The organism is Lysinibacillus sp. G1-3 (assembly GCF_056322905.1).
The window spans coordinates 1-205,329 of sequence record NZ_JBWHYQ010000010.1; the positions used below are offsets into that span (position 1 = coordinate 1).

A 205,329-nucleotide genomic window follows, 5' to 3' on the forward strand; every position below is an offset into this window, starting at 1 on the left:
ACGCCGCCAGCGTTCGTCCTGAGCCAGGATCAAACTCTCCATAAAAGAAATTTGATTAGCTCAAATTGTTTTGCTGGCATCATGTTTGATGTCCAAAATTTTGTTTCGTTCACTAACTCAAGGTTAGTTACTAAAAACTTTATTGATTACGTTTTGCTTGTTCAGTTTTCAAGGTTCATTTTTTAATTTACTGTGTCACCTCTTGGCGACTTATACATAATAACATCGATTATTCATGAAAGTCAACACTATATCATAAGTTTTTTTAAGACTTTATTTTTTCGTATCATTTATGCCTCGGCATAATCGCGTCCAGAGGCCTTAACTCCTGTAGCTGACGCTTTGCTTTCGCTACCAAAACATTTGCTGAAAGAAGTTAAAAATTTAGAAACGAGGTTGTTATGATGATTCGTAAAACGTTGATTTCTCTGATTTTCATCGTAATATTGTTTGTCTTTATAAAGCCGATAAATTCTACTATGATCTCTGTATTCAACATCGCCGATGCTCCAGCAGTTGTAACAAAAGGACATTATGGCACATCACTTGTTGTCGAAATTTCTTTCTCTGATGAAGCCCTGCTGGACTGGCTTAAAACTGTAAAAGAACCTTATCCGCTTCTTTTGTTAGATGCTGAGTGGATTAAACGTTCACCTGAGCACATAAAAGTCATTCAAGAACGCAAGCTACCTACAGGATTATTAGGACCTGAGGATTCCTTGGATAAGCCAGTTGATCTTGCCGCCGTTCAAAAAGATATTAATATTTACGAAAAGCATTTACAAGAAACCCCACTTTGGTTTGCAACACGAAATCACCAGTATTCGCAGGATTTACAAAATAACTTATTTCAACAACAAATGAATATACTTTCTCCCTCCCTAATATGGACAGGTGAAAAGACACCTAAATTACAAAAGGGAGATTTTGTTTTTCTATCTTTACACCAAAATAATAAAGTCTCGATTAAAGAGCTCAATACATTCCTACAACAAAATAAATTTATGTCGATTGAGGAAAATATATTCGGCTATAAAGTTCAAACTAAAAAATCACCATAAAGTGATACTTTAAGTCAGCGGGGCTATCTTCATCCCCACTAGTCTTCCCAAAAGGACAGTTGATCTCTCAAATACCTTTACTTTCGCAAAATTACTATTTGTTAATACAGGATAAAAAAGAAGTTGCCTCCACGAATTATAGAGGCAACTTTTTTTTTATGAATTATGCTTTTTTAGCTTGTTCACGACGTGCTTTACGGCGTGCTTCTAATTTTTGACGATCTTCTTCGGATTTTGCATTATATTTTGGTAATACTAATAGTTGATAAGCATTTACAGCGAGTAGTGGGAATAGTAATAGTGCAACATATTCGTTAATATTTTCATCTCGACCCATTAAAGCAATTGTCCATTCTAGTGTTGTAACAACAATCATAAAAAATAATGCCGAAATGAAAACGTGTTTTTTTCCAGTTAATTTTACTTTTTGAATAGCTGTTGCTATAGCACCGAATATTAATAAAATTAACAAACCACTATAGAACACCCAGCTTTGCCCATCTTTCACACCAGGTATAAAGCGGAAGAATATAATATCAAAAATAGTAATAGCAATTAATACCAGCTGCACCCAATTCCATAATGTAAGTGTTCTAAAAATATTAACACCTACTTGATGAAGCGTTAAATAAGCAAAAAAGCCTGCCTGTGCAATAACACTCATTGTAAATCCTAAGAAAACCATCCATAAAAGCCCGGCCAAAAATTCTCCCCAGTGACCGTTTGCAATATATGGTTGGAAGAAGTCCCATCGAATAAACAAACTGCAAATTCCGTTGACTGCGCCCCCAACAAGCATTGCAAAGAAGAAAAACTTAGCCCAATTTCGTATCGTCACAACTAAAAGTCCCCCAATTTCTTATGTATATCTGTACTTATTTTAACAATGCATTGTTAAAAAAGCTATTTCTCATCTTAACCAATACATAAAGTCATCATAAATGTGAACAATAATTGAAAGAGTCTATCTATAAGAAAGGACTGATTATTCATGCGAAAATTCTTCTTACTACTAATTCTAATGCTGTTTCTTTCTGCCTGTTCACAAGAGAAAGCCTCTACCATGTCCTATGAAGAAATAAAAAAAATAATGATCGACTCTTTACAAACCGAGGATGGTAAAAAGGCGCTGCGAAAGCTTTTAGAGGAACCAAGTTTCCGTGAATTATTGGTTTTGGAACATGATGAAGTGAAGAAAGCTACTGAGGCTACCTTGCTTTCCAAAGAAGCAGAAGACTTTTGGAAAAAAACTTTCGAAGATCCAAAATTTAAAGAAACCGTAGCTAAAAGTATGCAGAAGCAACAACAGGATATTATGAAGGAATTAATAAAAGACCCCACTTTCCAAAAAGATATGGAGGCTTTCTTTGGCCAGCCAGATATGCAAAAGCAGTTAGAGACTATTCTAAAATCCTCCAATATGAGAAAAGAAGTGGAAACTGTCGTCAAGGAAACGATTGAAAGTCCACTTATGCAAGCAAAATGGCAGGAGCTTATTAGGAAAAGTAGTGGCGAGACAGGTAAGGCTGGCGCTGGCGATAAAAAAGAAGCTAGTGGCGGTGGAGAAGATAGTGAACAAAAAGGCCCTCAGTAATCACTTATATGTAAAAACGGATTTCCTCCATTGTTTGAGGAAATCCGTTTTCATTATTTATTTAATTTATTAATGATGTTCGTCGCAATGTCTAAATAGATTTGACCTGTTGTGTGTTTTTCAGCATAAACAGAAGGTGCAAAATCTTCTTCTGACCAATCAGGTTGACCAAGAGGAATTTGACCAAGTAGCTCTGTACGTAGCTCTTCTGCTAACTTTGGTCCTCCACCTTGACCGAATACGAATTCACGGTCACCTGATTTCGATTCATACCATGCCATATTTTCAATAACACCTAAAATTTCATGGTCTGTTTGTAAAGCCATTGCACCTGCACGAGCTGCAACAAACGCTGCCGTCGGATGTGGTGTTGTTACGACAATTTCTTTTGATGAAGGGAGCATTTGGTGAATATCTAATGCAACGTCACCTGTACCTGGTGGTAAATCCAATAGTAGATAGTCTAGCTCGCCCCATTCTACATCACGGAAGAACTGATCTAACACTTTACCTAACATTGGTCCACGCCATACAATCGGTGCGTTATTTTCAACAAAGAAGCCCATTGAAATCATTTTCACACCTAAACGATCAACAGGGAAGATTCGATTGTCCACCACTTTAGGCATATCTGTCACGCCCATCATATCAGGTACACTGAAACCATAAATATCAGCATCAATTAAACCAACCTTCTTACCTAGACGAGCTAATGCAACAGCTAAGTTAACTGATACTGTAGATTTCCCTACCCCACCTTTACCAGAGGCAATTGAAATAACTTGTACTGTGCTAAGCGGAGATAGAATATCTTGTGCTTCAGCTTCAGTTGCTACACCACGGAAGCTCTGTAGTTTTTCTGCTGACAGCTCTTCGAAACGAATTCCAACTGTATTTGCACCCGCTTCTTTTAAAACTTCAACAATTTTCATTTGTAGCTGTAATTGTTCAGGTGTATTTGTTTTAGCAATCGCAATTTTTACACTCACATGATTCTTCTCTTCTTTTATTGTTACGTTTGTAATACCGTCTGTTTCAGCGAATGATTTATGTAAAAATGGATCTTGTAGTTGTCCTAGTATTTCTCGTACTTGTTGTTCATTTATCACGACGAACACTCCCCTTATATTATCTCAATGTTAGTATATCATAATGATTTGATTTCCGTTGTGTTGTTGCTCTATTCAATTTTTGCTAATAAATACTCTTCTATACCTTCAACAATGGCATCTCCCATTTTTTCTTGGTATTTCTTATCTATTAATAGTGCACGTTCCTCATCATTACTTATAAATCCTGTTTCTACTAGTGCAGCAGGTACCTCAGCTTTTTTCAGTAAATATATTTGTTTTATCGACATTGCTTCTCGATCTGTATTTTTCAAATTAGTGCGAATGGAATCTTGAATACTCTTTGCTAAAAATTCACTTTCAGCATGTCCTTCTTGATGATAAAACACCTGTGCTCCACGCCATTTTGTTTCAGGAATGGCATTTGCATGAATTGTAATAAAAATATCCGGTTTTTCTTTTTCTACTATGTCTTTTCTTAAAAAGATGTCCTGCTTTTTCCGTTCTCTCAAAGTTCCAAACTTTTCTGAGGACGCATGCTCATCGATTACATCACCATCTTTTGTTCGTGTCATTACGACTGTTGCGCCTTTTTTCTTTAATTGCTTCTCAACATGCTGAGCAATTGCAAGTGTAATCTCCTTTTCAATTACTTCACCCTTCGAAGCACCTCCATCTTGACCTCCGTGTCCCGCATCAATGACAATTTTTATGCCACCAAGTGGGTCCGGTAAGAAGAAGTTACGGTTCGAAGCATTCGTTTCATATGCCACGACCACTATACTCATTAGCATAATTACTCCTAGTGCAAGCCAGCGCTTCACCCATATCCACCACCCTTTTATATTTAGTGTACGAAGTTAGTGATTGAACTATGCTAGAAAGTAAAAAAACTCTTTAAGTAATTAGAAAGGAACTCTTAACCTACTTTTTGCGGGTTTTTGTTTATCAAAAGAAGTTAAAATTGAGTGTTTGATTAGTAGCGGAAGAACTTTTTGGGTAATGATAAAACGGCATTAATCCATTTGTACTCTAAGGACTAACGCCGTTAATTTCTTATTTTAGTGTAAATTCAGGTTTAAACTTACCTGTATAAGGTTCATGCTCAACAAATACTGTTATATCCTTACCATCTTTATCCTTCCCAGTTCTTTGATACGTAAATTTCTTATTATTTAACTCGGTAATTTCGAGTACAGCCCCATATTTATTGTCGCCCATTGAAACATGGGCTCTTATTTTATTTCCATCGATAACATTAAAGTACCCATAGTCACCGCGACTTTCACCTGTTTCAGGATTGAAAAATTCGTATTTATTCGTATTAGCATCATATTTCGCTAGGCTAATGAAATTTCTATTATATTGTGTTACATCATTCTTGTTTACATCTAATACAACGCTTCCTTGCCAAAGCGTATCAGCTAAGATTTTATCTCCATCCACATCCTTAACAACAGTGCCCGTCGAATTATTTAAAGCTTTAGCTGATTCAGTAAATGTTAGCTTTTTTTCCTTATAAGGGACATGCTCAACGAAGACCTCTACATCTTTACCATTTGCATCTTTACCCATTTTTTTATACGTAAACATATCATTTTTTATCTTAGTAATCTCTTCAATTGCTTGGTAATTTTTCGTTTCTGAAATCAATATTCTATGCTTTCCGTCATTCGTAAAAAAGAAAATCCCTTTATCGTCAATACTTCCAGCTGTATTTGGATCGAAGAATTCATAGCGTCCTGATTCAGCATCATATTTCGCAAGGGCCATTAAATTAGAATTCTCCGCTGTTACATCATTATTATTTTTATCGTAAACTTTTGAAGCTTGCCAGTTCGTACTACTAAGAATGGTGGCATTTGCTTGACCTTCTGTCATTTCCAGCTGTCTCTGATCTTCAGTTTCCCCTGTTTTTACTTCCTCTGTTTTTTTTACGTCAGTTTTATTCTGACATGCACCAAGAAGTGCCATTGCTGCAAGTGATACTATTAGTAGCTTTTTCATCTATTGACCTCCACTTTCAGAATAAACAACTTAAAAGTAGTATCCGCCATTTCTATATAAATTACACATCATAATTGCTACTAGCATTAGCCAATAAAAGTGCCTCAAGGCTTCTTGCAATACTTGAAGTTCACTAAGAACCCAGGTATAGCATTTTCCAAACAAAAAAACCCTTTCTCGAAAATATTCGAGAAAGGGTTTGGAAACGTTGATATACGTAATATTAACGTTTTGAGAACTGAGGTGCACGACGAGCGCCGCGTAGACCTGGTTTTTTACGTTCTTTCATGCGTGAATCACGAGTAAGTAATCCAGCAGATTTTAATGCAGCACGGAAATCTGGGTCTACTTGAAGTAGAGCACGTGCGATACCGTGACGTACTGCACCAGCTTGACCAGTGTATCCACCACCGTTAACGTTTACGTGGATGTCATAGCTTCCTGTAGTTTCAGTAGCTACTAATGGTTGTTTAATTACTTCACGTAATGCAGCGAATGGTACGTATTCTTCGATTTCACGTTTGTTGATAACAATTTTACCTGTACCTGGTACTAAACGTACGCGAGCTACAGAGCTTTTACGGCGACCAGTGCCGATGTATTGAACTTGTGCCAAAGTAATATCCTCCTCTTAATTTATATTATCCGCGAAGCTCGTATGCTTCTGGTTTTTGTGCAGCGTGTGGGTGCTCTGTTCCAGTGTAAACGTTTAGTTTACCGAACATTTTGCGACCTAAAGAGTTTTTAGGAAGCATCCCTTTAATTGCTAATTCGATCATTCTTGTTGGGTACTTGTCTAGCATTTCACCAGCAGTACGAGTTTTTAATCCACCTGCAAATTGAGTATGGTGACGGTAAAGTTTACCCTCTAATTTGTTACCAGTTAAATGGATTTTGTCAGCGTTGATGATGATTACGTGATCACCTGTGTCAACGTTTGGTGTGAATGTTGGTTTATGTTTACCACGTAAGATAGCAGCTACTTCAGAAGCTAAACGTCCAAGAGTTTGGCCTTCTGCATCAACTACTAGCCATTTACGGTCTACTTCGTGACCTTTAGCCATGAATGTTGTACGCATGTATATATCCTCCTAATCGATTCGATTACCGTTATTTTTCATTAAACTACACTATAAGTTTTCGGGGCTTATTTGTGGTGGTAATGAAAATACCATCTGTTATCATATAATGAATGACTTTTAAAGTCAAGCAATTTCAATAAACACCTGGAGAAGTTGTTCAGATTTATTGATTGGTTAAATTAGGGCTTTTATGAGCCTTCATTTTTAAAATATAATGATATTTCGCGTCAAAAATTTCACAACATTCGCCAGTTGTTCTTTTTAATAACTGTCATAAAAGCTGGAGATGACAGTTGTTAAAACGTATGCAATTACGCCAAGGCGAAATTGATATAGGTTGATTGAAGTGGAGACTGGGCGACTCCTTGGGGATCAGCGATAGAGGAACGAAGGCTAAAAGCATCACATCCTGTGATAACGCCTTCGTGACCAACATCGGTTCTGCTGCCGCTTCGCTTTCGCGCAAAAAACATCTGTTGGCCCGAGACCCTGCTGCGCAGCGGATGTTTTCCGTGCGAAAGCGTAGTGCTAACAAAGCGGCTCATCGGACGCCCCCAGGAAGCTCTGCTCTGCGCGAAAGCGAAGCGTCAGCGGCAAAGCGCCCAGTCGGAACGGAAATCAACCTCACGTTATGGTCGGAGCCTTTAATAGAAGACTTTCTCGAGATATAGACCTTGTGGAGGTGCAGTTTTGCCTGCTTGATCGCGATTCATAGATTTAACGACTAACTCCACGTTCTCAATGTCACGACGTCCTATACCAACTTCCCAAAGCGTGCCTGCGATAATACGGACCATATTATATAAGAAGCCATTTCCTTCAATCACCATATGTAGCTCCTCACCATACCATTCAAATCGTAGCGTAGACACTGTGCGTACTTTATCTTTGACACTTGTATTGGCTGCACAAAAGCATGAAAAATCATGTGTACCGATAATAGCCTTTGCCGCCTCCTGCATTGCCTCAACATTTGGCTTCACACCATTTGTCTCTACTGTATAATGTCTGCGGAATGGGCTTTGTACGGGCTCACATGTCCATATATATCGGTACCGCTTCCCTGTTACACTGTAGCGAGCATGAAAATCAGCAGCTACTTCTTCAATCGACATTACTCGAATATCTCTTGGCAGTTGAACGTTTAATGCTTTCATGTATTTATCTACTGGAATCGCGAGTGGTGAATCAAAATGCAATGTTTGACCTGTTGCATGCACTCTTGCATCTGTACGTCCACTAGCTGTTACCTTGATCTTTTCTCCTTTATGCATAATGGCTAGAACACGTTCAAGCTCTGCCTGTACTGTACGCTCTCCAGGCTGTACTTGGTAACCAGAAAATTGCGTTCCATCATAACTTATAATTGCTTTTAATCTTCGCATAAAGATTACTCCTTTTAACTTCTATAGAAGAATAGTAATACGGCCATTGCTACTAATAACATAAGTGCAAATGTATCACTCATATCCCACTTTAGCTTGCGATATCTCGTACGCCCTTCGCCTCCACGGTAGCCTCTTACTTCCATAGCTGTTGCTAAATCTTCAGCTCGTTTAAAAGCACTTACAAAGAGAGGTACCAATAATGGCACAACCGCTTTAATACGATCCTTAATTGGCCCTGAAGATAAATCCGAACCACGTGCCATTTGTGCTTTCATAATTTTATCTGTTTCATCCATTAACGTTGGGATAAAGCGCAATGAAATAGACATCATTAGAGCTAACTCATGTACTGGCACTTTCACCGCTTTTAATGGATTTAGCAGCACTTCAATGCCATCCGTAATGGAAATCGGTGACGTTGTAAGTGTTAAGATAGATGTCATAAACACTAGAACTAGAAAACGTATCGAAATAAATATCCCTTGTCGGATACCTTCTTCATAAATAGTGATAAACTTCCACTCAAATACAAGGGCGCCTTCTTTCGTCATAAATATATGAATTAAGAAGGTAAACGCCATTAAAAAAAGTACTGGCTTTAGACCGTTAATTAAAAAATACAATCGAATCCGTGACACTAGTACAATGAGTAAGGTAAACGCTAATAGAAAAGCATATGTCACAGTATTGTTTGCTAAAAAAACAATAATGATGAATGCAAACACAAATATAAGCTTTGACCGTGGATCGAGCTTATGAACTGGAGAATTCCCTGGAAGAAAGCGTCCAAATATCATTTTCTCCATCATGACAGTCCACGCTCCTCTCTTAGAACCCGAGCAATTTCAATTGCTAACTCTTCTTCAGTTAAGCATATCTTTGAGAATGATTTGTTTATCATTTTTTCAATTTTTTGTTGAAATCGTACGATACGAGGTGGTTCTAAGCGGAAATTCTTTAATGTCTCTACATCTTTAAAAATTTCTTGAGGTTTGCCACTTAGTACATTTTTCCCTTCATGCATAATGACAATACTATCTGCATAACGAGCTGCGTCCTCCATACTATGCGTAACGAGTATCGTTGTTAGGCCACGTTCCTTGTGTAGATTATAAAACATATCCATAATCTCTTTTTGACCGCGTGGATCAAGCCCTGCAGTTGGTTCATCTAAAACAATCACTTCAGGTTCCATCGCCAAAACACCAGCAATTGCTACCCTGCGCATTTGTCCACCTGATAAATCAAAAGGTGATTTTTCAAGTACGTCCCCTGGTAAGCCTACTAAGCCTACTAGCTCCTTTGCTCGTGCTTCTGCCTCTTGCTCCGAAACACCAAAGTTCATAGGACCAAACATAATATCCTTTAATACAGTTTCTTCAAATAGCTGATGCTCCGGGAATTGAAACACAATGCCAACTTTTTGACGTACTGCCTTTAAATCCTTGGCCTTTTTTCCAGCTACAACAGTACGATCCCCGATATGTACTTCTCCAGATGTTGGTTTTAGAAGTGCATTAAAATGTTGAAGAATTGTCGATTTGCCGGAACCCGTATGTCCGATAATTGCCTGGTACGTATGTGAAGGAATTTCAAAATCCACATCAAATAAAGCACGTTTTTCAAAAGGTGTACCCTGTGAATAAGCATAACTTACTTGTTGAAGTTTGATGTCCATAAATCATTCACCAACTCTTCTTCTGTCATATGTTGTCCCATTAATGGAACACCTTCCTTTTGCAATAGCTTTGATAACTTCATGGCAAATGGCAAGTCTAATCCAAACTCAACTAGCTTGTCTCCCAGTGTGAAAATTTCAGCAGGTGTACCCTCAGCAAATTTCTTACCGTCATTCATAAAGAGAACACGGTCTGCAAGCATGGCTTCTTCTAAATCATGCGTAATAGATAGTACCGTTAACCCTGTTTCAGCACGTAAAGTTTGAACTGTTTGTAGTACCTCAATACGGCCTTGTGGATCTAGCATAGAAGTAGCTTCATCAAGAATAAGGAGCTTAGGTTTCAACGCGAGTGCGCCTGCAATGGCAACACGCTGCTTTTGCCCACCCGATAAATGATGTGGCTCATGATCTAAAAAGTTATTCATTTTTACTTGGTCGAGTGCTGCATGGACACGTTCTACCATCTCTTCAAACGGTACTCCGTTATTTTCAAGAGCAAAAGCAACATCATCCTGCACTGTCGCTCCAACAAATTGATTGTCTGGATTTTGAAAAACCATGCCCATTTGTGAACGGCTTTCCCATAAGTTTTCTTCACTCAATGGTTGTCGTAAAATACGGACATCCCCTTGCTGTGGGTAAAGCAAACCATTCATAAGCTTTGCAATAGTGGATTTACCGGAACCGTTATGGCCAACAATGGCAATCCATTCACCTTCCTGTACCGCAAAGCTTACATTTTCGACAGCATTACGACTTTCTTTTTCTTCTGGTGTATATGAAAATGTCACATTATTTAATGATAAAATTTCTGGCATTTCTAGAACTCCTCTCTACATGCTCAGCTCTACTAACTAACTTACACTTTTTTATGTATGATTTCTACTACAATCAGTATGTCGATAAAAGAAAAGTGCTAAAATCACTTTCTATTCTTTTGTCTGCCCCCTATAAGGGTACGTATAATTTTAAGGTTATCTTTCAAGAATACATCATATATTGGAACGAGCCACCCTAATCGTCCCGATGACTACTATTATAAAATCAGCCTATAAAAAAAAGCACCATTAAATTGGCGCTATCTCTTACTTCCCTAAAAAATAAAAAAGCGCGCACCTCATTCGATAGAAATGCGCTAGTCGTTACATTTTCAAGAAACACGGGTGCTCAAGCCCTTGTTCCCTCTGAATGAGGTGCGGAGAGCTAAACGAGACGCCACACAACAGTGTCCGCTCATCATAACGCTCAGCTTAATTATTTGTCGTATAAATCGTTTATAAAGAAAGAGGGTGGTGATTCCACCCTCTTCACCACTTGTTTTCTCTTATGATTAAACTAATTCAATCACAACAACAGGTGCACCGTCACCACGACGAGGACCTACTTTAAGAATACGAGTGTAACCACCTTGACGTTCTGCATAACGTGGTGCAACATCATCAAATAACTTTTGCAGTGCAAATGAAGTTGTTTCGTTACCTTCAGCATCAGTAGTTGTTACTAGTTCACGACGGATGAATGCAGCAGCTTGACGGCGTGCGTGTAAATCTCCGCGTTTACCTAAAGTAATCATTTTTTCAACAGCTTTACGTACTTCTTTAGCGCGAGCCTCAGTAGTTTCGATACGCTCGTTGATGATTAAATCAGTAGCTAAGTCACGTAACATCGCTTTACGTTGAGAACTTGTACGACCAAGTTTTCTGTAACCCATGGATGTTTCCCTCCTTTATAAAAAATTATCTGATCTTGTAAGTTTTGTTTAAATCGCTTAGTCTTCTTTGCGTAACCCTAAACCAAGCTCTTCTAACTTCGCTTTTACTTCTTCAAGTGACTTACGTCCAAGGTTACGAACTTTCATCATGTCGTCTTCTGACTTATTCGCAAGTTCTAGTACTGTATTAATACCAGCGCGTTTTAAGCAGTTATAAGAACGAACAGAAAGATCAAGTTCTTCGATAGTCATCTCTAAAACTTTTTCTTTTTGATCTTCTTCTTTTTCGACCATGATTTCAGCAGTTTGTGCCTCATCTGTCATGCCAACGAAGATGTTTAGATGCTCGGTTAAAATTTTTGCTCCGAGCGAAATCGCCTCTTTCGGACCGATGCTACCATCTGTCCACACATCAAGAGAAAGTTTATCGTAGTCAGAAGACTGACCTACACGAGTATTTTCCACTTGGAAATTGACGCGTGATACTGGAGTGTAAATAGAGTCGATCGGGATCACGCCGATAGGAAGATCCTCACGTTTGTTTTGATCAGCAGGAGTGTAACCACGGCCGCGTTGAGCGTACATACGCATACGTAAATGACCGTTTTTAGCGATTGTTGCAATATATAGATCCGGGTTTAAAATTTCTACATCACTGTCATGTGTAATGTCAGCAGCTGTAACTGTACCATCGCCTTTTACATCAATCTCAATAACTTTTTCTTCGTCAGAGTAGATTTTAAGAGCTAGTTTTTTCACGTTCAAAATAATTGAAGCTACATCCTCTACAACGCCTTCTACAGTTGAGAATTCGTGAAGAACACCGTCAATTTGAATTGAAGTGACAGCAGCTCCTGGTAATGAAGACAGAAGGATACGACGTAAAGAATTACCCAAAGTGTTTCCATATCCGCGTTCAAGCGGTTCTACAACAAACTTTCCATATTTGGAATCTTCGCTGATCTCCACCGTTTCAATCTTTGGTTTTTCAATTTCGATCATTTTATTTACCCTCCTTCAAAACATCGAATGTATAGGTTCTTTCCATCATAGATTCGATCGTCATTGACGTATCGTTTATTATCTGCACAAGACAGTCTGTACAAAAAATGATGTTCTCATACAATATGAGACGCACCCATTACACGCGACGACGTTTTGGCGGACGGCAACCATTATGAGGAACTGGAGTAACGTCTTTAATAGCAGTTACATCTAAACCAGCAGCTTGAAGTGCACGAATTGCAGCTTCACGACCTGCACCAGGACCTTTAACAGTTACTTCCAACGTTTTCAGACCATGTTCAAGGGATGCTTTAGCAGCAGTTTCTGCAGCCATTTGAGCAGCGAATGGTGTAGATTTACGTGAACCACGGAAACCAAGAGCACCAGCACTTGACCAAGATACAGCGTTACCTTGCATATCTGTAATCGTTACGATTGTATTGTTAAATGTAGAACGAATGTGTGCAATACCAGATTCGATATTCTTTTTCACACGACGTTTACGAGTTTGTTGTTTACGAGCCATGTTAAGAAGGAACCTCCTTTACTTATTATTTTTTCTTGTTCGCTACAGTTTTACGAGGACCTTTACGCGTACGCGCATTGTTCTTCGTATTTTGACCACGAACAGGTAAACCACGACGGTGACGGATACCACGGAATGAACCGATTTCCATCAGACGTTTGATATTTAATGAAGTTTCGCGACGTAAGTCACCTTCAAGTTTGTAAGAGTCTAATTGTTCACGGATTTTGTTTAACTCATCTTCAGTTAAGTCGCGTACGCGTGTATCTTCTGAAATACCTGCGTCTGCTAATACTTTCTGAGCTGTAGTTTTACCAATACCGTAAATGTAAGTTAATGAAATTACCACGCGTTTGTCGCGAGGAATATCAACACCAGCAATACGTGCCATGTACGTTGTGCACCTCCTTTAGAATTAACCTTGTTTTTGTTTGTGTTTAGGATTTTCACAGATTACCATTACTTTACCGCGTCGGCGAATTACTTTACATTTTTCGCAGATCGGTTTCACAGATGGTCTCACTTTCATCTAACCTAACCTCCTTAGTAGTCCGGAGCGCAAAAGATTATTTAAAACGGTATGTGATACGACCGCGAGTTAAATCATAAGGAGATAACTCGATAGTAACCTTATCTCCAGGTAGAATGCGGATAAAGTGCATACGAATCTTACCAGAAACGTGTGCTAGAATCACATGTCCATTTTCTAATTCTACCTTAAACATCGCGTTTGGCAAAGTCTCAACAACTGTCCCTTCGACTTCAATTACATCATCTTTCGCCATCTACTCTGTCTCCTCTCTATATGCAAATTAAAGTTCTCATCGTTACATCAAACGGATATCTGCTGCAACTATAGAAGCAACCTCGTTTCAACATATGTTTGGATTGTATGAGAGATGTTTGAAAGACGCTCGTCTGGTTTCGCTTCACACAATCCACGGAATATACAGAACCATTTAGGGCACTGAACCTCCCATGTTTACACGAATACCGGAATGTCTTTGATGAGATATTCATACCCGTTACACAGATGCTTCCACGAAACCCATTATACTCTTTCAAAAGTCATGTTGCACTTTTTAAAAGAAATATATACCGGGCACAATATGCTTTTGCAACTCTCAAAAAAAATTATGTTTCGTTGTTGCTCCCGCATGCCTCCCGCGGAAGCAGTATTCTGCGCCCGGAGCCGGGTATCAGCTGCGGCTGCCCTGTAAAAGAGCATCAAGATCAGCAAACACTTTGTTAATATCTTGCTGTCCATCTATATTTGTTAACACACCTTTTACTTCATAGTAGTTCAGTAAAGGTTGTGCTTGTTTCATATTTACTTCCAGACGGTTTGCAACCGTTTCAGGATTATCATCCGCACGTGTGTAAAGCTCGCCACCATCTTTATCACATTTTCCTTCCTCAGCTGGAGGATTGAAAATTAGATGATAAGATGTTCCACAAGTTTTACAAATACGACGACCTGATAGACGAGCAACTAACTCATCTTTTTCAACTTGGATGTTAATTGTATGTTCAATAGCTTTACCAAGATCAGCAAGGATGCTGTCTAAAGCTTCAGCTTGAGGAACAGTACGTGGGAATCCATCTAATAAGAAGCCCTTTTCACAATCATGTTTAGCAAGTCGCTCGCGAACAATACCAATCGTTACTTCATCAGGTACTAGAGCACCTTGATCAATGAACGATTTAGCTTGCAAGCCTAGTTCTGTACCATCTTTCATAGCAGCACGGAACATATCGCCTGTAGAAATATGAGGAATCGCGTACTTCTCAACGATTTTATCTGCTTGAGTACCTTTACCAGCACCTGGCAGACCCATTAAAACGATATTCATACGGAAATATTCCTCCCACAAAAGGTTTGCTGATTTCAGGAAACGATGAACCGTTCCCTAAAAACCAACATTATTTCATAAAGCCTTTGTAGTGACGTTTAACAAGTTGAGATTCTAGCTGTTTCATCGTTTCCAGCGCAACGCCGACTACGATAATTATACTAGTACCACCGATCTGCACTGTGGCAGGTAGATTCATAAAGTTTATGATTATAATCGGCATTACTGATATAACAGTTAAGAAAATCGCACCGACAAATGTCAGACGATATAACACGCTTGTTAAATACGTTTGAGTACTTTCACCAGGACGAATACCTGGAATGTAAGCACCTTGCTTTTTCAAGTTATCTGCCACATTTTCTGGATTCACTTGTATGAATGCATAGAAATATGTGAAAGCGATGATTAAGATAACGTAAACAATCATCCCAACAGGTTTTGTATAATCAAACGTGTTAGAAATAAATGTTGCTACGCCACCTTCACCCAAGAACGGAACTAACGTACGAGGTGTCATCAGAAACGCTGATGCAAAAATTACCGGAATAACTCCTGCAGCATTTACTTTTAACGGTAAATGCGTTTGTTGAGAACCTGTTTGTTGATTGCGTCCAGTAACTCGTTTTGCATATTGAATTGGAATTTTACGTAGTGCTTGTTGCACATAGATAACTCCAACAACAACTGCAAGCAAAACTAAAACAAGTAAACCAAGAATCACTAGATTGATAAATAACTTATCACCAGCACCCTCGATTTGCTGTGCATAGATTTGGTTAATGCCAGTCGGTAATGCCGCAACGATACCTGCGAAAATTACAACTGAAATACCATTCCCAACTCCATGCGCAGTAATTTGATCAGCAAGCCATACTAGGAATGCTGTACCCGCTGTTAATACAATAGCAATAATAACATATGTTAAAATCCCCTCATCTTTAATCAAAGATCCACCATACATTCTATTAAAACCAAATGACATTGCGAATGATTGGATAAAGGCAAGAATAATTGTAAAGTAACGAGTAAATTGTGCAAGTTTACGTCTTCCGACTTCACCTTGCTTTGCCCACTCAGCAAATTTCGGTACTACGTCCATTTGCAATAACTGAACAATAATTGAAGCAGTGATGTAAGGCATAATCCCCATCGCGAAGATAGAGAAGTTTTTCAAAGCACCACCGCCAAAAGTATTCAGGAAACCAACGAGGTTAAACTCATCAGTTGCCTTTAATACATTAGCGTCAACGTTTGGTACTGGTACGAACGTACCAATACGGAAAACGATTAACATTAAAAGAGTAAAAATGATTTTATTTCGTATATCTCGAACACGCATAAAGTTAGAGATCGTCTGAAACATTAAATCACCTCAGTAGTTCCGCCGGCATTTTCAATTGCTTCTTTAGCCGAAGCTGAGAATTTATGAGCTTTTACTGTAAGCTTTTTGTTAAGAGTTCCGTTTCCAAGAACTTTAATTCCAGCTTTTTCATTGCTCACTAAACCTGATTCAAGTAATAATGCAGTTGTTACTTCTGCACCATCTTCAAAACGGTTTAATGTGTCAAGGTTAACGATCGCGTACTCTTTACGATTAATGTTAGTAAAGCCGCGTTTCGGTAAACGACGGAATAAAGGGTTTTGACCACCTTCGAATCCTGGGCGTACACCGCCGCCAGAACGAGAGTTTTGACCTTTATGACCTCTACCTGCAGTTTTACCGTTACCAGAACCGATACCGCGACCTACGCGGTTACGTACTTTACGGGAACCTTCTGCTGGTTTTAACTCATGAAGTTTCATATTGGATGGCACCTCCTTGTTCGTTAATTAAAAATTAGTTTTCTTTTACAGTAACTAAGTGAGCTACTACATCGATCATACCGCGAGTCGCTGCATTATCAGCTTTCTCAACAGTTTGGTTTAATTTACGTAAACCTAATGCTTCAATAGTTTTGCGTTGTGCTGGTTTAGTACCAATCACAGATTTTGTAAGGGTGATTTCTAATTTGTTAGCCATTATCTTTCCCCCCTTATCCTAATATTTCTTCCACTGATTTACCACGTAATTTAGCTACGTCCTCTACGCGTTTTAATTCAGTTAAACCTTGAATAGTTGCACGCACCATATTGATTGGTGTGTTAGTTCCAAGAGATTTTGAAAGAATATCAGTAATACCAGCAAGTTCTAGTACGGCACGTACTGGACCACCAGCGATAACCCCTGTACCAGGAGCAGCAGGTTTAATTAGGATTTCTCCTGCACCAAAGCGACCTTGCACTAAGTGTGGAGTTGTTCCACCTACGCGTGGCACTTCGATTAAGTTTTTCTTCGCATCTTCAACAGCTTTACGGATAGCATCTGGCACCTCTTGAGCTTTACCAGTACCGAATCCAACGTGACCGTTTTTATCGCCAACAACAACTAATGCTGTGAAGCGGAAGCGACGTCCACCTTTAACAACTTTAGCAACACGGTTAATAGTAACTACGCGTTCTTCAAGTTCTCCAAGTTTGTTTGCGTCAATTCGACTCATGAAATGTGTCCCTCCTTTTTATTAAAATTCTAAACCGTTCTCACGTGCAGCTTCAGCTAAAGCTTTTACACGTCCATGATATAAGTAACCACCACGGTCAAATACTACAGCAGTAATATTTTTTTCCGTAGCGCGTTTTGCGATTGTTTCACCGACTTTAGTTGCAGCATCAACATTGCTACCAGCAGCTTCAAAACCATTTTCTTGAGAAGATGCGCTAACAATTGTTACGCCTGCTACGTCATCGATAAGTTGAGCGTAGATGTTCTTGTTTGAACGGAATACGTTTAAGCGTGGACGCTCAGCAGTACCCGAAATTTTAGAACGTACGCGCGCATGACGTTTTTTACGAACCTGATTTTTATCTTGTTTCGTAATCACAAGGGTCACTCCTTTCTAATGCTTAGGCAGCATTATTTACCTGTTTTACCTTCTTTACGACGAACATATTCGCCTTCATAACGGATACCTTTACCTTTGTAAGGCTCTGGTGGACGCACGTCACGGATGTTAGATGCAAGAGCACCAACGCGTTCTTTGCTAATACCTTTAACGATGATCTTAGTGTTTGAAGGAACTTCAACTTCTAAACCATCTTCAGGTGTGAACTCAACTGGATGTGAATAACCTACGTTAAGAACAAGTTTTTTACCTTGTAATTGCGCACGGTAACCGACACCGATTAGTTCTAATGATTTTTCGAAACCTGCAGAAACACCAGTAATCATGTTCGCTAATAGCGCACGTGTTGTACCGTGGTTTGTGCGGTGTTCTTTTGAGTCAGAAGGACGAGATACAGAAATCACGTTACCTTCTTGCTCAATTTTCATATCTTGGTGGAAAGAACGAACAAGTTCGCCTTTAGGACCTTTAACGGTAACTGTGTTGTCAGCTGCAACAGTAACAGTTACGTTAGCTGGTACCTCGATAATTTTTTTACCTACACGAGACATTTAGTTGCACCTCCATTCATTTATTGCTAATTACCAAACGTATGCTAGAACTTCGCCGCCAACTTGTTTAGCGCGAGCTTCTTTATCTGTTAATAAACCTTGTGAAGTTGACACTAAAGCGATACCAAGACCGTTCAGTACTTTAGGCACTTCATTTGTTTTAGCATATACTCGTAGACCTGGTTTAGAAATACGTTTTAAGCCAGTGATAACGCGTTCGTTATCTTTACCGTATTTTAAGAAGATACGGATAATACCTTGCTTGTTGTCTTCCACGTATTCTACGTCACGTACGAAACCTTCACGCTTTAAAATTTCAGCGATTTCTTTTTTCACGTTGGAAGCTGGTACTTCTAACTTCTCGTGACGAACCATGTTCGCATTACGAATGCGAGTAAGCATATCTGCAATCGGATCAGTCATTGTCATTACATTTACCTCCTTCCCAAATTAGGGGATTACCAGCTGGCTTTTTTCACGCCAGGAATTTGTCCCTTATATGCAAGTTCTCGGAAACAAATACGGCAAAGTTTAAATTTACGATATACAGAGTGTGGACGGCCACAGCGTTCACAACGTGTATATTCTTGCACTTTAAACTTTTGCTTACGTTGTTGTTTAACGATCATAGATTTTTTAGCCACGTTTTCGCCCTCCTTGTTTAATTACTTTTGGAACGGCATACCGAATTGTGTCAATAACTCGCGAGCTTCTTCATCAGAATTCGCTGTCGTTACGATCACGATGTCCATACCGCGTACTTTTGAAACTTTATCGTAATCGATTTCTGGGAAAATTAATTGCTCTTTAACACCTAAAGTGTAGTTACCGCGACCGTCGAATGCTTTTTTAGAAACACCACGGAAGTCACGTACACGAGGTAGTGAAATTGAGATTAATTTGTCCAAGAATTCATACATACGCTCACCGCGTAATGTAACTTTAGCACCGATAGGCATACCTTCACGTAGACGGAAACCTGCGATCGATTTTTTCGCTTTAGTTACAACTGGTTTTTGACCAGTGATAATTGTTAATTCTTCTACAGCTGCATCTAATGCTTTTGAGTTTTGAACTGCATCACCAACACCCATGTTGATAACGATTTTGTCAACTTTCGGCAATTGCATAACTGATTTATATCCAAACTTGCTCATAAGAGCAGTTGAAACTTCATTTAAATATTTTTCTTTTAGGCGGCTCATTTGTGTACCTCCCTTCTTTTTATAGAAATTAGTCGATTACTGCACCTGATTTTTTTGCAACACGAACTTTTTTACCGTTTTCGATTTTATAACCTACACGAGTCGGCTCGCCAGATTTAGGATCGATTAGCATTACGTTCGAAACGTGAATTGCAGCCTCTTGGCTTACAATTCCACCTTGTGGATTCAATTGGTTAGGTTTTACGTGTTTTTTCACGATGTTCACACCTTCAACAAGAACGCGATCTTGTTTAGGGAAAGAAGCAAGGATAACGCCTTCTTTGCCTTTGTCCTTACCAGTGATTACCTTAACCTTGTCACCTTTTTTTACATGCATGCTGTCGCACCTCCTTGATTGGCACTATCATGAAATTAAAGAACTTCTGGAGCTAGAGAAACGATTTTCATGAAGTTGCTGTCACGTAATTCACGTGCAACAGGTCCGAAAATACGAGTTCCGCGTGGTGATTTATCATCACGAATAATTACACAAGCATTTTCATCAAATTTGATGTACGTACCATCTTTACGACGTGCGCCTGATTTTGTACGAACGATAACAGCTTTAACAACGTCACCCTTCTTAACAACGCCACCTGGTGTTGCTTTCTTAACTGTACAAACAACGATATCACCGATGTTAGCAGTTTTACGGCCAGAGCCACCAAGGACTTTAATTGTAAGAACTTCACGTGCACCTGAGTTGTCAGCAACTTTCATACGACTTTCTTGTTGGATCACTTAGGTTACCTCCCTTCGGAAATTGGTTGTTCCGAAATAGTTATTAAATAATAACCGCTTTTTCTACAACTTCAACTAGACGGAAACGTTTAGTAGCTGATAGCGGGCGAGTTTCCATGATACGTACGATATCACCGATTTTCGCTGTGTTTAATTCATCATGAGCCTTAAACTTTTTAGAGTATTTTACACGTTTACCATAAAGCTTGTGCTTTTTATGAGTTTCAACTAAAACAGAAATTGTTTTATCCATTTTATCTGAAACAACGCGGCCCGTGTAAACTTTGCGTTGATTACGCTCAGTCATACTTGAAAACCTCCTTTATCAGTTATTTGCACTGATTTCTCTTTCACGAATAACAGTTTTCATACGCGCGATTGCTTTACGCACTTCACGAATACGAGCTGTGTTTTCTAATTGACCAGTCGCCAATTGGAAGCGAAGGTTGAAAAGCTCTTCTTTCAGTGATTTCACTTTTAATTCTAATTCAGAAGTGGCAAGGTCACGGATTTCATTAGCTTTCATTAGATTCACCACCAGTTTCTTGACGTTTTACGATCTTACATTTAACAGGAAGCTTATGTGATGCTAAACGAAGTGCTTCACGTGCGATCTCTTCAGATACACCAGCGATTTCGAACATTACTTTTCCTGGTTTTACTACTGCAACCCAACCTTCAGGAGAACCTTTACCAGAACCCATGCGGACTTCTAGAGGTTTTTTAGTGTAAGGTTTGTGTGGGAAGATTTTAATCCAAACTTTACCGCCACGTTTCATGTAACGAGTCATCGCGATACGTGCAGATTCGATTTGACGGTTAGTAATCCAGCTAGCTGTTTGAGCTTGTAAGCCCCATTCGCCGAAAGATACTTCTTTACCGCCTTTCGCTTCGCCACGCATGTTTCCGCGGTGTTCACGACGGTATTTTACGCGTTTAGGCAATAACATATTATTTGCCTCCTTCCACAGATTTCTTCGTAGGAAGAACTTCACCACGGTAGATCCATACTTTAACGCCTAATTTACCGTAAGTAGTGTCAGCTTCTGCGTGTGCATAGTCGATGTCAGCACGTAGAGTATGAAGTGGAACAGTTCCTTCACTATAGTGTTCAGCACGCGCGATATCAGCGCCACCTAAACGACCAGATACTTGTGTTTTAATTCCTTTTGCACCAGCGCGGATTGTGCGTTGGATCGCTTGCTTTTGCGCACGACGGAATGATACACGGTTTTCTAATTGACGAGCGATGTTTTCTGCTACTAGACGAGCGTCAAGATCAGCACGTTTGATTTCGATAATGTTGATGTGTACACGTTTACCAGTTAAATCGCTAAGGTATTTACGAAGATTCTCAACTTCAGAACCACCTTTACCGATTACCATACCTGGTTTCGCAGTGTGAATTGTAATGTTTACACGGTTTGCAGCGCGTTCGATTTCTACTTTAGAAACAGAAGCGTCTTTAAGAGCCGTTTCAATATATTTACGCACTTTGATGTCTTCATGAAGTAGAGTTGCATAGTCTTTTTCAGCGTACCATTTTGACTCCCAGTCACGAATAATACCAACGCGCAGTCCTATTGGATGTACTTTTTGACCCACGGATTAACCCTCCTTCTTCTCAGATACCACTAGAGTAATGTGGCTTGTGCGTTTGTTAATTGCGCTTGCACGTCCTTGTGCACGTGGACGGAAACGTTTTAATGTTGGACCTTCATCAACGAATACTTCAGAAACTACTAAAGAGTTGATGTCAAGATCGTAGTTATGCTCAGCGTTAGCAACTGCAGATTTTAATACTTTTTCAACGACTGGAGACGCCGCTTTTGGAGTATGACGTAAAATTGCAACTGCCTCACCAACTTGCTTGCCTCGGATTAAGTCTACAACTAGACGGACTTTACGAGGAGCAATGCGAACAGTACGAGCGATAGCTTTAGCTTGTGTCATTAGGATTTACCTCCTCTCAAAATTAGCGTCTTGTTTTCTTGTCGTCTGCACCGTGACCTTTGTAAGCACGTGTTGGTGCGAATTCACCAAGTTTGTGGCCTACCATATCTTCTGTTACGTATACAGGAACGTGTTTACGTCCATCATAAACAGCAATCGTTAAACCGATGAAAGTCGGGAAAATTGTAGAACGGCGAGACCAAGTTTTGATAACTTGTTTTTTCTCAGAAGCCTCTTGCGCTTCCACTTTTTTCATTAAGTGGTCATCAACAAAAGGTCCTTTTTTCAAGCTGCGACCCATGTAGGAACCTCCCTCCGTGATTCCACCACGGCTCTCACATAGAACCGTAGTTTAACCACATTATTTTTTACGACTACGGATGATGAATTTATCCGATTTGTTTTTCTTCTTGCGAGTTTTGTAACCAAGTGCTGGTTTACCCCAAGGAGTCATTGGTGATTTACGTCCGATTGGAGAACGTCCTTCACCACCGCCGTGTGGGTGATCGTTAGGGTTCATTACAGAACCACGAACTGTTGGGCGTTTACCTAACCAACGGCTACGACCTGCTTTACCGATGTGTACTAGTTCGTGTTGTTCGTTACCAACTTGACCGATTGTAGCGCGGCAAGTAGCTAACACTAAACGTACTTCACCAGATTGTAGACGAACGATTACGTATTTGTCTTCACGACCAAGTACTTGTGCAGAAGTACCAGCAGAACGTACTAATTGTCCACCTTTACCAGGTTTTAACTCGATGTTATGGATTGTTGTACCCATAGGAATGTTTGCTAATGGTAATGTATTACCTACTTTAATATCAGCATCTGGACCAGATACGATTGTTTGACCAACCTCTAGACCTTTAGGTGCTAAGATGTAAGCTTTTGCTCCATCAGCGTAGTTGATTAATGCGATATTCGCAGAACGGTTTGGATCATACTCGATAGTAGCAACTTTAGCCGGAATGCCATCTTTTACACGTTTGAAATCGATAACACGGTATTGCTTCTTATGTCCACCGCCATGATGACGAACAGTGATTTTACCTTGGTTGTTACGACCAGCTTTGCGTTTAGTTGGTTCAAGCAATGATTTCTCAGGCTTGTTAGTTGTAATTTCCGCAAAGTCTAAAGACGTCATATTACGACGACCATTAGAGGTAGGTTTATACTTTTTAATCGCCATTGTGTTTCCCTCCTTCTTGATTGTTCAAATCATAAATCCATAAAGGATTACATTTCGAATAATTCGATTTCTTTGCTATCAGCAGTTAATTTAACAATCGCTTTACGACGTTTGTTAGTGTAACCACCGTAACGGCCAACGCGTTTGAATTTACCTTTGTAGTTAAGAACGTTTACTTTCTCAACTTTTACACCAAAGATTTCTTCTACAGCGTCTTTTACTTGAGTTTTGTTAGCGCGAGTGTCTACTTCGAAAGTATACTTTTTCTCTGCCATAAGTTCTGAAGAACGCTCAGTAATGACCGGACGTTTTAAAATATCACGTGCTTCCATTATCCAAGCACCTCCTCAACTTTTTCTACTGCAGACTTAGTGAACACAACTTTTTCGTGACCTAATAGATCAAGAACGTTGATTCCGTTTGCAGTTAAAACTGTTACACCAGGGATGTTACGAGCAGATAATGCTACGTTTTCATCTAGGTCAGCAGTTACGAATAAAGATTTTTTCTCTAAAGAAAGATCTTTAAGGATTTTTGTGAATTCTTTTGTTTTTGGTGCTGCTAGTGAAAGAGCATCAAGAACTAAGAAGTTCTGTTCTACTACTTTAGCTGATAAAGCAGATTTAAGAGCTAAGCGACGAACTTTTTTCGGTAATTTGTAAGAATAGCTACGTGGAGTTGGACCGAATACGATACCACCACCGCGCCATTGTGGAGAACGGATAGAACCTTGACGAGCACGACCAGTTCCTTTTTGACGCCATGGTTTACGACCACCACCAGCAACTTCAGAACGGTTTTTAACCTTGTGATTACCTTGACGTAGAGAAGCACGTTGTGCAACTACAGCGTCGAATAATACTGCTTCATTTGGCTCGATTCCGAAGATCGCATCGTTTAATTCGATTTCACCAACTGAAGCACCTGTTTGACTAAGTACAGATACTTTTGTCATTCCTGTTTCCTCCTTTCCTTAGGTGATTACTTAGCTTTAATTGCAGTTTTAACTGTAACTAGAGCTTTTTTAGAACCAGGAACATTACCTTTAACAAGTAGTAAGTTACGTTCCGCATCAACTTTCACGATTTCTAAGTTTTGGATTGTAACTACTGTGCCACCCATTTGACCAGGTAATTTCTTTTGTTTGAATACGCGGTTCGGAGCAACTGGACCCATTGAACCAGGACGACGGTGGTAACGAGAACCGTGGGCCATAGGACCACGAGATTGACCGTGGCGTTTAATTACACCTTGGAAACCTTTACCCTTAGTAACACCTGTTACATCAATTACATCGCCTTCTGCGAAAATTTCTACTTTGACTTCTTGACCAACTTCGTATTCTTCAACGTTCACGTTGCGGAATTCACGAATGAAGCGCTTAGGAGCAGTGTTCGCTTTTGCTACGTGACCTTGTTCTGGTTTGTTAGAAAGCTTAACGCGCTTGTCTTCGAAACCAACTTGGATAGCTTCGTAGCCATCTGTATCAGCAGTTTTCTTTTGAAGAACCACGTTTGGAGTAGCTTCGATAACTGTTACCGGGATTAAGTCGCCGTTTTCAGCAAAAACTTGTGTCATACCAATTTTTCTACCTAAGATTCCTTTAGCCATTTGTCACACCTCCTGTAAGTTTTAAATAGTTATATTTTTACCATTAAAGTTTGATTTCGATATCAACGCCAGATGGTAAATCAAGTTTCATTAACGCGTCAACAGTTTGTGGTGTTGGGTTAACGATATCGATCAGACGTTTATGCGTACGCATTTCGAATTGTTCACGAGAATCTTTGTACTTGTGAACGGCACGAAGAATCGTGTACACAGACTTCTCAGTTGGAAGTGGAATCGGACCTGATACACTTGCACCTGAACGTTTTGCAGTTTCCACAATTTTCTCAGCAGACTGATCTAAAATACGGTGATCATACGCTTTTAAACGAATACGAATCTTTTGTTTTGCCATTATTTTCCCTCCTTCTCGCCTATTTTCTAGACATTCTCCACGAAAATTTTCCGTCACACCGCCATGGCAAAGCGGCCGGGTGTGTCGGCAACCTCTCGTTTCATCGCAGTCAAAGACCAACATTCAACATTATACCCAATAAAAAAAGAATAAGCAAGTCTTTTCGCTAAATTCTTTTAAATGTTGCTGATATTCTTACTACTAATATTTTTCGTTCCTCTGAACCGTTTACTAGTATATAAAATTCCCATGCACTTTGCAACACATAAGGTTGTTATATCAACGTTTTCGAATATTTCAAACAATAACTGACTACAAGAACGCGTTCGCTAAAGCACTGGTGAGCTCAATTTGTAGATGATGCACTTAGTTATGTTGCCATTAACGTTCTATAATTTCTTAAAGACAATAAAAAAGCAGCTTCTAATAGTTAGAAACTGCTCTTTCTATTACTTATAAGAAAAACACACATGCAACCCAGCCAAATATAATGAGAGGGATGTTAATAAAGATAAACGTTGGCACACATGTATCCCAAATGTGATTATGCTGTCCATCTACATTTAAGCCTGCAGTTGGTCCAAGAGTAGAATCCGAAGCCGGAGAACCTGCATCACCTAAAGCACCTGCTGTACCTATTAGGCATATAATAGCCAAAGGACTCATTCCTAACCCTTGTGCAAGAGGAACAAATAAAGTTGCAATGATAGGTACTGTCGCGAAGGATGAACCAATCCCCATCGTCACTATTAAACCAATGACCAACATAATCAATATAGCTAGACTCTTATTTCCTTGAAGAATTGTTAGTGAGTTTGAGATTAAGCTATCCACATGACCCGTGGCGTTAATAACAGATGCAAAACCATTTGCAGCGATCATCACAAAACCGATGAAGGCCATCATCTTCATTCCCTCAGAAAGAATCTCATCTGCCTCTTTCCATTTTAGTGCACCAGTAAAATACATCATCATAATTCCTGCAAAGGCGCCTACAATCATCGAGTCAGTATAAATTTGTGCACATAGAGAGACAATTAAAGCTACAGTCGTAGAAAAAATAACGAACTTACTGACATGAACATTTAAAGACTCTGTCTCAACATCTTTATTTTGATATTGTCGAGGTTTTCGATATACGAAAAAGGCTACACATAATCCAATTAACATCCCTAGAACGGGTATAGCCATCGCTACCGGTACATCACGCGAAGTTGCTTCCATACCTGCCTCGGTTACTTGAGTAGAAACGATATCTTGGAAAATAGCTCCGAAGCCTGCAGGTACGAAACTATACGTCCCTATTAAACCAACAGCAATTAGTGTAGCGATTATTCGTCGGTCAACCTCTAGCATATTTAAAACCTTTAAAATCGGAGGTATCAATAATGGGATAAAGGCTATATGAATTGGAATTAAGTTTTGTGAGAAAATAGACATCATAAAGATCAGTAGGAAAATTAAAACCTTCACTAATCCTTTTCGATTACTTGTACCGTTTTTATTTAATATTTTTAAAATCCCTGCAATCATTAATTCAGGAATTCCCGTTTTTGAAATGGCAATAGCGAAACCACCAAGTAACCCATAACTTAAAGCAATCGTTGCGCCTGCTCCTAATCCTTCTGTAAATGATTTTACAGTTGCTTCAATACCCATTCCGCTTGTTAGACCTCCTGCGAAGGCGCCTAATACAAGAGAAAGAACAACATTGATACGGAGCAAGCTTAATATTAACATGACGGCCACTGCCACAATTACTGCGTTCATTTCAACACTTCACTTTCATACACTAGATTACTAATACACTAAACTTTAATCGTCTAATACTTGAAAGTCAAGATGTTTTTACCCCCTGGAAAAATCCCCTAAATTTAAACACCAAAAAAAACAGTATGACCTTAACTAATCATACTGTTTTAAGATTTCTTCCTATTTATAACGATTCACGAATGACTTTTTTATAATAGCCAACAGAAAGTACAGCGAAGATAGCATATAACGCTATATAGCAGCTCATAGCAATCCATAATGGTGTGGTTAACTCTGAGCCGAATAAAAACCATCCCGACTTAACAGCAAAGTAACTATGGAGTAGCCCTATTATTAATGGAACACCAAAATTAAAGGCTTGTTTCATATATATACCTTTCATAATATCTTTTTCAGCGAAGCCAATCTTTCTTAATATCGTATAAGAGCCTCGCTCCTCTTCAGCCTCAGACATTTGCTTAAAGTATAAAATACTACCCGTTGTCACTAAAAATGCTAACCCTAAAAATGCTGCGGTAAATATCGTAATTCCTAATGTTTCAATATTCCCCTTACGTGCTTCTTCAAAGGATTGTATATCATTTGAGTAATTTTCTTTATTTAATTGTATATATAATTTCTCTGCTTGAGCTAAATCACTTTTATTCTTTATCTTAATAGAAGTTTGTTTGTGCCACTCAGAAGCGCTTGAATAAGTAGCTAGTTTTTCAAACAATGCATCCGAAACTACGAAAATTGGCCCCCCAGGCCCTGATGTCACAGTACCACTTATAATACTTTCATGTTGAACATCTTTGACATGAAGCGTTTCTTCCTTTGTTCCCTCTGGACCTCCAGGAGTGACAACTACATCACGATCCTTTTCAAGTGGAAACATCTCTGCCATATAACCACCGTAGTTTGTTAATATGACATCATTATCCGAAACGGTAGCTTCATGAACTATTTGTTGATAATCAGAAAGTGGAATTGTATAAATGAGTCCTTCTACACCATCAAGGGGATTATCTTTATTTTGCTGTTCTTTCGATAATAGCTGTGAAAAGGAAGCTGAAACGCTCTGTAATCGGTAATCTATTTTATCAAAAGCAATATTATTGTCCTCTAGCTTCTTTAAAAATTCCTGGCCCCTATCTTCAAGTAAAACATAATCACCAGGTACTCGGCTATACGCCGACGCTTCTGATGAATAATACGATATATAAGCTAAAGTTGTAACGCCAAGCGAAACACCCGTTAAAACCGTAATAAGCGTTAAGGATTTCGCATTACTCTTCATACGATGCATAATCGGTGTTAACGCTAAGACATCACGAGCAGTTAAATGTCCATTTTTCTTAAGACGAATTGAATTCATAATAAATGCTACAGAGAAACGGAAAACAAGGAATGTTCCGCCGATAGTAGTTGCTAAAATAATAGTCATATTAAGAGCTAAATCACCAGTAGTGTTAATATCGAAAAGCTTAGTTGATGCATAGTAGCCATATGCAATTAGTACAAGCCCTAAAAAACCAATAACCATTTGTAATGGGCTGAAACGTTTTACGCGCTCATCAGCTTGCTTTGAAGCGCTAAATAGTGATAGTAATGATATACGGTAAATCATCAAAGCCATTTGCACAAGTACAATGGCTAGTAGAATGGCAAATACTACGATAGATTGTTGTAGTGCCTCAGTACTAAACGTCATTGTCACAAGTGTCTCTTTTTCAAGTACGTGCAGTAAAATCATTGCGAATAAGCGTGAACTAAAGAACCCTGCAAGTATACCTAAAACGACCGCGCCTACAAATAAGAAGATACTTTCTACCGCTAATAAACGTACGATAAGCCCCTTTGTCATCCCTATTAGCTGATACAAGCCTATCTCCTTACTACGACGCTTCATAAATAGATGGTTGGCATATAGGACGAAAAATAAGACAATAAAGTACAACATATAGGTTGCTGCTTTAAAACCCGCTGTGGCCGTACCGCTCTTCTCTACTGTATCGAGCACTTCAGCATTATTTTGCAATGTCACAAAAGAAAAATATAAAGTAACACTAAAAATAAGTGCGAAAAAATATAAATAATAATGCTTCATATTTTTCTTCATACTGCGCAATACGAGTTTACTAAGACTCATAGCCGTCACCGCCTAGCACACTTTGCGTATGCATGATTTCTTGGAAAAAAGCCTGTCTCGTTTTATCTCCTTTGTATAGCTCACTATAAATGAGTCCGTCCTTTAAAAATAAAACACGTGTACAAAAACTCGCTGCTACCGCATCATGCGTAACCATCATAATCGTTGCTTTTTTTGACTCATTAATACTTTGTAGATTTTTTAAAAGTGCAGTAGCTGATTTTGAGTCAAGTGCGCCTGTAGGTTCATCAGCAAATACAAGCGAAGGATTTGTGATTAGTGCCCGAGCCGCTGATGTACGTTGCTTTTGACCACCTGATATTTCATTTGGATATTTATTTAAAATCTCAGCAATACCTAATAAGTGCGTAAGCTCCTTTACACGACTCTCTGCAACAGCCTTTGGTAGTCTGCTAATAGCTAATGGTAGTAGAATATTTTCTTTCACCGTTAGTGTATCTAATAAATTATAATCTTGGAATATGAATCCCAATTGTTCACGACGGAAATTAGCTAACGCCTTCTCCTTCATACCACGTAAGTTTTGACCATTTATTTCAATAACACCTTCTGTTGCAAAGTCAATTGAACACAAAACATTTAAAAGTGTTGTCTTCCCAGAGCCTGAAGGTCCCATAATGCCAACAAATTCACCTTGATTCACTTCTACATCAATACCCTTTAACACCTCTTGGGCTGTTGATTTTTTACCATATACTTTTTTTACTTTACGACCAATTAAAACCGCCACTTGTAAACGCCCCTTTCTATAGTCCAAGTGTAACCTGTCTACGTCGGCAATTCGTGTGTTTTACATGACAATATAAAAAGGTAGGTGACAATTTCGTCATCTACCTGTTAGTTTGACATATTCATTTTGTAATGGAAAACGTAATGTAAATATCGAGCCTTCACCTACACTAGATTGGACAGTAATACGGACGCCAATTTTCTGCGCCACATTATGTGCTAAGTATAGACCCATACCTGTCGATTGCGCAGACTCTCTTCCGGCTGTTCCTGTATACGACTTATAAAAAATTCGTGGTAGATCCTCCTTACGGATACCAATACCTGCATCTTTTATATGTAATAGTGTTGCTCCAGTAGCATCTACTTCTGTAAATATTATTACCTCTGAATTTGCAGGACTATATTTAATCGCATTGGATAATATTTGTCGGATGATAAAGGCTAGCCATTTAGTATCCGTCGTCACTGTATCTGTTAATTCTTCCACATCAAAACCGATACCTTTTTCAATACACCATGCCTGCATAGCTCTTATTTCTTTATAGACAACCGTTCTTAGCTCAATCTCCATCATATAATTATCTTTTTCAATTGAAGCTAACCTTGTTTGATGTAGCTGCTGATCGACCAATAAATGCAATCTTAGCCATTCTGTCTCTAATTTACGACGTAATGTCAAATCTTCTACACGATCCAGCATTAAATTAACCGCAGTTAAAGGTGCCTTTACTTCATGAACCCATGCTAGAAGTTCATCCGAATATTCCTGCAGCTGTACCTTTGCTTGATTTAACTCTGTGTTCTTGCCGTAGAGAACTTCTTCAATTTTCGTAAAGTATGCCGTTTGAAAAGGCGATAACACTAAATTTTTGCTATGCACGTCATCAAATTGGTTTTCAACATTTCCTAGGAAATTTTTTAGCCGCCCAACTTCTACTACGTATCGCCAAAAAAGAAAGATCATAAAGCTAATAAGCATGCTAATATTAATATATAAAATTGAAATCCCCACTAATCCAACGTCTAAAGAAAATAAAACATTGATCATAACGATGATAAAAACAAAAAAGCCTATCCATGCAAGGCGTTCTCTTAAAAATAAAATGAGCATTGTCCATCACGTCCCTTGTGTTAAAGCCATATAACCAAGTCCCTTTTTAGTTAAAATCACTTCTTGTAAACCTATTTCCTCAAGCTTAGTACGTAACCGATTAACATTTACCGATAATGTATTATCATTGACAAAGCGTTCATCGTCCCATAACTTTCTCATTAAATCATCTCTAGAAACAATTTGATCGGCCTTCTCCACTAAAATACGTAAAATAAAGAGCTCATTTTTAGTTAATGAAGAGAGATTACCCTCATACATAATTTCACTGCGCGCATAGTCAATAACTGCACCATTAAACCGTGTGACATCCATTGATTCTTCTATATAATCATATGTACGACGTAAAACGGCTTGTACCTTTGCAAGTAATACCTCCATATGGAACGGCTTTTGTACAAAGTCATCTGCACCCATTTGCATTGCCATAACCATATCCATTGGATGGTCTCGTGAAGATAGAAAGAGAATTGGCACCTTTGAGATATGACGTATTTCACGACACCAATGAAAGCCATCATAGGAAGGTAGCTGAATGTCTATCAATACAAGCTGTGGTTTTTCTTCAATAAAATCATCCATTACTTTTTGAAAGTCCTTAGCACCTACAACTTGAAGCGACCACTGTGCAAAACGTGTCTGAATCATTTCGAAAATGGATGGATCATCTTCTATCAACAATATTTTCATCTCCACTTGCAAACTCTCCTTCCATGAAATTATATGTATTAAATATCTTCACACCATAACGTTGGGTTGATTTCTGCTCCGACTGGGCGCTTTCCTGAGGGCGTCCAATCTCCACTCCAATCAGCGTACTTAACATACGTTCTAACAAATATCATCCACCAATCTTTTGGAGAGGACCTATTAAAAAATGTTAGAAACAAAAGGGGATTTTGATCTATGGCACTAGCTATCATTTCCGGCTACTTCGTATAAAAGAAATTTTATTCTTACTTTTAGCGTGTTGAGTTATTTCTGCTTTTTGGTATTTCACCTAGTATGTATACATAAAATAATCTAATTCAAATAAAATTATCAAATGTTTTTAACTTATTTTAACATAAAAAACCAATCTGTAAGCGTCCCTACAGATTGGTTTTGAAAATAAGCTAAATGCTTAAATTATTTTTGGATAGAAGCAACTACGCCAGCGCCTACAGTACGGCCACCCTCACGGATAGAGAATTTAGTACCTTCTTCTAGAGCGATTGGAGCGATAAGTTCTACTGTCATTTCGATGTTATCGCCAGGCATTACCATTTCAACGCCTTCTGGTAAGTTACAGATACCTGTTACGTCAGTTGTACGGAAGTAGAACTGAGGACGGTAGTTAGTGAAGAATGGAGTATGACGTCCACCCTCTTCTTTTGATAAAACATAAACTTCAGCTTTGAAGCTTGTGTGTGGAGTGATTGAACCTGGTTTAGATAATACTTGACCACGTTGGATATCTTCACGAGCTACACCACGAAGTAAAGCACCGATGTTGTCACCAGCTTCAGCATAGTCTAATAATTTACGGAACATTTCTACACCAGTTACAGTTGTAGATTTTGCTTCTTCAGTAATACCTACGATTTCAACTACGTCACCAACTTTAACTTGACCACGTTCAACACGGCCAGTTGCAACTGTACCACGACCAGTGATAGAGAATACGTCCTCTACTGGCATCATGAATGGTTTGTCAGTTTGACGTTCTGGAGTTGGGATATAAGAATCTACAGCGTCCATTAATTCAACGATTTTTTCTTCCCATTCTGCTTCGCCTTCAAGAGCTTTAAGAGCAGAACCTTTGATTACAGGAAGATCATCACCTGGGAAGTCATATTCAGATAGTAGGTCACGGATTTCCATTTCTACTAATTCTAATAATTCTTCGTCGTCAACCATATCACATTTGTTCATGAATACTACTAAGTATGGAACACCTACTTGACGAGATAAAAGGATGTGTTCACGAGTTTGTGGCATTGGGCCATCAGCAGCAGATACTACTAAGATACCGCCGTCCATTTGTGCAGCACCAGTGATCATGTTTTTAACATAGTCAGCGTGTCCTGGGCAGTCAACGTGTGCATAGTGACGAGTATCAGTTTCATATTCTACGTGAGAAGTATTGATTGTGATACCACGTTCTTTTTCTTCTGGAGCGTTATCGATATCAGCGTATGATTTAGCTTCCCCACCCATTTTTTTAGAAAGAACTGTTGCGATAGCAGCAGTTAAAGTTGTTTTACCATGGTCAACGTGTCCGATTGTACCAATGTTAGCATGCGTTTTTGAACGGTCGAATTTTTCTTTAGCCATTAGAGATTGCCTCCTCAAAATTATATGTTTATATTTTTTGAAAATTTATAGAATGATTGCTGATGGTGAACGGGCCCATCCACCATCCCACAATCATAGCTTACAAATTAGTTATACTTTATGCAAGATGAAAATTCAATTATTCACCTTTATTTTTTTTGATGATGTCAGCAGCGATTGATTTTGGTACTTCTTCGTAATGATCGAATGTCATTGAGAATACACCACGACCTTGCGTTGCTGAACGAAGAGTTGTTGCATAACCAAACATTTCCGATAAAGGAACCATTGCACGAACAACTTGTGAGTTACCGCGAGCTTCCATACCCTCAACGCGTCCGCGACGAGAAGTAATGTTACCCATGATATCACCAAGGTATTCTTCTGGAATTACAACTTCTACTTTCATCATTGGTTCTAAGATAACTGCATCACATTGTTTAGCAGCTTCTTTAAGAGCCATAGATGCAGCAATTTTGAACGCCATCTCATTCGAGTCAACGTCATGGTAAGAACCGAATACTAATTTCGCTTTAATGTCGATAAGTGGGTAACCAGCTACTACACCGCGGTCAAGAGAGTCACGAAGACCAGCTTCTACTGCAGGAATGTATTCACGAGGTACTACACCACCAACGATAGCGTTTTCGAATTCAAAGCCTTTACCTTCTTCATTTGGAGAGAACTCAATCGTTACGTCACCATATTGTCCACGACCACCAGATTGGCGAGTGAATTTACCTTGAACTTTTGCAGAGCCACGGAATGTTTCACGGTAAGATACCATTGGAGCACCTACGTTAGCTTCTACTTTAAATTCACGGCGCATACGGTCAACTAAGATATCAAGGTGAAGCTCACCCATACCTGAGATGATTGTTTGACCAGTTTCTGTGTCAGTGTGAGCACGGAAAGTTGGATCCTCTTCTTGAAGTTTTTGTAAAGCTTGACCCATTTTATCTTGGTCAGCTTTTGATTTTGGTTCTACAGAAAGAGAAATTACTGGCTCAGGGAATTCCATTGATTCAAGAATAACTAGGTTTTTCTCGTCACATAGAGTATCACCAGTAGTAGTATCTTTAAGACCTACAGCTGCTGCGATGTCCCCAGCGAATACTTTAGAAATCTCTTCACGAGAGTTTGCGTGCATTTGTAGGATACGGCCTACGCGTTCACGTTTACCTTTAGAAGAGTTTTGTACGTATGAACCTGATTCTAAAGTTCCAGAATACACACGGAAGAAAGTTAATTTACCTACGAATGGGTCAGTCATAACTTTGAATGCAAGAGCTGAGAATGGCTCTTCATCTGAAGAATGACGTTCTAATTCCTCGTCACCATCAACATCAGTACCTTTGATTGCTGGTACATCTAATGGAGATGGTAAGTAATCGATAACTGCATCTAACATTGGGCGTACGCCTTTGTGTTTGAATGCTGTACCACAGATTACTGGGTAAAATTCTACTGCAATCGTAGCACGACGGATAGCCGCTTTAAGTTCAGCAACAGAAATTTCTTCGCCTTCTAAATATTTTTCCATGATTTCTTCATCAACACTTGCAACAGCATCAATTAATTTTTCACGGTATTCTTCAGCTTGTGCGCGGTGCTCTTCAGGAATTTCGCCTTCAGTCACTGCTGTACCTTTTTCGTCGCCGTAGAAAGTAGCTTTCATTTCAACTAAGTCAATGATTGCTGAGAACTGATCTTCAGCTCCGATAGGTAATTGGATAGGATGAGCGTTTGCTTGTAAACGTTCGTGTAGAGTTCCTACAGAATATAGGAAATCTGCTCCTGTTTTATCCATTTTGTTAATGAACACGATACGTGGAACGCCGTAAGTTGTAGCTTGACGCCATACTGTTTCAGTTTGAGGTTCAACACCAGATTGAGCATCAAGAACTGTTACAGCACCATCAAGTACGCGTAGTGAACGTTCAACTTCTACAGTGAAGTCTACGTGTCCAGGAGTATCGATGATATTTACACGGTGGCCGTTCCATTGAGCTGTTGTTGCAGCAGAAGTGATTGTGATACCACGTTCTTGCTCTTGCTCCATCCAGTCCATTTGAGAAGCGCCTTCATGAGTTTCACCAATTTTGTGAATCTTACCTGTGTAATAAAGGATACGCTCAGTTGTTGTTGTTTTACCAGCATCAATGTGAGCCATGATCCCAATATTACGTGTATTCTCTAGGGAGAATTCGCGTTTCATAGGTATTTCTCCTTCCATATTGGGCGTATGCGGTTTAGATATTGATTACCAACGGTAGTGAGCGAATGCTTTGTTCGCTTCTGCCATTTTGTGCATATCTTCACGTTTTTTAACTGATGCACCTGTGTTGTTAGAAGCATCAAGGATTTCGTTAGCTAAACGCTCTTCCATAGTTTTTTCACCACGAAGACGAGCGTAGTTAACTAGGTAACGAAGACCTAAAGTTGTACGACGTTCTGGACGTACTTCTACTGGTACTTGATAGTTAGAACCACCAACACGGCGAGCACGTACTTCAAGAACTGGCATTACGTTGTTAAGAGCAGCTTCGAATACTTCAATTGGATTTTCACCAGAACGTTCTTTAACGATATCGAACGCACCGTATAAAATCTTTTGAGAAGTACCTCTTTTACCATCAACCATCATTTTATTAATTAAACGAGTTACTAGTTTTGAACTATAAATTGGATCTGGTAACACGTCACGTTTGGAAACAGGACCTTTACGAGGCATGTGTTTTCCTCCTTTCGAATAGTTATCGATTTATTTTATAAGAATTACTTTGTAATAGTTGATTGGCAAATTTTCAATCTGCTAGCAAGATTAAAAATTTGCAACAACTATTTTAAAGTTCATTATTAAGCAATGCTTAATAATGTTAAATTATTTTTTTTCTTTAGGGCGTTTTGTTCCGTATTTAGAACGTGATTGTAAACGACCGTTTACACCAGCTGTATCAAGAGCACCACGTACGATATGGTAACGAACACCCGCTAAGTCTTTTACGCGTCCGCCACGGATAAGAACAACACTGTGCTCTTGTAAGTTGTGGCCTTCACCTGGGATATAAGCAGTTACCTCGATTTGGTTAGTTAAACGTACACGAGCGTATTTACGTAACGCTGAGTTTGGTTTACGAGGTGTCATTGTACCTACACGAGTACAAACTCCGCGTTTTTGTGGAGATTTAACGTCAGTTAAAGATTTTTTAAATGAGTTATATCCTTTGTTTAACGCTGGTGATTTTGATTTCGTGCTTTTAGATTGACGAGGCTTACGAACTAATTGGTTAATTGTAGGCATCGGTTTTTCCTCCCTTCATTTATTCCTTTTTAATACCACACATCCAGGTGGTTCATTTTTTGGGTAAAAACAAAGTCTTTGTGTTTAATACACAAAAACTACTCTACAGTAATCGCAACTACTGCAGCTCCAACGTGGATTCTACAGGCCTTGCCCAGTTCCTTTTTCGACTCAACAAGAGTAACTGGTATACCGATTTCTCTCGCGAAAGATATGGCCGAATCGGTTACCCAATTGTCTGCATCGAGTGCCACAAAAAGTTCTTTCACTGAACCGGCTCGCATTGCTTTTACTGTTTGCTTTGTACCTATGATTGTTTGACTATCCCTTACTCTATCATAAGACATTTTCATATCCTCCGAAGTACAGACAGTTAACTATCAACCTTCAATATATTATCATTACCAATTTCGGCTGTCAACTCATATCTTTAAAAAGTCCGAAGAGATGATGAAAATACATCTCCTCGGCACTTATTTTAATGATTATTCAGCAGAAATTAGGTTTTCTGTCTCAAGCTCATCTTTTTCAATACGGATTTGACGGTAACGTTGCATACCAGTACCTGCAGGAACAAGTTTACCGATAATTACGTTTTCCTTCAGACCAAGAAGTTCATCACGCTTACCTTTAATAGCAGCATCCGTTAACACACGAGTTGTTTCTTGGAATGATGCAGCAGATAAGAATGATTCTGTTTCAAGAGACGCTTTTGTAATACCAAGGATCACAGGACGACAAGTCGCAGGGTTTTTGCCATTCATAACAGCATCTACGTTTGCCTCTGAGAATTGGTGAATATCTAGTAATGAACCTGGTAATAATTCAGTATCTCCAGCTTCAATTACACGTACTTTACGAAGCATTTGGCGAACCATTACCTCGATATGTTTGTCACCAATTTCTACCCCTTGCATACGGTATACTTTTTGTACTTCTTTTAACAGGTATTCTTGAACTGTTGAAACGTCTTTAACTTTTAACAATTGTTTTGGATCGATAGAACCTTCTGTTAATACTTGACCGCGTTCTACAAAGTCGCCTTCTTGTACTTTCAGACGAGCATTGTAAGGTGCTGCGTATTTACGTGTTTCTACTTCACCTTCAATTGTAATCTCTTTTAGGCCTTCACGGATTTCAGTGATGTCTGAAACAGTACCTGCGATATCAGAAATAACTGATTGACCTTTAGGATTACGTGCTTCAAAAATCTCTTGGATACGTGGAAGACCTTGTGTAATATCATCCCCGGCAACCCCACCTGTATGGAATGTACGCATTGTTAACTGTGTACCTGGTTCACCGATTGATTGAGCCGCAATAATACCAACTGCTTCTCCAACTTCAACCTCTTCACCTGTTGCTAAGTTCATGCCGTAACATTTTTTACATACGCCATGTTTTGTATTACATGTAAACGCAGAACGGATTGTAACTTCTTCGATACCTAGCTCTATAATGATACGAGCGATATCTTGGTCGATCAAACCGTCTTTTTCTAAAATTACTTCACCTGTTTCTGGATGGTGGATTGTTTTCTTCGTATGACGACCGATAATACGCTCATCTAACGCTTCAATTAGCTCTGTACCTTCCATTAACGCACCAATTGTTAAACCACGGTCAGTTCCACAGTCATCCTCACGAACGATAACATCTTGTGCTACGTCAACAAGACGACGTGTTAAGTAACCTGAATCGGCAGTTTTTAGGGCTGTATCGGCAAGACCTTTACGAGCACCGTGAGTTGAGATGAAGTACTCTAATACCGTTAAACCTTCACGGAATGAAGATTTAATTGGAAGTTCGATGATACGACCAGCCGGGTTGGCCATCAGACCACGCATACCTGCTAACTGTGTAAAGTTAGATGCGTTACCACGGGCACCTGAGTCAGACATCATAAAGATTGGGTTTGTTTTCTCAAGCGACTTCATCAGCTTTGATTGAATTTCATCTTTCGCAGCACTCCAGCTTGAGATAACTCGATCATAACGCTCATCTTCCGTGATGAAACCACGACGGAATTGCGCTTGAACTTTATCTACTTTTTCTTGAGCTACCGCTAAAATTTCGCCTTTGTCTGGTAATACGACGATGTCAGATACACCTACAGTAATACCAGCGCGTGTTGAATATTTGAATCCTAGGTTTTTCATGCGGTCAAGCATTTTAGATGTTTCAGTAATGTGGAAACGTTTAAATACTTCAGCAATGATATTACCTAAGAATTTTTTACGGAATGGATTTACAACTGGTACTGATGCAAAGTGTTTGCGCAATACAGCTGTGCGTTGTGCTTCCACTTTACCTTTTTCATCAAGCCCATTATAAGAAGCATCTGCCTCAAGCTCTTTTAACGTTTCTTCATCAATTGTTAAGTTAACGAAGTATTTGCTTGGTGTTTCTTGCTCTAAGTTGAAATCAGTTGGCTCATTAATGTATGGGAATGATTTAGGCAAGATTTCGTTAAAGATTACTTTACCAACAGTCGTTAATAGGAACATATTATTTTGTTCCTCAGTAAATGTTGGGTTGTTTAACGAGCTTGCTTTAATCGCAATACGAGTATGCAAATGAACATGACCTGTATCATATGCAATTAATACTTCGTTTGGTCCATAGAAAATTGTTCCTTCGCCGCGAGCTGTTTCACGTTCAAGTGTTAAGTAGTAGTTTCCTAATACCATATCTTGAGATGGTGTTACAACTGGTTTACCGTCTTTCGGGTTCAGGATATTTTGTGCAGCAAGCATTAGAAGACGAGCCTCTGCTTGCGCTTCCGCTGATAATGGTACGTGAACCGCCATTTGGTCACCATCGAAGTCAGCGTTATAAGCTGTACATACTAATGGGTGAAGACGAATAGCACGACCTTCAACTAGTGTTGGTTCAAACGCTTGAATACCAAGACGGTGAAGCGTAGGTGCACGGTTTAATAATACTGGATGCTCACGAATAACATCTTCTAAAACGTCCCATACATCGTTGTTTAAACGCTCTATTTTACGTTTAGCAGATTTAATATTATGAGCAAGGCCACGTTCTACTAACTCTTTCATTACGAAAGGCTTGAATAATTCAATTGCCATTTCTTTTGGTAGACCACATTGGTACATTTTTAAGTTTGGACCTACTACGATAACCGAACGACCAGAGTAGTCAACACGTTTACCAAGTAAGTTTTGACGGAAACGACCTTGTTTACCTTTCAACATATGTGAAAGTGATTTTAATGGACGGTTACCAGGACCTGTTACAGGACGACCACGACGACCGTTATCAATTAATGCATCAACAGCTTCTTGTAACATACGTTTTTCGTTTTGTACGATGATGCTTGGAGCACCAAGGTCTAGTAAACGTTTTAAACGGTTATTACGGTTGATTACACGACGATATAAATCGTTTAAGTCAGAAGTTGCAAAACGACCACCATCTAATTGCACCATCGGACGAAGCTCTGGTGGAATAACCGGTAGTACATCTAAAATCATCCATTCAGGAGAGTTACCTGAGTTACGGAATGATTCTACAACTTCAAGACGTTTAATGGCACGTGTACGGCGTTGACCTTGTGCTGATTTCAACTCTTCTTTTAAAGATTGAGTTTCATCTTCAAGATCAATTTTGCCTAATAATCTTTTAATTGCTTCCGCACCCATAGATGCTTCAAATGTGTTACCGAATTTTTCACGATACGCACGGTACTCTTTTTCAGAAAGTAGTTGCTTACTTTCTAAGTTTGTAGCACCTGGTTCGATTACAACGTATGATGCAAAGTAAATTACTTCTTCTAGTGCACGTGGGGACATATCTAAAATAAGGCCCATACGGCTAGGAATACCTTTGAAGTACCAGATATGTGAAACTGGTGCTGCTAATTCGATGTGGCCCATACGTTCACGACGAACTTTCGCGCGTGTTACTTCAACACCACAACGATCACAAACTACGCCTTTGTAGCGTACACGTTTGTATTTACCACAGTGACACTCCCAGTCCTTAGTTGGACCAAAAATACGCTCACAGAATAAACCATCTTTTTCTGGTTTTAATGTACGGTAGTTAATTGTTTCAGGTTTTTTAACTTCACCGTATGACCAAGAACGAATCTTGTCAGGAGAAGCTAAACCAATTTTCATATATTCAAATTCATTAACGTCTATCAAGGAGCCTACCTCCCTCTAGTATAGGTCTTTATAAAGACTCTTTTACGCAGCTCGATAATCGTTTGCAAGAATCATTTCTCTTTAGCAAAAGATTAAAAATAGAATGATTTAATCAATTATGCCTCGGCATAATTGTGTCCTGAATCGGCTTTGTGTTTGCATAAAGCATTCCTTTCCGATTCCGTGACATCCGCCGGAGGCTTTAACTTCTTTCAGCAAGTGTTTTTTGTAGCGAAAGCGAAGCGTCAGCTACAGGTGTTTGGACACCCGCTGATATCAGCTTAAACCCGCCCACCTATAGAGGTGGGAGACTTCCGCTGAAAGAAGTTAAAAGAAAAAGCCGGACAGGGCGTTAAATCCTGCCCGACTAATTTGAAAAATAACTTTGACCGTGTTCACTAATAATGTGAATTAACGTTTTCCATTATTCAAAAGACTCTACTGGCTCTTCTTCCGTATCTTTCTGTGGTGCAATGTTAAGTGCATCAGCTGGTTGAAGATCTTCTTCTTCGTCTAAGTCGCGAAGCTCTACTTCTTCATCATTGACCGTTAACATTTTCACATCCATACCAAGAGATTGAAGTTCTTTAATCAATACTTTGAATGATTCAGGAACGCCTGGCTCTGGTACACTTTCACCTTTAACGATTGCTTCGTATGTTTTTACACGTCCAACAACGTCATCGGATTTAACTGTTAAGATTTCTTGAAGAGTATAAGCAGCACCGTATGCTTCAAGTGCCCATACCTCCATCTCACCAAAGCGTTGTCCACCGAACTGTGCTTTACCACCAAGTGGCTGTTGCGTAACAAGTGAGTAAGGACCAGTTGAACGTGCGTGAAGTTTATCATCAACCATGTGAGCAAGTTTGATCATGTACATGATCCCTACTGATACACGGTTATCAAATGGTTCACCTGAACGTCCATCATACAGGATTGTTTTACCATCACGGTTCATGCCTGCCTCTTCCATCGTTTCCCAAACATCTTCTTCGTTGGCACCATCGAATACTGGAGTTGCCATATGAATGCCTAGGGAACGAGAAGCCATACCTAAGTGTAATTCTAAAACTTGTCCGATGTTCATACGAGAAGGTACACCAAGTGGGTTTAACATGATATCAACAGGAGTACCGTCTGGCATGAATGGCATATCCTCTTCCGGTAAGATACGAGAGATAACCCCTTTGTTACCATGACGTCCGGCCATTTTGTCCCCTACGCGAATTTTACGCTTTTGAACAATGTAAGCACGAACTAATTGGTTAACACCTGGTGGTAATTCATCGCCATCTTCACGGTTAAATACTTTTACATCAAGAATAATACCGCCAGCACCATGTGGTACGCGTAATGAAGTATCACGAACTTCACGAGCTTTTTCACCGAAGATAGCATGTAATAAGCGTTCTTCAGCTGTTAATTCAGTAACCCCTTTAGGTGTTACTTTACCTACAAGAATGTCACCGTCACGTACTTCCGCACCAACGCGAATGATACCACGTTCATCTAAATTACGAAGTGCATCTTCCCCGACGTTTGGAATATCACGAGTGATTTCTTCAGGTCCTAATTTTGTATCACGAGACTCTGATTCATATTCTTCAATATGAACAGATGTATATACATCGTCTTTTACAAGGCGTTCGCTCATAATAACAGCATCCTCATAGTTAAAGCCGTTCCAAGTCATGAACGCAACAAGTACGTTACGACCAAGAGCAAGTTCGCCTTTTTCCATAGATGGACCGTCTGCTAAAATGTCACGAGGTTTCACGCGTTCGCCAACTTTTACAAGTGGACGTTGGTTGTATGAAGTACCTTGGTTAGAACGAATGAATTTTTGTAATTTATATTTTGTTAAATCGCCTTTAACCTCTTTACCGTCAACGACTTCAATACGGCGAACATGGATAGAGCGAGCTTCAACGTGCTCAACAATACCATCATATTTCGCTACTACCGCCGCACCTGAGTCACGCGCATCAACGTGTTCCATACCAGTACCAACAAATGGTGCTTCTGGGTTAAGAAGAGGAACTGCTTGACGTTGCATGTTGGCACCCATAAGTGCACGGTTCGAGTCATCGTTTTCTAAGAACGGGATACATGCAGTCGCAGCTGACACTACTTGTTTAGGTGATACGTCCATGTAGTCCATTTGCGATTTATTAAATACTGTGTTATCCCCACGGAAACGGCCTACTACTTCTTCTTTAGCAAATGTACCATCAGGATTTAATAGTGAGTTCGCTTGTGCTACATAGTAGTTATCTTCTTCATCAGCTGTTAAATAATCAATTTGATCCGATACTTTACCTGTTTCATGGTCAATACGACGATAAGGTGTTTCAATGAATCCGAATTTATTTACTTTGGCAAATGAAGATAAAGAGTTGATTAAACCAATGTTTGGACCCTCTGGTGTCTCGATTGGACACATACGACCATAGTGAGAATAGTGAACGTCACGTACTTCGAAACCAGCACGCTCACGTGTTAAACCACCAGGTCCTAATGCAGATAGACGACGTTTATGCGTTAACTCTGCCAGTGGATTTGTTTGGTCCATGAATTGTGATAATTGAGAGCTACCAAAGAACTCTTTAATTGACGCAATTACTGGACGAATATTAATTAATTGCTGTGGTACGATTGCCGCTGTGTCGTTAATAGACATACGCTCACGTACTACACGTTCCATACGAGATAAACCGATACGGAATTGGTTTTGTAGAAGCTCACCAACAGAGCGTAGACGACGGTTACCTAAGTGGTCGATATCATCTGTTGCCCCTACTTGGTAAAGTAAATTGAAGAAATAACTTACTGAAGATAATACGTCAGCAGGCGTAATATTCTTCACTTCTTCATCGATGTACGCATTACTAATAATATTGATTTCTTTTTGCGCTTCATCTTTTGGTGCATAAATTTTAATAGATTGGATTGTTACATCATCCTCAAGCACTCCACCTACTTGTGATAAAGTGCGGAAACCGATTCCTTTTGATGAATCTTCTAAATACGGTAAGATTTTATCTAAAGTACGACGGTCAAGAACTGTACCTTTTTCTACTAAAATTTCGCCTGTTTCTGGATCTACAAGCGTTTCAGCAATCGTTTGGTTAAATAAACGATTTTTGATATGAAGCTTTTTATTCATTTTGTAGCGACCAACATTCGCTAAATCATAGCGTTTCGCATCAAAGAAACGAGAGTATAATAAACTCTTCGCACTTTCAACTGTTGGTGGCTCACCTGGACGTAAACGTTCATAGATTTCTAAAAGTGCTTTTTCAGTACTTTCAGAGTTATCTTTTTCTAACGTATTACGTAAAAATTCATTGTCACCGATAATATCGATAATTTCTTGGTCTGAACCGAAACCTAATGCACGAAGTAACACCGTTACTGGTAGCTTACGAGTACGATCAATACGCACGTATACTACATCTTTTGCGTCAGTTTCATATTCCAACCATGCACCACGGTTTGGAATAACTGTTGCTCCGAAACCTTTCTTACCGTTTTTATCAGTTTTATCATGGAAATACACACTTGGTGAACGAACTAATTGTGAAACGATAACACGTTCAGCACCATTGATAATGAACGTACCTGTTTCTGTCATTAATGGGAAGTCGCCCATGAAGACATCCTGTTCCTTCACTTCGTCTGTTTCTTTGTTGTAAAGACGTACTTTCACACGTAATGGAGCTGCGTAAGTAACATCTCGCTCTTTACACTCATCGACTTCATACTTAGGATCTCCTAATGAATAATCGATGAATTCTAATGAAAGATTACCTGTAAAGTCCTCGATCGGCGAAATGTCACGGAACATTTCACGTAGACCTTCTTCAAGGAACCACTCGTAAGACGCCGTTTGAATCTCAATCAGATTTGGAAGCTCAAGCACCTCGTTAATACGCGCAAAGCTTCTACGCTGGCGGTGTTGTCCATACTGAACTAGTTGACCTGTCAACTCATTCACCCCTCAATAAAGCGATATTAGGTCTTTGCAAAATCATACAAATAGTGTATGATTTCGAAAGACAAAAAGAAAACGAGTCTTCAAAAAGATCTCATTTTCGGTTAACTAAACTTATCTTGGCAAGTATACCCACATTATAACAATCATATACAAAAGGGCATACGACCTCAAAATAATATTTTTGCATTTTACCATATTATCATAGCCGATTTGTCAAGTCAATAATTTATGCATATTTCATTTATTTTTTTGCACGCACTATCCAGTAGCCTTTTTTCTTCTCCACAACATCGACTTCAGAAAATTTTTCTTCTAAATAACTTACCGTTGATGGTGCACCTTGCTTCTTCTGTATTACTACCCACAACTCGCCAGATGACACTAACTTATCATAAGCTCCATCGTAAAAACGGAAAATTGTTTCCTTTCCTGCGCGAATTGGAGGATTGGTTAAAATAGCTGCGGCTTTTATATCGTTGCCAACCATCGATAGTCCGTCACTCACAAATATCCGTACATTTTGAACACCGTTTACTTGCGCATTTTTTTGTGAGAGTGCAACTGCACGTTCATTTATATCCATCATAAGAACGGTACGATCTGGGTTTGTCTTGGCAATCGATAATCCAATCGGTCCATACCCACACCCCACATCAAAAATTGCACCATCAATATCAGGCATTTGAAAAGCATCTATTAATACACGGGATCCAAAATCTACTTCGCTTTTACTAAATACCCCTGCATCCGTTTCGAAGGAAAACGTATGCCCTAACAATTTGAATGTCCAGTGACGAGGTTTACTCTCAGTTTGAGGCTTACTTGTATAATAGTGATCTGACATTTTCACGCCTCCTCATAATGAAGAAAAAAAGCTCGCCGCAATGACGAGCTTTCCTTTTGTTTAAAAGTAACGCGAGATTACTTAACTTCTACAGATGCGCCAACTTCTTCAAGTTTAGCTTTGATTTGTTCAGCTTCATCTTTAGAAACGCCTTCTTTAAGAGCTTTAGGAGCGTTATCTACTACTTCTTTAGCTTCTTTAAGACCTAAACCAGTGATTTCACGAACTGCTTTGATTACTTTGATTTTTTCGCCACCAGCAGATGCTAGTACTACGTCAAACTCAGTTTTTTCTTCAGCAGCGCCAGCAGCAGCACCACCTACTACTGCTACAGGAGCAGCAGCTGTTACACCGAATTCTTCTTCGATAGCTTTTACTAAATCGTTTAATTCAAGAACTGTCATAGCTTTGATAGCTTCTAAGATTTGCTCTTTATTCATTATAATTTCCTCCTAATTGGATAATGTTTTTTTGTTGCGGGTTAGGCCGCAGAAGTTATAGTGCGTATGAAATTACGCGCCTTGTTCTTCTTTTTGTTCTGCAACAGCTTTTGTTGCAAGTGCGAAGTTACGCACTGGAGCTTGAAGTACAGATAAAAGCATAGAAAGAAGACCTTCGCGTGATGGAAGTTCTGCAAGTGCTTTAACATCTTCAACAGAAGAGATTGTACCTTCAATAATACCTGCTTTAATTTCTAAAGCTTCATTTTTCTTAGCGAACTCGTTGATGATTTTAGCAGGAGCTACAACATCTTCATTAGAGAACGCAATTGCGTTAGGACCAACTAATACGTCATTGATTCCTTCAAGGCCAACAGCTTCAGTTGCACGACGAGTTAAAGTGTTTTTGTAAACTTTGAACTCAACGCCAGCTTCACGAAGTTGTTTACGAAGCTCAGTCACTTGTGAAACGTTAAGACCACGGTAATCCACAACTACTACAGAAGCAGCATTTTGGAATTTCTCTGTAATCTCTTGAACTTGTACTTGTTTGTTTTCGATTGCTTTGCTCATGATGACACCTCCTATTAGAATGGGTCATTTATACCGACAAAAGAAAAGCCTCTGGGTCAAAATAGACACAGAGGCTGAAAGTCATCATCTTTAAAATAAGAATCCGAATTCCGATGTCCTCGGTAGGATCATTAAGTGACAAGTCACTCCTACTGTCTACGGTACAAATGGATGATTCACAACAGCATCCATCATATCACAGATAGACAGAGCCGTCAACAGATTTATATAAAAAAACTAATTATTTTACTACTACGCTTGAAGCGTCAACTTTAATAGCTGGGCCCATTGTAGTTGTAACGTTTACAGATTTCATGTAAGTACCTTTAGCAGCAGCAGGTTTTGCTTTTTGTACTACATCAAATACAGTTAAGAAGTTTTCTACTAATTTTTCTGCAGAGAAAGAAACTTTACCGATAGGAGCGTGGATAATACCAGCTTTATCAGCACGGTATTCTACTTTACCAGCTTTAATTTCTTCGATCGCTTTAGTTACATCGAAAGTAACTGTACCAGTTTTAGGGTTTGGCATTAAACCTTTAGGTCCTAATACACGACCAAGTTTACCAACTTCACCCATCATGTCAGGAGTTGCAACGATTACATCGAAATCGAACCAACCTTGTTGGATTTTTTGGATGTATTCTGCATCGCCTACGTAGTCAGCACCAGCTGCTTCAGCTTCTTTAAGTTTTTCACCTTTAGCGAATACTAATACACGTTGAGTTTTACCAGTACCGTTTGGTAACACTACTGCACCACGGATTTGTTGGTCGTTTTTACGAGTATCGATTCCTAGACGGAAAGCAACTTCTACAGTAGCGTCGAAGTTCACTGAGCTAGTTTTTTGAGCAAGTTCGATTGCTTCTTGTGCGCCGTATACTGCGTTACGGTCGATTAATTTTGCTGCATCTTGCAGTTTTTTACCTTTTTTAGCCATTATATAATTCCTCCTTGATTGTGGTTATAGCGGATTTTACCTCCCACGAATAAAGGTTGCGCGTTCACAAAGAAACTCCGCAACCTTCCAAAAACAAATACATCATCAAGTAATGGGATTAGTCTTCGATAACAATACCCATGCTTCGTGCAGTACCTTCAACCATTAACATTGCAGCTTCAACTGAAGCAGCGTTAAGGTCTGGCATTTTAGTTTCAGCGATTTCGCGAACTTTATCACGTTTAACCGTTGCAACTTTTTTACGGTTTGGTTCACCTGATCCAGATTGGATACCAGCTGCTACTTTAAGTAGAACTGCTGCAGGTGGAGTTTTCGTAATGAAAGTGAATGAACGGTCCTCGAATACTGAAATTTCAACTGGAATAATAAGACCAGCTTGATCAGCAGTACGCGCGTTGAATTCTTTACAGAATCCCATGATGTTCACACCCGCTTGACCTAATGCAGGACCAACCGGTGGAGCTGGATTTGCTTTACCAGCAGGGATTTGAAGTTTAACAACTTTAATAACTTTTTTAGCCACGAGACACACCTCCTTAAGTCCGTGATGTGGTAATTGGGTTGCCCCTCCCACTCAATATCTGTCTGTCAGCTAAGTGCCGATAACATTAAAATTATCATTACAGACGTCAAAGCAAAGTATGACAGTCTGACCTTTGAAATGATACCACTTTTATTTTTTTTAAGCAAGTAGTAAATAACAAATTCTGTGACATACTCATCAGACATATGGCACTTTAGTTGCTAAAACTACATTTTTTGTATTTGCTCAAAATCAAGTTCCATAATTGTTTCGCGACCAAACATGTCTACAGAAACCTTCACTTTTCCTTTTTCAGTATCAATTTCTTCAACACGTCCTTGGAAGTGTGCGAAAGGCCCTTCTAATACTTCTACCGCTTCTCCAACAGAAATATCAATCTCGACAACTTTGTCAGTCATGCCCATTTGTTGTAGTAGACGGTCCGCTTCTTCAGGTAATAACGGTGTTGGCTTCGCACCACCGCCAGATGAACCGATAAAGCCAGTTACGCCTGGCGTATTACGCACAACATACCATGAATCATCTGTCATAATAAGCTCTACTAAAACATAACCAGGGAAAACTTTACGCATCATTGTACGCTTTTTCCCATCCTTCAATTCCGTTTCTTCGTGTTCAGGCACAATAACACGGAAAATCTTATCTTGCATACCCATCGTTTCTACACGTTTCTCTAGGTTTGCTTTTACACGGTTTTCATACCCTGAATACGTATGAACAACATACCAATTTTTCTCCATAACTACTAGGACTCCTCGTCCGTCCCTCCCTTACTAAATCAATTACACCTTGGCGTAATTGTGTCTGGATTTTGTATTGTGTTCGCACAATTAGTCCCTTTCAAAATCCGTGACATATGCCAGCGGCTTTATCTTCATTCAATCGGTGTTTGGACACCTACCAAAAAGGAACTGCATTTGCATTCAACCTACCACTTTTAGAAGCAGGAATCTTCTACTGAATGATGATAAAAGTGAAAAGAATTGGATATGCTAAGTGCATTCTTTACTCTTTTCACAAACTGCTATTAGAAAAACATAGCTTTCGCTAATAGCTAGCGAAAGCCTGATGATATATACCAAATCTAGCATAGTCATCTATCACTACCCTCATACTATCCCGAGTAGCATACTTATCATATTAAGAATATTTTACTGCTGATCACTTCATACAACAAACGAAACAAACGAAAAAACCCGTTTATTGTAATGACGGGCTATTTCAGAAGTATTAACATGCTATTTACTAAATTATAACTCTAAGTACCAGCGGAATAATGATGAAATACCTAAGTCTACTAACACAAAAAATAAAGCCATAATTACAACAGTTGAAATTACAACGACTGTATATTTCGTCAGTTCTTTACTTTTTGGCCAGCTTGTTTTGCGCATTTCCGACATTACATTGCTGAAAAAGCCTTTAATCTTGCCCATTCTAGCCTAACCTCCGAATCAATCATATCTGTCTATTTACAAATTATTTTATAGCGTTTGTTTATGCACTGTATGTTCATTGCAATGCGAGCAAAATTTCTTTAATTCGAGGCGTACAATTGAATCTTCCTTAGCTGGAAACGTATAATTTCTCGATCCGCATTTTTCGCAATTTAGAACGACTTTTTTTGCCATATAATCACCTTTTCGGCACTTTGTCTTTTCAAGACTAACACCTATATTTGTCAATGTCAACAAAGGCATACAACTGCTAAGACATTTCTTCGAGAACTAAATGTCGCTCTAATTTACGCTTTACTCGTTGTAAAGCATTGTCAATAGACTTCACATGACGATTTAGTTTCGCAGAAATTTCATGATAAGACTGACCATCTAAGTAAAGAGCTAACACTTGTAGTTCTAGTTCACTTAAAATCTCACCCATCTTCTCTTCTAAGTAGCCAAACTCTTCTCTATGAATCATTAACTCTTCCGGATCATCCATAATAGCACCCGTTAATACATCCATTAAAGTACGATCTGACTCTTCGTCAAAAATAGGCTTGTCCAGAGAAACATATGAGTTAAGTGGAATATGCTTTTGTCTCGTAGCTGTTTTAATAGCCGTAATAATCTGCCTTGTAATACATAGCTCAGCAAAAGCTCGAAAAGAAGCAAGCTTATCTCCCTTAAAATCGCGAATGGCTTTATATAAACCAATCATGCCCTCTTGCACAATGTCTTCCTTATCTGCACCAATTAAAAAATAAGATCTAGCCTTTGCTCTTACTAACAAACGGTATTTCGTAATTAAATAATCCAACGCATCTGTATTACCTTGATGCACCATTTCAATAAGTTCTTCATCATTGAATCGTTCAAAATCTTGTGTCACTTGTACAATACTATTTTTAAACATGGTATCACCTCAGCCACAACAGATAATTAGAAACAGTATAACGGAATTGGAAAATATGAGTCAATCAATCATTTCAAACCACGCCGCCATTTTTCAAAGGCCAAAGCAACATCCGGCTTAAGCTCCATGCGGGATGGCGGTTTGCTATCATGTTTTTGTTTCACCTCATGAGAAATTTTATGTTGGATAATACCCATATCAATTTCTAGCTCTCTTGCCGATTTTCGCAGAGCACCGTTACCAAAAATAACGTTTTGCTCTGCCATATCAGAGGTTGCTACGTGAATCTGTACATTTCTAGCTTTTAGTTCGTGTGTCATTTTTTCAATACGTTCATCTGCTGTTTCATTTTTCCGTGTATATATGATTTCGACATCGTTTTCTAAATAAGTTTGCTCCACACCCGGTACAAGATGTGCGTCAAAAACTATAATTACGCGCCACCCCATAGCTGCCTTATACTCAGCCATAAGCTCAACCAATCTCTTACGGGCATCTTCAAAATTTGTATCACGTAATGGTCGTAGCTCTTTCCAAGCTCCTATCATATTATAGCCGTCAACAAGCAAAATAGTTTTCATTGTCAATCATTCGCTTCTTGACGTTTACGATACACTTCGTACATTAAAAGTGCAGCAGCTACCGATGCATTTAGTGATGTGACATGTCCAATCATCGGTAAATGATATAAAAAGTCACATTTCTCTTTTAATAAGCGGCCCATTCCTTTGCCTTCACTACCAATAATAATCGCAAGCGGCAATGTTGCATCCATTTTACGATAGTCTGCAGAACCCTTGGCATCTGTACCTGCAATCCATACTCCTCGTTCTTTTAGCTCATCTACCGTTTGCGCTAAATTATTAACACGCACGACAGGTACATGCTCAATTGCTCCAGTTGATGCCTTTGCCACTACGGCTGTCAAACTCACAGAACGACGTTTCGGAATAATAATACCATGCGCGCCTATCGCATCAGCAGTTCGCATAATAGAGCCTAGATTATGCGGATCCTCTAGCTCATCTAAAATTAAGAAAAATGGGTCTTCTTGTTTTTTTGCCGAAGCCGCAAATAAATCCTCTAGCTCTGCATATTGATATGCCGCAACTGAGGCAACAATTCCTTGGTGATTGGCATCTGATAATTGATCAACCTTTTTCTTCGGGACAAATTGAACAATGACACCACGTTCACGTGCCAAATCTAGAAGTTCGTTAACCCCTGATTTTTTCACACCTTCTGCAATCCATACTTTATTCATATCGCGGCCTGAACGAAGCGCTTCTAACACTGGGTTTTTACCGGCAATCATTTCTCCATTTTGGTCTGCCATTAATTTGACACTCCTTTCGATTCCTCGATTATTTGAATAGCGTATGCAATGATTGCATAAACGCGTTCTAATTCATTTAATAAAAATAAACTACCAAGCACCGCCTCAAAACCGGAGCTATTACGGTATGTTTGAACATCTGTATTTTTCGGCACAGAGCCGGATTTGGCATTGCGTCCACGACGGAATACAGCCAACTCCTCCTCTGTTAAAAAGCCTTCATCCATCATTCGATGTACAATCGTAGATTGTGCTTTCGCTGATACGTAATGTGTCGCTTCCCTATGAAGTGTGTTAGGTTTGACGCGACCGGCACGTAGCAGATGCTCTCGTACCTTTTGTTCTAAAACTGCGTCCCCCATATAGGCTAACGCTAATGCATTCAATTGCTTAACATCTTCGTTGCGGAGTTTACCCAAATTACTTACCCTCGTTTCCATCTAGTTCCTTGTCGCGTATCTTCTAAAATGATACCTTGTGCTTGCAAATGGTCACGAATTTCATCTGAACGGGCAAAATCACGATTTTTACGAGCTTCTATACGCTCCTGTAAAAGAGCATCAATTTCTTCGTCTAACAACTCTTCTTCTTTTGCAAATTCAATACCTAAGACGTCACCTAACACCTCAAAAGTTTCAGTAAAACGCAATAATACTTTTTCATCAGTATTCGTTTCGTTTAAATAAATATTTGCGATTCGCGCTAATTCAAATAATACAGAAATGGCATTGGCTGTATTAAAATCATCATCCATCGCTTCTTCAAAATGAGCTTTTTGTTCAGCAATTTTTTCAAGCCATTCTTCTGAGCAATCACCTAAGCTTGCTGTTGCTGTTAAACGGTGTTTGACATTGTTGTAGGCAGTAAGAATTCGTTCTAAACCATTTGCAGCTGCATCTACTAAATCCTTCGCAAAGTTAATCGGATGACGATAATGCACCGAAAGCATAAAGAATCGTAAAATTTGCGGGTTAATTTGTTTACGAATATCATTTACGAGTATAAAATTGCCAAGAGATTTGGACATCTTTTCATTATCTATATTAATATACCCATTGTGCATCCAATAACGCGCAAATGTTTTATCATTATGAGCTTCAGATTGTGCAATTTCATTTTCATGATGCGGGAATGTTAAATCTTGCCCACCAGCATGAATATCCATAGTATCTCCTAAATGCTCACGCGCCATTACTGAGCATTCAATATGCCAACCCGGACGTCCTTTGCCCCACGGACTTTCCCAGTAAATTTCGCCTGGCTTCGCAGCTTTCCATAGAGCGAAATCTAACGCATCATCTTTTTTCTCACCCGCTTCTATACGAGCACCGATTTTTAAATCATCCACCGCTTGGTGAGATAATTTACCGTAACCATTAAATTTACGAGTGCGGTAATAAACATCACCAGCTGACTCATAAGCGTAGCCTTTATCGATTAATACTTGAATGAATTGAATGATATCATCCATATGCTCTGTTACGCGTGGATGTACATCTGCTTTCTTGCAGCCTAACGCCGTAATATCTTCAAAGTATGCAGCAATAAAGCGTTCCGTTAATTCATGAACCTCTTCTCCAAGTTCATTAGCAGCCTTAATAATTTTGTCGTCAACATCTGTGAAATTTGAAACAAATTTCACATCGTAACCTTTGTATTGGAAATAGCGACGCACTGTATCGTAAACAATAACAGGACGTGAATTCCCAATGTGAATGTAGTTATATACTGTCGGACCGCAAACGTACATTTTTACTTTGCCTTCCTCCAGCGGTACGAAAGTTTCCTTTTGTCGTGTTAATGAGTTGAAAATTTGAATACTCATTGTATTTCTCTCTCCTTTTGTAAGCGTTCGATTTCCTGATTCATTGCTGCAATCTGCTTCTCGAAAGCTTGACAACGTTCTTCTACAGGGTCAGGAATATTTTGATGATCTAGTTTTTTCTCTAGACGGACTCCATCCTTAATCACTATTTTACCAGGAATACCGACAACCGTAGCATTTGGCGGCACTTCTTTTAAGACAACTGAGCCTGCACCAATTTTACTATTTTCACCAATTGTAATAGAACCTAACACTTTTGCACCTGTTGCAACTAGTACATTATCCTCTAATGTCGGATGGCGTTTCCCCTTTTCTTTTCCTGTACCACCCAAAGTTACACCTTGATACAACGTTACATTATCACCAATCTCACATGTTTCACCAATGACAACACCCATCCCATGGTCAATAAAGAAACGTCGACCGATTTTCGCTCCAGGGTGAATTTCAATTCCAGTAAAGAAGCGACTAATTTGTGAAATGGTACGGGCTATAAAATAAAAACGCTTTTTAAAGAACCAATGGGCAACTCGATGTGCCCAAGTAGCGTGCAGGCCCGAGTATGTTAATATCACTTCGAATACACTACGCGCTGCTGGGTCATTCTCAAAAATTGTTTCTACATCTTCCTTCATTCTTTTAAACACAAAAGCTCCCCCTTTTCATTTTGATCTGCCTTGATCCTTTGAAATACTATAACTGACGTTGATTTCACCCCAGAGTTAGCCGAGTGAGTTTTGGCACATCCCCCACTTTAAGTCTATGTCGTCTAGAAAATAAAAAAGCGCCCCTATCATCCCAAAAAAGGAATGACAGAGACGCTAAATTTGCGCGGTTCCACTCTGATTGAAGGCGAATGCCTTCCACTCTGGACGTTCTGTAACGGGAACGAATCGATAAAGCCTACTTTTTTTCAGCTTCATGCTCAAAGGTGCATTTCAGTTTTGCCTAGGCTCAGACCACTTTCAGCCGGTGATGGTCCTCTCTTTAGAGCATGCGCCACTTACTTCTCCTTATCAACGCTTTTTCAATGTAAATACATTTTACAACGAACTAATAAATTGTCAATCAATTTCTACTTATTGCGCAAATTTTTCTACACGATCAATTGTTTTCTGTTTGCCAATTAAGCAAATTGCGTTCGGAAGTTCTGGACCATGCGTTTCACCCGTCGTTACGACGCGAATTGGCATAAATAGATTTTTACCTTTGTGTCCAGTTTCTTTTTGAACAGCTTTAATAGCCGCTTTAACAGTATCAGGCGTAAATTCCTCTAAACTTTCAAGCTGTGCTTTAAATGCAGTCATTACCTCAGGTACCTGTTCACCTTCTAAAACTGCTTTTGCTTCTTCATCATATTCAATATGATCATTAAAGAATAGGCGAGATAGTTCTACAATTTCAGCACCAAAGCTCATTTGATCATGATAAAGTGCGATTAAATCTGTAGCCCATGCACGTTCTTCTTCTGTTAATTCTTCTGGTAATAAACCAGCTTTTTGTAAGTGTGGTAAAGATAAAGCCACTACTTCTTCTAAAGATAATTTTTTAATGTATTGGTTATTCATCCAAGTAAGCTTTTGTTTATCGAACATAGATGGTGATTTTGAAAGACGTTTTTCATCAAAGATTTTAATAAATTCTTCTTTTGAGAAAATCTCTTCTTCCCCTTCAGGAGACCAGCCAAGTAATGCGAAGAAGTTAAACATTGCTTCAGGTAGGTAACCTAAATCTTTATATTGTGTTACGAATTGAATAATTGATTCATCACGTTTTGATAATTTTTTACGGTTTTCATTAATAATTAATGTCATATGACCATAGCTTGGATATTCCCAGCCGAATGCATCAAAAATCATCATTTGTTTTGGTGTATTCGATAAATGCTCTTCACCACGGAATACGTGTGAAATTTCCATAAAGTGATCATCTAGCACTACCGCATAGTTATACGTTGGGATTCCGTTTGCTTTAACAAGTACCCAGTCACCAATATCTTTTGACTCAAATGTTACTTGTCCACGTACTAAATCTTCAAATTCATATGTTACATTTTCAGGTACGCGCATACGAATTGTATATTGTTCACCAGCAGCTTCTTTAGCTGCAACTTCCTCTGCTGATAAATGACGGCAAGTTCCATCATAAGTCGGAGCTGCTACACCTCGTGCTTTTTGTTCTTCACGAGACGCTTCTAATTTCTCTGAAGAACAGAAGCATTTGTAAGCTAAACCTTGCTCTAGTAGCTTTTCAGCGTGCTCTTTATAAATATCAAGACGCTCCATTTGACGATAAGGTGCATACGGTCCACCAATATCGATTGACTCATCATATTCCATACCTAACCATTTTAAGTTATCTAGCTGAGATGCTTCTCCGCCCTCTACATTACGCTCAACATCTGTATCCTCAATACGTACGATGAATTTACCGTTATGATGTTTTGCATATAAATAGTTAAATAACGCTGTACGCGCTCCACCGATATGTAAGAAACCAGTAGGGGATGGCGCGTATCGAACACGAACTTCTTTCGCCATAATTAAAAGCCTCCTAAATTTTCGTTCAAAAAATTGACTTTGTTCATTTTACCACTCTGTTACAGGAAATAAAAGCACTGTGAACCCGCTTTTATTTCTTCATCAGTAGGATTGTCGCCATCGCTGCAATCCCTTCCTCGCGACCTGTAAAACCTAAACGCTCAGTTGTTGTTGCTTTAACATTCACTTGAGAAGGCTCTGCATGAAGCAATTCAGCAATACGATTTTGCATTTGTCCAATATACGGTGCCATTTTCGGACGCTGTGCCATAATCGTACAATCCACATTACCTAAAACATAGCCTTTATCCTCAACAATCTTCCAAATATGCTCTAATAATTTCGCTGAATCAGCATCTTTGAACGCAGGATCGGTGTCTGGGAAATGACGACCGATATCGCCCTCACCAATAGCCCCTAACGCTGCATCTGTTACAGTGTGTAATAAAACATCTGCATCCGAATGCCCTACTAACCCTTTTTCATGAGGAATTGTTATACCACCAATAATTAATGGACGCCCTTCTTCAAATGCATGCACGTCAAAACCTTGTCCCACTCGAAACATATGATTTTGAAACTGTCTAATAAGATAAATAAAAAATCCACCAATCGAAGCTCATTTACTTCAAGAAATATGCAGACTTAAAAAGCTTCTATTCAGCTTATAAGGCAGTCTCATTCACCTTCCTTCACTTTTATATTTACTCTATATTATACCCTCATATTTTAACATATTTCCTAGGAAATTGAGTTAACAGTAAACCTTACTCTAGACTAAAGTTCAATTAAAAAATAAAATCTCATCAGCATCCACTGCTAATGAGATTTTTGTATGCTTTCATAATGTTTTCAAAGCACGTTTACGCAAAATCGCTTCACCAAAAACTAAATCCTCTTGTGTCGTCATCTTTACATTTTCGTAGCTACTTTCTACAATATGCACCTCATGTCCAAGACGTTCAACAAGCATTGCTTCATCGGTACCAAGGAAGCCCACCTTCTCAGCGACATCCTCTGCCTCTACAATCAAATCAAATTGAAATGCTTGAGGAGTTTGAATCATCCATAAGCTTTCTCGATCAATTGTCTCTTCAATTACACCATCACGTACTTTTTTCATCGTATCCTTCGCACGAACACCCGCAATCGCAGCGCCAAAGTCATGCGCACTTCGCACAAGATTCGCTATAATGTCGTGAGTAATAAATGGACGCGCAGCATCATGCACAAGCACAATATCAACCTGCTTCATTTCTTTCATGCAAGAATGGACGGAATGCTGCCGCTCTGCACCACCATCAGGTAAACCTTTAACTTTAGTAATTCCATACCTCTCTAGCATGTCCTGAATAAATACACGCTCTTCAGGCTTTACCGCAAGCCAAATACCTGTACACTGACTATCCTGTTCAAATACCTCTAGCGTGTGTACGAGGATCGGTTTTTCTAAAAGATTTAAAAATAACTTATTTTGCCCTGCACCCATTCGCTTTCCGCTTCCCGCAGCAGGCAATACTACTTCATATTGCACATTTCCCACTTCCTAGTCATCCTTTGGTTTAGCAAAAATCATTCGACCTGCTGATGTTTGAAGAACACTTGTTACGGTTACTGTAATTGCCTGTCCTATATAGCTACGTCCACCTTCAACAACGATCATTGTGCCATCATCTAAATAAGCAACCCCTTGATTATGCTCTTTCCCATCTTTAATGACCATCACTTGCATATCCTCACCTGGAATTACAACAGGTTTGACTGCATTTGCTAAATCATTGATGTTTAGCACTTTAACGTGGTGTAGCTCACAAACTTTGTTAAGGTTAAAGTCGTTCGTCACAATTTGTGTATCGTAACCCCTTTTCTTCGCAAGGCGCACTAGCTTTAAGTCAACCTCTTGAACATCCTCAAAGTCCTCTTCAGTAATCTCAACATTCGTCATACGCTCATCTTGTAATTTTTTCAAAATATCTAAGCCGCGGCGACCTCTTGTACGCTTTAACGTATCCGAAGAATCAGCAATATGCTGGAGCTCAGTAAGAACAAATTGGGGTACAACTAGTGTACCTTCTATAAAGCCTGTTTCCGAAATATCTGCAATTCGACCATCAATAATTACACTAGTATCTAACAGTTTATAGCTTCCTCGTACTTCTTGAGGCTCTACACCTTCGGCTAATTTTTTCTTTGTAGTGTTACCTCGCAAAGTAAATAGCTGGATTAATTCATCTCGCTTTTTAAAGCCAACACGGAACCCTAAATATCCAAGCATAAATGACAGTATAATTGGTAAAACCTTTGTAATAATAGGTAAATCAATACTATCGATTGCAAAACCTAAGAAATAAGCAACGATTAGTCCGATAATAAGGCCGAGTGTACCAAAGAATAAGTCACCAACCGGCACTTTAAATAGCACCTCTTCCATCCAGCTAATAAGCCGTACAAAATAATCCGAAAAGGCAAATGATAATGTAAATAGCAATAGCGCTCCTAAAGCTACTGATACGTAAGGGTTATCAAGCCAAGGATTAGATGATAAATGAAGCAATTCGTATAATGGCGGTAAGAAAACAAGGCCTAATGCTCCTCCAATCAGTAAAAAAGCAATTTGAACAAATTTTTTCACAAACTGTCACCTCCCATTTTTAATATATAATTATACATAGTTTACTGCAGAAAATCTTTTATGACCCTATCAAAGCATCGGTAATTTCATCCATTTTCTGATCATCCCGAGTCTACTGAAAATCAATGACTAAAAATTTTTCACACTAAAATCAGAAATGCCCCTTGGCATCCACTCTGCATTAAACAAGCATTTTCACAGACATTATCATAGACGCCAATACGCCTCTTTGAGTTTCCTACCTTCTATCTATGAATTAAAAAATCCAACACCCTGGTGTTCAATTGCGAAAAAGAAGTTAAAAGTGCATGTCAGAACATTGTCCAACATGCACAAACTATTTTATAGCTCTCTAAAGCAAGCATTCAATGCATCTTTTATCGTTTCTACACCAACTATCTCAATACCTTGAGGAAAATCCCAACCACCGATATTTGAAGCTGGTATGAAGGCGCGTTTAAACCCGAGCTTTGCTGCCTCAATCACACGTTGTTCAATACGAGATACACGACGCACCTCACCAGTCAAACCTACTTCTCCAATAAAGCAATCCGTTGCCCTAACAGCTTGATCCTTAAAACTCGAAACAATACTTGTCAATACAGCTAAATCAATGGCAGGCTCATCAAGCTTCACGCCGCCAGCAACTTTAATATATGCATCCTGCGCCTGCAGCATGAGGCCCATTCTCTTTTCAAGGACGGCCATAAGTAATTGCACACGATTTTGATCGACACCTGTTGCCATTCGTTTCGGATAATTAAAGCTTGTTGGTGTTACAAGCGACTGAATTTCAACTAAAATTGGCCGTGTACCTTCCATTGAGGCTACGATTGTTGACCCTGCCGCCCCCTGCGAACGCTCCTGTAAGAACAACTCAGACGGGTTTAACACTTCCTTTAAGCCCCCCTGAAGCATTTCAAAGATAGCAATTTCATTCGTAGAACCAAAGCGGTTTTTTTGGCTGCGTAAAATACGGTGATTATGATGTCGTTCTCCTTCAAAATACAATACCGTATCAACCATATGCTCCAAAATACGTGGTCCTGCAATTTGCCCCTCTTTTGTTACATGTCCGACTAAAAATATGGCAATTCCTTTTGTTTTTGCTATTCGCATAAGTTCTGCAGTACATTCACGTACTTGTGATACACTACCAGGCGCACTCGTTACCTCTGGATGAAAAACAGTTTGAATAGAATCGACAATAACAAACTTTGGCTTCACATCATCAATCGTCTGATTTAATAGCTCCAAATTTGTTTCAGAATATATATAAAGCTCCTGTGAGATTACCCCTAAACGTTCTGCACGCAGCTTTGTTTGACGGATGGATTCCTCACCAGAAATATAGAGCACACGATGCCCCTTATTTGAAAGCAACGCAGATACTTGTAATAATAATGTCGACTTCCCAATCCCAGGATCTCCCCCAATCAACACAAGAGAACCTGGTACGATGCCTCCCCCTAATACTCGGTTAAGCTCACCCATTTCTGTTGCAACGCGTGATTCCTCAGCAGCTTCAATTTGCATAATAGGAAGTGCCTTTTGGGTAACCGTAGCAGAGTGTTGGAATGCACCGCGTGGCCCTTTTGCAACGACTTCCACCTCTTCAACCATCTTATTCCATTCCCCACATCCTGGACATCTTCCCATCCATTTTGCAGATTCATAACCACAGCCTGAGCATACAAATTTTGTTTTTTTCTTTGCCAAATTGCATCCACCTCGAATATTTGTTCTTATGTTTATTGTACATCAATTTCGCCTTGGCGTAATTGCATCCGGATTTTTAATTGTGCTCAGTCCTGCACGAGGGCCGACACGATGTCGGTCATTTCAGTAGTGCCACAGGACGTGGCGTGTATACCGATGCAGGTCAGTTAGCCGTTTTCGCACAGACAAAATTGCCACAGGACGCGGCGTCCTTAGACTGAGTTACTCTATTTCAGTAGATTTTGGATACCCTCTAAAAAGGAATCGCATCCATATTCATCTCACACCTTCCGAGGTGGGAGATGAATGTGAATGAAGATAAAAAAGGACAGCTTGGCACTATAGCCTCGCTGTCCTTGTTTACCCTGCATGAGTGTGCAGTAATATCCGTTCGTATGATATGAATTATTTAGAAGTAGAAACTTCCTCTTTTTTCTTCACAACAAACTCATCATTCACATAATCAATGATCACTTGGTCACCCTTCTCTACATTACCTTTCAGCAGTTCTTCCGATAAACGGTCTTCTACTTGTTTTTGTAATGAACGACGTAGTGGGCGAGCACCATATTGAGGATCGTAGCCTTCCTCTGCAATTTTTTCAAGAGCCGAATCCGTTAACTCTAACGAAATGTCTTGCTCTTTTAGACGTTTTGTTAAAGAATTCGCCATCATCGCTACGATTTCTTTTAAATGTTCTTTTTCTAGTGAGTGGAAGACGATCATTTCGTCGATACGGTTTAAGAATTCTGGGCGGAATGCTTTTTTCAGTTCCTCCAGCATCGTACCCTTCATATCTTTATACTTCGTATCCGTACCACCGACATTGAAGCCAAGGTTTTTCTGATATTTTAAAGCATCCGCACCAACGTTTGATGTCATAATAACAACTGTGTTGCGGAAATCCACCACTCGACCTTTAGAGTCTGTTAAACGGCCATCTTCTAGTACTTGAAGTAAAATATTGAAAACATCTGGATGAGCCTTCTCAATTTCATCTAGTAATACTACAGAATATGGTTTACGACGAACCTTTTCAGTTAGTTGACCGCCATCATCAAAGCCTACATAGCCTGGAGGTGAACCAACTAAACGTGAAGTCGAATGTTTTTCCATGTACTCAGACATATCAACGCGAATCATTGCGTCCTCATCACCAAACATAACTTCAGCTAATGCCCTAGCCAGCTCTGTTTTACCAACCCCTGTAGGGCCTAAGAAAATAAATGAACCAATTGGTCGTTTCGGATCTTTCAAGCCAGCTCTTGCACGACGAATCGCCCGAGAAATTGCCTCTACCGCTTCTCCTTGACCTACAACACGTTTGTGTAACTCTTCTTCAAGTTGTAATAACTTAGAAGATTCCTCGGAAGCAATTTTAGATACTGGAATTCCAGTCCACATAGATACTACCGCCGCTACATCATCCACTGTAACTTTTGATTCGGCTTTACCTTGCTCTTCCTTCCAATTTTTTCTCGTAGTTTCAATTTCATCTTTTAGCTTTTGCTCTGTATCTCTTAATGATGCTGCCTTTTCAAACTCTTGGCCTGAGACAGCTGCATTCTTTTCAGAGCGTACATTTTCCAGCTTATCTTCAAGCGCTTTTAAGTTTGGTGGCACCGCGAATGAACGTAAGCGTACTTTAGAGCCTGCTTCATCAATCAAATCAATCGCCTTATCTGGTAAGAAACGATCCGAAATATATCGGTCACTCATTTTTGCTGCCGCTTCAATAGCTTCATCTGTGATTTTCACACGGTGATGTGCTTCATAACGATCACGTAAGCCTTGAATAATTTGAATCGCCTCTTCTACAGTTGGCTCATCAACTTGAATTGGTTGGAAACGGCGCTCTAATGCCGCATCTTTCTCAATATATTTGCGATACTCATCTAGTGTTGTTGCACCAATACATTGAAGCTCACCACGTGCTAAAGATGGTTTTAAAATATTTGATGCATCGATGGCACCTTCTGCACCACCAGCCCCGATTAATGTGTGCAATTCATCGATAAATAAAATGACATTACCAGCTTGGCGAATTTCATCCATCACTTTTTTCAAGCGATCTTCAAATTCACCGCGATATTTTGTTCCAGCAACAACCGTCCCCATATCAAGTGTCATGACACGTTTATCACGAAGAATTTCTGGCACTTCATTATTAATAATTTGCTGTGCTAAGCCTTCAGCGATAGCTGTTTTACCGACACCTGGCTCACCAATCAATACAGGGTTATTTTTTGTACGGCGAGAGAGTACCTCGATAACACGTGTAATCTCCTTGCTTCGACCAATAACCGGATCTAGAGTACCTTCACGAGCAATTTGTGTTAAATCACGCGCAAGGCTATCTAATGTAGGTGTATTGGCAGCCTGTGCAGCTTGTTGACCAGATTGAGCATTGTCATTATTGCCTAATAACAATAGTACTTGCTGACGAGCCTTATTCAATCCGACACCAGCGTTATTTAATACACGAGCCGCTATCCCTTCACCTTCACGAATAAGCGCCAATAGTAAATGCTCTGTTCCAATATAGGAATGGCCTAATTTACGTGATTCATCGACTGATAGCTCTATTACTTTTTTAGCTCGAGGTGTGTAGTGGACAATTGGGCCAACATCCTCTTTCCCCTTCCCTACAAGCTCTTCAATACCCGCTTCAATCATTTGAGGGCTAATATCAATGGCTTCTAATGCTTTTGCAGCAATACCGCCACCTTCGCGGATAAGCCCTAATAGAATATGCTCTGTTCCAATTGATTCGTGCTTCCAACGAATCGCCTCTTCTTGTGCAAGCTGTAATACTTTTTGCGCGCGTTGTGTAAAACGATTAAACATCAAATGAATCCTCTCCTTTTCCCCGAATAATAGGCTTACTCATACTTTCTTGAGATAGTGCCTCACGAAGCATTTCAGCTCGTACGCGATCTCGCTCAGCAGGCGGCAAAACGTCGCCTGCATAATTCTGTAAAAAACCAGGTTGCATACTGACTACACATTCGTTTAATTTGGTCGCTTTAATACCTTCAATTAACTGTAAATCTACTCCTAAACGAACATTGGATAGACAGGTAGCAGCTTCCTCACTCGTTAAAACCCGAGCATATGTTAACGTACCTAAAGCACGGTACACACGATCTTCTAGGGCAAGCTCTGCTTTTTCCATTAACTTGCCTCTTGCATGTCGTTCTTTTTGAATTATTTTTTCAGCAACACTTTGGATGTCCGCTAAAATGTCATCCTCTGTTTTTCCTAGTGTAATCTGATTTGACACTTGGTAAACATTACCTATATTTTCGCTACCTTCCCCATATATTCCTCTTACCGTCATTCCTAATCGTGTCATTGCATTAATGATTTGATTCATCTGACCCGTAAGTGTAAGGGCTGGCAGGTGCATCATAACAGATGCTCGTAAACCAGTACCAATATTTGTTGGGCAACTTGTTAAATAACCAAATGTATCTCGGAATGCATAAGGCAGAGCTTTCTCTAAGGTACGATCAATTTTATTGGCCTGCTCGTATGCCTTTTGAAGTTGAAAACTCGCTGTCATACATTGAATGCGTAAATGGTCTTCTTCGTTCACCATAATGCTAATTGATTCGTCATCCGATAAGAGCATGGAACCAACTTGCTCTTTTTTTGCAAGCTGAGGACTAATTAAATGTTTTTCTACAAGTATTTGACGTTGTAAAAGTGTTAAATCCTTAATAGCAAAATATGAAAAATTTTCTTGAAGTTCTGTACTGTCCTTTATTGCATGTGTAACTGCCCGTTCTACATGTAATGCTTCATCCTCTGTAAAGGATAACGGAAAACGATATCCATCTAAATTTCGAGCAAGGCGGATGCGTGTACTAATGACAATATCTGAATAATCGTCCTCCACACTCATCCATGTTGGTGTAGCACGCTCTAAAAACGATTCAATCATCACGACACATCACCACCTTCAAATTGTACCTGTTTCTCAAGTTCCTTCACTTCATCACGAAGCTTTGCTGCCTCTTCAAAATGTTCTTTATCTACAGCCATCTTCATACGTTTACGAATATCCTCAATTTGCTTTTTGATGACATAAACATTGCTTCGAGCGCCGGGCATTTTCCCTATATGTTGAGGTCCAGCCTGTATACGATTAAAGAGCTTCGGTAAGTGCTCACTAAAGGTATCATAGCAGCTAGGGCATCCAAATTTACCTTCTTTTAAAAACCGTTTATACGTAAATCCACATTGTGGACATGTTTGCGGTTGCGGTGGTGCTTGCTGCTTTTCACCCACTTTTTGTTGCTGCCATGTAGGTGAGCCAAACCAATTGGATAATAGCTGTTGAATAGATACTGGCTCTTGCTTAAATTCAGCATGAAATGGATGGAACTGCGAGGCGCAGACGTCACAATAATGGTGCTCCACCTTTTGACCACTTTGAACTTGTGTTACAGTAACCGTCGCATTACGCTGCTTACAATGTTCGCAAATCATTTCCATCACCTCTTTTATTTTTGCTGTTCATATTTAATCGTTGTTAGCATCGCTCGTAAAATTTTTGCTCGAATATGATCCCGTAACGGGAGTTGCAAATCAATAGTTGAGCGATCAACTGCTGCTAATATTATGTTCGCTTCTCGCCTTGAAATTACCTGCTCATCAATTAGTCGATAAACTAAATCTTCTGCCATTATTTGCGATGCCCCACCTTCAATTTGCCTGAGGACATCCTCGATTAGATCAATTTGTGAATTCGCGCGGACACGTAAAATTCGAATGTATCCACCACCACCACGTTTGCTTTCAACAAGGTAACCTCGTTCGGCGGTAAATCTTGTATTAATTACATAATTTATTTGTGAGGGCACGCACTGAAATTTATCTGCAATTTCACTACGTTTTATTTCAATATGCCCTTCTCCACCTAATTCAAGTACTTGCTTTAAGTAGCCTTCTATGATGTCTGATATATTACGCATTTTAGGAATACACCTCGCTTACTACACTGACTTTGACTATCTTTGACTTTCTTTGAGTATATTATACAAAACGCTTGAAAATAATTGCAATTATTTCGCACACAGAAAAAAAATCCGCCGAGTGCTTTAGCTATAAGATACCCTTATTGGCAAAAGAAAAAACGCAAGCATATGCAACTAGCATATACTTGCGTCTATAAAAATTATACCCAGCGACCAACAATTGGATAGCGCCAAGACTCATCAGATAGAGCCTTCACAATACCGATAATTGGCGCGATAAAATACATAATCCCAAAAACAATTAAGAACGGTATACCAATGAGTAGGAAGCTAAAAATACCAGAAATTGTAAGTAAAACTATCATCACTACTTGGAACAGCAAGGCTTGCACAGAAATGCTCTTTACCTCTTCCTCCGAACTAATTAAGAAAAATATAATAGGTACTAACCATGGCGCAAAAAATGCACTTGCGTGTATGATTACCTTAGACCATTTAGTTTCCATTTATATCAACCCTTCCATATAATTTTTTTATTTTATGTACTATTTTTTACGGAAATACACCTTAAATAGTTTCAATTTTAAATTGGATTTATAAAATTTTTTTGAAAGGCATGTGATACTCGATGGAATTTAATAACACACTTGCAAATGAATATGAAAAAGGTATTCGTCGCACGCTACCTAGCTACGATGCAATGCTACGTTTAACACAAACCTTTTATCAATTTGCATTACCTGAAAACGCTGAATTTTTAGTAGTTGGCTCCGGAAGCGGTAATGAAATTTTACAGCTCGCCGAGAAAAGACCCCATTGGTCATTTGTTGGCATCGATCCATCAGAAGCGATGCTACAAATTGCTGGCGAACGTTTAAAGTCTCTACCTAATAATATTTCTTTATATCAAGGAACTATACTGGATACTAAGCTACCTTCAGTAAAATTTGATGCGGCAAGCTGTGTACTAGTGCTTCACTTTATACAAGATGATCAAGAGAAGCTTGCAACATTAAAAAAAATAGCCAATAATTTAAAGCCTGGTGCTCCATTTGTGCTCGTCTCAAAATACGGGCAGCCGGGTACTTTAGAAACCGAGCTACAATTTGATTTATGGCGCGCTTATTGGCTACAGCATACAAAGCTATCACCATCAGACGTAGCGGAAATGGAGAAATCCATCCGTTCTCTTTCATTTATGTGTGAAGAGGACATATTAGCACTATTACAGCAGGCAGGCTTTACAAAACCATCTAGATTCTTTGCCACTACTTTATTTGGTGGTTGGATATGTTATAAAGAAAGCGTCTAAAATTATTCCTTGTGAAGATCAATACACCTGTTAGGATAGAATTAAAAGAATTGAGGTGAATGCTGTGATACGCACTATTGGAATTACAAAAGATCAAAAACTTATAAAGGACTTTCCGCTTGAAGATATACACAAAAACGAATTTGAATGGTACTGGGTCGATTTTAATTGTCCGACCGATGAGGAAGAACTATTGTTAGATTCGTTTTTCCATTTCCATCCACTCGCTATAGAAGATTGTTTAATGCGTTTACAGCGGCCAAAGCTCGATTTTTATGATGATTTCCATTTCTTTGTTATTCAAAGGATGAACGAAGAATTAACAGCTGAGGAAGTAAATATTTTTGTTTCTAATAAATTTATTGTTACGTTCCACAAAAATGTAGCACCGGAAATAGATCGAGTACAAATGATGTTAGAAAAACAGCCAAAGAATTGGGAACGTGGCACAGTATATTTAACGTACCAGGTAATCGATAAAATTGTTGATAACTATTTCCCACTTGTCTATAAAATTGAGGATCATTTAAATACACTTGAAGATGAGCTTACCTATCAAAGTAACCCTAATGCCATGAAAATTGTATTTGAATTCCGTAGTGATTTGCTCGATTTAAGACGCACCATTTTACCAATGCGTGATTTATTATATCGCATCCTTAACTCATACCGATTTTCACTTAATAAATCAGAACGAGCTTATTTCGGAGATATTTACGACCATCTGCTAAAACTCACCGAAATGATCGAATCTAACCGCGAGCTCACTGCTGATATGCGTGATAGTTATATGGCGATGAGCTCTACTCACATGAATGGCATTATGATGACCTTAACAATTGTTTCAACTATCTTTATTCCCCTAACATTTATTGCAGGTGTTTATGGAATGAATTTTGACCATATGCCCGAGCTACATGGGAAGTATAGCTACTTTATCGTACTTGGAATTATGATTTTTATCGCATTATTCATGCTGGCAATCTTTAAACTTAAAGGCTGGTTCAATTTATTTAAAACATAAAAGTATGCCATTTATTCATTTATCGACAAGCTAAAGGCACCTTAGATTTTTTCTAAGGTGCCTTTCACTGTTAGTAAGGACCGCGATCATCAACTTTATCTTCACCTTGCTGTGGAAATAAAAAGTATGCGAGTACACCAGATACTAATGTTGCACAGATAGTAATTAATAGTTGATCTAATTCTGGTACCTCAGCATAGTAGTTTCTTAACATGTAAACCGACCCAATTGCTACTATTACCATAACCGGAATGACAAATTTGAAACGTTTCTTCTCCATATAATACCTCCTCAACACTATCGTTACGTTCAAGCTAAACAGTTCGTATTTTACAGGTTTCCTATTTCAAATTCAATTTACCTATTACCTTTTTAGTAGTCGATTTCATGACTTTTAATCGACAATCATCTGTAACTAATAAAAAAATATAGAAATAAACTAAAATTTCAACCAAATATAGCACAAAAAATAGTAGAATATATTAAATACTATATATTCAGCAAATTAACAACCCAAGTAATTTAATAGGTATTTAGTTTACTATTCTATGCATACTACGGACCTAAGGAATGGAGCAAACAACGATGAGTTGGTTTACAAAAAAGAACGATTCTAGCTACTCAATTACACTAGCGCCTGAAAATTATAAGAGCGATGTACAATTGGATGTATCAAACCATCCAAATCTTCAAAAACAGTTACAACTTTTAGATTTAACTATTGAGGATTTAGCCATCATAAAACAACTACAGCCTTTAGCTAAGGATTTAGTTCCTGAAATGGTGGATCAATTTTATGCAGCCATTAGTTTGAGCCAAGATTTGTTAAATATTATAAACAGAACATCACAAATCGAGCGTTTAAAAGTTACTTTACATAAACATTTGAGTGATATTTTTGAAAGTCGTATTAATGACTCTTACATTAATGAACGAAAGGCAATTGCCGAAACTCACGTTCGAATTGGTCTACAATCGAAGTGGTATATCGCCTCATTCCAATCATTAACAACGACCTTTACACGCTTTACAAATGAGTTAGATGTATCAAAACATGATGCAATTCGTGCTATCAATGCCTTCTGCAAAATCATTAACTTCGAGCAGCAGCTTGTAATCGAAGCCTATGAAAAAGAAGAGGAACGCATTCGTACAGTAGAAGGTGAAACAAAGCATGCACTTGTTACTACCATTCAAAAAACGGCAGAGGAACTCAATGAGATTAGTGAAGAAACGGCAGCTTCTTTATTAGTCATTTCCTCTCAAACAGATGATATCGCAGTAGCTACGAAGCAAGGTTTAACCTTCGTTGCTGATACACAGGAAAAATCCAGACGTGGACAGCAGCAACTGCAAGATCAAAATGATTTAATACAAGTAATTTTACAAAGTGTAAACAGTCTCGAAGTTACGATGAACCAGCTACGCACATCTTCTCAAAAAATATCGGAAATTGTAGGACTGGTCACAGGAATTGCCGATCAAACGAACTTATTAGCACTGAATGCTTCTATCGAGGCAGCCCGTGCAGGTGAGCATGGTAAAGGCTTCGCTGTTGTTGCAGAGGAAGTTCGTAAACTTGCTGAAGAAACAAAAAATGCGGTACAAAATGTTTCTCATCTCATTAAAGAAACTGAAAGTAATATTACAACAATGTCGACTTCGGTTACTAACGTTGATCAAAAGATTCAACATAGTGTAGATACGCAAAACAGTTTGTCTAAATCATTTAATGATATCGCCGATGCAGTTTCTGGCATTCAGCAGCAGTATGTAAATACATCCAGAGATATTTCAGCCATCTCTAATTTGATTACTGAATTGTCACAAGGCGCTACACTTGTTTCTTCTTCTTCCGATTCACTTATTAACGTAGTAAATGAATTACAAATGTAAGCACGAAAAAGGGAAACTGACAGCATACGTCAATTTCCCTTTTATTTTTAATGCGGTAACTCGCGTTTTTGTTTACGATGTTCGCGTCTTGCTGGTCCCGTTTCAAACAGACGTTTTTCCGCATCTGTTTCAGGATAAATTGCCGGAACTGGCTTAGGTTTACCTTCATCATCAACTGCAACCATCGTTACAAAGGATTCCGTCGTTAATTTCTCCTCACCAGTTTCAATGTTTCGTGAAATAACTCGAACATAAACTTCCATTGAAGACCGTCCAGTTGACGAAACAATGCTTTCAATTTCTAAAATAGCCCCTACATGTGCTGGCGATAAAAAGTCAACCGAATCGATAGAAGCTGTGACTACATGACCTTTTGCATGCTTCATGGCTGTAATAGCAGCAATTTCATCAATATACGCTAACACTCTTCCACCAAAAATGGAGTTGTGATTATTTGTATCTGGCGGTAATACGAGACGAGTCTGAACAGTACGTGACTGGCTCATCGGTATTGCGTTGTTTGACATAATTCTTGCGACTTCCCTTCATGAATGTTCTTTCGTCATCGTATCGCAGAACAAGAGTCGATGCAAACTAGAACGATTTTTTCATCGTAATTAATTTCATATCTGTCATTTCTTCGATTGCCCACTTAATGCCTTCACGACCGTAACCACTCATTTTTACGCCACCATATGGCATATTATCAACCCTGAAAGTCGGAATATCATTAATCATAACAGCACCTGCCTGTAATTCATCCGCTGCATATAATGCATCTTGTAAAACATTCGTATAAATTCCAGCATTTAAGCCAAGGTCCGACTCATTCACTAGTCGAATAGCGTCGTCTAATGTTTCATATGAAACAATTGAGACGATTGGCGCGAATGTTTCCTGGCAAACAATTTTCATATTTGCCGTCACATTCGTCATAACAGTAGGCGTTAAAGTACGTTCCGTAAATTTTCCTCCTGTAGCAACTACCGCCCCTTGTGACTTTGCTTCCTCAATCCATTGACGAATACGCTCAACTTCTTTTGGGTTAATCATTGCACTAACATCAGTATTTGTATCTAGTGGGTCACCTACCACTAATTTCTCTGTCTCAGCAACAAACGCCTTTGTAAATTCATCCATAATAGATGTGTGTACATAAATACGTTGTAAAGAGATACAAACTTGTCCAGCAAAATTAAAGGCACCACCGACACAACGCGAAATAATTTTATCAATTGGTGTCGACGGCTCGACAATTACTGCCGCATTGGAACCAAGTTCTAAAGTAACTTTTCGCAAACCTACTTTTGCTTTAATGCCCATTCCAACCTTACCGCTTCCCGTGAATGTCACCTTTTTCACAAGCGGGTGAGTCACAAGTGTATCACTTAGCTCCCCACCGCTACCTGTAATAATTTGAAGCGCACCATTAGGTAGACCAGCTTGTTGGAAAATTTCCGCCATTATGATAGAACTTAATGGCGTTTGCGTCGCTGGCTTTAATACAACCGTATTTCCAACCGCAAAGGCAGGACCTAATTTATGTGCCACTAAATTAAAGGGAAAATTAAAAGGTGTAATGGCTGAAATTACACCTAGAGGCTCTCGCTTTGTCCAGCCAATACGATCTCCTGCCCCAGGTGCAGCATCCATTGGTACCGTTTCACCCTTTGCTTGCTTAGCTCCCTCTGCAGCAAATTGGTATGTTGCTATTGTACGTTCTATTTCAGTTAAACCTGCTGATATTGGTTTACCTGCCTCTAAAGCTAAAATTTCAGCTAATTCCTCTTTACGCTGGCGCATTATGTCGACCACTTTATACAATATTTCGGCACGTTCGTAGGCTGTTGTCTTTTTAAACGTTTGGAATGCCTCCTGAGCACCTTCGATTGCTCGTTCAACGTCAGAAATTGACGCCTTAGCTACCTTTGCGATAATCTCACCACTATAAGGTGATTTCAGTTCATATGTTTCCTTTGTGCTTTGCCACTCGCCATTCATCCAAAGTTTTGTTTCCTTCATCCTTCAAATGCACCTCCAAAATCAAATTCTTCTTTATTTTATCACGAAGAACTTGTTGCTACGGCTGCTGCACTTACTGCTGCGAACATCGCTGCCTGCTGTGCTTGAATTAGCAATTCAATGGATGACATGATTGACATTGATAAGGATTGTTGTACATTCGCCATATCATAAATAGCAATTTGTGTGGCCATAAATAACACAAATTCACGATGCCATTTTAAAAATTTCATACCCTTTAACTCATGATATAAATCAACAATCTGTTGAAGCTGTGCTTGATTCACTTCAAGGATTGCTAAAAAGCCCAGTAATGGATAATGCATCGCCTTGACCTTTACATCTTGATTTTTTAGTGTGTCACGGGTCGTAACAACATTAGGCACTAACTTATTTTCATATTGAGGTGATAAGAAAGTCAGTACTTGTGATAGCCATTGAAGCTCATTACCTGCATTAAAATTATACGTACGTAATTCTTTATAATAACGATTCATTGTTTCTGCACGTAGCTCAACATCATCAGATTGGCTACTTAACAATACTGCATAGGGAATATCATCGTACGACGTTAAAAATCGGTGATGCTTGCGGATTGCATCAAATAATGCGCGTGCTACCTGTGCATGTGCGCGTTTCTCACTTTCCTCTTCCGTTAAAAACTGTGCACCTATAAAACTAAAATTCCCGCTTCTGAATTTTACCTCTTTCATTATGCTAACGTTCGTCAGTAAATTTTTCACCGCCAGTTCTGTATCCTCTTGATCCATCAAATTTGCAGCAATACTATAACCTACCGTCGTTCTTAACGGAGATGACCATGACGTTTGCTTTTTCATTTCTTGTAATACTTTTTTATATTTAATGGAATCAAAGGGTTTTCCAGATGCCACATATTTGCTAGCGATTGCCAACACAATTTTACGATCAACCGTCCGACCGACAGCCTTTGAGACATCCTCCAGCGTACTTGTAAACTGATTTTCTATCATAACAAAGTCCATGTTTAACACGCTCCTTTTTCCATACTTACGTAATATATTATCGAAAAGATTCAGCTGATTTTTAAAATCAGCACATACTTAAAACCTTCCATACGCTTTTTCCAGAAGAATGAACATAAAAAAAAGCGGCAATATTCTTGCCGCTGTCCTTAAAAGTAAATTTGCTTAATTGCTTGTTCGGTGCACTTAAATTAATCCTAATTCTTTTAATTCCTCTGCGGAAAAGGCTCTTGACCTTGTTAAAAACCTCTTACCTTCAACACCTTCCAGTGAAAACATACCACCTCTACCGTCGACAACGTCCAAGATTATTTGTGTATGCTTCCAATAATCATATTGATTTTTATGCATGTAGAAGGAAGCACCACCAATCTCTCCAAGACAAACATCCTGGTCACCTAATAGTAAGTCTCCTTCTGGATAACACATTGGCGAGGAGCCATCACAGCATCCACCTGATTGATGAAACATAATGGGCCCATGCTTTTCTTTCAATAATTCGATTAGTGCTAGCGCTTCTTCAGTTGCTAAAACACGCATGACCACGCTCATGCACCTCCCTACTAATTAGAAGAAGCCAAGTTTGTTTTCGCTGTAGCTAACTAATAAGTTTTTCGTTTGCTGATAATGCGCTAACATCATTTTATGGTTTTCACGACCAACACCCGACATTTTATAGCCACCGAACGCTGCATGTGCAGGATAAGCATGGTAGCAGTTTGTCCAAACACGCCCAGCTTGAATACCACGACCGAAGCGATAAGCCGTATTCATATCACGCGTCCATACACCTGCACCTAAACCATATAGTGTGTCATTTGCGATTTCTAATGCTTCCTCTTTTGTTTTAAATGTTGTTACGGCAACAACTGGCCCGAAGATTTCTTCTTGGAAAATACGCATTTTATTATGTCCTTTGAAGACAGTTGGCTTAATGTAGTAACCATTTTCAAAACCTGCTCCTACATTATTTTTCTCTCCTCCAATTAGACATTCTGCACCTTCTTGCTTACCAATATCTAAATAAGAAAGGATTTTTTCCATTTGCTCACTCGAAGCCTGCGCTCCCATCATCGTATTCGGATCAAGTGGATTCCCAACTTTAATCGCTTCAACACGTTGTAGGACGCGTTCCATAAATTTATCATAAATAGACTCTTGAATTATTGCACGAGAAGGACATGTACATACTTCACCTTGATTTAGGGCGAATAATACAAAGCCTTCAACTGCTTTATCTAAAAAGGCATCGTCTTCATCCATAATATCTTCAAAGAATATATTTGGTGACTTGCCGCCCAATTCTAATGTAACTGGAATAAGATTTTGTGAAGCATATTGCATAATTAAGCGACCTGTCGTAGTTTCACCAGTAAAGGCAATTTTGCCAATCCGTGGGTTCGATGCTAATGGTTTTCCTGCTTCTAAACCAAAGCCATTCACAACATTAAGTACGCCCGATGGTAATAAATCTTCTATTAATTCAACGAACACCATTATCGAAGCTGGCGTTTGCTCTGCAGGTTTCAACACTACACAGTTTCCAGCTGCAAGTGCAGGTGCTAGCTTCCAAACGGCCATTAATAACGGGAAATTCCAAGGGATAATTTGACCTACTACCCCAATTGGCTCATGGAAATGATAAGCGACTGTATCATTATCGATTTGGCTTACCGCGCCTTCTTGTGCACGTAAAGCTCCAGCAAAATAACGGAAATGATCAATCGCAAGAGGGATATCTGCATTTAATGTCTCACGTACCGCTTTTCCGTTATCCCATGTTTCGGCAACGGCTAGCTTTTCTAAGTTTTGCTCTATGCGGTCCGCAATTTTAAGTAAAATGTTTGCACGCTCTGTTGGAGATGTTTTGCCCCATTCTTCTTTTGCGGCATGTGCTGCATCAACTGCAAGTTCAATATCCTCAGCAGTAGAACGAGCTAATTGTGTAAAAACTTGTCCAGTAACAGGTGTAACATTATCAAAGTATTGTCCTTTCACTGGAGGTGTCCATTCCCCACCAATGTAATTTTCATATTTCTCTTTGAATTGAACTACCGATCCTTCAGTGTTTGGAAATGCATAAACCATTTTACTTCTCCCCTTTACACAAAATAATGAGAAAATAATCTACAAAAATCATCATTTTCATCGAAAAAACGATATTTTCATAGATACCCTCTTACTCAATATATTGTCAGAAACGAAGAATAATTTCAACTTTTTAAAATTTTATTGAATTAATACTGAAATCTATTCTTGAACCGATTTTTCCTCGGCATAATAGCCTCTGGAATCGGCTTTGTGATTAGGCTTACAAAGTAGCTTATATTGACTAGAAAAACTTCTAGGATTCACGGTTCGACCAACTATAATGTATACTTAAAAATAATATAAATGTATAGGAGAACAGTATGCGAATTAATAAATATTTAAGTGAAACAGGCATTGTATCTCGTCGAGGCGCAGATAAATGGATAGCAGAAGGTAAAGTTACGATTAATGGTGAGCTTGCTACAGTCGGCAGTCAGGTTGAGGCTGGTGATCTGGTTTGCGTTGATGGAAAAGAGGTAAAAAAAGAAGAACAGCTCGTTTATATTTCCTTAAACAAACCAGTAGGAATTACAAGCACAACTGAACGTCATATAAAAGGGAATGTCGTTGATTTTGTCAATCATCCTCTTCGTATTTTCCATATCGGACGACTAGATAAAGAGTCAGAAGGGCTATTATTATTGACTAACGATGGGGACATCGTCAATAAGATTTTACGTGCAGAAAACCATCACGAAAAAGAATATATCGTGCAAGTCGATAAACCTATTACAGAGCAATTTATAAAGAAAATGGGCGCTGGTGTAGATATTTTAGATACTACAACCCTGCCTTGTCATGTTGAAAAAATATCTGATAAAGTCTTTAAAATCATTTTAGAGCAAGGCTTAAACCGTCAAATACGTCGTATGTGTTCAGCGCTTGGCTACTCCGTTAAACGTCTACAACGCATTCGTATTATGAATATAAAGCTTGGCAATTTAAAAGTTGGACAGTGGCGCGATTTAACAGACAAAGAACGAACAGAACTATTCAAACTACTTGAATACACACCAAAATAAAGCCATTTAAGGGGATGGGGGAAATCAACCCCTCGTTTTGCCGAAGAGTCATACCTTATTAATTTGACACCTTAATTTCATTAATATAATCATTTTTCAATAGCATAAGCCGTCTTAAATGATTTTGAGACGGCTATTTTTCTTCTATTCTTGAATTGTCGTGTAAGCCATTTTTCGAATAACTTCCTCGTGCTGTGGATAGTCAGCTAATAACTCATCTTGTGTAAATAATTCGAAATCTTCAAAGTCAAAGCCAGGTGCAACCATACAGCCTACTAAACTAAATGTATTTGCATCCTCTACGGATGAGCCAAATATAGTATTTTTCGGTACTGCAATTTGTGGTACTTCTCCTGCCTCTACATTTAAGCCAAGCTTCTTCGCCTCATATGTACCATCTGGGAAAATCATATGGACAGTTAGTGGGCTGCCAGCATGATAATACCAAAGCTCGTCCGATTTCAAACGATGCAAATGCGATATATCCTGTGAACGTAGTAAGAAATAAATACTCGTATAAATTGGTCTCTGTATATCTCTTACAGTCATATCATCCGATGCCCGAAACGAGGATATATAGTACCCGCCTTCAGGATGCTCTGCTAAATTTAAATTTTCAATAAAATATTGTGCTGAATACTTCATAAAACATCACTCCTTTCTTCCACATTACCAAATAATAAAAGATGAAAGCTACTCTTATTTTGTCACTTTGATAAGTGGTATCCGTCGTTTAGGCCTTTTTTTCCGTCGCTTTGATTGTTCTATCCGTCGCTCTGGACCCGCTTTCCGTCATTTCGATTGTTCTATCCGTCGCTTTGGACCCGCTTTCCGTCATTTCGATTGTTCTATCCGTCGCTCTGGACCCGCTTTCCGTCATTTCGATTGTTCTATCCGTCGCTCTGGACCCGCTTTCCGTCATTTCGATTGTTCTATCCGTCGCTTTGGCACTGCTTTCCGTCGCCTCACTCCTCCGTTTATACGAAAAAAGGCGTCTCAGAAATTGAGACGCCTTCTCCCTCTATAAACCACCTAAATAAGCGGCCTTTACTTGGTCACTCTCTTGAAGCTCTTTTGCTGTACCTGATAATACAATACGTCCCGTTTCAAGTACGTACGCACGATGCGCTACTGATAATGCCATATTCGCATTTTGCTCAACAAGCAATACAGTTGTGCCCTCTTTGTTGACTTGCTCAATAATATTGAAAATATTTTTTACCATGAGTGGCGCAAGTCCCATTGAAGGTTCATCCATTAATAACAATTTCGGTTTTGCCATTAATGCTCGCCCCATCGCTAACATCTGCTGCTCACCACCGGATAATGTACCTGATTGCTGTTTCCGACGTTCGAAAAGACGTGGGAATAGTTCAAACACATGATCCATATCTTTTTTGATGCCAGCCTTATCGTTGCGAAGATATGCGCCTAGCTCTAAGTTTTCCTCAACGGACATATTGGCAAAAACGCGACGCCCCTCTGGAACATGTGAAATACCTGATTTTACTATTGTCTGTGCAGCCTTCCCTGCGATAGAGAAGCCTTCATATTCAATGATGCCACCCTTTGGTTTTAATAGGCCCGACAATGTTTTTAATAATGTACTTTTACCAGCACCATTTGCACCGATTAACGTTACGATTTCACCCTCATTTACTTCTAAAGAGAGGCCCTTTAATGCTTGAATGTTACCATAAAATACATCTATATTTTGTACTTTTAGCATTAGCTGATAACCTCCTCTCCAAGGTACGCTTCAATTACCTTTGAATTGTTGCGAATTTCTTCTGGTGTCCCATCTGCGATTAGTTGACCGTGATCGAGCACATATATACGTTCACATATCCCCATAACTAAGCTCATATCATGCTCAATTAGAAGAATGGTTAAGCCAAACTCCTTACGAATAAACGCTATTAATTCCATTAAATCTTGCGTTTCCTGCGGGTTCATCCCTGCTGCAGGCTCATCCAATAAAAGTAGCTTAGGTTTTGCAGCTAAGGCACGAGCAATTTCTAAACGGCGCTGCATCCCATAAGGTAAATTTTTCGCAAGCTCATCCTTATAAACATCTAGACCAAAGATTTTTAGAAACTCAATAGATTGATGCTCCATTTCTGCCTCACCTTTAAAATGATTCGGCAAGCGGAAAATGGAAGACCACATAGAATGCTTTGCAAGCGAATGGTTCGCTACCTTAACATTATCTAAAACAGATAGCTCCTTAAATAAACGAATATTTTGGAACGTACGGCTAATACCTTTTTGTGTTACTTGATATGGTGCAAGCCCGTTCAACTTTATACCGTCAAATGTAATCGTGCCCTCCGTTGGCATATACACTCCGGTAAGCATGTTAAAGCTAGTTGTTTTACCAGCACCATTGGGCCCTATAAGACCTACTAGCTCTCCTTGATTTAGGTACATATTAACGCCCTGTACCGCCTTTAAACCACCGAATTGAATACCCATGTTTTCAACATTGATAAGAAGGTTTCCAGCCATTATTTTGTACCTCCTTTTTTACCAAACTTAAATAAGTCCGCAACTTCTTTTGTTCCCATTAACCCTGTTGGGCGATATAGCATTACGACTATTAATACTAAACTGTAAATAATCATACGTGTTTCTGGGAAGTTTGCTAGATATGCTGAGACTACTGTTAAGAAAATAGCTGCGATGACAGATCCAGAAAGACTTCCTAAGCCACCAAGAACTACAAAGATTAAAATATCAAATGATTTTAAGAACCCGAAAGTTGTCGGTTGGATAATGTAAAAGTTATGTGCAAAAATGGCCCCTGCAAGGCCGGCGAAGAAGGAACCTATCGCAAAAGCTACAACTTTATAGTAGGTTGTATTAATACCCATTGCATCTGCCGCAATTTCGTCCTCACGAATCGATATACATGCGCGTCCATGACGTGAATTCGTAAAGTTTGAGATAACTAAAATTGTTAGAACAACACCTATGAATGCATAAGACCAGTTTGATAAATATAGAACCTGCATCCCTGCCGCGCCACCAACATAGTCCGTATTTAAAAAGATAATACGTATAATTTCCGCAAAACCAAGCGTGGCAATTGCTAAATAGTCACCCTTTAAACGTAATGTCGGAATACCTACGATTAAACCTGCTACCGCTGCTGCTAATGCCCCTAAGAAAATAGCTAATGGGAACGGAAGCAATAGCTTAGTTGTAATAATTGCAGAAACATATGCCCCAACTGCTAAGAAGCCGGCATGCCCAATCGAGAATTGACCAGTAATCCCAATGACAATATGCAAACTGACCGCAAGCATGATGTTAATACACATTGTGATCAACATATTTTGATAGTAAATATCGAGAATGTTTGTTGAAATAAGGATTTGAACAACTGCATAGATGACTAGCGCTAATACGGCATAGCCCCAGAATACTTTAGACTTTTTCATCATTACCGCTCACCTACACTTTCTCACGGGCATTTTTACCAAAGATACCCGATGGTCTGAAGATTAAAATTAAAATTAAAATAACGAATGCCGCTGCATCGCGCCATAAAGAGAAACCAAGTGCACTTACTAATGATTCCACTACACCTAGCAACATACCGCCAACCATAGCACCTGGAATAATCCCAATACCACCAAGTACTGCAGCGATAAACGCTTTAACCCCTGGAATAACACCCATTAATGGATCTATTTTCGTATAGTAAACACCAAAGATAACACCTGCTGCACCAGCTAGAGCAGAACCAATCGCGAATGTTGCTGAAATTGTATTATCTACGTTAATACCCATTAAACGTGCTGCATCTGCATCATGAGAAACTGCACGCATCGCTTTCCCGATTTTAGTTTTATGTACGATGAATTGTAAAAGAATCATCAGTACAATTGCTACAGATAAAATTAATATTGATGTACTACCGATTTGAACCCCGAAAACATCAAATGATTTATTTGTAATAACTTCTGGGTATGCCGCCGGTTGCGCCCCTCTGAAGTAGATCGTTGTATATTCAATTAGTAGCGATACACCTATTGCCGTAATTAAAGCTGCAATACGTGTGGCATTTCGTAAACGCTTATAAGCAATACGTTCAATTAAAACACCAAAGATTGCACAGACCACCATCGCCAATAATAGTGCTGGGAAGAAGCCAAGCTCCCATTTAGCAATTGCGTAAAAGCCAATAAATGACCCAATCATGAAAACATCGCCGTGGGCAAAGTTGATCAGCTTAATAATCCCGTATACCATCGTATACCCTAGCGCTATTAATGCGTAAATACTACCTAGTGAAATACCATTCACAAGCTGCTGTATCCATTCCATGAGCGTTCACCCCTTTTATTTTTTGAAAAATGCAAAAATAGAATTTATACTACATGTTATTATTGAAAATAGAGTAAATTGTGTCGTCTTTTAAAAATTTTTTTCATGGTCTATCTAGCAATCTCGCTTTAGAAAAATTGCGTCCAGATTTTGAACACTGTAAAGGAACTATATCCTCATTCATCTCACTACCTTTAATAGCGAGAGCCTACATTGAATGAAGATAAAACATAAAAAGGAAGGCGTGTTTACCCGCCTCCCCTTGCTCAAGAAAACATTAAGGATTAACTTTAGAGTTGAACACTTGTTTACCGTCTTTAAATTCAAGAACTGTTGCTGTTTTAATTGGGTTATGGTTTTCGTCAACTGAGAAAGTACCTGTTACTAAAGATAGATCTTTTGTGTCAGCTAAAGCATTTTTAATAGCTTCCCCATCCGTAGAGCCTGCTCGTTTAATAGCATCAGCAATGTAGTAAATTGTGTCATAGCCAAGTGCATTGAATGCATCTGGTGCTTTGTCACTGTTCGCTGCTTTAAATGCCTTTACGAAATCTTGGATCTTTTGATCTGGATCTTCTGCAGAATAGTGGTTTGTGATGTACGTGTTATTCAGTGCTTTCCCACCAGCTAGTTCTACTAAAGTAGGTGAATCCCAACCGTCAGCCCCCATCAGTGGAACATCGATACCCATTTCACGCGCTTGTTTAACAATTAAACCAACCTCTTCATAGTATCCTGGGATAAAAATAAAGTCTGGTTTAGCTGCTTTAATATTTGTTAATTGTGTACGGAAGTCAGCATCCTTAGCGACATACGCTTCTTCTTCTACAACTTTCCCACCATTTTTAGTGATTGTATCTTTAAATGATTTTGCTAAACCTTTTGCATAGTCAGACGCGTTGTCCGCGAAAATAGCTACATTTTTAGCTTTCAATTCACCCGAAGCGAAGTTCGCTGCTACAATCCCTTGGAATGGGTCAATGAAACAAGTACGGAATGCATACTCGTTAACGCTATCATCATCATTAACTGTAATGTTAGGAGCAGTACCTGAACCTGTAACGATCGGGATTTTATTGCTGTTAGCAATTTGAACAGTAGCAACTGTATTACCAGAAGTTGCTGGAGCTAGCATTGCTACTACTTTATCTTGTGTTGCTAGTTTAAGAGCTGCTGCAGTAGCCTCTGAGTTTTCAGATTTGTTATCTACTTTAATAAGCTCAATTTTTTTACCGTCGATTCCGCCCTTATCATTAATTTCTTTAACTGCTAGGTCTGCACCTACACCAATCGAAGAACCATAAGAAGCTACGTTCCCTGAAAGCTCTAAGTTTGCACCGATTTTAATAGTATCACCGTCAGAAGAACCACCACCTGATGATGACCCTCCTCCCGAACTTGAACTATCTCCGCCACCACATCCCGCAAGAACTCCTGCAAGTAGTGAAGATGCAACTAGAAGTGAGCCAAACTTTTTAAGCTTTTTGTTCTCTCTCATAATTTTATTCCCCCTAGAATTTTCTCAAATATTAGATATTTCAGATAATTATAAACAATTAATAGCATTTGCTCAATAACAAAAATAGCCAAAATTATAATTTATAACTATCTATCTTTAAGTGAATCAAAATATTATTCATTTAGGACTTTTACATTGTAAAACATTCCTTATATTTAGTCTAGAGTGATTTTTCTGTATAATTAGTAATTTGTGAATTATCTATTAATTTATTATGAATATTCATACAAACCTATCATTTCTGACTATTTTTTTCGATAAAGTCTCGTAAAAAGAAGTCATAAATTGCATGATTTAGAGTATCAGGCATTAAAATGGTTGTATTTATATGAAACCACTAATAACTATTTATTACCTGGGGAATAAGAGGAGTAGAGGGAGTAATCATCGTTTGTTTACTTTTAGTCGCTAAACCTTCATCAATTATGCATTGGTATAATTGAGCCCGGAATCGGAAAGAAGTAAAAAAAACTTAAAGCTGGATTATTGCTCAGCTCTAAGCTTTTTTTAGTGCAAACACACAGAGGCGTTCGTTAATATTTGTTTCATTTTCAAGATGGACCTCATGGATTAATTCAAAAGGTGTCCCATGATGTAAAAACTGCAAATAATCATATGGTGGGTAGTATAAAATTATATGAATTTCGCGCATATGCAGTTCATAAGACTTCCAAATATTATGAATAACTGTACGGAAAATATTGATTGAAAACGGATTAAAGAAAAAGAAAACCGTGTCGCATAGTTGTATTGCATAGTCTTCCGCTATTGAATGAATAAAGGAAATCGGAGCTTGAGCACTCTTCTTTTGAAGATAGCTCTTTTTATTATTCTCAGCTTCTGCATAAAAACCTGCATCCATTTCTACCCCAATTGTAGGAATATGAAATTTATCATGTACATAAATAGGGACTCTCCCTTTTCCACATCCCATATCGATAAACACTGGATGATCAGGCATTTCATACTCCGAAAATAATTGTTCTAAGCCAACATACGGTGTTGGTTCATAGCGATGGTAATGAGCTAGTTTAGGGAAGCCGTATTGTTCGCCCACCGTGTTAATATGTAAATATTTATCAAATTGATGTTCATTCATACTATTACTCCTAAAAAAGAATGATTAATTTTACCACGATAAAAAGGAAAAACCATACCCAAAAGTTTTGGATATGGTTTTTTTAACGACCTCTTCGGTTAAATTTTAAAACAAAGAGCAGTGCAACTATTAACAACGCAAAACAAACAATCGCTGTAAGAACTGTATTTTTATCGATAATGGTTCCTTGCTTTAGTTGCTCATCGCCTTGGTTCGGCCACATAGGTCCTCCATTTTGGTCAGGTCGTTGCATTGGACCACCACCATTTGGTCTTTCTCCCTTATTATCGCCATTTTGATTAAACGGAGGGGCTTGTGAAGGATCAAAATCCTCTGGCATTTGATTCGGATCAAAGTCATCTGGTCTTTGCATCGGAATGTTCATGTCACCCATTTCGCCTGGATTAGGCATTGCCATATTCTCTTGTGTTGTTGCTTCCACAACAAGTTCCCCCGACAGCTGCTTTAAAATAGATTCGGAGCGCTGCTTTGCAAATTCAGGGAGACTCTTTTCCCCTTCTACCGCTTCTATAAATTGCTCTGTTGTAGAGAATTTCGTAGGGTCTGCTTCCACATACGTTGTTAATAGCAATGCCAATTTTTTGGTAATGTTTTGTACGTTATCTTCTGTTAAGTAATTAGTCGCTATCTCTTCTAAATAGCCTTCATATTTAGCACGATACTCTTCATTGGAAAGTAAGGCGTTCAATAGCGGCCGCTCCTCTAAAGTTGTGCCAGATACAGGTGTAGTCACACTAAAGTTAATAGCGCTATCTTCCATCAAATCCCCAGACAATCCAAATCCCATATTGAGTCCACCCTGATTCCGGTCAGCATTTGGCTGTTGCTGTTGACCATTATTCTGAGGCTTCATTTCGGATTTATCATTTATCTGTGCATCATTAGGTGCTTTTATATCGGCATTTTCTTGGATTTTATTGTTGCCACCCATTCTACCACCAACACCAAAGCCGCCAAACGACATATTAAAATCCCATGGTATAATCGAAAACATACCATTTTCCTCATACAAATAGTAATTGTGTTTCATAGTTCCCTGATAACTATCAAGATTTACGAGTGCTGTGTTCATAGCAAAGTAACGCAGCATCTCATCGACATCAATATATTTTTCGATATTACCGCCATTATTAATGGCTTCAATCATTTCAATGAATTTTGATTCATCGACATTGCCTTCGTTCGTTTTTAAGCCAATTCCCGTATAATCAGCAATATCATCACTAATATATTTTAAATCACTGCCTGTCCCATCTGGCTTAAACAAAAATCCATCATTAGAGCCGTAGTTATTTGCCAGGAATGTTTCATCCACCGCTTCTACCCCTAAAAATAAACCTTGATCCTTACCATTCACTGTGACATACATATATGAATGAGCGGGTGTAGGTAATCCCATTTGTTCCATGAGCTCATAAGAAACATATTCTCGCATTAATGTTGTATCACTGAAATTATTGTTTAAATTTAATTTTTTCAAGCCATATAAACTTTGTGTATCATCGTAATAATCGAAATCTATTTTTAAGCTATATCGATCCGAGTCGCTATTTACAATCGAGTTCAGTGATGAACTTCCTTTTGTACGAATAGCTACATTCTCTATTCTCTTGCCATTTACCGTGATATTAGCTTGCTTCAACTCCTTATCTGCTGCACTTTCTAGCATGTCTGTCCAATCTTCCTCGGCTATTTCAATATCTAATGCTGTTACTTTATTTTTATTAAATACAATAGTCTCATAGGAAAACTCGGTATTTTTCGTTTCAATGCCCGCGTTTGGAAGCACAGCAAATACAACAACAAAGAGGAGTACCAGAATTGCCATACAAATATAGACAACCCGTGTTTTAATCATCATCTGCACCTCTCTTCATAGTAGAAAACTCCTCCAGAGTGGTTACTAAGCAGTAAAATTACCATCATAACTAAGCATTACTGCTGATTTTACTCCAGGTACTTTTGTAAGATTGTCCATCAATTTTGTATCATTTTGTTTAACACGAACTTCATAGGTTGTTTCAATTTCAACATCCGACATAATAGATTTTGATTTTAAAGCGAATTTTTTAGACTGTGCCGCAATAATACGCTCTACTTCCTCACATGCATAATCTTCTTCAAATTTCACAATTAATAAATATGGATTTTCCACAGTAATTTTGTTTACAAACACTAGTAATACAAGACCAATTAAAACTGCGCCAATAATAACAAGTGGAATAAATCCTGCACCACAAAGAATCCCCGAAACTATTGCCCAGAAAATATAGACTAAATCCATAGGATCTTTAATAGGTGTACGGAAACGCACGATTGATAGCGCACCAACCATACCTAGCGATAACAGCACATTTGAACTTATTCCCATAATCACTAGTGCTGTTGCCATTGTCATAATGAGCAGCGAAATATTGAAGGAATGTGAGTAAATCACTCCGTTAAAGGTTTTCTTGTAAACGGCGTAAATAAACAGCCCCACAAAGAACGCTACAACTAACCCTAAAATTGAATCTATTAATGAAAATGATGCTGTTTTCTCTAAAAAGCTGGATTTAAAAATATCGTTAAATTTTATAGTATCCATTGTTTAATTCTCCTTTATACGTACATACGACTAAGCTGATATTTCGAATATGCTTCAGCACGTGTATCTACTGATTGTAATAAGTACTTAATAATATCTGGCAAGTACTCATCATATTTCACTTCTAAAATAACTAAGTTTGGCTCAAGTACATCAACCATCGGCAGTTTCGGATGAAACATATCTGTATTACGTAAGCTCGATTGTACTTTACTATCAAATGTGACACGCACATTTCCAAAGGGATAGATGTAAGCCTCTCGCTCGTAATCAACAACTGTCATCGGTTTCAATTGGTGATACTTCATTTCCTTATATAAATCTTGTATTAACGCTCGTTTGTCTTTCTCCATCCAAGCGATTTCCCCAACGCGCATTTGTTCAAATTCCTTTTGAGATATGGCACACTTCGTTTTAAACGTTAAATTATTACGTTTACTTTTCCGCTCCAAATTTATAATCTCTGTGGACTTACCATAAATTCGTACTCGATATTTATCTCGATTGATAAAGCCCTCTTTTTTCTCATTTAGGACCTTGTTTGCAAAATTATCGAAGTATGTGCTGCGAATTAAATACTTACCATTCATCCCAGCATGCTTGTCTAACTGCATCACATGCCGAAGTTTAGTTTTTAATAATGCATAGTCCGGATAAGAGATGGCCTGTTTAATCTCCTTTCGACCGTTAGGGTTAAACGAAGTAAGAGTTGGCATATAGTTCACTCCTTACATTTTTTCAATTTTGTATTGCTCTTGCTTTTCAGCTAACCAAGACGCATACTCTTCATTTATGCGCTCCTCAAGCACCGTTGCATAAACTTCATCTTTTAGATCTTCGAATACTGCCTCTTCTGCCGGTACTTTATCGGTTACTTTAATAATGTGATAGCCCTCTGATGTTTGTACGATGTCGCTGATGCTACCCTTTTCAAGGCCAAACGCTACTTCCTCAAACTGCTCCTCCATTTGTCCTCGGCTAATATAACCTATTTCCCCGCCAGCCTCATTCGTTGTTGTATCAATTGAATAAGTTTTTGCTAAATCTGCAAAATCCTCACCGGCTTTTATTTTTGCTAGCACATCTTTTGCTGTTGCTTTATCCTCCAATAAAATATGACTGGCTACGACCTCTTCCTTTTGTCCATAGCTATCCTTATTGTCTTCAAAATATTGAGCTACTTCCTCATCTGATATGTCGATGCTTGTAGCAATAACATTTTTTGTAAGTTGATACATGCGAATATTATCCTTCACACTTTGCTCTGTCAGTCCATTTTCCTCTAGTGCTGCTTGTAAGGATTCCTCTCCGCCATACGACTCCGCTAACTCTTCATACTCTTCTTGAATACTGTCCTCAGATACAGAAACACCCTCTTTTTTCGCCTCTAGCTCAACTATTTTATTGGTAATTAGTGTTTCTATTACCTCTGTACCGTATTGTTCACGCAATGCGTCATCTAATTCTGTTTGTAATATCTTTTCACCGTCAACCTTCGCCACATAATCGTTACTCTCACCACATCCAGCTAGTAGCATTAATAATGAAGCAGGTAAGGCGATCATTCGGAAAAACCTTTTGTTTGCGGCCATCCTTGATCCCATCCTTTCTTTTGGTTTCTCGTTTACAATGCCTACTATAAAGGTCTAATGTGTCAGTCAGATGTCAGCTTTAACATTTCCTTCAAAATTTTTCACAAAGAAAAAGCTACTACGCCTTTTAGAGCGTAATAGCCTTTTTTAGTATAATTTCAAAGCATGTTCCTGATGAATTACTGTCAATTAAGCGTAAATCACCACCTATAGATTGCGCCATCATTTTACTAAGTGATAATCCTAAGCCTAACCCACGGACCGCATATTTTTTATTTTCGCCTCTATAAAAACGCTCAAAGATAAATGCTTGATCTTCTTGAGGAATACCGTATCCAGTGTCCCTTACAGTAATTGATACAGCATCCTCTTTTTCCATAAGCTTTACGGTAACGATCCCTTCTTGCATTGCCTGCTTTGCATTCGTCAATAAATTTGTAACTATTTGCTGTATTCTTACAACATCCGCGTGTACATCAGCAGATTCTGTAAGGAGATCCGTTTGTATTTTAACATTTTCATTATCCTGCATGACTTCCCATTGTGCTACAGCATCACGTACTAATTGATTAACACTTACTGTTTCAAGCTTTACTGGAATTGCATCTACCGCAAAATGATTGTAAGCTAGCAAATCACCGACCATCGTTTTCATTTTCGTCGTTTCTACTAGCGCCATTTGAATAAATTCACTAGCGTCTTGACCTGTAACGACTCCATCTTTCACTGCCTGCAATAATCCACTAATTGATGTAACTGGTGTTTTTAGCTCGTGGGTGACGCCTGCTAATAGTTCCGTTCGAGTCTTTTCTAATTGTTCTAGCTTATTCGCCATTTCCTTAAAAGAACTAACGAGCTCATAAATTTCTTCTTCCTTAATATTTTGAGGCAAATCCAATGTATAGTTTCCTTCTTGCATTTGCTTTGCGGCTTCGGCAACTTGTTTTATTGGATACGCTAAACGTTTTGATAAAAAATAAATAGCACCCCAACCTAATACAGCAAGTGCTCCAATTAATAATGCCAGTTGTCCATATGCTTGGTTAACCTTCGTTAAATTGTCCTTTTTCTCTAAGACAAGCACCCAGCCAACTACCTTATTGTCCTTTTCAAGTTTTCGTTTTACGACATATTGAGCTAACTCTCGTCCCTCACTCGTTAAAGTTATCTTCTTTGTCCCTTCTTCACTATCCAGTAAGTTGGCAACATTTTTTTCACTCCCCGGAGGCATCGGTCGATTGCTGCTTACTATATTGCCTGCCGTATCTACAACATATAAAACGGGATCAATTTCTCGCATAGTAGATCGCTCACGATTACCAATAAACCCTGGAATCCCTCCCATAGGTCCATTATTTTGTCCAGAAGTATCTGTTAGGCGAAATACAGTCTCATCTGCTATAAATTCCATCATCTCTAGTCGATTTTGAAACGTCGTATGTCGAATCCATGCCGCAGAAATAAAAGAGATAATAGCTAGACCTACAAAGAGCGTTAGTAAATAGCGGCTTGTCCAATAGTTGCGTAAAGATACTCGCTTATTTTTTGTGAACACTTAGCTGATACCCCAATCCACGTAGTGTCTTTATTTCTCCCTCTTCCTCATCCCACTCCTTAAGTACCTTTCTGAGTCGCTTCACAGCTAAATCCACCGCTCTATCGCTACCTTCATACTCCCATCCCCAAACTTGATCGATCAGTTGATCACGTGTAAATGTTTGATTTGGGTGTTCTGCCAAAAATAAGAGCACCGATAAATCTCTAGGCGTTAAAATAATTTCTTCTCCCTTAAGTAGCACTCGGTGGCCTTTCATATCAATCTCTAGCTCACCAAAGCGTTTTATTTCTGAAGATCTATAACTTCCTTCAGCACGTCTTAAAACTGCCTTTACTCTTGCTACTACCTCATCAGCTATAAATGGCTTTGCAATATAATCGTCTGCACCTTGATCAAAACCCTCTAATCGATTATTTACATCGCCTAATGCCGTTAGCATGATCACTGGACAAGAGCTACATTCTCTAATTTCCTTTAAAATGAACCAACCATTTTTTTCTGGTAACATAATATCGAGTAATACTAAATTAGGTTGCACCTTTTGAAATATATCCAATGCCTGTCCACCATTAAAACATTGCACAACATCAAAGCCTACTTTTTTCAAATATGCCTTCAAAACTTGACTTATTGCATATTCGTCTTCTACTACTAATATTTTTGCCATGTCCTTCACCTCGTTACCAGCTCATTCGTATTTTCATTATATCATCGGATTATGTCAGTTAAATGTCAGGAGCTAGTGCGTCTGTTCATTCTTATAGCGAAGTATATTTCTATGTATGGTTCCAACACTTCAAATATCGAGCTATTTACAATTTAAATCTATTGACAATGTCTTCCTAAGCCAATTATCATTGATTGCGAATGATAATCATTGATAATTCATTCGTATAGTAGATTTTTTTAACTAAAAATGATTAGGGGGGAAAAGCATGATTGTTGTTACAAATCGTATTCAAGTCAAACCCGGCTTTGCTGCAAAAATGGCACCGAACTTTACAAAACCAGGTCCTCTACAACAGTTTGAAGGCTTCCATAAAGTAGAGGTACTAGTTTCAACTGATGATCCGACTTATGACGAAATGAGCGTCAATATGTACTGGGAGACAAAGGAGCATTTCCAAGCTTGGCGAAATAGCGATGCATTCGCTGCGGCACATCACCGTCCTGGACAAAGCTCTGAGGGTGGAAAACCTAAAAACAGTCCAATGATCGGTAGCAAAATAGTTATAGCTGAATTAGCTTCTTCAATTGAAGCATTACGCTAACTTTTAACTTTTTCAGCAGGTGTCCAAACTCCTGTACCTGTCGCTACGCTTTCGGTACGTGTCGGCCCTCTTGCAGGCCTAAGCACAAAGCCGATTCCGGACCCAATTATGCCGAGGCATAATTGATTTTATATCTCCTATCCTCACTATTTCCGAGGAAGCGGGATAATAACTAACATATCTTCTGATTCTATCTAAAAAAAACCTGCATTTTTAAAAATGCAGGTTTTTTAATACTTTATCGCATGAAAATAACTAAAACATATCCAAGTATTGATAAACAAACCGAACCGATCAGTCCGGCAATAAACGCCTTTACACCTAATTGTTTAAAGGTTTTTATGTCTACATTTAAACCTAGTCCGGCCATTGCCATGCCGATTAAAATATAAGCGATATTTACAAATGTTTGCGCTACATTAGCTGGTACGATCCCTAATGAATTAATAGCACTCATCGCTAAAAACCCGAGAATAAACCATGGAATGATTGACAGTGAAAATCCTTCCTTTTCCTGCTTCTTGTCCATTCTCCGATATAAAATACCGATGACAATGGCTACTGGTACAAGCAATGCGACACGTGTTAGCTTAACAATAACCGCCATATCAATTGCTTCATTCCCACCAGCAGAGGCTGCTGCAATAACATGAGCAATTTCATGTAAAGTGCCTCCCGCAAAAATACCATATTCAGTAGGGGTTAAATTAAATACTGAGTATAACACCGTATAGACTAATGTGAATACAGTCCCTAATAATGCAACAATCGCTGCGCCCACTGCTGTCTCTTTTTCATTTGCTTTAATTTGAGGAGCAATAGCGACAACGGCAGCAGCTCCACAAATAGCTGTGCCACAAGCTGTTAATATACCGAGTTTCTTATCGACATGAAATACCTTCGTTAAGCCATATACAACAAGTAAAGCAAATACTAGATTAATAAACGCGATAAGAAAGACACTCGCTCCAGCATTGTAAATATCCATTAAATTCAAACGCATACCTAATAAAATAATGCCGAGGCGTAATAATTTTTTACTTGAAAATGTGATGCCTGTTTGCCAAGTATTCTGCACCTTAAAGGCTGCTCTCCAAGTCATACCTAATATAATGGCAATGACAAGCTGCCCTAATATTGAGAAGAACGGAAATGTCGAAATATACTTCGCCACTAAGGCAATAATGAGTGTCAACAATATCCCCTTCATAAACGCAGGGGTCAGGAAACTTTTTAACCTACGTTGTCCATTATCCATATTGTTCACTTCTTTCATCCTTGATGATTAATACTTTATTAGAAAGTTAATCATTAGTAAAATACATATATATAATGGCAATTATTAATATTTCTAATGATAGGAGTGACGATATGCAGTATGATGCTTTAAAAACATTTATCACACTGGTAGAAGTCAATAATTTTACGAAAGCCTCCGAAATACTTCATATTTCACAGCCGAGTGTCAGTTTACACATTAAAAACTTAGAACGAGAATTTCAAACGACCTTGTTTATCCGTTCACCAAAATCTGTACAAATCACCCCAACTGGAGAAATTTTATATAAACGAGCTAAACAGATGCTGGCAATTGCGGAAGCAGCAAAGGAAGATATTTTAACCTATCATCATGAAATCCAAGGGACACTTGTGGTTGGGGCTAGTTTTACAATTGGCGAATATATTTTGCCTCCTATCATAGCTAGCCTACAACAGCAATTCCCCCAGTTAGAGCTTCAAGTTATTATTGGCAATACGAAAGAAATCATTCAATATACAAAATTGTTACAAGTCGATATCGGTCTTATTGAAGGACAGGCACACGACCATGAACTTATTATTCATCCGTTTATGCAAGATGAATTATTTATTGTCAGTGCGAGTAATCACCCTCTTGCAAAGGTACCAACTATTACGGTTGCGGACTTACAGCAGCAAAATTGGGTTGCACGTGAAGATGGCTCTGGAACACGCTATTACTTAGATCATTTATTTAGAGCAAACGGGCTCCAAGTACGTTCACTTCTTACTATTAGTAGTAATCAAGGTGTGAAAGAAAGCGTGATTCAAGGGCTTGGACTTTCATTACTGTCCGCTAGTGTCATTGAGCGTGAATTAAAAAATAACGATATAAAAATCTTACCTCTCGAGGATCAACATTTTACACGAACATTTTCTTATTTGTACTCACCTACAATGAAAAACAAACGAAATGTTGACACTCTTATAGAGGCACTATTAAAAAAAGCTTAAATATATAACTCTTCGGCAAAACAAGGGGTTGATTTCCGTTCCGGCTAGGCGCTTTCCTGGGGGTATGAAAATCACCCTCAGCTAAAGCACTACAACATTCACAAAGATCTTCTTCATCATTTTATTTTTCAACACTACTCTCTAAGCTCACTGTATAAATCTTGGATTTATACGTTTACGCTCCTGCTTTTGCTCAATAATTTCTACGAATTTCAACGTTGCTCGAGATAAAGGCACACTTTTTAAATAACACATGCCAATGCTTCGTGTTGGAATACTTTCTATTAATGTTAACTCATATAAAAGGCCACGTTGCAAATAATCCTTAGAAAATTCTTTCGTTACACAGGCAATCCCTAAATTACTTCGTGCAAATTCTAGCACTAGATCATGTGAACCAAGCTCAAACTCAGGTTCAATATGGATTCCTCTTGCAAACAAATAATCTTCTACGTACTTTCTTGAATTAGACTTTTTCTCTAAAAAAATAAGTGGAAACTTTAGTAGATCCTCAAAGCTTATACTTTTTGAAGCCAACGTTTTGTACTTCTCGCCACATACAAAAATATCTTGAACCTCTGTGCAAGCGGTTAACTGTAATGTCGGATCTTCTATCGGAAAATTGCAAAGTCCTATATCAACCTCACCAGATTTAATAAAATTACAAATTTCCGAAGTCGTTCCATTTAACATTTGTAATTTTATATTTGGATACATCGTATGAAATGCCTCTAGATAAGGCATTAAAAAGAAACGAGAAATAGTATCCCCTACCCCAATTTTCAACTGACCTGTTGTTAAATTTTTAAATTCTAGCAGCTTCTCCTCGCCAGCATCTAAAAGGCCTAATGCTGAATTTGTATATTCATACAGAAGGCTGCCCTCAGTTGTTAATGTCACCCCTTTAGGTGTGCGATTAAAAAGACGTGTGCCGAGCTCCTTTTCTAATTGCATCATAGCTTGGCTAACAGCTGGTTGAGTCATATATAAATCTTTAGCAGCACTTGAAAAGCTATTATTTTTAGCAACAATACTAAAAACGCGATATAAATCTAATTTCCCTATCATATAAGCACCTCTTATAGCTATTATACGAACTATTAATTTTACTTATATCACTAAAGAGGCGTATAGTAAAACCATATTGATTTAATTTCACAATATTTAACTTTTTTCAGTAGGCGAAAAAGAATCGGCAAGGAGTTTTTTTGTGAAACCCACAGCCGGTTCCAGACGCAATCATGCCGAGGCATAACTATTAATCATACATTTATCTATTAATAAGGAGAGATTATTTTGGAACGTGTAGTTGGTACAGTAGTAAGAGGTCTTCGTGGTCCGATTATTAACGAAGGCGATAATATTGAGCAAATTGTTGTTGATACAGTATTAAACGCAGCAAAGACTGAAGGCTATTCAATTGAAGATCGTGACATCGTTACAGTAACAGAATCTGTCGTAGCGCGTGCACAAGGTAACTATGCATCCATCGATGACATCGCAGCGGACGTAGCTGCTAAGTTTGGTGATGATACTGTTGGTGTTATTTTTCCAATCCTAAGCCGCAATCGCTTCGCTAACTGCTTACGCGGTATTGCAAAAGGCGTTAAAAAAGTTGTTCTTATGCTTAGCTATCCATCTGATGAAGTTGGGAACCACCTAGTTGATATCGATGAGCTAGATGTAAAAGGGATTAATCCTTGGACAGATACTTTAACTGAGGCTGAATTCCGTGAGCATTTCGGCTATAAAAAACATACATTTACAGGCGTAGATTATATTGAATATTATAAAGAACTAATCGAAGCTGAAGGCGCGTCTTGTGAAGTTATCTTTTCAAACAACCCAAAAACAATTTTAGATTTTACGAAGAGCGTTTTAACTTGTGATATTCATACACGCTTACGCACAAAACGTATTTTAACGGCAAATGGTGCCGAAAAAGTATACAGTCTTGATAATATTTTATCTGAGCCTAATAACGACTCTGGCTTTAATGCAGAATATGGTCTACTTGGTTCAAATAAAGCTACTGAAGATAGCGTAAAATTATTCCCACATACTTGCCAACCAATCGTTGATGGCATCCAAGCAAAGATCAAGGAAGCTACTGGTAAAACAGTTGAAGTAATGGTTTACGGTGATGGTGCTTTTAAAGATCCTGTGGGTAAGATTTGGGAGTTAGCTGACCCTGTTGTTTCTCCAGCTTTCACAGCTGGATTAGACGGCACACCAAACGAAGTAAAACTAAAATACTTAGCGGATAACGATTTTGCGGAACTTCGCGGCGAAGAATTAAAAGCAGCCATTTCTGAGTATATCCAAAACAAAGATGAAGATTTAACTGGGCAAATGGCCGCTCAAGGTACAACGCCTCGTCGTTTAACAGACTTAATCGGCTCTCTTTCAGATTTAACTTCAGGTTCAGGCGACAAAGGAACACCAATGATTTATATCCAAGGTTATTTTGATAACTACACAAAATAACCAGCTATAAAAAATGAACGCCCATTTTCGCTTGGGCGTTCATTTTTATATAGTGGACATGCTTCAATGTCGACACTATATCCAAAAACTAATTTTTCTATTATTTCATTTAGTGAGGTTGACAGGAATCGAACCTGTGAATCCCTATTTTATAAAGGGACATGCAGCCACTGCATACTTCCTCATATACATTATTTTTTATTGATTTCAAATTAAAGAATTACATTTTTCTCAGTCCTTTTTCTTTTAGTAGGTATGCCTCACTTATTTCAATTGATTAGGTATCACTTCTTCGTTTAACCAATGTTCGCTTGTTCGAACATGATTCTGTCTCACAAATTTCCCTAGATTAAATCGAAAATCATCATAATGGAAGGAAGCCGCATTTCTAATAACATACCCTTCCTGCTCACCCCCAAGAAGTGATTTTCCTGTAAACGTCTTCTTTATTTTTTCTTCATCGAAAATGCCCCGATATAATACAGGCGCCGTTTCAATCCCCAGTTTAGCTGCATAATGGACTGTCTCATCCCAGCTTAAACACATATTTTTTTCGTTCCAAATACTAAATAAATAAAAGTAACTAGTTAATTCATTGTAGTAAATGGAGTGCTTGGCATAAACGTTTTCACCGCATAATCTCCACGCTTCTGGAATTTGGAATGCAAATGTAGCATGAAACGTTTTTACCCAATGCCTAGATGGATGATCTCCTGAATTTAAGCTTCTAGCATGCATATCGTTTTGATACAGTGTTGTTCCTTCCCCATCTAATTTTTCGGTTACAACAACCTCTTTTCCAATAAAATGATTAACATTTTTAGCAACCTTATCATCATGTGTATACCCTCTACTCCACGGCAAATGAAAGCTTCTTGGATATTTCATCAAATTGGTCATAAACTCACTTCCTTTATTTACATCTACTTCGCAAATTGATCTGCCTCACGAAAGAAATAAAGCTTTGTTAATAAGTCACCATCTAATAAATGATAAATCTTACTCGATCCATTATCGCCTCCATATTGAATTAACATATGAAATTGCACTAAATTAACAACCTTTAAAACAAAGTCTTCTTCAAAGCCAAGTTCTAATAAAAAATGGCATACCATTTGAGCAGATACATTTTCATGTCCATAATATCCATATCTTTGTTGTAATTCTTTATATTTTTTACAAAACGGTTTCCCTACATCATGAAATAGAGCAGCTATTTGTAGTGCAAGCTTGTCACTCTCCATATAGTATTCATTCATATATTCATAAACAAAATACGTATGCTGGCAAAGGAAAAATTGATGATACGGATTTTCTTGATTAAATTGATAAATTTCCTTAAATGGTTGGACTGATCTTAACTTCTGAAAAAGCTCCTCATATGTGGTTTCACTTTGGATTAGTGAAATAAACTGCTCTTTTGACATTTCATACGGACTCGCTTCATGTACAATATGCACCTCTTCAAACCCTTCCCCCACTATCGGAAACTCCAAATTCTTTCTCATCTTTTCCATAATTACTAACGGAACTTTTCTCTTTCTTTGTTGATTTCTTGATACACACAATTCATAAGGTGTATCAAAATAATAACAAACAAACTTTACATAACGAGACATTTTACCTATAGCAAATATCCTACGTTCTCTCTCGATATTTGTCGCATCAACAATAACAGATTGCCCTTTGGCCACACATTCATTTAAACGCTCATACAAAACACGGAATACCATTCGCGATTGCTGCCTTGTAGCATCACCAAATAACTCTTGACGTATAGCATCACTTGAAAGAATAAGCGCGTTTTCGCTTTTGGCTAGCCCCTTAACGAACGTGCTCTTACCACTACCAGGTAACCCAACTGTAAATATCACCTTCATTTTTTCACCCCCTTTCAAGTGTCTATATCGTTTATAGAAACATATTCTTTAGTTTGTAATCGACTTCTATTCTTCTTATTTATCAAAAATTAACCATCAGCTTAGCTTTAAAGTATAGACATTAATTTTTGATGGTTAAAATAACAACAAAGAGACACAGGGATAATTATCATAACGTGGAGTTGATCTTCGTTCCTACCGGACGCTTTCTTAAAGGCATCCATTTAGCCTCTCGGGCCAACATCTGTGCGAAAGCGTAGCGTCAGCGACAACACTACATTAATCATAAAGGTGCGTTATCACAAGGCGCGGCGCCATTTCATAAGGAATTAGCAAACCTCCACCTCCATCACCTTAAACTCATGATGCCATACCAAAAGATAGGATACTATCCATAAAAAGTAACATTCTCCAAAAGAGAGAAATCAGGCTACAAAAAAGACTGCCCCAACTTTTCAGGAACAGTCTTTTATCAAAAATTTGATTTTCTTTTATAATTTAATTATATCATAAATTTGCCAAAATTACTAGACTATACTTCTTTCCAAACTAGCTGTATGATAAATTTCCCGATTCTAAATCCATTTTGAAAGGAATGTGAGTAACATTGGAACAGCAATATGAACGAACAGAAGAAAATCAGTACCTTATTCTTTGTTTAAATACAGTTGATCACAAAAAAGAGGAGTTACTACAAAAAGAAAAGGATGTTAGAGACAATGTTTTAACATTGAAGAAAACCTTTTGGGATGACGTCAGAGTGAATTTAGATACTCCTGAGGATATAGACGAAACTTATTATGCTATTAAACAACAGGCGGAGCTCTTATCCGATTCTCAACATGCTCAGCAACGTGCCATCAAGGATGTAAAAACTTATGACCGCTTACTGCAATCACCTTATTTTGCTCGCATTGATTTTTTACAGGATGGGCAAAACGAACCTTTAAAGATTTATATCGGTGTAGCAACCTTAATGGATGAAGATAATGAAAACATACTAATTTATGATTGGCGAGCCCCTATATCAAGTATGTATTATGATTACACCCCTGGCCCAGCTACTTATGAAACAGCGACTGACGACATTCAAGGTGAGATGCTTTTAAAGCGGCAATTTATCATTAAGAATGGTCAATTGCAATCGATGTTTAATACTGGATTAACAATAGGTGATGACTTATTACTCGATATTCTCGCTCAAAATGCAAATGAACATATCCGTAGCATCGTAGCAACGATTCAAGCCGAACAAAATAAAATTATTCGACATGTCAACACGCCTTATCTCATTGTAGAAGGTGTCGCGGGTAGTGGAAAAACAGCTGTTGCTCTCCAACGCGTTGCTTATTTGTTGTATCATTATCGAGACCAAATTACTGCTGATCAAATTTTATTGATTACACCTAATCAGCTCTTTAATCAATATGTTCATACCGTTTTACCGGATTTAGGTGAAGATAATATGCAGCAATTAACCTTCTCCGAATATGCAACAAAACGTTTAGGTCGACAGTTCCAATTGGAGTATCCTTACGAGCAATTGGAGTCACTTTTAACAGAGAAAAATGACTTGCTCTACCAAACGAAGCTTACTACTATTTCTTTCAAAGCTAGCCTCCAATATCGAGAAGTGATGGACAAATATATAGAGTACCTTGCCGATGACGGTTTGCTATTTAAAAACATCGTTTTTCGAGGAGAAAGAATTATTACAGCGCAAGAAATTGCTGAGTACTTTTATTCGTTCAATGCGACAATTCCCATTCCAAATCGACTACAGTTAGTGAAAGAATGGTTATTACAACAACTATCGAAAATTGAAAAGACAGAACGGACGAAAGAATGGGTAGAAGAAGCTAGTGAACTGTTAGACATTGAAGAATATACAAAAACCTATAGTGAACTTTTACATGAAGGTCGCTTTTCAGAAAACTCCTTTGATGATTTTGAGCAAGAGCGCAAGAAAATAGCCATCCAAATTGTCAAAAAACAGCTCAAGCCACTTCGTCAATCTGTGAAACAATTAAAGTTCGTTCATTTGTTAGGCATTTATCGTCAACTGTTTGATATGAACAATACTATTCATCAGCAATTACAGAACTTTTTACCCGACCATTGGGAAGAAATCTGTCAACAAACACTCCCTAATTTAACAAAGCGCATTATTTCATATGAAGATGCCGCTCCATTTTTATATTTGCAGGACAAAATAGAAGGTCAACGAACAAATACGATGATTCGTCATGTTTTGGTTGATGAAGCACAAGACTATTCTCCATTTCAGCTATTTGTATTACAACAATTATTTCCACGTGCACGTATGACTATATTAGGCGACGGACATCAAACTATCCATCCACATACCTTTAAAAACCCTTCACTGCTGACGCCACAATTGTATGGTGAACAAGCAGAAAAAATAATATTAACGAAAAGTTATCGCTCAACAAAACAAATTATTCACCTTACTTCGAAGATTTTACATGAGAACGCAAAAGTAGAAGCCTTTAATCGAACTGGTTCAGAACCGACGATCACGATTGTTTCGAATGAAATAGATTTAATCGAACAGCTTGTCGAAAAGATTAACAGCTTGTCCCTAAATTTCGAAACAATTGCAGTCATCTGTAAAACAGAGCAAGAGTGTACGAAGGTTTTTGAACAAATGAAAGACCAAGTAGATATTCAGCTCATTACTCATCATACAAATCAATTTAAAAAAGGTATTTTACTGTTGCCTGCTTATATGGCAAAAGGAATTGAATTCGACGCTGTCTTAATATACAATGCTTCCTCAGCTACTTATTTTAGAGAAACAGAACGTAATTATTTTTACACAGCTTGTACACGAGCTATGCACGAATTGCATATATATTCCATTAATGAGTTAACCCATTTTTTAAAACTTTAATTTCAATAAAGAAGAGAATCTGCATGCTTCGATTAAAGGCTAGCAGATTCTCTTTTTTAAATGTAGTAATTATAATCCTCAGGAATTACACGTTTTAAGAATTTCTTCGTGCGCTCTTCTTTCGGATTAACAAATATATCATGTGGGCTTCCTTCTTCTACAACGACACCACCGTCCATAAAAATCACTCGGTTGGCTACGTCTTTTGCAAAGCCCATTTCATGTGTGACAACAAGCATCGTTGTCCCTTCTGCTGCAATGTTTTTCATAACCTGAAGGACTTCTCCTACTAGCTCTGGATCAAGTGCAGAAGTCGGTTCATCAAATAAAATAATATCAGGGTTCAACGCTACTGCCCGTGCAATACCGACTCGTTGTTGCTGGCCTCCAGACAATTGACTTGGGTAGGCATCATATTTTTCTGATAAACCTACTTTATCAAGCGCTTTTTTGCCAATATCTATGGCTTCTGTCTTTGGAATTTTACGTCCTATAATAAGCCCTTCTGTCACATTTTCTAGCGCTGTTTTATTCGTAAAAAGATTGTAATTTTGGAATACAAAGGCTACCCGTTGTCGAATAGAATGTACGTCCTTCTTCTTCACATTTTGAAAATCTACTTGGATATCGCCAAATGTCGCATGTCCCTGGTCGGCTTTCTCTAAAAAGTTAATGCAACGTAATAATGTTGTTTTTCCCGAGCCGCTGGGACCTAAAATAACGACAACATCTCCTTTATCAATGGCTAAATCGACACCTTTTAAAATTTCATTGTTACCAAATGATTTATGAATATTTTTAATTTCTAGCATACTCGTTCACCCCTTAGGCTTTTGCCACTTTGAATTTACTTAAATGTTTTTCATATCGTTTAAAAATGTATTCAACCGTACTACATAAAATTAAGTACACAATGAAAATATCAATATATGCTTCCACGTAATTGTAGCCAACATTGGCAGCTACTTTAGCTTTTAATGTAATTTCAGGTAAGGACATTGCATAGCCTAAAGACGTCGCTTTAATGAGATTGACTGTGGCTGTACAAATATTCGGCATCGCTACTACTAAAGCCTGCGGAATAATAATACGGCGATAAGCTTGAAATGTTGTTAAGCCTACTGCTTGAGCTGCCTCTAGCTGACCTTTATCAATCGTACTTAAAGCAGAACGAAATACTTCTATTAAAATTGCCGTCGTACTAAATGCGAAGACAATAAATGCATACCAGATTGGATTGATTTTATAAATGTCATAGGCAATATTATATTTTTCAAAAATAATTTTAAGTAATAATGGAATACTACTATAAATAATAAAGATTTGAATGATTATCGGTGTACCTCGGACAAAGGAGACATATATCTTTGCTATATGATGGATCACCGGGATTTTATTGACCCGTGTTAGTGCTAGTAGGAAGCCTAGTGGTAAAGCAACAAGCATAGCAACAATTGTCACAAGGAGTGCGATAGGTACACCTGATAATGCAACAAAAAATGTTTCAACTAAAAATTGATAATTCACGGTTACGCCTCCTTACGTTGTTTCTAATGTCTTTTTCCCCTTACCAAAAAACTTTTCTAGCATAGCGAAGAATTTTTCGATAATAATCGACAGCACCCAATAAACAATGGCTAAAGCGATATATATTTCTAATGCATGTGCATTAATATTACTTGCGATAATTAAATTTGCCTTACCGACAATATCAATTAAGCCGATTGTATAAGCAAGCGCTCCTTCTTGTAATAACGCAATCATTCCATTCCCAAAGTTCGGTAAAGCGATAACGAGTGCCTGCGGGAAAATAATACGGCGATAAGCTTGGACTGGCGTTAATCCCACACTAACAGCCGCTTCAAATTGCCCTTTATCAATCGCTAAATAAGCAGAACGAATAACTTCTGACATAATCGCCGCAAACTGTAAAGTGAACGTTACGACTACGAAAATGGCTGTTTCAATTGAATGGAGATTTATGCCGAAGTTTTCCGCTAACGCTGGAACACCATAATAGACGAGGAATAATAAGACGATAGATGGTGTACAACGCATAATCGTTGTATATAAGTTCGCTAATTTTCGTAGCAATTTTATTGAACTTAACTTGGCAGCCGCTAATAGTAAGCCAAATATTGTGCCTAGTACAATTGAAGATCCTGCGACTAGGAAGGTCACTTTTAAAAACGGCAATAATACAGGAATTGAGTTCCAAATGTATGATGAATCAAAATACTTCTCCATTTCCTCACCAACTTCTATTTAGATGTACAATAAGAGGTGTGTTGATTAGCCATTTTTAATTACTAAAATTAAGTAGAAGACGCTGATTTCCGTTACGCGCTACTTGCTTTCCGGCGGGCGAGTGACGAGCCGCTTCCTTCGCTAAAGGAACGAAGGCTAAATGCGTCACGTCCTGTGACAATGCCTTCGTGACCAACATCATGTTGGCCTCAGGGTCTCGTCTGTCTCGCTTTCCCACGGGAGTCAAGTAGCCTTTCACTACAATCAGCTAAATATGCTCATCTATAAGGTAAATCACAAAAAATTCTTTTTTACCCAACAATTGACCAACATTTTTCCCTCATCAACACACCTGATACAATAATTCTCTTTTTATTAATAAAGACTGCTGAGTATACTGACTCAACAGCCTTTTATTTGGTAGTACCGCTACCGCCTATTAGCGCTTCACGGTTTCTAACACTTCAAATAAATCTCGACCGTAAAACTTAGTGCTTAATTCATTTGTTTTCTTTTGCTCTTTAATTTTTGCTATAGCTTTATCGTAAGCATCTGCAAATTCCTGTTCTTTTTTATTGAATAACGGCCATGTTTTAATAACGGCAAATTCGTTGTAAACTACGTCATCCTTTAAATTATGATAGGGGCCATCTTCTGCTATAACTTGTTGTTTAAATGGACCTTCAATCATGACACCGCCATCGACACGTTTTTCATTTACCCATTGCACAACATCGACAGTGAACGCATCACCAGCCTGTAATTTCACTTTATTGTCTGGGTTGGCTTTATTATATTCATCAATAATTGTGTATTGAGCATTATTCGCAGCAATTGGAGCTAATGAATAACCCTTATTCGCAAAGTCGGCTAATGTTTTTACGCCTTCATCCTCTTTACGTAATACTAAACCCGCACTACTTAAGCCTAAAAATTCTTTAGGGAAAATAAACTTTTCCGTACGTTCTTGCGTAAAGAAGGCATTTTTTATTCCTACTTGATATTTCCCTTGCTCAACACCAATTAGTAAATCATCACTAGTCGTGCCTACAAATTCAAACTTATAGTCAGGTAACTGTTCATCCACTAACTTCATGACTTCCACATCGTAGCCAGTCGGATTTCCGTTATCATCAAGATAACTAATTGGCTTAGATGCCTGGTCAAATGCAACCTTCACTGTACGTACTTTCCCGCTATCCTCTGAATCTTTATCTGAAGCTTCACCAGAATTACAGCCTGCTAAAATAGCAAGTGATGCTAACCCGATTGCAGCCAATTGGAAAATCTTTTTCTTTTGTTTAAACATATGTCATTTCCCCTTATTCTTTTCTCCATTGTTTTGTAATTGATGTTCAGTCGATTTTTGCTGTTCAATTGCGGCATTTGCCAATTTAATAATTGTCATATCATCCATCGGTGGATTATGAAGTCCTGCACGAACATTTCGATAATAACGCTGTAATGGATTCGTTAATTGTAGGCTTTTAGCTCCTACTACACGCATTGCCTTATCGACGATTTCAATCGCCAAATTTGTTACGGTATGCTTAGCAACTGCCATTTCATTTACCAAAAGCTCACGTCTAGCTGGGTCATCATAAGCTTCGGCAACCCCATACAGTACAAAACGCGCTTGATATAGCTTTAATTCAATATCACCTAGGAGTTGCTGCACATTAGGTAATGTACTAATGGGAGCATTTAAACTATTAGGTTGATAATGATTTGCAAAATGCAGCGCATAATCGCGGGCTGCCTGCGCAATCCCTAAGTATGTTGCTGGTATATGTAGAATCCAACCATTTATTTTGCCGCCACTTGGGTGACTTGGTAACTCTACTAAATGATTTGAAGGAACGATTACATCTTTTAACACTAGGTCATGACTACTTGTGCCTCGCATTGCAGACATTTCCCAGTTCTCTTCGATTGAAAGCCCTTGGGCATCTTTATGAATAAGGAAGTAACCAATTTGATTTTTCTCCTCAATCCATGCTGATGTTAAGAAGTAATCTAGTACTGGGGAGGCTGTCGTAAAGATTTTACGCCCATTTATGAGCCAACCAGCTTCTTTAGAAACAGCATTCGTTCCGGGTCGCCCTCCACGCGTTGGACTACCTGTTGCCGCTTCACTCGCAGCCCTATTTATAATTGCACCGTTCTTTATTTCCTGAGCAAACGAACTTAGTAAATCGTCTGTCCATAGCTTTTTCTCATATAGTTCACCTACAACACCTAATGTCCATCCTAGCGAGAGTGAAGCATTTTCGTCATAGCTTGCTAACGTTTCTTGAACGAGTACCATATCATAGACTGATAATCCTTCACCGCCAAATTCTTTCGGTAAAGTTAGTTTTGGATAACCAATTTGCAGAAGTAGTTTATGTGCTTCGAATGGAAAACGAGATTGTTCATCTACTTCTTTAGCTTCAGCCTTAATTGACTCCGAAATAGATGCTAGCTGATCGAGCCAATGCTGTTGTTGCTTTGTTTTAACAAATAAATTTTTCAAGAAAATCTCCTTCTTCCCAAAATGTATAAAACATATATACTTACTAAGAATTAATGTTGTAAAAAATCTCTAACTACGTTTTGTAGCAAGAGAATGTGTGGTACTGAATTTTCTGATTCGTTGACATTTATAATACTTTTCACATTTAAAAATGTCAATGGGATAATAACAAGTTTTTTTATAAGTTTTATATCCATTACTTACATGTCTTCTTTTTTCACCAAGCCATATTTACAGCATATGCTAACACTATAGAAAGAGGTGCATGTATGACTAATAATATGAATCCAGCCTTAAATAATATGCCTATTTCGCCTATGACCCCTCAGGTTATTCAGACGAAATTTGGAGATATTAATGGGGATGGCTTACTTGAAACTGTTCTTTTGATGGGGAATAAAACACCAGATAGCCCTTTGTGGAAAAACCTAACGCTTGCGATATTTTACGGACAGACGCACCAATTCGAAAAAATAATGCTAAAACAAAGCGTCGGGTACAACCCAACTATATTTTTAGGTGACTTTACTGGGAATCATCAAGATGATATTTTAGCTATTTCTGACACGGGGGGTAGTGGCGGTATTATCAATGGCGAAATATTTGCCTCAATAAACGGGAAAATACGCTCAATTTTTGATGCAGAAACGTTTAGTAATACGCTAAAATACACTGTTAATTATCAAAACCAATATAAAGTAGCCGTCCGTAGCATGAATCCCAAAAAACAATATATCATAGATTTACAATACAAAGGTCAGGATTATTTAGCAGAAATTTATAATCAAGACGGTACACTAAAGCAACCAATTCAAGGATGGGTTGATCCAATCAGCGGATTATATCCGGTCGACTATGAACGAGATGGCATATATGAAATTTTAGCGTATCAGGCTATAGCAGGCAGATTTCATGCCGATGGATTAGGTTATGTAGATAATATTTTGAAATGGGATGGCAATAAATTTAGCGTTGACCGTCAAACTGTAGCGATTTTTGGAGAAGATTTAAAATAAGTTACCATGTCCTTATATAAGGAAAAAGCAAGAATTTGCCTGATTTCCGCATCGAAATTGGACAGATTCTTGCCTTTTCTAGGGTAGACAAGGCTTATTTTTCTACTAATGCAAAATAATTATTTTCGTGATCAGCAAAATTAAAAACTCTACCCATTGGCATCATGACTAAATCCCCTACTTTAACGCCTTTTGCTTGAAAATCTTGATATAGATCTTCTATATGTTCGGCATAAAACATTATAGAAGGTGTTCCTAAATTTAAGTCAGGCTGCATTTTTGCAATGATTTCTTTATTGTGTAAAACAAAGGTAGTTTGAGCTTCTTTAGTAGGAGCAATTTCAATCCAGCGTACTCCGCCCTCTTCCTGATCAGCAACTACAACAAATCCAACTTTTTCTGTCCAAAACTTCACGGCAGTATCTTGATCATTTACATACAACATTACTTGTCCAATTTGTCGAATCATGAAACAATTCCCTCCTCTTTTGAGCATTAGTATACATCAAAAAGTAGCTTTATATGTCATTTAGCGGTTATCGTTTTTAGGAGAATTTTAAAGTATTTATTGAAGAAATCTACTATATAGTGAACAGTTATTATAAAATGCTTAACTTTTATCTTATTTTTGGTAAAATGAGCCTAGCTATCTATTGTTTACATAGAAAGTAAATGTATAGACTTTATCACCATCCACTCAGGCATTATTACTTACTCAATATTTGGTGATAAAAAAGTTTAAAATACTATATCATAGTGAGGATAATTCAAGTGAAACAACTAAGTTTAAGGAAAAAGCTCATTTTTTCGTTTTTAGCAATGCTTCTCATTCCAACACTGTTAATTGGAATTGTGTCTTACCAAAGTGCTGGAAGGCAAATTTCAAAAGAACAGCAAGCAAGCGCAACTGAAAGTGTGCGCATGCTTAATACGAATATTACTAACACGATTGAGCCAAAAGTGAAAGACGTTCAATATTTTTCAAACAAGCTCCATCAATCTTATTTACAAGAAGGTAAAACTACAGAACTTAAATCTCTTTTCCACGAATACATGAACATGCATCCAGAGGTGGAGCTAATTTATATCGGAACTTCTGATGGCAGACTACTGGATGAACCTGCCCAAAAATACCCTAGTGGGTTTGACCCTCGTAAAAGATCTTGGTATACGCAAGCTGTAGATAACAAAGACCAAGTATCTATTACAGCTCCATACGTTACACAGACTACAGGTGATATCGTTCTTACGATTACTCAGGCTTTACCAGACGGCTCAGGGGTAATAGGGCTAGATGTAAATATATCTAGATTAAGTACCATCACGAATGATATACGCATTGGAGAAACTGGCTTTGCTTCACTTTTAGATAGTAATAAAATTTATATTGCCCACCCAAATAAAGAAAGTGGTGCTGAAGCAACAGAAAGCTATATTACTAAAATCTATGAACAAGATAGTGGTACTGTTATAGAAAAAGATCGACAACTTCAATTTGTTACAAATAAGCTAACAGGCTGGAAAGTCGTTGGTACCATGTTCACAGCTGAGGCTGCTAACGCTGCTGCCTCGACATTTAATATCAATTTGGTGATTATCGCCATTTCTATTACTGTTGGCATTATTTTTATGCTATTCATGATCAAATCAGTCGTTAACCCGATCAATCGACTTAAACAAAGCGCTATAAAAATTAGCGAGGGCGATTTAACAGAGTTTATTGACAATCATTCGAAAGATGAGATTGGACAGCTTGGAGAAGCTTTTATCGCCATGAAGGTTAACTTAAAAAAGCTTATTCGTAACGTTGATCAAAGCTCTCAACATGTTCAAACTTCGGCGCATGGCTTATCTGCGAATGCCGAACAAAATATCGCTGCTTCTGAACAAGTTACTGAAGCTATGCAGCAGGTTGCTGTCAGTACAGAAAAACAAACAACTGGTATTGACCAAAATGCTGTTTCTATTGAGGAAATCGCAAAAGGAGTCGTCGAGATCGCTGATAGCTCCATGCAGGTTTCCGATTTATCGAGCCGTGCTATACAATTGGCCGATGAAGGCGGACAAGCAGTAGAACAAACTGTTAATCAAATGGTCTCGATTCATGAATCTGTGACACAATCGGATACGATGATTAAATCACTCTATGATCGAACAAAAGAAATTGGTTCTATTTTAGAAATTATTAGCGCTATTTCAGAGCAAACAAATCTGCTTGCCCTTAATGCTGCTATTGAGGCAGCGCGAGCTGGAGAGCACGGGAAAGGCTTTGCAGTAGTTGCCGATGAAGTGCGGAAGTTAGCAGAGCAATCTCATCAATCGGCAGAGCAGATTTCTGCACTAATTTCTGGCATTCAGCAAGATACGGCTAAGTCTGTTCAAACAATGATAAAAACTTCAGCCGATGTCCAGGATGGTTTACAGCTAACAGAAGATACAAGTAAAAAGTTTGCAAGTATCATTAAGCGTCTCCACGAAATTGCTCCGAAAATGGAGGATATATCTGCATCAGCTCAGGAGATGTCAGCAGTAGTCGAAGAAGTTTCTGCAACAGCTATAGAGCTAACAGATCATGCTAAAACAAATGCTGCAGCGTCAGAAGAAGTTGCCGCTTCAACTGAACAAACATTGTCTTCGATGCAGGAAATGGCTGTAGCCTCAAAAGAACTTCTCGATATGGCTGATGAATTACAAAGCTATGTGAATCGTTTTAAATACTAAAAAGAAAAGCACGATGTTAATGGGGAACTTTCCAAAAACATCGTGCTTTTTAATAGTAATTTTATCTATTCTCCTCATGACTAAATTGCCATTCAACACCAAATTTATCAGTAAGGGAGCCATAACATTTACTCCAAAACGTTTCTTGTAGCTCCATCGTAACTTTGCCACCTTCTTTAAGGCCATCAAAAGCTTTTCGCATCTGGGCCTCATCGCCTGAGACAACGGCTAATGTTACATTGTTTCCAATCGTGAATGGGTGTCCTGGAAATGTATCTGAAAACATTACAGTGCTACCAAAAATCGAAAGTCGCGTATGCATGACAAGATCTTTTGCTTCCTCTGGTAATGGATAACTTGGATTCTGTGGTGAATCTCCAAACGTCATAATTTCAGGCTTGTTTGTATTAAAAACTGTCTCATAAAAAGTTACAGCCTCTCGACAATTTCCATTAAAATTTAAATAAACCTCTACTGCCATTTCCAACACTCCCTTTGTCATTTTCGAAACAATTTTATTTTACACGGTTAATAACTAATAGTACAAATCTTAGAATCAATAAATTACTTTCCTTCATTTGAAAAACAATGACAGCTTACTCCCCTACAAAAGCTCAGGATTTCCACTAACTACTTTTAACTTTTGAATAAAGTAAACTTACACCGCCTTCCCACTCTAACAAAAAGTGATATATCTATATATTTCGCTTAATTCCTGTTCTTTCCTGCTATTTTTTTATTAATTTAGATAAAAGCTTTGACATTTACTCGAAAATAATGTAAATTACCAAATGACGAACGATTTAAATTAAAACTTAAAAAATATTCGTATTTTAGGAGTGTTTATAATGGATAACGTATTTGACTATGAGGATATTCAGCTAATTCCCGCAAAATGTATTGTAGAAAGTCGCTCAGAATGTGATACTTCTGTTACTTTAGGCGGTCATACATTCAAGCTTCCTGTTGTACCAGCAAACATGCAAACAATCATCGACGAAAGTCTTGCTGTGAAGCTTGCTGAAAACGGTTACTTTTATATCATGCACCGTTTTAATCCAGAAACTCGTATCGATTTCATCAAAGATATGCAAGCTCGTGGCTTAATCGCATCAATTAGTGTTGGTGTAAAAGATGAAGAATATACATTTATTGAAGAATTAGCAGCTGCTAATGTAGTGCCTGATTTTATGACAATCGATATTGCACATGGGCATTCAAATGCTGTTATTCGTATGATTCAGCATATTAAAAAACATCTACCAACTAGCTTTGTAATTGCTGGTAATGTGGGCACACCTGAGGCAGTTCGTGAACTTGAAAATGCTGGTGCAGATGCAACAAAAGTTGGTATTGGACCAGGTAAAGTATGTATTACTAAAATCAAAACTGGTTTTGGTACAGGTGGTTGGCAGCTAGCTGCACTACGCTGGTGTGCAAAAGCTGCAACAAAGCCAATTATCGCTGATGGTGGTATTCGTACAAATGGTGATATTGCAAAATCGGTTCGCTTTGGTGCTTCAATGGTGATGATTGGCTCATTATTTGCAGGTCACGAGGAGTCACCTGGTGAAACAATCGAAATCGACGGTAAAACTGTGAAGGAATACTTCGGATCTGCTTCTGAATTCCAAAAAGGCGAACGTAAAAATGTTGAAGGTAAAAAGATGTTTGTTGAACATAAAGGCAGCATCAAAGATACTTTAATTGAAATGCAGCAAGATCTTCAATCGTCTATTTCTTATGCAGGTGGCAATAAACTTGATGCCATTCGAAATGTAGATTATGTAATTGTGAAAAACTCTATTTTTAATGGAGATAAAGTATATTAAAAACTAGAAAAAACCAAACAAGAATGGCATAAATTCTTGTTTGGTTTTTTGTTGGTTTCCGTTTCTCCTAGGGCAAACACTGAGCAATTTTTCGGACTACCCGAGCGTTCTCGGCTCTTGGTTGACGGATTCTTTTGTTGAAAACATATCTTTTCAGCAAAAGAAAAAATGCTACCAATGAAGTGTAGCATTTCCCTTTAGATTATAGTTTGTTAATAACAGCGTGGATCGTTTCTTTTAATTCTTCATCATGATCAGATAGGTCTACAAGGTTTGCTACACGCTCACGTAATACTGGACGTTCAATTACAAGCTTTTCATCAAGTACTTGTACTAGTAACTCGATAATAAGACGATCACGTACGTTTAATGCTTCCTCTAAACGCTCTGGTGTGATTTTTCCTGTTTTTGCTGCTTTAGCCATTTTAAAAACCCCTTTTAAATTTTATATTCATGCACATCTATTTTAGCATACAGCTAATTTATTTTAAAAACTTTCTTTCGCTAATATATAGGCTCATTACTATAACGTGTGGTTGATTTCCGTTCCGACTGGGCGCTTTGTAGCTGTCGCTACGCTTTCGCACAGATAAAACATTTGTAGCTGTCGCTTTGCTTTCGCTACAGAAAACATTTGTTGTTGCTGTCGCTTCGCTTTCGCACAGTTAAAACATTTGTTGCTGTCGCTTCGCTTTCGCACAGTTAAAACATTTGTTGCTGTCGCTTCGCTTTCGCACAGTTAAAACATTTGTTGCTGTCGCTTCGCTTTCGCACAGCGCAAAGCTTCCTGGGGGCGTCCGCTGATCCCCAAGGAGTCGCCAGCCTCCACTCAACCTATACTCATAACATACGTTTTAACAAAATATCATCCACAGCTTTCGGTGATAATCCAATATACACCAAAACTTTACAAATAAATGCTCATACATTTACGATAATTTGTTATATTCAAATCATAAAATGATGACACTCAATCATATGATTATTTGTTCTCCATTTAGTTTTTTTTCATTATCACTTAGGACGATTTACAAGATTGGAGGAATTCTGTGAACCAAAAGAACTCGACTTACTTACAATTAATAAAGGCTGTACCGAAATCTTTACAATTGTTTCTAAATGTTTGCCTTGTACTTTTAGCACTCATTTTATCCTTCCTACTTTGCAAAGAACTCATTCAATTCCTAAATATTTTATTATTCAACAATGATGGCGGAGACTATAAGCTTTTCCTCGCTAACATTCTTATTTTCTTTTTGTATTTTGAATTTATCACGATGATTATTAAATATTTTAAAGAGAGTTATCATTTTCCACTAAGGTATTTTATATATATAGGGATTACAGCCATGATTCGATTAATTATCGTAGAGCATGACCATCCCATTAATACATTAATTTATTCACTTATTATTTTAATATTAATTATTAGCTATTTTATTATTAATATTACGCCGCTGGAACGACCTGTACGCTCGTCACTCTTTATGAAAAAAGAACAATAGCTTTATTACAGTAAGCAAAACCCCTGAACCTTAGACAACGAGCTCTGTATTCGTTAACGTCCTTTTCTTTTTCATGAAGGCCATCAACTATAAATTAGGTCGACTCCCCTCATTGGAATTAAGGTTCATTTCAAAATGATGGAGTCGCAAAACCCATAATACTGAAAATAATGCCTCGTTGTTTTGATTGTGTATAAAAGGGCTCTTTTGTTCAGTAAACCTTCCTGATGTATACAGTCTTCTTCCTTCAATAATCTTCAAATGATTCACATATACATTCCCACCCTACATGGAATTTATTTTAAGCACGGTTTTTTCACATTAATTTTAGTTCTTGATAATAACATATATTACCACGCGCAAAAAACTGTGGTGGACTATTAGTGCTTTTTTAGATCAACTACATAAATCATTTATCGGCTAGCCCCCTATTCAAGCCATTCAGAAGTAACTATGAACTGATCTCGTTACTTCGTCGATTAGAGCATTAGGAAGTAATTATAAATAACTCAGAAATAGGATGGGTTGAGCACATATAGCTCAGCTCGAAAAGGAATGTACAGCTATGTACTTGGAACAGCATGAATTATTGAAGGGAGACGGAAAGAATGAATCTGATTGATGTATATATTCATGAAGTAACTAGGAGAATCCGCAAAGAAAAACGCGATAAAACCAGTCTAGAGTTAAGATCTACTATTGAAAATATGTTACCTGAAGATTATTCAGAATCAGATATTAAGGAAGTACTTAAGAAGCTAGGAAGTCCTGTAGAAGTTGCAGCAAGCTATCAAAACACACCACGATTATTAATCGGTCCAAAAGTGTTTGATACTTATATTAGGACAATAAAATTAGTTATTCCTTGGGCAATAATTATTACAGTTATTGTACAGATGATAGAAAGTATTGTGCTTTATAATGAAGAAGGTGGCGCTCTTCTGTCTGCTATTATTAAAACGATTTCTTTAACTATCGCTCATATTATTTCAGTAATCATCTACGTACTCTTCTGGATTACAGTTACTTTTATTGTCATAGAAAGATCTGGAGAAAATAATATTCGAATACCCCTTTTAAAGGACCATCCAGATTGGACACCTGATGATTTAACTAAAGTTAAAATAATTCCTAAAGAAAAAACGATTTCGCTTAATGATAATATTTTAAGTTTTGTAGGTATTGCTATCTTCTCCTTTGTCTATTTCAATGCTCATCACCTTATAGGAATCTATACTTCTCACAATAAAGGCGGCTTTAAATTTATTATGCCTATATTCAATCAGGAAGTCTTACTCTCCTTTGCACCAATTATTTTAATTTGTATCGTTTTAAGTGTAGCTTTAACATTATGGAAATTGAAGGAAGGCCAATGGACAATGTTAATTGCCGTAGTTAATGCTCTTCTTCAATGTACAGGAATCATTGTTTTTATCCTAATGGCTATTCAACCTGATTTTATACACAGTCCCGCTGTACCTTATATTGCTGCGATTACGGAAACGACCTCCGCTAAGATTTTAGTAGCTATAGATCGAATATTATTCGTCAGCATAGCGATCACCATCGTAGCAAATGCATATGATATTTATAGTGGCTTTAAAAAGGCTAGAATTTGAAAAAATACGTTTTGGGGCTGACTCTTTCTTGTTGGCCCTTACTTATTCATATATTTTTACTACCTACTAAAAAACGGTTAAAATTCCCCCAATTGATCAAAATACCGTTATTCTCTAATGTTTTGTATAATAAAGTTGAGAGTTATTAAATTTCATTCATAAATAATTTGCACTAATTCAGACAGAATAAGGGGAAATAATTATGACCATTCTTCTTGTAGATGACAATCAAGTCAATCTATTTGTAATTGAAAAAATATTAAAAAATGCAGGTTATGATAACTGTGTTTCTCTAACATCTGCCTATGAACTTTTTGATTATTTACAGTTAGATGCGCCAAATCCAACAGGAAATTCAGTGGATTTAATTTTATTAGATATTATGATGCCTGAAGTAGACGGTATTGAAGCTTGCAAACGCATTAAGCAAAATGAACGATTAAAGGATATTCAAATTATCTTTGTCACCGCTCTAGAAGATAAAAACACGCTTGCGGAAGCACTTGATATCGGTGGTGTAGATTATATTACAAAGCCAATAAATAAAACCGAGCTTCTTGCTAGAATTCGGGTTGCTTTACGATTGAAAGCAGAATTAGATTGGCATACTCAGCAAGAAAAAAAAATTCAATACGAATTAGACTTGGCTACACATGTTCAAAGAAGCCTTTTGAGCGCCCCTTTAAACGAGAAAAATATTCTAATAGAGGTCTCTTATCTTCCTTCTTCTAATTTAGCAGGTGATATGTATTATTGGCATAAAATAAATGATCACCGATACGCCTGCATTTTGCTTGATATGATGGGACATGGTATCTCTGCAGCACTTGTTTGTATGTTTATCTCCTCTGTCCTAAGAGAAGCTGTTAAACAATTAGAAGATCCCGAATTAGTTATAAAAGAGTTAAACCGTTATATGACAATTTTACGAAACGGAAAAGAGGACAATCTTTTTTATTTCACAGCTATTTATTTAGTGATTGATACAGAACAAAAAACCATTGAATATGTAAACGCCGGTCATCCTTCTGGCTATGCTCTAGTTGATGAAAAAACGCTCGTACATTTAAATCGAGGAAGCTGCGCAGTCGGCTTTTTTGATGAGATTGACGTGCAAAAGCAATTCATTCAATACAATGAGGGCGTGCAAATTATTTTATATACGGACGGTGTTTTGGAGGCAATGGGACCATGTGAAATGGAATCCGAGAAGCATTTACAAACGCTAATATCTACGAAATGGGATCATTCTCGACGTCTGATTGACCATATACTGCCTAAAGAGAAACAAGGAAATCAGCCAGATGATATGTGCGTATTAATGATACAGGCACATTAAATTACATAAAAAGTGGCCGTTGCCTAAGTCTCTATTGTGGGAAACTTGGACAACAGCCTATTTTTTATCTTACTTTATCTTCTGATATATTTTTTCATTGCCTACGATTTCTTTATATTTTGAAATAACACCTTCAAATCGTAGTGTCTCTTTATCGCCTAAGCATAAAAATCCATTATCACTTATACTTTCGGAAAACAAATGATGAACCTGGCTTTGTAACTCAGGTGAAAAATAAATCAAAACATTTCGGCACATAATGACATGAAATTCGTTAAACGATTGATCTGTTACTAAATTATGCTGTGCAAATATAATGTTTTTTAACAGTGCCGGATGGAAATAAGCATATTGATAATCTGTTTTATAGTATTCGGAAAAAGCATGGATTCCGCCAGCAAGCATATAGTTTTTCGTATATGCCTGCATTTTGTTAATCGGGAATACTCCCTTTTTTGCCTTTTCCAATACTTGTTCGTTCATATCCGTAGCATAAATAACCGCTTTATCCATTAACCCTTCTTCCTGTAGCAAAATAGCCATGGAGTATACTTCCTCTCCTGTAGAACATCCTGCATGCCATATCCGAATTTCAGAGTAATCTCTTAAAAAAGGTACAACCTCTTCGCGAAAAGCCTTAAAAAAACTAGGGTTACGGAACATTTCAGTAACATTTATCGAAAAATCATTCAATAGTTGCTCTAAAAACCCATCTTCATGTATTACTTTTTCAAGTACACGAGAAATCGTTGGGATATTACTCATCCCCATCCTACTATAAATCCTCCGTGATATAGAAGATCGATTATATTGCCGAAAATCAAAGCCCGACAAACGATAAATAGCCTCTAGTAATAAATCAATTTCTAAATCTGTATGCATTTTTTTCAGCAAAGGAAATCGTTCCATTTTATTAACTCCCTTTAGAAACTAGCCATACTCTTAAAACGGATACTAATTGATCTAAATTTAACGGCTTACTTATATAATCTGAAGCACCCGCCTCTAATGTTTTATCTCGATCATTTTTCATAGCCTTCGCTGTTAAAGCAATAATCGGTAAATCCGTCTTCTTCATTTGTTTGCGTATAATCGACATCGTTTCATAGCCATCCAAATTCGGCATCATAATATCCATCAAAATAAGGTCAATTTCATCATTAGCTTGCATAATATCTAAACACTCTATCCCATCTTTAGCAACTAAGATATTCATACCTCGTTTTTCGAGTGCATTTTTTAATGCATAAATATTACGGTAATCATCGTCTACAATTAAAATATTTTTCCCTTGAAAAACTTCTACCTCTTGTTGAGAGAAATCCTGAGTTTCCAATAGCTGTTCTTCCATTAGTTCTTCTAATTCATTGGTAGCCCCTACCTCATGAATAGCAAGTTCAAGACATTCTTGCTCCTCGATGCCATTTGGCAAGCTTGGGATGGTTAGTGTGAATGCACTACCTTGCCCTTCATTACTTTGTAAAGAAATCCAGCCGCCAAGTAATCTCGCAAGCTCTTTACAAATGGACAAGCCAAGACCCGTTCCACCGTATTTACGTATCGTTGCCCCATCAGCCTGTTGGAATGATTCAAAAATAAGCTGATGCTTGTCCCTAGGAATCCCTATACCTGTATCGGAAACTATGATTTCTAACCAGTCAGCACTAACATCCTTCATATTATTTGTTAACTGTTCTTCTCTAAGCTGTTTAATGTCCAGACGAACTGAGCCTTGCTTTGTAAATTTAAAGGCATTTGATAATAAATTCTTCAATATTTGCTGGAATCTTTGTTCATCAGTATAGAAAATATCGACTACACTTTCATCTTTCGAAATATAGAATTGTAGATTTTTTTTCATTGCAACAGGCGCAAAGGTTTGCTCAATTTGTACAGGAACCTCACTCATATTCATTTCACCAAAATAAATATCAAGCTTGCCTGCCTCAACTTTTGATAAATCTAAAATATCATTAATTAGTGCCAGTAGATCTCCACCTGAAGAATGGATAACCTTTGCATATTCGGCTTCCTCTTCTGATAATGTATTTTGGCTATTTTCAGCTAACATTTCAGATAAAATTAAAATGCTATTCAGTGGCGTTCGTAATTCATGTGACATATTGGCTAAAAACTCAGATTTATAATTTGAATTTAGTAACAGCTGTTCCGCACTTTCCTCTAATTCTTTTTTAGCTTGTTCTAATTCTCTCGACTTTAACTCTGCCTCTTTTGTTCTTTCTTCCAATTGTTCATTAATCATTGTCAGTTCCTCTGTTTGTAGCTGCAATTCTTCTGATTGTGCCTGAAGCTCTTCAGATTGTGCCTGTAATTCCTCTGTCATAGCTCTTGAATCTTTCAATAAACGGACAATTTCCATACGCCCTAGGACACTATTGATCGTTAATCCTAAGGTTTCGATAACTTGCTTCACTAATTCCTGCTGCAGCTCATTAAAGCTAGTTATTGTAGCTAACTCAACAACAGCGATTACGTCATTTTCAAATATAATAGGGACGATAAAAATACCCTTTGGCGGTATTTTCCCTAAACCAGTGCCGATTAAACGGAAATCTTCTGGAATATCATTATAAATTAAAACCTTCTTTTCTAGAGCACATTGTCCAATTAAGCCTTGCCCCAGTTTAAAGCTCTCTACTCCAACGTTATCTGTTGGTTCCGCAAAAGCAGCTTTTTTTACAAACTGTATTTGATTATCAGTAATTTCACGAACATAAAATGCGCCAAGGGATGATTGCGTTTTTTGCGCTATTTCTGAAAGGAAGGTTTCAGCTAATTTGGTGATAACAGAAATACCTTGATATTTTGTAACAATTTCTGCGATATTGAACTGTAGCCATTCTCTTCTCTCAAGTGAATCTAACAACTCATTTGTAGCAGTTGCAAGAGCATTGATTTCATCATTTGTTTTAACATGAATTCTTCCTTTTTGACCGCTCTTGGAAGAAGTGATTTCTCGGATTGTTCGTGTAACCTCTGTTAACGTTTTTACGATTGAACGAGAAATACTACTTGCACTGATAATCGCAACAACAGAAATAAATACAAGTATACCAAGCAATGTAAGTGTTACAATGCCATTTCTTTTGTCCAAATCTTGCACTTTGGCTTGCATAGTTGCAATTACTTCTGAACGAAGTGAGTCAAACTGATCTCGTATCGTTTCCATGTTTTTACGACTTATATCTACTTTATAAAGTTCCCATAACGCTTCTTTATTTTTTTCTTTTTTTAATTTAATAGAGGGGTCCCCTGTTGTTGTAATCCAATGCTCTATCGTTGCCTTTATCTCATTTAACTTCTGTTGTGTTGGTTTATTTTTTATAATCTCATAAAGTTCATTAAAATCAGATTCCCATTTTTCACTAGACACATTATAAGACTCTAAATAGATTGATTCACCTGTAATAACAAAACTCCTCTGGTTCGATTCCATATCTAAAATGTATTTTTCTATGCGATTGGTTAGTGTATGTATATTTGAGTTATTCTCGATAATATAATTTCTTTCCTTTTGTAGCGAGGAAATTTGATGATTTAAGATGATCACTGATGCAAGTAAACAAAGTATGATAACAATATAGCCTAACGTAATTTTCGTTCGTATACTTATCTTTAATTTATTTAACATTTGCTTTCCTACCTTTATCTGACGTAAACTCTACTATCTAGTATTATTGTACATCAAACAGTAACAAAGTTTCTTCCTCTTAGGTTAAGAGAAGAATCTCTTTGCGAGGAATACTTAACAAAGTTCACATTAAAAGGGCTTATCACCATATTGTGTGGTTGATTTCACCTTGGCCAAATTGCGGTTTTAACACAGATAAATTGTTACAGGACGTGGCGTTTTGCGACTGAGTTCCCATATTTCTGTAGTTGTTTGGACACCAACTGAAAGGGAACCATATCCACATTCATCTCATTACCTTTAAAGGTAATAGTCTACTACTGAATGAAGATAAATGGCATACGTTTTTACAATTGTCATCCACAACTTGAAGTTAAAAGATAATAAGTCCCATATTCTTTTCATATATATTATATATTGGCCAATTTTGTCGAGGCATAATTAATAGTAAGGAGAGAACAATTGTGGACATTTTCGTAAGACCTGGGGATTCTCTTTGGCATTTTAGTGAAGTGTTTAAAATACCTCTTCAACTAATTATAGATTCGAATCGATCTATTAAACCTCAATATTTAAGGGTTGGACAGCGCGTTCGAATTCCGGGGTTTGTTACAGTCAATTATCAAATAAAGCAAGGAGATACTTTTTGGCAAATAGCCCAAAGCAGAAATCTCCCATTAGTGGCCATTTTGCTTGTCAATCCTGGGCTTAATCCAAATCAATTACACATTGGGCAGACAATTCGCATTCCCCAACGAATCACATGGAGGCTCATCAATGGGAAACAAAATTATACTTACACGACCATGATGAACGATATTAAAAAACTAATCGATGCTTATCCGTTTCTACAAAGCTCTACAATTGGACATTCTGTTTTACAGCATGAAATTCCAGAGCTTCTAATCGGGAATGGAGCTAAGCGTGTCCATTATAACGGCTCCTTTCATGCAAATGAATGGATGACAACTCCAATTATTTTAACTTTTATAAATGACTACCTACTCTCTCTCACTAATCAAAATACAATTCGCGGTTTATCCCTTCTCCCACTTTACCAGCAAACAATCCTTTCTATCGTTCCGATGGTCAATCCCGATGGTGTTGATTTAGTATTACAAGGACCACCTAACGACGAAGCATTAAGAAACCAACTTATTACTTGGAATAACGGTAACACCGATTTCTCTGGTTGGAAGGCAAATATACATGGTGTTGATTTGAACGACCAGTTCCCTGCAAAATGGGAGCTTGAAAGAGCACGAAATCCAAAAGTACCTGGTCCAAGAGATTTTGGAGGCCAACAACCTTTGTCCGAGCCTGAGGCCATCGCTATGGCTGACTTAACAAGGAAGCGCGATTTTGCCAGAGTTCTTGCGTTTCATACACAAGGTAGAGTCATTTATTGGGGGTTTGAAAATCTCGAACCACCAGAATCAGAAACCCTTGTTAACGAGTTTAGCCGGGTTAGTGGCTACGAGCCTATCAATTCGGCAGGCAGTTATGCGGGCTATAAGGATTGGTTTATTCAGGATTGGCGTAGACCTGGATTCACTGTTGAATTAGGTAGTGGTACAAATCCACTTCCACTTAGCCAATTCGACGACATCTATGAAGAGGCATTAGGTATATTCCTTGCAGCATTGTATATGTAATAGAAATTGTTAATCTAAGAATAGTTCCCCTTAAGGATTTTTCATCCTAATTCAATTCTAAATAAATATCCCCAATCCCTCTTTTACTTCTAAAGTGAATGGGGATTTTTTAATCTCTGATTGATTGCTTCTTGATAGTTCATCACCAAAAATCGTGGGTGACTTTTATTAAAACGTCTACTATGTAAATAAGTTGATTGAAGTGGAGGCTGGGCGACTCCTTGGGGATTAGCGTCACAGATGTGACCCTGGAGCGAGCATCGCGAGTGAAGCGGCTCATCGGACGCCCCCAGGAAGCTTGCTCTGCGCGAAAGCGAAGCGTCAGCGGCAAAGCGCTCAGCCGGAACGGAAATCAACCACACGTTTTGATGATGATCCTTCTAAACAGAAATATGGACCTATTTGGAAAAATTACTTTGACAGGCAGAGTAATGTTTGTTAATATTACTCTGACAGATAGAGCAATAAAAAATAAGTAGGTGACTTATGGTTCGAAGTGACATCATCCGCGGACACTTGGATTCCATTATTTTAAGGCTAATATTAGAGAAAGATCGTTATGGCTATGAAATTTCTCAGGAAATAAGTATCCGCACAAATAATCGTTTTCAAATTAAAGAAGCAACGTTATACGCAGTTTTTCAACGCCTTGAGAAAAAGGAAATTATTGAAGCCTATTATGGTGATGTTTCACACGGAGGCAAAAGAAAGTATTACCGTATTACCCCATTAGGTAAAGCTTATTTAAATGAGCTAGTAAAAGAGTGGTCGGAAGTAAAAGAAATTATCGACTTATTTATGGAGGGCTTAGAATGAAAAAAATAAAAAACCATATTGATGAGCTTTTTAAAGACATTCCTCGTAATAAAGAAACCGAGATGGTTAAACAAGAAATCATTCAAAATCTTGAAGAAAAAGTTTTTTATTTGATGGATCAAGGGAAAGAACAAGAGGATGCCATTAACAAAGCCATCGTAGAGTTTGGAGATATTGAAGATTTAAAAAAGGAATTAGGTGTGAAGAAGCCCGAAAAGAAAAACATGGCTAAATTAAATTTAGAATTCTCTATATGGGGTAGCGGCTTAATTATTGTATTTTTTATATTTATTAATCTCTACTATACGCCACATACAATATGGGCAATCTATCCGATCTTCGCAATATTATGGTGGCCCCTATCAATGTACTTCGTTTGGTCACGTAAGAAATGGAGTGAATAAAACATGAAGAACTTTATTAGCTTTTCGATTATTGGTAGTTTAATGACAATGTTTTTTTTAGGAATCGTCAATTATACGACATCACCTCAGACCATTTGGTTCATTTACCCGTGTTTACTTGTTCTGCTTTGGCCCATTACTTTATTTTTCATGTCTAAAAGAATGTATAAGGAATATTCTCTAGTTTGCAGTGCTATGATTATTGCTTTTCTTATCATTGAAAATTATTTATACTCCCCCGATCATATATGGTTCATTTATGCGGTTTATCCAATCATCTGGTGGCCAATTCTTATGTATTTAGAGGAAAAAGCAAAAACATTAAAGATTGCGCTGATTGGCTGTGCAAGTACCATCATTTATTATTCTTTATTAAATATTATTTTATCCCATCCATACCCTTGGGCGATTTATCCTGCATTTTTAGTCATTTGGTGGCCATTAGCTTTATACCACGCACAAAGAAAAACGTTTGTAGCATTCTCTGTTACCGCTACAATACTGATCAGCATCTTTTTTATTACAGTAAACGTTGTCTCTTCTCCAAACGTAATATGGGCGTTTTATCCAATCTTTGTCGTCCTTTGGTGGCCCCTTAGTATGTACTTTTATGTTTATAAAAGAAAAATGTACAATTCAACAACTCTCCCTAAAAGAGTCTAAAAATTTCGATTATAATTCACATTCACAGAGGGGATTAGATGAAAAAGATAATGAAATTTATAAAATTCACCGGAATAATTACTATCGTATTACTAATAACAGCGCTTTTATTCCCTACATGGACTGCCCATATTAAAGGTAATAACAGTGTAAGTGCATTAGAGCAAGTAGAGATAAATGGAAGTAAACATGAAGTTATGATACGCGGCAAAGATCAGGATAATCCCGTTATTATTTTTGTCCATGGAGGGCCTGGATGTTCAGAAATACCTTATGCCAGTAAGTATCAAAACTTATTGGAAAACGATTTTACGGTCGTGAATTACGACCAAAGAGCGAGCGGAAAATCCTATCATTTTTTTGAGGATTATTCTAATCTTTCATCAGACTTACTCGTAGATGACTTATTGGCCTTGACGGATTATATATCAGATCGTCTTGGCAAAGAAAAAGTAATATTAATTGGCCATTCTTATGGTACGTATATTGCAACGCAAGCTGCCTCTAAAGCTCCTGAAAAATTTACAGCATATGTTGGAATTGGACAGATGAGTGATCCAGCAGGGAGCGAGATTGACGGTCTGAATTACGTTATTCAGCAAGCTGAAAATGCCGGCAATAAAGATGACGTTTTATATTTACAAGGGTTAACTGAACAAGTTGAAAATGGCGAGATGTTTATTCCACGGAAGTATATTGCAAAATATGGTGGAGCTACAAGACTTATTGATAACCCTGATGGGAATATCATAAGTATGTTATTCAGTCGTGAGTATAACTTATTAGATGTGATTCGTTACAACTATGGGTTATCCTATTCTCAAAGAACTCTATTAGGGGAAGTAATGAAAAACCCATTACCTACTAAAGTAAAAAAACTTGAATTACCATGCTATTTTGTTATGGGTAAATATGATTATCAAACTTCATCTAATGCAGCAAAAAAATACTTTGATATGATTGAAGCCGATAAAAAAGAATTTATTGCCTTTGAACAATCCGCTCATTATCCACAATTTGAAGAGAAGGAAAAATTTTATGAATGGATGTGCGATACGTTTTTGAAATAAATTGGCTCTTCATTAAAACATGGGGTTGATTTCCTTTCGACTGGGTACTTTGTTGTTGTCGCTTCGCTTTCGCACAGAGCACAGCTTCCTCGGGGCGTCTGATGGGTCGCTTCTGTGTTCTACAATGACAAGGAATCAGTTCTCTTAAGGATAACGATAGTAGCTCACATTATTTATTTACTATATAATTTAGTTATTAAATATTTTAACGGGTAGTGATACTATGTCAAAAAATGAGCAATTGCACAATGTGGAAACGATTATGAGAGAGATGCTTGAAATACAAAATAAATCAAAAATGTTTGTAAATCTCTTATCTGAGGGAGAATCATTATCGCAAAACCAATTGATCCTCCTACTTCAGCTAAAAACTAATGACGGTATGAAGGCAACAGAAATTGCTGAGTTCTTTAGTGTGACGCCAGGAGCCGTTACATCCATGTGCGATAAACTTGAGAAATTAGAATTTGTAGAACGTATTAGAGAGCAAGAAGATCGTCGTGTAGTAAAAATGGTGTTAACTAATAATGGTGAATTAAAGGTTCAAGATTTATTTTTAAAGTTTCCACAGGAAAAACTGGTAGACATGACAAAAATATTGCGTGAGGTTAATCAGTTAATGAATAAAATTTTTTAGGATTTCATAAAATTGAAATCCTTTTTTTATTGCCTAAAAAATCCATAAAAAGCTCATCAATTTTTTTGTTCTTGACAAAACAAGGCGGCATATAATTTAATTAATATATATTTTAATAATTAAAATATATATTAATTAAATTAAAATGAGGTGGTTATCCGTGATTCAAAAACTACGTACAGTAACCCTTACTAACGGCTCTATTAGAGACTTAGCAGCAGATTGTGAGCAATTAAATATCCGCGGCTCTGTTACTTTACATCAAGAAATACGCGTAAAAAAAATCTCTACTCATGGTCATAGCTCTTTTCATTCCCGCGTTGAAGCACAGATTTTAAATAGTTCAGGATCATGCTCTATAAAAGATTTTTGTGAAATTAATGAGGTTAAAAGTGCGGGGAGCTTAAATATGCGCAATGGGCGAATAACAAAATTGAATAGTTCTGGGAAGTTGGCCATTGAACAAAACTTACAAGTAGAACAGTTTCATGCAGTCGGTTTTGTTAAAGCGAATGAAATAGAGGCAAAACATTTTCAATTAAAAATGTCTGGTGGAAATGAGATTAAAAAGCTTATTGCAGATGTGATACATGTAGAAAAAGATTCGTTATCTATATCTTTTCTAAAGAAAAAGTTGAATTGTAAATATATTAAAGGTGAACAAATACATCTTTCCTATACCGATGCAGAAATTGTTGACGGAGATATTGTAGCAGTAGGCGATAATTGTCATATACAAACACTTTATTATACAAAAAACTATTCGATTGCTAAAAGCGCCAAGGTGCAACAAATTATACGGAGGGAAAAGGAATGACATTCATAAAAATCATTCAAAGCTTTTTTTGCTCATTAGCCCTTCTCGTACTATCCGTCCTCTATGCAGGGCTGGTCTTCAGTGCATTACTATCAATAGTAGCCGGCATTTTACGAACATTCGGCTTGGAACAAATACAAATGAGCATTTGGAATGGCGCTGAGCTTCCGGTCGCTTTCAGCATTCCGCTAGCACTTTTGGTTTCTTTGTTGCTATTCTTTTGTTCAATATATATCAAACGCTCTATCCAATTTTGTTATTCCAAGCTTAAATTTTAAAATTAGAAGCACACCTTTTGTTTGCTAGAAAAAGGTGTGCTTCTAATCATTTATTTTGCTTTTATATAAATAAATATTTGTTTCATAAATTATTGCCATTTTGTCATTAATTAATGTCTATTTGAATATAGTAGATATTATGGATGAAAATTATCGCTACAACTCCATTTGTGAAATAAAAAAATAGAACCTTCCACCCTAAATTAGAATGAAGGTTCTATTTTATTTTGTAGAAACAAATCGTTTACATTCTTTGTTTCTACATCTAATTTTATTTTAAACGAAGCGCTTCGTCTGTTGCTTCGTTAATTTCTTTAAGAAACTCTGGATTTTCTGCTAATGACTTGCCGTATGATGGGATCATATCTTTAATTTTTGACTCCCACTCGTTAACATGTTGAGGGAAGCATTTATTGATTACCTCAAGCATAACGTGTACAGCAGTAGATGCACCTGGAGAAGCTCCAAGTAATGCAGCAATTGAGCCATCAGAAGCACTTACAACTTCCGTACCAAATTGAAGCGTACCTTTACCACCAGCTTCAGTATCTTTAATAACTTGTACACGTTGACCAGCTACAATAATATCCCAATCATCGCTCTTAGCATTTGGAATGAAATCACGTAGCTCTTCCATACGTTGTTCTTTAGATAACATAAGTTGTTGGATTAAATATTTTGTTAATCCCATCTCTTTAACTCCTGCCGCTAATAACGTTGTAATATTATGCGGTTTTACAGAAGCAAATAAATCCATATTTGAACCTGTTTTTAAGAACTTAGGTGAGAAACCTGCGAATGGTCCAAATAATAAAGATTTTTTGTTATCAATATAGCGTGTATCAAGATGCGGAACAGACATTGGTGGAGCACCAACTTTAGCTTTTCCGTATACTTTCGCGTGATGTTGCTCAGCAACTTCTTGGTTTTTACATACTAGGAATAATCCACTGATTGGGAATCCACCAATATGTTTCCCTTCAGGAATACCTGATTTTTGTAGTAATTCTAGGCTTCCTCCACCAGCTCCAAGGAAGACAAATTTTGCTGTATGGTATTCCATTTTACAGCCTTTTTTGTCGTGCACTCGTACTTCCCATGAACCATCGCTAGTACGTTTCATGCTTTCAACACTATGATTGTAGTTGATGTCAACGTCTTTATTTTTTAAGTGGTCGAATAACATACGTGTTAATGCACCAAAGTTAACGTCTGTACCAGTGTCAATTTTTGTCGCAGCGATAGCTTCATCTGCTGGACGATCTTGCATAATAAGAGGAATCCATTCCTTTAGTTTTTCTGGGTCATCAGAAAATTCCATACCTTGGAATAAAGGATTTTTTGTCATCGTTTCATGACGTTTTTTCAGAAACTCTACATTTTCTTTCCCTTGTACTAAACTCATATGAGGTAAAGGCATAATAAAGTCTTGTGGATTACTGATTAGTTTATTGTTCACAAGATAAGACCAAAATTGTCTTGAAACATGGAACTGTTCATTAACGTTAATCGCTTTGCTAATATCGATTGATCCGTCTTTTTTCTCTGAAGTGTAGTTAAGCTCACAAAGTGCCGCATGCCCAGTTCCCGCATTATTTAATTCGTGAGAACTTTCTTCACCAGCTTTATCAAGCGACTCAAACACTGTAATTTTCCAATCTGGTGCTAATTCTTTAAGCATTGTCCCCAAAGTCGCACTCATGATTCCGGCACCAATTAAGATAACATCTGATTTAATTTGTCTGTTACTCATTTTTACCTTCCTTATATATTAAGATTTGCAGAAAGGATGTAAGCTCTCCTGCTGTCACAGTAAGCTCTAGAGTAACTTAGGAGTACATCTTTTCTGTATCAATTATTACCTTATTGCAGTGTATCATAATTACATAAAGATTAAAATATCAACTATCTATATGAGAGTTATGTGCATTTTTCGAGCCTTCCCCTTAATAAATCAAGAGAAAAACCTACTATTCCCCCATTAAGAATTACTACCTTTATTTAAACGTTATGGAATAATCGTCCTAAATTTGGCTAGCGTTTTCATAAAATAATGAGGTTTTCTTTATTATTATATTTATATAATAACATAAAAATATGGAACCAGTCTTGTTTTTGCACCAGCTCCACTATACATAAAATATATAGAATTTTCTAATTATTTTCTAGTGTTTTATTAAAATTATTTCTTTTTAGTCTAACCAAGAAAGTAAAACTCATTCTATTACAGGACTTTTTATTTTCCAACCACCAATATCAAAATCACCCATCTGATTCATTACACGGTTAACTAACTCTTCATATTCCTCCATCATCCTTTGTTTATCCGTTTCTATTAAAGCTTTTAAAATCTACCTTTATTTTTTTCTAATAACTGCTCCATTTTATTATCAGCACGTTGTAAGGCTTGCTTTATTTGTTTAATCTCTTTTTCTCTTTGAATCATCTGTTTATACTTATTTTGAAATAATAATTTCATCTGTTGAAGGTTTTGAATTTCCGCTTCTGTCAATTCATCATTTTCGTCCGTATTTTGCGACCATTCAAAAAGTATTTTAATTTCTTGAAGTGAAAAACCACATTTTTTTAGTTTTAGAATTGTACTAATGATCTCGATATGATCCTCGTTATACTCACGATGTTTGTTATTTATTTCTGGACGTAATAGACCCATTTTTTCATAATAACGGATAGTGTCTTTACTAAGACTAGTACATGTAGCAAATTCACCGATTTTTATGATCATCACCTACTCGTAAATAATTATTTATCAATATCGCCTTGGCGTAATTGCGTTCGGATTTTGAAAGGTGGAAGTCTTTACTGAATGAAGGTAACCATTAATAGCAATATACAATGGAATATGAAGCGAACGATATGATGACTATATCTAAGCTGTTTATTTGTTACTAGCCCTTCCGCAACTGCTAATACATGTAACAAAACAAATTCAAGAATTAGCAACATCAGTACTAGAGCTTTGTTCGGTAAAAATATCGTTACAAGCATACAGATAGATAAGACCATAAACAAAAATGTTCGTACTTGATGTCCTTTCTCTCTCCATTGCTGCAAGCCTACAATCCCTGTCAATAATGCGTATAACCCTATCAATACATAAGTAATAATAGCCATTCACATCACCCCATTCTTTTAATATTTTCACTTTAAAAGATGGAGTTAGCTCCATGTCAACACCTTCTGAACAATTACTTTAATACAAGTCAAAATATATCGCAGTTGCTAATTATGTTAAAGGTCAAATATTTCACCAGAGTGTACTTTTAATTGTTCAACACCAATTTTCATTGCACTTTCTTCTGTATCCATTAGTGAAAAATGTTGTGTGATAGGATTCCAATACTCATATGAATAGTCGATATCGCCTTCAAACCATCTGAAGATCTCTATTGTATATAGACCGTCATTTCTTTTAATAATTTCAACCTTATATTCTTCACTTGGAGATAAAATTGATTTTACAACTTCATTCATTGTCTCACCACCACTTAACCCTATAATGACTTATTCTTTAAACATCCTTTCCACATTATGAAGTTCTATCTTTTCGATAATCAAGATAATCATTTTCTACAGCAATTATTAGCAGTGAAATTAAATAAAGGAATTGGATAAAAATCCAATTCCAAAAATAAATAGACGAGTTTTTTAGCCAATCTCTATGCCCTAAAAAATACAATTCTACTTAAAAAATATTAGCAAAATAGTTTTGAACAGATTCAGGTAATAGTTGAAAGAATAATCCCTCATATTTGATATCGAGTATACCAGCAATAAACATAATAATAATGATGAATATTAAAAGGAGTTTCTTGTTTTTAGAAATCCACTTCAATAGGCTCCCCTCCTCTTAAAAATAACGTTTATAGTTTGCCAATTAAGTATATATTGATTCATGTATTATATAAACCTGTTCTTACAATCATTCTCTGTCACCCAAATTGGATATGTTTCATAAATTAAAAATAATGCTGTTGATTTTCTTTTAGTCATGAATTCAATTTAGCTCCTTCGGGTAAACAATAAATAACAAGGCTTTTGTCTCACCAATGATTGCTTGAAATTTTATAAAGAAAGGAATTGCAATGGTAAACTTTAAATCATTTCGTGGTGTCGTTACTCAGATTGATGATTTCCCTATTGGGCAAAATGGTGAAAAGGAAGGCTGTTATAAATTGATGACGGTAGAAGATAGTACTCAGGGCATCGTCAATTTTGTCGTCTCACCTTCCACTTACTTTGTGAATCAAGAAATTGTGACTCCCGGCGATCGGGTTACTGGATATTATGATGGGAATGCACCTGTCCCTTTAATATATCCGCCTCAATATCGAGCACTTGTTGTTGTAAAGGAAAATAACAATCAAAATGTCAAAGTCGACTTTTTTAATAACCAATTAGTTAGTAGTGATGGTCAATTACAACTAAATGTTTCTGCTTATACACTTATCTTGCTCAAAAATGGGCAACCTTTTTCAAAAAGCCTAGCCAATAGAAACTTAATTGTGATCTATGGCCCTACTACAAGAAGTATCCCTGCACAAACCACACCGTATAAAATAATCGTTTGGTGTTAATTTAAGATTAAGAACATGTAGTTGATGTGCGTTCCGACCAGGCGCTTTCCAGGGGCGCTCCTACCTTATCTACCATTCATGACATACGTAAATATCATTCCAACTTTAGTAATAACATAAAATTAAACCGAACATTAAAAATATTTCCCAGGAAAGGTGCTCAGTCACCCCATCTTTCGCAACACTTGCATAACGTTGGGATTACTGTAAGCAAACAAAAGAATAAATGAAGCGGCTTAGTCCCCTTTCAATTATTGGACTTAAGCCGCTTAAAAGTTATTTTTATTTATTCAGTCACTATTTGTCTTGCATTTCGTGTAATTGCTGCTTGATCTGCTCTAAGTACTCTTTATTTTGTTGGACTGTATCCAAATGCTCACCATATTCCTTTGCATTCATAAATGCATTTTCTGCATGTTCGATTTGATTGAATGCATGTTCAATAGCTATTTCCTCTGGGTGTGACTTTACATGCTTCAACAAACGCTCCGCCTTTTGGACGGAGTTCCCAAACAAAGTGCTTGGGTGATCCTTTTTCCAACTCATATCTGAGTGCTTAGCCAATTCTACCTCTCCCCTTCCTGCCATTTAAATAAATAATCTAGATATAGTATTGTAAAATGAGCAGAAAATATGTACGGACAAATGCGAATTAAAAAACAAAAAAAGAAGCACTAATGAATGCTTCCTCTACAAAATTTCTTCAGCCATTTTCTTATTGTCAGTATGAATGCCTCTCATCCCTTCAAAAAATGAATATTTTTCACTTAAATATTTTTCTAACTCTTCATTATCATGAGGAAGCTGCTCTAAGTAATACTTCGAGCTGTTTATCCTTTTTTGAATTTCCTGTTGATTTTGCGTTGTCGTACCGTGCCCAGGTACGTGGGTCGTTATTTCATGATTAAGCAAAATACGTTCAGCTTTATTGACCGTATTTACATAGTCTTTATAGTTGCTAAAAATAAATGGAAACTCAACATCTGACAAATAATCGCCAGAAAGAAACAGACCATAAGGCTCAATAACTGTAAATAAACCATCATTCGTATGACCAGGTGCTGGATAAAATGTCATGGTAAAGGAATCGAATTCTACTTTTTGCCCGTCCTCTGAAACGACAATATCTACATTTGGATATTGAGGTGAATAACTTCTATTCAAATAATACCCTTGGTCAAATTGTTTAATTTTTTGCATGATGTCTTCTTTGTTAGGATTTTCATCAAATTGTTTTGAGGCAATTACCTTAGCTTCTGGGAATGCCCCAGAACCAATAATATGATCAAAATCGCTATGTGTATAAACAATATATAGTTGTTTATCACCTCTAATCTCGTTTATATGCCTCTTAATGTCGTCAATTTCAGTAGGTAGCCAATTAGGATCTGTCATAATTACTGCTTCATTCGTTTGAATGATTGCCGAAGTAGTCATATATAATGCACTTTGAAAAACTGTAATATTATTATTTTGGAATTGAATCACCATGAACCACCCTTTTCCCCTTACTTTCTTTTGATAATGAGCTAGTTTATATTTTGCCCGTTCTATTCCTTAGTTCGGGCACTATTTATAAAATCCTTCTTTAGGAAAAAAAGTATGCGAAATCAATTTAAATTTCACATACTCTTAGCTTTTTCTATAGATACAAGTATTCATAATTAACGGATCTATTATTTTTTATCTCTTACTTATGATACGATTTCCCATAACTAGTTTAAATGTAGAATCAAATCAATGTCACCTATACATTAAGTAGAAACCTTATTTCAATCAAGGAGAGTCAACATGAACAACAATAAGGACAACACAGAAGTCATCTTACTTTCTGACCCATCAGAATGTTTAAAGCATCCATTTCATCATAAACAAATTGTCTTTACAGGGGCCCTTTCCACTATGACACGTTCAGAAGCTGCAAAAAGAGTACGAGCTTGTGGAGGAATTATGCAAGGGGCGGTTACACAGGATACAGATTTCCTTATTCTTGGGAACAAACGTCGTGGTATAAGTACGAAACAATTAAAAGCCGAGAAGTTAATGAGCCTCGGCTTAGACATTCAAATAATTATTGAGGATGATTTTAATTGGCTCATTTCAATGCAAGAAGAACTACCTAAAATTTAAATAGCTTAGTGATACGTATCTCCTGATTGAAATTACCTTAATAAATCAAAATTCCTTTGTCTAGAACAGAAGTATTTTGCACCTGATTCCCTAAAATATATAGCTTTTTCAAATTAGGCAAATTCACCAAAGGCTCTACATTTGAAATGGCATTATTTTCTAAATGAAGCTCCTCAATTTGTTGCCACTTTTCCATAAAACTTAATGATTGTAGTGAACTATCTTGTAAAGTGAATGAATGCAGAGCTGAAAAGCCAGCGAAGTAAGGCATAACCTTATCAACTTCGTTCACCCAGTCACCATTGTCTATTTGAAAAGATGCATCATTCAAAGTTAAATGCTCCAGGTTGTTGTTGTTAAACGAACTTTGACTATCAATTTGAAACTTACACTCATTACAATTTAACCTTTTTACATGCTGTAAATTGAATAACTCACTCGTCTCTTCATAAAAAGTTGTCTCATTTAAATTTATTGTTTGCAGATTTGGGAGTCGATTTAAAGAAGCGATGCCTATGAAATCACTTCCCTCCATTGCTGTAAGTTGTTCTAGCTGCGGGTATTTTAGTAATTCTTCTCCATTCAAATACGACTGCGCTCCACTTATTTCAACAGTCAAATATTTTAAAACAGGTGCCTCTAGCTTTGGGAGCAAAGAACTTGTTAATTCTGCTTTTTTTAAATGAGGTGCTACAATCGACGATATTTCACCATGATAACCAGTTATCGATAAATCGGTCAGAGAAGTCAGGCTGTTTACAATATCATGCACTTCTAATTTAAAACGTGAAGCTAAACGCAATTTTGTCAATGAAGACTTATTTCTAAGGCGTTCTACATTTGTAATATCCATATTTTCAAGATCAAGCGACTGCAGGTTGGGCATGTTTTGTATAAAATCAAGCGTTTTTAAATTTCGTACCGCTGTAAGCTTCAATTCTTGTAATTGATTCAGTGAATAGAATGAGCTAAAATCTGTCGCTTCACTTAGATCTATTGTTAGCGACTCTAAATCTGTTAATGAAGACAACCATTTCAAATCATTGGCAGACATTAAGGTCAATGACTTTAATGGCAGTTGATTCAGCAGAGGGAAGTCTGTAACCGTCTCAGTGTAGTACGAAATTTCAAGTGATTGAAGATTGGGGAACTCTAATAATAAAGCAAGTTCATCATTACTTCGAATTTGGATAGAAAGCTCTACAACATTAGACTTATCACTAAAATATTCAGCAATTTTACTAAATGATTCATTAAAACTACCTGTATAGCTTTTTAAACCTTCCAGATGGCGGAAGCTTACATTTCCACTTTGTGATATTTCATAATCGCCCATCAAATTCAATACCGTCAGACCAGTAAAGGCTTCAAAATCTTTTTGTTCGATTTTTTGTGTATTTAATAACTTATCCATAATGATATAGTTAGAAATTTTGGCTTGCTTATTTGTAAATGGATCATCAAGACTGTAATCAAAATGCCACTGATCTTCAGAATGATAGGCTGCCAAATAACGGATACTTGCGATTTCTTCTTTAGTTGGCAAAGCTTCACCTTTATCAAAAATATCTTTTAAAAAGAGTAAAAGTACTTCGCTTTCAGGCATTTTTCGAACAGATATTTTCTCACGGTTACCATTTTCTGTTTGATTGCTACTTAAGAGGAAATAGCCAAGGAATGCACAAAGGATTATAATCGGTACCATTAAAAGAGCTTTTAAATTCGTTTTTGGACGTGTAGCTTTATTGGCAGAAGTTGTACCATAATAATTATTAATCGTCTGATCAACATAATAAACTTTATTCTCTTTCAACATTATCTCGGTTTCACAAAAAGGACATTTGAATGATTGTTCCTCTTTATATTCAATTTTCCCATTACAATTCGGACAATTTAATTTAATGAATTCCACTGGCAGTCCCTCCCCAGCTCTATTTCCAATTAAGTTTAGTTATCTGAAAAATAAATGTCAATATTTTCTATTGAATACTAATTATCTCCCTCCTTTAGACCTACAACAAAAAGTCGCCCAAGAAATTACCACTGTTTGATATATTTAAATTTACTTTCGCTACTTGAAATACAAGGAATACTTCACCTAAAGAATGATTGTAGTCCTATATAAAAAGGCTACTAGTAAAAAGACATAATGCTCTTAAGATTTTTTTACTAATTTTTATATTTTCTTACCTACCTGTTTATCACTACTGTAAAATGAAAAGACTGGGACATTCGATACGAATTAAGAAATAATTTAATAAAAATTTATACAAGATAAGGATAAAAATGGGGGTTCATATATATGTCTATGGAACAAACGAGGTATTCTCGACTGGCTAATATAACAAAAATGATTAATATGAAGCTAGATTTACGTGAAGTATTAGAGCAGGTAACAATAGCAATTTCTGAAGAAATCGTCACATGTGATTCTGTGGGCATTTATTTACCACAAAAAGATGGTACATTCAGAGGATATGTAGGAAAACCAGCAGTTATTAATGGCTGGACTTTGAATATGCATATAATTGATACCGAAATAGATTTACTAGCAAAAGAAGTAATTGAAACAAAGAAAACCATCTATATTCCTGATACTTCGAAGGATAGTCGACCTGATCCCAGAGCAGTTGAGGGGTTCCATATTAAATCTTTATTAGTTCTTCCCATCTCCTTTGAACAAGAGTTATTTGGCCTTGTTTTTTTATTTGATTATGGAATTCCAATGAACTTAACAGACGAAGAAATTCAAACGGTCGAGGCATATGTGAATATGGCTGCTGTTGCTATTCAAAATGCAAACAACTTAACTTATAAAGAACGCCTTATTAACGAAAAGCAGTTGCTGCTTGATGTTACACGTGACTTATCAATGTGCTCCTCACTACAAGAAAGCCTTGATAAATGCTTTTTCTACTTAGAGAAATTTTTAGATAATAAAAATATAGGGATTCACCTTTTAGATCCTTTAGCAGAAAAAAGAGTGAAACCGGCTAAGTTAAGTAAGGAAAGTGATTGGACAGAAGAGAATTGGCTAAAGACACATAACAAATTTAAAATTGATCAAAGCAATGATGCTGTAATGCAGGAGGTTTTTGAAACAAAAAAAGCCATTCTTATTTCAAATGTATTTGAGGATGAAAGACCTAATCATGAAGTTTGTCGTAATTTCGGCATAAACGGTTTAGTTATGTTTCCTCTAGTTTCAATGGGTGAAATTTTAGGGCAAATATCTATTGTTAATCTTGAAGAAAAAGCATTTTTCTATTCAGAAACTCAATTACAGCTAGCTCAATCCATTGTTGACACTACAGCATCTGCATTATCAAACCTTATATATATGGAAAAGCAAGAAATCATTATTGAGGAGAGAACCTCAGAAGTAATAGTCAAAAATAAAGAGCTTGAAAAAGTTGTAGCGGAGTTACAGCAGCTTAGCCGTGAAAAAGAGTTAATTCTCAACTCTGCAGGTGAAGGTATCTTTGGATTAGATCTTGATCGAAACATTACATTCTGCAATCCAGCTGGTGCACTCATGTTAGGTTATGAAACAGAGCGAGAATTAATCGGAAAATCCGTCGATATTATTATGAGTGGTAATGAAACGGAAGACAAAATTATTATTTCATCCCTTTTAAATAATAATTTCAACAGCTACAAGGTGTTTTTTAGAAAAGACAACTCCAACTTTCCCGTAGAATATGTAACCTCCTTAATAAAAGAAGGAGACAATATTGTAGGAGAAGTTGTCACATTTAAAGATATAACTCAAAGAAAGCAACTAGAAGAAAAGATTAAATACCACGCTTATTTTGATAGTTTAACGAATTTACCGAATAGAATTCTTTTAATAGACAGACTAACTCAAGGGCTGAAGTATGCAAAAGCGAACGGAGAAAAATTAGCAGTTCTCTATTTGGATTTAGACCGTTTTAAGTTAGTAAATGATTCGCTTGGACATAGCTATGGTGATCTATTACTTCAAGAGGTTGCCAAACGTTTAAGTACTTGCGTCCCAGAAGATGCAACTGTATCACGCCAAGGAGGGGATGAATTTACAATTTATTTGCCTAATATTAAATGTGAAAATGACATTTTGAAGGTTATTAATAGTATTAATGCTTCTTTCTCTAATCCTTTCAACTTAATAGACAATGAAATATACATTAAAACAAGTATTGGTATAAGCCTGTTTCCTGATAATGGGGATACGACAGATACGTTAATCAAAAATGCAGACACAGCTATGTACAAATCAAAAGAAACACCAGGTACTAGCTACCATTTCTTTAGCGAAGGAATGGATACGAGAACTTTTGAAAGTATCAAGCTTGAAAATGATTTATATAAAGCGTTAGAGCGAGATGAACTTATTATCTTCTATCAGCCACAAATAAACTATAAAACAAACAAAATTAAGGGCGTTGAAGCTTTATTAAGATGGAATCATCGAGAACACGGAATGATCACACCAGATAAGTTTATTCCACTTGCTGAAGAAACCGGTTTAATTGTCCCTATAGGTGAGTGGGTTCTTAAAGAAGCTTGCAAGCAATTGAAAGAATGGCATAACCAAGGTTGGCCTTTCATTAGTATGTCTGTAAATTTATCCGTCCATCAATTCGAACAGAGTAATTTATTTTCTATTGTAGAAAATGTCCTACAGGAAACAGACTTGTCACCTGAGTATTTACAATTAGAACTTACTGAAAATCTAATTGTCAAAAATACAGAATTAACATTAAAAACAATGATACAATTAAAGGGACTTGGGGTAAATTTAGCCATTGATGATTTTGGTACCGGATATTCATCTTTAGGTTATTTGAAAAATCTGCCGATTTCCACATTAAAAATTGATAAATCCTTTGTACAAGAGATGTTAACGGATGATGCAGCGGCGATTACAAATACAATTATTACCCTCGCTCAAAATTTAAAGCTTGAAGTTATTGCTGAAGGGGTTGAAACAAAAGAACAGGCCGATTTTTTATTGAGACAAAATTGTTATTTAATGCAAGGTTATTTATTTAGTAAGCCCATGAAGGCTGAAGATATTGTGAAAAAATATTTCTATTAACTTAACGTTCTATTTTATAAAAAAAGGGAGATTTATAATGAAAGCAGCTCGTACGGTCTTAGAATATTTAAAAGGTAACGGTGTTCAATATATTTTTGGTATTCCAGCAGGTTCAGTCAATGCATTTTTTGATGAACTGTATGATATGAAAGACTTAACACCGATTGTAACGAAACATGAAGGCGCTGCTTCATATATGGCCGCAGCTTACGCAAAATATACAAACCAGATGAGCGTATGTATTGGTTGTAGTGGACCTGGTGGGACAAACCTAGTAACAGGTGCTGCAAATGCTATGCGCGAGCATTTACCGGTTTTATTTTTAACCGGTGCTGTTCCAGTTAGCACAATCGGCTTAAATGCTTCGCAAGAGTTGGATGCTCAGCCGATCTTTCAACCAGTTACTAAATACAGTGTAACAGTTAAAGAATCAAAGGATTTACTGAAAGAAGTAGTAAAAGCCTCCGAAATCGCTATATCCGGAGTGCCTGGTCCAGTACATATTGCTATACCAATAGATGTTCAACACGAAATAGTGCAAAACATAGAAATACCAGCTCCACCAAAAAGAACAGCAATAGTTCCTGCTATGGATACTATTAAAAATGTAGCTGAAGAGCTAATAAAGAGAAAGAACGGATACATTTTAGTAGGACAAGGCGTAAGAAATTCAGTTGAGCAATTACTAGAGTTAGCAGAAATTCTAAATTGGCCTATTCTAACAACACCGCAAGCAAAAGGATACATTCCAGAGAATCATCCTCTTCTAGTTGGCGTTTTCGGCTTTGCTGGCCACGAGGCTGCCTCAGAATTAATAGCTGATGGCGATGGACAAGTATTGTTAATCGTGGGTTCAAGTTTAGGAGAAACAGCTACAAATAACTACAACTTAAATCTTACGAAAAACCGTTTTTCTATACAAATGGACTATGATCAATCGGTGTTCAATCGAAAATATGAGATTGATTTACCTGTGCTAGGTGATATCAATTTAAGTTTACTATTACTTATAGAAGAGTTAAGAACTAAAGGGCATACAACAAAAGAAACTGCTCTTGAGGGTAAAGAAAATAAAGAGCCTCTTGGAGATATGGAAGAATATAATACGAAAAACGTTCTATTAAGTATTCAAAAACATTTACCATCCTCCACTAGATATACAATTGATATTGGTGAATTTATGTCCTATGTCATTCATCACATGAAGGTTTTAGATAATGATACTTATGATATTAATGTTCATTTTGGCGCAATGGGAAGTGGAATTGGATCTGCCATTGGCTCAAAGTTAGCTGAACCTGAACGCCCTGTTGTATGTATCACAGGTGATGGTTGCTTTTTCATGCATGGAATGGAAATATTAACAGCAAAAGAATATAATCTACCGATCTTGTTTATTGTTATGAATAATGCTCGCTTAGGAATGGTATACCATGGACATGCTCTACAGTTCCACCGTACTCACCCATCTTTTGAGCAAAATCCAATTAGTATTAGTGCATTGGCTTCAGCTATGGACATTCCAAATTTCCAAGTAACGGAACTAGAAGATATTAACCAAGATACGATAAATAACTTAATGAATTTAAATGGACCAGCAGTCTTGGAAGTAGTTTTAACAGATAATAACACGCCTCCTATGGGAGATCGAGTTAAATTTTTATCTTCCTTTGGAAAGTAAGAGGTTTTAAACAATATGAAAAGTCATATAGATTGGGAATCATATTCCCCTATATGACTTTTTTTCTTACAGAGATTTTCTATCTCCAATTACTTACTTATTTATGTATTCGTTTGTTTATAAATTTGAGAATGAATGTTGGATGACACCAAGTATAGCGCCTATTGTTTTTCCTTTAAATGCATCTGGAACAGCCTCACCTGTTGGATTTGAGAAATAGTAACTATCGATTTTTTCATCGAAGTGATACCCTATACTCGTTAGAGCATGTTGTAAATCAGAAGGTAATGTTACTAACCCAGTTTGTTCAGTGAAATAATTTGTAGGAAAGACCTTTACGTCAACATCACTTGCTCCAGTATATACTACAAATAAGTCTTTTTCATGTTGAACAATCCACTGACCTTTTGAATATAAAGAAATTCTTGCTCCTTCTAATGAAGATATCGCTTCTAAATTAACACCAAAAATTTCATTTATTATTTTTCGAATTTCTGCCCCTGTTATGTCCCTGTCAAATTGATTTAGATAGGAATCTATTACCTCTCTCCCTGTTAATGAAGAAATCTCATCTACCTCTTCCTTCTCTTTTGATAAAATAGGTGTCTCATCTAAATTAATCTTGAAAACTAAATCTACAACATGACAAATCTCAGAACTACTAATTCTTTTACCATAAGAGTCCAAATACTTGTCCATCACTTCTGCTTTTTTCATTGTTAACCCTCCGATAAAAACCACACTTACTTATAATACGTTTTTGTAAATTGTCTAAGCGCGGTTCATTAACTTTTATATTTACAAAGAATGAACGGTGACGTTCTTCATGTTCATATAGTTCATTAAACATGTTGTTGTCGATTTTCTCTGTATCTAAAGCTGTTGTACCATCCAAAAGATATACACCCGATAAGAAACCAAGAACAATGCGAATTATATAAATTACTGCTAGAGCAACAAACATCCAGAGTTTTCCCATGCTCATTTATCCTTAATTCCCTTTTTCTAGCTTATCATAAATTTAATTTAGAGTTAATAAAACCGCCTAAAACATTGTTATATCAACGTTATAGGTGGTCTTTTTAATAATCTTACTTATGATACAGTTCACCGTATCATAAGTAGGTGCTTCGTCTACTTTCCTAAAGTAATCAACCTTCACGCCTTTTTGAAAACTAAACTTCCCGCACAAGTTGTATGACACAAGTTACTCCAGAATATAATAAAAGCAATAACGAAATTAAATCCTTTTTAAATTTTAAAAGCTCTATCAGCCAAAATTGAATAAATTATGCTCTCTTGAAATTTAAAAAAACTCCTTACATATTTTCAAACTGAAATAAATAAACTACAATGGAATACAAATGGAGAAAATTCTAAATTATCCCCATTTATCTTTATTTATACAACTACAATTTAGAGGAGCACGAAGATGAAAAAGAAGGTTTTATCCTTACTCATGACCATAATAATGGTCCTATCCGTTAGCGTATCGGTGTATGCCGATGAAAAGTCGCCATCAGCGACAAGAGGAGAGATTGTAAAAGCCTTGTTGATGGCAGCAGACGCTTATCAACAAGGAATTAATAAAGAAGCCATTATGCAAGGCTCTAAAAACGGCGATTTAAGAGAGAATGAGCCAGCTAAGAAGGTTGAAGCTTTAGTCATGTTGAGCAGAGCATTCGGCAAATTGCCAAAGCCTGTCGGAAATGATTTGCGCAGTGGAACATTCGGCGTCGAGTTCTCCGATGTACCGGCTTGGGCTAAGAAAGATATCGATAAACTGGCAAAAGCAGGCGTACTGGCGGGCAACCCTGACGGCACATTAGGCGCAACTGACACTATTACGATCGATGAGCTTCAAAATATAATTTCTAGAATTTGGTCGCTTAAAGGCTCCCATTTAAATGACGATTTTTATGAAGCAATCAATAAAGAATGGTTAAATAAATCGGCAATTCCAGCAGGAGAAATCATGGACGGCGTATTTTCCGAGCTGCACAAGCAAAATAACGATAAAATAGAAAAAATAATAGATGAACTCGCTGGCAAACAGTTCGCAGAAGGAACAAAAGAACAAAAAATTGCCGATTTCTATTCGACAGCGTTGGATTCAAAAAGTAGAAATAAACAAGGGATGGAGCCCATCCAAAAATATGTAAAGGCAATTGACGGGGCAAAAACGCTTGATGAACTCGTTCAAGCAGATCTTATCCTGGAGAAAGAATTGGGTCTAACCTCATTATTTAGCTTTTCAATCATGAACGATGCAAAGAACAGCAGTGAAAATGCATTGTATTACTCTGGATTAACTTCTGTTCTGGATAAGAACAGCTTTGTAACAGAAGACGCGAAAGCGAAAAAAGCCTATGTTCAATATATGACTAAACTTCTTGTGGCATCTGGCGAGGAAAAGTCTGCTGCAAATGCACTCGCCGAAAAAATATATGATATGGAGAAAAGCTTAGCTTCCGTATCACTTGAGCCTCATGAACAAAGCGACGTCAATAAATACTATAATCCGTATACAATCGAACAATTCGATGACATGTTCAAAACAGTAGATATGAAACAAGTCTTGAAATCGATGAAAATCGACAGTGCTGATAAAGTGATCGTAACCGATGTGAAGCTGGCGCAAAAAGGCACGGATTTCTTGACTGAGACTAATCTTAACGTACTTAAAGCTTACGCCAAAGTGCAATTGATTATAGCAACAAGCGGTTCGTTGTCAGATGAATTCAGAGATGCTGCTATTGAGTTTGACGCAACGTTATTCGGCGTTACAGGTGAGAAAACAGCTAAAGAAATCGCTGTAGCCAAGACAACTGGCACAATGGGCGGATATTTGGAGCAAATGTTTGCCGAGAAACACTTTTCACCAGAAGCTAAAAAAGATGTTGAGCAAATGGTAGAGAAGTTAATTGCTACTTATGAGGAAAGAATTAAATCTCTTGATTGGATGTCAGAGACAACAAAAGCTAAAGCAATTAAAAAGCTGGAGACGATGATTGTTAAGATCGGTTACCCAGATAAATGGGATACGACGTTAGATAAAGTAGCTATCAAGACATATGACGAAGGCGGTTCACTGCTCTCTAATACTGTCACAGTAAACAAAGCATACATTGATGACATGAAAGCCAAGCTAGGAAAACCAGTGGACAGAACAAAATGGGGCACGAGCGTATATACTGTAAACGCCTTCTACAATCCTTTTAATAATGAAATTACATTCCCTGCTGGTATTCTCCAAGCGCCTTTCTATGATATTAACGCTAAACCTGAAGCAAACTATGGTGCCATTGGCATGGTCATTGGCCATGAGATCAGCCATGCATTTGATAACAACGGATCTGCATACGACGAAAACGGAAATGCAAATAACTGGTGGACAGAAGAGGACTTTAAGAAATTCAAAGAGAAAAACCAGAAACTGATTGAGTTCTATAATGGAATTGAGATTATTCCCGGTGTATTGAGCGACGGTCAGCTTACACTAAGCGAAAATGTCGCTGATTTAGGTGGAATGGCAGCTTCATTGCAAGTTGTATCCCAAATGAGTAGTCCGGATTATAAAGCGTATTTCGAAAGCAATGCAGAAGTATGGAAATTCACAACTACAAAAGAATTTGCAGCAATGCTGAGCAAAAATGATGTACATTCAGCCAATAAAATCCGGGTAAATCGCACGATTGTGAACTTCCAACAATTCTATGATACCTATGGAATTAAGCCTGGAGATGGCATGTATATAGCTCCGGAAGAGCGAGTTTCCATCTGGTAAAAATCCGAACAGATAGAGCTAATTCCGATAGCTCTTACAACAGTGTATAAACGCAAAGGGATTGGCTAGGACATTCTTTTTAGAGTAGATACACACCGAAATAAAAAACCCCAAGAATGTTGATTTCACAGCATTCTTGGGGTTTTCTTTTTAAAGAGCACACTCAATTATTTAGAGAATTTTTTAGTTTTTTTTATGTAGATATCTTGTGTAATAGATTTTAAAACTCTCTTTTTCACTTGTTTATTTCATATAATTTTTTACTAGCTCATAACATCTTTCTTTCGTATATTGAGCTTCAATTTTATACTTTGTAATTTCTTTCATTTCATCTTCAGCATACTTTGAAGCCGCATTTTTGGCAGAACTCTCTTTGTCTTTAATCCACTCTATTTGTACTTCTTTTAAACTCTGCATGTCACCACTAGAAAGTTGCTGTTTTAACAAAGCATAGATTTCGTTTAAGATATTATCCCATCTATTATATGTTTCTTTTTCTGCTTTTAAAATTTCTGTATTATCTTTATTAGTATACAAATGCTCCAGATCTGCTAAACCAGCATCAATCGAATCTAGCTTCTGTATGTACTCATCTTTTTGACTTCCATTTGTAACTTTTTCTTGTTCTTCTTCAAAGGTAGGTTGATTTGTATCTTCTGGAAATTCAAAGTAAGCATATCGGGCATCTGAAGTAATAATATTTGATTGAACATCTTGACCTTTTGAGTTTTTGGCAACAGCATAAATCTTTATAATATCGTTAGCTGAAAGAGGGTACATTTCCCCTATTTCTGAAACAGTCAATTTAGTGGATTTCCCATTTACATAAACGATTGCATCTTCTATGTCAGAATCTAATTCTAAAGATGTCATATCCCAATCAATATCAATTTTTAGCTTATTAGATCCATTTCCTCGGATTGTCAGTTCGCCGCTATTCTCCAAGTTAGCCCACTGGCCATCATACGTATAACTCCAGGCATAAACACCAGGCAAATACTGCCCCAATAATTGTGTGCCTTCGTTATCCGTTTTAACTTTATGATTATTAATCATAATTTCTATATCCTTTAATGGCGCTTCAGTGTAGACTTCTATTGGCACCAATTTGAATTCTACCTTTTTAAAGAGCCCAAACAAGACATCCTTTTGTAGAACCGTTATCAAATCTGTACCATGACTATCACTAATGGGATCTGCAAATTCACCATTTTCTAAAGAATTTACTTCCTCTATTAAATTATCACGAATTGCGCTCCACCCATTTTCCTTTACATACAAAGAAAAACTTTCAGCATCATAAATCAAATCTTTAGGAATTTGGAATTCTTCTAAAAACGCTTGATAATCTTCTTGTTTCAATGCGGAATCCATCGCTTCAATCTGCTTCATCGGATCTAACATTTTTGTAATAGCAATATTTGCGATTACAACTAATCCGATTATTACTGCAATACCTATGATTGTAAACTTACTCTTCCTCGACATAGGCTTCTTCTTTCCATTTTGTTTAGAATACTGAGGTCCTACAGAATTATTCGATTCAGATTTTGTTTCCCTTACCGAATTAATAGGTTTACCACAGTTCTCACAGAAATTAGTTTCTTCTGCATTTTGATAACCACAGTGAACACAAAAATCCATTTTTTATTCCCCCTTACATATACATCAGCATATTATACATTTTTTTGAAAAAGGGTACTAGTTTTACTTAAAAAACAGTAACTACCACCCAAATCAAAAGAATAAATACACAAAAAGGAGGCCAACACACAGCGTTACTCTATGTTAGCCCCCCTTACATTTCAAAAATAAAATGTTTAACTCTCAAACTGAGGTAACTTTCACTTACTTATGATACTGTTCTCCGTAACTGTTCTAACTAAGTGCGTTTTTTTATTCTTGAATTGAGTCACCAATCAGTCCAAAAACTGAATCCGAAGTTACACCATTCTCTCATTGAAGAACTTTCTGCCATCTTATATATTAGCAAACGATGAAACATTTTCCAAAATCTATATATACGTAGCACAAGAAAATAAAAACAGCCCAACTAATCTCTTAGCTAGGCTGTCATCTCACAGCTATATCATCTTTAGTAACAATTAATCGTCAGTAAAGTAGATAACCTCACTTACTTATGATACGGTTCACCCTTCATAATTCTAAAACTCCTATAAACTTGCTCCACCAAAACAAGTTTCATTAGCTGATGTGGTAATGTCATCTTTCCGAAGGATTGTTGCTCATCAGCTCGTTTCAACACATCATCATGTAATCCAAGGGAACCACCGATGACGAACGCAATTTTACTTTTGCCGTAGGTCATTAGAGATTCAAGATCTGCCGCCATTTGTTCTGAGGTTTTCATTTTGCCGTTAATGGCTAAGGCGATAACGTATGTATCTGGGCCGATTTTAGATAGAATACGTTCACCCTCCTTTTTCTTGACGATTTCCATTTCTGCTTCGCTTAGCTGTTCGGGTGCTTTTTCATCTGGTACTTCGATTATATCCATTTTTGCGTAGCCACCGAGACGTTTTACGTATTCATCTATGCCCATTTTTAAGTACTTTTCTTTTAGTTTTCCGACTGATACAATCGTTATATTCACACGTTATCCACCTTTACATTTCATTTACAAACAAATTATCCACAAAAGTTATCAACATATCCACAAGCCATTCCTATATCTTGTGTAAAGTTATTTACTTGATACAAGATATTCTGCTGGTTGTTCACAGTAGCTACATTTTGTGGATAACTTTTTATCCTCTTCGATTTTATCCATAATCGGGAACTCTTTTTGCTCTGCCACAAACATGTCTAAAGCGTGTTCTATATGGTTTTCACAGCTGTATTTTTCCATTTTTACACCTCTTCTTATTTTCCGAAATTTCCACAAACTTATTCACAATTCGGTCTATGTTATCCACAATCTATTGTAACAAAGGACAGGCAAGTATGGAAGAATAGGCTTCATACCGCCACTCGCTATGTTAATGTTATTATTCACAATTTTCTAGTTATCCACAATATTTTCTAAATCATTCTTAATAATTCAACAAAAAATCAGTGGAGATTATATAATCCCCACTGATTTTTAATTTACAATGAATCGCCATTTGTTAATGTTAATGATAGATCCACTAATTTACCTTGGCGGTATACTTTCATCGTTAATGTATCACCAATTTTTTTGTCATTATATAAATGTTTGCGTAAATCGATTCCTGTTTCAATTTTTTTGCCATCCATTTCAACAATTACATCGTATTGTTGAACGCCTGCTTTTGAAGCTGGAGAGTTCGGCACAACATCTTTAATTACAACACCTGTTGTTAAATCATTTGGCAATTTTAATGTTTGTTGTTGGATGTATGACGGAACATCCGTTAAGTCTACTAAAGAAACACCCATTGTTGGACGTTTCATTTCACCATTTTTCTCTAACTCCTCGATAATTGGCATTGCTGAATTAATCGGAATGGAGAAGCCTAAACCTTCAACAGAGGATTCCGAAATTTTCATGGAGTTAATGCCGACTAATTCACCAGCAAGGTTAACAAGTGCACCACCACTATTACCAGGATTGATAGCTGCGTCTGTTTGTAATACTTCTTGCTGCCAATCTACTGAACCATCATTGTTCATGTCAACTGGTACAGAACGATCCTTACCAGAAACAACACCTGTAGTAACAGAGCCATAGAATTCTAAGCCAAGTGGGTTACCAATCGCAATTACTGTCTCACCTTGCTTTAATACATCTGAGTTACCAAATGTCGCTACTGTCTTAACATCTTTAGAGCTGATTGAAATAACCGCTAAGTCTGTCCAAACATCGTAACCAACTAATTGTGCTCTTTCTTTCGTTCCATCTGGCATTGTTACTTCTAACTGTTTTGCACCTTCAATAACATGGTTATTTGTCACGATAAAAGCTCTATCACCTTGAACTTTGTAAATAACACCTGAACCGCTTCCTGCAGGCTGATCTATTGCAGGTTGCGGACTCCAGAATCCGCCACTTGATACTTCTTGAATATTTGTGATTCCTACAACAGCATCTGAAGCCTTATCTACTGCTTTCGTAACATCAGTAGTCACTTCTGTTGCAACTTGATTAATGGTTGTTTCATTTTTACCTGTGCTGCTTGTCGTTGTACCTGGCATTTGATTGACAAGACCAGGCATCATGAGCCAAACGAGTAAAGCGCCTATGATGACACCGATAAGACCAGTAAATAAATAACCACCCTTACCTCCGCCACCGCCTTTCTTTTTATGACGCTTCTCTTGCGTTTCTCGCTCCTCTTGTTCGAGTCGCTCCTGAAGAGGTGATTTCTGTATATCATCATTTTTTAGAAAATCATTGTTTTTATCATCATCTTGAAAATAGCTCATTCTCCTCGTCCTTCCTCTTATTAGTATTTGTTAGTTGTTACCTTAATATTACGATTCAAACATTAAAATCAGATGAAAAATAAATAAAATGGACATAAAAATGGCTGTTCAATGCATTTTCTATAAAATGTGATTGAACAGCCTCATTAAAGCTTCATTTTTTTATTGTATAATTCGATATGATTAACTCACATTAAGCCAAAAGCAAATGTAGCTAACGTTACATAAAACATTTCTAACTGCCGTTTCACTTACGTTATATAAAACATTTGCTGAAAAAAGTTACACAGTAACTAATTTTGTCGGCTCTTCTGCATCTGTATCAAATAAGTTTAAATACTCTCCGGCAATAATGCCGCAGGATTGCAAAGTTTGTGTGACACTCATGCGCGCAAGCTCTTTCATATTATTATCTTTACTTAAATGTGATAAATAAATATTTGTCGGTTTTTCAAATACTACTTCACTCATTGCTATAGCTGCATCCTCATTTGAAACGTGCCCTACATCACTTAAAATACGACGTTTGATAGACCATGGATAGCGCCCCATTTGCAGCATATTTACATCGTGGTTACTTTCAAATACAAAGGAATCAGCACCTCGAATGATACCCTTCATACGGTCGCTAACATAACCTGTATCCGTAATAACAACAAGCTTACGCCCGTTTTCATGAAAACTATAGAACATTGGATCTGCTGCATCATGTGATACAGCAAAAGATTCAACAGCTAATGAACCAAAATGCTTTACAGTATCCATTTCAAATTCAAAACGTTGCTCTAAAGGTATATCACCAACTAGCCCGTCCATTGCTTGCCATGTTTTGTTGTTTGCATAAATAGGTACATTATATTTTCGTGCCAATACACCTATTCCTTTAATATGATCACTATGCTCATGTGTAACGAAAATGCCACTTAGTTGTTTCATATTACGGTCGATTTTTGTAAATAGTTGCTCCATCTTTTTGCCACTTAGACCAGCATCGACAATAAATGCATGATCTTCATTTTCTACATAAATCGAATTTCCTGTACTGCCACTTGCTAAAACACTAAATCGCATCATTCAACTCCCCAGTCTTCCTCTTCACCTTGTTGCTTATCTCCTTGAATTTCGATAATTTTTCCATCAATAGCATCAACGAAGTACTCTTCTTTTTCTCCGTCCGATAATTTCACTTGTACTTCCCATGTTGGTATCAACACTTGCGTTTTATCTAATTTACTAAATGTCGAGTAACCTAACTTTACTTGCGAAATACTTGAGTCTGGCTTTAATAGCGTTTTATTATAAAGTGTTTGGAAAATTTGAAGTGGTGGAATAACAGTTTCCTGTTGATCCATCTCTTGGAAATTGTCGATCATTGTCTGCTCATACTCTACCACTTCGTCATCCATATTCCAGTGTACTTTTAATACGGCACTATCATTGTAATAGAACATTCGATTATTTTTCTTCTGGAAGAAGACTGCGACCCGTTCCTCACGGTCTACCTCCCATAATGCATAAGAATCTCCATCTTTAACGTTTGTGTGGACAAAATCGATAAAACTGGCATCATCATTAATATTTCGTAATTTCACAGGGTTGATAAAAATAGCACTTATTTGTGTATGTTTGTCATCCATGAAACTCACTCTCTGATTATTATCAGGAGCAGTATTTTTAAAAACATGCACTTCGCCTGTAAGATAAGAAGCAAACTCGTTACCATTAGGCAGTGGTCCATACGTAATATTATCATCTTTCAAACGGGCTTCTATTGTTTTTTCACCTAGTATTTCTACGCTCTGTGCTTCATTATAACGCTCTAAATACAACCAATATAAGAAGATATTTAAGATTAAAAAAACGAATATAAAAATAGATTTTGTTCTATTCCAATCCATTTTTGACACCCCCTACTACTTCAGGCGTCAGTCTCGTGGATACACCATTACGAATGACAAACCAGCACGGCTCTAATGTCACAATTGTACTTTGATCATAAGTCAAATAGAACCCCACAACAATATCATCTATATCTGATAAAGCAATGTTATTTAGCTTTTTAATTTTTTCAACGACTTCCGTTCCTGACGGGAGTTCTTTCATCTCTCTTTCGGGTGAAATCTCTTTCTCAAAAGAAAAGTATGGACGTTTGTAGACGAAAATACGATTATCTCCCCAAACGGTTGAAATTCTATTTATAGCCTGATCACTATAAATCGGTAATCCATGTATATATAACTGATAATCTAATTGGTTATTGCTTGTACTTGTTGATACTAAGCGATAATCATCTGTAAAGCCTCCGTGTTCATTGATAAATTCAAAACTATCTTTCAAGAGCTTGGAAGGTTCTATTCTTAAACTACTTTCTGCAGCTGGATTTGCATAGGTCAATGATTTCAATTTTGAATCAAGCACCATCTTTGACATTCCATCTTGATATCTTTCAGTAGTTGCACTTTCATCAGTGCGCCGGACATTTTTTAGATTTGTAAATAATACATCTTTAAATAATTCAGGTTTCTCTTCAATAAAATACGTATACTTTGCTGATTCAACTTTATCATTTGCAATATATAGTGAGGTAAAGCCCTCTCGCTCCACCTCTGTAAAAGTGCCATATGTTTTCGCTGGCTCAATAATATTTCGTACAAACTGATTAGCATTTTCTAAACTTACATGCGAACGCATCAATGATTCATTATTGCCACTAATGAAAAACACCTGTAACTCTTTGTTACTATAAGTACTCCAATCTATAATCATACGATTAAAGGTTGTTTCAGGTAGCTCCTTATCAGCAAATTGAAAAATTGTATTAAAGGCAGAGTAAGGAATCTCACCAGTAAAAAAGACAGTCATACAATTATTAGTACGAATCATCTCGTTTACAGAGCCGGCCGTAAGATTATTGTTTACAGCCATTAAATCTAGAACATTCCATCCTTCAAATGTTTTCATAATATCTTCCATGACGCCATTAGAAACCGTTCCGGTAAATTCCTTATCAAAACGATAAATAGCTTTATATGGACGAATGACATCTGCCACTTTTTTTTGTGGTCCAATCAGGATTTCTTTGCCCTCGGTCTTTTCAATATATTTATAATCTGGCGTGTATGTCCAAATCATAAAAGTTAAAGCTACACTTAGCACAACGAGTAGAAATAATACAACTGATTTAACTGGTTCTATATATTTCATTCCCACTCACCTGCCTCGTCAAAGTCATCTAAATTAAGTGGTAATGTGAAGAACACTGTTGTTCCATGTCCTTCCTCACTTTCAGCCCATATTTTACCGTCATGAGCTTCAATCATTTCTCTGGCAATAGCTAGCCCTAGACCAGTTCCTCCCATAGAACGAGCTCGAGCTCGATCTACTCGATAGAAACGGTCAAAAATACGTCCCACATTTTCCTTAGGAATTCCCATACCATCATCAGAAATCATAACCTTCAGCATATCTCCTTGCACTGTAAAGCCAAAGCGAATATTACCTCCATCTGGTGAATACTTAATAGCATTGGAAATGATATTATCGATAACCTGTGTCACCTTATCTGTATCAATCTCTACATAATAAGATGCCTCTGGTAATAAACGTTCAAATCTCACTTTGTCTGACTTAGACATTTCAAAACGATCGATAATACGGTTAAAGAATGAATTGAATAGAACAATGTCTTTATTCAACTCATAATCTGAACTATCCATTCGCGATAACTGCAATAAGTCATTAACTAAACGGATCATACGCTCTGTCTCCGTTTGTGTGACATTCAAAAATGTTGGAGCAATATTTTCATCTTTCCATGCACCATCAGCTAACGCCTCTAAATAACTACGCATCGTCGTTAATGGTGTCCGTAATTCGTGTGACACATTCGATACAAATTCTCTACGATCCATCTCTATTTTTTCTTGCTCCGTAATATCATGCAGTACGGTAATAAGCCCATTAATAAAGCCTGTTTCTTTTTGAATAACCGAGAAATTTGCACGTAAAATATACGGCGCGTCTGCTGTACTGAAATTTAGATTCACCGCATCATTCATATGAATTAAATCCTCAAAACTATACTCTTGGTCAATACCTAAAACAGATGCAATTGGACGACCTAATGTAATATCTCTTGAAATATGCAGCAGTTCTAGTGCAGGATCATTAATAAGAATGATACGCCCTTTTCGATCTGTAGCAATAACACCATCCGTCATATTACTAAGAACCGAATCGAGCTTTCGCCGCTCTGCCTCTGTAGTAGATTGCGCCTCCTGCAAGCGATTCGTTAAATGATTGAAGGTGATTGCAAGCTGTCCTATCTCATCTGTACCATAAACCCGCACTTTTCGAGAATAGTTACCCTTAGCCATAGCCTGTGCCTGCTTACGCATATCTGAAATTGGCTGTGTAATTGTTCGTGCCACTAAAATTCCTAAAAAGATAGTAATCACCAAGGACACAGCCGTACCCCCAAGGAAAATACCGTTAATGTTATTCACTTGTTCAAAAACAGATTCAATATTAGCTTCAATGTAGAGTACCCCTATGATTTCATCATCAGGACCTGCACCCTCTCGAATTGGTGAAGCTAATACCCACACTCGATTTCTTGTTTTATTATCAAGTTTAATGTTTTCAAATAAAGTTTCTGCAGAGATTGCACGCCGTACGAGATCATTATTCGAACGCTGTCCAATCAAACTTTGATTGTCCACCTCAGATGTGGCGCGAATACGTTGTCTATTGTCAATGACACGGATCTCTAAAATATCGCCATTAGAAACTTCCCTCAATCCTGTTGAAAACTCCATAACTATCGTTTTCAGGCTATCTTCAAGAGATGGCATACTACTTTCATCGCGTTCCTTTAACATTTCTTCACGAATGCTATATTCCATCAAATCGACACGTTGAAAAATGGAGTCTCGGAAGTTTCTTTTTAAATTTTGCTCTAATTCTTGCGAAAAATAGATTCCTATTATTTGCAATGCAAGTAAGATGAGCAAAATGTAAATTAGTACTAGCTTGACATGAATTGATTTAAAGAAGCTTACTTTCTGCATTCCTTTTTACTCCTGTTCAGGATTTCGTAAATAATAACCTACACCACGGCGTGTAACGATCCAAGCAGGATGACTAGGATTGTCCTCTATTTTTTCTCGTAGACGACGAATTGTTACATCAACTGTTCGTACATCACCGAAATAGTCATACCCCCACACAGTTTGCAGTAAATGTTCACGCGTCATTACTTGACCGATATGCTTACCTAAATAATGTAATAACTCAAACTCCCTATGCGTTAGTTCAATTGCTTCATCACGTTTCAATACTAAGTAAGCGTCTGGCTGAATAACAAGAGAGCCAACTACAATTTCATTGGATTCTTCCTCGACCTCTTCAGCAGTAGGGGCTACTACCTGTAAGCGACGCATGTTTGCCTTTACACGCGCAATCAGCTCTCGTGTACTAAATGGCTTCGTCACATAATCATCTGCGCCCATTTCTAATCCTAATACTTTATCGATCTCAGAGCCTTTTGCCGTTAGCATGATGATTGGAAAATCATATTTTTTTCGTATTTCTCTACAAACTTCCATTCCATCACGCTTAGGTAACATTATATCTAAAAGCATTAAATCCGGTTGCTCTTCCTCAACCTTCTCTAGGGCTTCATCTCCATCATAAGCACAAATAACTTTGTACCCTTCTTTTATTAAATTAAACTGTAAAATATCTGCGATTGGTTTTTCATCGTCAACAACTAAAATGGTTTTGTCCATATATTTCTCTCCCTTTCGCTTTTTATCTATTCTTAATCAATGAGTATTTTTTCTATTATGATTTAGCTTTGTAGTTAGGCCTGCAGTTGTCTTTTGTGCGAAAGCGAAGCGCAGCAACAACATGAGGGCCGACACGATGCAGGTCAGTTAGCCGTTATCGCATGGAATCGATGATTTTAGGCGAATATCCTATAAGCACTCCTTGGCGTTTTCATAGGACGTGAAGTTTTTAGCCTAAGTTCCTCTATTTCTGCGGACACCCGTTGAAAAATAACTTCACCCCGTATTCAACTCACCACCTATAAAGGTGGGGTATTTTACTGAAAGAAGTTAAAGTAACTACTCTTAACTCTACCATGCTTTTTGCTTCTATGCATTATTCTAAATCCTAAGACATTATACGATATTGTATTTAACTATATTTCGACAAATATTTCTCGGGAAATAACATAGATTTAAATACAACGTATACAAAAAGACAGCCCTATTTTGGACTGTCTTCTATTCGAACTGATTAACGCCCTACATATGTTAATGGATTTTCTAACGAACCATTTTTTTCAACTTCAAAGTGTAGATGTGTACCTGTTGAATTTCCAGTAGAGCCCATAATACCTATAACAGAACCTTTTTCTACCACTTGCCCTACTTTTACTTCAATCGAAGAAAGGTGTCCGTAAAGCGTTGTATAACCATTATGATGATCAATTACGATACGATTACCGTAGCTGCCTGAGACACCAGCAGCGACAACAACACCATTATCTGAAGCTAAAATATTATAATTATTAGGACGAGCGATATCAATACCACGATGGAGCTCCCCCCAACGTTGACCCATCCCACTTGAAATATAACCACCCACTGTTGGCCATGTAAATTCACCCGTACCACGGGAAGAAATCACTTTCGTACCAACTACTTCAATTTCATCAACTGGTTGTTGTATAATATTTTCTTTTAATGCAACTTTGGATATACGAGTTCCGTTTTCAGACGTTAATAAATAAGATGTTTCTTTACTTCCATTAACACCTTGTTGTTTTATCACTTTCTCACCTTTATACATCGTCGGATCTTCTTCAACTATTTTCTTAAACGGAATAATATCAGTAACTTTCTTCTCCTGTTTTACTTCAAGTGTTACAAATGGTTTAGCGACTGTTACGTTTAATGCTTGTCCAATCTGTAAAACTGTATCCACAGTGATACCAGGATTTAAAGCTACTAGCTCAGTTGTTGTTAATCCATGTTTTTGGGCAACCGATCCTAAAACATCACCTGATTGAACTTTATATGTTTCTTGTTCAAGAGAGCCTGTCATTAAGTATTTCACGGCTTCCGTAGGCGTTACAATAGCATTGGGTGCTACTTTTTGTATTGCACCTGAAACTTCCTGTTTAAAAGAAACATCTACAAGGCGCGCTTCACCAGTCTGTAATGGTGGAATATTCGTTGATTGTTGGTTAACATATAAACTATTTAGCTCTTGCTGTGAAACATATTGTAGTTTTAGCATACGAATAGTATCTTCATAGTCTTTTGCATCTTTTAAAGAAACTACAGGCTCACCATCTACAGATAATGTAAATGATGGAGCTTGAACTACTAAAGATTGCTCCAATTTCTCCAAAATTTCCACATCTTTAGTTTGATTACTAAATACTTTCTCTGGGATTATTTTGACAGAAGAACTAGCATCGATCGATACCTCTTTGTATTGTTGACTTGCTCCTTTTTCCTTTGACGCAATAATTTCTTCAACAGCTTTCTCATTTGAGACCGCACCTATATATTTATTTCCCACGTAAACGTGATAAATTTTATTCAAATCTTCATTATGATTTTCTTTTGCAAAACCTACATCAAACGTTAAACTTGTCATTAACACTGTAATAATGGATATCTTTTTAATTGAAGAAAAATTTTTTTCTTTTCTTGACCAAGACGAACTCATCAGTAAAGCTCCTTCCAACTTTAACCTTTAGCAGGATTAATTACCCACAAGGATTTTTTGCACCAATATACTGTACCATAAAGAAAATACGGTTAGATTATTTTCATCTTTTTGTAATGTAAATGTATTATTTCTCTACTACTTGTTACAAAATTACTATTTTTGTAGCAATAAATAAAAATAATTGTAAGCGCGGATATTCTCTTCAGTCGTGTCTTTTCAAAGGCGATCTGATGTAGATTTCACTCAATACGTTTCGCTTTCGGTGTACAAAAGACATTTACTGAATTCTTTCTGTAAATTTGGAGCGTTTGAGAAAAATGTAGTATTGTATTTATTTTTAGTATGATTTAAGACTTACCACTTTTTAGTTTTTTAATATTCCGATAAAATAGAAAAGAGATATACTAGTTGATTGGAGCGATTAATTTGAATGATTCACAAACCTCTGGAATAACCACTAAAGTAAGAAAGCCCCAAAACAAAAATACTGTTCGTAAACTTATAATGAGGACCATTATGGTGTCATTAGGTGCAGTCATTATGGCACTAGGGCTGGAGCTATTTTTAGTACCAAACAACATTATGGATGGTGGAATCGTAGGCGTATCCATTATCACTTCGCATTTATTAAATTTACCTCTTGGTATTTTTATCTTCATTTTAAACTTACCTTTTATCTTTTTAGGCTATAAACAGATTGGTAAAACTTTTGCACTTTCATCAGGACTCGGAATTACAGTACTCTCATTAGCAACACTTTTCTTACATAATATAAAACCATTTACTCAAGACACACTATTGGCCACAGTTTTTGGAGGCATGATTTTAGGTATTGGTGTCGGAATCGTCATTCGTTATGGTGGCTCTTTAGATGGGACAGAAATTTTAGCTATTTTATTTAATAGTAAAACGCCGTTTTCCGTTGGTGAAATTATTATGTTCTGCAATGTACTCATCTTTACGGTAGCAGGATTTGTGTTCACATGGGAACAAGCCATGTACTCTATCCTGGCATACTATATTGCCTATAAAATGATTGACATCGTCATTCAAGGGATGGAGGAATCAAAATCTGTTTATATCATTAGTGACGAAATTGATGAAATCGGACAGACCATTATGGACCGACTTGGTCGAGGTGTAACTTTCCTTCATGGTGAAGGGGCTTATACGGGTAACGATAAAAAAGTTATTTTTACCGTCATTACTCGATTAGAAGAATCGAAACTTAAATCAATCGTTGCTGAAATTGATGATCATGCATTCCTAGCAATTGGTAATATTGCAGAGGTTAGAGGTGGTCGCTTCAAGAAAAGAGATATTCACTAATGACAAAAGGGGCGTACCGTATATGGCACGTCCCTTTTAATGTTGTTGAAATACATCTATGAAAGTAAATATTATGGCTACTTACCATAATCTAATTGAATAGGCTTATTACAGTGACGCTATTTTACATTTTGTGTAGCTACCTTTGCAAAAAGAATCTATTGCTTCTGCTTCGCTTTCACACAAAAGTCATCTATTACTACCGCTATATTTTCACATATTATCACTATAAATTTAGAGTAATATGCCAGAAAATATACACTAAGTGAAGTGGTTGATTGGAGTGGAGACTGAGCGACTCCTTGGGGATCAGCGTCACAGATGAGACCCTGGAGCGAGCAGCGCGAGTGAAGCGGGTAGAGGAACGAAGGCTAAAAGCATCACGTCCTGTGATAACGCCTTCGTGACCAACATCCTGTTGCCCCGACGCCCCCAGGAAAGCGCTCAGTCGGAACGGAAATCAACCCCTCATTTTGCCGAAGAGTCTTACTTAATTTTAAATGCATAAAATATCATGGACAATAATTGCGTCTCGCCCGAAAATTCAAAGTAAGGAAAGAGGTATAAAAAAGGACGTACCGCATATGGTACGTCCTTTTTTGATTTATAATTATTTTGCTTCCCAAACGTCCACTAATACGTTCGTTTGTTCACGTGCAGGACCAACAGAGAAAGTAGCGATTTCAATACCAGTTAATTCACTTACACGTTCTACATAGCGTCGTGCATTCTCAGGTAGCTCTTCTAATGTTTTGCAGCCTGTAACATCTTCTGCCCAGCCTGGAAGCTCTTCATAAATTGGTTCACATTGTTCAATAATATGAAGGTTTGCTGGATACTCAGTAATTGTTTCATCTTTATATTTATACGCAGTACAAATTTTCACTGTTTCTAAGCCAGATAAAACATCAATTGAATTAAGCGCAAGATGCGTAATACCACTTACTCGGCGTGAATGGCGCACAACTACTGTATCAAACCAGCCTACACGACGTGGACGACCAGTTGTTGTACCGTATTCACGGCCAACTTCACGAATTTGTTGACCTACTTCATCAAATAATTCAGTAGGGAACGGTCCATCACCAACACGAGATGTATAGGCTTTAGATACACCAATAACACTTGTAACTCGTGATGGGCCAACACCAGCACCAATTGCTACTCCGCCGGCAACAGGATTTGAAGATGTTACATATGGATACGTACCTTGATCGACATCAAGTAAAATACCTTGTGCTCCTTCAAATAACACTTTGCCGCCTTCATCTAGTACATCATTTAAGATTTTAGACGTGTCTGTTACATATTTTGCGATTTCTTGTCCATAGCTGTAATATTCTTCGAAAATTTCTTCGAATGTTACACCTTCAACTTCGTAAAATTTCTCAAACAACTTATTCTTAATTACTAAATTTTGACGTAGTTTTTCTTCAAATACATCCTTGTCTAGTAAATCAGCCATACGGATACCGATACGTGCTACTTTATCCTGATAACATGGCCCAATACCTTTACAAGTTGTACCAATTTTATTATCGCCACGGCTTTCCTCATCAGCGATATCTTGCTTTATATGATATGGCAAAATAACATGCGCACGGTTAGAAATTCGTAAATTATCTGTATTAATGCCACGCTCTTGTAAGCCTCTAAGCTCAGTCACTAATGACTTTGGATTTACAACCAAACCATTTCCGATTACTGAAGCTTTATCTTTATAGAAAATACCTGATGGGATTAAGTGTAACTTATACGTTTCACCATCAAATTTAATTGTATGTCCTGCGTTATCACCACCTGCAAAACGAGCGATTGCATCGGCTTTTTGTGAAAGGAAATCTGTAATTTTACCTTTTCCTTCGTCTCCCCACTGTGTTCCTACAACTACAACTGATGTCATAGTCAGCACCTCCGTTAGATACAATTTGTATCTCAATTTTTAAGCCGTTAATTATTGTAACAATGATAGAAACGCCTAGTCAACAAAAATACTTAAAAACACGAACGTAAAATCAAAAAATATGATTCAACGTTCGTGTTTAATAACAGAATGATATGAATATTATCTAACATTCAGATTAATTCCGTTTTGGTATAGTCGCAAACGTTATGCCCCTCTTTTTCAATCAGCATTTGGCCAACATAGTGTATGGTTGATTTCCGTTCCGACAGGGCGCTTTCCTGGAGTTGTCCAATCGTAACGCAGATCAACTTATATACATGGCATATGTTTTTACAAATTTCATTTTCAACTACTGATGATGAGCCAAATACATATTTAGTCACGTGGAGGTGGTGGCGGCATTTGCGACCAATCCACATTAATGAATTTATTGAATTCTTTTTTAAAGGCAAGTGTAACTGTACCTGTTGGACCGTTACGCTGTTTAGCAATAATAATCTCAATCATATTTTTACTCTCGGACTCCTTATCGTAATAATCATCACGATATAAGAAGGCAACAATATCAGCATCTTGCTCAATACTTCCCGATTCACGTAAGTCACTCATCATTGGTCGCTTATCTTGACGTTGCTCAACGCCACGAGATAGCTGTGATAATGCAATTACTGGAACCTTTAATTCACGCGCTAAACCTTTTAAAGATCGTGAAATCTCAGATACCTCTTGCTGACGGTTCTCCCCTGGTTTACCACTACCTTGAATAAGTTGTAAATAGTCAATTAAAATCATACCGAGGCCATGCTCTTGTGCTAAACGTCGACATTTTGCGCGAATTTCATTGATACGTACACCCGGTGTATCGTCAATAAAAATTCCTGAATTCGATAAACTCCCCATTGCCATAGTTAGTTTACCCCAATCTTCCGTTGTTAAAGCACCTGTACGTAAAACTTGTGCATCTATATTTCCCTCTGCACAAAGCATACGCATAACTAGCTGCTCAGCACCCATCTCTAAGGAGAAGATCGCAACATTTTCCCGTGCTTGAACGGCAACGCTTTGTGCGACATTCAATGCAAAGGCTGTTTTCCCTACAGATGGACGTGCCGCAACAATAATTAAATCGTTACGCTGGAAGCCAGCTGTTATATTGTCTAAGTCACGGAATCCTGTCGGAATACCTGTAACATCACCTTTTTGTGATTGAAGCTTCTCAATGTTATCAAAGGTTTCCACCAATACGTCTTTAACATGCTTAAAGTCACCCGCATTTTTACGATTGGCTACCTCCATCATTTTCTTCTCTGCTTCACCAAGTAATGCCTCTACCTCATCTTCACGAGTATAGCCATCTTCTACTATTTTAGTAGCGACACGAATTAAACGACGTAATAGAGCCTTTTCTTCGACAATTTTCGCATAATGTGCAACGTTAGCAGCCGTAGGGACAGCATTGGCGAGCTCTAGTAAATACGATAGCCCGCCAACATCCTCAATTTCTTTTTTAGCTGATAATTCTTCAGTAACTGTGACAACATCTATCGCTTTTCCCTGATCACTTAAACGTAGCATCGTTTCGAAAATTTGCTTATGTGCATTATGATAAAAATCATCTGCTAGTAAAATTTCAGATGCAGTGATTAACGATTGAGGATCGAGGAAAATCGCACCGATAACCGATTGCTCGGCTTCCCGGTTATGCGGTGGAACGCGATCCATCATCGGTTCGCTCATGGATTGTCGCCCCTTATTCTTCCGTTACATGAACTTTTAATGTAGCAGAAACTTCATGGTGTAGTTTTACAGGTACATTTGTAAAGCCTAGCGCACGAATTCCATCACTTAAAGTCATTTTACGTTTATCAATTTTTATGCCATGCTTTTTTTGAAGTGCATCGGCAACTTGCTTTGAAGATACTGAACCAAATAGGCGACCACCTTCACCTGATTTTGCTTTTAGTTCAACCGTTAAAGCTTCTAATGTTTCTTTTAATGCTTTAGCTTCAGCTAATTCGGCAGCAGCATTTTTAGCTTCTAAATTCTTTTGACCTTCTAATTGACTTAATGCTTGTGCATTTGCTTCAGCAGCATAACCATTTTTAATTAAGAAGTTTTGTGCATAGCCATCTGCTACATTTTTTATTTCGCCTTTTTTCCCTTTTCCTTTAACATCTTTTAAAAATACTACTTTCATGATTCAGAACTCCCTTCGAGTACCTCATTTATGGCCTCTTCTAAATATTTTTTTACTCCAGCAATGGAATTTGATTCGACTTGGCAAGCTGCATTAGTTAAATGCCCGCCGCCGCCTAGTTTCTCCATAACAAGCTGTACGTTTACTTCGCCAAGTGATCTTGCACTTATGCCAATCTTGCCATCTGACCGATGCGCAATGACAAAGGAAGCACCGACATCCTTCATCGTTAGTAATATATCTGCTGTTTGCGCAATTAGTACAGAGTCATACACTTTCGCTTCTTCACCTACAGCAATAGCAATACCCGGTTTCAAGAACTTAACAGTCTGCACTATTTTAGAACGTTCAATATACGTATCTACATCTTCTTTTAATAATCGCTGTACTAGCACTGTATCGGCACCATTTGTCCTTAAATAAGAAGCCGCTTCAAACGTACGGGCTCCCGTACGCAGTGTAAAACTCTTCGTATCGACAATAATTCCCGCTAGCAATGCAGTAGCTTCTAGCATATTAATCTTCGCACGTTTTGGTTGATACTCGAGTAATTCTGTCACAAGCTCAGCTGTTGACGATGCATATGGCTCCATATAAACAAGCGTTGGATTTTCTATAAAATCCTCACTGCGACGATGATGATCAATGACCACAACTTTTTCAGCCAACTTCAATAGGTGTGAATCGATGACTAAATTCGGTTTATGTGTATCGACAATAATGAGCAATGATTTTTCTGTCATTTTTGTCGCAGCTTCCTCTGGTGTTAGGAAATGTTCATAGAAATCCGATTTACTCTCAATTTCATTCATTAAACGGGTTACACTTCCGTTTAATTCTTCAAAATTTATGATAACGTAGCCCTTCACATCGTTCATTTGTGCCATTTTACGTACACCAACAGAGGCGCCAATAGAGTCCATATCCGGATTTTTATGCCCCATAACAAACACTTGATCACTATCCTGAATTAAATCGCGTAGTGCATGGGAAATAACACGAGCTCTAACGCGTGTACGTTTCTCAACCGGGTTCGTTTTCCCGCCATAGAACTTCAGCTTTCCTGTAGGTTGCTTGATGGCAACCTGATCACCACCACGACCTAAAACAAGGTCTAAACTTGATTGTGCTAGTTCACCAAGTTCTACTAATGAAGATGACCCCGCGCCTACGCCAATACTTAATGTTAATGACATATTTTTTTGCGCCGTTTTTTCTCGAATTGTATCTAAAATAGCAAATTTTTTCTTTTCAAGCTCCATTAAAATCGATTCGTTTAATACAGCTAAAAAACGATCGGATGATATTCGTTTCACAAATATCCCTTGCTCAGCTGCCCAATCATTAACAATTGATGTCACTAGCGTATTCGTTAAACTACGTGGCTGGTCGTCCATTGCTTGTGTAATTTCATCATAGTTATCAACAAATAAAATCGCAATAACTGTACTATCAGCATAGTATTGTTTTTCAATAGCTATCTGCTCAGTGATATCAAAGAAATATAATAAATTCTCTTCTTTTTTATAATAAACTCGGTACTTACGATCACGAAGCGTAATCGTATCTTCGTTTGTCTCCTCGGTTTTCATTAGCACGTAAATGTCGTCAGATATATTAACGATTCCTTCACCTACTAAATTCTCCATATTTAAAACATTTTGCATATATGGATTCGACCATTCTATTTCATATTGATCATTGACAAGTAATATCCCAATTGGCATTTCAAGCAATGCCTCTTCCCCAACTTTTTTCATGCGGAAAGAGATGGATTCAATATGCTTTTCTGTTTCTTCAAAGGTAATCTTTTCTACCTTCCACGTATAGGCCATTAATAGAACAAAACCTACTCCATAACCGATACCTATCCCGATATTCCAAATACATAGAAGCACGAACGTCACAATGCCAAAAATGGAAAGAACAAAAAGCGGATAGCGGATTGGTCGTTTTCTAAAAGTCCCCATTACATCAGCCCCTTATTCTTTGGTTTTCCCTTTCACAAGTGAACGTAAGTCGAAACCTAAATCTACGATGCCTAGCAATATCATAATGGATGATAGTGGTAAAGCTAACAAAGTTGCTATCCACTTAACAGCATTAGGCATTTCCTTTTTAGAAATAAAGTAATGTATAAAGGAAATCCCCTGCAGGATTAATAACATCCATAAGATAGAAGAAACATTTAACACAATAATATCTAATGTAGATCCAAACTCCGGACGCACAAATAAATTAATGCATAAAACAATCATGTAATACCATAAAATAGATCGTGGTAAACGCATATTTTGGAACGGTGCAAATTTTGGTACGTCTAAACCAAGACGTTTTAATACAGGTAAATTTAACGTTATGATAATAAATGCTGTCATAAATGCAGTGATTGTTACTGTTGCAGGTATTGTCAGCTCAATTGTTTTTAACATAGCCTCAATTTGTTCTTGCTGAAACACTACTTGACCTGTCACCGTTTTTGCAAGTTCATTTGATTGCTCATAATTTTCGCGTAAAAGATCTATGCTCATGCTAATAATATTGATATTAGCAAATTGAACATAGGCTACATAGACAATTGCCATTGACAGAAGAACAGCCACCCCAGACGACATGAATAGGTAAATTTTGCTCTTCTTTTGATTAATTGCACTTCCTATAACGATACCAAGTAACGCCAAAATAAAGGCAAATGGTAGCATAATTATGCCACTCGTTAAAGCGGTTAAGATACATCCTACTACTGCTACGAGTATTGATGATGAACGCTTGTAATTTGCGCTATACCAAGCAATCGGTAGTGGGGCAAATAGTAGACCTACTATAAAAATGAGTGGTACATATGCAGAAATAAGCATTAGAATCGTAAAGATTGCGACCATCATTGAGCCTTGTACAAGCGCCTTTGTTTGATTATTCGGCATTGAAAACCTTCCTTTTTTTAGTCAAACTTACTGACCTTTATTGTACCATTTTTTCAGGTTATTGAACAAAAAACGCTAAGAACAACTTATGCTTTGTCATTAATTTTGTAGAACCAATGACTAAAGCATAAAACATATAGCTATATAGGAGATTTTTTACCGAAAAAGCATAACAAATTCATTTATTGGTTATGTTCTTCTATATATATTATTTTTAAATTTTTTTAGCAATAAAAAAAGCAACTTACGACAGTTACTAATACATGAAAAAAGGCTTTTAATCGAAGTGATTATAAGCCGTTTTGTTTTAAAAATGTCCTTAGTCGATTGTTTCTCAATCTCTAACGTTCCATCTTTTCTTTATTCATGTCTATTAAGAGTGTAATAAATTCTTATCATAATAGCAAACGGTAATATATAGAGCAATTACTGAGATAAACCAAGCTACCATAGCATGGGAGTTGATTTCCAACCAACATGACATGCGTTTTAACCATCCTCATCTTTCGGTAAAATAAACAATATTACTAAAATCGGGATATTCATTCTCGATTGCCCTACCCTATGTGATTATTCACAAGTTACACCTTATAAATTTCCATCTCAGAGGTTACAAGGTTAGCGACTCCATTTTCACAAATAAAAAAAGCACAATCAAAGCGATTAAACCTTGTTGTGCCTTTATTTATATCTTATTTGTCTTCTGCTACGAATGGAAGTAATCCCATGATACGAGAAACTTTGATAGCTGAAGTTAATTTACGTTGGTACTTAGCGCTAGTGCCAGTTACGCGACGTGGTAAGATTTTACCGCGCTCAGAGATGAATTTTTTAAGTAAATCCACATCTTTATAGTCGATATGCGTAATGTTATTAGCAGTGAAGTAGCAAACTTTACGGCGTTTGCGGCCTCCGCGACGTGGTGCCATAGTGTGTCTCCTCCTTATCATTTTTTATTTTAGAAGTATTAAAACGGTAATTATGACAGGTTAAATTGTCAAATCCCTTTTTAGTTCTTCTCTGAATATGATTTCAATACAAAAGTGTCAAATTTGGATTGTACTGTCCCGGAAGTTTTACATCCACGAGTAGTAATTTTGAAATTATTGTTTTACCAATTCGATTACGTTATCCTTGTATAGTTTTTCTTCTAAATCAGCTATTTTTCTTTGAAGATTTATTATCTCTTCAGTTAGAAAAACATTTTGATCAAGGATTTTTAATTTCTCATCGTTTGATTGTTTGAGTTCTTCTTGTAATCGTTTTATACGCTTTTCTTGGACACTATTCTTATTATCGACTTCTTTAGGTTTTTTCTTGTCATTCATTAGGGAATTCGCTTCGTCAATTTTTATTTTTAAATCTGGACGATTATAAAGTGTCTGACGAGTCACATTAGCCTCATTTGCTACCGAGCTAATTGTAATTTTCATTTTCTTCCTTTTGAGTTTTTGAATAGCTTCTACGACCTTTACAGTGGTCTTCTCACGATTGATTCCTGCTAAATCCTTATTATTCATCATCTTTACTCACTTCCACTTCCGACATAGCTTTCTGAAATTCCTTATTAGCCATCTTCTTACTTAACTCCTGTATATAATATTCCAGTTTACCGTGTTGGTAATATAACTTGGATGTCCATATACTGTTGTCATTTCCTGCTACTTCAAGTTCCTCGTTAACTCTCTCAAGTCGTTTCTCGTACACAGGTAGGTGTTTAGATGATGCTAAGAAATTACTACAGCCAAGACAAGCTCCGTCTTGTTCACAGGGTTCACCACGCATTGGGTGATGAGTACAGATACCGTGAGGTAAAAGTTCAATTTTTAAGGCTCTACGAAGTTTTTCAATCTGTTCAATGGTTTTCCCTTTGAACGGATTCTCGTCTCCCTCAAGCTGTTTTAAAACGATTTTATTGGTAGTTGCTATAGGTGTATCACCCGATAGAATATCTTTTACAACTTGTTGTTTATCTTCCGTATGGTTATAAGTCTCAGTCATCATTATTGAATTATGCCCCAAAAGTTCAGCTACATCGTGGGTTTTTAAACCACCTCGATAAGCGTACGTTGCACAGATGTGTCTAAAATAGTGACTGGTTAACTTTAATAAATTCCCTTTTTCATCACGAAGATCATATTTCTGAATAAAAGGCGTTAGTCTGTTCTTAGTCCAGTTTCCTTTACTTGCTACAGTTACAGGATGACCAGCTTTACTCCTATTTCTACTAAGGAATAGATACGGTAGTCCTGATTCTTTTCGCAAGGGTTCAGTGTATTCTTCTAGCTTATCAATCGCAATACATACTTCTTTATTTGCAGGTTTATTAACTTCGGTAGGTTCATTGTTAATCTTTGTACTTATAAAGGTGATAAACATTTCTCCGTTAATTTGCGATAAGCAACCTTTTTGAATAGAAAGCACTTCTTCAATTCTACAGCCAATCTGACTAGAAATGATAATACTTGCTGCCGTTAGAATCTCACTATCTTGACCATTTTCCAACACTTCTAAAGCTGTTGTGATTAAATGACTAACAATATCTTTTTCAGGTAGAACTTTATTTGATTTACCAAATTTAGTACCACTTTTAATATTATTATTTTCAATAATCATCGAATTGTATAGAAGCTCGACGTGATTTGTATTAGATGGTACTTCCCATCCTCTAACAGCTCCACGTTCAAGTATTTCTTTTACAACTTGTGCAGCTTTCTTTTTACTAACTGCACTTGTCGGTTCACCATTATCTTTCGTGTCAGATAAAACAAAGTTAAAAAATTCTTCTAATCGATACTTGGAAATATCCTCGAATGAAGTAATGTCTTCATTTTGTTGAATGAATTTATCAAAAGTATGAAGAGCTGCTAGTTTTCTTTTTACAGTAGTGAACCCATTTGCTATTAGTTCCGTTACCATAAACCATTTAATCGTATTCTTAATGGATGTGGATTTGAATTTATCAAACTTTAACCAACATTTATTTTCTGGCCAAGTTGCACTGCCTGGAATCAAATTCTTAAAATCCCAAAGTTCATCTTTAAACATTGAATTTCCGACTCTAAATTCATCATTTGAATCCTCATAATGAGAAGGGGTATAGTCAATGTATTTAAATAACTCTTGTGCCATTAATTATTACCTCCCTTTGCATTCTGAATAGCCTCAAGTTGTGTAACTATTTCAGTAAGTACTTTTTCAGTTTCAAGAAGGAGATAATCTGTACCGATTAGGTTTTCTTCCATATACCTTTGTTTATCTGCTTTGATCCTTTCCAAGTGATTCTTATGTACTTCTACGAATTCTGGAGTCGTAATAAACTTAGGACAGAATAGACAGGCATTTGGTTTTTTACAATTGATAACTTGCTCTTTTATTGGCCTAGCACAAACACCGTCTGGCAATTGAGCCATTAGACGTTTCTCTTCAGTAATCTTTTTCTTCTCTTCATCAACGATGTCATCAACACTTTCTTCAATAACGCCAATGAATCCAAGTTTCCTATAGGTTTTACTAAATCGGTCATTTTGAACTTTTGCATATAACCTAGTTGAATGACTAGAATTATGACCTAGAAACTCCATAACTTCTCTCATACTCATACCATTATTTAATAAATCAGTTCCTATTGTGTGACGGAATTCGTGAAAATTTAGAATGAATGGTTCCCCTGTAGGAGTCTTTAAATCGAATTTAAAACTGATTTTTTTTAAAAGATCCCTTGCCGTCTTTTGTTGAAGAAATTCAAACTTTCTTTCTCCACGGATCGGTCTAACAAATATGAATTCAGTATCAAGCTTTTTACGTACCCACTCAGTGTTTTTTGCAACGAAACGTATTGCTTTTACAATATCGTGACTGATTGGTATATAACGGTCTGTTAGAGTCTTTTCGCTAAGAACTTCTAAGATCGGTTTACCCATTAAATCTTTTGCTATGTGTTGTTCTTGAATTGCTAGAGCTTCGTGAATTCGCATACCAGTACCTTTAATTATTGTTACAAGGCCCCATATAAGAATGTCACTGTAAGACATTTCTTCCGAACGCATTCTGTCTAAAGCAATATCAATTTGTTTCATAACTCTATCATCAATTACCATTGATTTTAGCGTATCTTCGGTCTGAAGTACTTGGTATTCCATCCCATCAAAAAGGTTATTGATAGGGAAGTCAGACCAACCTAACATTCTACCGTGATTCAGGTGATGCTTTAAGGACGCTAACTTCAAAGCCCTTGTAGCTTTAGCTTCTATATTCACTAAAAGATAGTGTAAGTATTCTTCTGCTATCTTAGGTGAGACATCTGCGAATGTATTCAATGTATAATTTGATTCTTCAGTAAAGATGAAAAACGTCTTTATCGCTTCGTTATATCTATGGAGTGTACTAAGTGCTAGTTTCTCCATTTGAAGTTGTTCTAATGTAATTTGCTTAATATTCTTCTTAAACCATTCATTAGGTAAGTAATCAAATGCAAACGAATAAGGATACGATTTCCTTTCTTTGTAAATTAACCAAACATCAGATTTAACATCTACTAAAGTGGTAGTTCCCATTAGAAAACACGTCCTTTCTTGTTCGTTAAATAATTTTCATACGACAAGGAGAGTGTTTCTATAGAAACGTGTGTATACTTTAGTGTTGTACTAATGCCACTATGTCCTAAACGAGCTTGCACAACGGCTATATCTATACCCATATCTGTCATATTAGAAGCGTGAGTATGCCGTAAAGAGTGGGGTGTAACATATTTTCGTTTCAACTCACTAACCTCGTTAGCTTTTCGAAATATTTCTTCGATAGTCCCTCTACTAGGAGGTAATCCAATATTTCTTATATGATTTACAAATAGATAATCACAATTACCAACTTGTGGTCTATGGTACATCACATAGTCATCGATTTCCTGTAACAGTTCTGTTGAAATAGGAATTGTTCTTTCTCCTGTTTTCAACTGTCTATCTTCATCATCAAGATTTCCTCTATCAACTAAATAGATGTTACCTACTTTTTGAAATGGTTCTGGAAGATCATAATCAGAAATCCTTAGATGTAACAGTTCCCCAATCCTCATACCTGTTTCATACAGTAATTTATATATCAATTCATTTCGTACCTTTAAAGATTCCTCCTTAGATGATATTTCCCCAATAGCTTTATAAAACAATTCAGCTTCTTCAGGAAAAAGTCTCTTTTTATCTACACCTTTACGTTTTTTACGACTAAAGTAAGAAAAAGCACTAGCATCCCATTTCTTATTAACGTGTCTCAAATAACTCAAATGCTTTACTTTTCTTTTATCTTCAATCTTATATGTAGCAGGTTCAACAAACCCCATCATACCGAAGTATTTATAAAAGGTCCCTAATGCTGCTAAATAACCGTTAAGTGTAGAAGGTGATACTTTTGTTTTATCTTGATATCTTTCTGCATAAGCATTATCAATATAATCTATAAAACGAGGCATATGTCTTGGTTCAACTTCAAAAGGTCTTAACCCTTCTTTTTCCATCCATTTATAGAACACACATAACTTTTCTAAATAAGTATTAATAGTGTTTGGAGAAAACTCTTTCCTCTCCAAATATCTCGTAAAATCTAAAACCTCTGGGACAATCCTCATATCAGCATCAACTAATACGGGGACAATAGAAGTTTTTCTAATATACAATCCATTCACTCCTTGCCGTTTAAAAATAGGTAGGTATTCTCGACCTTGTAATATATCTCTCGAAGCTGAATAAACAAGAACGTATATTCTACTGAACTACCTAAAATATACACTATTTAGCAGGATTATGCATAACGATATATACCTTAAATTAGACAAACCTTACTCTTTGGTAAAAATACAATTTTGATAAATAAAGGCTGTTTTCGAAAAGATTGTTGCTATTCAACTAACGGGGCAGTTTACTTTAATAACACCCAATGGTTTTATTGGATATATATGTTAAAATAAAAAGAAAATTGTGAAATAATATACTTAAATGAAAAAATAAAGTAGAGTAATGAAATGAATAAATTAATTTTCTCCATATTGATAGTTATTATCTTGACTGGATGCAATGGATTCCCAACCGATACTCTTAGTCAACCAGAAGGCAAAGTGATTATGAATGGGGAACAGTATTCAATGATTCCAAGTAATTACGAGTGGAAAGAAGACAATGTTGAAATTAGTACAAAAAGTTCTCCCTATATTAATGAATTAGCTGAACTTTTCGAAACAATAGAAGTTGAAAAAGATGATACATTAAAATTTGAAATTGATAAAAATCCTACTTCAATTACGGTAGCTAAACTAAATGAAGATGGTACAACTGATATTGTTGAAATGAAAGATAATGAAATTACGATGCCATCGGAAAGTGGATATTATATTTATCAACTTATAACAATATGGTCTAAAGGTAAATAAACTTTTGTTTTTGATGTTAACGTAGAATAAAAAGAGAGTGACTCACAACTAAATTAATTAGTTTCACTAACTGGGGTGCTTTACTTGAAGTTCATTAAGTTGTTTTAGACACATCTTTTTCTTATGAAGGAATTCTGATAGATTATAAAAAGCATTGGTTTTTAAAAAAGAAAAGTTTGATAAAAAAAGTAATAAACAAGATAAAATAACACATTTCCCGGGAGGATATTATGACTTTTGAAGAACTAACAAAAAATAAGCCAACAGTAGAATGGAAACAAAGAATGGATGAAGATGATGATATTTTTACAGAAGAAAATATAAATGCAACTAATAAGGTTCTTGATACATACATCAATAATCTAAAAGAACTTGGAAATAATCTGACTGAGGAAGAAATCTTAGAATGTGTTAAAAAAGTGGTTATCAGTTTAAATGAACTAAATGATAATTATGATTACTTTATTGAGACTATGGAGAGAGAAGAATTGTATGAATTTATAATAGAAGCAGCGAGTATAGCTGGTTTAGAATCCGAAGATGACATAACCGAAGAATGGCGAGAATGGTAAAAGGAACAGTATTCTTTGTTTCGTTAACGAGGTGCTTTAGTCAAGTGGAGCAAAGTCTTTTAAGACATTGCTCCTTTTACATTTAAAAGTACTTCTGATAATACTCTTTCCTTAGCCTACCGCTTAATTGAGCGTAGATTCTAGTTGTTTCACTTTTCTCGTGCCCCATAAGACTTTGTATGACTTCTATGGGAGCTCCATTGTTCAACAAATGAGTTGCATAGCTGTGTCTAAGTTGGTGTGGATGAATTTCTTTATTGATTTCAGCACGATTTGATATCCTTTTGATGATGTATCGCATCTGGGCGACACTCATTTTATGCGGCTGCCTTACTGTCACAAAGATGGCTGGATTATTGTCAGTGCGGCTTTCAATATAACGTTTAAGCCATATGTCACAACGCGTATTAAAATAAACCTCCCTTTCCTTATCACCTTTTCCTCTAACGATTGCGGATTGATTAGACCAATTAATATGGTTCTTTTCTAAAGCAACTATTTCTCCAATTCGGCAACCAGTAGAAAACATGAATTCGAAAATCGCTTTTTCCATTGCGGAATGACAGGATTCACGGAGGTGTTCAATCTCCCGTTCGGTTAAATACTTGGGTATCCGCTTTCCTACTTTCGGTTCTTTAATTTTGGAAGTTGGATTCTTACTCAGGTATCCTTCTTCATGAGACCAACGAAAAAATGATTTCATAAAGCGGATACGGTGTGCAAGACTGGCTGGTTTTAAGTGCTTGCCGGATATAGCAAGATATTCCTTCAGTTGATTGGTATCAAGCAATTCCATCTCTATATCCTTAAAATATCCAATTAATAGAAAAGACTGTAACCGGTAGGCCTTCAGCGTTTGTGGCGAGAAGCCCTCTATTCGTTTATCTGCTTCAAACAAAGTCCATGCTTTTGACAGTAACAATCCCATTCCCCCTAAAATAGTAATATAAAAGGGATTATTGCCAACTTAATAGAATTCTAGACATAGGAGTGATTTTACTAACGGTGCAGTTTAATTCAATAAGAAGGTCGTTGAACATTTGAAAAAAAGTTGTAAAAAATATATCTGTTCGAGATATGCGAACAGATATATTTTTATTTATTAAATTGATCTCTAGTGTAAAGGAGAAATAATAAGATTCTCCGTGAAAAATATACAACTTCTTGGTTATTCTTCCTCTAAAATAACCTCGCCATTTTCAATTTGTTCAAGGATTTTTACCCAGTCTTCTTTTCGAAATTTCGATTCATCTGACAATTTAACGGAATATAAGCTATATACCCCTTCATTTATTTCTTCTTTTGCAGGTTCACCGAGGTATAACGTTGCCACATCATTTTTTTCTGACACACTAGGGAAATTTTTATAAGCGAATGCAGAGCTTCCAACCCCAATACTACCAAAAGCTAGCAATAATGCAGTGGATAAAACAACACTTGGTTTACTTACTTTTTTTACTTTTAACATTTTCATCAATCTCCTTTTTAAATTAATTTGTCCACTCGTAAAAGATGTACTTAGAAAGGTCATACTTGAATCTTGAGATGCTCGCTGCATCATATTTAGGATAGTTTCACCATATTTTTTTCTCTCAGCATGAGACATCTTCATCACAACATCTTCATCGCAAGAAAACTCACACCAATTATTTACTTCCCTCTGCAAAACATAGATGAATGGATTGAACCAATGAAGAATCGTAGCCAGTAACATTGCTCTTTTTACCCATAAGTCTTTTTTCTTATAATGCATTAATTCATGTCTAATAATCATGTCTAGCTCTTCATGTGGAATCTCATACATTGGCAACACAATCGTAGGTTTAAATATCCCAACTAAAATAGGGCTTATATTCATCTGACAAAACGCAATCTCAATCGAAGCTTGAAGTTTCATATCCTTTAGGTGTTTATGAAGTAGTTCATAGACGATATTTTCTTTTGACACAAACACACAATTTGCTTGTAGTTTTTGACGGAAGTTTCGATACAAATAGAGGAACCAAAAGCTAACGACAATAACTCCTAATATCCATACAATAAATACAATTTGAACAAATTGCTCTGTTAGAGACAAAGTTTTTTCATGTACTATCGTCGACAAATGCCAAAATGAGTTTGACTGATTTTCTTTTTTAAATAGGGAAGACAACTCAGAAATCCAAAATACAGGAATAAGGAAAAAGAAAAGAGCTAGTTTCCTATTCTGATAATGCCATTTAGCACCGAATTTTCCTCTTGAAATACATGTGATAAAGCACGAGAAGACTAATATCCCACTACCTGCAACGGACAAGGTGATGAGTATGCTCAACCATTCACTCATTTATACACCTACTTATCTGAAAACCACTTTTTGAGTTCATCTAATTCATCAGTAGTAACCTTGTCATCGTAGAGTGTCGCTAAGAAATTCTTTACTGACCCTTGATACATCACATCTAATAGGCTTTGTGCTTCCTTTTTTTTGTACTCTTTCAATGATACGCAAGGGGCATAAATATTGGATCGCCCTTCTTTGTTTACAGACAATACGCCTTTATCAACTAACCTTGATAAAAAGGTAGCGATCGTCTGCCCCTTCCAATCCTTCCCCTCTTTTTCAGAAAAAATGTCCAACAATTCATTTGATTTAACTGGACGGTTTTCTTTCCAAATGACTTTCATTAATTTCAATTCTGTTTCTGATAAACTTTGGAATTCCGGCAAATTATTCATCTCTTTTCAATTTTAAGTTTTTTCATACTACAACGTTGTAGTTTAAATTCTACTACAACGTTGTAGTAATTGTCAACGTGTTATAACTACAGGTTAAATATTGAAAAGGGTAAATCACTAACTGTAATGGTTTGATTTATTTTTTTCTTTCTTCAACTAACGGGGTGTTTAGTTGAAGAAGAAGGTTACTTTAAACAGATATACCAATGCGGAATTTTAAATTCCATCACTACATTTAATGAATATCTGAAGGAAAATGTTCAATGTCAACAAGAACAAGGAAAACACCGCATAAACAAATAAGCGGTATTCACAAAAATTATTTGAACAAAATGCAAATTAAACTTTTAACAGTTTTATGATTTAACCTTTAATCCTAGCAAATAGTAAGTTAACTCAAGAACAGTTAGCACAAAAATTAAATGTATCAAGACAAACAATCTAGTTGGGAAAACAATCGAAATTTACCTGATTTACAAATGGTGGTCCAAATCGCTCAAACATTTAATCTTTCCCTTGATCAATTAATTTTGAGGGATAATACTATGACAAACAAATTGGTGAACGACGGAAGCGAAGTAAGAAAAGCAAAAATGAACTTAATAAGTATCATGTTGTTAACAATCGCAACAATTTGCTTTTTAGCAAAAGCATTTATTGGACAGCCAGTAGTAGATAGTAACGGCATGTTACATGAACCATTTTTTCTAATTCCTATTGGCTATTTATTTTTATTGAGTGGAGTTATAGGTCTATTAATTGCTTTGGTAAAAAAAATAGTTACTTTATAAAAAAATCCTTTAGAGCATATACCCTAATTTTGCGATGATTCTCCGAAGGGAAAGGAAATCGCGTTGGAAAAACGAAAAGGATAGTAGCTTTTTTGCTACTCTCATCAAAAAAAATAAAAAAACCATCTTCTCCCTTTGTGCAGAAGGAGAAGGCAGTTTATACAAATATCGCTTTTATCACATGAAAAAGTATTTTATTTACATTTAAACAGATTTAGTGGTTTACTGTTATTCAACTAATGGGGCAGCCTCCTATTATAATCTTACTGTATTACTAGGGGCTATAATTTTTCGTCCGCAATAGAGTGCAATATATTTACTCAATACAGTTATTATGAATCAAATTATTGACAATTATTAAAAAGTCTAATAACATAAAGTAGACCGGTCGTTATAGAAAGGAGAGAACAATGAAAAATAAAAGTAATTCGACACGTGATCATTTAATTGAAGTAGCAACAAGACTTTTTCATTTGCAAGGTTATCAGGCTACAGGCCTAAATCAAATCTTGAAAGAATCAGGGACACCAAAGGGTTCTCTTTATCACTATTTTCCTGATGGGAAAAATCAACTCGTTAAGGAAGTTGTTGAGGCTTCTTCACAACGTTTACTTCATGACATTCAAATATACTTAAATTCAGACCCTAATCCGACAATCGCGTTGCAAAATTATTTGAATCATTTGAGTGAACACTTTGAATACCTAGACACCCCTGATATGTTAAACATGCCACCATTTGCATTAATTTCAATGGAATCAGCTTTTGTAAATGAAGAGATTCGGGCAGTTTGTCAAGAAAATTACAGCAAGGTGCAACAGCTTTATTATAATAAGTTTGTTGAGTCAGGTATGGCTACAGATAGAGCAAACATACTTGCAGTGTCACTTTGCGGATCTATCATAGGCGTTTTAGTATTATCTATTACGGAGAAATCGAATGAACCGATTAAATTGCTTCAAAAAATAGTTCCAAGTTTCTTTTTATAAGAACTTAGGACTTATTTTTTCGAACTAACTATATAGACTGGTCTAATTTAAAGGTCGTAAACTATTTTTAATAAAAAATGTAGGCCTACTTAAAAGGAGTAATTATGAATACAGAACAGCAACGAAACCCAAAACCCATGATTGCATTATTAATGATTGCAGCATTTGTGGGCCTTTTTGGAGAAACAGCCATGAATATGGCCATGACCGATGTTATGAGAGACTTTGGCGTCAGTGCAACTAGTGCTCAATGGTTAACAACAGGCTATTTATTAGTATTGGGAATTTTAGTACCCATTTCTGCCCTTATTATTCAATGGATTTCAACACGTTGGATTATTATAATCGCAATTTTATTCTCAATTGTTGGTTCAATTATTGGTGCATTAGCGCCAACATTTTCAATTTTATTAATATCACGTGGGATTCAAGCAGTTGGTACAGGGTTAATTTTACCCCTTATGATTAATGTAATTTTCATGGTTGTACCAATCGCAAAACGTAGTGCCACAATGGGAATTATGGGGATGGTCATTACACTTGGTCCAGCAACTGGGCCAACAATCGCTGGGATTATAGTTGATATATCTAGCTGGCACTATATTTTCTGGATAAGCATTGCCCTATATATCATTATTTTCTTAATCTTTATGCCAAAAGTGTACAATGTCTCAACTCTAACAAAACCGAAAATCGATTATTTATCTATCGTTCTTTCAACAATTGCATTTGGGAGTATTATCTATGGACTAAGTACTATTTCAGAAGATTCTACATCAGCAACAATCATAATAGTTGTGGGCATTGTAGCTCTTTTCCTTTTCATATGGCGTCAATTTACAAGTAAGCATCCGATGATTGATTTACATGTTTTCAAATATCGTAATTTCACTATAGGTTCGGTTTTAATATTTATCGTATTCGCATTACTTTTAGCAATGTCGATTCTTATGCCAATGTATTTAAAAGGATCTTTATTACTTTCAGCAACGAATGCTGGATTTGCAATGTTAATTGGAAACATATTAAATGCCGTCTTTGCTCCAATCGTCGGAAAAACTTTTGATCGTGTTGGTCCAAAGTTTTACTTACGTTTTGGGTTCCTATGCTTAGTTATTTCAACGGGTATATTATCCTTTGTCATAGACGCCACAACACCACTTTGGTTAGTCATAGTTTCATGTATGATTTTCTACGTAGGTGTATCAACAACTATTATACCGTCGCAAACAAACTCACTTAATGATTTACCAAGACAGTTGTATTCTCATGGTTCCGCTGTCATAAACACACTTCAGCAAATTGCAGGTGCGGCAGGTACAGCACTAGCAATTACATTCATGACAACAGGACAACACCGCTATACAGAAGCACATACTACTGCAAGCCATGAAACACTAGTTGCAGTAGGCACACAATTTACATTTGGGTTTATTGTGATTGTGGCAGTAATCGGTCTGTTATTGGCATTTTTGGTAAGACGTCCAACAAATCATTTGCACTAGGAAGAAGTAGCTGCAAGTAAACGATGAACAGTACTCGGAAACAAAAAAAGTAAAATAAGTATTAGTTTTAGTTATTAAACAATCGGGCGCGATCTTTAATAAGCGTCGCTGTTCTTCTTAAACTAACGGGTGCTTTAGTTAAATACTCGATTTACGAAAAATCAAACATAAAAAACACATTTTGTAGATTAACTCTGTTTTTATGTTTTAACAGCAACAATCTATTAGAAAATAGCCTTTAGAAAACATCCTTACAAAAACAACAAAAATTAAAAAGAAAGTTGGTTCTACGGAACTAACGGGTTCTCTTTTAGGGGACAAAAATTAAAAAAACATCAAAAATAGTAAATAGTTTAACACAAAAAAAGCATCGGTATTAATACCGATGCTTTTTTATTAATGTAACTTTTTCAGCATATTTAAAAGTAAATACTTATTCTGTTTTATTCAAATCAAAACGGGCTATTTCTTCGTTGTCCAATAGTACAATTAAAGTCGCCTCTAAAGCGTGATTTCTTAATTTTTCTAATTGTTCTTTAGATGGAACAAGAAGAGCCTCAGTAGTTTCTTCATCAACACCTAATTCATAACGCAGAGTAAATTGTCCTTCTGAATTAGGTTCAAGGATACCATTGGTACTTCCATAACCCAAACCGCTATTATCATATTCCTTTGGATTAAAAATATTAAACCCCATTACTTCCTTGGAAACAGTCAATAATCTTTCGCTTGGTTCAATTTTAACTATCAAAGGTTTGGTTGAATCTCCTATTTGCTTACTTACTTCGTTTTTGATTGTAAAAGTGTAATACAACGTTGTAGGCACAACTTCTTTCCCTGCTTTCTCGCCTTGTTGTAAAATCATCGAACCTGTCTTATCTTTATCGTTGATAATTTCCACTTCTTTATCTTTAAGTTCTAAAGATATTTTTGATGAACAAGCACTTAAAATTGCTATAACTGATATAAAAGTTAAAAGTACAATAAATCGTTTCAATTTTTTACCCCCTTTTTATATTTTCCTATTTATTCTATTATACCTTTCATTTTACATCCATACGTAAGTTTGACGATATCCATTGGAATAGTTTCAAATTACAACATAATTTTATTGAACTAAACTGCTTTTTCCTTCTACGGATTTTTTTGTAGATTAATTCTTTTTTGTTACCATTAAAGTTTTATTTAGCAACAATCTTTAAGAAAACAACCTTTATTAAAGAGATACTTCCGCTATTAACTCAGACCAAATAAAATATATAAAGTCAGGTGAAGGGCAAACCATAACATAAATTAATTTTTCATTATTCAACTAACGGGTAGCTTTAGTTGAAGAAGATAGCCAAACCAGAAGCAACAATCTTTGAGAAAACAGCCTAAATAAAAAAAGCACAACAAAGGTTATGAAAACCTTGTTGTGCTTTTATTAATAAATTTTATTTATCTTCAGCAACGAATGGAAGTAATCCCATAATACGAGATACTTTAATTGCAGAAGTTAATTTACGTTGGTACTTAGCGCTAGTGCCAGTTACGCGACGTGGTAAGATTTTACCGCGTTCAGAGATGAATTTCTTTAAAAGATCTACATCTTTATAGTCGATGTTCGTAATGTTATTAGCAGTGAAGTAGCAAACTTTACGGCGTTTGCGGCCTCCGCGACGTGGTGCCATTATCGTTTTCCTCCTTTAATAATTTTTTTAGACGTATCTGAATTAGCTTACCAAAGTCTTAATATTTCTCCTTTTAACAACCTATAGATTAGACACCTATAACTTGCTATAAATCCATAATTGTCAAGACCTACTGGAGCATTTTAAGATTAGACATTTATTTACCTGTCAAAAATCTTAATATTTCCCCTTTTTACAACCTATAGATTAGACACCTATAATTTGTTATAAGTCCTTAATTATCAAGGATTAGAGTAGTGTTTTAAGATTAGACACTAGTTAGACCTTTAAAACGGTAAGTCGTCCTCAGATACTTCTATCGGTCCTTTGCTATTAGCAAATGGATCCTCATCTACACGTGTATAATTCGGCTGATTCACAGGTGGTTGATTTAGCTGATAAGCATCGCCTCCAAATGAACCCTGTCCTGGCATAGCACCACCAAACTGTTGTTGTGGTTGACCACCGCCATATGACGGTTGGTTATTACCGTAAGTCTGTCCACCACCATATTGAGGAGATGCAGGAGCACCGCCACCATTACGAGGTTCTAAAAACTGTACGCTATCGGCCACTACATCAGTTGTGTATACTCGCTTACCATCTTGTCCTTCATAACTGCCTGTTTGAATGCGACCTTCAACTCCAATTAAACTTCCTTTTCGCATGAAGTTCGCTAGGTTTTCGGCCTGTTTGCGCCAAGCAACACAGCTAATGAAATCAGCTTCGCGGTCACCTTGTTGGTTTGAGAATGTTCGATTTACAGCAACTGTAAATCTTGTAGACGCAACACCATTAGGCGTATAGCGTAGCTCAGGATCTTTTGTTAGTCTTCCAACTAATACGACACGGTTTATCATCAGAAATGCAACCTCCTTTTTTCAGCATTTTGTTAAATGATTATGCTTCTTGGCGAACCGCAATGTGACGAATGATATCTTCGCTAATGTTAGCAAGACGTGTGTATTCGTTAATTGCATCTGAAGTAGCGTTTACTTTAACGATTTGGTAGAAACCTTCGCGGAAGTCTTGAATTTCATAAGCTAAGCGGCGTTTGCCCCACTCTTTTGATTCGATGACTTCTGCACCGTTAGAAGTTAAGATTTCGTTGAAACGTTCAACTAAAGCTTTCTTCGCTTCGTCTTCAATGTTCGGACGTACGATGTACATTAATTCGTATTTTCTCATCTGTTTACACCTCCTTATGGACTTAGGCTCTCCTGTATACAGGGAGCAAGGAGCAAGTAATAATTATTACTCACATCAATGAATTGTAACATATAGATACATGTCTTTCAAGTCGCAACTAAACAATTCTTTCTATATAATGAACTTAATTCATGAATGAACGGAGGATCTTCATGCTACCAGATAAAGAACCAATCGTAATAGAGTTGGATATAAAAAAACTAATGATGGACAATATAGTTGTCACAAGTGGCCTTGTCATATTATTTGTAGCTATTCAATATATTTGCTTTAAAAATTTTGATTTTTCATTTTGGAATATAATACTTGGATCTATCCTTTTTGTTATTCTATATATTATTTTCATTGTCTTACATGAAGCCTTTCATTTAATTGGCTTTATGCTCTTTGGAAGCGTACCCTTTAAATCGTTGAAATATGGCCTGAATTTAGAGCTTGGCATAGCGTACGCAACAACTGAACAACCGTTACCGAATCATGCAATGAAAAAAGCTTTATTACTCCCATTCTGGACAACTGGCGTTCTCCCGACAATTGCTGGTTTCTATTTTAATAGTACTGTTTTAGTGTTAGTGGGAGCCTTTTTAATCGCTGGAGCAGTAGGTGATTTTTCCATGTATAAAGAATTGCGCAAATACCCAAAGAACGCGTTAATACAGGATGATCCTCATCTACCTAAGCTTTATGTATATATGCCCCAGGAAAAGAAATAACTTTACTGAGCGTCACGTTACATATAGAATCTGCTTGTCTCCAAACAGATTCTATTTTTTTTAACACAAATTTATGGCGTTAAAAAACTATGCTGTGCAGCTGTATATAAATTTCTCCAAGTACGATTAATTGAAGATGTCTCCGTAATTGCATCCATGCCAAGTCTACGTATTAAGCTATTGGCAATATCTACACAAGCCGCTGCAGTATCTTTACTTATTCGTGAAAATTGTTGTAGTTCTTCTTCAGTCAACTCATGATCTTCTTTATGTTTTTTCCAGTGTTCATTCAACATTAAATAATATCGCTCTTCAAGCTGTTTAAAATTTTTCTGTTGCTGCATCAATAAAAATTGTATTGCACCCATACGTTCGGTACGGCTTGGATCATGCTTCCTTTGCTTTACTAAAACAGACGCCTCTTCTAAAAAATTTTCTGTTATTCCAAGACAAACACTTACAAATGAAGCTTCTGCAAATGCACCAAACGGAAAACTTTGTACCGCACTTCCATACTTGTTTTTAATTATGCCTAATTGGAATGTTTCCTCTTCAGGTACCCAAACATCTTGCACACGAATCGTATGGCTAGCTGTCGCTTTTAAGCCCATCGCTCGCCAATCATTAAGAACCTCTACTTGATCACAATTTACTGAGCAACTTATTATTTTATCAGTTCTAATACCCTCATACTCGACAAAGCAATTCATCGTAAAAGTTGTAGCATAATCTGCTCCACTACAATACTTCCATTGACCTGTTACACGATAGCCCCCAACTACTTTTACCGCTATGCCCGAAGGATAGCCGCTGCCTGCTATGACTGCATTTCTTGGTGAAAATATTTTTTCACAAATCTCTTTATTCAATGTTGGAATAAACGCGTTACCCCCTGTCCCTATTGTAACAAGCCACCCAAAGTTGCCATCAAGTGCAGACATCTGTTGGAATACTTTAATGCCCTCTAGTAGCTCTAAATCTTTACCGCCTAATTCCTTTGCAGTGAATAGCTTAAACAATTGCTGCTCATAAATAAGCTCCACTATATCTTTTGGTAATCTACCTAGCTCCTCAATTTCTAAACCACGATCTTTTATTTGTAATATGTTCATACTAATCCTCCAGATTGAAAATTCAGATAAAAATATATACAAAAAAGGCAATCTATCGAAAGATTGCCTCTGTTCGTTTTTTACACATTGAAACGGAATAACATAATATCGCCATCTTGTACAACATACTCTTTACCTTCAAGACGTACTTTACCAGCTTCTTTAGCAGCAGGTTGAGAACCAGCTTCTACTAAATCATCGAAAGCAACTGTTTCTGCACGAATAAATCCACGTTCAAAGTCTGTATGAATGACTCCTGCACATTGTGGTGCCTTCATACCTTTACGGAACGTCCATGCACGTACCTCTTGTACTCCAGCAGTGAAATAAGTTGCTAGCCCTAGTAAATCATATGAAGTACGGATTAATTGGTCTAAACCAGATTCTTTAATGCCTAGTTCTTCTAAGAACATTGCTTTTTCTTCATCATCAAGCTCAGAAATTTCTTCCTCAATTTTTGCACAAATTGTGATAACTTGAGCTCCTTCAGCAGCTGCATAATCACGTACTTTTTGCACATATTCGTTATTATCTGCGTCAGCAACTTCATCTTCTGAAACGTTTGCCACATAAAGCATAGGTTTAATTGTTAAAAGATGAAGTCCTTTAATAACCTTTAGCTCGTCTTCTGAAAGCTCTGCAGCACGTGCTGGACGACCGTTTTCTAATTGTTCTTTAACTTTTACAAGAATTGGTTCTTCGATCATTGCTTCTTTGTCTTTTTGCTTTGCCATTTTGCCAACACGTTGTAATCGCTTATCAACAGATTCTAAATCAGCAAGTGCAAGCTCTAAATTAATGACCTCAATATCGTCAATCGGATCTACTCCACCTGATACGTGCGTAATATTTTCATCAACAAAACAACGTACAACTTGGCAAATTGCATCTACTTCACGAATATGAGCAAGGAATTTGTTCCCTAACCCTTCACCCTTTGAAGCGCCTTTTACGATCCCAGCAATATCTGTGAACTCAAATGCTGTTGGTACTGTTTTTTTAGGTGTTACTAATTCTGTTAATTTATCTAAACGTGCATCTGGTACTTCAACAATACCGACGTTCGGATCGATTGTTGCGAATGGATAGTTTGCAGCCAATGCGCCCGCTTTTGTAATTGCGTTAAATAATGTTGATTTTCCAACGTTAGGTAAACCAACGATTCCAGCTGTTAATGCCATGAATGGACACAACCTTTCTATGATCTGTTCAAATTTGTTCTTTTTTCCCGTACTAACGGATACTGTGAGGTTACAGAAGTCCTCACTGATGAATCACTGTATAACCTTATCTATTATATTGATTCACTCATAAAAAGTCTAATACACATCAATTTCGCCTTGGCGTAATTGCGTCCGGATTTTGAATTGTGCAGGCATAATTCATTCCTTTCAAAATCCGTGACATCCGCCGGAGGCTTTTCTTCAATCAGTGGGTATCAGAACACCTACTGATTGAAGATAAAAACTAGTCTTCACTAGCGGAAATTAAAACCTTCTTCATTTTTTTCTCAAATTCGCGGCGTGGAATCATGACGCTATGCTGACAGCCTTCACATTTAATGCGTACATCTGCCCCCATCCGAATAATCTTCCACTCATTTGTGCCACATGGATGTTGCTTTTTCATTTCAACAATATCATTTAAACCAAATTTCTTTGCGTCCATATTACTCACTTCTCCCCTCTTCATTTCCATTCACACCATAGAACATCATTTTCGGATGAGCCATTGGTATATTATTTTCTTCAAAGAGTTTTGTAACATCACGACGAATAGTACGAGCCACTCCATATTGTTGCTGTGGTAATGTTTCTGCGGCTATACGAATCGTTACTTCTGTCCCCTTAACATTTTGTACTCCTAAAAAGACAGGTACTGCTACAAGTTCCTTATGAATTTCAGGTAAAGTATTTAAATACTTTTGAATAATAGATTCAGCTCTTTCAAAATTGGCATCCGTCGTCATTTGTAAATCTATATAAATTTTAGAGTTGTTGACAGAGTAATTGACAACATCGCCAATCGAACCATTCGGAATAATAAACTGCTCCCCTGTAGCACCATTAATCTTTGTCGTACGTAAGCCTATCTCTACAACAGTTCCTTCAGCTGCATTGATTTTTATATAATCGCCAACACCAAATTGATCTTCAAAAATAATAAAGAATCCCGTAATGACGTCCTTTACTAAGCTCTGCGCACCAAAACCAATGGCTAAACCGACAATCCCTGCTCCTGCCAGTAACCCTGCTATCTTAATGTTTAATATAGAGAGAATAGCAATGATTGCTGAAAAATATACAGCATAGGAAATGACACTTTGTAATAATCTTGAAATTGTTGTTTGGCGACGTTCTGAATGATCTAAAGGCGAACGCATACGCATTAAAAACACTTTTTTAATAAATTTTTTACCTAATCGGACAGCTAACCACGATGCGATCAAAATAACCGTTATCTTAATTGAAGCAGTCATTATCGTTTCCCAAAGCTTCTCTGACATCAGCTTATCCCATAAGTTATTTAATACCCTTTCACTAAACCAATCCATTATTACCACCTCTTGAATAACTTGCTAAAAATTTGCGTATACTGCATAAAAATCGAGCACTTCTTACAAATAAAAAAGAAAGCGAGTTTTTCTATGAATACTATACCAAAATTGTTACTCCCTTATTCTCTTCATCATGAAAGTAAAAATATCGTTTGGCAATTAAGTACATTATTTTTAGAACATATACCCTTTCATCATGAACGCCTTATTTTCTGTTGTATTGGAAGTGACCGTTGTACGGGTGATACGCTTGGGCCGTTAACAGGTAGCTTCCTAAAAAAGTCAGTTAGTTTTCCCTATGAAATTGTAGGCTCTTTAGAAAATCCTTTGCATGCCCTTAATTTAGACACTACTATGCAACAGCTACACAATCATACTATAAAACCTTTCATTATTGCGATTGATGCATGTCTTGGAAGTGAACAAAATGTTGGACATATTTCTGTACAGAACGGACCTATTTTTCCGGGAAAAGCTGTAAAAAAACAATTACCCCCAATCGGTGACATTTCCATTAAAGGAATCGTCAATGTTGGAGGCTTTATGGAAATGCTTGTTTTACAAAATACAAGACTTCATATTTCCTATGCAATGGCTGAAAAGCTTTCAAGAGCTCTATTGCTCGCTGCCCATCGTTACTCATTGAAAAATATAGAAGATAGCAACCACAATACCGACAATAAGGATACCTGGCAACAAGTTAGCAGCCTTGATTTTAGTTAAACCTGCTATATTTAAACCAATGGCAAAAATCATAACACCGCCTACAGCAGTCATTTCATGAATAAACATTTGTAGTGCTGCCTCAGGTATAAAAGAGCTGATAACACCCGCGAAAAGTGCAATTAATCCTTGATAGACAAATACAGGTATTGCAGATAATAGCACACCAATACCTAATGTAGATGTTAAGATGATCGATATAAATCCATCGATTAATCCTTTGGTAATCAGTACATTATGATCATTACGCAGACCACTATCGAGTGCACCAATGACGCCCATAGAGCCAACTACAAAGATTAAAGAAGCCGTTACAAAGCCTTCTGCTATACTAATTTGATTATTATCAGTTCGTTTTTTACTGAATAAAGATTCTACCCATTGTCCAAGTCTATTCATTTGCTTATCTAAATCTAACCACTCACCAATTACTGTACCGACCACTAAACTTATCATTAAAATAATAAAATTATCACTTTCAAAGCCCATTTTAATCCCTAAAAGTGCAACTGCTAAGCCGATAATCGATAATACAGTAGACTTCATCGATTCAGGTATATTTTTAAAAATACGTCCTACCAATGCTCCTACCATGATGAGCAGCGCGTTAATGAATGCCCCTAGTAATACCACGTACCTACCTTCCTTCTCTCTAGATAAATAGAGAGCGCCTTGTAGTTTGGCGCTCTGATTACGTTATCGATATTTCTCTTACTCTTCTTGTAAATTTAGTATTTCTAAAATGCGTTCTAAATCATCTTCAGAGTAAAATTCAATTTCAATTTTCCCTTTATTATTAGCTTTTCTAATTTGTACATTTGTTCCAAAATAATCACGTAACTGTGACTCCTTAGCTGCAACAAATATATCCTTTTTCTTCGGTTGAGTTGTTTCACGTGAAACTTCTTCATTTAAGTTGTGTACTAACATCTCAACTTGTCGCACATTTAAACCTTGTTTAATGACCTTATTAGCCACTTCTGATATTCTTCTTTTATTTTTTAATCCTAGTAATGCTCGTCCTTGTCCCATCGATAATGTTCCATCGTTCATAAACTTACGAACATCCTCTGGTAATGCAAGTAAACGAACGTGATTGGCAATATGTGGTCTACTCTTCCCTAATCGTTTGGATAGCTCCTCTTGTGTTAAATGTAAGTTTTCCATTAAGCTTTGGTATGCCTCTGCCTCTTCAATAACTGTCAGATCTTCACGCTGCAGATTTTCTAAAATAGCTAGCTCCATCATTTGCGTATCTGTTAGCTCTTTTATAATAGCTGGAATAACCTCTAACCCTGCTAATTGAGTTGCTCTATAACGGCGTTCCCCCGCTACGATTTCATATTTACGTCCCTTTTTACGTACGGCAATAGGCTGTAAAATGCCATGTTCCTGTATAGAGTCAGCTAATTCTTGTAAAGTTTCTTCATCGAATATTTTACGTGGCTGAAATGGGTTTGCGACGATAAGTTCTAATTGTATCTCTTCCACTTGCCCACTTTGTTCTAAAGACTCCCCAGGAAATAGTGCACTTATGCCTCTTCCTAAACCTTTAGCCATTTTTAATCACTTCCCTCGCCATCTCTAAATACACTTCTGCACCTCTTGATTTTGCGTCATAAGTAATAATTGGCTGTCCATGGCTTGGAGCCTCACTTAATCGCACATTACGAGGAATAATTGTTTTGTATACTTTTTCTTGGAAATATTTTTTTACTTCATCAATAACTTGTAAGCCAAGGTTTGTACGTGCATCAAGCATCGTCAATAATACACCGTCAATGTATAATTGCTGATTTAAATGTTTTTGCACTAAACGGACAGTTGATAACAACTGGCTTAATCCCTCTAATGCGTAATATTCGCATTGTACAGGAATAATGAGTGCATCCGAAGCCGTTAAAGCATTAATTGTTAGTAGCCCTAATGAAGGCGGACAATCGATAATAATATAATCATAGTCTTCTTTTACATCTTGAAGAGCATGCTTTAAACGTACTTCTCTGGAAATAGTCGAAACTAATTCAATTTCTGCTCCTGCTAATGAAATGGTTGCCGGAATGATTGCTAAGTTTTCGACATTTGTTTGTTGAATGACGTTCTCAATTTTTTCATCATCAATTAACACATCATAAATGCAGCCGTGAAGTTCTCCCTTATTAACACCAAGTCCACTTGTTGTATTTCCTTGTGGATCAGTATCGATTAGGAGCACCTTCTTTCCTAAATATGCTAGACAAGCGCTCAAATTGACCGATGTCGTTGTTTTTCCTACGCCACCTTTTTGATTGGCGATTGCTATAATTCTACCCATTTAAAAGCACCTGCTTTCATCCATCAAAGTCCACTTTGACAAATCATTTGTAAAATCACTAGTAAATACGTCTATCTTACTTTCATTCTATCAAAAAAACAGAACAGAGTTGTATAAAATATTAAGAATATATGCAAAAAAGGAGACATCTCAGAAATATTACTAAGATGTCTCCTTCGTACAGAGATATAAAAGTGACTTATCATCATACTGTGGGATTGATTTCCGTTCCGGTTGGACACTTTGTCGCTGCCGCTTCGCTTTCCCGCAGAGCAAAGCTTCCTGAGGACGTCCGATGAGCCTCAATGAGTCGCCCAGCCTCCACTCTAATCAACCTATATATGGTATACAGATGACATCCTCAATTTTGATGATGTCATAAAAGTCATTTTTTATTTTTCTAATAAAACTTCAATCACGACTTAAGACTTTTTCTTTTTAGGGATTTTCACTGTAATTTGATAATATTCCTCTGTATCTTCTTCTTCAGTCTTAACTGTAATACCGCTCTTTGTTACCATTGATAACGATTGTTTAATCGTATTTAAAGCAATGCGTACGTCTTTACTGATGGCCTTACGCTTCGGTTTTACTTTCTTCGGCTCTGCTTCTTCTTGTACTTCCAACTCTGGATGCAATAAAGAATAAATTTGCTCTTCTAACTGACGAACATTCCAATCATTTTCAATCGTTTGTTGTAAAACTTCTAGCTGTAGTGGCTGATCTTTAATTGCAATTAATGCACGTGCATGTCGTTCAGAGATTTCACGTTTTAAAATAGCATGCTGTACTTCTTCAGGAAGCTTTAATAAACGCAATTTATTGGCTACCGTGGATTGTCCTTTTCCAAGTCGTTGGGCTAGAGCTTCTTGTGTCAGCTCATGAAGCTCCAATAATTTTTGATAGGCAACAGCTTCTTCAATTGCTGTTAACTCCTCACGCTGTAAGTTCTCAATTAACGCGATAGAGGCTGTTTCCTTATCAGTTAAATTTCTTATAATTGCTGGAACTTCTGTCCATTGTAGCTTTTTCATTGCTCGATAACGACGCTCACCAGCAATAATTTCATATTGGTTTTCTGCTGTTTTACGTACAACAATTGGCTGAATTACACCATGCGTATGAATGGTTCTTGATAACTCTTCAATTTTTTCATCATCAAAAATAGTACGTGGCTGAAAACGGTTAGGTACAATTTGATCAATCGGCAGCTTTATTACCTCTTCCGCTGCATGAACCGTCTCTGCTTGTTCTACTTCATTTTTCACAATAGGCTCAGTTTTATTTCCGCCTCCAAAAAAACGTGAAAAAGGACTTTTCATCCAAGTGGCACCACCTTTAAGTAACTATCTTGCTCTGTTTTATTCTATTATTATTTATTATATTTCCTAAAATGTATATAGTTCGTAGATGTCATTTGCGTGAACCATCCATAACTAGTATGTATGCTCAAAATAGAAAAAATATTTTCTACTTTGAGAAGTTTCATATGAAACACTAATTATTGAATCGGTGATTTATTTGGTACACCTGGTTTACGCGGATATTTTTTTGGTGTTCCTTTTATTTTATCAAAGATATATAACATGCGGTCACTTTCTTCAACAGGTAGCAGGAAAGAAAACTCTTCTTTTAGTGCAACCCCTAATGTAGTCAATGCTTTTTTGGCATCTTTTAATTCTTCCGCACCAGCTGCTGCTTTTAAAGCAACAAAATAACCACCTTGTTTCGCTAGTGGTACACATAACTCTGATAAAACCGATAAGCGGGCTACTGCACGAGCTGTTACAACATCAAACTGTTCACGATATTTCGCATTTTGAGCAAATTCCTCTGCACGTGCATGTACAAAATTCATATTCTCTAATTGTAACTCATCACTTAAATGATTTAAAAATGTAATTCTTTTATTTAAAGAATCGACAATTGTTACATGTAAATGTGGGAAACAGATTTTAATTGGAATACTTGGGAAACCAGCACCTGCTCCTACATCACAAACTGTTGTTACTTTTGAAAAATCAAAATAGAAAGAGGCACTAATCGAATCATAAAAATGTTTTAAATAAACACCTTCTAAATCGGTAATAGCTGTTAAGTTCATCTTTTCATTCCACTCAACAAGTAACTCAAAATATTTTTTGAATTGAGCAATCTGCTTTTCAGAGAGTTCGATACCCTTTTTCTTTAAAGCCTCGATAAATTGTTGTTCGTTCATGTAAAGTCTCCTTTTTCTATATGGCTTTACTATCCCAACATTGACTTGTAAGCATGTATTCGCTCGCTTCTAAAATCAACAATGAGAAAATAGCATAGCCATCAATTATGTCTCGGCATAATTGCGTCCTGAATCGGCTTTGTGCTTAGGCCTGCACGAGGGCCGACATGATGTCGGTCATTTCGGTAATGCCACAGGACGTGGCGTTCTTAGACTGAGTTCCTCTATTTCTACGGATGTTTGGACACCCGCTGAAATAGTGACTTAAAACCGCATTCATCTCACCACCTATGGAGATGGGAGATGAACGCTGAAAGAAGTTAAAAATAGGAAGCGGGCACAAAGGTATGCCCGCCTCTTATTCACTTTACTGTTCTTAATTATTCGCCGCTGACGCGTGCGATTTTACCTTGCTCAATATAAACAAGTAATATTGAAATATCTGCTGGGTTTACACCAGAGATTCGCGATGCTTGGGCGATGGAAAGTGGTGTAACTTGTTTTAATTTTTGTCGAGCTTCTGTTGCTAGACCTGAAATAGCATCATAATCAATATTTTCAGGGATTTTTTTATTCTCCATTTTATGAAGCTTTTCAACTTGTTGCAATGCTTTTTCAATATAGCCTTCATATTTAAGCTGAATTTCAATTTGTTCCTTCACTTCATCCGAAAACTCTATGTCTGCTGGAATTAATGAAGAAATTAAACCATAATTCATTTCTGTACGTTTTAATAAATCTGCTCCACGAATACCATCTTTTAGTTCACTGCCACCTACAGAGCGAATAACAGCTTGTGTTGTTTCGTTTGGTTTAATAATAACTTCACGAAGACGTGCAATTTCGTTATCAATCAGCTTTTTTTTCTCATTGAATTTTGCATATCTTTCCTCAGGAATCATTCCCATATTAAACCCTTGCTCTACCAAACGTAAATCAGCGTTATCATGACGAAGTAGTAAACGATATTCCGCACGAGATGTTAGTAAGCGATACGGTTCATTTGTTCCCTTTGTTACTAGATCATCAATTAATACGCCAATATAAGCATCTGAACGACCTAAGATTAATTCTTCTTTTCCAAGCGCATTTGCAGCAGCATTCATCCCAGCCATTAAGCCTTGAGCTGCCGCTTCCTCGTAACCTGATGTACCATTTATTTGACCAGCAGTATATAAGCCTTTAATACGTTTTGTTTCTAACGTTGGCCATAATTGTGTTGGCACGATTGCATCGTACTCAATAGCATAGCCAGCACGCATCATCTCTGCTTTTTCTAAGCCTGGAATTGATTTTAGTAAACGTGTTTGTACATGCTCTGGTAAGCTAGTTGATAAACCTTGTACATACACTTCACGTGTATCGCGACCTTCTGGCTCTAAGAAAATTTGGTGGCGCGGTTTATCGTTAAATCGCACAACTTTGTCTTCAATAGAAGGACAATAACGTGGACCCGTACCTTTAATCATCCCTGAGTACATCGGTGAAAGGTGTAGGTTTGCTTCGATAATTTCATGTGTTTCTAGGCTTGTATACGTTAGCCAACAAGGTAGTTGATCCATGATGAATTCAGTTGTTTCAAAGCTAAATGCACGTGGAACATCATCCCCTGGTTGGATCTCTGTTTTATCATAATCAATTGTACGGCTATTCACTCGTGGTGGTGTACCTGTTTTAAAACGCACAAGGTCAAAGCCAATCTCTTTTAAGTTATCTGCTAAACGAATAGACGGTTGTTGGTTATTAGGACCACTTGAATACTTTATGTCTCCAATAATGATTTCACCGCGAAGGAATGTACCTGTTGTGATAACAACAGTTTTAGCGCGGTAAATAGCACCGATTTGTGTAATAACACCTTTTACTTCCCCGTCTTCGATAATTAGCTCATCCACCATACCTTGGTGCATTGTTAAGTTTTCAGATTCCTCCAACACGCGTTTCATTTCTTGTTGGTATAAAACTTTGTCCGCTTGCGCACGTAATGCACGCACAGCAGGACCTTTACCTGTATTTAACATACGCATTTGAATATGCGTTTTATCAATAACTTTCCCCATGACGCCACCTAATGCGTCAATTTCTCGTACTACGATTCCTTTGGCAGGACCACCAATGGAAGGATTGCATGGCATAAATGCAATCATATCTAAATTGATTGTTAACATCAGTGTGTTAGCACCCATTTTGGCTGCGGCGTATGCAGCTTCAGAACCTGCGTGACCTGCGCCAATTACGATAACATCAAACGTGCCTGCCTCATATTTTGTTGGCATAGCTCGTATCTTCCTTTCTTTAATAAAATTATTTTCCTAAGCAGAACTGTGAAAATAACTGATTAATTAGGCTTTCCTGTACTGTGTCACCTATAATTTCACCAAGTAATTCCCATGTTCTTGTTACATCTATTTGCACCATATCAACAGGTACACCAGCTTGTGCTGCAGCTAATGCATCCTCGACCGTTGCTTGTGCTTGATGAAGTAATGCAATATGTCTTGCATTTGAAACATATGTTAAATCGCCCGCTTCAATTTGCCCTTCAAAGAATAACGCGGCAATCGCTTCCTCTAGTTCTGCGATACCCTCTTCTTGTAAAAGAGAAGTTGTCACAACGCGACGGTTGCCTGCTAGCTCTTTGACTTGTGCTAAATCAATTTTTTGCGGTAGATCTGTTTTATTCACAATAACGATGTAATCCATCGCTTTAATCGTTTCGAATAGACGCTCATCCTCGGCAGTCAATTCTTCTGCGTAGTTTAAAACAAATAAAATTAAATCTGCGCCACGCAACGCCTCACGTGAACGTTCAACACCAATTCGTTCAACGATATCCTCTGTTTCTCGAATACCAGCTGTATCAACTAAACGAAGCGGAACGCCACGTACATTCACGTACTCTTCTATAATATCACGAGTTGTCCCTGCTATATCTGTCACAATAGCCTTATTCTCCTGTACTAAACTATTTAAAAGAGAAGATTTCCCAACGTTTGGGCGACCTAAAATAACAGTTGATAGACCCTCTCGTAATATTTTTCCCTGAGAAGATGTTTGCAAAAGTTTTATAATTTCATTTCGTACCCATGTACATTTTTCTACTAATACTGGTACTGTCATTTCTTCTACATCATCATACTCCGGATAATCTATATTAACCTCAACTTGCGCTAATGTCTCTAGTAATGCTTGGCGTAAGTCACCAATTAAACGCGATAATTTGCCATCCATTTGTCCTAACGCTACATTCATCGCTCTATCAGTTTTCGCTCTTATTAAATCCATGACTGCTTCAGCCTGTGATAAATCGATGCGTCCATTTAAAAATGCACGTTTTGTAAATTCACCTGGCTCCGCTAGCCTTGCTCCATTAGTTAATACTAGCTTTAATACGCGATTTACTGAAACAAGTCCCCCGTGACAGTTTATTTCTATTACATCCTCACGAGTGAATGTTTTAGGTCCGTGCATTAATGACAGCATTACTTCCTCTACAACCTCATTCGTTTTTGGATCGACCAAATGTCCATAATGAATTGTGTGTGAAGCCTTAGTTGTTAAACTTTTTCCACCAGGCGATCTGAATATTTTATCTGCAATTGCGACTGCTTCGTCCCCACTTAAACGAACAATAGCAATAGCGCCTTCACCCATAGGTGTGGATATCGCAGCAATTGTATCGAACTCCATTTAATGACCTCCTTAACGTTATCCACATGTGGATAAATAAAAACCGACCAATACTTACTAACACCTTAGACTAACATATTTTTCGCAAAATCTAAAGTAAGGATAATTTCCAATTGTGGATAATCAGAAAGCTCTACAACATTCACAAAGATTCCCTCGGCCATCTTGTTTTTCAACAACATAAAAAAGTCATTTTATCATGACGATAAAATGACTTTAGTTTTGTCTGTATGTTTTTACGAAGCTTAGTCGTTTTTTACAGGTTCAATGACTAAATAACGATTAGGCTCCGTTCCTTCTGAGTATGTTTCAATATCAAGGCGATTTGCCAATTGATTATGAATAACTTTTCTTTCGTACGACTGCATTGGCTCAAACGTTACACGCTGATTTAAGCGAAGTGCTTTATCCGCCATACGATCTGCCAGTAACTCCAATGCTTCTTGACGACGTTCACGATAGTTTTCTACGTCTAATTTCACCATTAAGAACTGCTTGGCACTTTTATTTAACACAAGATGTGTTAATTGTTGCAAGGAATTTAATGTTTGACCACGTTTCCCTATAAGCAGTGCAGCTTTCTCGCTTTTCAGCTGAAATAATACATATTTCCCTTCACGTGTCGTTTCAATTTCAAGATCATGAATATCCAATTGTTCAGCAATGTTTACTAAATAAGACTTAGCATCTTCAATTGGGCTCATCGAGGTATCTTGTTCCTCTACGACTTGTTGAACCGCTTCGCTATCACTTAGTTGTTCAGAAACTTGTGAACTTATTGTTTCAACATCATCTATTACTGTTGATTCGACAAATTGAGTCGTATTTTGCTGTTCAGCTTTTTCCGCCTCAATCGTTGGCCGAACCTGTACTTCTTTTACTGTTACACGAACTTCTGCAGATCGTGCCCCAAAACCTAAAAATCCTTTTTTACCTTCTTGTAAAACTTCAACATCTACTTGTTCACGGGTTTTTCCAAGTTTCTGTAACGCTAATGAGATCGCTTCTTGTGTTGTTGCGCCTATTTGCGTAAGTTGTTTCACTTTTTAGCCCCTCCATTTTGAGCAGGTTGTGTTTTATCTTTTTTCCAAGGTTTATAAATAAACAGGTTTTGAGCAATCGAAATAATGTTACCGATTACCCAGTATAGTGATAATGCTGCTGGTAATGCCATACCGAAACCAATAATCATAAATGGCATAATGTACATCATTATTTTCATTTGAGGGTTATCCATCGCAGGGCCCGTACGTAAAACGATAAATTGCATTAAACCAGCAGTAATTGCTAATGCCGGTGCAGGATCTGCTAACGGGAAAATAAAGAAATTCCCTAAATCGAATGCAGCTGTAGCATTCATACGACTAATCGCATGGTAGAAACCAATTAAAATTGGCATTTGAATGAATACAGGTAAACATCCAGCAAGTGGATTGACACCAGACTCACTCATAAGCTTCATCATCTCTTGCTGATACTGTTGCTGTGTCTGTGCATCCTTAGAAGCATACTTCTTTTGCAATTCCTTCAGTTTTGGCTGAATTTCTTGCATTTTTTTAGAGCTCTTTGTTTGTTTAATCATCAATGGAAGAATAGCTAAACGAATAAAAATCGTTACAACAATAATCCCCCATGCATATGAACCAAGGATATCAGCAAAGTATTTAATCGCTGACACTAATGGCCAAACAATGAATTCATTCCAGAAGCCTGTGCTTTCTTTGGAGATTGGTTCATTGAATTCTGTACAACCAGATAGTAGTAATACTACTGATACTAGCGACAAAATTACCCAAAGTTGTTTCTTCAACCTTCTTCCCCCTACAAATACTATTCACTTTTTCTAAAACTATATGCATTCTCTTCTTTATACATTTACAGTTTCCTGCTACTGAATAAAGTTATCAGTTATTTTATCATGCATATAACGTTTCACTCTACTAAATATTCTAACAATGTACATATATTTGCTAAGTAATGTTACTAATCATTCACATATCGCAGTGAAATCTTACTTTTAAATACCCCTATGTGTATTTTTAGTAATTTCACATTCACGCAGAAACGCTTTTATTTCACCACTTTGGTTGCCATCCATATTACGTCTTCTTCAAAACCTTCGCGATTCGTAGTACATGCTGCAAACTTTGTTTTACTTCATGAAAATCCATAGTGGCCGCCGGTTGTCTGGCGATAATAACATAGTCCATATTCTGCTTCACTTCATCTTTTAATTCATGAATACTTTGTCGAATATAGCGCTTGATCTGGTTGCGTGTTACTGCATTCCCAAGTTTTTTGCTAACCGATAATCCTACACGAAACTCTGTTTGTCCCTCTTTTTCTAAAAAATATACGACAAACTGACGATTAGCGAAAGATTTACCTTTCTTAAACACCTTTTGAAAATCATCGTTTTTTTTCACTCGTTGGCGTTTTTTCATTACTTTCACCTGCTACTCGATAATTATCCTTTAATCCTCATTTCTAGTTTTCCCAAAAATAAAGAAAAAAAAGACCACTGATGTGTCTCAGTGGACTTATTTTATGCTGATAATACTTTTCTTCCTTTACGACGGCGAGCAGCAAGAACTTTGCGACCGTTTTTCGTGCTCATACGTGCGCGGAAACCGTGAACTTTGCTGTGCTTACGTTTCTTTGGTTGGTAAGTACGTTTCATTTATATAGACACCTCCTGAATGAGTTGAATTTTTCAACATACAGACCTGAATATTATATAAAGTAACTAGTTATTTTGTCAATGACTTTTATAAATTTATATATTTGTGCAAATCCATATCTATATTTCCCTAAAATCCACTTCTCCTGAATAAAATAAATTATCCACAGAATACTTGTTTTTTTTACACAGAGTTGTGTATAGTATTTTTTGCATATTTTTTTATCCACAACACTTATCTACACCTTTTTCACATAAGCAGACCTTGTGGACAACTTGAACGTGCATAAATAAAAGGTATGTGGATAAGTTTCACAAACTATTGAAATGGCTTTGTTTTTCTGATACGATATCTGTGCTTCACTTTGTTGAAAACTGAAATTACTTATTATTTTATCCACAACTGTTAATATGCTGTGGATAATTTTTATCACAGCCTTTGGTTAACTTTTATCCACAACTTGTGAGTTTGTGGACTAGTTGTAAAATGAACGTGTTTACCGTTTCTATAAATGCGCTATTTTTAATTTGTATTGAACTGTAAAGGAGATTAGCAGCTTGGAACATTTAGAAGAACTATGGAATAATGTCCTGGCTCAAGTTGAACAAAAAATTTCTAAACCAAGCTTCGAAACGTGGCTAAAGTCTACTAAACTACTTTCCTACAATGGTAGTGGTTCTACTGTGACGATTGCTGCGCCAAATTCGTTTGCTCGAGACTGGCTTGAGAATCATTATATTCATTTGATTACAGGTATATTAACGGAGCTTACAGGCGAAGACTTGCTTATTAAATTTGTTGTTCAAAAAAACCAGGATTCGGACGATTTCGATTTACCAGCGCCGATTATCCAAGCAAAAAATGACGATCACCATGATATTTCACCAGGTATGTTAAACCCGAAGTATACTTTTGATACGTTTGTTATTGGCTCTGGTAACCGCTTTGCACATGCTGCCTCGCTAGCTGTTGCAGAAGCACCTGCGAAGGCTTATAACCCGTTTTTTATCTATGGGGGAGTAGGGCTTGGCAAAACACACTTAATGCATGCGATTGGCCATTATGTATTGGAACATAATCCAAATGCAAAGGTAGTCTATTTATCATCTGAAAAATTTACAAATGAATTTATTAACTCAATTCGAGATAATAAGGCACTTGATTTCCGCAATAAATATCGCAATGTAGATGTGCTGTTAATTGATGATATTCAATTTCTAGCTGGAAAAGAATCTACTCAGGAAGAATTTTTCCACACTTTTAATACATTGCATGAAGAATCGAAACAAATTGTTATTTCCAGTGACCGTCCTCCTAAGGAAATTCCGACATTGGAAGATCGTTTACGTTCTCGATTCGAATGGGGACTAATTACAGATATTGCGCCCCCAGATTTGGAAACTCGTATCGCCATTCTTCGAAAAAAAGCAAAGGCTGATGGTCTAGAAGTGCCAAATGAAGTCATGCTCTATATTGCGAACCAGATTGACTCCAATATTCGGGAGCTTGAAGGTGCGCTTATTCGCGTCGTTGCCTATTCATCGCTTGTTAACAAGGATATTAATGCGACTTTGGCTGCTGAGGCACTAAAGGATATTATTCCTAATTCGAAGCCACGAACTGTTACTATACTAGACATTCAAAATGCAGTAGGTGAGCACTTTAACATTCGTTTAGAGGATTTCGCCGCGAAAAAACGTACAAAATTAATTGCCTTTCCACGTCAAGTCGCGATGTATTTATCTCGCGAATTAACAGATTTTTCGCTGCCGAAAATTGGCGAAGAATTTGGTGGACGCGACCATACTACTGTTATACATGCTCACGAAAAAATATCTTCTATGTTGAAAAATGACACTCAGCTTCAGCAAGATATTAAACAAATTCGAAGCATGCTAGGGAAATAATACTGTGGACAACCCATACGTTTAAACACAAACTTATACACAGTCTATCTACATGTGGATAGACTGATTTTATTCACTTAAACACACTTATCCACAAATCCACAGGGCCTATTACTATATCTTTTTTATTTTATATAAATAAATAATATAAATATGTGAGGGAAAACGAATGAAATTTGATATTTTACGTGACCGTTTATTAGAGGGTTTAAATGATGTCATGAAAGCCGTAAGTTCTAAAACAACTATTCCAATTTTAACGGGGATTAAAATCGATGTAACAACAGAGGGTATTCGTTTAACAGGTAGTGACGCTGATATTACTATACAAACATTTATTCCAGTTGAAGAAGATGGCCAACAAATAATTCATATTACAGAAACAGGATCAATTGTTGTACAAGCTCGTATGTTTAATGAAATTGTGCGTAAGTTACCAACAAATGAGGTTGAAATTCAAGTAACAGCTGGTTTCCAAACTCATATCCGCTCAGGTAAATCTGAATTCCACTTAATTGGCTCAGATGCTACAGAATATCCTTTATTACCTGAATTAACAGAGGATCAAAAATTTACTATTCCTGCAGACCTATTAAAGTCAATTATCCGTGAAACAGTATTTGCTGTTGCCACTTCAGAAAGTAGACCGGTGTTGACAGGTGTAAACTGGCAGATTAAAAACGAAGCATTAATCTGTGTTGCAACAGATAGCCACCGTTTGGCAAGACGTAAAGTTCAACTGGAAAATTTACCTGAGGTTGAACATAGTGTTGTTATTCCTGGTAAAAGCTTAAATGAGTTAAATAAAGTTTTAGAGGATTCAACAAATCTTGTTCAAATTGTTATTACAAGCCAGCAAGTGTTATTTAAAACTGGAGAAGTATTATTCTTCTCACGTTTACTTGAAGGTAACTACCCAGATACAACTCGTTTAATCCCAGAAGAATATCAAACAAATCTAACGATTAACGGTAAATCGTTATTACAAGCAATCGATCGTGCATCTCTTGTTGCTCGAGGTGACCGTAATAATGTTGTACGTTTTGAGATTTTTGATAATCAATCTGTTGAAGTTTCTTCTAACTCTCCAGAAATTGGGAAGGTCCAAGAAGAAATTCCTGTTGAGTCATTAGAAGGGGAGAACTTAAAAATTTCTTTCAGTGCGAAGTACATGATGGAAGCATTGAAAGCAATAGATGGTCAAGAAGTAGTTATTCAATTCACAGGAGCTATGAGACCGTTTATTTTACGTTCTGTTCATGACGATGCAATTCTACAGTTAATTTTACCTGTACGAACTTATTAAATTTCAAACAGTTTTGGTTGGAGAGAATAAACTCTATAACTTCAAGCTCTAAATGCTTTGAAAAACGTTCTGATAGTCGCTAGTTGCGGCTATCTTTTTTTACTTATGGCGGAATTTTAGGTATGATAGAGAGATAGACAGTCTGTATTTGGAGGGGAACTCAACTATGAAGGACATTAAAATTGATGTAGAATTTGTCACATTAGGGCAACTTTTAAAAATGACCGATGCTATTAGCTCTGGTGGCATGGCTAAGTGGTTTTTACATGAAAATGATGTTTATGTAAATGGAGAAATAGATGATCGCCGCGGTCGTAAATTGCGTGATGGTGACATTGTAAATATTCCTGGATGTGGTCGATTTCGTATCGTTGGCACAGCTGGACAGTAGATTATGCGGATAGAGCAGTTAAAACTTACAAATTACCGTAACTATGATGATTTAGCATTAAACTTCTCTCCAAAAATTAATGTTTTCATTGGTGAAAATGCACAAGGGAAAACAAATGTTATGGAATCTATTTACGTATTGGCGATGGCTAAATCCCATCGAACGACGAACGATAAAGAATTAATACGTTGGGATTCAGACTATGGTAAAATAGAAGGGGCCGTTCAAAAAAGGCATGGTATTTTACCGATTGAGCTTACGATTACGAAAAAAGGCAAAAAAGGTAAGATAAATCATATAGAACAAAGCCGCCTCAGTCATTATATTGGCCAAATGAATGTCGTTATGTTTGCACCCGAAGATTTAAACGTCGTAAAGGGGAGTCCGCAATTACGACGACGTTTTATTGATATGGAGATTGGGCAAATTTCGCCTGTTTATTTGCATGATTTATTAACCTTTCAAAAAATTTTAAAGCAACGTAACCATTTTTTAAAAATGAATCAAGGTAAAAAAATGTCAGATGACGTGATGTACGAAGTTTATAATGAACAATATATTCACGCAGCTACCCAAATTATTCGAAAAAGATTTCAATTTATGGATTTATTGCAAGAGTGGGCAGAGCCAATTCACGCAGGTATTTCACAAGGGAAAGAAACGTTAGCTATTAAATACCGCACAGTAGCAGGTATTGAAAAAGAACATACTTCCAGTGAAATTGAAGGCTTTTTGTATAAAAAGCTACTAGAAGCTAAAGACCGTGAATTTGATCGAGGTGTAACACTAGTTGGTCCACACCGAGATGATCTACAGTTTTTAGTAAATGGCTACGATGTTCAGACATACGGTTCACAAGGACAACAACGTACAACCGCTCTTTCATTAAAACTTGCTGAAATTGAATTAATTAAACAAGAAACAAATGAAACACCCATACTACTTTTAGATGATGTATTGTCGGAACTCGATGATTATCGTCAATCGCATTTATTAAACACCATTCAAGGTGAAGTTCAAACCTTTGTTACGACTACAAGTGTTGATGGAATTCATCATGAAACGATGGAGCATGCACAGCTGTTTCACGTGAAACAAGGAGCGATTGAAGAAAGTTAGCCCGGGGAGTTTTTTAGATTACAAAAGAATGGTAATAGTCAGCTCGGTTGACTGTTCATTCATTTACACACAATGATGTTATGAAGGAGTAGATGAAAGCCGTGGCTATAGAGAACGAAGGTTTACAAAATCAAGCTTATGAAGCCGATCAGATACAGGTATTAGAAGGATTAGAAGCTGTACGTAAAAGACCAGGGATGTATATTGGTTCAACAAGCTCTAAAGGGCTTCACCATTTAGTATGGGAAATTGTTGATAATAGTATAGATGAGGCACTTGCAGGATTTTGTACAGATATAAAAGTAACGATAGAACAAGATAATTGGATTCGTGTAGAGGACAATGGTCGTGGTATTCCGGTAAGTATTCAAGAGAAAATGGGTAAGCCTGCTGTTGAAGTTATTATGACAGTGCTCCATGCTGGAGGTAAGTTCGGCGGTGGAGGATACAAAGTTTCAGGCGGTCTTCATGGTGTAGGGGCATCTGTTGTAAATGCTCTATCAATTGAGACGATCGTTCAAGTTCATCGTGAGGGTCATATTCATGAAATTAAATTTGAACGTGGAAAAACGATTCAAAATTTAATGATTATCGGTGATTCAGATCGTAACGGTACAACTACACGTTTTAAAGCAGACCCTGAAATATTTAAAGAAACGACTGTTTATGAATATGACATTTTAGCACATCGTATTCGTGAATTAGCTTATTTGAATCGTGGTATTAAGATTACAATTGCTGATGAACGTGAAGGTGAAGAACGTTCTACTACGTATCATTATGAAGGTGGTATTCGTTCTTATGTAGAGCATTTGAATCAATCTAAAGAGCCAATCCATGATCCGATAGATGTTCTTGGAGAAAAGGATGGTATTTCAGTTGAAATTGCTATGCAATATAACGCTGGATTCTCTTCTAATATTTTTTCATTTGCTAATAACATTAATACGTATGAAGGCGGTACACATGAGTCTGGTTTTAAAACGGCTCTAACACGTGTTATTAATGATTACGCACGAAAAAATGGACTTTTAAAAGAGTCAGATGCAAATCTTACTGGTGAAGATGTTCGGGAAGGGTTAACGGCTATTGTTTCGGTTAAGCATCCAGATCCACAATTTGAAGGACAAACAAAAACAAAGCTTGGTAACTCTGAAGTTAGCCAAATTACTAACTCCTTGTTCTCAGATGGTTTTGAACGATTTATGTTAGAAAATCCTACAGTTGCTCGTAAGGTTGTAGAAAAAGGTTTAATGGCTGCTCGTGCACGTGTCGCTGCTAAAAAAGCACGTGAATTTACACGTCGTAAAAATGCACTTGAAGTATCGAGTTTGCCAGGTAAATTAGCTGACTGTTCATCAACTAATCCATCTGAATGTGAAATCTATATCGTTGAGGGTGACTCTGCCGGAGGGTCTGCGAAATCTGGACGTGACCGTCACTTCCAAGCAATCTTACCGTTACGTGGTAAAATCCTTAACGTTGAAAAAGCACGTTTAGATAAAATTTTATCGAATGCAGAGATTCGTGCAATGATTACAGCATTTGGTACAGGTATTGGTGAAGAGTTTACTTTAGAAAAGGCTCGTTATCATAAAATCGTTATTATGACAGATGCCGATGTTGATGGTGCGCACATCCGCACATTACTCTTAACATTCTTCTTCCGTTTCCTTCGACCTCTCATAGAGGCAGGTTATATTTATATTGCACAGCCACCTCTTTATCAAGTTAAGCAAGGTAAACATGTTGAGTATTGCTATGATGATATTACTCTTCAGGGAATTTTAGAACGGTTACCGAAAATGCCAAAACCAAATGTACAACGATACAAAGGTCTTGGAGAAATGAATGCAGAGCAGCTTTGGGAAACTACAATGGATCCTGAGCACCGCACATTGTTACAAGTAGAATTAGATGATGCAATTAAAGCAAACCAAGCATTTGAGCGTTTAATGGGCGATGAAGTTGAACCACGTCGTCAATTTATCGAAGAGAATGCAGTATATGCTAATTTAGATATTTAATTTTTCTTGAGAGGAGGTCTACACTTTGTCAGAACAAGAACGCTCCGGTGTTAAAGGAGTTAATATAACAAAAGAAATTGAAACATCCTTCCTCGATTATGCGATGAGTGTAATCGTTTCTCGTGCATTACCAGACGTACGAGATGGATTAAAGCCTGTACATCGCCGTATTTTATATGGCATGCAGGAACTAGGGAATACAGCTGATAAAGCGTACAAAAAATCAGCACGTATTGTTGGGGACGTAATGGGTAAATACCACCCACATGGTGACTCATCTATTTATGATGCAATGGTACGTATGGCGCAAGATTTCAGCTATCGTTACATGTTAGTCGATGGTCATGGTAACTTTGGATCTGTCGATGGCGACGGAGCGGCAGCAATGCGTTATACAGAATCACGTATGTCTCGTATTGCAATGGAAATGCTTCGTGATATCAATAAAGACACAATTGACTATACAGATAACTATGATGGTTCAGAAAAGGAACCTATCGTCCTTCCGAGTCGCTATCCAAACTTATTAGTAAATGGAGCGGCAGGAATTGCAGTTGGTATGGCGACAAATATTCCGCCACATCAACTTGGGGAAACAATAGATGCAGTGATAGCACTTTCAGAAAATCCAGCTATCACAACAGAAGAATTGATGGAAATCATTCCAGGACCTGATTTCCCAACTGGTGGATTAATTTTAGGTCGTAGTGGTATTCGCCGTGCTTATGATACTGGTCGTGGCTCCATCATTATTCGCGCAAAGGTAGAGATTGAACAAAAATCAAATGGTAAAGAAACGATTCTTATTCATGAATTACCATACCAAGTGAATAAAGCTAAGCTTATTGAAAAAATAGCAGAGCTTGTACGCGATAAAAAAATTGATGGTATTACAAATTTACGTGATGAATCTGACCGACGTGGTATGCGAGTAGTCATTGAAATTCGTAAAGATGCAAATGCCAATGTCGTTTTAAATAATTTATATAAACAAACAGCTATGCAATCGAGCTTCGGTATTAATATGCTGTCATTAGTAAATGGTCAGCCTAAAGTAATGGGCTTAAAAGAAATGTTGCATCATTATTTAGAGCACCAAAAGGTTATTATTCGTCGTCGTACTGAATTTGACTTAAGGAAAGCGGAAGATCGCGCACATATTTTAGAGGGCTTACGTATTGCTCTTGATCATATTGATGAAATTATTGCTATTATTCGTGGTTCACGTAGTGGTGATGAAGCGAAACCTCAATTAATGGAGCGATTCAATTTATCTGAACGTCAAGCGCAAGCTATTTTAGATATGCGTTTAGTTCGTTTAAGTGGATTAGAACGTGAAAAGATTGAAGCAGAATACCAAGAGCTTCAAATATTAATTGCTGAATTAAAAGCAATTTTAGCGGATGAGGCTAAAATTGTTGATATTATTCGCACTGAAATATTAGAAGTAAAAGATCGCTTTAATGATACACGTCGCACTGAAATTACTTCTGGCGGTTTAGAAATGATTGAGGACGAGGATTTAATTCCAGTCGAAAATTCAGTCGTAACTTTAACGCACAATGGTTATATCAAACGTTTAGCTGCGAATACATATCGTAGTCAAAAACGTGGCGGTCGTGGTGTACAAGGTATGGGCACAAATGAAGATGATTTTGTAGAGCATCTTATGAATACTTCTACACACGATACAATTTTATTCTTCACTACAAAAGGGAAAGTGTTTAGAGCAAAAGGTTATGAGATTCCGGAATATGGTCGTACAGCGAAAGGATTACCGATTGTTAACTTACTCAATATTGAAAAAGGTGAAAAAGTAACCGCAATGATCCGTGTAGGTTCATTCGATGAGGATGCATACTTTATCTTCACTACTAAAACAGGTATTACAAAGCGTACACCAGTATCTCAATTTGCTAATATCCGAACAAACGGCTTAATAGCTATAAGTTTGCGAGAAGATGATGATCTTATTTCTGTTCGTTTAACAGATGGCGAGAAACAAGTGATTATCGGTACGCGTGATGGAATGCTTGTACGTTTCCAAGAGGATGATATTCGTTCAATGGGCCGTACTGCAGGTGGTGTGCGAGGTATTAAACTACGTGATGGTGACGAAGTAGTTGGTATGGAAATCGTTGAACCGGAACAGGAAATTTTAGTTGTTACAGCAAAAGGTTACGGTAAGCGTACATCTGAAGAGGAATATCGTTTACAAAGCCGTGGTGGTGTTGGATTAAAAACAATTCAAATCACTGATAAAAACGGCCCAATGGTAGCTGTAAAAACGGTTGATGGTTCAGAAGATTTAATGCTGATCACAATTAACGGCATGCTAATCCGTATGGATGTGAATGATATCTCATTAATTGGTCGTAGTACACAGGGTGTTCGTTTAATTCGTTTAGGCGATGACGAGCTTGTTGCAACTGTAGCGAAGGTTGAAAAAGAAGAAGAAGAATCGATCGAAGAAGAATCGAATGAAGAAAATGCCCAAGTAGAAGAATAATAAAAAGACCGATGACGACAGCTAATGTTTGCCGTTCATCGGTTTTTTTACATAAATCATTAAAAATAAGTAATTATTTTGAATTCCATGATAAAATAAATTTAACCTTAAATTTATGGAAGTGAAATAGTGAAGAGGAGTTAATTGCGTGGAAACTATACATGTCCCAATTTCGGAGTTACGCATTGGTAAAGTAATTTCTGAAGATATTTTTGTTAATACACAATATCCAATAATTTTTAAAAACACAATAATTTCTCACGAGCATTTACAAGTTTTTTTTGCTTTTAATATTTCAAGAGTTCCTGTTTATAAAGAAGGTGTAGAAACTCAATCAGAAGTAAAAGAAACAGATTTAATTGCTCCAACAGAGCCTATACCGACTTTTAGAAAGATTTATGACAATTCAGTTGAACAATTTAAAAAGGAATTTAAAAATTGGGAAGCTGGAGCAAAGGTAGATATTGCGAAAGCACGGAAAATTATTTTGCCACTATTAGAAATGGTTTTAGAAGATCGTACAATAATTTTTGATTTAAATGAGTATTCAAATCCAAAAGACTATTTGTACCACCATTGTGTAGCAACAGCATTGATTTCTTCGGTGATTGCACAAAAATTAGGCTATGACAAAGGAATTACAATTCAAGTTGCAATTGGAGGGTTATTAGCTGATTGTGGAATGGCAAAAGTTCATCCGCGTATCCGCGATAAAAAAACAACCTTAACAGAGCAAGAGTTTAATGAAATTTATAAGCATCCGATTTATAGCTATAGTATGGTCAAAGATGTAACAATCTTAAAGGATACAATGAAAGAGGCTATTTTCCAGCACCACGAGCGTTTAAACGGTAGTGGTTATCCGAAAGGAGAAAAAATCGCTAATATTTCTACTTTCGCTCAAATTATCGCTGTTGCAGATGTATTCCATGCAATGACATGTGAGCGAGTGTATAGAACAAAGCAATCTTCTTTTAAAGTCATAGAGATGATTAATGAATCTGAATTTGGGAAGTTCGATATTAAAGTAGTACGTGCACTGATAGATATTGTTGCTGACCTTCCTATAGGGACAATCGTTGAACTATCTAATCTGGAACAAGGCGAAGTGATGTTTGTAAATAAATTTGCACCAACTCGACCACTTATCAAATTAAGCCAATCAGGGGAGATATTTGATTTAGGTAAAAATCGTACCTTCTATATTTCACGTATTATAACAAATTTATAATAGTTGAAAGGCAACCCATTTACATTGGAGTTCGCCTTTTTTTATTTTTAATTCGATCGATAAATTATATAGGTGATAAAACAAAAGTATCAACAAAGACTTCAACGTTTAAATGAAGCGAGCTAAGTACGAGAAGATGGATCTCATAAAAATCAAGTCACATAGAGAAATGAATTCTTTGAAATTAGTTAACTTCTTTCAGCAAATGTTTTATGTAACGAAAGTGAAACGTCAGCTACTGAAGTTTCTCACTTCCGGACTAATCCTCTGAACATAGTGGTGTAGACGAATAATAGATTTTAAAAAACTATTAATTAATTTTGAGAAAGTGTTGACATAGTTTTAGATTCTTGATATTATTAGTGAGTCGCCAAGAGGTGACACTGAAAAAAAGATTAATGAACCTTGAAAACTGAACAAGCAAAACGTAATCAATAAAGTTTTTAGTAGCTAACCTTGAGTTGGTGAACGAAACAAAATTTTGGACATCAAACATGATGCCAGCAAAACAATTTGAGCTAATCAAATTTCTTTTTATGGAGAGTTTGATCCTGGCTCAGGACGAACGCTGGCGGCGTGCCTAATACATGCAAGTCGAGCGAACAGATGAGGAGCTTGCTCCTTTGACGTTAGCGGCGGACGGGTGAGTAACACGTGGG

206 protein-coding genes, 1 rRNA gene, 1 pseudogene and 2 other annotated features are annotated in these 205,329 nt (G+C 37.1%); of the genes and pseudogenes, 46 read left to right on the forward strand and 162 right to left on the reverse strand.

The features are described 5' to 3' along the window. The first annotated feature begins 401 nt into the window (after nucleotides 1-401). Nucleotides 402-1,061, forward strand: coding sequence for a hypothetical protein (locus ACVYAD_RS11805; protein ID WP_349660279.1), 660 nt, complete (start codon nucleotides 402-404; stop codon nucleotides 1,059-1,061). Nucleotides 1,062-1,224: 163 nt separating this feature from the next. On the opposite strand, the gene ACVYAD_RS11810 is transcribed toward ACVYAD_RS11805, so the two are convergent. Next, nucleotides 1,225-1,899 carry a KinB-signaling pathway activation protein gene (locus ACVYAD_RS11810; protein ID WP_349660278.1) on the reverse strand — a complete coding sequence of 225 codons (675 nt, stop codon included), beginning with the start codon at nucleotides 1,897-1,899 and terminating at the stop codon, nucleotides 1,225-1,227. A gap of 153 nt (nucleotides 1,900-2,052) precedes the next feature. Between ACVYAD_RS11810 and gerD the strand changes: the two genes are divergently transcribed. Continuing rightward, on the forward strand, nucleotides 2,053-2,655 hold the full coding sequence (gene gerD / locus ACVYAD_RS11815) for a spore germination lipoprotein GerD (RefSeq protein WP_476426597.1): 603 nt from the start codon (nucleotides 2,053-2,055) through the stop codon (nucleotides 2,653-2,655). Between the two features lie 53 nt (nucleotides 2,656-2,708). Here gerD and ACVYAD_RS11820 read toward each other — a convergent pair whose 3' ends face one another. From ACVYAD_RS11820 to ACVYAD_RS12195, 76 genes and pseudogenes are all read right to left on the reverse strand, one after another. Then, nucleotides 2,709-3,764, reverse strand: coding sequence for a P-loop NTPase (locus ACVYAD_RS11820; protein WP_349660276.1), 1,056 nt, complete (start codon nucleotides 3,762-3,764; stop codon nucleotides 2,709-2,711). A 71-nt stretch (nucleotides 3,765-3,835) separates the two neighbouring features. Further along, a complete protein-coding gene (locus ACVYAD_RS11825) occupies nucleotides 3,836-4,549 on the reverse strand; it encodes an N-acetylmuramoyl-L-alanine amidase (RefSeq protein WP_197142500.1) in 714 nt (237 codons plus the stop codon). 232 nt (nucleotides 4,550-4,781) lie between these two features. Further along, nucleotides 4,782-5,732 carry a DUF4822 domain-containing protein gene (locus tag ACVYAD_RS11830; RefSeq protein WP_349660275.1) on the reverse strand — a complete coding sequence of 317 codons (951 nt, stop codon included), beginning with the start codon at nucleotides 5,730-5,732 and terminating at the stop codon, nucleotides 4,782-4,784. Between the two features lie 223 nt (nucleotides 5,733-5,955). After that, a complete protein-coding gene (gene rpsI, locus ACVYAD_RS11835; protein WP_004233744.1) occupies nucleotides 5,956-6,348 on the reverse strand; it encodes a 30S ribosomal protein S9 in 393 nt (130 codons plus the stop codon). A gap of 25 nt (nucleotides 6,349-6,373) precedes the next feature. Beyond that, complete coding sequence (gene rplM / locus ACVYAD_RS11840; RefSeq protein WP_053596074.1) at nucleotides 6,374-6,811, reverse strand: 50S ribosomal protein L13; 438 nt, start codon at nucleotides 6,809-6,811, stop codon at nucleotides 6,374-6,376. A 647-nt stretch (nucleotides 6,812-7,458) separates the two neighbouring features. After that, nucleotides 7,459-8,199: a tRNA pseudouridine(38-40) synthase TruA gene (truA, locus tag ACVYAD_RS11845; protein ID WP_476426598.1), complete on the reverse strand. Its 741-nt coding sequence runs from the start codon at nucleotides 8,197-8,199 to the stop codon at nucleotides 7,459-7,461. 14 nt (nucleotides 8,200-8,213) lie between these two features. Beyond that, nucleotides 8,214-9,011: an energy-coupling factor transporter transmembrane component T family protein gene (locus tag ACVYAD_RS11850; RefSeq protein WP_349660273.1), complete on the reverse strand. Its 798-nt coding sequence runs from the start codon at nucleotides 9,009-9,011 to the stop codon at nucleotides 8,214-8,216. Continuing rightward, nucleotides 9,008-9,880, reverse strand: coding sequence for an energy-coupling factor ABC transporter ATP-binding protein (locus ACVYAD_RS11855; RefSeq protein WP_476426599.1), 873 nt, complete (start codon nucleotides 9,878-9,880; stop codon nucleotides 9,008-9,010). Before ACVYAD_RS11855 ends, ACVYAD_RS11850 begins: the two co-directional genes overlap by 4 nt. After that, on the reverse strand, nucleotides 9,856-10,701 hold the full coding sequence (locus tag ACVYAD_RS11860; protein WP_349660271.1) for an energy-coupling factor ABC transporter ATP-binding protein: 846 nt from the start codon (nucleotides 10,699-10,701) through the stop codon (nucleotides 9,856-9,858). Before ACVYAD_RS11860 ends, ACVYAD_RS11855 begins: the two co-directional genes overlap by 25 nt. Nucleotides 10,702-11,213: 512 nt before the next feature. After that, entirely contained in the window at nucleotides 11,214-11,594 is a 381-nt protein-coding gene (gene rplQ / locus ACVYAD_RS11865; protein ID WP_012296051.1) for a 50S ribosomal protein L17, read from the reverse strand. Between the two features lie 57 nt (nucleotides 11,595-11,651). Beyond that, a complete protein-coding gene (locus tag ACVYAD_RS11870) occupies nucleotides 11,652-12,596 on the reverse strand; it encodes a DNA-directed RNA polymerase subunit alpha (RefSeq protein WP_004233733.1) in 945 nt (314 codons plus the stop codon). A 139-nt stretch (nucleotides 12,597-12,735) separates the two neighbouring features. After that, a complete protein-coding gene (gene rpsK, locus ACVYAD_RS11875) occupies nucleotides 12,736-13,125 on the reverse strand; it encodes a 30S ribosomal protein S11 (protein ID WP_053482801.1) in 390 nt (129 codons plus the stop codon). 25 nt (nucleotides 13,126-13,150) lie between these two features. Next, entirely contained in the window at nucleotides 13,151-13,516 is a 366-nt protein-coding gene (gene rpsM / locus ACVYAD_RS11880) for a 30S ribosomal protein S13 (RefSeq protein WP_049662875.1), read from the reverse strand. A 24-nt stretch (nucleotides 13,517-13,540) separates the two neighbouring features. After that, complete coding sequence (rpmJ, locus tag ACVYAD_RS11885) at nucleotides 13,541-13,654, reverse strand: 50S ribosomal protein L36 (protein WP_000868344.1); 114 nt, start codon at nucleotides 13,652-13,654, stop codon at nucleotides 13,541-13,543. Nucleotides 13,655-13,691: 37 nt separating this feature from the next. Continuing rightward, nucleotides 13,692-13,910: a translation initiation factor IF-1 gene (infA, locus tag ACVYAD_RS11890; RefSeq protein ID WP_004233690.1), complete on the reverse strand. Its 219-nt coding sequence runs from the start codon at nucleotides 13,908-13,910 to the stop codon at nucleotides 13,692-13,694. An 86-nt stretch (nucleotides 13,911-13,996) separates the two neighbouring features. Then, nucleotides 13,997-14,074, reverse strand: a pseudogene (locus tag ACVYAD_RS11895) (type I methionyl aminopeptidase); the annotation flags it as partial. 250 nt (nucleotides 14,075-14,324) lie between these two features. Then, entirely contained in the window at nucleotides 14,325-14,978 is a 654-nt protein-coding gene (locus ACVYAD_RS11900; protein ID WP_079562358.1) for an adenylate kinase, read from the reverse strand. Between the two features lie 70 nt (nucleotides 14,979-15,048). Next, on the reverse strand, nucleotides 15,049-16,344 hold the full coding sequence (secY, locus tag ACVYAD_RS11905; protein ID WP_349660270.1) for a preprotein translocase subunit SecY: 1,296 nt from the start codon (nucleotides 16,342-16,344) through the stop codon (nucleotides 15,049-15,051). Next, nucleotides 16,344-16,784 carry a 50S ribosomal protein L15 gene (gene rplO, locus ACVYAD_RS11910; protein ID WP_079562360.1) on the reverse strand — a complete coding sequence of 147 codons (441 nt, stop codon included), beginning with the start codon at nucleotides 16,782-16,784 and terminating at the stop codon, nucleotides 16,344-16,346. Before rplO ends, secY begins: the two co-directional genes overlap by 1 nt. A gap of 34 nt (nucleotides 16,785-16,818) precedes the next feature. Further along, nucleotides 16,819-17,001, reverse strand: coding sequence for a 50S ribosomal protein L30 (gene rpmD / locus ACVYAD_RS11915; RefSeq protein WP_349660269.1), 183 nt, complete (start codon nucleotides 16,999-17,001; stop codon nucleotides 16,819-16,821). Between the two features lie 13 nt (nucleotides 17,002-17,014). Continuing rightward, nucleotides 17,015-17,518, reverse strand: a complete 504-nt coding sequence (rpsE, locus tag ACVYAD_RS11920; RefSeq protein ID WP_053482806.1) for a 30S ribosomal protein S5 — start codon at nucleotides 17,516-17,518, stop codon at nucleotides 17,015-17,017. Nucleotides 17,519-17,539: 21 nt separating this feature from the next. Further along, nucleotides 17,540-17,899 carry a 50S ribosomal protein L18 gene (rplR, locus tag ACVYAD_RS11925; protein ID WP_075807301.1) on the reverse strand — a complete coding sequence of 120 codons (360 nt, stop codon included), beginning with the start codon at nucleotides 17,897-17,899 and terminating at the stop codon, nucleotides 17,540-17,542. Between the two features lie 32 nt (nucleotides 17,900-17,931). Beyond that, nucleotides 17,932-18,471 (reverse strand): 50S ribosomal protein L6, encoded by a 540-nt coding sequence (gene rplF, locus ACVYAD_RS11930; RefSeq protein WP_079562361.1) that lies wholly within the window; start codon nucleotides 18,469-18,471, stop codon nucleotides 17,932-17,934. A gap of 30 nt (nucleotides 18,472-18,501) precedes the next feature. Beyond that, nucleotides 18,502-18,900 carry a 30S ribosomal protein S8 gene (rpsH, locus tag ACVYAD_RS11935; RefSeq protein WP_008181717.1) on the reverse strand — a complete coding sequence of 133 codons (399 nt, stop codon included), beginning with the start codon at nucleotides 18,898-18,900 and terminating at the stop codon, nucleotides 18,502-18,504. Nucleotides 18,901-18,929: 29 nt separating this feature from the next. Continuing rightward, nucleotides 18,930-19,115, reverse strand: a complete 186-nt coding sequence (locus ACVYAD_RS11940) for a type Z 30S ribosomal protein S14 (protein ID WP_004233656.1) — start codon at nucleotides 19,113-19,115, stop codon at nucleotides 18,930-18,932. Between the two features lie 21 nt (nucleotides 19,116-19,136). Next, entirely contained in the window at nucleotides 19,137-19,676 is a 540-nt protein-coding gene (gene rplE, locus ACVYAD_RS11945) for a 50S ribosomal protein L5 (RefSeq protein WP_079562362.1), read from the reverse strand. 28 nt (nucleotides 19,677-19,704) lie between these two features. Beyond that, nucleotides 19,705-20,013 carry a 50S ribosomal protein L24 gene (gene rplX, locus ACVYAD_RS11950; protein WP_107925086.1) on the reverse strand — a complete coding sequence of 103 codons (309 nt, stop codon included), beginning with the start codon at nucleotides 20,011-20,013 and terminating at the stop codon, nucleotides 19,705-19,707. Nucleotides 20,014-20,048: 35 nt separating this feature from the next. Then, the gene (gene rplN, locus ACVYAD_RS11955) at nucleotides 20,049-20,417 is read right to left on the reverse strand and encodes a 50S ribosomal protein L14 (protein ID WP_349660268.1); all 369 of its coding nucleotides are present in this window, start codon (nucleotides 20,415-20,417) and stop codon (nucleotides 20,049-20,051) included. 43 nt (nucleotides 20,418-20,460) lie between these two features. After that, nucleotides 20,461-20,724: a 30S ribosomal protein S17 gene (gene rpsQ, locus ACVYAD_RS11960; protein ID WP_053482810.1), complete on the reverse strand. Its 264-nt coding sequence runs from the start codon at nucleotides 20,722-20,724 to the stop codon at nucleotides 20,461-20,463. 18 nt (nucleotides 20,725-20,742) lie between these two features. Then, a complete protein-coding gene (gene rpmC, locus ACVYAD_RS11965; protein ID WP_049662852.1) occupies nucleotides 20,743-20,943 on the reverse strand; it encodes a 50S ribosomal protein L29 in 201 nt (66 codons plus the stop codon). Then, nucleotides 20,933-21,367 carry a 50S ribosomal protein L16 gene (gene rplP / locus ACVYAD_RS11970; RefSeq protein ID WP_010860599.1) on the reverse strand — a complete coding sequence of 145 codons (435 nt, stop codon included), beginning with the start codon at nucleotides 21,365-21,367 and terminating at the stop codon, nucleotides 20,933-20,935. The genes rpmC and rplP overlap by 11 nt, the downstream gene beginning before the upstream one ends. Nucleotide 21,368: 1 nt before the next feature. Continuing rightward, on the reverse strand, nucleotides 21,369-22,022 hold the full coding sequence (gene rpsC / locus ACVYAD_RS11975) for a 30S ribosomal protein S3 (protein WP_049662850.1): 654 nt from the start codon (nucleotides 22,020-22,022) through the stop codon (nucleotides 21,369-21,371). A gap of 3 nt (nucleotides 22,023-22,025) precedes the next feature. Next, on the reverse strand, nucleotides 22,026-22,370 hold the full coding sequence (rplV, locus tag ACVYAD_RS11980) for a 50S ribosomal protein L22 (protein ID WP_004233639.1): 345 nt from the start codon (nucleotides 22,368-22,370) through the stop codon (nucleotides 22,026-22,028). 22 nt (nucleotides 22,371-22,392) lie between these two features. Then, on the reverse strand, nucleotides 22,393-22,671 hold the full coding sequence (gene rpsS, locus ACVYAD_RS11985) for a 30S ribosomal protein S19 (RefSeq protein WP_049662848.1): 279 nt from the start codon (nucleotides 22,669-22,671) through the stop codon (nucleotides 22,393-22,395). Nucleotides 22,672-22,731: 60 nt separating this feature from the next. After that, nucleotides 22,732-23,562 carry a 50S ribosomal protein L2 gene (gene rplB / locus ACVYAD_RS11990; RefSeq protein ID WP_049662846.1) on the reverse strand — a complete coding sequence of 277 codons (831 nt, stop codon included), beginning with the start codon at nucleotides 23,560-23,562 and terminating at the stop codon, nucleotides 22,732-22,734. A 47-nt stretch (nucleotides 23,563-23,609) separates the two neighbouring features. Next, complete coding sequence (gene rplW, locus ACVYAD_RS11995) at nucleotides 23,610-23,894, reverse strand: 50S ribosomal protein L23 (RefSeq protein ID WP_004233628.1); 285 nt, start codon at nucleotides 23,892-23,894, stop codon at nucleotides 23,610-23,612. Further along, nucleotides 23,894-24,517 carry a 50S ribosomal protein L4 gene (gene rplD / locus ACVYAD_RS12000; RefSeq protein WP_197142513.1) on the reverse strand — a complete coding sequence of 208 codons (624 nt, stop codon included), beginning with the start codon at nucleotides 24,515-24,517 and terminating at the stop codon, nucleotides 23,894-23,896. Before rplD ends, rplW begins: the two co-directional genes overlap by 1 nt. Nucleotides 24,518-24,543: 26 nt before the next feature. Next, nucleotides 24,544-25,173 carry a 50S ribosomal protein L3 gene (gene rplC / locus ACVYAD_RS12005; RefSeq protein ID WP_197142515.1) on the reverse strand — a complete coding sequence of 210 codons (630 nt, stop codon included), beginning with the start codon at nucleotides 25,171-25,173 and terminating at the stop codon, nucleotides 24,544-24,546. 43 nt (nucleotides 25,174-25,216) lie between these two features. Further along, nucleotides 25,217-25,525 carry a 30S ribosomal protein S10 gene (rpsJ, locus tag ACVYAD_RS12010; protein ID WP_004233624.1) on the reverse strand — a complete coding sequence of 103 codons (309 nt, stop codon included), beginning with the start codon at nucleotides 25,523-25,525 and terminating at the stop codon, nucleotides 25,217-25,219. A 453-nt stretch (nucleotides 25,526-25,978) separates the two neighbouring features. Next, complete coding sequence (locus tag ACVYAD_RS12015) at nucleotides 25,979-27,295, reverse strand: Na+/H+ antiporter family protein (RefSeq protein WP_476426600.1); 1,317 nt, start codon at nucleotides 27,293-27,295, stop codon at nucleotides 25,979-25,981. A 166-nt stretch (nucleotides 27,296-27,461) separates the two neighbouring features. Next, the gene (locus ACVYAD_RS12020) at nucleotides 27,462-29,429 is read right to left on the reverse strand and encodes an FtsX-like permease family protein (protein ID WP_476426601.1); all 1,968 of its coding nucleotides are present in this window, start codon (nucleotides 29,427-29,429) and stop codon (nucleotides 27,462-27,464) included. Continuing rightward, complete coding sequence (locus ACVYAD_RS12025; RefSeq protein ID WP_349660265.1) at nucleotides 29,419-30,180, reverse strand: ABC transporter ATP-binding protein; 762 nt, start codon at nucleotides 30,178-30,180, stop codon at nucleotides 29,419-29,421. Before ACVYAD_RS12025 ends, ACVYAD_RS12020 begins: the two co-directional genes overlap by 11 nt. A 96-nt stretch (nucleotides 30,181-30,276) precedes the next feature. Next, entirely contained in the window at nucleotides 30,277-31,293 is a 1,017-nt protein-coding gene (locus tag ACVYAD_RS12030; RefSeq protein ID WP_476426602.1) for a sensor histidine kinase, read from the reverse strand. Nucleotides 31,294-31,299: 6 nt separating this feature from the next. Further along, nucleotides 31,300-31,983, reverse strand: coding sequence for a response regulator transcription factor (locus ACVYAD_RS12035; protein WP_349660283.1), 684 nt, complete (start codon nucleotides 31,981-31,983; stop codon nucleotides 31,300-31,302). Then, a complete protein-coding gene (locus tag ACVYAD_RS12040; protein WP_476426603.1) occupies nucleotides 31,958-32,131 on the reverse strand; it encodes a hypothetical protein in 174 nt (57 codons plus the stop codon). The genes ACVYAD_RS12035 and ACVYAD_RS12040 overlap by 26 nt, the downstream gene beginning before the upstream one ends. Before the next feature lie 290 nt (nucleotides 32,132-32,421). Next, the gene (gene tuf / locus ACVYAD_RS12045; protein ID WP_079562372.1) at nucleotides 32,422-33,609 is read right to left on the reverse strand and encodes an elongation factor Tu; all 1,188 of its coding nucleotides are present in this window, start codon (nucleotides 33,607-33,609) and stop codon (nucleotides 32,422-32,424) included. Nucleotides 33,610-33,748: 139 nt separating this feature from the next. Next, a complete protein-coding gene (gene fusA, locus ACVYAD_RS12050) occupies nucleotides 33,749-35,827 on the reverse strand; it encodes an elongation factor G (RefSeq protein ID WP_349660262.1) in 2,079 nt (692 codons plus the stop codon). A 45-nt stretch (nucleotides 35,828-35,872) separates the two neighbouring features. Next, a complete protein-coding gene (gene rpsG / locus ACVYAD_RS12055; protein WP_079562374.1) occupies nucleotides 35,873-36,343 on the reverse strand; it encodes a 30S ribosomal protein S7 in 471 nt (156 codons plus the stop codon). 150 nt (nucleotides 36,344-36,493) lie between these two features. Continuing rightward, on the reverse strand, nucleotides 36,494-36,913 hold the full coding sequence (rpsL, locus tag ACVYAD_RS12060; protein ID WP_008181595.1) for a 30S ribosomal protein S12: 420 nt from the start codon (nucleotides 36,911-36,913) through the stop codon (nucleotides 36,494-36,496). Between the two features lie 98 nt (nucleotides 36,914-37,011). Further along, complete coding sequence (locus ACVYAD_RS12065) at nucleotides 37,012-37,260, reverse strand: ribosomal L7Ae/L30e/S12e/Gadd45 family protein (RefSeq protein ID WP_349660261.1); 249 nt, start codon at nucleotides 37,258-37,260, stop codon at nucleotides 37,012-37,014. A 138-nt stretch (nucleotides 37,261-37,398) separates the two neighbouring features. Next, nucleotides 37,399-41,085: a DNA-directed RNA polymerase subunit beta' gene (rpoC, locus tag ACVYAD_RS12070; protein ID WP_349660260.1), complete on the reverse strand. Its 3,687-nt coding sequence runs from the start codon at nucleotides 41,083-41,085 to the stop codon at nucleotides 37,399-37,401. Between the two features lie 424 nt (nucleotides 41,086-41,509). Then, entirely contained in the window at nucleotides 41,510-45,085 is a 3,576-nt protein-coding gene (gene rpoB / locus ACVYAD_RS12075; RefSeq protein ID WP_349660258.1) for a DNA-directed RNA polymerase subunit beta, read from the reverse strand. A gap of 241 nt (nucleotides 45,086-45,326) precedes the next feature. After that, on the reverse strand, nucleotides 45,327-45,929 hold the full coding sequence (locus tag ACVYAD_RS12080; protein ID WP_349660257.1) for a class I SAM-dependent methyltransferase: 603 nt from the start codon (nucleotides 45,927-45,929) through the stop codon (nucleotides 45,327-45,329). A gap of 77 nt (nucleotides 45,930-46,006) precedes the next feature. Then, nucleotides 46,007-46,369 (reverse strand): 50S ribosomal protein L7/L12, encoded by a 363-nt coding sequence (gene rplL / locus ACVYAD_RS12085; protein WP_079562379.1) that lies wholly within the window; start codon nucleotides 46,367-46,369, stop codon nucleotides 46,007-46,009. A 72-nt stretch (nucleotides 46,370-46,441) separates the two neighbouring features. Beyond that, nucleotides 46,442-46,942, reverse strand: a complete 501-nt coding sequence (rplJ, locus tag ACVYAD_RS12090) for a 50S ribosomal protein L10 (protein ID WP_197142537.1) — start codon at nucleotides 46,940-46,942, stop codon at nucleotides 46,442-46,444. 32 nt (nucleotides 46,943-46,974) lie between these two features. Then, nucleotides 46,975-47,122 (reverse strand) — a sequence feature (ribosomal protein L10 leader region). 61 nt (nucleotides 47,123-47,183) lie between these two features. Continuing rightward, nucleotides 47,184-47,882 (reverse strand): 50S ribosomal protein L1, encoded by a 699-nt coding sequence (rplA, locus tag ACVYAD_RS12095; protein ID WP_349660256.1) that lies wholly within the window; start codon nucleotides 47,880-47,882, stop codon nucleotides 47,184-47,186. 118 nt (nucleotides 47,883-48,000) lie between these two features. Then, nucleotides 48,001-48,426, reverse strand: coding sequence for a 50S ribosomal protein L11 (gene rplK, locus ACVYAD_RS12100; protein ID WP_004233593.1), 426 nt, complete (start codon nucleotides 48,424-48,426; stop codon nucleotides 48,001-48,003). Nucleotides 48,427-48,653: 227 nt separating this feature from the next. Beyond that, nucleotides 48,654-49,187: a transcription termination/antitermination protein NusG gene (gene nusG / locus ACVYAD_RS12105; RefSeq protein ID WP_079562382.1), complete on the reverse strand. Its 534-nt coding sequence runs from the start codon at nucleotides 49,185-49,187 to the stop codon at nucleotides 48,654-48,656. Nucleotides 49,188-49,697: 510 nt separating this feature from the next. Beyond that, nucleotides 49,698-49,883: a preprotein translocase subunit SecE gene (secE, locus tag ACVYAD_RS12110; protein ID WP_053596042.1), complete on the reverse strand. Its 186-nt coding sequence runs from the start codon at nucleotides 49,881-49,883 to the stop codon at nucleotides 49,698-49,700. 48 nt (nucleotides 49,884-49,931) lie between these two features. Further along, nucleotides 49,932-50,147, reverse strand: coding sequence for a 50S ribosomal protein L33 (rpmG, locus tag ACVYAD_RS12115; RefSeq protein WP_476426604.1), 216 nt, complete (start codon nucleotides 50,145-50,147; stop codon nucleotides 49,932-49,934). Nucleotides 50,148-50,154: 7 nt separating this feature from the next. Then, complete coding sequence (gene sigH, locus ACVYAD_RS12120) at nucleotides 50,155-50,802, reverse strand: RNA polymerase sporulation sigma factor SigH (RefSeq protein ID WP_079562384.1); 648 nt, start codon at nucleotides 50,800-50,802, stop codon at nucleotides 50,155-50,157. 68 nt (nucleotides 50,803-50,870) lie between these two features. Beyond that, nucleotides 50,871-51,383 carry an NYN domain-containing protein gene (locus tag ACVYAD_RS12125; protein ID WP_349660255.1) on the reverse strand — a complete coding sequence of 171 codons (513 nt, stop codon included), beginning with the start codon at nucleotides 51,381-51,383 and terminating at the stop codon, nucleotides 50,871-50,873. 2 nt (nucleotides 51,384-51,385) lie between these two features. After that, nucleotides 51,386-52,138 (reverse strand): 23S rRNA (guanosine(2251)-2'-O)-methyltransferase RlmB, encoded by a 753-nt coding sequence (gene rlmB, locus ACVYAD_RS12130; protein ID WP_476426605.1) that lies wholly within the window; start codon nucleotides 52,136-52,138, stop codon nucleotides 51,386-51,388. Continuing rightward, a complete protein-coding gene (locus tag ACVYAD_RS12135; protein ID WP_349660253.1) occupies nucleotides 52,138-52,557 on the reverse strand; it encodes a Mini-ribonuclease 3 in 420 nt (139 codons plus the stop codon). The genes rlmB and ACVYAD_RS12135 overlap by 1 nt, the downstream gene beginning before the upstream one ends. A gap of 5 nt (nucleotides 52,558-52,562) precedes the next feature. Next, the gene (gene cysS / locus ACVYAD_RS12140; protein ID WP_349660252.1) at nucleotides 52,563-53,963 is read right to left on the reverse strand and encodes a cysteine--tRNA ligase; all 1,401 of its coding nucleotides are present in this window, start codon (nucleotides 53,961-53,963) and stop codon (nucleotides 52,563-52,565) included. Then, entirely contained in the window at nucleotides 53,960-54,610 is a 651-nt protein-coding gene (gene epsC / locus ACVYAD_RS12145; RefSeq protein ID WP_079562388.1) for a serine O-acetyltransferase EpsC, read from the reverse strand. The genes cysS and epsC overlap by 4 nt, the downstream gene beginning before the upstream one ends. A 164-nt stretch (nucleotides 54,611-54,774) precedes the next feature. Further along, nucleotides 54,775-54,992: a binding site (T-box leader), on the reverse strand. A gap of 50 nt (nucleotides 54,993-55,042) precedes the next feature. Further along, nucleotides 55,043-56,503 carry a glutamate--tRNA ligase gene (gene gltX, locus ACVYAD_RS12150; RefSeq protein WP_476426606.1) on the reverse strand — a complete coding sequence of 487 codons (1,461 nt, stop codon included), beginning with the start codon at nucleotides 56,501-56,503 and terminating at the stop codon, nucleotides 55,043-55,045. Between the two features lie 91 nt (nucleotides 56,504-56,594). Next, entirely contained in the window at nucleotides 56,595-57,071 is a 477-nt protein-coding gene (gene ispF, locus ACVYAD_RS12155) for a 2-C-methyl-D-erythritol 2,4-cyclodiphosphate synthase (protein WP_349660250.1), read from the reverse strand. Nucleotides 57,072-57,344: 273 nt separating this feature from the next. After that, on the reverse strand, nucleotides 57,345-58,037 hold the full coding sequence (ispD, locus tag ACVYAD_RS12160; protein WP_079562453.1) for a 2-C-methyl-D-erythritol 4-phosphate cytidylyltransferase: 693 nt from the start codon (nucleotides 58,035-58,037) through the stop codon (nucleotides 57,345-57,347). A 12-nt stretch (nucleotides 58,038-58,049) separates the two neighbouring features. Next, entirely contained in the window at nucleotides 58,050-59,135 is a 1,086-nt protein-coding gene (locus ACVYAD_RS12165) for a PIN/TRAM domain-containing protein (RefSeq protein ID WP_079562391.1), read from the reverse strand. 342 nt (nucleotides 59,136-59,477) lie between these two features. Continuing rightward, on the reverse strand, nucleotides 59,478-60,854 hold the full coding sequence (gene radA, locus ACVYAD_RS12170; RefSeq protein ID WP_349660249.1) for a DNA repair protein RadA: 1,377 nt from the start codon (nucleotides 60,852-60,854) through the stop codon (nucleotides 59,478-59,480). A 405-nt stretch (nucleotides 60,855-61,259) separates the two neighbouring features. Continuing rightward, a complete protein-coding gene (locus ACVYAD_RS12175) occupies nucleotides 61,260-63,704 on the reverse strand; it encodes an ATP-dependent Clp protease ATP-binding subunit (RefSeq protein WP_349660248.1) in 2,445 nt (814 codons plus the stop codon). Then, nucleotides 63,694-64,803: a protein arginine kinase gene (locus ACVYAD_RS12180; RefSeq protein WP_476426607.1), complete on the reverse strand. Its 1,110-nt coding sequence runs from the start codon at nucleotides 64,801-64,803 to the stop codon at nucleotides 63,694-63,696. Before ACVYAD_RS12180 ends, ACVYAD_RS12175 begins: the two co-directional genes overlap by 11 nt. Next, a complete protein-coding gene (locus tag ACVYAD_RS12185) occupies nucleotides 64,800-65,348 on the reverse strand; it encodes a UvrB/UvrC motif-containing protein (RefSeq protein ID WP_349660246.1) in 549 nt (182 codons plus the stop codon). The genes ACVYAD_RS12180 and ACVYAD_RS12185 overlap by 4 nt, the downstream gene beginning before the upstream one ends. Nucleotides 65,349-65,362: 14 nt before the next feature. After that, a complete protein-coding gene (locus tag ACVYAD_RS12190) occupies nucleotides 65,363-65,833 on the reverse strand; it encodes a CtsR family transcriptional regulator (RefSeq protein WP_476426608.1) in 471 nt (156 codons plus the stop codon). 203 nt (nucleotides 65,834-66,036) lie between these two features. Then, nucleotides 66,037-66,342, reverse strand: a complete 306-nt coding sequence (locus ACVYAD_RS12195) for a DUF4870 domain-containing protein (RefSeq protein WP_197142567.1) — start codon at nucleotides 66,340-66,342, stop codon at nucleotides 66,037-66,039. Between the two features lie 122 nt (nucleotides 66,343-66,464). Here ACVYAD_RS12195 and ACVYAD_RS12200 point away from each other — a divergent pair, with 122 nt between their 5' ends. Both ACVYAD_RS12200 and corA read left to right on the forward strand, forming a co-directional pair. Beyond that, nucleotides 66,465-67,148, forward strand: coding sequence for a class I SAM-dependent methyltransferase (locus ACVYAD_RS12200; protein ID WP_349660244.1), 684 nt, complete (start codon nucleotides 66,465-66,467; stop codon nucleotides 67,146-67,148). Nucleotides 67,149-67,212: 64 nt separating this feature from the next. After that, nucleotides 67,213-68,172 (forward strand): magnesium/cobalt transporter CorA, encoded by a 960-nt coding sequence (corA, locus tag ACVYAD_RS12205; protein ID WP_476426609.1) that lies wholly within the window; start codon nucleotides 67,213-67,215, stop codon nucleotides 68,170-68,172. Between the two features lie 70 nt (nucleotides 68,173-68,242). Here the strand turns inward: corA and ACVYAD_RS12210 are convergent, their stop codons facing one another. Further along, nucleotides 68,243-68,452: a hypothetical protein gene (locus tag ACVYAD_RS12210; protein WP_349660242.1), complete on the reverse strand. Its 210-nt coding sequence runs from the start codon at nucleotides 68,450-68,452 to the stop codon at nucleotides 68,243-68,245. Between the two features lie 305 nt (nucleotides 68,453-68,757). Between ACVYAD_RS12210 and ACVYAD_RS12215 the strand changes: the two genes are divergently transcribed. Next, nucleotides 68,758-70,068 (forward strand): globin-coupled sensor protein, encoded by a 1,311-nt coding sequence (locus ACVYAD_RS12215; protein WP_349660241.1) that lies wholly within the window; start codon nucleotides 68,758-68,760, stop codon nucleotides 70,066-70,068. Between the two features lie 47 nt (nucleotides 70,069-70,115). Here ACVYAD_RS12215 and ACVYAD_RS12220 read toward each other — a convergent pair whose 3' ends face one another. From ACVYAD_RS12220 to adh, 5 genes are all read right to left on the reverse strand, one after another. After that, entirely contained in the window at nucleotides 70,116-70,595 is a 480-nt protein-coding gene (locus tag ACVYAD_RS12220; protein WP_079562402.1) for an acyl-CoA thioesterase, read from the reverse strand. A 67-nt stretch (nucleotides 70,596-70,662) separates the two neighbouring features. Then, a complete protein-coding gene (locus ACVYAD_RS12225) occupies nucleotides 70,663-72,090 on the reverse strand; it encodes an aldehyde dehydrogenase family protein (protein ID WP_349660240.1) in 1,428 nt (475 codons plus the stop codon). Between the two features lie 41 nt (nucleotides 72,091-72,131). Beyond that, nucleotides 72,132-73,094, reverse strand: a complete 963-nt coding sequence (locus ACVYAD_RS12230) for a DUF4003 family protein (protein WP_476426610.1) — start codon at nucleotides 73,092-73,094, stop codon at nucleotides 72,132-72,134. Between the two features lie 186 nt (nucleotides 73,095-73,280). Continuing rightward, complete coding sequence (locus tag ACVYAD_RS12235; protein ID WP_349660238.1) at nucleotides 73,281-73,640, reverse strand: DUF779 domain-containing protein; 360 nt, start codon at nucleotides 73,638-73,640, stop codon at nucleotides 73,281-73,283. Between the two features lie 21 nt (nucleotides 73,641-73,661). After that, nucleotides 73,662-75,182 carry an aldehyde dehydrogenase gene (gene adh, locus ACVYAD_RS12240; RefSeq protein WP_197142579.1) on the reverse strand — a complete coding sequence of 507 codons (1,521 nt, stop codon included), beginning with the start codon at nucleotides 75,180-75,182 and terminating at the stop codon, nucleotides 73,662-73,664. Between the two features lie 323 nt (nucleotides 75,183-75,505). Here adh and rluF point away from each other — a divergent pair, with 323 nt between their 5' ends. Next, nucleotides 75,506-76,207 (forward strand): 23S rRNA pseudouridine(2604) synthase RluF, encoded by a 702-nt coding sequence (rluF, locus tag ACVYAD_RS12245; protein WP_476426611.1) that lies wholly within the window; start codon nucleotides 75,506-75,508, stop codon nucleotides 76,205-76,207. A 144-nt stretch (nucleotides 76,208-76,351) separates the two neighbouring features. On the opposite strand, the gene ACVYAD_RS12250 is transcribed toward rluF, so the two are convergent. From ACVYAD_RS12250 to ACVYAD_RS12310, 13 genes are all read right to left on the reverse strand, one after another. Then, on the reverse strand, nucleotides 76,352-76,852 hold the full coding sequence (locus tag ACVYAD_RS12250; protein ID WP_386828887.1) for a cupin domain-containing protein: 501 nt from the start codon (nucleotides 76,850-76,852) through the stop codon (nucleotides 76,352-76,354). A gap of 376 nt (nucleotides 76,853-77,228) precedes the next feature. After that, complete coding sequence (locus ACVYAD_RS12255) at nucleotides 77,229-77,936, reverse strand: ABC transporter ATP-binding protein (RefSeq protein ID WP_349660235.1); 708 nt, start codon at nucleotides 77,934-77,936, stop codon at nucleotides 77,229-77,231. After that, a complete protein-coding gene (locus tag ACVYAD_RS12260) occupies nucleotides 77,936-78,715 on the reverse strand; it encodes an ABC transporter ATP-binding protein (RefSeq protein ID WP_349660234.1) in 780 nt (259 codons plus the stop codon). The genes ACVYAD_RS12255 and ACVYAD_RS12260 overlap by 1 nt, the downstream gene beginning before the upstream one ends. Further along, the gene (locus tag ACVYAD_RS12265; RefSeq protein WP_197142666.1) at nucleotides 78,715-79,650 is read right to left on the reverse strand and encodes a branched-chain amino acid ABC transporter permease; all 936 of its coding nucleotides are present in this window, start codon (nucleotides 79,648-79,650) and stop codon (nucleotides 78,715-78,717) included. The genes ACVYAD_RS12260 and ACVYAD_RS12265 overlap by 1 nt, the downstream gene beginning before the upstream one ends. Nucleotides 79,651-79,663: 13 nt before the next feature. After that, nucleotides 79,664-80,539 carry a branched-chain amino acid ABC transporter permease gene (locus tag ACVYAD_RS12270; protein ID WP_386828891.1) on the reverse strand — a complete coding sequence of 292 codons (876 nt, stop codon included), beginning with the start codon at nucleotides 80,537-80,539 and terminating at the stop codon, nucleotides 79,664-79,666. Between the two features lie 277 nt (nucleotides 80,540-80,816). Further along, a complete protein-coding gene (locus ACVYAD_RS12275; RefSeq protein ID WP_386828893.1) occupies nucleotides 80,817-82,037 on the reverse strand; it encodes an ABC transporter substrate-binding protein in 1,221 nt (406 codons plus the stop codon). Between the two features lie 517 nt (nucleotides 82,038-82,554). After that, nucleotides 82,555-83,157, reverse strand: coding sequence for a class I SAM-dependent methyltransferase (locus ACVYAD_RS12280; protein WP_476426612.1), 603 nt, complete (start codon nucleotides 83,155-83,157; stop codon nucleotides 82,555-82,557). Between the two features lie 82 nt (nucleotides 83,158-83,239). Then, a complete protein-coding gene (locus tag ACVYAD_RS12285) occupies nucleotides 83,240-85,039 on the reverse strand; it encodes a CotH kinase family protein (RefSeq protein WP_476426613.1) in 1,800 nt (599 codons plus the stop codon). 42 nt (nucleotides 85,040-85,081) lie between these two features. Continuing rightward, on the reverse strand, nucleotides 85,082-85,765 hold the full coding sequence (locus tag ACVYAD_RS12290; RefSeq protein WP_476426614.1) for a DUF4956 domain-containing protein: 684 nt from the start codon (nucleotides 85,763-85,765) through the stop codon (nucleotides 85,082-85,084). A gap of 14 nt (nucleotides 85,766-85,779) precedes the next feature. Next, nucleotides 85,780-86,481, reverse strand: coding sequence for a polyphosphate polymerase domain-containing protein (locus ACVYAD_RS12295; protein ID WP_476426615.1), 702 nt, complete (start codon nucleotides 86,479-86,481; stop codon nucleotides 85,780-85,782). Nucleotides 86,482-86,493: 12 nt separating this feature from the next. Further along, nucleotides 86,494-87,357, reverse strand: coding sequence for a peptidylprolyl isomerase (locus tag ACVYAD_RS12300; protein WP_476426616.1), 864 nt, complete (start codon nucleotides 87,355-87,357; stop codon nucleotides 86,494-86,496). A gap of 127 nt (nucleotides 87,358-87,484) precedes the next feature. Then, nucleotides 87,485-88,912, reverse strand: coding sequence for a sensor histidine kinase (locus ACVYAD_RS12305; protein WP_476426617.1), 1,428 nt, complete (start codon nucleotides 88,910-88,912; stop codon nucleotides 87,485-87,487). Next, nucleotides 88,896-89,582: a response regulator gene (locus tag ACVYAD_RS12310; protein ID WP_476426618.1), complete on the reverse strand. Its 687-nt coding sequence runs from the start codon at nucleotides 89,580-89,582 to the stop codon at nucleotides 88,896-88,898. The genes ACVYAD_RS12305 and ACVYAD_RS12310 overlap by 17 nt, the downstream gene beginning before the upstream one ends. Before the next feature lie 268 nt (nucleotides 89,583-89,850). On the opposite strand from ACVYAD_RS12310, the gene ACVYAD_RS12315 reads away from it, so the two are divergent. Then, complete coding sequence (locus ACVYAD_RS12315; protein ID WP_476426619.1) at nucleotides 89,851-90,186, forward strand: heme oxygenase; 336 nt, start codon at nucleotides 89,851-89,853, stop codon at nucleotides 90,184-90,186. Nucleotides 90,187-90,424: 238 nt separating this feature from the next. Here ACVYAD_RS12315 and ACVYAD_RS12320 read toward each other — a convergent pair whose 3' ends face one another. Then, nucleotides 90,425-91,444, reverse strand: coding sequence for a YeiH family protein (locus ACVYAD_RS12320; RefSeq protein ID WP_476426620.1), 1,020 nt, complete (start codon nucleotides 91,442-91,444; stop codon nucleotides 90,425-90,427). A gap of 113 nt (nucleotides 91,445-91,557) precedes the next feature. On the opposite strand from ACVYAD_RS12320, the gene ACVYAD_RS12325 reads away from it, so the two are divergent. Continuing rightward, complete coding sequence (locus ACVYAD_RS12325) at nucleotides 91,558-92,439, forward strand: LysR family transcriptional regulator (protein ID WP_349660223.1); 882 nt, start codon at nucleotides 91,558-91,560, stop codon at nucleotides 92,437-92,439. A gap of 147 nt (nucleotides 92,440-92,586) precedes the next feature. Here the strand turns inward: ACVYAD_RS12325 and ACVYAD_RS12330 are convergent, their stop codons facing one another. Continuing rightward, nucleotides 92,587-93,507, reverse strand: coding sequence for a LysR family transcriptional regulator (locus ACVYAD_RS12330; protein ID WP_349660222.1), 921 nt, complete (start codon nucleotides 93,505-93,507; stop codon nucleotides 92,587-92,589). Nucleotides 93,508-93,735: 228 nt separating this feature from the next. Here ACVYAD_RS12330 and ACVYAD_RS12335 point away from each other — a divergent pair, with 228 nt between their 5' ends. Beyond that, nucleotides 93,736-94,926, forward strand: a complete 1,191-nt coding sequence (locus tag ACVYAD_RS12335; protein WP_476426621.1) for a coenzyme F420-0:L-glutamate ligase — start codon at nucleotides 93,736-93,738, stop codon at nucleotides 94,924-94,926. A gap of 264 nt (nucleotides 94,927-95,190) precedes the next feature. On the opposite strand, the gene ACVYAD_RS12340 is transcribed toward ACVYAD_RS12335, so the two are convergent. After that, nucleotides 95,191-95,826, reverse strand: coding sequence for an RNA ligase family protein (locus ACVYAD_RS12340; RefSeq protein WP_349660220.1), 636 nt, complete (start codon nucleotides 95,824-95,826; stop codon nucleotides 95,191-95,193). A 23-nt stretch (nucleotides 95,827-95,849) separates the two neighbouring features. Beyond that, a complete protein-coding gene (locus ACVYAD_RS12345) occupies nucleotides 95,850-96,806 on the reverse strand; it encodes an AAA family ATPase (RefSeq protein ID WP_476426622.1) in 957 nt (318 codons plus the stop codon). A 607-nt stretch (nucleotides 96,807-97,413) separates the two neighbouring features. Here ACVYAD_RS12345 and helD point away from each other — a divergent pair. Continuing rightward, nucleotides 97,414-99,720, forward strand: coding sequence for an RNA polymerase recycling motor HelD (gene helD / locus ACVYAD_RS12350; RefSeq protein WP_476426623.1), 2,307 nt, complete (start codon nucleotides 97,414-97,416; stop codon nucleotides 99,718-99,720). A 56-nt stretch (nucleotides 99,721-99,776) separates the two neighbouring features. Here helD and ACVYAD_RS12355 read toward each other — a convergent pair whose 3' ends face one another. The 5 genes from ACVYAD_RS12355 to ACVYAD_RS12375 form a co-directional block, all read right to left on the reverse strand. Further along, nucleotides 99,777-100,532, reverse strand: a complete 756-nt coding sequence (locus tag ACVYAD_RS12355; RefSeq protein ID WP_349660217.1) for an amino acid ABC transporter ATP-binding protein — start codon at nucleotides 100,530-100,532, stop codon at nucleotides 99,777-99,779. A gap of 13 nt (nucleotides 100,533-100,545) precedes the next feature. Continuing rightward, the gene (locus ACVYAD_RS12360; protein ID WP_349660216.1) at nucleotides 100,546-101,247 is read right to left on the reverse strand and encodes an amino acid ABC transporter permease; all 702 of its coding nucleotides are present in this window, start codon (nucleotides 101,245-101,247) and stop codon (nucleotides 100,546-100,548) included. Between the two features lie 12 nt (nucleotides 101,248-101,259). Next, a complete protein-coding gene (locus tag ACVYAD_RS12365; RefSeq protein ID WP_349660215.1) occupies nucleotides 101,260-101,967 on the reverse strand; it encodes an amino acid ABC transporter permease in 708 nt (235 codons plus the stop codon). Between the two features lie 439 nt (nucleotides 101,968-102,406). Next, nucleotides 102,407-103,276 carry a transporter substrate-binding domain-containing protein gene (locus tag ACVYAD_RS12370; RefSeq protein WP_349660214.1) on the reverse strand — a complete coding sequence of 290 codons (870 nt, stop codon included), beginning with the start codon at nucleotides 103,274-103,276 and terminating at the stop codon, nucleotides 102,407-102,409. A 3-nt stretch (nucleotides 103,277-103,279) separates the two neighbouring features. Further along, entirely contained in the window at nucleotides 103,280-104,482 is a 1,203-nt protein-coding gene (locus ACVYAD_RS12375; RefSeq protein WP_476426624.1) for an acyl-CoA dehydrogenase family protein, read from the reverse strand. Nucleotides 104,483-104,751: 269 nt separating this feature from the next. On the opposite strand from ACVYAD_RS12375, the gene ACVYAD_RS12380 reads away from it, so the two are divergent. Continuing rightward, on the forward strand, nucleotides 104,752-105,498 hold the full coding sequence (locus tag ACVYAD_RS12380) for a hypothetical protein (RefSeq protein ID WP_476426625.1): 747 nt from the start codon (nucleotides 104,752-104,754) through the stop codon (nucleotides 105,496-105,498). A 94-nt stretch (nucleotides 105,499-105,592) separates the two neighbouring features. Here the strand turns inward: ACVYAD_RS12380 and ACVYAD_RS12385 are convergent, their stop codons facing one another. After that, entirely contained in the window at nucleotides 105,593-105,967 is a 375-nt protein-coding gene (locus ACVYAD_RS12385; RefSeq protein ID WP_197142626.1) for a VOC family protein, read from the reverse strand. Between the two features lie 302 nt (nucleotides 105,968-106,269). Here ACVYAD_RS12385 and ACVYAD_RS12390 point away from each other — a divergent pair, with 302 nt between their 5' ends. After that, on the forward strand, nucleotides 106,270-108,219 hold the full coding sequence (locus tag ACVYAD_RS12390; protein ID WP_349660211.1) for a methyl-accepting chemotaxis protein: 1,950 nt from the start codon (nucleotides 106,270-106,272) through the stop codon (nucleotides 108,217-108,219). Nucleotides 108,220-108,280: 61 nt separating this feature from the next. Here ACVYAD_RS12390 and ACVYAD_RS12395 read toward each other — a convergent pair whose 3' ends face one another. Continuing rightward, nucleotides 108,281-108,700 (reverse strand): VOC family protein, encoded by a 420-nt coding sequence (locus tag ACVYAD_RS12395; RefSeq protein ID WP_349660210.1) that lies wholly within the window; start codon nucleotides 108,698-108,700, stop codon nucleotides 108,281-108,283. 367 nt (nucleotides 108,701-109,067) lie between these two features. Here ACVYAD_RS12395 and guaC point away from each other — a divergent pair, with 367 nt between their 5' ends. Then, the gene (guaC, locus tag ACVYAD_RS12400; RefSeq protein WP_349660209.1) at nucleotides 109,068-110,051 is read left to right on the forward strand and encodes a GMP reductase; all 984 of its coding nucleotides are present in this window, start codon (nucleotides 109,068-109,070) and stop codon (nucleotides 110,049-110,051) included. A gap of 202 nt (nucleotides 110,052-110,253) precedes the next feature. On the opposite strand, the gene ACVYAD_RS12405 is transcribed toward guaC, so the two are convergent. Beyond that, nucleotides 110,254-110,475, reverse strand: a complete 222-nt coding sequence (locus ACVYAD_RS12405; RefSeq protein WP_068985751.1) for a phosphate-starvation-inducible protein PsiE — start codon at nucleotides 110,473-110,475, stop codon at nucleotides 110,254-110,256. A 625-nt stretch (nucleotides 110,476-111,100) separates the two neighbouring features. Here ACVYAD_RS12405 and psiE point away from each other — a divergent pair. The 3 genes from psiE to ACVYAD_RS12420 all read left to right on the forward strand — a co-directional run bounded on the left by psiE (nucleotide 111,101) and on the right by ACVYAD_RS12420 (nucleotide 114,514). Continuing rightward, a complete protein-coding gene (gene psiE, locus ACVYAD_RS12410; RefSeq protein WP_349660208.1) occupies nucleotides 111,101-111,556 on the forward strand; it encodes a phosphate-starvation-inducible protein PsiE in 456 nt (151 codons plus the stop codon). A 608-nt stretch (nucleotides 111,557-112,164) separates the two neighbouring features. Beyond that, a complete protein-coding gene (locus ACVYAD_RS12415; protein WP_476426626.1) occupies nucleotides 112,165-113,175 on the forward strand; it encodes an HAAS signaling domain-containing protein in 1,011 nt (336 codons plus the stop codon). A gap of 202 nt (nucleotides 113,176-113,377) precedes the next feature. Further along, nucleotides 113,378-114,514, forward strand: a complete 1,137-nt coding sequence (locus ACVYAD_RS12420) for a SpoIIE family protein phosphatase (protein ID WP_476426627.1) — start codon at nucleotides 113,378-113,380, stop codon at nucleotides 114,512-114,514. Between the two features lie 69 nt (nucleotides 114,515-114,583). On the opposite strand, the gene ACVYAD_RS12425 is transcribed toward ACVYAD_RS12420, so the two are convergent. Together ACVYAD_RS12425 and ACVYAD_RS12430 are read right to left on the reverse strand one after the other, a co-directional pair. Continuing rightward, the gene (locus tag ACVYAD_RS12425; protein WP_476426628.1) at nucleotides 114,584-115,423 is read right to left on the reverse strand and encodes a CheR family methyltransferase; all 840 of its coding nucleotides are present in this window, start codon (nucleotides 115,421-115,423) and stop codon (nucleotides 114,584-114,586) included. 4 nt (nucleotides 115,424-115,427) lie between these two features. Next, complete coding sequence (locus ACVYAD_RS12430; protein WP_476426629.1) at nucleotides 115,428-118,166, reverse strand: ATP-binding protein; 2,739 nt, start codon at nucleotides 118,164-118,166, stop codon at nucleotides 115,428-115,430. A gap of 464 nt (nucleotides 118,167-118,630) precedes the next feature. On the opposite strand from ACVYAD_RS12430, the gene ACVYAD_RS12435 reads away from it, so the two are divergent. The 8 genes from ACVYAD_RS12435 to ACVYAD_RS12470 all read left to right on the forward strand — a co-directional run bounded on the left by ACVYAD_RS12435 (nucleotide 118,631) and on the right by ACVYAD_RS12470 (nucleotide 124,506). After that, the gene (locus ACVYAD_RS12435; RefSeq protein ID WP_476426630.1) at nucleotides 118,631-119,821 is read left to right on the forward strand and encodes a M14 family metallopeptidase; all 1,191 of its coding nucleotides are present in this window, start codon (nucleotides 118,631-118,633) and stop codon (nucleotides 119,819-119,821) included. A gap of 486 nt (nucleotides 119,822-120,307) precedes the next feature. Beyond that, nucleotides 120,308-120,637 carry a PadR family transcriptional regulator gene (locus tag ACVYAD_RS12440; RefSeq protein WP_053482886.1) on the forward strand — a complete coding sequence of 110 codons (330 nt, stop codon included), beginning with the start codon at nucleotides 120,308-120,310 and terminating at the stop codon, nucleotides 120,635-120,637. Further along, on the forward strand, nucleotides 120,634-121,041 hold the full coding sequence (locus ACVYAD_RS12445) for a permease prefix domain 1-containing protein (protein ID WP_349660202.1): 408 nt from the start codon (nucleotides 120,634-120,636) through the stop codon (nucleotides 121,039-121,041). The genes ACVYAD_RS12440 and ACVYAD_RS12445 overlap by 4 nt, the downstream gene beginning before the upstream one ends. Nucleotides 121,042-121,044: 3 nt before the next feature. Next, a complete protein-coding gene (locus tag ACVYAD_RS12450) occupies nucleotides 121,045-121,704 on the forward strand; it encodes a hypothetical protein (RefSeq protein WP_476426631.1) in 660 nt (219 codons plus the stop codon). 38 nt (nucleotides 121,705-121,742) lie between these two features. Next, nucleotides 121,743-122,774, forward strand: coding sequence for an alpha/beta fold hydrolase (locus tag ACVYAD_RS12455; RefSeq protein WP_476426632.1), 1,032 nt, complete (start codon nucleotides 121,743-121,745; stop codon nucleotides 122,772-122,774). A gap of 223 nt (nucleotides 122,775-122,997) precedes the next feature. Beyond that, nucleotides 122,998-123,411, forward strand: a complete 414-nt coding sequence (locus ACVYAD_RS12460) for a MarR family transcriptional regulator (RefSeq protein ID WP_476426633.1) — start codon at nucleotides 122,998-123,000, stop codon at nucleotides 123,409-123,411. Between the two features lie 160 nt (nucleotides 123,412-123,571). Further along, nucleotides 123,572-124,228: a hypothetical protein gene (locus ACVYAD_RS12465; RefSeq protein WP_476426634.1), complete on the forward strand. Its 657-nt coding sequence runs from the start codon at nucleotides 123,572-123,574 to the stop codon at nucleotides 124,226-124,228. Next, on the forward strand, nucleotides 124,225-124,506 hold the full coding sequence (locus ACVYAD_RS12470; RefSeq protein WP_476426635.1) for a hypothetical protein: 282 nt from the start codon (nucleotides 124,225-124,227) through the stop codon (nucleotides 124,504-124,506). Before ACVYAD_RS12465 ends, ACVYAD_RS12470 begins: the two co-directional genes overlap by 4 nt. Before the next feature lie 271 nt (nucleotides 124,507-124,777). Here the strand turns inward: ACVYAD_RS12470 and ACVYAD_RS12475 are convergent, their stop codons facing one another. The 5 genes from ACVYAD_RS12475 to ACVYAD_RS12495 all read right to left on the reverse strand — a co-directional run bounded on the left by ACVYAD_RS12475 (nucleotide 124,778) and on the right by ACVYAD_RS12495 (nucleotide 128,362). Beyond that, nucleotides 124,778-126,259 (reverse strand): malate:quinone oxidoreductase, encoded by a 1,482-nt coding sequence (locus ACVYAD_RS12475; protein ID WP_476426636.1) that lies wholly within the window; start codon nucleotides 126,257-126,259, stop codon nucleotides 124,778-124,780. A gap of 591 nt (nucleotides 126,260-126,850) precedes the next feature. Continuing rightward, on the reverse strand, nucleotides 126,851-127,252 hold the full coding sequence (locus ACVYAD_RS12480; RefSeq protein ID WP_476426637.1) for a MerR family transcriptional regulator: 402 nt from the start codon (nucleotides 127,250-127,252) through the stop codon (nucleotides 126,851-126,853). 74 nt (nucleotides 127,253-127,326) lie between these two features. Continuing rightward, complete coding sequence (locus ACVYAD_RS12485) at nucleotides 127,327-127,641, reverse strand: hypothetical protein (protein ID WP_476426638.1); 315 nt, start codon at nucleotides 127,639-127,641, stop codon at nucleotides 127,327-127,329. A gap of 117 nt (nucleotides 127,642-127,758) precedes the next feature. Beyond that, nucleotides 127,759-128,001 carry a hypothetical protein gene (locus ACVYAD_RS12490; protein WP_476426639.1) on the reverse strand — a complete coding sequence of 81 codons (243 nt, stop codon included), beginning with the start codon at nucleotides 127,999-128,001 and terminating at the stop codon, nucleotides 127,759-127,761. Nucleotides 128,002-128,212: 211 nt separating this feature from the next. Further along, the gene (locus ACVYAD_RS12495) at nucleotides 128,213-128,362 is read right to left on the reverse strand and encodes a hypothetical protein (protein ID WP_476426640.1); all 150 of its coding nucleotides are present in this window, start codon (nucleotides 128,360-128,362) and stop codon (nucleotides 128,213-128,215) included. Between the two features lie 250 nt (nucleotides 128,363-128,612). On the opposite strand from ACVYAD_RS12495, the gene ACVYAD_RS12500 reads away from it, so the two are divergent. After that, entirely contained in the window at nucleotides 128,613-129,104 is a 492-nt protein-coding gene (locus ACVYAD_RS12500) for a hypothetical protein (RefSeq protein ID WP_349660192.1), read from the forward strand. Nucleotides 129,105-129,401: 297 nt separating this feature from the next. On the opposite strand, the gene ACVYAD_RS12505 is transcribed toward ACVYAD_RS12500, so the two are convergent. Beyond that, nucleotides 129,402-129,668 (reverse strand): hypothetical protein, encoded by a 267-nt coding sequence (locus ACVYAD_RS12505; protein WP_079563395.1) that lies wholly within the window; start codon nucleotides 129,666-129,668, stop codon nucleotides 129,402-129,404. 126 nt (nucleotides 129,669-129,794) lie between these two features. Continuing rightward, nucleotides 129,795-130,595 (reverse strand): MBL fold metallo-hydrolase, encoded by an 801-nt coding sequence (locus tag ACVYAD_RS12510; protein WP_476426641.1) that lies wholly within the window; start codon nucleotides 130,593-130,595, stop codon nucleotides 129,795-129,797. Nucleotides 130,596-130,895: 300 nt separating this feature from the next. On the opposite strand from ACVYAD_RS12510, the gene ACVYAD_RS12515 reads away from it, so the two are divergent. Next, nucleotides 130,896-131,234: a BRCT domain-containing protein gene (locus tag ACVYAD_RS12515; protein WP_349660190.1), complete on the forward strand. Its 339-nt coding sequence runs from the start codon at nucleotides 130,896-130,898 to the stop codon at nucleotides 131,232-131,234. A 37-nt stretch (nucleotides 131,235-131,271) separates the two neighbouring features. On the opposite strand, the gene ACVYAD_RS12520 is transcribed toward ACVYAD_RS12515, so the two are convergent. Further along, on the reverse strand, nucleotides 131,272-133,146 hold the full coding sequence (locus ACVYAD_RS12520) for a leucine-rich repeat domain-containing protein (RefSeq protein ID WP_476426642.1): 1,875 nt from the start codon (nucleotides 133,144-133,146) through the stop codon (nucleotides 131,272-131,274). A 390-nt stretch (nucleotides 133,147-133,536) separates the two neighbouring features. On the opposite strand from ACVYAD_RS12520, the gene ACVYAD_RS12525 reads away from it, so the two are divergent. Further along, on the forward strand, nucleotides 133,537-136,314 hold the full coding sequence (locus tag ACVYAD_RS12525; RefSeq protein ID WP_476426643.1) for a bifunctional diguanylate cyclase/phosphodiesterase: 2,778 nt from the start codon (nucleotides 133,537-133,539) through the stop codon (nucleotides 136,312-136,314). A 37-nt stretch (nucleotides 136,315-136,351) separates the two neighbouring features. Next, the gene (locus tag ACVYAD_RS12530; RefSeq protein WP_349660187.1) at nucleotides 136,352-137,995 is read left to right on the forward strand and encodes a thiamine pyrophosphate-binding protein; all 1,644 of its coding nucleotides are present in this window, start codon (nucleotides 136,352-136,354) and stop codon (nucleotides 137,993-137,995) included. 117 nt (nucleotides 137,996-138,112) lie between these two features. Here the strand turns inward: ACVYAD_RS12530 and ACVYAD_RS12535 are convergent, their stop codons facing one another. Both ACVYAD_RS12535 and ACVYAD_RS12540 read right to left on the reverse strand, forming a co-directional pair. Then, nucleotides 138,113-138,712, reverse strand: a complete 600-nt coding sequence (locus ACVYAD_RS12535; RefSeq protein WP_476426644.1) for a hypothetical protein — start codon at nucleotides 138,710-138,712, stop codon at nucleotides 138,113-138,115. Next, the gene (locus tag ACVYAD_RS12540) at nucleotides 138,666-138,974 is read right to left on the reverse strand and encodes a hypothetical protein (protein ID WP_476426645.1); all 309 of its coding nucleotides are present in this window, start codon (nucleotides 138,972-138,974) and stop codon (nucleotides 138,666-138,668) included. The genes ACVYAD_RS12535 and ACVYAD_RS12540 overlap by 47 nt, the downstream gene beginning before the upstream one ends. Nucleotides 138,975-139,427: 453 nt before the next feature. On the opposite strand from ACVYAD_RS12540, the gene ACVYAD_RS12545 reads away from it, so the two are divergent. Further along, nucleotides 139,428-141,782 (forward strand): M13-type metalloendopeptidase, encoded by a 2,355-nt coding sequence (locus ACVYAD_RS12545; protein WP_476426646.1) that lies wholly within the window; start codon nucleotides 139,428-139,430, stop codon nucleotides 141,780-141,782. Between the two features lie 243 nt (nucleotides 141,783-142,025). Here the strand turns inward: ACVYAD_RS12545 and ACVYAD_RS12550 are convergent, their stop codons facing one another. The 10 genes from ACVYAD_RS12550 to ACVYAD_RS12595 form a co-directional block, all read right to left on the reverse strand. Continuing rightward, nucleotides 142,026-143,426 (reverse strand): TcaA 3rd/4th domain-containing protein, encoded by a 1,401-nt coding sequence (locus tag ACVYAD_RS12550; RefSeq protein ID WP_476426647.1) that lies wholly within the window; start codon nucleotides 143,424-143,426, stop codon nucleotides 142,026-142,028. Nucleotides 143,427-143,916: 490 nt separating this feature from the next. Then, nucleotides 143,917-144,396 carry a 23S rRNA (pseudouridine(1915)-N(3))-methyltransferase RlmH gene (gene rlmH, locus ACVYAD_RS12555; protein WP_079563384.1) on the reverse strand — a complete coding sequence of 160 codons (480 nt, stop codon included), beginning with the start codon at nucleotides 144,394-144,396 and terminating at the stop codon, nucleotides 143,917-143,919. A gap of 90 nt (nucleotides 144,397-144,486) precedes the next feature. Further along, complete coding sequence (locus tag ACVYAD_RS12560; protein WP_082337409.1) at nucleotides 144,487-144,651, reverse strand: CxxH/CxxC protein; 165 nt, start codon at nucleotides 144,649-144,651, stop codon at nucleotides 144,487-144,489. A gap of 239 nt (nucleotides 144,652-144,890) precedes the next feature. Then, entirely contained in the window at nucleotides 144,891-146,189 is a 1,299-nt protein-coding gene (locus ACVYAD_RS12565) for a S1C family serine protease (protein ID WP_476426648.1), read from the reverse strand. Between the two features lie 282 nt (nucleotides 146,190-146,471). After that, nucleotides 146,472-147,260, reverse strand: a complete 789-nt coding sequence (locus ACVYAD_RS12570; protein ID WP_349660280.1) for an MBL fold metallo-hydrolase — start codon at nucleotides 147,258-147,260, stop codon at nucleotides 146,472-146,474. Beyond that, nucleotides 147,260-148,087 carry a two-component system regulatory protein YycI gene (locus ACVYAD_RS12575; RefSeq protein WP_349660180.1) on the reverse strand — a complete coding sequence of 276 codons (828 nt, stop codon included), beginning with the start codon at nucleotides 148,085-148,087 and terminating at the stop codon, nucleotides 147,260-147,262. Before ACVYAD_RS12575 ends, ACVYAD_RS12570 begins: the two co-directional genes overlap by 1 nt. Next, a complete protein-coding gene (locus tag ACVYAD_RS12580; RefSeq protein ID WP_476426649.1) occupies nucleotides 148,074-149,393 on the reverse strand; it encodes a YycH family regulatory protein in 1,320 nt (439 codons plus the stop codon). The genes ACVYAD_RS12575 and ACVYAD_RS12580 overlap by 14 nt, the downstream gene beginning before the upstream one ends. Further along, nucleotides 149,390-151,258: a cell wall metabolism sensor histidine kinase WalK gene (gene walK, locus ACVYAD_RS12585; RefSeq protein WP_349660178.1), complete on the reverse strand. Its 1,869-nt coding sequence runs from the start codon at nucleotides 151,256-151,258 to the stop codon at nucleotides 149,390-149,392. Before walK ends, ACVYAD_RS12580 begins: the two co-directional genes overlap by 4 nt. Before the next feature lie 6 nt (nucleotides 151,259-151,264). Beyond that, nucleotides 151,265-151,978, reverse strand: coding sequence for a response regulator YycF (gene yycF, locus ACVYAD_RS12590; protein ID WP_053482923.1), 714 nt, complete (start codon nucleotides 151,976-151,978; stop codon nucleotides 151,265-151,267). Between the two features lie 514 nt (nucleotides 151,979-152,492). Further along, a complete protein-coding gene (locus ACVYAD_RS12595) occupies nucleotides 152,493-153,935 on the reverse strand; it encodes a peptidoglycan DD-metalloendopeptidase family protein (protein WP_476426650.1) in 1,443 nt (480 codons plus the stop codon). 519 nt (nucleotides 153,936-154,454) lie between these two features. On the opposite strand from ACVYAD_RS12595, the gene ACVYAD_RS12600 reads away from it, so the two are divergent. After that, entirely contained in the window at nucleotides 154,455-155,267 is an 813-nt protein-coding gene (locus ACVYAD_RS12600) for a YitT family protein (protein ID WP_346655559.1), read from the forward strand. 610 nt (nucleotides 155,268-155,877) lie between these two features. Here ACVYAD_RS12600 and ACVYAD_RS12605 read toward each other — a convergent pair. The 10 genes from ACVYAD_RS12605 to ACVYAD_RS12650 all read right to left on the reverse strand — a co-directional run bounded on the left by ACVYAD_RS12605 (nucleotide 155,878) and on the right by ACVYAD_RS12650 (nucleotide 167,965). Then, entirely contained in the window at nucleotides 155,878-157,170 is a 1,293-nt protein-coding gene (locus tag ACVYAD_RS12605) for an adenylosuccinate synthase (RefSeq protein WP_349660176.1), read from the reverse strand. Between the two features lie 378 nt (nucleotides 157,171-157,548). Further along, nucleotides 157,549-158,910: a replicative DNA helicase gene (dnaB, locus tag ACVYAD_RS12610; RefSeq protein ID WP_349660175.1), complete on the reverse strand. Its 1,362-nt coding sequence runs from the start codon at nucleotides 158,908-158,910 to the stop codon at nucleotides 157,549-157,551. A 13-nt stretch (nucleotides 158,911-158,923) separates the two neighbouring features. Then, on the reverse strand, nucleotides 158,924-159,370 hold the full coding sequence (gene rplI, locus ACVYAD_RS12615; RefSeq protein WP_476426651.1) for a 50S ribosomal protein L9: 447 nt from the start codon (nucleotides 159,368-159,370) through the stop codon (nucleotides 158,924-158,926). Further along, nucleotides 159,367-161,340, reverse strand: a complete 1,974-nt coding sequence (locus tag ACVYAD_RS12620; protein WP_349660173.1) for a DHH family phosphoesterase — start codon at nucleotides 161,338-161,340, stop codon at nucleotides 159,367-159,369. Before ACVYAD_RS12620 ends, rplI begins: the two co-directional genes overlap by 4 nt. A 12-nt stretch (nucleotides 161,341-161,352) precedes the next feature. Further along, nucleotides 161,353-162,294, reverse strand: a complete 942-nt coding sequence (locus ACVYAD_RS12625; RefSeq protein WP_476426652.1) for a YybS family protein — start codon at nucleotides 162,292-162,294, stop codon at nucleotides 161,353-161,355. Nucleotides 162,295-162,986: 692 nt separating this feature from the next. After that, nucleotides 162,987-163,223 (reverse strand): 30S ribosomal protein S18, encoded by a 237-nt coding sequence (rpsR, locus tag ACVYAD_RS12630; protein WP_012296211.1) that lies wholly within the window; start codon nucleotides 163,221-163,223, stop codon nucleotides 162,987-162,989. A 174-nt stretch (nucleotides 163,224-163,397) separates the two neighbouring features. Continuing rightward, nucleotides 163,398-163,817, reverse strand: a complete 420-nt coding sequence (locus ACVYAD_RS12635; protein WP_476426653.1) for a hypothetical protein — start codon at nucleotides 163,815-163,817, stop codon at nucleotides 163,398-163,400. Then, nucleotides 163,807-165,426, reverse strand: a complete 1,620-nt coding sequence (locus ACVYAD_RS12640) for a tyrosine-type recombinase/integrase (protein WP_476426654.1) — start codon at nucleotides 165,424-165,426, stop codon at nucleotides 163,807-163,809. The genes ACVYAD_RS12635 and ACVYAD_RS12640 overlap by 11 nt, the downstream gene beginning before the upstream one ends. Then, nucleotides 165,426-166,850: a tyrosine-type recombinase/integrase gene (locus tag ACVYAD_RS12645; RefSeq protein WP_476426655.1), complete on the reverse strand. Its 1,425-nt coding sequence runs from the start codon at nucleotides 166,848-166,850 to the stop codon at nucleotides 165,426-165,428. Before ACVYAD_RS12645 ends, ACVYAD_RS12640 begins: the two co-directional genes overlap by 1 nt. Further along, nucleotides 166,850-167,965, reverse strand: coding sequence for a tyrosine-type recombinase/integrase (locus tag ACVYAD_RS12650; RefSeq protein ID WP_476426656.1), 1,116 nt, complete (start codon nucleotides 167,963-167,965; stop codon nucleotides 166,850-166,852). The genes ACVYAD_RS12645 and ACVYAD_RS12650 overlap by 1 nt, the downstream gene beginning before the upstream one ends. A 345-nt stretch (nucleotides 167,966-168,310) precedes the next feature. Between ACVYAD_RS12650 and ACVYAD_RS12655 the strand changes: the two genes are divergently transcribed. Together ACVYAD_RS12655 and ACVYAD_RS12660 are read left to right on the forward strand one after the other, a co-directional pair. Continuing rightward, complete coding sequence (locus tag ACVYAD_RS12655) at nucleotides 168,311-168,715, forward strand: membrane lipoprotein lipid attachment site-containing protein (RefSeq protein ID WP_476426657.1); 405 nt, start codon at nucleotides 168,311-168,313, stop codon at nucleotides 168,713-168,715. A gap of 230 nt (nucleotides 168,716-168,945) precedes the next feature. Next, entirely contained in the window at nucleotides 168,946-169,287 is a 342-nt protein-coding gene (locus ACVYAD_RS12660; protein ID WP_476426658.1) for a hypothetical protein, read from the forward strand. An 82-nt stretch (nucleotides 169,288-169,369) separates the two neighbouring features. Here ACVYAD_RS12660 and xerA read toward each other — a convergent pair whose 3' ends face one another. The 3 genes from xerA to ACVYAD_RS12675 all read right to left on the reverse strand — a co-directional run bounded on the left by xerA (nucleotide 169,370) and on the right by ACVYAD_RS12675 (nucleotide 171,996). Next, entirely contained in the window at nucleotides 169,370-170,209 is an 840-nt protein-coding gene (gene xerA, locus ACVYAD_RS12665; RefSeq protein ID WP_476426659.1) for a site-specific tyrosine recombinase/integron integrase, read from the reverse strand. A gap of 246 nt (nucleotides 170,210-170,455) precedes the next feature. Beyond that, nucleotides 170,456-171,613 carry a M56 family metallopeptidase gene (locus ACVYAD_RS12670; RefSeq protein ID WP_476426660.1) on the reverse strand — a complete coding sequence of 386 codons (1,158 nt, stop codon included), beginning with the start codon at nucleotides 171,611-171,613 and terminating at the stop codon, nucleotides 170,456-170,458. A gap of 8 nt (nucleotides 171,614-171,621) precedes the next feature. Then, the gene (locus tag ACVYAD_RS12675) at nucleotides 171,622-171,996 is read right to left on the reverse strand and encodes a BlaI/MecI/CopY family transcriptional regulator (RefSeq protein WP_476426661.1); all 375 of its coding nucleotides are present in this window, start codon (nucleotides 171,994-171,996) and stop codon (nucleotides 171,622-171,624) included. Nucleotides 171,997-172,378: 382 nt separating this feature from the next. On the opposite strand from ACVYAD_RS12675, the gene ACVYAD_RS12680 reads away from it, so the two are divergent. From ACVYAD_RS12680 to ACVYAD_RS12695, 4 genes are all read left to right on the forward strand, one after another. Continuing rightward, nucleotides 172,379-172,450: an HTH domain-containing protein gene (locus ACVYAD_RS12680; protein WP_476426675.1), complete on the forward strand. Its 72-nt coding sequence runs from the start codon at nucleotides 172,379-172,381 to the stop codon at nucleotides 172,448-172,450. Nucleotides 172,451-172,550: 100 nt separating this feature from the next. Further along, nucleotides 172,551-172,796, forward strand: coding sequence for a DUF3955 domain-containing protein (locus ACVYAD_RS12685; protein WP_476426662.1), 246 nt, complete (start codon nucleotides 172,551-172,553; stop codon nucleotides 172,794-172,796). 410 nt (nucleotides 172,797-173,206) lie between these two features. Further along, nucleotides 173,207-173,785 carry a TetR/AcrR family transcriptional regulator gene (locus ACVYAD_RS12690; protein WP_476426663.1) on the forward strand — a complete coding sequence of 193 codons (579 nt, stop codon included), beginning with the start codon at nucleotides 173,207-173,209 and terminating at the stop codon, nucleotides 173,783-173,785. 104 nt (nucleotides 173,786-173,889) lie between these two features. Continuing rightward, a complete protein-coding gene (locus tag ACVYAD_RS12695) occupies nucleotides 173,890-175,290 on the forward strand; it encodes a DHA2 family efflux MFS transporter permease subunit (protein ID WP_476426664.1) in 1,401 nt (466 codons plus the stop codon). Nucleotides 175,291-175,723: 433 nt separating this feature from the next. Here ACVYAD_RS12695 and ACVYAD_RS12700 read toward each other — a convergent pair whose 3' ends face one another. The 4 genes from ACVYAD_RS12700 to rpsF all read right to left on the reverse strand — a co-directional run bounded on the left by ACVYAD_RS12700 (nucleotide 175,724) and on the right by rpsF (nucleotide 178,151). Then, nucleotides 175,724-176,287 carry a hypothetical protein gene (locus ACVYAD_RS12700; RefSeq protein WP_476426665.1) on the reverse strand — a complete coding sequence of 188 codons (564 nt, stop codon included), beginning with the start codon at nucleotides 176,285-176,287 and terminating at the stop codon, nucleotides 175,724-175,726. A gap of 439 nt (nucleotides 176,288-176,726) precedes the next feature. Next, nucleotides 176,727-176,963 (reverse strand): 30S ribosomal protein S18, encoded by a 237-nt coding sequence (rpsR, locus tag ACVYAD_RS12705; RefSeq protein ID WP_049662616.1) that lies wholly within the window; start codon nucleotides 176,961-176,963, stop codon nucleotides 176,727-176,729. Nucleotides 176,964-177,250: 287 nt separating this feature from the next. Further along, nucleotides 177,251-177,823 (reverse strand): single-stranded DNA-binding protein, encoded by a 573-nt coding sequence (ssb, locus tag ACVYAD_RS12710; RefSeq protein WP_476426666.1) that lies wholly within the window; start codon nucleotides 177,821-177,823, stop codon nucleotides 177,251-177,253. 40 nt (nucleotides 177,824-177,863) lie between these two features. Next, on the reverse strand, nucleotides 177,864-178,151 hold the full coding sequence (gene rpsF, locus ACVYAD_RS12715; RefSeq protein WP_068985806.1) for a 30S ribosomal protein S6: 288 nt from the start codon (nucleotides 178,149-178,151) through the stop codon (nucleotides 177,864-177,866). A 173-nt stretch (nucleotides 178,152-178,324) separates the two neighbouring features. Between rpsF and ACVYAD_RS12720 the strand changes: the two genes are divergently transcribed. Next, nucleotides 178,325-178,885, forward strand: coding sequence for a DUF3267 domain-containing protein (locus ACVYAD_RS12720; RefSeq protein ID WP_349660171.1), 561 nt, complete (start codon nucleotides 178,325-178,327; stop codon nucleotides 178,883-178,885). Between the two features lie 71 nt (nucleotides 178,886-178,956). Here the strand turns inward: ACVYAD_RS12720 and ACVYAD_RS12725 are convergent, their stop codons facing one another. From ACVYAD_RS12725 to ACVYAD_RS12740, 4 genes are all read right to left on the reverse strand, one after another. After that, complete coding sequence (locus ACVYAD_RS12725) at nucleotides 178,957-179,997, reverse strand: acyl-CoA dehydrogenase family protein (protein WP_476426667.1); 1,041 nt, start codon at nucleotides 179,995-179,997, stop codon at nucleotides 178,957-178,959. 80 nt (nucleotides 179,998-180,077) lie between these two features. After that, nucleotides 180,078-181,178, reverse strand: a complete 1,101-nt coding sequence (ychF, locus tag ACVYAD_RS12730) for a redox-regulated ATPase YchF (RefSeq protein ID WP_476426668.1) — start codon at nucleotides 181,176-181,178, stop codon at nucleotides 180,078-180,080. 286 nt (nucleotides 181,179-181,464) lie between these two features. Beyond that, the gene (locus tag ACVYAD_RS12735) at nucleotides 181,465-181,665 is read right to left on the reverse strand and encodes a DUF951 domain-containing protein (RefSeq protein WP_349660169.1); all 201 of its coding nucleotides are present in this window, start codon (nucleotides 181,663-181,665) and stop codon (nucleotides 181,465-181,467) included. A 1-nt stretch (nucleotide 181,666) separates the two neighbouring features. Then, complete coding sequence (locus tag ACVYAD_RS12740; RefSeq protein ID WP_349660168.1) at nucleotides 181,667-182,551, reverse strand: mechanosensitive ion channel family protein; 885 nt, start codon at nucleotides 182,549-182,551, stop codon at nucleotides 181,667-181,669. 93 nt (nucleotides 182,552-182,644) lie between these two features. Between ACVYAD_RS12740 and yyaC the strand changes: the two genes are divergently transcribed. Beyond that, the gene (gene yyaC / locus ACVYAD_RS12745) at nucleotides 182,645-183,277 is read left to right on the forward strand and encodes a spore protease YyaC (protein WP_349660167.1); all 633 of its coding nucleotides are present in this window, start codon (nucleotides 182,645-182,647) and stop codon (nucleotides 183,275-183,277) included. Here the strand turns inward: yyaC and ACVYAD_RS12750 are convergent. The 11 genes from ACVYAD_RS12750 to rpmH form a co-directional block, all read right to left on the reverse strand. Next, nucleotides 183,194-183,910: a DUF554 domain-containing protein gene (locus ACVYAD_RS12750; protein ID WP_349660166.1), complete on the reverse strand. Its 717-nt coding sequence runs from the start codon at nucleotides 183,908-183,910 to the stop codon at nucleotides 183,194-183,196. The two genes, yyaC and ACVYAD_RS12750, sit on opposite strands and share 84 nt — an antisense overlap. Nucleotides 183,911-183,988: 78 nt before the next feature. Next, complete coding sequence (locus ACVYAD_RS12755; RefSeq protein ID WP_386828993.1) at nucleotides 183,989-184,837, reverse strand: ParB/RepB/Spo0J family partition protein; 849 nt, start codon at nucleotides 184,835-184,837, stop codon at nucleotides 183,989-183,991. Continuing rightward, nucleotides 184,830-185,591: a ParA family protein gene (locus ACVYAD_RS12760; protein ID WP_476426669.1), complete on the reverse strand. Its 762-nt coding sequence runs from the start codon at nucleotides 185,589-185,591 to the stop codon at nucleotides 184,830-184,832. Before ACVYAD_RS12760 ends, ACVYAD_RS12755 begins: the two co-directional genes overlap by 8 nt. Nucleotides 185,592-186,013: 422 nt before the next feature. Further along, nucleotides 186,014-186,913: a nucleoid occlusion protein gene (gene noc, locus ACVYAD_RS12765; RefSeq protein ID WP_349660164.1), complete on the reverse strand. Its 900-nt coding sequence runs from the start codon at nucleotides 186,911-186,913 to the stop codon at nucleotides 186,014-186,016. Between the two features lie 179 nt (nucleotides 186,914-187,092). Then, entirely contained in the window at nucleotides 187,093-187,809 is a 717-nt protein-coding gene (gene rsmG / locus ACVYAD_RS12770; RefSeq protein ID WP_349660163.1) for a 16S rRNA (guanine(527)-N(7))-methyltransferase RsmG, read from the reverse strand. 380 nt (nucleotides 187,810-188,189) lie between these two features. Further along, complete coding sequence (mnmG, locus tag ACVYAD_RS12775; RefSeq protein WP_476426670.1) at nucleotides 188,190-190,085, reverse strand: tRNA uridine-5-carboxymethylaminomethyl(34) synthesis enzyme MnmG; 1,896 nt, start codon at nucleotides 190,083-190,085, stop codon at nucleotides 188,190-188,192. 28 nt (nucleotides 190,086-190,113) lie between these two features. Next, nucleotides 190,114-191,499 (reverse strand): tRNA uridine-5-carboxymethylaminomethyl(34) synthesis GTPase MnmE, encoded by a 1,386-nt coding sequence (gene mnmE, locus ACVYAD_RS12780; RefSeq protein WP_476426671.1) that lies wholly within the window; start codon nucleotides 191,497-191,499, stop codon nucleotides 190,114-190,116. A 245-nt stretch (nucleotides 191,500-191,744) separates the two neighbouring features. Further along, nucleotides 191,745-192,542, reverse strand: a complete 798-nt coding sequence (gene jag / locus ACVYAD_RS12785; protein WP_476426672.1) for an RNA-binding cell elongation regulator Jag/EloR — start codon at nucleotides 192,540-192,542, stop codon at nucleotides 191,745-191,747. Beyond that, nucleotides 192,539-193,309 carry a membrane protein insertase YidC gene (gene yidC / locus ACVYAD_RS12790; RefSeq protein ID WP_349660159.1) on the reverse strand — a complete coding sequence of 257 codons (771 nt, stop codon included), beginning with the start codon at nucleotides 193,307-193,309 and terminating at the stop codon, nucleotides 192,539-192,541. Before yidC ends, jag begins: the two co-directional genes overlap by 4 nt. 289 nt (nucleotides 193,310-193,598) lie before the next feature. Beyond that, the gene (gene rnpA, locus ACVYAD_RS12795; protein WP_197142962.1) at nucleotides 193,599-193,943 is read right to left on the reverse strand and encodes a ribonuclease P protein component; all 345 of its coding nucleotides are present in this window, start codon (nucleotides 193,941-193,943) and stop codon (nucleotides 193,599-193,601) included. 101 nt (nucleotides 193,944-194,044) lie between these two features. Then, on the reverse strand, nucleotides 194,045-194,179 hold the full coding sequence (gene rpmH / locus ACVYAD_RS12800; RefSeq protein WP_004233310.1) for a 50S ribosomal protein L34: 135 nt from the start codon (nucleotides 194,177-194,179) through the stop codon (nucleotides 194,045-194,047). 558 nt (nucleotides 194,180-194,737) lie between these two features. On the opposite strand from rpmH, the gene dnaA reads away from it, so the two are divergent. The 8 genes from dnaA to ACVYAD_RS12840 form a co-directional block, all read left to right on the forward strand. After that, complete coding sequence (dnaA, locus tag ACVYAD_RS12805) at nucleotides 194,738-196,087, forward strand: chromosomal replication initiator protein DnaA (RefSeq protein WP_349660158.1); 1,350 nt, start codon at nucleotides 194,738-194,740, stop codon at nucleotides 196,085-196,087. Nucleotides 196,088-196,256: 169 nt separating this feature from the next. Then, nucleotides 196,257-197,393 (forward strand): DNA polymerase III subunit beta, encoded by a 1,137-nt coding sequence (gene dnaN / locus ACVYAD_RS12810; protein WP_197142964.1) that lies wholly within the window; start codon nucleotides 196,257-196,259, stop codon nucleotides 197,391-197,393. 166 nt (nucleotides 197,394-197,559) lie between these two features. Further along, a complete protein-coding gene (yaaA, locus tag ACVYAD_RS12815) occupies nucleotides 197,560-197,784 on the forward strand; it encodes a S4 domain-containing protein YaaA (protein WP_349660156.1) in 225 nt (74 codons plus the stop codon). A gap of 3 nt (nucleotides 197,785-197,787) precedes the next feature. After that, nucleotides 197,788-198,903: a DNA replication/repair protein RecF gene (gene recF / locus ACVYAD_RS12820; protein WP_476426673.1), complete on the forward strand. Its 1,116-nt coding sequence runs from the start codon at nucleotides 197,788-197,790 to the stop codon at nucleotides 198,901-198,903. A 92-nt stretch (nucleotides 198,904-198,995) separates the two neighbouring features. Next, nucleotides 198,996-200,930 carry a DNA topoisomerase (ATP-hydrolyzing) subunit B gene (gene gyrB / locus ACVYAD_RS12825; protein WP_349660154.1) on the forward strand — a complete coding sequence of 645 codons (1,935 nt, stop codon included), beginning with the start codon at nucleotides 198,996-198,998 and terminating at the stop codon, nucleotides 200,928-200,930. 25 nt (nucleotides 200,931-200,955) lie between these two features. Beyond that, nucleotides 200,956-203,439, forward strand: coding sequence for a DNA gyrase subunit A (gyrA, locus tag ACVYAD_RS12830; protein WP_476426674.1), 2,484 nt, complete (start codon nucleotides 200,956-200,958; stop codon nucleotides 203,437-203,439). Between the two features lie 148 nt (nucleotides 203,440-203,587). Then, a complete protein-coding gene (locus ACVYAD_RS12835) occupies nucleotides 203,588-204,670 on the forward strand; it encodes an HD-GYP domain-containing protein (RefSeq protein ID WP_349660152.1) in 1,083 nt (360 codons plus the stop codon). A 533-nt stretch (nucleotides 204,671-205,203) separates the two neighbouring features. Then, a 16S ribosomal RNA gene (locus ACVYAD_RS12840) occupies nucleotides 205,204-205,329 on the forward strand; the annotation flags it as partial.

Bases quoted from the DNA above. Each gene is read 5' to 3' on its own strand.
- ACVYAD_RS12575 (WP_349660180.1), bottom strand. From the start codon at position 148,087: ATGGATTGGAATAGAACAAAATCTATTTTTATATTCGTTTTTTTAATC.
- ACVYAD_RS12310 (WP_476426618.1), bottom strand. From the start codon at position 89,582: ATGGCAAAAATATTAGTAGTAGAAGACGAATATGCAATAAGTCAAGTT.
- ACVYAD_RS12625 (WP_476426652.1), bottom strand. From the start codon at position 162,294: ATGCCGAATAATCAAACAAAGGCGCTTGTACAAGGCTCAATGATGGTC.
- ACVYAD_RS12395 (WP_349660210.1), bottom strand. From the start codon at position 108,700: ATGGCAGTAGAGGTTTATTTAAATTTTAATGGAAATTGTCGAGAGGCT.
- sigH (WP_079562384.1), bottom strand. From the start codon at position 50,802: ATGTTTAAAAATAGTATTGTACAAGTGACACAAGATTTTGAACGATTC.
- rplD (WP_197142513.1), bottom strand. From the start codon at position 24,517: ATGACAAAAGTATCTGTACTTAGTCAAACAGGTGCTTCAGTTGGTGAA.
- ACVYAD_RS11850 (WP_349660273.1), bottom strand. From the start codon at position 9,011: ATGATGGAGAAAATGATATTTGGACGCTTTCTTCCAGGGAATTCTCCA.
- ACVYAD_RS12685 (WP_476426662.1), top strand. From the start codon at position 172,551: ATGACAAACAAATTGGTGAACGACGGAAGCGAAGTAAGAAAAGCAAAA.
- ACVYAD_RS12355 (WP_349660217.1), bottom strand. From the start codon at position 100,532: ATGCTAGAAATTAAAAATATTCATAAATCATTTGGTAACAATGAAATT.
- ACVYAD_RS12295 (WP_476426615.1), bottom strand. From the start codon at position 86,481: ATGCCAACTCTTACTTCGTTTAACCCTAACGGTCGAAAGGAGATTAAA.
- yaaA (WP_349660156.1), top strand. From the start codon at position 197,560: ATGAAGGACATTAAAATTGATGTAGAATTTGTCACATTAGGGCAACTT.
- rpmJ (WP_000868344.1), bottom strand. From the start codon at position 13,654: ATGAAAGTGAGACCATCTGTGAAACCGATCTGCGAAAAATGTAAAGTA.
- rplW (WP_004233628.1), bottom strand. From the start codon at position 23,894: ATGGAAGCACGTGATATTTTAAAACGTCCGGTCATTACTGAGCGTTCT.
- ACVYAD_RS12490 (WP_476426639.1), bottom strand. From the start codon at position 128,001: ATGAATGAAGTTGTAAAATCAATTTTATCTCCAAGTGAAGAATATAAG.
- rpsG (WP_079562374.1), bottom strand. From the start codon at position 36,343: ATGCCTCGTAAAGGTCCTGTTTCCAAACGTGACGTGTTACCAGATCCA.
- ACVYAD_RS12035 (WP_349660283.1), bottom strand. From the start codon at position 31,983: ATGAAAATATTGTTGATAGAAGATGATCCATCCATTTTCGAAATGATT.
- ACVYAD_RS12285 (WP_476426613.1), bottom strand. From the start codon at position 85,039: ATGATGATTAAAACACGGGTTGTCTATATTTGTATGGCAATTCTGGTA.
- ACVYAD_RS11900 (WP_079562358.1), bottom strand. From the start codon at position 14,978: ATGAATATCGTTTTAATGGGTCTGCCAGGTGCTGGTAAAGGTACTCAA.
- rpsF (WP_068985806.1), bottom strand. From the start codon at position 178,151: ATGAGAAAATACGAATTAATGTACATCGTACGTCCGAACATTGAAGAC.
- ACVYAD_RS12645 (WP_476426655.1), bottom strand. From the start codon at position 166,850: ATGGGAACTACCACTTTAGTAGATGTTAAATCTGATGTTTGGTTAATT.
- rpsK (WP_053482801.1), bottom strand. From the start codon at position 13,125: ATGGCTCGTAAACAACAAACTCGTAAACGTCGTGTGAAAAAGAATATC.
- infA (WP_004233690.1), bottom strand. From the start codon at position 13,910: ATGGCGAAAGATGATGTAATTGAAGTCGAAGGGACAGTTGTTGAGACT.
- ispF (WP_349660250.1), bottom strand. From the start codon at position 57,071: ATGTTTCGAGTGGGACAAGGTTTTGACGTGCATGCATTTGAAGAAGGG.
- ACVYAD_RS12415 (WP_476426626.1), top strand. From the start codon at position 112,165: ATGAATCTGATTGATGTATATATTCATGAAGTAACTAGGAGAATCCGC.
- ACVYAD_RS12540 (WP_476426645.1), bottom strand. From the start codon at position 138,974: ATGGGAAAACTCTGGATGTTTGTTGCTCTAGCAGTAATTTATATAATT.
- cysS (WP_349660252.1), bottom strand. From the start codon at position 53,963: ATGAGTATTCAAATTTTCAACTCATTAACACGACAAAAGGAAACTTTC.
- nusG (WP_079562382.1), bottom strand. From the start codon at position 49,187: ATGGAGAAAAATTGGTATGTTGTTCATACGTATTCAGGGTATGAAAAC.
- ACVYAD_RS12265 (WP_197142666.1), bottom strand. From the start codon at position 79,650: ATGAAAAAGTCTAAAGTATTCTGGGGCTATGCCGTATTAGCGCTAGTC.
- ACVYAD_RS12720 (WP_349660171.1), top strand. From the start codon at position 178,325: ATGCTACCAGATAAAGAACCAATCGTAATAGAGTTGGATATAAAAAAA.
- ACVYAD_RS12535 (WP_476426644.1), bottom strand. From the start codon at position 138,712: ATGAAAAAAGCAGAAGTGATGGACAAGTATTTGGACTCTTATGGTAAA.
- ACVYAD_RS12740 (WP_349660168.1), bottom strand. From the start codon at position 182,551: ATGGATTGGTTTAGTGAAAGGGTATTAAATAACTTATGGGATAAGCTG.
- ACVYAD_RS12605 (WP_349660176.1), bottom strand. From the start codon at position 157,170: ATGACATCAGTTGTAGTTGTAGGAACACAGTGGGGAGACGAAGGAAAA.
- rplV (WP_004233639.1), bottom strand. From the start codon at position 22,370: ATGACACAAGCTAAAGCTATCGCTCGTACTGTTCGCATTGCTCCTCGT.
- ACVYAD_RS12460 (WP_476426633.1), top strand. From the start codon at position 122,998: ATGTCAAAAAATGAGCAATTGCACAATGTGGAAACGATTATGAGAGAG.
- fusA (WP_349660262.1), bottom strand. From the start codon at position 35,827: ATGAAACGCGAATTCTCCCTAGAGAATACACGTAATATTGGGATCATG.
- rluF (WP_476426611.1), top strand. From the start codon at position 75,506: ATGCGAATTAATAAATATTTAAGTGAAACAGGCATTGTATCTCGTCGA.
- ACVYAD_RS12450 (WP_476426631.1), top strand. From the start codon at position 121,045: ATGAAGAACTTTATTAGCTTTTCGATTATTGGTAGTTTAATGACAATG.
- ACVYAD_RS12345 (WP_476426622.1), bottom strand. From the start codon at position 96,806: ATGAAGGTGATATTTACAGTTGGGTTACCTGGTAGTGGTAAGAGCACG.
- ACVYAD_RS12270 (WP_386828891.1), bottom strand. From the start codon at position 80,539: ATGGAATGGATACAGCAGCTTGTGAATGGTATTTCACTAGGTAGTATT.
- ACVYAD_RS12210 (WP_349660242.1), bottom strand. From the start codon at position 68,452: ATGGAGAAGAAACGTTTCAAATTTGTCATTCCGGTTATGGTAATAGTA.
- ACVYAD_RS12260 (WP_349660234.1), bottom strand. From the start codon at position 78,715: ATGGCTGGAAACCTTCTTATCAATGTTGAAAACATGGGTATTCAATTC.
- ychF (WP_476426668.1), bottom strand. From the start codon at position 181,178: ATGGCATTAACAGCTGGAATCGTTGGTTTACCTAACGTTGGAAAATCA.
- rpsJ (WP_004233624.1), bottom strand. From the start codon at position 25,525: ATGGCAAAACAAAAGATTCGTATTCGTTTAAAAGCGTATGATCACCGT.
- ACVYAD_RS12220 (WP_079562402.1), bottom strand. From the start codon at position 70,595: ATGTCAAACAACGCAATACCGATGAGCCAGTCACGTACTGTTCAGACT.
- ACVYAD_RS12510 (WP_476426641.1), bottom strand. From the start codon at position 130,595: ATGGTGATTCAATTCCAAAATAATAATATTACAGTTTTTCAAAGTGCA.
- recF (WP_476426673.1), top strand. From the start codon at position 197,788: ATGCGGATAGAGCAGTTAAAACTTACAAATTACCGTAACTATGATGAT.
- secE (WP_053596042.1), bottom strand. From the start codon at position 49,883: ATGGGCAAGATTAAAGGCTTTTTCAGCAATGTAATGTCGGAAATGCGC.
- mnmG (WP_476426670.1), bottom strand. From the start codon at position 190,085: ATGCCAACAAAATATGAGGCAGGCACGTTTGATGTTATCGTAATTGGC.
- mnmE (WP_476426671.1), bottom strand. From the start codon at position 191,499: ATGGAGTTCGATACAATTGCTGCGATATCCACACCTATGGGTGAAGGC.
- guaC (WP_349660209.1), top strand. From the start codon at position 109,068: ATGGATAACGTATTTGACTATGAGGATATTCAGCTAATTCCCGCAAAA.
- rpmD (WP_349660269.1), bottom strand. From the start codon at position 17,001: ATGGCTAACAAATTAGAAATCACCCTTACAAAATCTGTGATTGGTACT.
- ACVYAD_RS12315 (WP_476426619.1), top strand. From the start codon at position 89,851: ATGATTGTTGTTACAAATCGTATTCAAGTCAAACCCGGCTTTGCTGCA.
- ACVYAD_RS12690 (WP_476426663.1), top strand. From the start codon at position 173,207: ATGAAAAATAAAAGTAATTCGACACGTGATCATTTAATTGAAGTAGCA.
- ACVYAD_RS12500 (WP_349660192.1), top strand. From the start codon at position 128,613: ATGGTAAACTTTAAATCATTTCGTGGTGTCGTTACTCAGATTGATGAT.
- rplP (WP_010860599.1), bottom strand. From the start codon at position 21,367: ATGTTATTGCCTAAACGCGTAAAATACCGTCGTGAACACCGCGGAAAC.
- rsmG (WP_349660163.1), bottom strand. From the start codon at position 187,809: ATGAACGAACAACAATTTATCGAGGCTTTAAAGAAAAAGGGTATCGAA.
- ACVYAD_RS11805 (WP_349660279.1), top strand. From the start codon at position 402: ATGATGATTCGTAAAACGTTGATTTCTCTGATTTTCATCGTAATATTG.
- rpsQ (WP_053482810.1), bottom strand. From the start codon at position 20,724: ATGACTGAGCGTAATCAACGCAAAGTTTACACGGGCCGCGTTGTTTCA.
- ACVYAD_RS12250 (WP_386828887.1), bottom strand. From the start codon at position 76,852: ATGAAGTATTCAGCACAATATTTTATTGAAAATTTAAATTTAGCAGAG.
- ACVYAD_RS12405 (WP_068985751.1), bottom strand. From the start codon at position 110,475: ATGGCTAAAGCAGCAAAAACAGGAAAAATCACACCAGAGCGTTTAGAG.
- ACVYAD_RS12215 (WP_349660241.1), top strand. From the start codon at position 68,758: ATGAGTTGGTTTACAAAAAAGAACGATTCTAGCTACTCAATTACACTA.
- ACVYAD_RS11860 (WP_349660271.1), bottom strand. From the start codon at position 10,701: ATGCCAGAAATTTTATCATTAAATAATGTGACATTTTCATATACACCA.
- ACVYAD_RS12485 (WP_476426638.1), bottom strand. From the start codon at position 127,641: ATGGCTATTATTACTTATGTATTGATAGGGTTATACGCATTATTGACA.
- ACVYAD_RS12565 (WP_476426648.1), bottom strand. From the start codon at position 146,189: ATGAGCTATTTTCAAGATGATGATAAAAACAATGATTTTCTAAAAAAT.
- ACVYAD_RS12325 (WP_349660223.1), top strand. From the start codon at position 91,558: ATGCAGTATGATGCTTTAAAAACATTTATCACACTGGTAGAAGTCAAT.
- ACVYAD_RS12430 (WP_476426629.1), bottom strand. From the start codon at position 118,166: ATGTTAAATAAATTAAAGATAAGTATACGAACGAAAATTACGTTAGGC.
- ACVYAD_RS12725 (WP_476426667.1), bottom strand. From the start codon at position 179,997: ATGAACATATTACAAATAAAAGATCGTGGTTTAGAAATTGAGGAGCTA.
- ACVYAD_RS12330 (WP_349660222.1), bottom strand. From the start codon at position 93,507: ATGATAGGGAAATTAGATTTATATCGCGTTTTTAGTATTGTTGCTAAA.
- rplC (WP_197142515.1), bottom strand. From the start codon at position 25,173: ATGGCTAAAGGAATCTTAGGTAGAAAAATTGGTATGACACAAGTTTTT.
- ACVYAD_RS11830 (WP_349660275.1), bottom strand. From the start codon at position 5,732: ATGAAAAAGCTACTAATAGTATCACTTGCAGCAATGGCACTTCTTGGT.
- ACVYAD_RS12545 (WP_476426646.1), top strand. From the start codon at position 139,428: ATGAAAAAGAAGGTTTTATCCTTACTCATGACCATAATAATGGTCCTA.
- ACVYAD_RS12570 (WP_349660280.1), bottom strand. From the start codon at position 147,260: ATGCGATTTAGTGTTTTAGCAAGTGGCAGTACAGGAAATTCGATTTAT.
- ACVYAD_RS12525 (WP_476426643.1), top strand. From the start codon at position 133,537: ATGTCTATGGAACAAACGAGGTATTCTCGACTGGCTAATATAACAAAA.
- ACVYAD_RS12200 (WP_349660244.1), top strand. From the start codon at position 66,465: ATGGAATTTAATAACACACTTGCAAATGAATATGAAAAAGGTATTCGT.
- ssb (WP_476426666.1), bottom strand. From the start codon at position 177,823: ATGATAAACCGTGTCGTATTAGTTGGAAGACTAACAAAAGATCCTGAG.
- ACVYAD_RS12755 (WP_386828993.1), bottom strand. From the start codon at position 184,837: ATGGCTAAAGGTTTAGGAAGAGGCATAAGTGCACTATTTCCTGGGGAG.
- rpsR (WP_012296211.1), bottom strand. From the start codon at position 163,223: ATGGCACCACGTCGCGGAGGCCGCAAACGCCGTAAAGTTTGCTACTTC.
- ACVYAD_RS12480 (WP_476426637.1), bottom strand. From the start codon at position 127,252: ATGATCATAAAAATCGGTGAATTTGCTACATGTACTAGTCTTAGTAAA.
- ACVYAD_RS11855 (WP_476426599.1), bottom strand. From the start codon at position 9,880: ATGGACATCAAACTTCAACAAGTAAGTTATGCTTATTCACAGGGTACA.
- gyrB (WP_349660154.1), top strand. From the start codon at position 198,996: ATGAAAGCCGTGGCTATAGAGAACGAAGGTTTACAAAATCAAGCTTAT.
- ACVYAD_RS12425 (WP_476426628.1), bottom strand. From the start codon at position 115,423: ATGGAACGATTTCCTTTGCTGAAAAAAATGCATACAGATTTAGAAATT.
- ACVYAD_RS12550 (WP_476426647.1), bottom strand. From the start codon at position 143,426: ATGGATTTTTGTGTTCACTGTGGTTATCAAAATGCAGAAGAAACTAAT.
- ACVYAD_RS12635 (WP_476426653.1), bottom strand. From the start codon at position 163,817: ATGATGAATAATAAGGATTTAGCAGGAATCAATCGTGAGAAGACCACT.
- ACVYAD_RS12020 (WP_476426601.1), bottom strand. From the start codon at position 29,429: ATGAGTCTTAGTAAACTCGTATTGCGCAGTATGAAGAAAAATATGAAG.
- rpmC (WP_049662852.1), bottom strand. From the start codon at position 20,943: ATGAAAGCTAATGAAATCCGTGACCTTGCCACTTCTGAATTAGAATTA.
- walK (WP_349660178.1), bottom strand. From the start codon at position 151,258: ATGCAGAAAGTAAGCTTCTTTAAATCAATTCATGTCAAGCTAGTACTA.
- ACVYAD_RS12595 (WP_476426650.1), bottom strand. From the start codon at position 153,935: ATGAGTTCGTCTTGGTCAAGAAAAGAAAAAAATTTTTCTTCAATTAAA.
- rpsS (WP_049662848.1), bottom strand. From the start codon at position 22,671: ATGGGTCGCAGCTTGAAAAAAGGACCTTTTGTTGATGACCACTTAATG.
- ACVYAD_RS12030 (WP_476426602.1), bottom strand. From the start codon at position 31,293: ATGCTCATTTTATTTTTAAGAGAACGCCTTGCATGGATAGGCTTTTTT.
- rplA (WP_349660256.1), bottom strand. From the start codon at position 47,882: ATGGCTAAAAAAGGTAAAAAACTGCAAGATGCAGCAAAATTAATCGAC.
- ACVYAD_RS12365 (WP_349660215.1), bottom strand. From the start codon at position 101,967: ATGGAGAAGTATTTTGATTCATCATACATTTGGAACTCAATTCCTGTA.
- ACVYAD_RS12320 (WP_476426620.1), bottom strand. From the start codon at position 91,444: ATGGATAATGGACAACGTAGGTTAAAAAGTTTCCTGACCCCTGCGTTT.
- rplF (WP_079562361.1), bottom strand. From the start codon at position 18,471: ATGTCTCGTGTAGGTAAAAAAATTATCGAGGTACCAGCTAACGTAACT.
- ACVYAD_RS12385 (WP_197142626.1), bottom strand. From the start codon at position 105,967: ATGATTCGACAAATTGGACAAGTAATGTTGTATGTAAATGATCAAGAT.
- rplJ (WP_197142537.1), bottom strand. From the start codon at position 46,942: ATGAGCAAAGCAATCGAAAACAAACAAGTACAAGTTCAAGAGATTACA.
- ACVYAD_RS12560 (WP_082337409.1), bottom strand. From the start codon at position 144,651: ATGGAAAAATACAGCTGTGAAAACCATATAGAACACGCTTTAGACATG.
- rplQ (WP_012296051.1), bottom strand. From the start codon at position 11,594: ATGGGTTACAGAAAACTTGGTCGTACAAGTTCTCAACGTAAAGCGATG.
- rplL (WP_079562379.1), bottom strand. From the start codon at position 46,369: ATGAATAAAGAGCAAATCTTAGAAGCTATCAAAGCTATGACAGTTCTT.
- ACVYAD_RS12015 (WP_476426600.1), bottom strand. From the start codon at position 27,295: ATGAACGCAGTAATTGTGGCAGTGGCCGTCATGTTAATATTAAGCTTG.
- rpsH (WP_008181717.1), bottom strand. From the start codon at position 18,900: ATGACAATGACTGATCCGATTGCAGATATGCTTACTCGCATTCGTAAT.
- ACVYAD_RS12195 (WP_197142567.1), bottom strand. From the start codon at position 66,342: ATGGAAACTAAATGGTCTAAGGTAATCATACACGCAAGTGCATTTTTT.
- ACVYAD_RS12300 (WP_476426616.1), bottom strand. From the start codon at position 87,357: ATGGCCGCAAACAAAAGGTTTTTCCGAATGATCGCCTTACCTGCTTCA.
- ACVYAD_RS12380 (WP_476426625.1), top strand. From the start codon at position 104,752: ATGACTAATAATATGAATCCAGCCTTAAATAATATGCCTATTTCGCCT.
- ACVYAD_RS12640 (WP_476426654.1), bottom strand. From the start codon at position 165,426: ATGGCACAAGAGTTATTTAAATACATTGACTATACCCCTTCTCATTAT.
- ACVYAD_RS12225 (WP_349660240.1), bottom strand. From the start codon at position 72,090: ATGAAGGAAACAAAACTTTGGATGAATGGCGAGTGGCAAAGCACAAAG.
- ACVYAD_RS12620 (WP_349660173.1), bottom strand. From the start codon at position 161,340: ATGGGGACTTTTAGAAAACGACCAATCCGCTATCCGCTTTTTGTTCTT.
- ACVYAD_RS12530 (WP_349660187.1), top strand. From the start codon at position 136,352: ATGAAAGCAGCTCGTACGGTCTTAGAATATTTAAAAGGTAACGGTGTT.
- tuf (WP_079562372.1), bottom strand. From the start codon at position 33,609: ATGGCTAAAGAAAAATTCGACCGTTCAAAAACGCATGCTAACATTGGT.
- ACVYAD_RS12455 (WP_476426632.1), top strand. From the start codon at position 121,743: ATGAAAAAGATAATGAAATTTATAAAATTCACCGGAATAATTACTATC.
- rpsE (WP_053482806.1), bottom strand. From the start codon at position 17,518: ATGAGTCGAATTGACGCAAACAAACTTGGAGAACTTGAAGAACGCGTA.
- rpsL (WP_008181595.1), bottom strand. From the start codon at position 36,913: ATGCCTACAATTAACCAATTAGTTCGTAAGCCTCGTCAATCTAAAAGC.
- dnaB (WP_349660175.1), bottom strand. From the start codon at position 158,910: ATGAGCGAACCGATGATGGATCGCGTTCCACCGCATAACCGGGAAGCC.
- ACVYAD_RS12080 (WP_349660257.1), bottom strand. From the start codon at position 45,929: ATGTCAGATCACTATTATACAAGTAAGCCTCAAACTGAGAGTAAACCT.
- ACVYAD_RS12735 (WP_349660169.1), bottom strand. From the start codon at position 181,665: ATGGACGCAAAGAAATTTGGTTTAAATGATATTGTTGAAATGAAAAAG.
- ACVYAD_RS12290 (WP_476426614.1), bottom strand. From the start codon at position 85,765: ATGGATACTATAAAATTTAACGATATTTTTAAATCCAGCTTTTTAGAG.
- ACVYAD_RS12760 (WP_476426669.1), bottom strand. From the start codon at position 185,591: ATGGGTAGAATTATAGCAATCGCCAATCAAAAAGGTGGCGTAGGAAAA.
- ACVYAD_RS12515 (WP_349660190.1), top strand. From the start codon at position 130,896: ATGAACAACAATAAGGACAACACAGAAGTCATCTTACTTTCTGACCCA.
- ACVYAD_RS12695 (WP_476426664.1), top strand. From the start codon at position 173,890: ATGAATACAGAACAGCAACGAAACCCAAAACCCATGATTGCATTATTA.
- truA (WP_476426598.1), bottom strand. From the start codon at position 8,199: ATGCGAAGATTAAAAGCAATTATAAGTTATGATGGAACGCAATTTTCT.
- rplM (WP_053596074.1), bottom strand. From the start codon at position 6,811: ATGCGTACAACATTCATGGCTAAAGGTCACGAAGTAGACCGTAAATGG.
- yyaC (WP_349660167.1), top strand. From the start codon at position 182,645: ATGAATACTATACCAAAATTGTTACTCCCTTATTCTCTTCATCATGAA.
- rplB (WP_049662846.1), bottom strand. From the start codon at position 23,562: ATGGCGATTAAAAAGTATAAACCTACCTCTAATGGTCGTCGTAATATG.
- ACVYAD_RS12475 (WP_476426636.1), bottom strand. From the start codon at position 126,259: ATGAGTAACAGACAAATTAAATCAGATGTTATCTTAATTGGTGCCGGA.
- ACVYAD_RS12125 (WP_349660255.1), bottom strand. From the start codon at position 51,383: ATGAAAACTATTTTGCTTGTTGACGGCTATAATATGATAGGAGCTTGG.
- ACVYAD_RS12420 (WP_476426627.1), top strand. From the start codon at position 113,378: ATGACCATTCTTCTTGTAGATGACAATCAAGTCAATCTATTTGTAATT.
- rpsM (WP_049662875.1), bottom strand. From the start codon at position 13,516: ATGGCACGTATTGCTGGTGTTGATATTCCTCGCGACAAACGCGTGGTA.
- ACVYAD_RS12340 (WP_349660220.1), bottom strand. From the start codon at position 95,826: ATGACCAATTTGATGAAATATCCAAGAAGCTTTCATTTGCCGTGGAGT.
- ACVYAD_RS12470 (WP_476426635.1), top strand. From the start codon at position 124,225: ATGACATTCATAAAAATCATTCAAAGCTTTTTTTGCTCATTAGCCCTT.
- ACVYAD_RS12275 (WP_386828893.1), bottom strand. From the start codon at position 82,037: ATGAGAGAGAACAAAAAGCTTAAAAAGTTTGGCTCACTTCTAGTTGCA.
- ACVYAD_RS12370 (WP_349660214.1), bottom strand. From the start codon at position 103,276: ATGTTTAAACAAAAGAAAAAGATTTTCCAATTGGCTGCAATCGGGTTA.
- gerD (WP_476426597.1), top strand. From the start codon at position 2,053: ATGCGAAAATTCTTCTTACTACTAATTCTAATGCTGTTTCTTTCTGCC.
- rpmG (WP_476426604.1), bottom strand. From the start codon at position 50,147: ATGCCTTTGTTGACATTGACAAATATAGGTGTTAGTCTTGAAAAGACA.
- ACVYAD_RS12185 (WP_349660246.1), bottom strand. From the start codon at position 65,348: ATGATTTGCGAACATTGTAAGCAGCGTAATGCGACGGTTACTGTAACA.
- rplO (WP_079562360.1), bottom strand. From the start codon at position 16,784: ATGAAACTTCATGAGTTAAAACCAGCAGAAGGTTCCCGTAAAGTACGT.
- ACVYAD_RS12280 (WP_476426612.1), bottom strand. From the start codon at position 83,157: ATGAATGAACATCAATTTGATAAATATTTACATATTAACACGGTGGGC.
- rplI (WP_476426651.1), bottom strand. From the start codon at position 159,370: ATGAAAGTAGTATTTTTAAAAGATGTTAAAGGAAAAGGGAAAAAAGGC.
- rplE (WP_079562362.1), bottom strand. From the start codon at position 19,676: ATGAGCCGCCTAAAAGAAAAATATTTAAATGAAGTTTCAACTGCTCTT.
- noc (WP_349660164.1), bottom strand. From the start codon at position 186,913: ATGAAAAGTCCTTTTTCACGTTTTTTTGGAGGCGGAAATAAAACTGAG.
- ACVYAD_RS12440 (WP_053482886.1), top strand. From the start codon at position 120,308: ATGGTTCGAAGTGACATCATCCGCGGACACTTGGATTCCATTATTTTA.
- ACVYAD_RS12065 (WP_349660261.1), bottom strand. From the start codon at position 37,260: ATGTCTTATGATAGAGTAAGGGATAGTCAAACAATCATAGGTACAAAG.
- ACVYAD_RS12660 (WP_476426658.1), top strand. From the start codon at position 168,946: ATGACTTTTGAAGAACTAACAAAAAATAAGCCAACAGTAGAATGGAAA.
- gltX (WP_476426606.1), bottom strand. From the start codon at position 56,503: ATGGCGAAAGAAGTTCGTGTTCGATACGCGCCATCCCCTACTGGTTTC.
- rpsR (WP_049662616.1), bottom strand. From the start codon at position 176,963: ATGGCACCACGTCGCGGAGGCCGCAAACGCCGTAAAGTTTGCTACTTC.
- rplX (WP_107925086.1), bottom strand. From the start codon at position 20,013: ATGCATGTAAAAAAAGGTGACAAGGTTAAGGTAATCACTGGTAAGGAC.
- rlmB (WP_476426605.1), bottom strand. From the start codon at position 52,138: ATGGCAGACCAAAATGGAGAAATGATTGCCGGTAAAAACCCAGTGTTA.
- ACVYAD_RS12190 (WP_476426608.1), bottom strand. From the start codon at position 65,833: ATGCGTAATATATCAGACATCATAGAAGGCTACTTAAAGCAAGTACTT.
- ACVYAD_RS12230 (WP_476426610.1), bottom strand. From the start codon at position 73,094: ATGGACTTTGTTATGATAGAAAATCAGTTTACAAGTACGCTGGAGGAT.
- yycF (WP_053482923.1), bottom strand. From the start codon at position 151,978: ATGGACAAAACCATTTTAGTTGTTGACGATGAAAAACCAATCGCAGAT.
- adh (WP_197142579.1), bottom strand. From the start codon at position 75,182: ATGGTTTATGCATTTCCAAACACTGAAGGATCGGTAGTTCAATTCAAA.
- ACVYAD_RS12600 (WP_346655559.1), top strand. From the start codon at position 154,455: ATGGTGTCATTAGGTGCAGTCATTATGGCACTAGGGCTGGAGCTATTT.
- ACVYAD_RS12670 (WP_476426660.1), bottom strand. From the start codon at position 171,613: ATGAGTGAATGGTTGAGCATACTCATCACCTTGTCCGTTGCAGGTAGT.
- dnaN (WP_197142964.1), top strand. From the start codon at position 196,257: ATGAAATTTGATATTTTACGTGACCGTTTATTAGAGGGTTTAAATGAT.
- ACVYAD_RS12445 (WP_349660202.1), top strand. From the start codon at position 120,634: ATGAAAAAAATAAAAAACCATATTGATGAGCTTTTTAAAGACATTCCT.
- ACVYAD_RS12655 (WP_476426657.1), top strand. From the start codon at position 168,311: ATGAATAAATTAATTTTCTCCATATTGATAGTTATTATCTTGACTGGA.
- rnpA (WP_197142962.1), bottom strand. From the start codon at position 193,943: ATGAAAAAACGCCAACGAGTGAAAAAAAACGATGATTTTCAAAAGGTG.
- ACVYAD_RS12580 (WP_476426649.1), bottom strand. From the start codon at position 149,393: ATGAAATATATAGAACCAGTTAAATCAGTTGTATTATTTCTACTCGTT.
- ACVYAD_RS11870 (WP_004233733.1), bottom strand. From the start codon at position 12,596: ATGATCGAAATTGAAAAACCAAAGATTGAAACGGTGGAGATCAGCGAA.
- ACVYAD_RS12255 (WP_349660235.1), bottom strand. From the start codon at position 77,936: ATGCTAAAAGTACAAAATATAGATGTATTTTATGGTAACATTCAAGCA.
- secY (WP_349660270.1), bottom strand. From the start codon at position 16,344: ATGTTTCAGACGATCTCTAACTTTATGCGTGTTCGAGATATACGAAAT.
- rpmH (WP_004233310.1), bottom strand. From the start codon at position 194,179: ATGAAACGTACTTACCAACCAAAGAAACGTAAGCACAGCAAAGTTCAC.